Annotated in this window: 210 protein-coding genes, 4 tRNA genes and 1 pseudogene (2 of these 215 running past the window's edge); 139 read left to right on the forward strand and 76 right to left on the reverse strand. The window is 40.8% G+C overall.

Annotated features, from left to right (window positions below; genetic code table 11):
• A protein-coding gene (locus tag A9267_RS12185) for a LysR family transcriptional regulator (protein ID WP_065109360.1) crosses the window boundary here: on the reverse strand, positions 1-598 show its 5' portion. The gene continues 347 nt to the left of window position 1, outside the view; only the first 598 of its 945 coding nucleotides appear in the window; the start codon lies at positions 596-598; the stop codon falls past the left edge of the window.
• A 213-nt stretch (positions 599-811) separates the two neighbouring features.
• On the opposite strand from A9267_RS12185, the gene A9267_RS12190 reads away from it, so the two are divergent.
• Entirely contained in the window at positions 812-1,168 is a 357-nt protein-coding gene (locus tag A9267_RS12190) for a RidA family protein (RefSeq protein WP_065109361.1), read from the forward strand.
• 36 nt (positions 1,169-1,204) lie between these two features.
• Here A9267_RS12190 and A9267_RS12195 read toward each other — a convergent pair whose 3' ends face one another.
• From A9267_RS12195 to A9267_RS12205, 3 genes are all read right to left on the reverse strand, one after another.
• Positions 1,205-1,519 (reverse strand): hypothetical protein, encoded by a 315-nt coding sequence (locus A9267_RS12195; protein WP_065109362.1) that lies wholly within the window; start codon positions 1,517-1,519, stop codon positions 1,205-1,207.
• 75 nt (positions 1,520-1,594) lie between these two features.
• Complete coding sequence (locus A9267_RS12200) at positions 1,595-2,401, reverse strand: alpha/beta fold hydrolase (RefSeq protein WP_065109363.1); 807 nt, start codon at positions 2,399-2,401, stop codon at positions 1,595-1,597.
• A 109-nt stretch (positions 2,402-2,510) separates the two neighbouring features.
• Entirely contained in the window at positions 2,511-2,969 is a 459-nt protein-coding gene (locus A9267_RS12205; protein WP_065109364.1) for a GNAT family N-acetyltransferase, read from the reverse strand.
• A gap of 816 nt (positions 2,970-3,785) precedes the next feature.
• Between A9267_RS12205 and uvrD the strand changes: the two genes are divergently transcribed.
• The 4 genes from uvrD (at position 3,786) to A9267_RS12225 (ending at position 9,208) form a co-directional block, all read left to right on the forward strand.
• Complete coding sequence (uvrD, locus tag A9267_RS12210) at positions 3,786-5,954, forward strand: DNA helicase II (protein WP_055023507.1); 2,169 nt, start codon at positions 3,786-3,788, stop codon at positions 5,952-5,954.
• Positions 5,955-6,229: 275 nt separating this feature from the next.
• Complete coding sequence (gene ubiA / locus A9267_RS12215; RefSeq protein ID WP_065109365.1) at positions 6,230-7,111, forward strand: 4-hydroxybenzoate octaprenyltransferase; 882 nt, start codon at positions 6,230-6,232, stop codon at positions 7,109-7,111.
• A gap of 126 nt (positions 7,112-7,237) precedes the next feature.
• Positions 7,238-8,101: an alpha/beta hydrolase gene (locus A9267_RS12220; protein ID WP_065109366.1), complete on the forward strand. Its 864-nt coding sequence runs from the start codon at positions 7,238-7,240 to the stop codon at positions 8,099-8,101.
• 90 nt (positions 8,102-8,191) lie between these two features.
• Positions 8,192-9,208 carry a hypothetical protein gene (locus tag A9267_RS12225; protein ID WP_065109367.1) on the forward strand — a complete coding sequence of 339 codons (1,017 nt, stop codon included), beginning with the start codon at positions 8,192-8,194 and terminating at the stop codon, positions 9,206-9,208.
• 131 nt (positions 9,209-9,339) lie between these two features.
• Here the strand turns inward: A9267_RS12225 and A9267_RS12230 are convergent, their stop codons facing one another.
• The 4 genes from A9267_RS12230 to A9267_RS12245 all read right to left on the reverse strand — a co-directional run bounded on the left by A9267_RS12230 (position 9,340) and on the right by A9267_RS12245 (position 13,151).
• Positions 9,340-9,918 (reverse strand): nucleoside triphosphate pyrophosphohydrolase family protein, encoded by a 579-nt coding sequence (locus tag A9267_RS12230; RefSeq protein WP_065109368.1) that lies wholly within the window; start codon positions 9,916-9,918, stop codon positions 9,340-9,342.
• 176 nt (positions 9,919-10,094) lie between these two features.
• Positions 10,095-10,679 carry a TlpA family protein disulfide reductase gene (locus A9267_RS12235; RefSeq protein ID WP_065109369.1) on the reverse strand — a complete coding sequence of 195 codons (585 nt, stop codon included), beginning with the start codon at positions 10,677-10,679 and terminating at the stop codon, positions 10,095-10,097.
• On the reverse strand, positions 10,672-11,163 hold the full coding sequence (locus A9267_RS12240; RefSeq protein ID WP_065109370.1) for a cytochrome c-type biogenesis protein: 492 nt from the start codon (positions 11,161-11,163) through the stop codon (positions 10,672-10,674). The genes A9267_RS12235 and A9267_RS12240 overlap by 8 nt, the downstream gene beginning before the upstream one ends.
• On the reverse strand, positions 11,160-13,151 hold the full coding sequence (locus A9267_RS12245; RefSeq protein ID WP_065109371.1) for a heme lyase CcmF/NrfE family subunit: 1,992 nt from the start codon (positions 13,149-13,151) through the stop codon (positions 11,160-11,162). Before A9267_RS12245 ends, A9267_RS12240 begins: the two co-directional genes overlap by 4 nt.
• 491 nt (positions 13,152-13,642) lie before the next feature.
• Here A9267_RS12245 and A9267_RS12250 point away from each other — a divergent pair, with 491 nt between their 5' ends.
• The 11 genes from A9267_RS12250 to A9267_RS12300 all read left to right on the forward strand — a co-directional run bounded on the left by A9267_RS12250 (position 13,643) and on the right by A9267_RS12300 (position 24,819).
• A complete protein-coding gene (locus A9267_RS12250) occupies positions 13,643-15,667 on the forward strand; it encodes a cytochrome C (protein ID WP_065109372.1) in 2,025 nt (674 codons plus the stop codon).
• A gap of 85 nt (positions 15,668-15,752) precedes the next feature.
• A complete protein-coding gene (locus tag A9267_RS12255; RefSeq protein ID WP_065109373.1) occupies positions 15,753-16,184 on the forward strand; it encodes a rhodanese-like domain-containing protein in 432 nt (143 codons plus the stop codon).
• A gap of 70 nt (positions 16,185-16,254) precedes the next feature.
• The gene (locus A9267_RS12260) at positions 16,255-17,037 is read left to right on the forward strand and encodes an FKBP-type peptidyl-prolyl cis-trans isomerase (RefSeq protein WP_055023497.1); all 783 of its coding nucleotides are present in this window, start codon (positions 16,255-16,257) and stop codon (positions 17,035-17,037) included.
• 42 nt (positions 17,038-17,079) lie between these two features.
• Positions 17,080-17,817: a tetratricopeptide repeat protein gene (locus tag A9267_RS12265; protein WP_065109374.1), complete on the forward strand. Its 738-nt coding sequence runs from the start codon at positions 17,080-17,082 to the stop codon at positions 17,815-17,817.
• A 68-nt stretch (positions 17,818-17,885) separates the two neighbouring features.
• Positions 17,886-18,593, forward strand: a complete 708-nt coding sequence (locus A9267_RS12270) for a 4Fe-4S dicluster domain-containing protein (RefSeq protein WP_055023495.1) — start codon at positions 17,886-17,888, stop codon at positions 18,591-18,593.
• 1 nt (position 18,594) lies between these two features.
• The gene (gene nrfD, locus A9267_RS12275; RefSeq protein ID WP_055023494.1) at positions 18,595-19,542 is read left to right on the forward strand and encodes an NrfD/PsrC family molybdoenzyme membrane anchor subunit; all 948 of its coding nucleotides are present in this window, start codon (positions 18,595-18,597) and stop codon (positions 19,540-19,542) included.
• Positions 19,543-19,642: 100 nt separating this feature from the next.
• Positions 19,643-20,146 carry a nitrous oxide reductase accessory protein NosL gene (locus tag A9267_RS12280; protein WP_065109375.1) on the forward strand — a complete coding sequence of 168 codons (504 nt, stop codon included), beginning with the start codon at positions 19,643-19,645 and terminating at the stop codon, positions 20,144-20,146.
• Between the two features lie 108 nt (positions 20,147-20,254).
• Positions 20,255-21,592 carry a nitrous oxide reductase family maturation protein NosD gene (gene nosD / locus A9267_RS12285; protein ID WP_065109376.1) on the forward strand — a complete coding sequence of 446 codons (1,338 nt, stop codon included), beginning with the start codon at positions 20,255-20,257 and terminating at the stop codon, positions 21,590-21,592.
• 7 nt (positions 21,593-21,599) lie between these two features.
• Positions 21,600-22,502, forward strand: coding sequence for an ABC transporter ATP-binding protein (locus A9267_RS12290; RefSeq protein ID WP_065109377.1), 903 nt, complete (start codon positions 21,600-21,602; stop codon positions 22,500-22,502).
• 9 nt (positions 22,503-22,511) lie between these two features.
• Positions 22,512-23,333, forward strand: a complete 822-nt coding sequence (locus tag A9267_RS12295) for an ABC transporter permease (RefSeq protein ID WP_055023490.1) — start codon at positions 22,512-22,514, stop codon at positions 23,331-23,333.
• 208 nt (positions 23,334-23,541) lie between these two features.
• Complete coding sequence (locus A9267_RS12300) at positions 23,542-24,819, forward strand: winged helix-turn-helix domain-containing protein (protein ID WP_065109378.1); 1,278 nt, start codon at positions 23,542-23,544, stop codon at positions 24,817-24,819.
• 126 nt (positions 24,820-24,945) lie between these two features.
• Here A9267_RS12300 and fre read toward each other — a convergent pair whose 3' ends face one another.
• Together fre and ubiD are read right to left on the reverse strand one after the other, a co-directional pair.
• On the reverse strand, positions 24,946-25,644 hold the full coding sequence (gene fre, locus A9267_RS12305) for an NAD(P)H-flavin reductase (protein WP_055023488.1): 699 nt from the start codon (positions 25,642-25,644) through the stop codon (positions 24,946-24,948).
• An 87-nt stretch (positions 25,645-25,731) separates the two neighbouring features.
• Positions 25,732-27,213: a 4-hydroxy-3-polyprenylbenzoate decarboxylase gene (ubiD, locus tag A9267_RS12310; RefSeq protein WP_065109379.1), complete on the reverse strand. Its 1,482-nt coding sequence runs from the start codon at positions 27,211-27,213 to the stop codon at positions 25,732-25,734.
• Between the two features lie 148 nt (positions 27,214-27,361).
• On the opposite strand from ubiD, the gene A9267_RS12315 reads away from it, so the two are divergent.
• Positions 27,362-27,964 carry a hypothetical protein gene (locus A9267_RS12315; protein WP_055023486.1) on the forward strand — a complete coding sequence of 201 codons (603 nt, stop codon included), beginning with the start codon at positions 27,362-27,364 and terminating at the stop codon, positions 27,962-27,964.
• 502 nt (positions 27,965-28,466) lie between these two features.
• Here A9267_RS12315 and A9267_RS12320 read toward each other — a convergent pair.
• From A9267_RS12320 to A9267_RS12380, 13 genes and pseudogenes are all read right to left on the reverse strand, one after another.
• Positions 28,467-28,736 carry a transposase gene (locus A9267_RS12320; protein ID WP_055023485.1) on the reverse strand — a complete coding sequence of 90 codons (270 nt, stop codon included), beginning with the start codon at positions 28,734-28,736 and terminating at the stop codon, positions 28,467-28,469.
• A gap of 561 nt (positions 28,737-29,297) precedes the next feature.
• Positions 29,298-30,659, reverse strand: a complete 1,362-nt coding sequence (gene mgtE / locus A9267_RS12325) for a magnesium transporter (protein ID WP_055023484.1) — start codon at positions 30,657-30,659, stop codon at positions 29,298-29,300.
• A gap of 344 nt (positions 30,660-31,003) precedes the next feature.
• Positions 31,004-31,276, reverse strand: a complete 273-nt coding sequence (locus A9267_RS12330) for an HPr family phosphocarrier protein (protein ID WP_055023483.1) — start codon at positions 31,274-31,276, stop codon at positions 31,004-31,006.
• Positions 31,277-31,278: 2 nt separating this feature from the next.
• Complete coding sequence (gene rapZ / locus A9267_RS12335; RefSeq protein ID WP_055023482.1) at positions 31,279-32,124, reverse strand: RNase adapter RapZ; 846 nt, start codon at positions 32,122-32,124, stop codon at positions 31,279-31,281.
• Positions 32,121-32,564 carry a PTS IIA-like nitrogen regulatory protein PtsN gene (ptsN, locus tag A9267_RS12340; protein ID WP_055023481.1) on the reverse strand — a complete coding sequence of 148 codons (444 nt, stop codon included), beginning with the start codon at positions 32,562-32,564 and terminating at the stop codon, positions 32,121-32,123. Before ptsN ends, rapZ begins: the two co-directional genes overlap by 4 nt.
• A 2-nt stretch (positions 32,565-32,566) precedes the next feature.
• Positions 32,567-32,854 carry a ribosome hibernation promoting factor gene (hpf, locus tag A9267_RS12345; RefSeq protein ID WP_055023480.1) on the reverse strand — a complete coding sequence of 96 codons (288 nt, stop codon included), beginning with the start codon at positions 32,852-32,854 and terminating at the stop codon, positions 32,567-32,569.
• A 24-nt stretch (positions 32,855-32,878) separates the two neighbouring features.
• Positions 32,879-34,363, reverse strand: coding sequence for an RNA polymerase factor sigma-54 (locus tag A9267_RS12350; RefSeq protein WP_065109381.1), 1,485 nt, complete (start codon positions 34,361-34,363; stop codon positions 32,879-32,881).
• Positions 34,364-34,567: 204 nt separating this feature from the next.
• Positions 34,568-35,299: an LPS export ABC transporter ATP-binding protein gene (lptB, locus tag A9267_RS12355; RefSeq protein ID WP_055023478.1), complete on the reverse strand. Its 732-nt coding sequence runs from the start codon at positions 35,297-35,299 to the stop codon at positions 34,568-34,570.
• A gap of 194 nt (positions 35,300-35,493) precedes the next feature.
• A pseudogene (lptA, locus tag A9267_RS22055) lies at positions 35,494-36,039 on the reverse strand (lipopolysaccharide transport periplasmic protein LptA); the annotation flags it as partial.
• A 64-nt stretch (positions 36,040-36,103) separates the two neighbouring features.
• Positions 36,104-36,664, reverse strand: coding sequence for an LPS export ABC transporter periplasmic protein LptC (gene lptC, locus A9267_RS12365; protein WP_055023477.1), 561 nt, complete (start codon positions 36,662-36,664; stop codon positions 36,104-36,106).
• Positions 36,661-37,224, reverse strand: a complete 564-nt coding sequence (kdsC, locus tag A9267_RS12370; protein ID WP_055023476.1) for a 3-deoxy-manno-octulosonate-8-phosphatase KdsC — start codon at positions 37,222-37,224, stop codon at positions 36,661-36,663. Before kdsC ends, lptC begins: the two co-directional genes overlap by 4 nt.
• A 1-nt stretch (position 37,225) precedes the next feature.
• A complete protein-coding gene (locus A9267_RS12375; protein WP_055023475.1) occupies positions 37,226-38,203 on the reverse strand; it encodes a KpsF/GutQ family sugar-phosphate isomerase in 978 nt (325 codons plus the stop codon).
• Positions 38,204-38,271: 68 nt separating this feature from the next.
• Positions 38,272-39,234, reverse strand: a complete 963-nt coding sequence (locus A9267_RS12380) for a calcium/sodium antiporter (RefSeq protein WP_055023474.1) — start codon at positions 39,232-39,234, stop codon at positions 38,272-38,274.
• Between the two features lie 207 nt (positions 39,235-39,441).
• Here A9267_RS12380 and A9267_RS12385 point away from each other — a divergent pair, with 207 nt between their 5' ends.
• Genes A9267_RS12385 through murA form a run of 7 tightly spaced genes read left to right on the forward strand, consistent with a single transcriptional unit; the run spans position 39,442 to position 44,039 of the window.
• A complete protein-coding gene (locus tag A9267_RS12385) occupies positions 39,442-40,239 on the forward strand; it encodes an ATP-binding cassette domain-containing protein (RefSeq protein ID WP_065109383.1) in 798 nt (265 codons plus the stop codon).
• Positions 40,226-41,011 carry a lipid asymmetry maintenance ABC transporter permease subunit MlaE gene (mlaE, locus tag A9267_RS12390; RefSeq protein ID WP_055023472.1) on the forward strand — a complete coding sequence of 262 codons (786 nt, stop codon included), beginning with the start codon at positions 40,226-40,228 and terminating at the stop codon, positions 41,009-41,011. Before A9267_RS12385 ends, mlaE begins: the two co-directional genes overlap by 14 nt.
• 39 nt (positions 41,012-41,050) lie before the next feature.
• The gene (gene mlaD, locus A9267_RS12395; RefSeq protein ID WP_065109384.1) at positions 41,051-41,521 is read left to right on the forward strand and encodes an outer membrane lipid asymmetry maintenance protein MlaD; all 471 of its coding nucleotides are present in this window, start codon (positions 41,051-41,053) and stop codon (positions 41,519-41,521) included.
• A gap of 12 nt (positions 41,522-41,533) precedes the next feature.
• Positions 41,534-42,193, forward strand: coding sequence for an MlaC/ttg2D family ABC transporter substrate-binding protein (locus A9267_RS12400; protein WP_082972359.1), 660 nt, complete (start codon positions 41,534-41,536; stop codon positions 42,191-42,193).
• The gene (locus A9267_RS12405) at positions 42,190-42,486 is read left to right on the forward strand and encodes an STAS domain-containing protein (RefSeq protein ID WP_065109385.1); all 297 of its coding nucleotides are present in this window, start codon (positions 42,190-42,192) and stop codon (positions 42,484-42,486) included. Before A9267_RS12400 ends, A9267_RS12405 begins: the two co-directional genes overlap by 4 nt.
• Before the next feature lie 25 nt (positions 42,487-42,511).
• Positions 42,512-42,763, forward strand: coding sequence for a BolA family protein (locus tag A9267_RS12410; protein WP_055023469.1), 252 nt, complete (start codon positions 42,512-42,514; stop codon positions 42,761-42,763).
• 13 nt (positions 42,764-42,776) lie between these two features.
• Positions 42,777-44,039, forward strand: a complete 1,263-nt coding sequence (gene murA / locus A9267_RS12415; protein ID WP_055023468.1) for a UDP-N-acetylglucosamine 1-carboxyvinyltransferase — start codon at positions 42,777-42,779, stop codon at positions 44,037-44,039.
• A 96-nt stretch (positions 44,040-44,135) separates the two neighbouring features.
• Here the strand turns inward: murA and degS are convergent, their stop codons facing one another.
• Positions 44,136-45,212 (reverse strand): outer membrane-stress sensor serine endopeptidase DegS, encoded by a 1,077-nt coding sequence (degS, locus tag A9267_RS12420; protein ID WP_065109386.1) that lies wholly within the window; start codon positions 45,210-45,212, stop codon positions 44,136-44,138.
• 236 nt (positions 45,213-45,448) lie between these two features.
• Entirely contained in the window at positions 45,449-46,801 is a 1,353-nt protein-coding gene (locus tag A9267_RS12425; RefSeq protein ID WP_055023466.1) for a DegQ family serine endoprotease, read from the reverse strand.
• Positions 46,802-47,037: 236 nt separating this feature from the next.
• Between A9267_RS12425 and zapE the strand changes: the two genes are divergently transcribed.
• The 8 genes from zapE (at position 47,038) to rlmB (ending at position 55,083) form a co-directional block, all read left to right on the forward strand.
• The gene (zapE, locus tag A9267_RS12430; protein ID WP_065109387.1) at positions 47,038-48,150 is read left to right on the forward strand and encodes a cell division protein ZapE; all 1,113 of its coding nucleotides are present in this window, start codon (positions 47,038-47,040) and stop codon (positions 48,148-48,150) included.
• Positions 48,151-48,450: 300 nt separating this feature from the next.
• Positions 48,451-48,882 carry a 50S ribosomal protein L13 gene (gene rplM, locus A9267_RS12435; protein WP_055023464.1) on the forward strand — a complete coding sequence of 144 codons (432 nt, stop codon included), beginning with the start codon at positions 48,451-48,453 and terminating at the stop codon, positions 48,880-48,882.
• Positions 48,883-48,897: 15 nt separating this feature from the next.
• Positions 48,898-49,290 (forward strand): 30S ribosomal protein S9, encoded by a 393-nt coding sequence (rpsI, locus tag A9267_RS12440; protein ID WP_055023463.1) that lies wholly within the window; start codon positions 48,898-48,900, stop codon positions 49,288-49,290.
• A 157-nt stretch (positions 49,291-49,447) separates the two neighbouring features.
• Positions 49,448-49,636, forward strand: a complete 189-nt coding sequence (locus tag A9267_RS12445; RefSeq protein WP_055023462.1) for a DUF2065 domain-containing protein — start codon at positions 49,448-49,450, stop codon at positions 49,634-49,636.
• A 67-nt stretch (positions 49,637-49,703) separates the two neighbouring features.
• A complete protein-coding gene (locus A9267_RS12450; protein ID WP_055023461.1) occupies positions 49,704-50,999 on the forward strand; it encodes an adenylosuccinate synthase in 1,296 nt (431 codons plus the stop codon).
• Positions 51,000-51,203: 204 nt separating this feature from the next.
• Complete coding sequence (locus A9267_RS12455) at positions 51,204-51,851, forward strand: tetratricopeptide repeat protein (protein ID WP_197495541.1); 648 nt, start codon at positions 51,204-51,206, stop codon at positions 51,849-51,851.
• 42 nt (positions 51,852-51,893) lie between these two features.
• Positions 51,894-54,338 (forward strand): ribonuclease R, encoded by a 2,445-nt coding sequence (gene rnr, locus A9267_RS12460; protein ID WP_065109388.1) that lies wholly within the window; start codon positions 51,894-51,896, stop codon positions 54,336-54,338.
• 4 nt (positions 54,339-54,342) lie between these two features.
• Positions 54,343-55,083, forward strand: coding sequence for a 23S rRNA (guanosine(2251)-2'-O)-methyltransferase RlmB (rlmB, locus tag A9267_RS12465; protein ID WP_055023458.1), 741 nt, complete (start codon positions 54,343-54,345; stop codon positions 55,081-55,083).
• A gap of 74 nt (positions 55,084-55,157) precedes the next feature.
• On the opposite strand, the gene A9267_RS12470 is transcribed toward rlmB, so the two are convergent.
• The gene (locus A9267_RS12470) at positions 55,158-55,901 is read right to left on the reverse strand and encodes a DUF481 domain-containing protein (protein WP_055023457.1); all 744 of its coding nucleotides are present in this window, start codon (positions 55,899-55,901) and stop codon (positions 55,158-55,160) included.
• A gap of 394 nt (positions 55,902-56,295) precedes the next feature.
• On the opposite strand from A9267_RS12470, the gene rpsF reads away from it, so the two are divergent.
• The 4 genes from rpsF to rplI are packed head-to-tail and all read left to right on the forward strand — an operon-like array spanning position 56,296 to position 57,732.
• Complete coding sequence (rpsF, locus tag A9267_RS12475) at positions 56,296-56,700, forward strand: 30S ribosomal protein S6 (protein WP_055023456.1); 405 nt, start codon at positions 56,296-56,298, stop codon at positions 56,698-56,700.
• A gap of 7 nt (positions 56,701-56,707) precedes the next feature.
• The gene (priB, locus tag A9267_RS12480) at positions 56,708-57,010 is read left to right on the forward strand and encodes a primosomal replication protein N (protein ID WP_055023455.1); all 303 of its coding nucleotides are present in this window, start codon (positions 56,708-56,710) and stop codon (positions 57,008-57,010) included.
• A gap of 12 nt (positions 57,011-57,022) precedes the next feature.
• Positions 57,023-57,250: a 30S ribosomal protein S18 gene (rpsR, locus tag A9267_RS12485; RefSeq protein WP_055023454.1), complete on the forward strand. Its 228-nt coding sequence runs from the start codon at positions 57,023-57,025 to the stop codon at positions 57,248-57,250.
• A 29-nt stretch (positions 57,251-57,279) separates the two neighbouring features.
• Positions 57,280-57,732 (forward strand): 50S ribosomal protein L9, encoded by a 453-nt coding sequence (rplI, locus tag A9267_RS12490; protein ID WP_055023453.1) that lies wholly within the window; start codon positions 57,280-57,282, stop codon positions 57,730-57,732.
• Between the two features lie 121 nt (positions 57,733-57,853).
• On the opposite strand, the gene A9267_RS12495 is transcribed toward rplI, so the two are convergent.
• Both A9267_RS12495 and A9267_RS12500 read right to left on the reverse strand, forming a co-directional pair.
• Positions 57,854-60,817 carry a TonB-dependent receptor gene (locus A9267_RS12495; RefSeq protein WP_160319078.1) on the reverse strand — a complete coding sequence of 988 codons (2,964 nt, stop codon included), beginning with the start codon at positions 60,815-60,817 and terminating at the stop codon, positions 57,854-57,856.
• Positions 60,818-61,073: 256 nt separating this feature from the next.
• Complete coding sequence (locus A9267_RS12500) at positions 61,074-63,272, reverse strand: S46 family peptidase (protein WP_065109389.1); 2,199 nt, start codon at positions 63,270-63,272, stop codon at positions 61,074-61,076.
• A 131-nt stretch (positions 63,273-63,403) separates the two neighbouring features.
• Between A9267_RS12500 and dnaB the strand changes: the two genes are divergently transcribed.
• From dnaB to A9267_RS12515, 3 genes are all read left to right on the forward strand, one after another.
• On the forward strand, positions 63,404-64,813 hold the full coding sequence (gene dnaB / locus A9267_RS12505; RefSeq protein WP_055023450.1) for a replicative DNA helicase: 1,410 nt from the start codon (positions 63,404-63,406) through the stop codon (positions 64,811-64,813).
• Between the two features lie 137 nt (positions 64,814-64,950).
• Positions 64,951-66,030 carry an alanine racemase gene (gene alr / locus A9267_RS12510; RefSeq protein ID WP_065109390.1) on the forward strand — a complete coding sequence of 360 codons (1,080 nt, stop codon included), beginning with the start codon at positions 64,951-64,953 and terminating at the stop codon, positions 66,028-66,030.
• 83 nt (positions 66,031-66,113) lie between these two features.
• Positions 66,114-67,484 (forward strand): hypothetical protein, encoded by a 1,371-nt coding sequence (locus A9267_RS12515; protein WP_065109391.1) that lies wholly within the window; start codon positions 66,114-66,116, stop codon positions 67,482-67,484.
• 424 nt (positions 67,485-67,908) lie between these two features.
• Here the strand turns inward: A9267_RS12515 and A9267_RS12520 are convergent, their stop codons facing one another.
• Positions 67,909-68,214: a pyocin activator PrtN family protein gene (locus A9267_RS12520; RefSeq protein WP_065109392.1), complete on the reverse strand. Its 306-nt coding sequence runs from the start codon at positions 68,212-68,214 to the stop codon at positions 67,909-67,911.
• A 158-nt stretch (positions 68,215-68,372) separates the two neighbouring features.
• Positions 68,373-68,912: a hypothetical protein gene (locus tag A9267_RS12525; protein WP_065109393.1), complete on the reverse strand. Its 540-nt coding sequence runs from the start codon at positions 68,910-68,912 to the stop codon at positions 68,373-68,375.
• A gap of 306 nt (positions 68,913-69,218) precedes the next feature.
• Here A9267_RS12525 and A9267_RS12530 point away from each other — a divergent pair, with 306 nt between their 5' ends.
• From A9267_RS12530 to A9267_RS12555, 6 genes are all read left to right on the forward strand, one after another.
• Positions 69,219-69,611, forward strand: coding sequence for a single-stranded DNA-binding protein (locus A9267_RS12530; protein WP_065109394.1), 393 nt, complete (start codon positions 69,219-69,221; stop codon positions 69,609-69,611).
• Between the two features lie 139 nt (positions 69,612-69,750).
• Positions 69,751-70,053, forward strand: a complete 303-nt coding sequence (locus A9267_RS12535) for a hypothetical protein (RefSeq protein WP_065109395.1) — start codon at positions 69,751-69,753, stop codon at positions 70,051-70,053.
• A gap of 31 nt (positions 70,054-70,084) precedes the next feature.
• Entirely contained in the window at positions 70,085-70,741 is a 657-nt protein-coding gene (locus tag A9267_RS12540; protein WP_197495533.1) for a metallophosphoesterase family protein, read from the forward strand.
• 229 nt (positions 70,742-70,970) lie between these two features.
• The gene (locus tag A9267_RS12545) at positions 70,971-72,083 is read left to right on the forward strand and encodes a DUF4124 domain-containing protein (protein ID WP_065109396.1); all 1,113 of its coding nucleotides are present in this window, start codon (positions 70,971-70,973) and stop codon (positions 72,081-72,083) included.
• Positions 72,084-72,143: 60 nt separating this feature from the next.
• The gene (locus tag A9267_RS12550) at positions 72,144-72,965 is read left to right on the forward strand and encodes an OST-HTH/LOTUS domain-containing protein (protein ID WP_065109397.1); all 822 of its coding nucleotides are present in this window, start codon (positions 72,144-72,146) and stop codon (positions 72,963-72,965) included.
• 725 nt (positions 72,966-73,690) lie between these two features.
• The gene (locus tag A9267_RS12555; protein WP_065109398.1) at positions 73,691-73,981 is read left to right on the forward strand and encodes a YbjQ family protein; all 291 of its coding nucleotides are present in this window, start codon (positions 73,691-73,693) and stop codon (positions 73,979-73,981) included.
• A 428-nt stretch (positions 73,982-74,409) separates the two neighbouring features.
• Here the strand turns inward: A9267_RS12555 and A9267_RS12560 are convergent, their stop codons facing one another.
• Positions 74,410-74,625 (reverse strand): hypothetical protein, encoded by a 216-nt coding sequence (locus A9267_RS12560; protein ID WP_065109399.1) that lies wholly within the window; start codon positions 74,623-74,625, stop codon positions 74,410-74,412.
• Positions 74,626-75,422: 797 nt separating this feature from the next.
• On the opposite strand from A9267_RS12560, the gene A9267_RS12565 reads away from it, so the two are divergent.
• The 10 genes from A9267_RS12565 to A9267_RS12610 all read left to right on the forward strand — a co-directional run bounded on the left by A9267_RS12565 (position 75,423) and on the right by A9267_RS12610 (position 88,582).
• Positions 75,423-76,319: a hypothetical protein gene (locus tag A9267_RS12565; RefSeq protein WP_231919107.1), complete on the forward strand. Its 897-nt coding sequence runs from the start codon at positions 75,423-75,425 to the stop codon at positions 76,317-76,319.
• A 1,336-nt stretch (positions 76,320-77,655) separates the two neighbouring features.
• Positions 77,656-77,814 (forward strand): hypothetical protein, encoded by a 159-nt coding sequence (locus A9267_RS21790; RefSeq protein WP_156669161.1) that lies wholly within the window; start codon positions 77,656-77,658, stop codon positions 77,812-77,814.
• Positions 77,815-78,186: 372 nt separating this feature from the next.
• The gene (locus tag A9267_RS12575; protein ID WP_065109401.1) at positions 78,187-79,002 is read left to right on the forward strand and encodes an HNH endonuclease signature motif containing protein; all 816 of its coding nucleotides are present in this window, start codon (positions 78,187-78,189) and stop codon (positions 79,000-79,002) included.
• A 123-nt stretch (positions 79,003-79,125) separates the two neighbouring features.
• Positions 79,126-81,249: a KAP family P-loop NTPase fold protein gene (locus A9267_RS12580; RefSeq protein WP_065109402.1), complete on the forward strand. Its 2,124-nt coding sequence runs from the start codon at positions 79,126-79,128 to the stop codon at positions 81,247-81,249.
• 404 nt (positions 81,250-81,653) lie between these two features.
• Entirely contained in the window at positions 81,654-82,751 is a 1,098-nt protein-coding gene (locus A9267_RS12585) for a hypothetical protein (protein WP_156669162.1), read from the forward strand.
• A 17-nt stretch (positions 82,752-82,768) separates the two neighbouring features.
• Positions 82,769-83,815 (forward strand): hypothetical protein, encoded by a 1,047-nt coding sequence (locus tag A9267_RS12590; protein WP_065109404.1) that lies wholly within the window; start codon positions 82,769-82,771, stop codon positions 83,813-83,815.
• A gap of 261 nt (positions 83,816-84,076) precedes the next feature.
• Positions 84,077-85,297, forward strand: coding sequence for an MBL fold metallo-hydrolase (locus A9267_RS12595; RefSeq protein ID WP_065109405.1), 1,221 nt, complete (start codon positions 84,077-84,079; stop codon positions 85,295-85,297).
• A 12-nt stretch (positions 85,298-85,309) separates the two neighbouring features.
• Positions 85,310-86,557: a tetratricopeptide repeat protein gene (locus A9267_RS12600; protein ID WP_065109406.1), complete on the forward strand. Its 1,248-nt coding sequence runs from the start codon at positions 85,310-85,312 to the stop codon at positions 86,555-86,557.
• 738 nt (positions 86,558-87,295) lie between these two features.
• The gene (locus A9267_RS12605) at positions 87,296-87,958 is read left to right on the forward strand and encodes a hypothetical protein (protein ID WP_065109407.1); all 663 of its coding nucleotides are present in this window, start codon (positions 87,296-87,298) and stop codon (positions 87,956-87,958) included.
• An 87-nt stretch (positions 87,959-88,045) separates the two neighbouring features.
• Complete coding sequence (locus A9267_RS12610; protein ID WP_065109408.1) at positions 88,046-88,582, forward strand: hypothetical protein; 537 nt, start codon at positions 88,046-88,048, stop codon at positions 88,580-88,582.
• A 297-nt stretch (positions 88,583-88,879) separates the two neighbouring features.
• Here the strand turns inward: A9267_RS12610 and A9267_RS12615 are convergent, their stop codons facing one another.
• The 5 genes from A9267_RS12615 to A9267_RS12635 form a co-directional block, all read right to left on the reverse strand.
• Complete coding sequence (locus tag A9267_RS12615) at positions 88,880-89,263, reverse strand: hypothetical protein (protein ID WP_065109409.1); 384 nt, start codon at positions 89,261-89,263, stop codon at positions 88,880-88,882.
• A 155-nt stretch (positions 89,264-89,418) separates the two neighbouring features.
• Complete coding sequence (locus tag A9267_RS12620; protein WP_065109410.1) at positions 89,419-89,823, reverse strand: hypothetical protein; 405 nt, start codon at positions 89,821-89,823, stop codon at positions 89,419-89,421.
• 53 nt (positions 89,824-89,876) lie between these two features.
• A complete protein-coding gene (locus A9267_RS12625) occupies positions 89,877-90,113 on the reverse strand; it encodes a hypothetical protein (RefSeq protein WP_065109411.1) in 237 nt (78 codons plus the stop codon).
• 153 nt (positions 90,114-90,266) lie between these two features.
• Positions 90,267-91,409: a tyrosine-type recombinase/integrase gene (locus A9267_RS12630; RefSeq protein ID WP_065109412.1), complete on the reverse strand. Its 1,143-nt coding sequence runs from the start codon at positions 91,407-91,409 to the stop codon at positions 90,267-90,269.
• Between the two features lie 110 nt (positions 91,410-91,519).
• Positions 91,520-92,632 (reverse strand): tyrosine-type recombinase/integrase, encoded by a 1,113-nt coding sequence (locus A9267_RS12635; protein WP_231919108.1) that lies wholly within the window; start codon positions 92,630-92,632, stop codon positions 91,520-91,522.
• 166 nt (positions 92,633-92,798) lie between these two features.
• Here A9267_RS12635 and dusA point away from each other — a divergent pair, with 166 nt between their 5' ends.
• The 4 genes from dusA (at position 92,799) to A9267_RS12655 (ending at position 94,875) form a co-directional block, all read left to right on the forward strand.
• A complete protein-coding gene (dusA, locus tag A9267_RS12640) occupies positions 92,799-93,818 on the forward strand; it encodes a tRNA dihydrouridine(20/20a) synthase DusA (RefSeq protein ID WP_065109579.1) in 1,020 nt (339 codons plus the stop codon).
• Between the two features lie 323 nt (positions 93,819-94,141).
• On the forward strand, positions 94,142-94,489 hold the full coding sequence (locus A9267_RS12645; RefSeq protein ID WP_065109414.1) for a hypothetical protein: 348 nt from the start codon (positions 94,142-94,144) through the stop codon (positions 94,487-94,489).
• A gap of 3 nt (positions 94,490-94,492) precedes the next feature.
• Complete coding sequence (locus A9267_RS12650) at positions 94,493-94,672, forward strand: hypothetical protein (RefSeq protein ID WP_055023441.1); 180 nt, start codon at positions 94,493-94,495, stop codon at positions 94,670-94,672.
• Positions 94,669-94,875: a PspC domain-containing protein gene (locus A9267_RS12655; protein WP_055023440.1), complete on the forward strand. Its 207-nt coding sequence runs from the start codon at positions 94,669-94,671 to the stop codon at positions 94,873-94,875. Before A9267_RS12650 ends, A9267_RS12655 begins: the two co-directional genes overlap by 4 nt.
• Before the next feature lie 105 nt (positions 94,876-94,980).
• On the opposite strand, the gene A9267_RS12660 is transcribed toward A9267_RS12655, so the two are convergent.
• Complete coding sequence (locus A9267_RS12660) at positions 94,981-95,718, reverse strand: enoyl-CoA hydratase (protein ID WP_055023439.1); 738 nt, start codon at positions 95,716-95,718, stop codon at positions 94,981-94,983.
• A 35-nt stretch (positions 95,719-95,753) separates the two neighbouring features.
• Between A9267_RS12660 and A9267_RS12665 the strand changes: the two genes are divergently transcribed.
• Genes A9267_RS12665 through A9267_RS12675 form a run of 3 tightly spaced genes read left to right on the forward strand, consistent with a single transcriptional unit; the run spans position 95,754 to position 97,963 of the window.
• Positions 95,754-96,239 carry a copper chaperone PCu(A)C gene (locus tag A9267_RS12665; RefSeq protein WP_065109415.1) on the forward strand — a complete coding sequence of 162 codons (486 nt, stop codon included), beginning with the start codon at positions 95,754-95,756 and terminating at the stop codon, positions 96,237-96,239.
• Between the two features lie 12 nt (positions 96,240-96,251).
• Positions 96,252-97,223, forward strand: coding sequence for a DUF2333 family protein (locus A9267_RS12670; protein WP_055023437.1), 972 nt, complete (start codon positions 96,252-96,254; stop codon positions 97,221-97,223).
• Between the two features lie 2 nt (positions 97,224-97,225).
• A complete protein-coding gene (locus tag A9267_RS12675; RefSeq protein ID WP_065109416.1) occupies positions 97,226-97,963 on the forward strand; it encodes a TIGR04219 family outer membrane beta-barrel protein in 738 nt (245 codons plus the stop codon).
• 87 nt (positions 97,964-98,050) lie between these two features.
• On the opposite strand, the gene tolC is transcribed toward A9267_RS12675, so the two are convergent.
• Positions 98,051-99,358, reverse strand: coding sequence for an outer membrane channel protein TolC (gene tolC, locus A9267_RS12680; protein WP_065109417.1), 1,308 nt, complete (start codon positions 99,356-99,358; stop codon positions 98,051-98,053).
• Positions 99,359-99,754: 396 nt separating this feature from the next.
• Between tolC and nudF the strand changes: the two genes are divergently transcribed.
• The 7 genes from nudF to parC all read left to right on the forward strand — a co-directional run bounded on the left by nudF (position 99,755) and on the right by parC (position 107,856).
• Entirely contained in the window at positions 99,755-100,369 is a 615-nt protein-coding gene (gene nudF / locus A9267_RS12685) for an ADP-ribose diphosphatase (protein WP_065109418.1), read from the forward strand.
• Between the two features lie 74 nt (positions 100,370-100,443).
• Positions 100,444-100,884 carry a DUF1249 domain-containing protein gene (locus A9267_RS12690; RefSeq protein ID WP_065109419.1) on the forward strand — a complete coding sequence of 147 codons (441 nt, stop codon included), beginning with the start codon at positions 100,444-100,446 and terminating at the stop codon, positions 100,882-100,884.
• Between the two features lie 27 nt (positions 100,885-100,911).
• Positions 100,912-101,751: a 3',5'-cyclic-AMP phosphodiesterase gene (cpdA, locus tag A9267_RS12695; RefSeq protein ID WP_065109420.1), complete on the forward strand. Its 840-nt coding sequence runs from the start codon at positions 100,912-100,914 to the stop codon at positions 101,749-101,751.
• A 78-nt stretch (positions 101,752-101,829) separates the two neighbouring features.
• Positions 101,830-102,405, forward strand: coding sequence for a YqiA/YcfP family alpha/beta fold hydrolase (locus tag A9267_RS12700; RefSeq protein WP_065109421.1), 576 nt, complete (start codon positions 101,830-101,832; stop codon positions 102,403-102,405).
• 56 nt (positions 102,406-102,461) lie between these two features.
• On the forward strand, positions 102,462-104,348 hold the full coding sequence (gene parE, locus A9267_RS12705; protein WP_065109422.1) for a DNA topoisomerase IV subunit B: 1,887 nt from the start codon (positions 102,462-102,464) through the stop codon (positions 104,346-104,348).
• 116 nt (positions 104,349-104,464) lie between these two features.
• Positions 104,465-105,565 (forward strand): PQQ-dependent sugar dehydrogenase, encoded by a 1,101-nt coding sequence (locus tag A9267_RS12710; RefSeq protein WP_055023611.1) that lies wholly within the window; start codon positions 104,465-104,467, stop codon positions 105,563-105,565.
• A complete protein-coding gene (gene parC / locus A9267_RS12715) occupies positions 105,565-107,856 on the forward strand; it encodes a DNA topoisomerase IV subunit A (protein WP_065109423.1) in 2,292 nt (763 codons plus the stop codon). Before A9267_RS12710 ends, parC begins: the two co-directional genes overlap by 1 nt.
• A gap of 127 nt (positions 107,857-107,983) precedes the next feature.
• Here the strand turns inward: parC and A9267_RS12720 are convergent, their stop codons facing one another.
• Complete coding sequence (locus tag A9267_RS12720) at positions 107,984-108,178, reverse strand: bacterioferritin-associated ferredoxin (RefSeq protein ID WP_055023428.1); 195 nt, start codon at positions 108,176-108,178, stop codon at positions 107,984-107,986.
• 617 nt (positions 108,179-108,795) lie between these two features.
• Positions 108,796-109,722: a D-2-hydroxyacid dehydrogenase gene (locus tag A9267_RS12725; RefSeq protein WP_065109424.1), complete on the reverse strand. Its 927-nt coding sequence runs from the start codon at positions 109,720-109,722 to the stop codon at positions 108,796-108,798.
• A gap of 45 nt (positions 109,723-109,767) precedes the next feature.
• Between A9267_RS12725 and A9267_RS12730 the strand changes: the two genes are divergently transcribed.
• Complete coding sequence (locus tag A9267_RS12730; protein ID WP_065109425.1) at positions 109,768-110,100, forward strand: DUF3392 domain-containing protein; 333 nt, start codon at positions 109,768-109,770, stop codon at positions 110,098-110,100.
• Between the two features lie 68 nt (positions 110,101-110,168).
• Here the strand turns inward: A9267_RS12730 and A9267_RS12735 are convergent, their stop codons facing one another.
• From A9267_RS12735 to rsgA, 5 genes are all read right to left on the reverse strand, one after another.
• Positions 110,169-110,894, reverse strand: a complete 726-nt coding sequence (locus A9267_RS12735; protein WP_065109426.1) for a glycerophosphodiester phosphodiesterase — start codon at positions 110,892-110,894, stop codon at positions 110,169-110,171.
• Between the two features lie 4 nt (positions 110,895-110,898).
• Positions 110,899-114,102 carry a mechanosensitive ion channel domain-containing protein gene (locus A9267_RS12740; protein WP_065109427.1) on the reverse strand — a complete coding sequence of 1,068 codons (3,204 nt, stop codon included), beginning with the start codon at positions 114,100-114,102 and terminating at the stop codon, positions 110,899-110,901.
• Positions 114,103-114,154: 52 nt separating this feature from the next.
• Positions 114,155-115,042: a DMT family transporter gene (locus A9267_RS12745; RefSeq protein WP_231919111.1), complete on the reverse strand. Its 888-nt coding sequence runs from the start codon at positions 115,040-115,042 to the stop codon at positions 114,155-114,157.
• 36 nt (positions 115,043-115,078) lie between these two features.
• Complete coding sequence (gene asd / locus A9267_RS12750) at positions 115,079-115,939, reverse strand: archaetidylserine decarboxylase (protein WP_055023423.1); 861 nt, start codon at positions 115,937-115,939, stop codon at positions 115,079-115,081.
• Positions 115,940-116,001: 62 nt separating this feature from the next.
• Entirely contained in the window at positions 116,002-117,057 is a 1,056-nt protein-coding gene (gene rsgA / locus A9267_RS12755; protein ID WP_065109428.1) for a small ribosomal subunit biogenesis GTPase RsgA, read from the reverse strand.
• Between the two features lie 113 nt (positions 117,058-117,170).
• Between rsgA and orn the strand changes: the two genes are divergently transcribed.
• The 19 genes from orn (at position 117,171) to A9267_RS12850 (ending at position 132,401) form a co-directional block, all read left to right on the forward strand.
• Positions 117,171-117,716: an oligoribonuclease gene (orn, locus tag A9267_RS12760; RefSeq protein ID WP_055023421.1), complete on the forward strand. Its 546-nt coding sequence runs from the start codon at positions 117,171-117,173 to the stop codon at positions 117,714-117,716.
• 128 nt (positions 117,717-117,844) lie between these two features.
• Positions 117,845-117,920 (forward strand) — tRNA-Gly (locus A9267_RS12765).
• 91 nt (positions 117,921-118,011) lie between these two features.
• Positions 118,012-118,087: transfer RNA gene (locus A9267_RS12770), tRNA-Gly, on the forward strand.
• A 92-nt stretch (positions 118,088-118,179) separates the two neighbouring features.
• Positions 118,180-118,255, forward strand: a tRNA-Gly gene (locus A9267_RS12775).
• A gap of 23 nt (positions 118,256-118,278) precedes the next feature.
• Positions 118,279-118,354 (forward strand) — tRNA-OTHER (locus tag A9267_RS12780).
• A gap of 855 nt (positions 118,355-119,209) precedes the next feature.
• Positions 119,210-119,665, forward strand: a complete 456-nt coding sequence (locus A9267_RS12785; RefSeq protein ID WP_055024974.1) for a hypothetical protein — start codon at positions 119,210-119,212, stop codon at positions 119,663-119,665.
• A 170-nt stretch (positions 119,666-119,835) separates the two neighbouring features.
• Positions 119,836-120,294 (forward strand): tRNA (adenosine(37)-N6)-threonylcarbamoyltransferase complex ATPase subunit type 1 TsaE, encoded by a 459-nt coding sequence (gene tsaE / locus A9267_RS12790; RefSeq protein WP_065109429.1) that lies wholly within the window; start codon positions 119,836-119,838, stop codon positions 120,292-120,294.
• 16 nt (positions 120,295-120,310) lie between these two features.
• A complete protein-coding gene (locus A9267_RS12795; protein WP_055024964.1) occupies positions 120,311-121,618 on the forward strand; it encodes an N-acetylmuramoyl-L-alanine amidase in 1,308 nt (435 codons plus the stop codon).
• A gap of 1 nt (position 121,619) precedes the next feature.
• On the forward strand, positions 121,620-123,563 hold the full coding sequence (gene mutL / locus A9267_RS12800; RefSeq protein WP_065109430.1) for a DNA mismatch repair endonuclease MutL: 1,944 nt from the start codon (positions 121,620-121,622) through the stop codon (positions 123,561-123,563).
• Complete coding sequence (gene miaA, locus A9267_RS12805) at positions 123,550-124,476, forward strand: tRNA (adenosine(37)-N6)-dimethylallyltransferase MiaA (protein WP_082420008.1); 927 nt, start codon at positions 123,550-123,552, stop codon at positions 124,474-124,476. The genes mutL and miaA overlap by 14 nt, the downstream gene beginning before the upstream one ends.
• 88 nt (positions 124,477-124,564) lie before the next feature.
• Positions 124,565-124,834 (forward strand): RNA chaperone Hfq, encoded by a 270-nt coding sequence (gene hfq, locus A9267_RS12810; RefSeq protein ID WP_055024962.1) that lies wholly within the window; start codon positions 124,565-124,567, stop codon positions 124,832-124,834.
• Between the two features lie 19 nt (positions 124,835-124,853).
• A complete protein-coding gene (gene hflX, locus A9267_RS12815; protein ID WP_065109431.1) occupies positions 124,854-126,173 on the forward strand; it encodes a ribosome rescue GTPase HflX in 1,320 nt (439 codons plus the stop codon).
• A gap of 33 nt (positions 126,174-126,206) precedes the next feature.
• Positions 126,207-127,364, forward strand: a complete 1,158-nt coding sequence (gene hflK, locus A9267_RS12820; protein WP_055024960.1) for an FtsH protease activity modulator HflK — start codon at positions 126,207-126,209, stop codon at positions 127,362-127,364.
• Between the two features lie 3 nt (positions 127,365-127,367).
• Positions 127,368-128,258: a protease modulator HflC gene (gene hflC, locus A9267_RS12825; RefSeq protein WP_055024959.1), complete on the forward strand. Its 891-nt coding sequence runs from the start codon at positions 127,368-127,370 to the stop codon at positions 128,256-128,258.
• Positions 128,259-128,655: 397 nt separating this feature from the next.
• Complete coding sequence (gene petA / locus A9267_RS12830; protein WP_055024958.1) at positions 128,656-129,246, forward strand: ubiquinol-cytochrome c reductase iron-sulfur subunit; 591 nt, start codon at positions 128,656-128,658, stop codon at positions 129,244-129,246.
• Positions 129,246-130,460, forward strand: a complete 1,215-nt coding sequence (locus A9267_RS12835; RefSeq protein ID WP_065109432.1) for a cytochrome b — start codon at positions 129,246-129,248, stop codon at positions 130,458-130,460. The genes petA and A9267_RS12835 overlap by 1 nt, the downstream gene beginning before the upstream one ends.
• Positions 130,460-131,203 (forward strand): cytochrome c1, encoded by a 744-nt coding sequence (locus A9267_RS12840; RefSeq protein WP_065109433.1) that lies wholly within the window; start codon positions 130,460-130,462, stop codon positions 131,201-131,203. Before A9267_RS12835 ends, A9267_RS12840 begins: the two co-directional genes overlap by 1 nt.
• Before the next feature lie 95 nt (positions 131,204-131,298).
• Positions 131,299-131,928 (forward strand): stringent starvation protein SspA, encoded by a 630-nt coding sequence (gene sspA / locus A9267_RS12845; protein ID WP_065109434.1) that lies wholly within the window; start codon positions 131,299-131,301, stop codon positions 131,926-131,928.
• Complete coding sequence (locus A9267_RS12850; protein ID WP_055024954.1) at positions 131,928-132,401, forward strand: ClpXP protease specificity-enhancing factor; 474 nt, start codon at positions 131,928-131,930, stop codon at positions 132,399-132,401. Before sspA ends, A9267_RS12850 begins: the two co-directional genes overlap by 1 nt.
• A 153-nt stretch (positions 132,402-132,554) precedes the next feature.
• On the opposite strand, the gene A9267_RS12855 is transcribed toward A9267_RS12850, so the two are convergent.
• The gene (locus tag A9267_RS12855; RefSeq protein WP_065109435.1) at positions 132,555-133,817 is read right to left on the reverse strand and encodes a hypothetical protein; all 1,263 of its coding nucleotides are present in this window, start codon (positions 133,815-133,817) and stop codon (positions 132,555-132,557) included.
• Positions 133,818-133,998: 181 nt separating this feature from the next.
• Between A9267_RS12855 and A9267_RS12860 the strand changes: the two genes are divergently transcribed.
• From A9267_RS12860 to A9267_RS12890, 7 genes are all read left to right on the forward strand, one after another.
• Complete coding sequence (locus A9267_RS12860) at positions 133,999-134,571, forward strand: anthranilate synthase component II (RefSeq protein ID WP_065109436.1); 573 nt, start codon at positions 133,999-134,001, stop codon at positions 134,569-134,571.
• A gap of 142 nt (positions 134,572-134,713) precedes the next feature.
• On the forward strand, positions 134,714-137,197 hold the full coding sequence (locus A9267_RS12865) for a S9 family peptidase (protein WP_065109437.1): 2,484 nt from the start codon (positions 134,714-134,716) through the stop codon (positions 137,195-137,197).
• A 144-nt stretch (positions 137,198-137,341) separates the two neighbouring features.
• Positions 137,342-138,484: an HDOD domain-containing protein gene (locus A9267_RS12870; protein WP_065109438.1), complete on the forward strand. Its 1,143-nt coding sequence runs from the start codon at positions 137,342-137,344 to the stop codon at positions 138,482-138,484.
• Between the two features lie 337 nt (positions 138,485-138,821).
• Positions 138,822-140,039, forward strand: a complete 1,218-nt coding sequence (locus A9267_RS12875; protein WP_065109439.1) for an aspartate aminotransferase family protein — start codon at positions 138,822-138,824, stop codon at positions 140,037-140,039.
• A gap of 109 nt (positions 140,040-140,148) precedes the next feature.
• Positions 140,149-141,168: an arginine N-succinyltransferase gene (gene astA / locus A9267_RS12880; protein WP_055024948.1), complete on the forward strand. Its 1,020-nt coding sequence runs from the start codon at positions 140,149-140,151 to the stop codon at positions 141,166-141,168.
• 11 nt (positions 141,169-141,179) lie between these two features.
• Positions 141,180-142,640 carry a succinylglutamate-semialdehyde dehydrogenase gene (gene astD, locus A9267_RS12885; protein WP_065109440.1) on the forward strand — a complete coding sequence of 487 codons (1,461 nt, stop codon included), beginning with the start codon at positions 141,180-141,182 and terminating at the stop codon, positions 142,638-142,640.
• 66 nt (positions 142,641-142,706) lie between these two features.
• A complete protein-coding gene (locus A9267_RS12890) occupies positions 142,707-143,507 on the forward strand; it encodes a DUF1338 domain-containing protein (protein WP_065109441.1) in 801 nt (266 codons plus the stop codon).
• A 118-nt stretch (positions 143,508-143,625) separates the two neighbouring features.
• Here the strand turns inward: A9267_RS12890 and A9267_RS12895 are convergent, their stop codons facing one another.
• The 4 genes from A9267_RS12895 to crp form a co-directional block, all read right to left on the reverse strand.
• Complete coding sequence (locus tag A9267_RS12895) at positions 143,626-144,978, reverse strand: sensor histidine kinase (protein ID WP_065109442.1); 1,353 nt, start codon at positions 144,976-144,978, stop codon at positions 143,626-143,628.
• A complete protein-coding gene (locus tag A9267_RS12900; protein WP_055024944.1) occupies positions 144,975-145,649 on the reverse strand; it encodes a response regulator in 675 nt (224 codons plus the stop codon). Before A9267_RS12900 ends, A9267_RS12895 begins: the two co-directional genes overlap by 4 nt.
• Entirely contained in the window at positions 145,630-145,977 is a 348-nt protein-coding gene (locus tag A9267_RS12905; RefSeq protein WP_055024943.1) for a PepSY domain-containing protein, read from the reverse strand. Before A9267_RS12905 ends, A9267_RS12900 begins: the two co-directional genes overlap by 20 nt.
• 86 nt (positions 145,978-146,063) lie before the next feature.
• Positions 146,064-146,699 carry a cAMP-activated global transcriptional regulator CRP gene (crp, locus tag A9267_RS12910; RefSeq protein ID WP_055024942.1) on the reverse strand — a complete coding sequence of 212 codons (636 nt, stop codon included), beginning with the start codon at positions 146,697-146,699 and terminating at the stop codon, positions 146,064-146,066.
• A gap of 378 nt (positions 146,700-147,077) precedes the next feature.
• Between crp and A9267_RS12915 the strand changes: the two genes are divergently transcribed.
• Together A9267_RS12915 and A9267_RS12920 are read left to right on the forward strand one after the other, a co-directional pair.
• Entirely contained in the window at positions 147,078-147,869 is a 792-nt protein-coding gene (locus A9267_RS12915; RefSeq protein ID WP_065109443.1) for a tetratricopeptide repeat protein, read from the forward strand.
• A gap of 254 nt (positions 147,870-148,123) precedes the next feature.
• Positions 148,124-148,543 (forward strand): hypothetical protein, encoded by a 420-nt coding sequence (locus A9267_RS12920; RefSeq protein ID WP_065109444.1) that lies wholly within the window; start codon positions 148,124-148,126, stop codon positions 148,541-148,543.
• 228 nt (positions 148,544-148,771) lie between these two features.
• Here A9267_RS12920 and A9267_RS12925 read toward each other — a convergent pair whose 3' ends face one another.
• The 3 genes from A9267_RS12925 to A9267_RS12935 form a co-directional block, all read right to left on the reverse strand.
• Positions 148,772-149,647 (reverse strand): phosphoribulokinase, encoded by an 876-nt coding sequence (locus A9267_RS12925; protein WP_055024939.1) that lies wholly within the window; start codon positions 149,645-149,647, stop codon positions 148,772-148,774.
• A 256-nt stretch (positions 149,648-149,903) separates the two neighbouring features.
• Entirely contained in the window at positions 149,904-150,158 is a 255-nt protein-coding gene (locus tag A9267_RS12930; protein ID WP_055024938.1) for a YheU family protein, read from the reverse strand.
• A 4-nt stretch (positions 150,159-150,162) separates the two neighbouring features.
• A complete protein-coding gene (locus A9267_RS12935; protein WP_065109445.1) occupies positions 150,163-151,125 on the reverse strand; it encodes a hydrolase in 963 nt (320 codons plus the stop codon).
• 180 nt (positions 151,126-151,305) lie between these two features.
• Between A9267_RS12935 and A9267_RS12940 the strand changes: the two genes are divergently transcribed.
• From A9267_RS12940 to arsJ, 5 genes are all read left to right on the forward strand, one after another.
• On the forward strand, positions 151,306-151,806 hold the full coding sequence (locus A9267_RS12940) for a hypothetical protein (protein WP_055024936.1): 501 nt from the start codon (positions 151,306-151,308) through the stop codon (positions 151,804-151,806).
• A 45-nt stretch (positions 151,807-151,851) separates the two neighbouring features.
• Positions 151,852-153,441 (forward strand): GMC family oxidoreductase, encoded by a 1,590-nt coding sequence (locus tag A9267_RS12945; protein WP_065109446.1) that lies wholly within the window; start codon positions 151,852-151,854, stop codon positions 153,439-153,441.
• 239 nt (positions 153,442-153,680) lie between these two features.
• On the forward strand, positions 153,681-154,019 hold the full coding sequence (locus A9267_RS12950) for a metalloregulator ArsR/SmtB family transcription factor (protein WP_065109447.1): 339 nt from the start codon (positions 153,681-153,683) through the stop codon (positions 154,017-154,019).
• Positions 154,020-154,110: 91 nt separating this feature from the next.
• On the forward strand, positions 154,111-155,127 hold the full coding sequence (locus tag A9267_RS12955) for an ArsJ-associated glyceraldehyde-3-phosphate dehydrogenase (RefSeq protein WP_065109448.1): 1,017 nt from the start codon (positions 154,111-154,113) through the stop codon (positions 155,125-155,127).
• Between the two features lie 47 nt (positions 155,128-155,174).
• The gene (gene arsJ, locus A9267_RS12960) at positions 155,175-156,410 is read left to right on the forward strand and encodes an organoarsenical effux MFS transporter ArsJ (RefSeq protein ID WP_443018797.1); all 1,236 of its coding nucleotides are present in this window, start codon (positions 155,175-155,177) and stop codon (positions 156,408-156,410) included.
• Positions 156,411-156,493: 83 nt separating this feature from the next.
• Here the strand turns inward: arsJ and A9267_RS12965 are convergent, their stop codons facing one another.
• A complete protein-coding gene (locus A9267_RS12965) occupies positions 156,494-156,952 on the reverse strand; it encodes a DUF2390 domain-containing protein (RefSeq protein ID WP_065109450.1) in 459 nt (152 codons plus the stop codon).
• Between the two features lie 153 nt (positions 156,953-157,105).
• The gene (locus tag A9267_RS12970; protein WP_065109451.1) at positions 157,106-159,013 is read right to left on the reverse strand and encodes an ABC transporter ATP-binding protein; all 1,908 of its coding nucleotides are present in this window, start codon (positions 159,011-159,013) and stop codon (positions 157,106-157,108) included.
• A 151-nt stretch (positions 159,014-159,164) separates the two neighbouring features.
• Between A9267_RS12970 and A9267_RS12975 the strand changes: the two genes are divergently transcribed.
• The gene (locus A9267_RS12975; RefSeq protein WP_065109452.1) at positions 159,165-159,362 is read left to right on the forward strand and encodes a YheV family putative zinc ribbon protein; all 198 of its coding nucleotides are present in this window, start codon (positions 159,165-159,167) and stop codon (positions 159,360-159,362) included.
• A 60-nt stretch (positions 159,363-159,422) separates the two neighbouring features.
• Here A9267_RS12975 and A9267_RS12980 read toward each other — a convergent pair whose 3' ends face one another.
• From A9267_RS12980 to sfsA, 8 genes are all read right to left on the reverse strand, one after another.
• The gene (locus A9267_RS12980) at positions 159,423-159,959 is read right to left on the reverse strand and encodes a hypothetical protein (RefSeq protein ID WP_065109453.1); all 537 of its coding nucleotides are present in this window, start codon (positions 159,957-159,959) and stop codon (positions 159,423-159,425) included.
• Positions 159,960-160,247: 288 nt separating this feature from the next.
• Positions 160,248-161,093, reverse strand: coding sequence for a pantoate--beta-alanine ligase (gene panC / locus A9267_RS12985; RefSeq protein ID WP_065109454.1), 846 nt, complete (start codon positions 161,091-161,093; stop codon positions 160,248-160,250).
• A 35-nt stretch (positions 161,094-161,128) separates the two neighbouring features.
• Positions 161,129-161,923: a 3-methyl-2-oxobutanoate hydroxymethyltransferase gene (panB, locus tag A9267_RS12990; RefSeq protein ID WP_065109455.1), complete on the reverse strand. Its 795-nt coding sequence runs from the start codon at positions 161,921-161,923 to the stop codon at positions 161,129-161,131.
• Positions 161,924-161,988: 65 nt separating this feature from the next.
• Positions 161,989-162,468 (reverse strand): 2-amino-4-hydroxy-6-hydroxymethyldihydropteridine diphosphokinase, encoded by a 480-nt coding sequence (gene folK, locus A9267_RS12995; RefSeq protein ID WP_065109456.1) that lies wholly within the window; start codon positions 162,466-162,468, stop codon positions 161,989-161,991.
• 2 nt (positions 162,469-162,470) lie between these two features.
• Complete coding sequence (pcnB, locus tag A9267_RS13000) at positions 162,471-163,814, reverse strand: polynucleotide adenylyltransferase PcnB (RefSeq protein ID WP_225442104.1); 1,344 nt, start codon at positions 163,812-163,814, stop codon at positions 162,471-162,473.
• 186 nt (positions 163,815-164,000) lie between these two features.
• Positions 164,001-164,873 (reverse strand): tRNA glutamyl-Q(34) synthetase GluQRS, encoded by an 873-nt coding sequence (gene gluQRS, locus A9267_RS13005; RefSeq protein ID WP_065109457.1) that lies wholly within the window; start codon positions 164,871-164,873, stop codon positions 164,001-164,003.
• Between the two features lie 240 nt (positions 164,874-165,113).
• A complete protein-coding gene (gene dksA / locus A9267_RS13010; protein ID WP_055024924.1) occupies positions 165,114-165,557 on the reverse strand; it encodes an RNA polymerase-binding protein DksA in 444 nt (147 codons plus the stop codon).
• A 118-nt stretch (positions 165,558-165,675) separates the two neighbouring features.
• Entirely contained in the window at positions 165,676-166,380 is a 705-nt protein-coding gene (sfsA, locus tag A9267_RS13015) for a DNA/RNA nuclease SfsA (protein WP_055024923.1), read from the reverse strand.
• A 381-nt stretch (positions 166,381-166,761) separates the two neighbouring features.
• On the opposite strand from sfsA, the gene pepB reads away from it, so the two are divergent.
• Positions 166,762-168,036: an aminopeptidase PepB gene (gene pepB / locus A9267_RS13020; protein WP_065109458.1), complete on the forward strand. Its 1,275-nt coding sequence runs from the start codon at positions 166,762-166,764 to the stop codon at positions 168,034-168,036.
• A 104-nt stretch (positions 168,037-168,140) separates the two neighbouring features.
• Here the strand turns inward: pepB and thpR are convergent, their stop codons facing one another.
• Positions 168,141-168,692, reverse strand: coding sequence for an RNA 2',3'-cyclic phosphodiesterase (thpR, locus tag A9267_RS13025; protein WP_065109459.1), 552 nt, complete (start codon positions 168,690-168,692; stop codon positions 168,141-168,143).
• 220 nt (positions 168,693-168,912) lie between these two features.
• Here thpR and A9267_RS13030 point away from each other — a divergent pair, with 220 nt between their 5' ends.
• The 9 genes from A9267_RS13030 to A9267_RS13070 all read left to right on the forward strand — a co-directional run bounded on the left by A9267_RS13030 (position 168,913) and on the right by A9267_RS13070 (position 184,458).
• On the forward strand, positions 168,913-171,156 hold the full coding sequence (locus tag A9267_RS13030; protein ID WP_082972362.1) for a putative bifunctional diguanylate cyclase/phosphodiesterase: 2,244 nt from the start codon (positions 168,913-168,915) through the stop codon (positions 171,154-171,156).
• A gap of 147 nt (positions 171,157-171,303) precedes the next feature.
• Positions 171,304-173,892 carry an ATP-dependent helicase HrpB gene (gene hrpB, locus A9267_RS13035; RefSeq protein WP_065109460.1) on the forward strand — a complete coding sequence of 863 codons (2,589 nt, stop codon included), beginning with the start codon at positions 171,304-171,306 and terminating at the stop codon, positions 173,890-173,892.
• Positions 173,893-173,923: 31 nt separating this feature from the next.
• Positions 173,924-176,305: a penicillin-binding protein 1B gene (mrcB, locus tag A9267_RS13040; protein ID WP_065109461.1), complete on the forward strand. Its 2,382-nt coding sequence runs from the start codon at positions 173,924-173,926 to the stop codon at positions 176,303-176,305.
• A gap of 306 nt (positions 176,306-176,611) precedes the next feature.
• Positions 176,612-178,363, forward strand: a complete 1,752-nt coding sequence (locus tag A9267_RS13045) for a DUF4856 domain-containing protein (protein WP_197495534.1) — start codon at positions 176,612-176,614, stop codon at positions 178,361-178,363.
• Between the two features lie 87 nt (positions 178,364-178,450).
• Entirely contained in the window at positions 178,451-179,689 is a 1,239-nt protein-coding gene (locus A9267_RS13050) for an imelysin family protein (RefSeq protein WP_065109463.1), read from the forward strand.
• Positions 179,689-181,914 carry a TonB-dependent receptor family protein gene (locus tag A9267_RS13055; RefSeq protein ID WP_231919113.1) on the forward strand — a complete coding sequence of 742 codons (2,226 nt, stop codon included), beginning with the start codon at positions 179,689-179,691 and terminating at the stop codon, positions 181,912-181,914. Before A9267_RS13050 ends, A9267_RS13055 begins: the two co-directional genes overlap by 1 nt.
• Positions 181,915-182,011: 97 nt before the next feature.
• Positions 182,012-182,992, forward strand: a complete 981-nt coding sequence (locus A9267_RS13060) for a sterol desaturase family protein (protein ID WP_065109464.1) — start codon at positions 182,012-182,014, stop codon at positions 182,990-182,992.
• Between the two features lie 139 nt (positions 182,993-183,131).
• Positions 183,132-183,830, forward strand: coding sequence for a DUF3581 domain-containing protein (locus tag A9267_RS13065; RefSeq protein ID WP_055024916.1), 699 nt, complete (start codon positions 183,132-183,134; stop codon positions 183,828-183,830).
• A gap of 241 nt (positions 183,831-184,071) precedes the next feature.
• Positions 184,072-184,458 carry an RNA polymerase subunit sigma gene (locus A9267_RS13070; protein ID WP_065109465.1) on the forward strand — a complete coding sequence of 129 codons (387 nt, stop codon included), beginning with the start codon at positions 184,072-184,074 and terminating at the stop codon, positions 184,456-184,458.
• 111 nt (positions 184,459-184,569) lie between these two features.
• Here the strand turns inward: A9267_RS13070 and A9267_RS13075 are convergent, their stop codons facing one another.
• The gene (locus A9267_RS13075; protein WP_197495535.1) at positions 184,570-185,202 is read right to left on the reverse strand and encodes an MliC family protein; all 633 of its coding nucleotides are present in this window, start codon (positions 185,200-185,202) and stop codon (positions 184,570-184,572) included.
• 107 nt (positions 185,203-185,309) lie between these two features.
• The gene (locus A9267_RS13080) at positions 185,310-185,510 is read right to left on the reverse strand and encodes a hypothetical protein (protein WP_055024913.1); all 201 of its coding nucleotides are present in this window, start codon (positions 185,508-185,510) and stop codon (positions 185,310-185,312) included.
• Positions 185,511-185,745: 235 nt separating this feature from the next.
• Here A9267_RS13080 and A9267_RS13085 point away from each other — a divergent pair, with 235 nt between their 5' ends.
• Positions 185,746-186,198 carry a MarR family winged helix-turn-helix transcriptional regulator gene (locus A9267_RS13085; RefSeq protein WP_055024912.1) on the forward strand — a complete coding sequence of 151 codons (453 nt, stop codon included), beginning with the start codon at positions 185,746-185,748 and terminating at the stop codon, positions 186,196-186,198.
• 200 nt (positions 186,199-186,398) lie between these two features.
• Complete coding sequence (gene chrA / locus A9267_RS13090; protein WP_065109466.1) at positions 186,399-187,553, forward strand: chromate efflux transporter; 1,155 nt, start codon at positions 186,399-186,401, stop codon at positions 187,551-187,553.
• 66 nt (positions 187,554-187,619) lie between these two features.
• On the opposite strand, the gene fdhF is transcribed toward chrA, so the two are convergent.
• Entirely contained in the window at positions 187,620-191,900 is a 4,281-nt protein-coding gene (gene fdhF / locus A9267_RS13095; protein ID WP_065109467.1) for a formate dehydrogenase subunit alpha, read from the reverse strand.
• Positions 191,901-192,346: 446 nt separating this feature from the next.
• Here fdhF and A9267_RS13100 point away from each other — a divergent pair, with 446 nt between their 5' ends.
• The 3 genes from A9267_RS13100 to lysS all read left to right on the forward strand — a co-directional run bounded on the left by A9267_RS13100 (position 192,347) and on the right by lysS (position 196,903).
• The gene (locus tag A9267_RS13100) at positions 192,347-194,011 is read left to right on the forward strand and encodes a methyl-accepting chemotaxis protein (protein WP_065109583.1); all 1,665 of its coding nucleotides are present in this window, start codon (positions 192,347-192,349) and stop codon (positions 194,009-194,011) included.
• Positions 194,012-194,289: 278 nt separating this feature from the next.
• Positions 194,290-195,388, forward strand: a protein-coding gene (gene prfB / locus A9267_RS13105; RefSeq protein WP_197495536.1) for a peptide chain release factor 2 whose coding sequence is annotated in 2 segments (ribosomal slippage) — positions 194,290-194,364 and positions 194,366-195,388 — 1,098 coding nt in all. Because the reading frame shifts where the segments join, the coding sequence is not laid out codon by codon here.
• Between the two features lie 12 nt (positions 195,389-195,400).
• Positions 195,401-196,903: a lysine--tRNA ligase gene (gene lysS / locus A9267_RS13110; protein WP_065109468.1), complete on the forward strand. Its 1,503-nt coding sequence runs from the start codon at positions 195,401-195,403 to the stop codon at positions 196,901-196,903.
• A gap of 139 nt (positions 196,904-197,042) precedes the next feature.
• On the opposite strand, the gene A9267_RS13115 is transcribed toward lysS, so the two are convergent.
• The gene (locus A9267_RS13115) at positions 197,043-198,014 is read right to left on the reverse strand and encodes a DUF2971 domain-containing protein (RefSeq protein WP_065109469.1); all 972 of its coding nucleotides are present in this window, start codon (positions 198,012-198,014) and stop codon (positions 197,043-197,045) included.
• A 1,204-nt stretch (positions 198,015-199,218) separates the two neighbouring features.
• On the opposite strand from A9267_RS13115, the gene A9267_RS13130 reads away from it, so the two are divergent.
• Positions 199,219-200,439, forward strand: coding sequence for a S1 family peptidase (locus A9267_RS13130; protein ID WP_065109472.1), 1,221 nt, complete (start codon positions 199,219-199,221; stop codon positions 200,437-200,439).
• 11 nt (positions 200,440-200,450) lie between these two features.
• Positions 200,451-200,981, forward strand: coding sequence for a hypothetical protein (locus A9267_RS13135; RefSeq protein ID WP_065109473.1), 531 nt, complete (start codon positions 200,451-200,453; stop codon positions 200,979-200,981).
• Between the two features lie 729 nt (positions 200,982-201,710).
• Here A9267_RS13135 and A9267_RS13140 read toward each other — a convergent pair.
• From A9267_RS13140 to A9267_RS13160, 5 genes are all read right to left on the reverse strand, one after another.
• Positions 201,711-202,052, reverse strand: coding sequence for a hypothetical protein (locus A9267_RS13140; RefSeq protein WP_065109474.1), 342 nt, complete (start codon positions 202,050-202,052; stop codon positions 201,711-201,713).
• 35 nt (positions 202,053-202,087) lie between these two features.
• Complete coding sequence (locus tag A9267_RS13145) at positions 202,088-202,423, reverse strand: 5-carboxymethyl-2-hydroxymuconate Delta-isomerase (protein WP_065109475.1); 336 nt, start codon at positions 202,421-202,423, stop codon at positions 202,088-202,090.
• Between the two features lie 228 nt (positions 202,424-202,651).
• On the reverse strand, positions 202,652-203,728 hold the full coding sequence (locus tag A9267_RS13150) for a hypothetical protein (RefSeq protein ID WP_156669165.1): 1,077 nt from the start codon (positions 203,726-203,728) through the stop codon (positions 202,652-202,654).
• A gap of 151 nt (positions 203,729-203,879) precedes the next feature.
• The gene (locus A9267_RS13155; protein ID WP_065109477.1) at positions 203,880-205,058 is read right to left on the reverse strand and encodes a BamA/TamA family outer membrane protein; all 1,179 of its coding nucleotides are present in this window, start codon (positions 205,056-205,058) and stop codon (positions 203,880-203,882) included.
• Between the two features lie 64 nt (positions 205,059-205,122).
• Positions 205,123-206,178 (reverse strand): PQQ-dependent sugar dehydrogenase, encoded by a 1,056-nt coding sequence (locus A9267_RS13160; protein ID WP_231919132.1) that lies wholly within the window; start codon positions 206,176-206,178, stop codon positions 205,123-205,125.
• Positions 206,179-206,542: 364 nt separating this feature from the next.
• Here A9267_RS13160 and pyrC point away from each other — a divergent pair, with 364 nt between their 5' ends.
• The 5 genes from pyrC to A9267_RS13185 all read left to right on the forward strand — a co-directional run bounded on the left by pyrC (position 206,543) and on the right by A9267_RS13185 (position 211,554).
• On the forward strand, positions 206,543-207,580 hold the full coding sequence (gene pyrC, locus A9267_RS13165; RefSeq protein WP_065109479.1) for a dihydroorotase: 1,038 nt from the start codon (positions 206,543-206,545) through the stop codon (positions 207,578-207,580).
• A 147-nt stretch (positions 207,581-207,727) separates the two neighbouring features.
• Entirely contained in the window at positions 207,728-208,387 is a 660-nt protein-coding gene (locus tag A9267_RS13170) for a hypothetical protein (RefSeq protein WP_156669166.1), read from the forward strand.
• Positions 208,388-208,421: 34 nt separating this feature from the next.
• A complete protein-coding gene (locus A9267_RS13175; RefSeq protein ID WP_231919115.1) occupies positions 208,422-209,417 on the forward strand; it encodes an alpha/beta hydrolase in 996 nt (331 codons plus the stop codon).
• A 331-nt stretch (positions 209,418-209,748) separates the two neighbouring features.
• Entirely contained in the window at positions 209,749-210,339 is a 591-nt protein-coding gene (locus tag A9267_RS13180; protein ID WP_065109481.1) for a DUF6795 domain-containing protein, read from the forward strand.
• Between the two features lie 42 nt (positions 210,340-210,381).
• Positions 210,382-211,554 (forward strand): lipase family protein, encoded by a 1,173-nt coding sequence (locus A9267_RS13185; RefSeq protein WP_055024892.1) that lies wholly within the window; start codon positions 210,382-210,384, stop codon positions 211,552-211,554.
• A 165-nt stretch (positions 211,555-211,719) separates the two neighbouring features.
• On the opposite strand, the gene rluF is transcribed toward A9267_RS13185, so the two are convergent.
• Positions 211,720-212,670: a 23S rRNA pseudouridine(2604) synthase RluF gene (rluF, locus tag A9267_RS13190; RefSeq protein WP_065109482.1), complete on the reverse strand. Its 951-nt coding sequence runs from the start codon at positions 212,668-212,670 to the stop codon at positions 211,720-211,722.
• A 162-nt stretch (positions 212,671-212,832) separates the two neighbouring features.
• On the opposite strand from rluF, the gene A9267_RS13195 reads away from it, so the two are divergent.
• The 8 genes from A9267_RS13195 (at position 212,833) to A9267_RS13230 (ending at position 222,616) form a co-directional block, all read left to right on the forward strand.
• A complete protein-coding gene (locus A9267_RS13195) occupies positions 212,833-213,288 on the forward strand; it encodes a GNAT family N-acetyltransferase (RefSeq protein WP_065109483.1) in 456 nt (151 codons plus the stop codon).
• 167 nt (positions 213,289-213,455) lie between these two features.
• Positions 213,456-213,890 (forward strand): hypothetical protein, encoded by a 435-nt coding sequence (locus A9267_RS13200; protein WP_065109484.1) that lies wholly within the window; start codon positions 213,456-213,458, stop codon positions 213,888-213,890.
• Between the two features lie 149 nt (positions 213,891-214,039).
• Entirely contained in the window at positions 214,040-215,308 is a 1,269-nt protein-coding gene (locus A9267_RS13205; protein WP_065109485.1) for a DEAD/DEAH box helicase, read from the forward strand.
• Between the two features lie 228 nt (positions 215,309-215,536).
• Positions 215,537-217,603: a PhoX family protein gene (locus A9267_RS13210; RefSeq protein ID WP_065109486.1), complete on the forward strand. Its 2,067-nt coding sequence runs from the start codon at positions 215,537-215,539 to the stop codon at positions 217,601-217,603.
• A 114-nt stretch (positions 217,604-217,717) separates the two neighbouring features.
• Complete coding sequence (gloA2, locus tag A9267_RS13215) at positions 217,718-218,113, forward strand: SMU1112c/YaeR family gloxylase I-like metalloprotein (protein ID WP_065109487.1); 396 nt, start codon at positions 217,718-217,720, stop codon at positions 218,111-218,113.
• A gap of 357 nt (positions 218,114-218,470) precedes the next feature.
• On the forward strand, positions 218,471-220,798 hold the full coding sequence (locus A9267_RS13220) for a TonB-dependent receptor (protein ID WP_065109488.1): 2,328 nt from the start codon (positions 218,471-218,473) through the stop codon (positions 220,796-220,798).
• Positions 220,799-220,818: 20 nt separating this feature from the next.
• Positions 220,819-221,499 carry a Fe2+-dependent dioxygenase gene (locus tag A9267_RS13225; protein WP_065109489.1) on the forward strand — a complete coding sequence of 227 codons (681 nt, stop codon included), beginning with the start codon at positions 220,819-220,821 and terminating at the stop codon, positions 221,497-221,499.
• A 283-nt stretch (positions 221,500-221,782) separates the two neighbouring features.
• Positions 221,783-222,616, forward strand: coding sequence for an ion transporter (locus tag A9267_RS13230; protein ID WP_065109490.1), 834 nt, complete (start codon positions 221,783-221,785; stop codon positions 222,614-222,616).
• 163 nt (positions 222,617-222,779) lie between these two features.
• On the opposite strand, the gene A9267_RS13235 is transcribed toward A9267_RS13230, so the two are convergent.
• A complete protein-coding gene (locus A9267_RS13235; protein ID WP_065109491.1) occupies positions 222,780-224,147 on the reverse strand; it encodes a hypothetical protein in 1,368 nt (455 codons plus the stop codon).
• 178 nt (positions 224,148-224,325) lie between these two features.
• On the opposite strand from A9267_RS13235, the gene A9267_RS13240 reads away from it, so the two are divergent.
• Complete coding sequence (locus A9267_RS13240; RefSeq protein WP_065109586.1) at positions 224,326-224,784, forward strand: TetR/AcrR family transcriptional regulator; 459 nt, start codon at positions 224,326-224,328, stop codon at positions 224,782-224,784.
• 120 nt (positions 224,785-224,904) lie between these two features.
• Here the strand turns inward: A9267_RS13240 and A9267_RS13245 are convergent, their stop codons facing one another.
• Positions 224,905-226,683 (reverse strand): glycoside hydrolase family 9 protein, encoded by a 1,779-nt coding sequence (locus A9267_RS13245; RefSeq protein ID WP_082972365.1) that lies wholly within the window; start codon positions 226,681-226,683, stop codon positions 224,905-224,907.
• A gap of 216 nt (positions 226,684-226,899) precedes the next feature.
• On the opposite strand from A9267_RS13245, the gene mpl reads away from it, so the two are divergent.
• From mpl to A9267_RS13265, 4 genes are all read left to right on the forward strand, one after another.
• Positions 226,900-228,300, forward strand: coding sequence for a UDP-N-acetylmuramate:L-alanyl-gamma-D-glutamyl-meso-diaminopimelate ligase (mpl, locus tag A9267_RS13250; protein WP_065109492.1), 1,401 nt, complete (start codon positions 226,900-226,902; stop codon positions 228,298-228,300).
• Positions 228,301-228,378: 78 nt separating this feature from the next.
• Complete coding sequence (locus tag A9267_RS13255) at positions 228,379-229,050, forward strand: flavin prenyltransferase UbiX (protein ID WP_065109493.1); 672 nt, start codon at positions 228,379-228,381, stop codon at positions 229,048-229,050.
• Between the two features lie 29 nt (positions 229,051-229,079).
• A complete protein-coding gene (hpt, locus tag A9267_RS13260) occupies positions 229,080-229,610 on the forward strand; it encodes a hypoxanthine phosphoribosyltransferase (protein WP_055024877.1) in 531 nt (176 codons plus the stop codon).
• 150 nt (positions 229,611-229,760) lie between these two features.
• Positions 229,761-230,686: the 5' portion of an ABC transporter ATP-binding protein gene (locus A9267_RS13265; protein ID WP_055024876.1), read on the forward strand. It continues 10 nt past the right edge of the window; only the first 926 of its 936 coding nucleotides appear in the window; its start codon is at positions 229,761-229,763; its stop codon lies off the right edge, out of view.

Genomic DNA, 230,686 nt, shown 5'->3' on the forward strand with positions numbered 1-230,686 from the left:
TGTCGACCATACCATTGATTGAACGACTGCCAATAAATGAATGATCCTCTAAATCGGTGACATCATGAATGTCAGCAGCTTTATCTATGTAAAGCGGCGATGCAAATAATTTAAGGTTCAAAGTACCCAGTTTTTTAGCAATAAACCCACTGTCATCAAGCGTCCCAGTATCCAATACAAAATCTAGTCCGAGTCGCGCCAACTCTTTATAACCCCCATTCACCATAAAAATATCTAACTGAACATTAGGGTATTTAGTGACGAACTCTGCGATGTATTTATCTAACAATCTGTCTGTGAATGGAATAAGGCCAATTCTCACTCGTCCTTGGACTTCAGCTTGATCGTTTCGCATCACATGAGCTGCATTTCGAAGCTGGTTAACCAGAGGCTCTACTTGTTCAAGAAATTGCTCACCGTTGGGGGTTAACGACATTGCGCGAGTGGTACGGATAAAGAGTGGCGCACCGAGGTGTTTTTCTAAGTCGGCAATACGACGACTGACTAACGCCCGTCGGGTATCAAGTGATTCAGCTGCTTTGGAAAAACTGCCTAATTTGGCTACGGCAATAAATAACTCTAAATCATTGATGTGCATACTGTGGTCTTATATGAGTGACACGCACAATCAGTGTAATAAGTGGGTGATTTACTTGTCAATTCAGAGGCGATTTTTCGCTGGTTAGCTCACACCTGAACGGGGTTAAGCTGAAATAGTGGTTGAAGAGACAATGAGGGATTCTCAGTTGTGTTTATGGTTTTTTATGGCTGATAATAGGGCACTTACTTCAGTGATAAACGAGAAAACAGCATGACAATAGAACGCATAGAAACCAGCAAACGTATGAGCCGCATTGTAAAACATAACGGTACTATCTACTTATGTGGTCAAGTTTGCCAAGATGCGACGAAGGACATTACCGAACAAACCCAAACCATGCTGGATAAAGTCGAGGCGTTATTATTGCAAGCAGGCAGTGATAAAAAGCATATGTTATCAGCCACTATTTATGTCAAAGACATGTCATATTTTGCTGAAATGAATGCGGTTTGGGATGCTTGGGTGATTGAAGGTTATGCACCAGCGAGAGCTTGTGTGGCCGCTAAAATGGCGCGCGAAGCATTGTTGGTTGAAATTTCTGTCGTGGCTGCTGAAATTCAGGCTTAATACAGAAATGAGTGAGTGCTTAACCATAGTTTCTTATTAGCAGTATTTTGCCATATGACTATCAAATTGCTCTGCTAGTTTTAAATACTCATCTACCCAACCATTCTCCATTGCGATTTCTTGCAATGGAGCTGTTGGTAAAAACAAGTAATTGAGTTTACTCACATTAACTTTGCCTGAACTCTTTAGCAAATGTAATTGCTTATTGATTAGCTTCACTGTTGCATCGACTTCCATATCTGACCATATGGAGTCTTCCGACTTTTCAAGATACGCCAAAGTCTGTTCCAAAATTTGAGTTAATGGAACTTTAACATCTCGCTTAAATATCAGATTCCAGAGAAAGTTCATCTTGTGCTGTTAACGCCTCAATAATAGGCGCATAAATGCTTGGCTAAAATTAGCTATTGACGCCATAGTCTCTTGTTAGTGTTTAACCCGTGACAACAGTTCAGCGATTTCTTTAACAACCATTTCAGGTTCATCGTTTTGTGGATAGTGATAGCTTTTATCTGTTAAAACAGCTTTACCTTGAGGGAAAGCATTTGCCCAGTCTGAATGTAATTGACCCCACATATCTCGGGCTTGATCAGTAAAAAATAAAAGTGAAGGCTCTTCAAATTTTTTTGTAGACGCTATTACAGTTACAGGAATATCTGGTATTTGGGGATAGTCAGGTAAAGGTCGTTTTGACCAGAAATCGAGATATTGATTCGATATACCATTGGCAAGATCATCTAACTTTATTTGGGCTATTTGTTTTTCAGCCAGTTCTAAATCAATTTTACGCATGATATCAACGTCATGCTCTGAAGCTGGCTCAATGAGCATTAAAGCTGAGACCTTGTCAGGGTACGTTGACGAAAACCTCCTAGCGATATAAGCGCCGTATGAATGCGCTACATAAACAACAGGCTGTTCAATTTTTAAAGCATCTAGCAGCAAATAAGCTTCTTCGGAATATTCTTCAGAGGAATAGTTTTTTTTGATTTTCTCTGAGCCACCATTACCAATTCTAGAGTAACGAATGACTTTTGCTTCTTGGGCTAGATTTTCGAAAATAGGATCCCAATCTGACAATCCAGCAGAGCCACCAGCCTCTAAGAAAACAACATGTTTTCCATTACCTTTAATTTCATATTCAACATTAAAGCCTTTTACTTTGACGAAACTAATTTCAGCCGAAGCACTAAAAGCAAATATAGAGATTAAAACCAACAATCCGAGTTTCACGTAATTTCCTTAAACACTAACGCCGTTTTAAGCGGCAAGTAATAGCTTGCTAAAATGTGAAACGAAGTGGAACTGAGCAAGCTGTAACGAGTCCGACTTTAAAACCTTGTTAGCTGCTTTTTAGGTTACGTTCTAAGAATACAACTCTCGTTTTACCCAACTTTGCCGTTTTAAACTCAGAATAACCACGACGTTTATACATCGCTAAATTAGAAGCACTAAACTCCCCTGTAAAAAGCTCGACACGATTAGCTTCTGGAAATACAGTTTCAAGTGAAGAAAGCAACTTAGAGCCAACACCCTTGCCATGTAGTTCAGGCCATACCGCCATGCGTCCAATATGACAACTACCAGCTTCTAAGCGAGCTTGACCGCTTGCCAATAACTTACCGTTATCAACAACTTTCAAAATCGTTTTCTTCTCAAAGTCTGCTTTCAGTTCATCAAGCGTTTGAGTTAAAGGCGGGATATTAAAGTCATTATGCAGTTCAGCTTCTGATTGATACGCAACGCGTTGAAGCTCTAGTAAACTTTCTGCATCTTCAATTGTGGCGTGAAATATTTCCATATACTCAATTCCTTTTGGCAGCTAACAGCTTATTATATAACTGCTCGATAATGTTCCTGAAAAAATTCAACTTAGTAGCAACGATACCAAGCCAACCGACTGTTTAGTATTGATAAAATGAAAATTTAACACCCGTTTTATTAATATCAAGCCCGCAAAAATGAGCGCTTTGATGTAGAGGTCTCTACAGCCTTTTATCAATAACTTTAGATTCAACAACTTATCAAAAAACTAGAAGTTTATCGAGCATAAATCACCCGATTTTTTGCTCACTATTCTCGCGAGTCATCTGCGTACAATTATAACTGTATTTCTATCTAGTACTTCAAAGTCAGATTTAGTGCGCAATACATTAGAAAATATAAGGGGATATTTCCGCTCACTGCCACATGAGTTTCTCTTGCTAGCTCGTTATGGGGCAGAAACGCGTTAGAACTACAAACGAAGTTTAAAGCTGGATAATCCCCCGTTGGAAATCTTTCGCTTCCCAGAAAATTTCGCCGGGGCTGCTGGGACTATGGTTTATAAAGAATCAAGAGGGGTGAGCAGTTTCACCCTTCTTGCTCTGGTGTGGGCGAAGGGCCACGACGTTAATCCAAACGGAGTTTAGAAATAGAAAGAACACTACGACGTTAATCCAAACTTTAAAATAAGCGCACAATTACCTATTTATCTCCTTCTTAATTTGAGTATCAATTAACGTTAATTGAGATATTTATCGCTGCTTATCCGCGCTAATACGATTAAGCCTTTTTGCACGCTAGGATCAGATGCCATTGAACTGATATACTGCCCGCCTGATTTTTGGGAGGACCAATGGACGTATCATCTTTATTAGACGGCTTAAATGAAATGCAGCGCGAAGCAGTGGGTGCACCGCTTTCTAGCATGCTTGTTTTAGCTGGAGCAGGCAGTGGTAAAACAAGGGTATTAACCCACCGTATTGCTTGGTTGATGCAGGTTGAACAACAAAGTCCATACTCCATTTTAGCGGTAACCTTTACCAATAAAGCGGCTGCAGAAATGCGCGAGCGTGTTGAGAAAGTGGTTGGCACAAATATGGGCCGCATGTGGATTGGTACCTTCCACGGGTTAGCCCACCGTTTGCTGCGGACTCATTATCAAGATGCGAATTTACCGCAAAGCTTCCAGATCATCGATTCTGATGACCAATTACGTTTACTTAAACGTATTCTTAAAAGCCTCAATTTAGATGAAAAGCAATATCCGCCACGTCAATGCCAAGGTTATATCAATGGTAAAAAAGACCAAGGATTACGCCCAAAGCATATTGATGCCGGCGGTTTTCCTATTGAGCAAAATCTACTTAATATCTACAAGATTTATCAAGAGTCATGCGATCGCGCTGGGTTAGTCGACTTTGCTGAAATCCTATTACGTGCTCACGAGTTATGGCTCAATAAACCCCATGTTTTAGCGCACTATCAAGAGCGCTTTAAACATATTTTGGTAGACGAATTTCAAGATACTAACGCCATTCAATATGCGTGGATCAGAGTGCTTGCCGGTAATTCTGCCAATGTGATGATTGTGGGTGATGACGATCAGTCCATTTATGGCTGGCGCGGCGCTCAAGTTGAAAACTTGCATCGCTTTTTAAATGACTTCCCTGGTTCAAATACCGTTAGGCTTGAGCAAAATTATCGCTCAACAGCTAACATTTTGAATGCTTCGAATGAATTAATTGCTAATAACCCTGAGCGTTTAGGTAAAAAACTGTGGACCGAAGATAAGGCGGGTGAGCCTATTTCAGTGTACTGCGCCTTTAACGAAATGGATGAAGCCCGTTTTATTGTTGGCAAAATGGCTGAGTGGCATGCCAAAGGTGGCAACTTAGCGGATTGTGCGATTTTATATCGCTCTAATGCGCAGTCTCGTGTGCTTGAAGAAGCGTTGCTGCATAAAGGCTTAGCGTACCGTATATACGGTGGCTTACGCTTCTTCGAACGCCAAGAAATTAAAGATGCGATGGGTTATATGCGTCTTATCAATAATAAAGATGACGATGCCGCTTTTGAAAGGGTTGTGAACACGCCAACCCGTGGTATTGGTAACCGTACCTTAGAGATTATTCGCTCCACAGCGCGTCAGCAAGAAATGACCATGTGGCAAGCCAGTGTCAGACTGATAGAAGAAAAAGTATTAACGGGCCGAGCGGCGAACGCAGTTAATGGCTTTATGGATTTAGTGATTGGTATGCGCACAGACACCTTAGATATGAGTCTGTATAGCATGACTGATACCGTGATTCAGCGATCTGGATTGCGTGCAATGTACGAAGCCGAAAAAGGCGAAAAAGCCCAATCTCGTGTTGAGAACTTAAACGAGTTAGTTACCGCAGCTCGCAGCTTTGAAATGCCTGAAGAGTTAGAAGATATGGGCGAGCTAAATGCCTTTTTATCTCATGCTGCATTGGAGGCAGGTGAAGGCCAAGCTGACAAGTTTACTGATGCGGTGCAGTTAATGACTTTGCATTCAGCCAAAGGGCTAGAGTTTCCTGTGGTGTTTATGGCAGGGGTTGAAGAAGGTATTTTCCCAAGCAAAATGGCACTGGATGAAGGTGACCGTTTAGATGAAGAACGCCGCTTGTGTTACGTGGGTATGACCCGTGCGATGCAAAAACTCTACATCAGTTATGCTGAATCACGTCGTATTTATGGCCGTGAAGATTATGCCAGTCCTTCTCGCTTTATTGGTGAAATACCGTCTGAATATGTTGAAGAAATCCGTATGAAGGCATCAGTTTCGGCGCCAGCAATGAGCAGTCGTTTCAATGTACCTCGCCAATCAATTGCCAATGACAGTGGCTTTAAAGTGGGTCAAAAGGTGAAACACTTTAAATTTGGTCAAGGCATTGTCACTGACTTTGAAGGCACAGCGGATAAAGCGAGAGTGCAAGTTAACTTTACTGACTTTGGCAGTAAGTGGTTATTGGTCTCACTAGCAAAGCTAGAGTCTTGCTAGGCGGTATATGTCGTTCCAAAACCGCTTTTTCAGTTGATGAAGGGCTGTTTAGTTTTTCTGAACCCAATGATCTGATATGGGATAGATAGGATAATTGGTATTGGAACGAGATTTTGAACAAATGGTGACCATTGTCGTTATATCCACGATAAACAAGTGTTTTAACACGCCCTTAGCATGTTAAATTATTCATTTGGCAAACACACATAAATAACGCCAGTTCATCATGGCGAATAAGAAGTGATAAAACTTCAAAAAGTGGGAGTGAGTTAGCCATGGCAGTATCCTCATGGACGCTTAAAGAAAAGATTTCAGTTTATAAACGGTTAACACGTTTAGACAGGCCAATTGGGACATTATTACTCATGTGGCCATGTTTGATGGCGCTGGTGTTAGCTGCTGGTGGCATGCCTGATGTAAAGGTACTGGTTATCTTTGTATTTGGTGTATTTATCATGCGTGCCTGTGGGTGTGTCATTAATGACTTTGCCGACAGAAAATTAGACGCCCATGTCGAGCGAACGAAAAACAGGCCACTCGCTTCAGGTGAAGTCAGTAGCAAAGAAGCGTTGATGTTATTTATCGTCATGGCGCTGATTGCGTTTAGCTTGGTGTTATTTTTAAATCCACTCGTGGTTAAGCTTTCGGTGGTGGGGATTATTCTCACCATTATGTACCCGTTTATGAAACGGGTGACGAATATGCCGCAAATGTTTTTGGGGATAGTGTGGAGCTGGTCAATCCCGATGGCCTATGCCGCCCAGCTTGGTTATGTGCCTGTTGAGGCATGGTGGTTATTTGCGGCTAATTGGTGCTGGACTGTGGCTTATGACACTATGTATGCCATGGTTGATAGGGATGATGATTTAAAAGTTGGCATTAAGTCTACTGCCATTTTATTTGGCAGTTACGATCGCCAGTGGATAGCGTTGTTTCAACTTGCCGCACTGACTTGTTTTATATGTGCCGGTTGGTCAGCTGAGCGAGGACTGTTTTACGGCGTTGGTATTAGCAGCTTTATTGTATTCAGTGCTTATCAGCAATGGCTGATTTATAGCCGCGAACGGGCGCTGTGTTTTAAGGCATTTTTAAATAACAATTGGGCTGGTTTTGCGTTATTCATTGCACTTGTCGCTGATTATATTTTACCATACTAATGTTGCTGCAAAATTAAGCTAAAACAACTGATTAACGCTATTATTTTTAGCCTTTTGTTTTAGCTTTGCTGTAACACAAGATTATTAATGACACATCACTAAAAACAACATCAACAAGGATAGCTGATGCATATTGTTTATTTGCTGGCCGTAGCGGTAATGGGATTATTAACCCTATCTGCGCCAGTCAGGGCTGAGCAGGCCTTTTCCATTCCTAATACCTCATCCATTATTTTAGAAGATTCCGATAGAAGCTATAAAATATGGATTAAATTACCTAACAGTTATCAAGAACAAGATCCGATTCAGTATTACCCTGTAGTCTATATGACTGATGCCATGTACAGCTTTCAAGTGGTATCTGGTGTAACGCGACTACCGATGAACATGCGGGAAATGGATCAAGCCATATTAGTTGGCATTGATTGGCAAGAAGGCATGAGCCCAGCAGCAAGTCGGATAAGGGACTACACACCAAGTTCAGATAAAAGCTGGAAGCGTAAAACCGGTGAAGCCCAGAGACACCTGAATTTTATTGCTAACAAGCTCATGCCTCATATTAATAAACACTATCGCACTAACCCTAGTCAAAATACCTTAATTGGTCATTCCTTAGGTGGCTTATTTGGCGCCTATGCTTTGCTAAAGCAGCCACAGTTATTTAACCATTATCTATTGAGTAGTCCGTCATTATGGTTTGATGACAAGCAGCTGATGAAGCAATTTCGTTCTGCTGACTTTATGCTAAAAGACGTTAATGCCAAGGTTTATATCGCAATTGGTGAATATGAAACGGCAGCGCTGACGGAGTATGGTCATGACATGGTGGCAGATGCGAAAGCGTTTCAGGCGATTTTGTCCCAAAAGAACAGATTATCAGCTGCGCAAACGCTCAATGTTCGATTACAGGTAATTGAAGCGGCAACCCATAATATGGCGTTTCCAACAGCGGCAATTCAAGGGCTAAGCTGGTTTTTAGCTGCCGAATAATCATAGGGTTTCAGTATTGCCAAGTTGCGATAAGTAGTCAGCAACTTTACCTGTTACGGAAAACAACATGAATCAGATAAGGATATTGCTATGAGGCCCGTCGTAAAATATCGACTGATTTTTCTAGCGTTGGCAATCGTACTGTTTACTCTGGGGGTGCAGTTAACGCCAGAGACACTTGTCAGCAAAAGTGACGAGTTAACCTTAATGCTCATTGCCATGGTTTACTTTGCTATTATTCCATTGGTGTATTGGTACTGTATTATCAAAAAAGGCAGCCAAAAATGGTGGAAGCTGATTGTGATTATCAGCTTAAGCAGTCTGGTTGCTAGGCTCAGTTTCCCTGCTGATATCGCTGAATATTTTGAATTTATTGCTTGGCTGCGTTACCCCGTCATTGCAGTATTATTGATTATTGAAGGCTATTTGGTATTTACCATTATCCGTGGCTTATTAAAGGTTAGAAAGGTAAAAGGCGACCCGAGAGTCAGTGCGGTAGAAATGTATGCAGATAAGGATGAGAAGGCGCTGTCTATTGCCTTTATCGTGGCGGGTGAACCCACAAACTGGTATTACGCTATTCCATGGTTTTCTCGTCATCATCCTACAGCACTCAGCCACATTAAGTTAATGAGTGCCAAGCCTTGGCATTTGTTATTCATGCTTACTGGTTGTTTAACTAGTTGTATTGCCAGCTATATGATGTTGGTTCACTGGAGTGAATTAGCCGCGATTATCGTGTCTTCAATCATCAGTTTATCCTTGGTGATGTTGGTGGCGAATTATCGTATCGCGCGCCATTACTCAATGTATTTAATCCGCGATAGACTAGTGATTAATAATGCCATTTGGGGCTTTATGGCGATTGATGTTAATGAGATTGAAGCGGTAGAGGTGAATCAAATAGCCAAGAAGGTTGTTGATGATGAGCTGGCCATTGGGCGAGGCGAGCTGACTAATCTCACCATACGTTTTAACACGCCACAATGGTATTTTGGCGGGTTAGGGCAATTAGTTGAAAAGCTCACCGTATTGCACCTTCAAGTTGCTGAGCCAGAAAAGGTGTTCGAGACACTGGTGAATGTTGAACATAATCAAGCGGCGTAATCTTTCGAATTGTTACCAAGCGGATTGGTGAAGATTGTGCATAAAAAAATGCGCCAACGTAGGCGCATTATTGTTATTCATTTGAGCTGATTAGTCGGCATTGATAATGCACTTAATCTGGCCTACTTGGATTAGTTACTCACTAATTTGGCTAAGTCAGCAGGTCGATAATAAACCGATTTTAATACCTTACCTTGGCGAACGACTTTACCCGCCATTTCTACATCTTTTGCACATTTAGCAATGATAAACTCGCCTTTGGTGCTGCCAACAATTTCAACGCCTTGCTTGGCATAATGGGCGACTGTTTCAGCTAATTCTTGCTCATTACGGCATACTTTACTCATGTTGCTTGAGTGGACTTCATCCCAACATTCAATAAAGTTAATTTCGCGATTGTTAGCCACACATAACAGTAAATCAACTAAGTAACTAATTTCTATGCGGTCAGTGATTTTGCTAGCGCCTAAATGCACTAAACGCCCCATAAGCACATAAACCGAGTCAACGATGGCGTCAGCTTGTTCAACACGGCAGTCAGCTTCAGCAAGCTCTGTTAACTCTTCAATGATGAGTGAGGTATGTAGGGTATCTGCTTTATCATCTAGGCTGGTTGCATCTTCGATGGGTAAATCAAAGGTGCTGCGAAATTCTCTGATATCACGGTATAAATGGTCAAAAATGGATTGGTCTAAAACAGATAACTTCATGAGTCAGTAAGCCTAGTTAATAAAATAGGCGATTATGGTAATGAATTGCACTTCGTTCTACAAGAAAAACGGCGACACAGGGTCACCGTTAAGATAATAAAAATAACCGCCCATAAAACAGGGATCGGGCGGAGGTTAATAGAACCTTTTGTGATGATGAAACTAAAACTGATTTGTTATCTATTGGCATATTTGGCAATTAAGCCATCTAAGTAAGGTTGAATACCTTCGTCAGTCCAATCGATATAGCCTCGAACAAACCCAACAAGATTCCCTTTGCCGTCAAGAAAGAAACTTGCAGGGAGTAAATCTGCAGGCATGATGTAATCAATGTCTTTGTCGGGATCGATCCAAGTGGCATATTCTCCAAAACCGTGTTTTTCAAAAAACGGTTGGATATTGGCTGGATCTTCGTCAATCGAAATAGGGACTAAAGCAAAGTCATTATCTTTATTGCGCGCTTTAATCGCCTGCATGGCTGGGATTTCCTTGATACAAGGCGCACACCATGTTGCCCATAGGTTTACCATGACCAATTTACCTTGATGCTGTTTCAAATTGACCGTTTTTAATTGTTGGTCTTTGAAATCAATATCTTTAATTTTTCTGGCATTGTGCAGTTCGACAAATCGGGACATCACCATAGGTTTAGCGATAGGTTCACCGGTTTCATAGACTTTGGCTTCATTAGGACTAGCGATAGCATTAAGGTGCAGACTGCCAGTCAGTAATAGCATGGTAAATGGAAGTAATTTATTCATAATAATTCTCATAAGATTGTGGCGCTGAGTTGGCTTGTTGTTTTTTGATCCAAGCAATGCCACCAAAAGCGGCAAGTAAGATTAATCCAAGTGGAATGACCCATAATGCCAACGTGCCTGAGTGGAAACTTGGGGTGTAGCGGATCCGTTCGCCAAAGCGAGCGACCATAAAATCAATGATTTGTTGTTTAGATTGGCCTTCATCGAGTTTTTGAAAAATATGGCCTTTAAGTTCATTAGCAATTTGAGTTTGTGAATCAAACAAACTGCGATTGTCGGAAATTGGACAACGTAATTCTTGCGCAATTTCAAACCCCAATGCACGTTTTTCACTGGCGCTATACTCGTTTGGCATCGTGATATCTTCAGCACTTGCTGGTTTTACACTGATGGCAATCAATACGCTGACAATCAGACTAATCAAGATGTGAGATAAATGACTCAATGAGCCTGATCGGGACGAATTAACTGTTGGAAATATCATGATGTCGGCTCCTGTAATGCCTGTGATTGAGATAAGGCTTGAAGCTGTTTTAGAGGTCGAGCTGTTTGTGATTGATGGCGGTATAAGGGACTTTTACAACCAAAGACCACCACTAGCCCTGCAATCATCATCATTAATGCACCAAGCCATAAGCCATTTACCAGTGGTTTATAGCTGATACGGATCAGGTATTCGGTGTCATTTAGCGGTGTACCCATTGAGACATATAAGTCTTTTAACGGGCTCGAATGCACACCTGCTGCTGACATTTGCATACCGTTGGTTTTAAGGGTACGACGTTGCGGATAGACATACGCAATAGGATTTTCATTGCTATCCATTACGAGGATATTGGCTTGCAGTGCATCATAGCTTTGCGTTGTCACATGCTGAGTTTGCTCAAAGACAAATGTATAACCGGCGAGTTCTCTACCTTGGTTAGGCCCCATACTGAGCACTTCTTCTTGCTCAAGATTTGAAACGACGGTACCTGCAAGTATGGCCATCGCAACGCCAAGGTGTGCAAGGCACATGGCATAAAATCGGCGGCTATGATGTTTATCTGCACCTTGTTGGTGCTGAATAATGGCAACCATGATTGTCAGCACTAACCAAGTAACAGAGGCTAATCCGAGGAAAAACCATACATTGGCCTGCTCGAGTGCGACATTGAATATCGCTGCAGTGGTTGTTGAGATGAGCAATAATATTGCAGGTACAGTGAGGTTTGAGCGTTTATCGACTTGCCAACGTAGCAGGGGAGCAAGCCCCATTAATAGGCTTAGTATCACCACAATAGGCACAAAAATACTGTTGAAGTAAGGAGCACCTACTGAAATCGTTACGCCAGTGAGCACGCGATAAATTATAGGGTAGTAGCTCCCTAATAAGACAGACAATGCGGCGACAACAAGTAATAGGTTACCCATTAGCAGAAGGCTATTACGGGATATCAGAGCAAATTTATCTCGGGTCTGAATGTATTGCGCTCGGGTGGCAAATAAACCTAAAGCACTACCAGCAAATACAATTAGCAGGAATAAAATCGACATTCCTCTAGTCGGATCGGCGGCAAAGGCATGGACTGATTGCACTACGCCAGAACGGACAATAAAGGTACCTAATAAACTGAGCGAAAATGCTAAAATAGCTAAGAATAAGGTCAACTTTTTACATTGTCCGAGTCGTTCACTCATGGTCACTGAGTGAACTAGAGCCGTAGCCACAAGCCATGGAATAAATGAGGCATTTTCAACCGGATCCCAAAACCACCAACCACCCCAACCAAGCTCGTTATAAGCCCACCATGAGCCAAATGCATTCCCGCCAGTTAAAAATACCCAAGCCATTAATGCCCAAGGTCTTAGATAACGTGCATGTTGCTGAGTAAATTCCTTGCCAATTAGCGCGGCGACTGATGCTGCAAAGCATACTGTTAAACCGACATAGCCAAGAAATAATAACGGAGGATGAATAATCAGCCCGATATTTTGCAAGATAGGGTTTAAATCTCGCCCTTCAATAGGAAAATTCGGCAGTAATCTAACAAAAGGATTAGAAGTGAAAATGATAAATAAGCTAAAACCAAAAATCACTAATGCTAGTACCGATACGGTACGAATAAAAAACGCATGATGATTATTAGCATGAGTATTGGCAATAATCGCAGTCCACAGGGCGATGGCCGATACCCAAAACAACATTGATCCTTCATGACTCCCCCAAATCGCAGCGATTTTATAAAATGTGGCAAGTTGCGTATTGGAATGATCGGCGACATAAGCAACAGAGAAATCATTAGTAATAAAGCTGATGCCTAAACAAATAATGGCACCAATAAATGCACTAATCATCATATTACTGAGTAGACGATAATAGCTAATTAAATAATCATTATTATTCGATAAACCAAGCATAGGTATAATAGCTAATAATAATGATAGCACAGTCGCTATTATTAATAGTAAATGTCCAATTTCAGGAATCATATTATTACCTATTGTATATGTGTTTTTTAATAACTTCTAAATAAATGAAATGGAATTTAAATATTCAATGATATTAAAAGTTAATCCGTATTAATGTTATTTGTTAGTCTAAATTTATAATTATTATGTTGTGCCTAAATAACCTTGAGTAGAGGTTAACTATCTTAGTATTAACTTTCTGTGAGATGGATCTTACTATTTTCCCAGTGAATAGTTTTTATTTTATAAAAGTAATCTTTATTATTTTTTACAGATAAAAAAATCGTCTTTTTATATAAAAAATAAAATAAAATAAGCAGTAGGTATCTGATTTTGTTGCTTATTTTTTCTTTTACCTTTTGTTATCTGTAAGGCGTTTTTTGGTGTGATCTAGCTCAATTTTTGATGGCTTATTAGCTTTAAAATAACTCTTGCTCAAATTAATTATATCGTTCGCTGAACTGCCAGGTTCGACGACAAAATATAAAATAATGATGATTAGGAGTGGGACAATGAAACAGGCTAAATACAAGATGACAGCACTAAGCGTGCTAGTTTGTCTTGGCATTGTTGGCAATGCAACTGCAGCTGGTAAATATGATAGTGTGCCAGCCATGGGTAAAACAGCTCAAAAAGTACTTGCAGCCCCAAATGGTGATGAAGAAGCAAAAGGCGTTAAAACGCTGCAAGATTATATTGTTCAAGAAAAAGAACTTTTTGATTACTTATTTCAAAACCATCCATTATTTAAATACCATGAAGAAGGTAACTTAGTGGGTGATTACCACATTAGTGACCGTGGTGAAGAATATTTAGATACTGGTAATAGCCCGAAATACAGCAAACGTGTTGGTCGTCCAAGTGCGGTGCAATATCGCCTGGGGGCAAAATCTATTTTAGATTATCCGAACAAGTTTGTTGGACCTGAAAAATGTGGTGAGTGTCATGCTGTGCAATATGAAGCATGGAGTCGTTCTCGTCACTCTAAAACAATTCGTTTCCCTGGAGAGCATCCAGAAGTCGATAACGATTTGAACAAAACCATGTACAACACTAAAGATACTTCTATCTTACCTGACGGTATTACCCCTGATGCCATTTATGCAACCGTTGGTACGCCTCGTACAAAATACGGTTTCATTGATGCGTGGATGGTGCGTGGTACTTACCATATCCGTGATGGTTTACTAAAAGATGGCACCGGTAAAATGGTTGCTGGTGGTAACCAATTCTCACGTGGTTGGGCGGAGTGGCTTACCCCTGAAATGGCGGCAAAAATTAATGCTGCCATTCCAGAGTTCCCTGCAACAAACGAAGGTAAAGCATTTGGATTAAGTGGTTCTCACCAAGTGGGCATGAGCTCGTACGGTGCGAAATACGAAAAAGAAATGTTGTTCCAACCAGCGAGTTCTTACTGTGAAGTTTGTCATAGCTTCAAGTTCGACTTCCAAAGCAAAGATGAGTACTTAGCGGCATTAGGCGACCCTGAAAAACTTCGTGAGCATACGATTTCTAAAGGCATTGCTTGTGAAGAGTGTCACGGCGCTGGTGGTCACTTAGACGGCGGTAATGGCGGTGGTATGCCATCTAACTGTGAACGTTGTCACCAACGTTTCAACTATGTTGATGAGTTAGCTGATACTGAACAAGGTCAAGAGAAACTTGAGTATGCCTTCGGTGTGAAAATGAAGTCTGCATGTCCATCATGTGGTACTGAAGGATCGCAAATGTTTGCTTCTATGCATTATGAAAAAGGCATGCGTTGTGCCACGTGTCATGATCCGCATGAAGTGACAAGCAACGATTGGAAGTCTGGTTATACCAAACCGAAAATGAAGAAAGAGTGTTCAGACTGTCACGCTGCGCAAGCAGAAATTGCTGACAATACGAAAACTCATAGCGAGCAAAGCTGTACAAGTTGTCACATGCCTAACATGGGCAGCTGTGAAAACTTCACCGCAATGCAGTTCCCTGATCAAGCTGGTTTCGATGCCGTACGTAAGTCTCACATGTGGAAAATCGAAATTGACCCAACTCAGAAAACGCTAAATCCACCAGAAGGCAAGTCTCGTGAAGCGACGACTAAAGGTTGGACTGTTGCGAAGAACGCAGATGGTAATAACTACTTAGACTTAATGTGGTCTTGTGCTCGTACTGCGACCTCTGATGATAACGTTGTAAATGGCAAAGGTTGTCATAGTCAGTTCCAATCTGAACTTGACCCAAGCCTACACTACGAAGATCAACAAGAGATCTACGGCGAAGTCATGAAGTTCCAAACACCAATTAAAGAAACCTACGCTCAAGTTGTTGGTGCACTTGAAGCTATCGACCAATTACTAGAAGTGACTAAGTTATCTGTTGAAGATAAATCACAAGTACTTCTGTTGGCTGATAAAGCTCAAGATGCAGTGACCTTACTTGAAAAAGACGGTTCTTGGGGTGTTCATGGTGCGCGTTATACCCAAAAACGTATCGACGCAGCATTAACTTACGTGACCCAAGCTCAAGCCATTATTAATGGTAAAAAAATGTAGAACCCAGATGGCAATGAGCAATCGCTCGTTGCCATTTTTAATAGCTCGGCATCAGCCGATGCCGAGATATTTAGAGAGAAAGACCATGAAAAAATTACTTAGCAACCTCCTGATTTCTGTCTCGTTGTTTATTGCCGTGCAAGCACAAGTCTTTGCAGGGGCAGGGGGAGATTTAATCCCTGTAAAAATGAGCAATATTCAGCTTAATCCGATTTCAATGCGTGAAGCTGAGTCATTAGTGGGCAATGAAGATGTTTATTTTTTTGATGTAAACACATTGGAATTATGGGCTGAAGGATTTATTCCAGGCGCTGTGTATTTCAATGTGAAGAACTGGAAAGAGTTACTTCCAAAAAATAAGGATGCCGTGATGGTTTTCTACTGTGCAAATACCTTATGCACTTCGAGTGCGATGGCTGCTCGCGAAACGGTAAAGCTCGGGTACACAGGAGTTAGACATATGGCCGAAGGAATTTACGGCTGGCGCTTGTCTGGCAGAGTCATAGAAAAACCATAACGATTTTATTACCGATTAACAGCCTGAGGCTTGTTGTCCGCAGGTTAACTTTTTAAAGAGAGAACATCGAATGAAGCTATTAACTAAAAGCACTTTAGCAGTTGCAACTTGTATGTCTTTGGTTTTTTCAGCAGGAAGTTTTGCTACTGAAAACGTTGAAAATGATATTGAAAAACATTCCTACAGTATGGGTGCTTCGATTGGTAATTACCTATCCAGTCAAATTTATAACCAAACAGAGTTGGGTGCTCAAGTTGATGTGCAAAAAGTCATTGATGGTGTGATTGATGCGCTAAAAAATGAGCAAAAAATGTCGGATGAAGAAGTACTCACTTACTTAAATGAGCGCAGTGAATTACTGAACTTATTAAGCTCGCAAAAAATGAAACAAATTGCCCTTGAAAGCAAGCAAGCCAGTGAAGCTTACTTAGCTGAAAACAAAAACAAAGATGGCGTCACCATTACCGAATCTGGTCTGCAATACGAAGTGATCAAAATGGGTGAAGGCGTAAAACCTAAAGCGGAAGATGTTGTTACCGTGAAGTACAAAGGCACGATGGTTGATGGCACTGTATTTGATGAAACCACAGACCCTGTTCGTTTTGCATTATTAACCGCTATTCCAGGCTGGGAAGAAGGCTTACGTCTTATGCCAGAAGGGTCAACATTCCGCTTTGTTATTCCATCAGAGTTGGCTTATGGCAAGGATGGCGCTGGCGATATTCCAGGTGATACCGCATTAATTTTTGAAGTCGAGTTAGTGAAGTCTGAAAAGCCAAGTGAAAACGCTAAAGGCATGGGCCTAAGTGGTATGGGTATGAACGGCGCAATGGGCTCACACGGCTCTCACTAAGCGACAACACTTAATCGTTTTTTAAAGAAAGAAGAGACACTTATGAATATTCTGGCCTTAGGTATCGCAGTATGTCTGAGTATATTTATCGGACTCTTCTGGATTCATCACTGTGCATATAACCGTAATTTGAGCAGCATAGTGGTGAAAGCAACCAATACAAATGCCGAAATGAGCAGCACCATATCTGTTGAACCTGATGACTTCGCAGATGTCGGTGCTTACCAATACCCTTTGTGGATGTCGGCAATTGTATTGATCTTTTCGTTATCTATATATGCCAGTGGAGGACATTTCCAAGGTTGGGATAAAGGGCGAGTGGATGACTCGGTAGATTATTTGATCGCAGCCAAAATCACAAAAGGGCGAGAACAAGTACAGCAGCAACCGACTAATGAAATGGCATTAATGGCGTTAGCGCAATCTTATGCAGAAGGTGGCATGTATGCCGATTCTGTCGATACGTTAAGTCAGCTTATTGAGCTAGTCGGCGAAGATGCCGGGTTATTAGGCATGCAAGCCACATCAATGTATTACCGCGATGGTCGTCAGTTTTTACCTGATGCACGCAAGGTTATTGATACTGCGTTGAATTTACAACGTGACGAGCTTAATACCCGAATGATATTGGCAACTGATGCTTACCTTAATGGTCAGTATGCAGTCGCCATTGAACATTGGCGCATCCTACAAACCAACCAAACCCAATCTTTTAATAGACAGTCTATTAATAACGCAATAATGAAAGCCGAATTTAAATTGGATGAAGTGAGTCGCTAATTTCGTCATTTGAATTTGCAGCGAACCAATAAAAACCAGTCAGCTAAGGCTGAACTAGGGAGGATGTTGTGAGTGAAAATATAGAAAGACGGAGGTTTCTAAAAGGCATGGGAGCTGCCTCTTTAATTCTAGGCCCTATGGGGTGTAGTTCTGTTAAAGATGACAACGAAGATGCCAATAAACCTCATTACGTCATGGTGTTTGATCAAAATAAATGTGTCGGTTGTGGTGAGTGTAAAGAGGCATGTAATGTCGCTAATAACTTACCTGATGGCAAATCAAAATTGTTGATGGAACATCAATCGGGTGGTGTGGAAGGGCAAGCCTGTCCACATTGTGGCAAAGAAGCATGTAACTGTGAGCGTAAATTTGTTCGTGTGTCTTGCCAACAATGTAAGAACGCGCCTTGTGTTGCCGTTTGTCCTACTGGTGCTGCACATAAAGATCCTAAAACTGGGATCGTCACCATGGACGCCAGTAAATGTGCTGGCTGTAAATATTGTATTGGCGCTTGCCCTTACAATGCACGTTTTATCAATGAAGAAACTGATGTCGCCGATAACTGTGATTTTTGTTTAAACAGTAAGCTGGCAAAAGGTGAGTTACCTGCATGTGTGCAACAGTGTAAATATGATGCGTTGATCTTTGGCGATGCTAACGATCCAACCTCATACGTTAATAAGTTATTAGCGGTAAAAGACTCTGTACGTATGAAACCGCAGTTTGGTACCGAACCAAGCCTTCGTTACATTCCAGTCGTAAAATTGGGGGTATAAGATGGACGGTTCAATGGAATTTACCATGGGCTTATCTGAAGGGGTGGCATGGCCTTGGCCAATTGCGGTTTACCTTTTCTTAGCCGGTATTTCAGGTGGTTCGTTAGTAGTGGCATTGGCTATTCGCTTCTTTAAGGGGCAAACAGCTACGACACCATTATACAAAGCTGCCAGTTTAATCTCATTCGTGACGATTGCACTTGGGATGTTATGTCTGGTTTTAGACTTAACTAACCCATTATTCTTCTGGCGTATTTTGGTGTTCTATAACTTCACTTCAGTGATGTCTATCGGGGTAATTGCACTGTGTGTATACATCCCGCTAACTGCAGTGTTGTGTTTATATGCCTTTGAAGATGAAATTAAAACCATACCAGCGCTCAACTTCTTGTTGCCTATTATTACTATGCTTAAACCCGTTCGTAAGCCTTGCGAAGTGACGGCGTTAATTTTAGCAGCAGCAGTGTGTGCTTATACCGGTTTCTTGATTTCAGCGTTAATCCGTTTCCCGCTCATTAATACTGCAGTATTACCTGCGTTATTCATTGCGTCGGGTGTTTCAGCGGGTGCTGCAGCGTCAAAAATGTTGTCTGTATTCTTGTTTAAAGAAGACATGCATAGCAGTGAACTTAAAATTCTTCATGGAGCTGAATGGCCAATCATGATTGCGGAAATTTTGTTTATTTGCATGATTGCGATGTCACTTGCGACAGGAAATGCAGGGGCGCAGTCAGCTTTTGCTGCATTTACCTCTGGTGTGTGGGCAAACTTGTTCTGGATTGGTGTCGTAGGTGTTGGGTTCTTAGGCCCTATTCTACTTAACTTTGCCACCGGTAAAACCTTTAGTCATTCTGCTAAAGCGTTCTATCTATCAGGCGTATGTGCCATTAGCGGCATGATGTGTTTACGTCTGTTTATCCTATATGCAGGTCAAACATACGCAATCTAGTGTTGCCAGAGTCACCCTTAAGTCTTATGTCTTCCCTTAGTCATTTTTAAGGGTGATTCTTTTTACCAGGTAATAGCCTGTATTGAATTGGAAAACTGAAATGAAAAAAATACTATCGCTACTGTTACTCGTTCCTTTCTTATTTGCCTGCCAACCTGACAATGTTACAACAGAGGCTGATAGTCATGCACATGCAATACATGAACACGATCGTTGCCATATGTGCGGCATGATGATCACCAAATATCCAGGCCCCAAAGGCCAGCTAAAACTGAAAAATGTGGAAAAAAATCCTTCTTTTTGCTCAACCCGTGACATGTTTAGTTTCTTACTTCAGCCAGAAAATGCCCGTCAGGTGACACAAATTTGGGTACACGATATGGCGGCAACATCTTGGGATGATCCTAAAGATGAACACTTCATTGACGGTAAAACTGCCACCTATGTTTACGGTACAAGTCGTCAAGCTGTGATGGGTTCTGCTGTTGCCTCATTCAGCACAGTTAACGCCGCAGAGCAGTTTGCCAATGAATATGGCGGCGCGGTATTAGGCTTTGATGATATTACTATCGAATTACTCGGCGAAGGCATGAGCCATCATTAATTGACTTAGGATATTAGCCGATATTATTGCGCTGTTATAGCGTCTATTCACAGTATGGTGAGTGATGATTCATTGCCAAGGTAAATCGAGGCGAAAGTGAGGAAAACCATGGTTAAATTTTTGCTTAATGGGTTGTGGTTAATCGGTGTCATTAGCGCCCCTTGTGCTTTCGCAAACTCGACAGGCACCGACGTGCAAAATTCGCTTAATGTCATTTTGCTGCAGCAGGTCATAGATGAAGCCAACGCCCATGACACTGTGTTGCTGCAGGACCAACCTTACATTGGCAATGCCGTTATTAACAAACCTCTGACACTCATAGGACACCCTTGTTCAATTATTGATGCCCAGGGCAAGGGCAGCGCCATTACGATTGCAAGCAGTGATGTTCGTGTTGAGCAGTTAACAATACTAAATTGGGGATCAGATCAGTACGAGCTTAATGCTGGCATCTTAGTGAATGATGGTATGAGTAATATTGTGATTTCTGGAAATAATTTAACCGGTGATGGCTTTGGTATTCGGGCTGATAATAGCTCGGATATTGAGATTTATAACAATTACATCATAGGGAATAAGCAATTTTTTGTACTCGACAGAGGCGATGGCATTTATCTAAAAAGGGTTGATGACGCGGTGATTGAGGGGAATACCAYCAAAGATGTGAGGGATGGGATATACCTTGAGTCAGGTAAGAATAGCCTCATCGATGACAATCATTTCTCATCTCAGCAATACGGTATTCACTACATGTATACCGAAGGTGATGAAGCTAAAAATAATGTCGCTGTGGATGTTGATGGCGGTTATGCATTAATGAACTCAAAGCGGATTAATCTCCATCATAATCGCGTAGACAATGCGGCGACTTTTGGGGTGTTGCTAAACATGACCAATGACTCAGACATCCATGCAAATCAGGTAGATAATATCGTTAATCCTCAGCCCAAAATGCCGACGGGTGATGAGGGTAAAAGTATGTTCATCTATGGTGCCCGCGATAATCGTATTTATGAAAACCACTTTGGCCACAGTGAAATTGGTATTTATATGGCCATGGGAGGCGAGGGGAACAAAATTTATCGTAATCAATTTATCAACAACCAAGCACAGGTAAAGTACGTAGGCGACACCTTAGTAGAGTGGAGTCACCAGCAGCAGGGAAACTACTGGAGTGGATTTATCGGTTGGGATAACTCGGGTGATGGGGTGAGTGAACAAGCGTATCAGCCTAGTGATCATTTAGATCGCTTGTATTGGCTTTATCCAGAAGCGCACTTTCTATTAAAAAGCCCTGTTGCATCTTTATTACGTTGGACTCAACAGCAGTTTAGTCTTTTACCTGAGGCTGGAGTGATCGATAGCTTTCCAATGACAAGCGCATCACGGCCTTCCTTAATTGAAAATAATCGCCCACAGTCTGCGCAGCAGTTGTTAAGTAAATAGGGTTATCATGGAAAATACAGCCAGTATTCATGTTCAGAATCTCGTTAAAAAATACGATGATTTTACCGCTGTTAACGATATCAGCTTAACCGTTTCAGCAGGCGAAACCCTAGCGCTGCTTGGCCATAATGGCGCTGGTAAATCGAGTTTGATAAAAATGCTGTTAGGCATTGTAAAGCCGACTTCAGGTCAAATCTCCATGATGGGGAATATGGTGACCCATGAAAAAGATCGTCGCCAGGTTAATTTAGGCTACTTGCCTGAAAATATCAGTTTGTATGAAAAGCTGACGGGTAAAGAAGTGCTTAACTATTTTGCCGCACTAAAACGGATTGATAAAGCCAAGGTATCGACAGTACTGACGGAGTTTGGGCTTGAGTATGCGCAAGATAATCCGGTTAAGAGTTATTCAAAAGGCATGAAGCAACGACTTGGTTTTGCACAAGCCATTTTGTCATCGCCTGACATTTTACTGCTTGATGAACCGACCGTTGGACTTGATCCTCAAGCTTCATTATTTATGTATCAAAAAATCGCAGAGCTGAAACAGCAAGGCTGCGCAATTATCGTATGCACTCATGAATTGGCTGTGGTTGAGGACAATATTGATCGTGCATTCATTATGGCTGATGGACAACACCTCGCTAGCGGTAGTTTGAGCCAATTAAGGCAGTCGACTGATTTGAAAGTGAATATAAGCGGAACTGAAGTGAGCCGTATTATCGCAGAAGATCCCTTTTTAAATGCCTTATCCATTCAAGATAAGCTAATTATCTCACAGCAAGATAAGCCCAAGATTATGAAGTATCTGACTACGCATTGCGGGGTGTATAACTTTTTAATTGAAGAACCTGATTTAAGTGATATCTATCATCACTGCATGAATAACCGTCAGCAGTACGCTGCTTGAGGACAATAAATGTTGACGCCAATTTTAACTATCGCCACAAAAGAAATTAAAGATAACTGCCGCAACCGTTGGGTGGCTTTTATTGGCATTATTTTAACCAGTTTGGCCTTACTGATAACTTTTTCAGGCTCAGTGGTGACAGGTGAGCTTGTTATCCCAGAACTGCCGCTTTTGATGGCTAGTTTAAGCTCAGTTGCAGTATTTATCTTGCCACTTACAGCGATCTTGCTTAGCTACGACAGCTTTATTGGTGAAGAAGAGTCGGGCACCTTATTACTGCTTTTATCTTATCCGTTAAGCCGTAGCCAAATATTGGTGGGTAAGTTTATTGGACACTTAGCGGTAATTTCTTTCACTATTTTTATTGGTTTTGGTGCAACAGCATTGCTGGTCGGAATATTAACTGATGTGGCGTTATTCTCGCTAATATCGACTTTTTTACACTTAATGGTCAGCAGTATTTTATTAAGTATGTGCTTTATTTTAGTCGGTTACGCAGTGAGTTTGCAGGTAATTGAAAAGGCTAAGGCAATTGCGATTTTATTGTTTATTTGGGTTGCTGTTGTATTAGTTTATGACCTCATTTTACTGACCATGATGGTGGCTGAATCAACGAGTATTTCTAATGGTGTATTACAGCTACTTATTCTATTAAACCCCAGCGATGTGTTCCGAGCATTGATGTTGGTGGTTGCCCCTCACTCAAGCCACGTAGAGGGTCTATCTTCATTAGTGCAATGGCCAGTATTAAGCTTGTACCTTACCTTAGTGGGTTGGAATGCAATGATGATGATGCTGTCATTAGGCTTGTTTTATCGTAAACGTTTTTAGGGCTAATTATTGCTAAAGAGGTTTATCAGTCAGACTGCTTACAAACTATTTCATATTTTGCGCCTTTAGATGTATTAGGTTTAAGTTACTGTATTATTTAGTTAAATATTTTACTGGATTGAGTATGTGGTCACATAAAATTTACAGTGTCTAGGATATTATATCATTGGAATAAATTAGATAATTAGCTCAAGTACAGGTGCTTCCAGTGCTAAAAATTACATCATATTTAACACTTGATACTTCAGCAAAGCAGCTGGTTAATCATCTTAATGATGAAAAAACCAGTCTTACGTTTTCTGAAAATGCTGTGCTGATAAAATTACTCGATCATAGTGAAGAGATCTGGACTAAAGAGCAGCTATTAGCTGAAGGCTGGCCCGATCGTGTGGTTGCGCCTACTTCATTAACCCAATGCATTAGTACCCTGCGTCGTAAGTTAGAGCCTTACTCAGAAATTCATTTAAAAGCAGTCGCTCGCCGTGGCTATCAACTTCATATTAATGAACGTAGCCATGTCAAAATGGTGTCGTTAACGGATCGCGATACCCTGCGTGCAGCGTTTTTAGATGTTGGTGTTATGGTAAAAATAGCCGGCGCTATGGTTGTGATTGGGCTAATTACATTAGCTTGGTATCAATGTGAATATCATAAAGTTTTGAAAAAAACCTCTGAGTGGAGCAGTGACAAACAAGTTGAACTGAATATCGGTGGTGTGATGGAAAGTGCAACTTTGCTTTATAAAGATAATACCGACCAAGTGCATAAGTCCAAATGGCAAAAACATCTCGCGCCAGAAAGTAATATTGTTGAAGGCTTAAAAGGCTTTAGTGCTTTTGCGTTAACAAATGGAGCTCATTACTCTTTTGCATCGTGTCCTGGTTATACACTTGATGATTGTAATGGTGAAGGCATCATTAATATCAATACGTTAACTCCAGAGCCTGCTGGTTTGAATATGAGTGAATTTGTGCCACTCAGTCAGAAAATGGAAGATAGAATTCGATACAACCGTGTACTTATTCCACAAGACAGTGTCGGTAACATTGTTGAGCATCATTATCATGCTGATGTGTACTTTCCTGTGGCTGGTGAAAAGTTAATTCGGGGTGATTTTAGTCTGTCTTTGGTTTATGAAGATGACACCAGTGGCCAAATTTATACCACGACCTGTATTACTGATGAAGACTGTGTAACTACGCCAATTAAGTGGAAAACACGAGGGACGTTTAATCAATATCAGCAAAAGATTGGCGACTATGATGTTGATGTTTTTTATACCAATATCGAACATAAAGAGTTTATCAAACCTGATTTCGTTACCTCATCTGCAATGCGTTTTTATCGAGAAATTAGACGTGATGATATCCAAGTCACGAATATGACGCTTTTCAGGGTACACAAGACCAAAGATACTGCGGTGTGGATTTTACCGTTTATGGATGGTTTAGTCGCTTGGTCTAAGTACGAGAAGGTGCAATTCTAGCCCTTAAGTTGATGCTGTAAACGAGCGCAAATAACAAAAAAGCCGACTGAGATAGTCGGCTTTTTGTTGGGCAGCAAGGATTCAATTTTGAGAAGGTTGAATAGCTTGCTATCAATTCGCCTTTAATTACTTAATAAAGGCGAATGCATCTCCGTAGAGATGAGCTTCATCGACACCCATTTCACGAAATACTTCACGGGCTGCACCGACCATATCAAAGCGGCCAGCAATGTAGATGTCATAGCCAACTAAGCTGACATAGTCTTGCTTAATTTGTGCTAATAAATTGGCTTGCTTACCATTCCAATTAGCAGGGGCTTCTTCAACCACAGGGATAAACTCTAACCAGTTATGCTCTTCATGCCATTGACGCGCGATAGCTTGGTAGTACATGGCTTCTTCTGTGCGGCAACCCCAATAAAACTGAGTCGCGACGGTTTGGCCTGTCGCAATTTGTTGCTCGATGATGCTTTTGATGTACGAAAACCCTGTACCGCCAGCAACCATAATACGTGGACGGTTACTTTCTTGACGTAAAAATGCATTTCCTGCTGGAGCTTCAATATCTATGTAGTCATTGGTTTTAAGGCGCTCAACGACTTGCATTGGGTAGCTTTCTGAGACAGCAGCACCAATATGTAGCTCAATTAGTTCAGCACCTGGCGCTGAAGCAATTGAGAATGGACGTTTGTCTTTTTCGCCCATGACAATAGATAAGTATTGACCTGCTTTAAAATCAAACGCCGCTTCAGGTTGTAAGGTGACCTGAAACACGGCGTCGTTAAATGGGGTGACGCTAACAACTTTACAGCGAATGGTGTTCATCTAACATCCTTTTAGCCCTTTCTATGAAGGGTTATTTTCTTTTATATATGTAGGGTCTAGGTTGCGCTAGTGTGATATAGATCACCATTATAGCGTTGGTGCATCATCAATACCTAATTCTTCCCAAATATCATCAATCTTTTCTTTCACTTTGGGATCCATCACTATCGGAGTGCCCCATTCTCTATCGGTTTCGCCTGGCCATTTATTGGTGGCATCCAGTCCCATTTTTGAGCCTAAACCCGCCACAGGTGAAGCGAAATCTAAATAATCAATCGGCGTATTGTCGACCATGACGGTATCGCGAGTTGGGTCCATGCGGGTGGTAATAGCCCAGATGACATCCTGCCAATCACGACAATTCACGTCTTCGTCAACAATAATAATGAACTTGGTATACATGAACTGACGTAAGAAAGACCAAGCTCCCATCATGACGCGTTTGGCATGACCTGCATATTGCTTACGAATTGAAATGACTGCCATACGGTACGAGCAGCCTTCTGGCGGCAGGTAGAAGTCAATAATTTCAGGATATTGCTTGCGTAAAATAGGCACAAAGACTTCGTTTAATGCCACGCCTAACATTGCCGGCTCATCAGGTGGACGGCCAGTGTATGTGCTGTGATATATGGCGTCTTTACGCTGTGTCATGTGAGTAACGGTGAAAACTGGGAACTTGTCTGTCTCGTTATAGTAACCAGTATGGTCGCCATAGGGCCCTTCTTCTGCCATTTCTTCAGGGTCGATATAACCTTCTAAAATGATCTCGCTGGTGGCTGGAACTTCTAAGTCACAGCTAATCGCTTTACAGACCTCAGTGCGTTCACCACGCAGTAAGCCTGCAAAGGCATATTCACTCATTGAGTCAGGTACAGGTGTCACCGCACCTAAGATGGTGACAGGGTCTGAGCCTAAAGCAACGACCACAGGGTAGCGCTCACCTGGGTGCTTTTCTTTGAAATCTTTAAAGTCTAATGCGCCGCCACGATGATCGAGCCAGCGCATAATTAATTTGTTTTTACCCAGTAACTGCTGACGGTAAATACCTAAGTTTTGGCGTTTTTGGCGCGGGCCTTTAGTGATGGTTAAACCCCAAGTCACCAAAGGTGCAACATCACCAGGCCAACAATGTTGAACAGGTAAGCTGGTTAGATCCACTTCATCGCCAGTGATGACGATTTCTTGGCATGGTGGATTACGGACCGTTTTAGGCGGCATATTGAGTGCTTGCTTGAATTTTGGGATTTTCGCGATCGCATCTTTAAAACCACTAGGCGGCTCTGGCTCTTTTAAGAATGCTAATAACTCACCGACTTCACGTAGGGCGAGAGGATCCTCTTTACCGAGTGCCATGGCAACCCGTTTTGGAGTGCCAAATAAGTTCACTAAAACAGGCATAGATTTGTCTGTTGGATTTTCAAAAAGCAATGCAGGACCGCCAGAACGAAGCACACGATCGGCAATTTCCGTCATTTCTAGATTAGGATCAACAGGATAACTAATACGCTTTAATTCACCATTGGCTTCGAGGTGATCGATGAAGCTACGTAAATCCTTAAAACTCATGGCTAATTCACTCTTTTTATAATCGCTCTTTGGGGCGCACTATAGCATTTATATAATATTGGGTTAAGCCAAGATTATTGGTTCAGTGGCTTTTTAGGGTAAACTGATATTAATTGGCTTTGTGATCTTTCAGCCTAGGAGCGATCAAATGGCAATATTCAGTCAACCTCACCGATTGTCGATGTTATTCGTATCAATAAGCCTGACTCTGGCTATTCTGCCTTCACATGTTATGGCTGAATCTTTTCGTACTTCTTCAATGAGCGCTGTTGCTACAGAAAATGGTGCTAAACATCGCCATTCGGCTGGCAGTCATCGTTATGATCGTTATTCAGGTTCGTCAGTACGCTGGGGAGTCGGTTACAACAATTATTGGGGACCCAGTATTGGCGTAGGATGGAGCAGTGGTTGGAATAACCGCTGGTATAACCGTTGGGGCTATAATGGTTGGGGAGGAAGATGGGGCAATGGTTGGCGTTATCCTTATCGATACGATTATTACGACCGCTATTACCGTGATCGTTATATGAACAACCAATCCCGTAATAACTATGTTGAACCAGTCACAGCAGTTGAAGCGCCAAAACGAACAACCACTAGCATTGAGTATGCAAAGGGGATTAGCAAGTTGCCAGACAATGCACGAGTGATACAACGTGATGGTCATACCTACTATGAATGGGATGGTCATGAGTATTATTTTGACTGGTCGACTGAACGTTATTTTGAACTTGAAAAAGGTAAGCAATAATTAATCATTGTTTTAAAGCCCGTCGCTCATTCGTTGGCTGTAGCGCTGTATACTGCGCCTAGAAAGGTAAAAGCCCTAATGAATCCATTTCATTAGGGCTTTTGTTTGCATTGTCTTTCGACATTTTATCGTTACATATTATTGTTATTAGACCCTGTAACGTACTTCAAAATAGCCATTGCTGTCTACGGGGAGTTAAACAGCAATCATTATCTTGAAACTTTTACCTGACTTGCAGGCTGTGGCTGCCTATTCTTAACCTTACTCTTGTAACGCTAAGCGTTAGGCTAAGCCACGGTATAAAATTGACAAGAGAGGTGGGGGAGAGAGATTTTCGCTGGGGGACGAAAATAACGCATCCTTTCTTGTCGGAACTGCCTTCAAACGATGAGTTGTTAGCGCTCAATGTTTGAAAATAAAATTGGAAAGAAAAATCACTGCGATTGTTTAGCTTCCGATGGGGACGAATGCTAAAGTCATTTTTCTTTCCGAAACGTTGAATTTAATGTCCTTTTACAGACACTAATTCTTGATTCAGTTGAAATAGCCTTTTCTGCAAATTTGCTATTTCAGTTGCAATTTCAGTGGCTAAATCTTGTTGTTTGCTCACTGATTTTAGAGGTTGTTTTCTTTTCTTCACCCATTGGTAAATGGTTTTTGCTGACACATTATATTGCTTGGCAACATCTGAAATTAATCGATTATTGTCTTTTACTTCCTTGATTACTTGTTGCTGTAATTCATCTGGATATATTCGATTTAGTGTCGTCATCATTGTTCCTACTACTCAATTTTGTTAACCACGAACCTTCATAAAATTAAGAGGTTTTTTAGATTAATGATTATTATCAATATCCCAGCTGCTCAATCCAAGGTGATGGAAGAAGTGCCACTGATATTGACAGTTTTCAATGAAAATTCTTAGATAATTCATACTTAACTCCCTGTATTACATCTCTAATCGAGTCATAAATTGGTCAAAAATGCATCTACCTCTAAGGTGGTATATATCTATATGGAATAGTCGTGCCAATTTTGAAATAAATATTTTATCGTTAATTAACAGTTGGTTAGTTTTTTAGTGTGTTAACTCTAAAAAATGCGTTGTGTTACATTGGTGCAAATTATCCATTTTGGTGCAAAGTGGTGATTTATTGGTAAATTTAATTTACCAGACTTTTTGAGCGTCATTTCTAGTGACATTAACGGTAAACCATTATCACTTAATCAGTATGAATGAGGAGTGTTACAGTGAGTCGTTTATGATTTAGAAGGATTAAAAAATCCATGCCGTTTGGCATGGATTTAGTGAGATGCGAAGGTCGGGTATCGACTACATTAAGAAGATCGTCGCTAAACCTAAAAAGGCAAATAGGCCGATGACGTCGGTTACTGTGGTAAGCACCATACCACCTGCTAATGCAGGATCGATGTTCAACTTTTTCAGTAAGAGTGGGATACTGGCGCCTGCAAGACCTGCAACAGTCATATTGATTAGCATGGCGCCACCAATCAAACCACCTAAGGCCATATCGTCTTTCCACAGCCAAACGGCAAAAAATACCAACACTGACCACATGATGCCGTTAAGGAAACCAATGGCTAACTCTTTGCCTATTAACCAGCGAGAGTTACTTTGACCAATATGCCCAAGGGCAATACCACGAATGACCAAAGCTAATGTCTGGTTACCTGCAACGCCGCCCATGCTCGGAACAATGGTCATTAAAATGGCAATAGTGGCAAACTGCTCAAGGGTACCTTCAAACATGTTACTGACAGAGGCAGCAAGTAAAGCGGCAAATAAATTGATTGTTAACCACAAAGAACGTCGGAAGGTACTTTTCATGACGGGACCGAATGTGTCCTCGTCATCATCCATCCCCGCCATCCCCATCATGGAGTGCTCGGCATCTTCACGGATAACATCGACGACGTCATCAATGGTAATACGGCCTAATAACTTCTGCTGTTCATCAACGACAGGGGCTGAAATCCAGTCATGACGTTCGAATAACTGTGCCACTTCATTATCTGGCATATCAACAGGGATACTTTCAAGCTCCGGATCCATGATGCTGCGGATCGTTTCGCTAGGGTTACAGGTTAATAGATCGGCTAAACGGACCCCGCCAAGTACATGGTCGTTTTTGTCGACCACATAGAGTGTATCTGTCGTATCGGGTAAATTGCCTCGTTGGCGTAAGTAACGCAGTACCACATCAATATTCACGTCAGGACGCAAAGTCACGGTATCGGTATTCATGATACTGCCGGCAGTATCTTCAGGGTAGGATAACGCTTGTTCAACTCGGTGACGGTCTTGGCTACTCATCGATTGCAGTACTTTCTTATACACTGCATCTGGCAAGCTACGTAAAATATAAGCCAGGTCATCGGTGTCCATTCCTGATGTGGCTTGCGCAACTTTTTCAGGTGTCATGCCACTGATAAGCGAATCTTTTAACTCTTCACCGAGTTCTTCAAGAATTTCACCGGCTTGCTCTTGGTCGATAAGTTGCCACAAAACTTGGCGTGTTTTAGGGGGAGATGACTCAAGAATGAGGGCGACATCAGAAGCGGCCATATCATGCAGCATATTGCGCACATGCACAAACATACCACTACCAAGTGCTTGGGTGAGCTGATTTAGGCGCTGTTCTGTAAGTTCGCTATCTATCACTTCGATACTCATTCGCCACTCCTCAAAAATTCGATTGCTAATATTAACTTAACAGTGTGTAAAGGGAGAAGCAGTTTCTAATATGGCGTTGATTGCTGTATAAAAAATAAGCAGGTTATGGTGTGGGTCATGAGATTATTATAGTTAACTATCACTGTTTGTTGTTGATAATTTGCCGTTGATTGTTTTAATGCGCTTTGAGCAGCGCAAAAGCTTAGTTTAAGCGTATTCCCGAGTAGGATATGAGGTTAATAAAGCATGGCTGTTAGCGGTTTAAAGTCGTAAATTTCAATGTTTTGCTAGTAAGTGATAACTAGCAACGAGTTGGCCTGAAAGCGTTAAATCATATAAAAGGATTAGCTTTCTTCGTCAAATTTGTCGTTAATCAGTTGGCAAACCGCATCTAGTGCTTGCTGCGCATCAGGGCCTTCAGCCTGAACAGTAATCACTTTCCCTATACCACTTTCTAGCATTAACAACCCTAACACACTCGCAGCGCTGGCTTGTTTGTCACCTTGAATCAAGGTAATGCTGGCTTTAAATTCCGTAGCCAATATAGCTAATTTTGTTGCCGCTCGAGCATGAAGCCCAAGTTTATTACTGATGGTGATTTCTCTGGAGATATTCATCGTCACAGGTTTAGCTCTCGGTGACGAGCGCTAACTTGGTGTTTACTGTTACTGAAGCGCTGTGTGAGTTGATCTGCAATATAAACCGAGCGATGCTGTCCACCTGTGCAGCCAATCGCGATGGTAAGGTAACTGCGATTATTGCGCTCAAGGTGCGGCATCCAAGTATCAAATAAATTCTCAATCTGCCAGATGAACTTATTGACTAGGGGTTGTCTGCCTAAGAATTCTTGTACTGGTTGATCAAGACCCGTTAATGGTCTTAACTCTGGCTCCCAATGTGGGTTTGGCAAAAAGCGGACATCAAACATAAAGTCGGCTTCAGTAGGCATACCGTGCTTGAATCCAAATGATTCAAAGTGAATGACTAATTCTTTATCAACACTGCCCATAAGAATTTGTCGGACTTGATCGCTCAAATCGTAAATATTCAGCTGAGATGTGTCGATGTAGTGATCAACCATTTTGGCGATTGGCTCGAGCAATCGACCTTCAAGTTGAATCGCTTCTTGTAATGAGATTTGATTTTTTGACAGCGGGTGTAATCGACGTGTTTCACTGTATCGTTTAAGCAGTACTTGATCATTGGCATTTAAAAATAAACTAATGATCGTGGTATCGTCGGACAACAAAGCGATTTGCTGCTCTAATACTTTGCCTTGCTCTTCGATATTACGCACATCAACACTGATGGCGACAAGTTCGTTATTTCCTTTTAGCTGCTCTAGTAGGCTGCCAATCAGTGGGAGAGGCAGGTTATCAACACAGTAATAACCTAAATCCTCTAACACTCTTAAAGCAACTGACTTACCTGAGCCCGATCGTCCTGATACGATGACAAGTTTCATGCAGTAATAACCTGATACAGTTCTGTAGCGTCATGACTCTTTCGAAGTCTTTTAAGGATGAGTTTATCGCTTAATTTCTCAGCCATACTTGATAACGTGCTTAAGTGTTGCTGACATTGCTCAGAAGGAACCAATAAGGCAAATAAAATGTCTACTGGCTTCTTATCAATAGCATCAAAGTCGATAGCTTCTTCACATTTGATCAAAATAGCGATCGGCGATTCAATGTCGTCTAAACGCCCATGTGGAATCGCAATGCCATTGCCGATACCTGTGCTACCCATTTTTTCACGTGCTATTAAACTTTCGAAAATAGCTTGTGAAGATAGAGTAGGGTACTGGTCAGCCATTAAATTGCTGATAAGTTCCAGTACCTTTTTCTTACTGCCCGGAGTGGCACAGGTAGTGCACGCCGGCTGCAGGATGGTGCGAAGTTCCATCGTTAGTGTTTAATTAACTTCTCTTTGTGTTTAATTACCTGACGGTCTAATTTGTCTATCAGGGCGTCAATTGCGACATACATATCTGCGTTTTGAGATACGGCAAAAACTTCACCTCCTTTGAGGTGCAATTTAGCTTCGGCAATCTGTTGTAACTTTTGTACATTGAGCACAACGTGAACATTATTGATCTGTTCGAAGTGACGTTCAAGCTTTGAAAACTTAGTTTGCACATACTCACGTAAAGATTGAGTAATTTCGATATGGTGTCCAGTCAGGTTAATTTGCATAGATCATCCTCCAATAACAAAGGCTTATAAGCTTTTGCGTTGGTTTGAGGGAGGGATGAGCATTGCTTCACGATATTTGGCGATCGTACGCCGAGCAACATTGATCCCTTGTTCTGCCAGTAGCGTCGCCATTTTACTATCGCTAAGTGGCTTTTTCTGGTTTTCTGCGGCGACCAGCTTTTTGATAAAGGCTCTGATTGCTGTAGAAGAACACTCTCCGCCATCATCGGTACTTACGTGGCTAGAGAAGAAGTATTTTAGTTCAAAAAGGCCGCGAGGGGTGTGCATATATTTTTGAGTTGTAACCCGTGAGATGGTCGATTCATGCATCTCTACCGCTTCGGCAATATCATTTAATACCATAGGCTTCATGGCTTCTTCGCCGAACTCAAAGAAACCTTGCTGGAATTGAACAATACAATTTGCCACTTTTAACAGGGTTTCATTGCGGCTTTCAATACTTTTAATAAACCATTTGGCTTCTTGTAAGTGACCGCGAATGAATTGGCTGTCAGCTTGATTGGCTGAGCCTTTTGCCATGGCCGCATATTGCTGATTTACGCCTATTTTAGGCATATTATCTGGGTTTAATTCAACGACCCAACGGCCATTCTTTTTAAACACTGTGACATCTGGGATGACGTACTCATCTTTGATTGGAGTAATTTGTAACCCTGGGCGAGGGTTCAGTGTTTGGATAAATTGAATCGCTTCGCGTAAATCATCTTCTTTAAGCTTGGTTTTACGCATTAGTAATCTGAAATCACGGCCTGCTATTAAATCTAGGTGTTCAGATATCAGTAATTTTACATTTTCTATGCAAGGGATTTCGCTTGGGTATTGTCCCAATTGAATCATCAAACATTCGCTTAAATTTCTTGCAGCGACACCCACTGGATCAAAATGTTGTACACGCTTTAATACGGCTTCAACCTCATCAAGTTCAATATCCTCAAGACCGAGTGCATCGAGAATATCTTCTGTTGATTGGGTTAAGTAACCTCTATCATCAATTGCGTCGATGATGGCTGTCGCAATGGCGAGGTCATTTTCAGAAAATGGGGTTAAGTTTTTTTGCCATTCTAAATGTTCGTACAAACCTTCAGTCGTTTCACCTTGAAATGGCATATCGTCATCACGGCTTACAGCGCCAGAACCTGAGTTAGGAGAGGCGGTGTAGACTTCATCCCAAGTGGTATCCATTGGTAAGTCTTCAGGCATGGACTCTTTCGTAAGTGACTCTGTGGTATCGACTGATGAGGTGTCTTTTTCTACGCTGACTTGGCTGTTATCGCTAAAATCGGTGTCAGTTTGCTGAGCATTGTCTTTGACTGGTTCTTTTGCTTTGGCAAACTCATCCTCAAGCTCAAGAAGAGGATTTGAGTCAAGTGCTTGCTGAATTTCTTGCTGTAGCTCCAAAGAGGAAAGTTGCAATAAGCGAATGGCTTGTTGCAACTGCGGGGTCATTGTCAGGTGTTGACCCATTTTAAGTTGGAGTGAGGCTTTCATTTACCGCTTATCCCTAATTGAATTTCATCATCGCGACTACAATGTTATGGGTCTAGCACTTTTGTAAGTGTTAGCTAGACTTTAACCGAACTTGGGTTCTACTTTGCCAAAAATTAGCGTTACGTTTTGAGTCTAGTGTATAACGCTAAAAAGTGGGACTGGTTGGCCGCGAAAATGCCATGCTTGTACACTAAAGAATGCTAACTATAGCTTGAATTGCTCACCTAAGTATACTGACCTGACTTGCTGATTGTCTAAGATCTCAGCAGGCGTACCTTCAGCAATTAAATCTCCGTGGCTGACAATATACGCACGCTCACATACATCAAGTGTTTCACGGACATTATGGTCGGTAATCAATACGCCAAGACCACGATTTTTTAGTTGTTGAATAATTTTCTTAATATCTATCACAGAGATAGGATCAACACCCGCAAATGGTTCATCTAATAAAATAAACTTAGGATTGGCGGCTAAAGCGCGTGCTATTTCTACACGTCGACGTTCACCACCTGATAGAGCCATACCTTGGCTGTCACGAATATGGGTAATATTGAACTCTTCTAATAAGTGCTCTAACTCTTCGATTCGTTGCTCACTCGATAAGGTTTTACGGGTTTGCAGCACTGCCATGATGTTATCGTGCACAGTGAGTTTTCTAAAAATACTGGCTTCTTGAGGTAAGTAACCAATACCTTTACGAGCACGTAAATGCATTGGGTCTGCAGTCAAGTCGTCAGAATCAATCAAAATACGACCTTTATCGCTTTTGACTAAGCCAACAACCATATAAAAGGTTGTGGTTTTACCTGCACCATTTGGCCCTAAAAGACCAACAATCTGACCCGTTTTAACGGTTAGGCTAACGTTTTTGACAACTTGGCGGCTTTTATAGCTTTTTGCTAAGTTCTCAGCTGTTAAGGTAATTTGTGTCATTATTGCTTTTGCTCTGCCGCAGGGGTCGTTATGTCTGCATTGGTTGAGTTTTGAATATCAGATTCTTGAGGGGTGACTGATTCAAGGAGGGCATCAGTGTTAGTTTCAACAGCATTTGCCTCAGGAGTCACTGTTTGATTCTCAGTTACATTGTTAGATGCATTGTCAGTCGTATCAGCATCTGGGTTATCAAGCGAATCATTATTTTCTAACGGCGCTTCGTCTGAGTTATCAAGTTCTTCGTTTTCTTTATTCAAGTCAGGGTAATTTTCTGGCTGAAAAATTGTGATAACTCTGTCTTTTCCTTCACCTGTGCTTTCAGCGATCAGTTGCTGTTTATCAATATTATAGCTAATGAGATTGCCAGTAACCTGACTGCCTGCTTGGTCAAGTTTTGCATTGCCTTTTAAGGTTAAAATACTGGTCGAAAGCTCATATTTTATTTCGTTTGCACTTGCGGTACCGATACGGCCATCATCGAGTTCTTGTGAGAATGTGGCTGGATTACCTGTCGCAATCATGGTTTTTTTGCCACCCGATTCTTCACTGAATGCACGTAATTGATCGGCATTAATATTAATGGTGCCTTGCGTCACATTCACTGGGCCGAAGAAAATCACTTGGTTGTTTTTAATATCTGCTTTTTGGCTGACGGCAGCAACTTTAAGCTCTTGTTGTAAATCACCTTCTTTGGCATGAACGCCGGTGACTGTCACTAAGCTCAATCCCATTAGGCTCATACCCAGAATACTTTTTCTAATAAAGTCTGTTTTCATAAGCTTATTGAGTGAAAATGTCAGTGTTTTACTTTGCTTCATATGTTCCTTCTACCTGACTTAAAAGCTCTAACTCTTCGGCATTTAAATCAGCATAAAGGCCTAAGCCTTGTATTTTAAAATCTTGTCCTGAGACATTAATCTGTCGATCAGACGTCATGATCATGGTATTTAAATCTAACGCAAGCATACTTGTGGTTAGCGATTGTACTGGTTCATTGATGTTTATTGCATCAATAATAACATTTTTTTCTAGCACCACTTTACCAGTTTCTTTATTAAGCTTGCCTAATTCAGCGGTTAATTGCCACTCAGCTTCGCCGTTTTCTGGATAGATAAGGTATACAGGCTCAGTGAATAGGGTTTCATTGGTTTGCTGAAAGTGTTCCATGTGTTTTGCTGACACCCGGCTTTGTACTAATCCTTGCTCGTTAAATTCTGTGCTTCGTAAGTCATTAGCGATGAATTCTGGACGCGCGGGATCGGGAAGCTTATTGGCTTCCATTTGACTACGCTTCACTTGCACTTGCCAGTATAAAACTAATGCTGCACCAAAGAAGCCGAGAATAGCGAGGGTGGTACGGCTCATATACTCATTCCGTGGGCTGTTTCGAATTTGTCTTGGCTAACAAGCAGTAAATCAGTTAACTCACGTAAAGCGCCGTTACCGCCATTAATGCGAGTGATCATTTGGCAATGTTGTTTTACGTATGGGTGACCATCTGCTACGCAAACAGCTAAGCCCACTTCTTTCATAACGGGTAAATCAACCATGTCATCACCGATATAGGCAACTTCATCTGGCGTTACATTATAAATACTGAGTAACTCTTTAAATGGTGTGAGCTTATCGTCTACCCCTTGATAGATATGGCTAACACCTAGCGCCGTCATTCGATTTTCGACAATGGCAGACTTTCGGCCTGTGATAACGGCAACACTGATACCGCTAGTTAAAATCGATCGAATACCGTAACCATCACGGGTATGGAAAGCTTTCAACTCTTCGCCTGCGTTACTTAAATATATACGCCCGTCAGAAAAGACCCCATCAACATCACAGATCAGGAGTTTGATTTTTTTAGCGCGTTGCCAAATATCGTCTGATACAGGGCCATATAATCCTTGATGAACTTGACTATTCGACATATTAAATGACTCCTGCTTTTACCATATCAAGCATATTAAGTGCGCCAATTGGGCGTTGATTTTCATCAACAACAATTAAGCCGTTGATACTTTTTTCATCCATCACTTGTAAGGCCTGTGCTGCTAAAATATCAGCTCTGATGGTAATGCAATTAGGGGTCATCACTTGTGAGATTGGCGTGGTGCGTAAATTGACTTCGGCATCAATCACTCGGCGTAAATCACCATCGGTGAAGATACCGACTAACTGTTGGTTATCATCAATAACGGCAGTCATGCCTAGTCCTTTATTGGATATTTCGTATAGTGACTCAGTGATGCAAACCTGGCTATTAACTTGCGGAACATCGCTTCCTTGATGCATGACGTCTGATACTTTAAGTAAGAGTTTACGTCCTAATGATCCACCTGGGTGTGATAATGCAAAATCATCACGAGTAAAGCCTCTGGCTTGCAATAATGCGACGGCTAGGGCATCTCCCATTACCAAGGTTGCGGTAGTGCTTGAAGTAGGCGCCAATCCTAATGGACAAGCTTCTTCTGGTACTTCAATGCAAAGATGCAGTTTAGATAATCGCGCCATGTTAGATTCAGGCTTACCCGTGATCGCAATCACTGGAACACCCATGCGCTGAATAACGGGTAGCAAGGTTAAAATTTCACTCGACTCACCAGAGTTAGAAATTGCTAAGATAATATCATTTTTAGCCAGTGCACCTAGGTCACCATGGCTTGCTTCACCTGGGTGAACAAAAAATGCAGGCGTTCCTGTGCTGGCCAAGGTGGCTGAAATCTTATTGCCAATGTGGCCTGATTTACCCATGCCCATGACAATCACTTTACCTTTGCACTGCAAAATTAGTTCACAAGCTTGGCCAAAGGCATCTGAATCAACGTACTGATATAAGTTATCTAACGCTGTTTTTTCAATATCAATGACTTGACGACCCCATTGACGCAACTGTGTTTGATTTATCATATGTTTCTCGTTTTTTTCCAATGCTAATGAGTCTTTAACAATGGTGAGTGACCCATCTTTATGCCCCGTTATTGAGATTGAAATAAGACAATCTGGTACGCAATAAAGACGACTAATAATATGGCGCCATGCCAGCGAGTTAATTGTTTCTTCGCTCCACTTGATAATACGAGCACAGCAAGGGCTGCACTGGTACCAAGTGTCATGTAAAAATCACGGCCAGCAGCATTGGCATCTATTTCCCCTGGGGCAATCAATCCTGGTATAGCAAGTACCGCTAGGATATTAAACAGATTCGAACCCACAATGTTACCAATTGCGAGATCATCTTCTTTTTTTAATACGCCAGCTACGCATGCTGCTAATTCAGGCAAGCTTGTTCCCACTGCAATAATGGTTAAACCAATGACTAAATCTGATAACCCAAATGTCTTTGCAATGCCTACCGCGCCGGTTACCATCCAGTCAGCAGAAAGCGGTAGCAAAACCATGCCAACAATAATCCAGATAATAGCATGTAATGTAGGTACATTTTTAGGGATCTCTGCATCAGATTCGTCAGATAATGGATCTATTTGCTTATTTCTCAGTGCTTGCCAGATGAAATAACCCATTAACGAGAAGAAAGCGACCAAAAGCACTGTGCCTTCAAATCGGGTTAGCATACCGTCATGAATGAGGTATCCGGCTAACACAGTTGCCGCTAACATTAACGGAATTTCACGTTTAAGGGTTTGTGAGCTAACTGATATAGCACCTAATAGTGCTGTAATACCAAGAATTAAGGTGATGTTAGCAACATTTGAACCTAGAACATTTCCAACGGCAGTATTGCTCATCCCTTCCATCGACGCTGTTGCAGCCACAAACATTTCAGGAGCAGAACTTCCCATGGCCACAATGGTTAATCCAATCAGCATTGGAGGTAGGCCAAGGTTTCTAGCGAAAGCGGCTGCGCCATATACGAAGCGATCTGCGCTCCAAACTAATACGCCTAATCCAGCGATTAGCATTAAAATATTAAAAAGCATGTGGTTCCAAAACGTGTGTTAATAGCGATATTTGTGCAGGATTTTAACAAAAATATGAGCTGATGCGATAATTGTTGTGGATTGTAACTCATGGTGATTGATTTGTTGTAGGTTCTTACACAATTTCGTACAATTCAGCTCTACACCACATGCGCCAGGAAGGCTATTATTTCTTCAATATCCGATTCCAAATTATTAGATTCAGCAATGCCATTGGTCGAAGTTCGCCACATGGGGTTCAATCGTGGATCACGTGTTATTTTTGATGATATTTGCTTGAGCATTCCCAAAGGGAAGGTGACAGCGATTATGGGCCCGAGTGGCATCGGAAAAACAACCTTACTCAAATTGATTGGTGGCCAGTTAACGCCTAACAGTGGTGAGGTACTTTTTAGTGGTGAAAATGTTCATCAATTAACACGTCCGCAATTATTCGAATTACGGAAACGAATGAGCATGCTTTTTCAAAGTGGTGCGTTATTTACCGATATGAATGTATTCGATAACGTCGCATTTGCCCTGCGAGAGCATTCAGGCTTACCTGAAGAGCTTATTCGTAAAATTGTGTTAATGAAGCTACAAGCGGTTGGACTTCGAGGCGCAGCAAAGATGCACCCTAATGAACTGTCTGGTGGAATGCAGAGAAGGGCAGCGTTGGCGCGGGCAATTGCACTAGAACCTGAAATGATTTTGTATGATGAACCATTTGCAGGCCAAGATCCTATTTCCATGGGTATGCTGGTGAAATTGATAAGCGAATTATCAGATACCTTAAATTTAACTTCAGTGGTGGTCTCTCATGATGTGGACGCCGTGCTGAGTATTGCCGATTATGTTTACGTCATCGCGGAGAAAAAAGTCATTGCTTCAGGAACTCCTGAAGAATTACGTGCTTCTGATAATCGTCAAATTGAGCAATTTATCAAAGGTAATCCTGACGGCCCTGTGCCATTTCATTTTCCTGCCGAAGATTACCAACAGGAGATGCTCAATGGGAGTGATTAACCGCATTGAAAACATCGGTCGCTACGCATTAGATTTTATCGCTGGTTTAGGGCGAGCTGGTCTTATGCTGTGGGGGGCAATTGCCCATTTACCTAGGTTGCAAAAAGGGCTTCCTTTACTGCTCAAGCAAATTTATGTGCTTGGTGTGCGCTCAATGGTGATTATCGTCGTATCAGGTCTATTCATAGGTATGGTGTTAGCGCTTCAAGGTTATACCGTACTTGCTGATTTTGGTACTGTTGAAAGCCTAGGGCCTATGGTTGCCTTGAGTTTATTGCGTGAACTTGGCCCAGTGGTCACAGCTCTTTTATTTGCAGGTCGAGCGGGTTCAGCATTGACAGCTGAAATTGGATTAATGAAATCTACCGAGCAATTGTCTAGTCTTGAAATGATGGCCGTTGATCCGTTAAAGCAAGTTATCGCACCTCGCTTTTGGGCTGGAGTGATTTCAGTGCCATTATTAACCATGATGTTTTGCCTTGTTGGAATATTGGGTGGTCATTTGGTGGGGGTAGAATGGAAAGGCATTGATAGCGGGTCTTTTTGGTCAATTCTTCAAGCGTCGGTTGAGTGGCGTCAGGATATTGTAAATTGCTTGATTAAAAGTACCTTCTTCGGTGTGGTTGTGACATGGATTTCTTTATATCGCGGGTATGAAGTCACGCCAAACCCTGAAGGGATAAGCAAAGCCACTACCTCGACCGTGGTGCAAGCAAGTTTGGTCGTACTCGCATTAGATTTCTTGCTGACTGCAATCATGTTTGGTCAGTAGTCATATTTTTAACGTTCATAAATTAAGTGGTTGAAGCGTATGTTGACAAGGAAAGTAGAATTATTCGTAGGCGTATTTTTGCTCGCTGGGCTGCTGGCATTTTGTATTTTGGTATTCAATGTTGCCAACGTAGAACTAAAACCCAATCAAGCTACCTATACTCTAAAGGCAGAGTTCAACAATATTGGCGGGTTAAAAGTACGCTCGCCAGTTAAAGTTGGCGGAGTTGTCGTTGGCCGCGTGACAAATATAACTTTAGACACTAAAAAACTTGTGCCCGTGGTAACGTTAACGATGGACAAGCAATATGATCAATTCCCTGAAACCAGTAGCTTATCAATTTTAACCTCGGGGTTACTTGGGGAACAATTCTTAGGCTTAACTCCAGGTTTTATGGATGATGATATAGAGATGCTAGCGGATGGCGATAGAGTCCATGACACTCGTTCAGCATTAATATTAGAAGATTTAATTGGGCAACTTCTGTATAGCGTTTCTTCGAAGGATTAATAGGAGAGTATCATGAGCCAATTTTTCATACGTTTATGGCGTGTTTGTGTCTTATTCGCGGTCATCATTTTTCCAGTACAGGCTAGCGAAGTGATCGACACCCATGACCCTTTTAAATTAGTCCAGCAAGTATCCAGTAAAACCTTTGAACGTTTTGATGCTGATAAGGCGCTCATTGATGCTGATTTGAGTCATTTGAAAGTCATTGTGCGCGAAGAGTTAATGCCTTATGTGGATTATAAGTATGCCGCTTATAAAGTTATGGGGCAGTATTTACGTGACACCACACCAGAGCAACGAGAGCGTTTTGTTGATGCATTTGAAGGGTATCTGGTTGCGACTTATGCGCAAGCGTTCACCGAATATACTGGACAAAAAGTGCAATTTTCTCCAGCTAGTGAATTCGAAAATGAAAAGTTTGTTGATGTAAATGTGCAAATCATTGAAGACGGTCGTCCGCCAATTAAGGTGATGTTTAAGGCTAGACGCCTAAAAGATGACAGTTGGAAAGCATTCGATTTAGTCGCTGAAGGGGTCAGTTTGCTGGCATCTAAACAGTCAGAAATCACCAACCTTATTCGCCAAAAAGGGGTTGATTCAGTGATTGAGATGCTTAAAGAGAAGACCCAGCAAGAAATCAATTACAAACAGGATAAGGAAAATGCTGCGTGATTGAGTTTTTACAGCAAGGTGACATTTGTGAAATTAAAGGGCAACTAAGGCAAATAGAGGTCATCGATTTATGGCCAAAACGACAAGAGTTGTTTACTGATTCGACTCAGGTGTTAGACTTGTCTGCTTTAGAGTATGCCGACAGCGCAGGCGTCGCTTTTTTACTTGAGCTGGTTAGTTTAGGTAAAAGCAGTAAAAGCACCACTCAGCCAAGGAGATTGGCACATCCGAGTAAACATCTAAAAAGACTCATTGAGTTATATGATTTAGAATCCTTTTTTCTAGAAAACTAGCATTGAATTTAAGGTAACCAATTTCATGGATTGCAAAGTAATCGAGCAGATTTTAACAGAAGCACTAACGATTGATGAAGTGCATGTCACTTCAGATGGAAGTCATTATAAAGTTGTTGCCGTTGGCGAATGTTTTGATGGCATGAGCAAAGTAAAGCAGCAGCAAACGATTTATGCACCATTAAATGACCATATTGCTAGTGGTGAATTACATGCGCTGACCATCAAAACATTTACGCCGACACAGTGGAAGCGTGAAAAATTATTTAATATGTAATTAGAGAGTCAGTGTGGATAAATTAACAATTAAAGCCAGTAAGCCACTTTCTGGAGATGTCACTATTTCTGGTGCTAAAAATGCGGCATTGCCGATTCTATTTGCTGGCGTGCTTGCTGAAACTGACTTTATCGTCTCTAACGTACCAAGTTTACGCGATGTAAATACCACGTTTAAATTACTACGATGCTTGGGCGCAGAAGTCACAGATTTAGGTAACAGTAAATACTGCATCTCAGCTGCAAAGCTTAATGAGTTTTGTGCACCTTACGATTTAGTCAAAACCATGCGCGCTTCGATCCTAATTTTAGGGCCGTTGCTGGCACGTTTTGGTACTGCAGATGTGTCACTGCCTGGCGGCTGTGCTATTGGTGCTCGTCCAGTGAACCTTCATTTACAAGGCTTAGAGCAAATGGGCGCTAAGATTGAAGTAAAAGAAGGCTACATTAAAGCTCGTGTCGATGGTCGCTTAAAAGGTGCGCATATCTTTATGGATATGGTGAGCGTTGGGGCAACCGAAAACTTATTGATGGCTGCAGCATTAGCTGATGGTGAAACCATTATTGAAAATGCTGCGCGAGAGCCTGAAATTAATGATTTAGCGCATTGTTTGATAGCGATGGGAGCTAAAATTTCGGGTGTCGGTACTGCTACATTAAAAATTGAAGGTGTTGAGCGTCTTTCAGGGTGTGAGCACCGTGTCATGCCTGATCGTATTGAGACAGGTTCATTTCTTGTTGCTGCTGCAGTGACTCGTGGTAGCGTGCGTTGTGTCAGTGCCGATCCCTCTTCGCTTGAAGCTGTACTTGCTAAGTTAGAAGATGCGGGGGCAGAAATCACTACAGGTGAAGATTGGATTGAGCTGGATATGAAAGGCAAACGTCCAAAGGCCGTGAATATAAAAACGGCTCCTTATCCTGCATTCCCAACCGATATGCAAGCTCAGTTTTGTGTGTTAAATGCTTTAGCTGAAGGAACGAGTCATGTGACTGAAACGATTTTTGAAAATCGTTTTATGCATGTACCTGAACTGAGCCGTATGGGCGCAGAAATGGAACTTGAAGGTAATACTTGTATCATTAAAGGTATTGAGCGCATGAATGGTGCTCAAGTGATGGCGACTGATTTACGTGCATCTGCCAGCTTAGTGATTGCAGGTTTAATGGCTGATGGGATTACTACAGTTGATCGTATTTACCACCTTGACCGTGGTTATGAACATATTGAAGAAAAGTTCAAAGGGCTAGGCGGCGAAGTCGTACGTGTCTCTGAATAGACTAACGTGATTAGGCTTTTAATAAGCTAAAGACTATACCCATAAAAAACCGCTCATTGAGCGGTTTTTTATTTAATTGAATTAAGTGTCTTTTTATTAGCTATTTTCTGGTAACTTTTCGCCAATAATCACAGGCAGTTCAATCGGCTTGCCTTCACGGATAATGGTAATGTTAACCTTATTGCCTGGTGGTGTTTCCGCGATTCTATCCATGAGCATTTCAACACCAGGAACGCTTTCTTCTGCGTATTGAATAATGACGTCGCGTGGTTTTAAAGTCGCTTTAGCTGCAGGGCCATTAGGATCAACCCCTGTTACTAGTACACCTTTAAGATCGGGTAGGTTTAAAATTTGCGCCATCACTTGGCTGAGGGGCTCGCCAGAGATCCCTAAAGCACCGCGGATCACACGGCCATTTTTAATCAGTTTACCCATAATGCTATGGGCAAGCTTGATAGGAATAGCAAAGTTAATTCCGTGTCCACCGCCTTCTGCGCCAATCTGAAATGCGGCAGTATTAATACCAATTAATTCCCCACCTGTGTCAATTAATGCCCCACCTGAGTTACCGGCATTAATCGCAGCATCTGTTTGTAAAAAGTCTAAATAACCTGAACTGAGTCCATTTCGACCTGTGGCACTAATAATGCCTTGAGTAATGGTTTGTCCTAAGTTGTAAGGATTACCAATGGCAAGCACAACATCACCCACTTGGGCTGGGTTATTAAGATTAATCGGAACGATTGGTAGGTTATCCCCTTCGATTTTAAGCACGGCGATATCAGTGATTTGATCTGAGCCCACGACTTCTGAAGTAAATTTTCGCCCATCTTGTAAGGCAATGACGATCTCATCAGCTTTTTTAATAACATGGTAGTTGGTTAAAATATAACCTTCTTTACTCATGATAACGCCTGAGCCGAGACCTTGAAGTGAACTGGAATTCAGTGGGCTATTTTGATCTAAACTGAGGCTATAAATATTGACAACGGCAGGGGCTGCTCGGCGAACCGCGCTCGCAAAAGACAATTCGTTATTTTGATGAGTAACAGACAAGCCATTGTTAAAGCTGTTGTTATCAGTAAAACGAGTCACTACTAAAAACACAGCAGCCATGACGAGGCCAAAAACCACGGCTTTTGTTAAGTATAAGATGCTGTCTTTAAGATTCATTGGCCAACTAAATTAGTTAAATTAATCAAGGATATTACCACGCTTAAAAAAATTAAGCATCGTGACTAAGCCACGATGCTTAATTAGCACTATAAATCTCAGTTTTTAATGCAGCGTTAATGAAGGTATACACCTGTCAAACGACACCATTGCTAGGTTAATATCATAGCAGTTATTACCTTAATGCCTTGTTATTAAAGTTTGATATACCTTTATAAAGCTCGCTGTCATTCAGGCTATCTTAATACAAGGTACATTAGCTTATTATCACGTAATATTTTTAGTGCCACTGCGCCTTGTTGGTTTTTCAGCTCTTCTTTAAGTGAGTTTAAGTTTTTCACCTTGCTGCGGTTTAAGCCCACTATCAGATCGCCTTTTTCTAGGCCGTTACGAGCGGCCGGCGACCCCTGTGCAATATCGGTTATTTCAATACCTTTACTGCTATTAGTAAGTTCAGCCCCTTCAAGCATAGGGTGTAAAGCATCAGCAGCTGAGCCGGTACTGCTTGTTGATTCTCCTAATATTACGTTAACGGTTTCTTTGTCCCCGTCTCGAATGATGCCGATGTTAACTTTAGCACCAGCGCCCATAGTGGCCACTTTGGCTCGAAGTTCTTGGAAGTTTTTGATTTTCTTCCCGTTTACGCTGACAATAATATCGCCAGCTTCAATGCCTGCATCATCGGCTGCACTATCTGGCATCACTTCGCTAATAAAGCCACCATGTTGGGTTTCAAGGCCAAATGCTTTAGCGAGTTCATTATCTAAATCTCGGCCTGTTACACCTAGCACCCCACGCTTGACTTCACCATGCTCGATAATTTGATTAATGAGGTTATTAACCATATTGGCAGGAATAGCGAAACCAATACCGACGTTACCGCCACCTGGAGCGACAATGGCCGTGTTAATACCAATCAGTTCACCGTTTAGGTTGACGAGTGCACCACCAGAGTTACCACTATTAATAGCAGCATCGGTTTGGATAAAGTTTTCAAGCATTTCGATGCCAAGCCCGCTGCGACCCAATGCACTGACAATACCGGATGTGACAGTTTGACCTAAGCCAAACGGATTACCAATTGCAATAGCAAAGTCGCCAACACGAATGTCATCTGAATTGGTTTGTTTAATCGCTGTCAGGTTTTTGGCTTTAATTTGTAATAAGGCGATATCGGACTCGGGATCTGAGCCTATTAATTTAGCATCAATTTCGCGGCCATCATGTAAACCGATTTTAATTTCATCGGCGCCATTAATTACATGGTTATTAGTCACAATGTAACCTTCTTTTGCATCAATAATGACACCAGAACCTAGACCTCTAAATGGTCGTTCACGTACTTGTTCTTGAGGTGCGTTGGGGCCAAAGAAATATTTAAACACATCAGGAATTTGCTGTTTTGAAGTTTGAGTACCACTAACCGCAACTGAAACCACAGCAGGGGTTGCTTGTTCTAACATTGGCGCTAGGCTTGGCAATGTTTGACCATCAACTGCATGAGGCATCGCTGCCTGTGATATAGCTGGCATTAACGATAAAGAGGCAGTTAATAACGCTGCAGAAAGTAAAGTTAATTTTGGCTTCATTGATTGTAACTCCTTGAAAATGAAATCTGTGTCATACACGAAAATGGCTTTTCGCTTATGCGTAATAAATGATTCCCGTTAACACGTATTGAATATATAACCTCGGAGTGGTGCAAAATCCAATAAGTTCAGGCTTTATTAACAAAGGTTAATTTTTTGTTGTTCTAAGCGTTACCTCAATTGAGGCTGCATGCTATGATTGCTGAGAATTTTCAGCAGTATAGAGAGTCGTATTCGTGTCTCAGTTAAGCCCATGGCAGCATTATCAACAAGATTTAACCCGTGAAGGTTTTTCTCATGACTTAGCACAAGAGCAAGCTGTTAAGTCATTACAAAGAGTGTATGAAGAGCTTATAGCTGCTGATACTCAAACCTCTGGCATGACTAAACTATTGAGCGCTATTGGTATTAAAAAATCCGCACCTTCAGTGCAGGGGTTATACCTTTGGGGCGGTGTAGGCCGTGGTAAAACCTACCTTATGGATACCTTCTTTGATGCTTTACCGACAGATAAAAAACTGCGTGCTCATTTTCATCGGTTTATGCATCAGTTACATCATGATTTAGGTGAACTGGAAGGAGTGCAAGACCCGTTAATCAGCATTGCGAAGAAAATGGCTCAACAATATAAGATTATTTGTTTTGATGAGTTTTTTGTTTCTGACATTACTGATGCGATGTTATTGGGAACCTTGTTTCAATACTTGTTTAAAGAAGGCGTTGCTTTAGTGGCAACATCTAACATTATTCCTGATGATTTATACAAAAACGGCCTTCAACGTGCGCGCTTTTTACCTGCGATTGCATTAATTAATCAGCATTGTGAAATTTTAAACGTGGATTCAGGTATCGATTACCGTTTACGTACACTCGAGCAAGCTGAGATATACCATTTCCCATTAGATGAACAAGCTGATACAAACTTATTGACTTATTTTGGCCAGCTTGCCCCTGAATCAGAGGTGCTCACAGACGCTATCGAGATAGAAGGGCGTTTAATTGATATTCGTCAGCAATCTCAAGGCGTGCTATTAGCTAATTTTAGAGACTTGTGTGATGGGCCAAGATCGCAACGTGATTATATGGAAGTGGCCAGACTCTATCACACGGTTTTATTAAGTGGTTTAGAGCAGATGGGCTCGTCTACAACCGGTGATGATATTGCCAGACGTTTTCTGGCGATGGTAGATGAGTTTTATGAGCGTAATGTTAAGCTGATTATCTCTGCAGAAGTGGCGCTGGAAGCTATTTATATCGACGGCTTATTGGCTTTTGAGTTCAGGCGTTGTCGTTCACGTTTAATTGAAATGCAATCTCATGATTACCTGACTTTAGAGCATCTCCCTTAATAGTGGCTCGTTTATATATTAAGCCGTCTGTTGATATGTAATTTCGCTTAAAAAATCGCATATATAATGTACATTAATCAAGAAATCACCCATCGCGGTGATTTTTTTATAAAAGTTAAAAAATTAGGTGATTTTTAACTCAGGTTTGTCTATAATCCGCCACCTGCCCTCGTTACTCCACCGAATTTGGGTGGACGATTTAAACCAATTTCAGCTCGAAGGGGCTTTGAAATGGTCATTGTGTTGATTGCATGAGCAGTCAATATTGAGACAGAATTTTAAACATTGGGTTTTTGTAAAATGAAGACTACATTTACTGCTACACCAGAAACAGTCACTCGTGACTGGTTCGTCGTTGATGCTGAAGGTAAAACTTTAGGTCGTATCGCTACTGAAATTGCTACTCGTTTACGCGGTAAGCATAAGCCAGAGTATACTCCTCATGTTGATACTGGCGACTACATCATCGTTATTAACGCTGAAAAAGTTGCTGTGACTGGTAACAAAGCTAAAGGCAAAGTTTACTACTCACATTCAGGTTTCATCGGTGGTATTAAGCAGATTACTTTTGAAAAGCTGCAAGATCATAAGCCTGAAATGATTATCGAGAAAGCAGTTAAGGGTATGTTACCAAAAGGTCCATTGGGCCGTGCTATGTTCCGTAAGCTTAAAGTTTACGCTGGCACTGAACATAACCATGCTGCACAACAACCTCAAGTTCTTGATATCTAATACGGGAGTAAGCTAATGTCTGCAACTCAGTACTACGGCACTGGCCGTCGTAAAACATCAACTGCTCGCGTATTCGCTAAAGCAGGTAGTGGTCAAATCGTTGTTAACCAACGTCCACTAGATGTATATTTTGGTCGTGAAACTGCTCGTATGGTTGTTCGTCAACCTCTAGAGCTTGTTGAAATGACTGACAAACTTGACATCTATGTAACTGTTAAGGGCGGTGGTATCACTGGCCAAGCAGGTGCAATTCGTCACGGTATTACTCGTGCATTGCTTCAGTTAGACGAAGCTCTACGTCCTTCTTTACGCGGCGCTGGTTTCGTTACCCGTGATGCTCGTAAAGTTGAGCGTAAGAAAGTTGGTCTACGTAAAGCACGTCGTAAGCCACAATTCTCAAAACGTTAATTCGTTTTTGGAATTCAAAAAGCCCAGCTATATGCTGGGTTTTTTATTGCCTATTTTTTACTATTTAGCCTGACGATGCGAAATGATAAGTGTGTTACTGATTTTGTGTTTTAGTGGTCTTGATGTTATTGGCGCAACAAAAATGATGGAGTGAATAATGGATTATCAAATGCTAATGTTAGTAATTGGCACGGTTTTAGTTATAGAGGGCGTAGGGCCACTATTATTTCCTGAGCAGTGGAAAAAATATTTAGCCGAGATTTCACTGCAAAATAAGAATGTTCTCAGGAGGTTAGGTGGATCTTTAGTCTCTGCTGGCGTCGTACTATTAATAATTTTCGCATAAAATACTTGCAATATACCCCCAAAAATCTGTTAAAATTCGCCTTTATACCGCAACCTTGCAGCAGACGATGGGCAAAAACGTAGTAGTACTCGGCACTCAATGGGGTGACGAAGGAAAAGGTAAGATTGTCGACCTTCTAACAGAACAGGCAAAATATGTAGTTCGTTACCAAGGCGGCCACAATGCTGGTCATACTCTTGTTATCGACGGCGATAAAACAGTACTTCATTTGATTCCATCAGGGATCTTACGCGACAATGTGAAATGCATTATCGGTAATGGTGTAGTGCTCGCTCCCGATGCTTTGATGAAAGAGATCAACATGCTTAAAGAGCGTGGTGTTCCTGTCGAAGAGCGTCTTCTTATTTCAGAAGCATGTCCATTAATTCTACCTTTCCATTGTGCTCTTGATGTAGCTCGTGAAAAAGCGCGCGGCAATCAAGCTATCGGTACAACGGGTCGTGGTATTGGTCCAGCTTATGAAGATAAAATTTCTCGTCGTGGTCTTCGCGTCGGTGATTTGTTCAATGCTGAACTTTTCGCTGAGAAGCTAAAAGAAGTGATGAAATATCACAATTTTATGCTGACAGAATACTATGATTGTGAAGCAGTTGATTATCAAAAAACGCTTGAAGATGCATTAGCAATTGCTGATTATCTTAAGAGCATGTGTACTGATGTTACTGAATTACTTGATACTGCCCGTAAAGCGGGTGAGCCAATCTTGTTTGAAGGTGCTCAAGGGACATTACTTGATATCGACCATGGTACATACCCATATGTGACTTCATCTAATACTACAGCAGGTGGCGTAGCTACTGGTTCTGGTTTTGGTCCTCGTCACTTAGATTATGTTTTAGGTATCATGAAAGCTTACACCACTCGCGTAGGTGCTGGTCCATTCCCAACTGAACTTGAGAATGAGATTGGTGACTACTTAGGTCATAAAGGCCAAGAGTTTGGTGCTACCACTGGTCGTAAACGTCGTCCAGGTTGGTTGGATGCAGTGGCAATGCGCCGTGCAGTTCAAATCAACAGTGTAAGCGGCTTCTGCCTAACAAAGCTTGATGTTCTAGATGGCCTAGAAGAAGTTAAGATTTGTGTTGGTTACAAGTACCCAGATGGTACTGTTGAAACTGTTACTCCACTAGCAGCCGAAGGTTACGAGCAGGTGACACCTGTTTTTGAAACTATGCCTGGCTGGAGTGAAACAACTTTCGGTGCGACGTCAATTGAGCAACTGCCACAAGCAGCACTTAATTACATCAAGCGCATTGAAGAGTTGCTAGAAGCACCTGTTGATGTTATTTCAACGGGTCCTGATAGAAATGAAACAATCGTATTAGTTAATCCATTTAACTAACACATTGAAGGCCGCTAACTTAGCGGCCTTTTTATTGTGTTGTTAACCTGATTAGCCTAACTGAAATTTATAATCGAAATATCGCTGTCATCCTCCAGTTATCTTCGTTACTTTTCCAATCTAATATTGATTTTCTTTATCATTTTTATCCGCTAATAACCTTAGTTTGTGCAGTTAATACTCAAGAATTGAGCTATAATGCCGATGCATAGAGTAACTATAGTGTCATTGAGAATTGTTATGCTGCGATTAAGTTTGGTCATCTTCTGTTTTATTCCTTATCTTGCTGTTGCTGAACTTGCTTCAGTAGATATCTATAGTGATGAACAGTTATTGACATTAATTCGTACTGATCGATATTTAGAGCAAGTGCAAACCGATGATTGTCAGTTAGTGCAAGATATTGAAGCAAGAGCTGAAATTTTAAAGCAGCCCATGTATCAGTTTTTATGGGGCGAAATGCTTAACCATGGTGTGTGCGTACCTAAGCATGCCTCTCGTGGTATGAAACAATTACAAATTGCTGCAGAGCAAGGTAGCGCAGAGGCGATGCTAAAACTGGCCGAATATTACTATCACGGCAAAATGGTAGTTAAAGATAAGAATCGTGCTGTGCAGTATGTGATGCCTGCAGCTGCCAATGGTGATGTTCCAGCACGACTTATGTTAGTTCGCTTATTTAGCGAAGGTTATGGTAGCCCTGTAGACTATAAGTTAGGTTACCATTGGTTATATAACAGCGTATTTAATGATGAAGCAACGCAAAAACAAGCGACTTCATTATTGCAGAATTTAGCCGCTAAGATGCCCGCCAGTATAGTAGAGCGAGCTCAGCAGCCACAGCTGCATTAAACGCGAATACTCCAAAGGTGGAGTAAATTATTTGGAAATTGAATGATCAACGATCCTCATTTTGAGAGAGAGCAAGACAAGTACGAAAACCCAATCCCTAGCCGTGAATACATCTTAGAGTATTTACGCGCACAGAAATCCCCAGTGACCCGTGAGCACATTGCTAAAGCACTTAACATGGTCGATGAAGATCATCTTGAAGCGTTAAGAAGACGTTTACGTGCAATGGAGCGAGACGGACAACTTGTTTATACCCGTGGGCATAGCTACGGATTACCTGAAAGAATGGATTTAATTTCGGGCACCATTATTGGTCACCGTGATGGCTTTGGATTTTTTAAATCTGATGAAGGCGGTGACGATCTATTTATCAATAATCGTGACATGCAAATGTATTTCCACGGTGACAAAGTACTGGCACAAAAAGCAGGTTCAGACAGACGTGGTCGTCGTGAAGCACGCATCGTCAGATTAGTACAAGAACGGACTGCGCCCTTAGTTGGTCGCTATCACGTTGATGCTGGAATGGCTTTCGTTATTGCAGATGATAGACGTATCACCCAAGAAATATTAATAGCAAAAGAAGATGCCAACGGCGCTCGTGCGGGTGACGTTGTCGTGGTTGAGCTCACTCGTCGACCTGGCCGCTTTGTAAAAGCAGCTGCGAAAGTGACGGAAGTTTTGGGTAAGACCATGGCGCCGGGTATGGAAATTGAAATTGCACTGCGCAATTATGATTTACCGCATAAATGGTCGTCAGTTATTGAGAAAAAACTCAAACGTATTCCTGACGAAGTTCCAGAGTCTGATAAAAAAGGCCGTGTTGATTTACGCCATTTACCGTTAGTGACTATTGATGGTGAAGATGCTCGAGATTTTGATGATGCAGTTTATGCAGAAACAAAACCAAGTGGCGGCTGGCGTTTATGGGTGGCGATTGCGGATGTGAGCCACTATGTGCGCACTGATTCAGCATTAGATGAAGAAGCGAGAGCGCGTGGTAACTCTGTGTATTTCCCATCGCAAGTTATTCCAATGTTGCCTGAGAAAATTTCGAACGGCTTATGTTCGCTAAACCCGCATGTCGACCGTTTATGTATGGTTGCGGAAATGACGATTTCTGCTGCTGGTAAACTATCGGGTTACAAGTTTTATCCTGCGGTCATGCATTCTCATGCTCGATTCACTTATACCCAAGTTGCTGCCATGCTTGACGGTGGTGAGATTGCGCCTGAGCACGAAAGCTTATTCCCACATCTTCAATGTTTACAATCACTGTATTTAACATTGAATGAACGTCGAGCTGAGCGTGGTGCGATAGCATTCGAAACTGTTGAGACACAGTTTATCTTTAATGAGCAACGTAAAATCGAAGCTATTGTGCCGAGAAGTCGAAACCAAGCGCACAAGATTATTGAAGAATGCATGATCCTTGCTAACGTAGCCTCAGCTAAATTTGTTAAAAAGCATAAAGGTGAAGTGTTATATCGAGTTCATGAAGCGCCATCAGAGACTAAACTAGCTAATTTCAAAGAGTTTTTAGCCGAACGTGGCCTGTCGATGAATGGTGGTGATGAGCCTACACCATCAGATTATCAAGATGTGATGCTGAAAATTGCTGATAGGCCAGATGCAGAGTTAATTCAAATTATGTTGCTGCGCTCTATGCGTCAAGCTGTATATAGCCCTGATGACGATGGTCACTTTGGTCTAGCATTAACCGAGTATTCGCATTTTACATCGCCTATTCGTCGATATCCTGATTTAGTCTTGCACCGCGTGATCCGCTATTTATTAGCAGCCCAAGAGGGCAATGTTAAGGACAAATGGACCCCTGAAGGTGGCTACCATTACGATCTTGATGAGCTAGATAAGTTAGGTGAAGAGTGTTCAACCACTGAACGCCGTGCTGATGAAGCGACACGTGATGTCAGCGATTGGCTTAAGTGCGAATACATGCAAGATCATGTGGGTGATGACTTTGAGGCTGTTATTGCCTCTGTCACGAGTTTTGGCTTATTTGTCCGATTAAAGGATCTTTATATTGATGGCTTAGTTCATATTTCAAGTTTAGTGAGTGATTACTATCAGTTTGATCCTATGCGTCAGCGTTTGATTGGTGAAAACACCAAGAATGTATATCAAGTCGGTGATGAAGTGAGTGTTAAAGTTGCTGCGGTTAATCTAGATGACCGACAAATTGATTTGATTATGCTTGGCGATCATGGAAAGAGTCGTAAAAAAGCTAACCGCAAGCCATTAACTGCTCGTGAGCGTGCAAACCTTGAAGGGGCTAAAGTCGGCGCGGGTAAATCGAGTCGTGACAGCGAAGCTACGACCGAAAAAGGCAAAAAGAAGCGTGGTTCTAGTAGCAAAAAAACACGTTCTAATACTGCGGCAAAACGAAAAAGTACGAGTAAACCAGCTAAAGGCACTTCCGCCACCGCTGCAAAGAAACCATCAAAAGCAAAGCGTAAGAGAAAATAAGTAAATGAAAAAACAAGATATCATTTTTGGCATCCATGCAGTTGAAGCTTTGCTACGCAACGCACCTGAGCGCATTATTGAGCTATGGGCTTTACAAGGCCGTGAAGATGAACGTGTATTGCCGTTAATTAATTCGGCGACACAATTTGGTGTGTCGGTGCAACGTTCAAGTCGCAAAGTACTTGATGACAAATCTGCCAGTAGTCAACATCAAGGAATTGTTGCACGGGTTAAGCCTGCAAAAATCTTAACTGAAAATGATTTAGACGTATTACTTGAAAAAACTGATCAAGCCTTCTTATTAATATTAGATGGCGTAACGGATCCACATAATTTAGGTGCTTGTCTTCGTAACGCGGATGCCGCAGGCGTACAGGGCATTATTGTGCCGAAAGATAATTCAGTTGGGTTAACTGCAACCGTGAGTAAGGTTGCTTGTGGTGCTGCTGAAACCATCCCGTTATTTCAAGTGACTAACCTTGCTCGTACCATGCGTCATATTCAGCAAAAAGGTGTTTGGATTATTGGTGCGGCAGGTGAAGCGGATTGCGAACTGTATCAAGCAGACTTAAAAGGGTCATTAGCGATTGCAATGGGCGCAGAAGATAAAGGACTACGTCGTTTAACTCGTGAAAGTTGTGATTCGATAGTCTCGATTCCAATGGCTGGAAGTGTTTCAAGCTTGAATGTATCAGTAGCAACCGGTATTTGTTTATTTGAAGCAGTGCGTCAACGCAAAGCATAAATTGAACTGAAAATGTGACACGACGAAAACGGGCTTAATGCCCGTTTTTTATGCGATAAAAATCGTAAATGGATTTACTGGAAAGTATAGAGAAGATTGAACGTGGTAATCGTATCGGTTTTGACACTGTCTTCTGGAACCACTGCAGTGTATCTGACGTTCACACCAATTTTGAATGCCCAATCCTGCAAGAAAGTATTTTTGTAGCTCAAGTCTAGCGTCAGGGTATTGTTATCTTCACCGACTTCAGAGGTTAAGTCTGCATTTAAGCTGGTGTACTCTTGCAGCTTCACTGAATACTTGGCTGCGGTACGTAAAATAATATCTTGGTTAGCATCAGGGTTTAAGTCTGAATCTGTGGCTTTAGGTAAATCATAACGAAAACCTGGACCCACCTCTAAACTGAGCTTTGTTTGATAGTTGGAAATAATATCAAAACCGTAACCAGATGAAATGGTCATTAGTTTGGTATAACTACCAAAATCGTCCCAGGTGAATTCACCCCGTCCAAAAATATAACCACTGTCTAATTTATAACTTGATTGGGCATAAACGTCGTACTTTTCAGCAGTCGTCGACTCATCATCAGCTGCGTAATAGACTTTGAAAGTAAACTCTTGCCTAGCTTTTTCTGTGTCGTAATTTAAGTAAGTACGGCCATTAAAATTCTGCGATTTATTGTTACCGGTATTTAATTGCATTCCAGCTTCAATTTCAGCATTAAAGTCGCTTGGTGGCTCTTTGTAATCTGGCGGTACTAATGCCCAGACTGGCGTTGAGGCGAGCAGGGTGGAAGTTAACATGACGACTTTTTTCATTACGCTTTTCTATGAATTATGATTGTGAACGCCTGAAATACGGATGAAGCGACATAATACCTGTAATCGAGTTAGCTGCAAAGCGCTCAGACATGCCAATTTCCCTTAAGGTTTTATAATATGGGGCTGTGCTTAGTTATCAATCTGATTGCAAAGTAAAAAAACGAGGTGTTTACAAGGAAGGGAAGATAACTATTGAGCATTGATAACAGCAGGGTTTCCCCTAAACGAAGTGAATCACAAATCTAGCTTGAACCACTAGAAATATTACTTGAGTTTGCTGTTGTGTTTCTGTACTATGTCGCGCTCAAATCAGTCATTTAATTTCGTTCCTTGCCTCCAACTTGGTCTGACTGAGCCACACGTGAGGCTAATTAACCGTAAGGAGCAATAAATGCGTCATTATGAAATCGTATTTATGGTTCACCCAGATCAAAGTGAACAAGTCCCAGGTATGATCGAGCGTTACAGCAGTGTAATCACTGATGCTAACGGTACTATCAGCCGTCTAGAAGATTGGGGTCGTCGTCAATTGGCTTACCCAATTCAAGACCTACATAAAGCTCACTATGTTCTTATGAACGTAGAAGCAACTGCAGAGTCTATCGAAGAGTTAGAAACAGCTTTCCGTTTCAATGACGCTGTTCTGCGTAACATGGTAATGCGCACTAAAACTGCTGTTACTGAAGCTTCTCCAATGGCTAAAGCAAAAGATGAGCGTGATTCACGTCGTGCTCCTACTGCTGCACCAGCTGCTGAAAAAGAAGTAGAAGCAAGCGCTGAAGAATCTGCTGAATAATTAGTCTGTGATTAATCACTTAGTATTGGCCGGAACGATAACTCGTTCTAAGCGTTTTGAAAGTCCAAGCGGGATACCTCATAAGGTCATCACGTTAGAGCACAAAACACAGCGGTATGAAGACCAAATGTTACGTAACGTTTATTGTCTCATCCAAGTCATATTAAGTGGCCAACGCTTTAATAGCGTTACAGAAGAATTAAAAGCAGGCGTGCAGGTCCAAGTTGAAGGGTTTATCTCTATGCAGCAAGGACGAAATGGCCAAAATAAATTGGTTATGCATGCCGAAAATGTCGAATTGAAAACTTAGGAGACTGTCAACATGGCACGTTATTTCCGTCGTCGCAAGTTCTGTCGTTTCACCTCTGAAGGTGTTGCAGAAATTGATTACAAAGATATCGTTACTTTAAAAAACTACGTAACAGAAAGCGGTAAGATTGTTCCTAGCCGTATCACTGGTACTAGTGCTAAATATCAACGCCAACTAGCTCGCGCGATTAAGCGTGCTCGTTATCTTTCTCTACTGCCATACACTGATTTACATCAGTAATTGCAGTATTAAATCAGAGGAATTAGATAATGAACGTTATTCTGCTTGATAAAATCGCTAACCTTGGAAACCTAGGTGACCAAGTTTCAGTTAAAGCTGGTTACGCACGTAACTTCCTTTTGCCACAAGGCAAAGCTGTGATCGCAAACGACGAAAACGTTAAAGTTTTCGAAGCACGTCGCGCTGAATTAGAAGCTAAATTAGCTGCTGAATTAGGTGTTTGTGCTGCACGCGCTGAAAAGCTTGCTGCATTAGAAGCTGTTGTTATCGCTTCTAAAGCTGGTGACGAAGGTAAACTATTCGGTTCAGTTGGTACTCGTGACATCGCTGATGCAGTAACTGCTGCTGGTGTTGAGCTTGCTAAAGCTGAAGTACGTCTACCTTTAGGTGCTTTACGCACTTTAGGTGACTTCGAAGTTGAAGTTCAACTTCACACTGAAGTTAAAGCTGTTGTTAAAGTTTCTGTTGTTTCAGAAGACTAATAACAATTTGCTTTAAAGAAAACACCGCCAATTGGCGGTGTTTTTTTATGTCAAAAAAGGCATAAAAAAGCACGAGGGGGAGTTCCTCGTGCAGTTTAATAAGAAAGTGTATTTTTAAAGGTTAGAACTTCACACTTGCACTGAACTCAACATAACGTGGTGTTTGATAACCAGTAATTGTGCCAAAATCAGTATCTATGGTACCTGGACTATTTAGCTCATAGGTTTCCACTTGACGAGTTGTTGCCGACGAGTCGAATACGTTATAAATATTCGCTTTTAGCAAAACGTCTAACTCAGACACTTGAATCATATATGACGCCGATAAGTCTAAACGGTAAACCCAGTCGGTACGACCATCGCTTCCTCTAGGATTAAAGTCATACGAAGTACCATCAGAGTTTAACGTGTAGTAAGTATCACCATATGTTGGTTGTCCGTTTGGATGCCCAACACCAAACTTATTCAATGGACGCCCAGACTCAACAGTAAAGTTTGCGCCCACGGTAAAGTCGTCGGTAATGGCATATGCACCATATATTTTAAACATATGACGACGGTCATTAGGCAAGTAACCATCAGCCCCATCCATTAGCTCAGGAAAGTCGAAGTCTTGTGTTAAACCCGCATCATCCTGCGCATTATCTGATTTAACTAAGCCTTCAGTATTGCCATAACTTTGCGACCAAGTATAAGTCGCACTCATACTCCAATCGTCAGTCCATGCACGATTTAAGGTCAAGTCGACAGCGTTGTAAGTTCTTTCTGCCTCAGGATAGCCTAGCTCGGAACCAGGTATTGTGACCGTTTTGTCTAGGGTGTGCTCAGCATCACAATCAGAATCAACTGCAACAGTCATATCTTCGCCAGGGTTGCCTAATACATATCCGCCCCCACCTGGGTGTGAACAACCGTATTTAGCTTCTGTCCAATGACTGATAGTCATATCATCGATAGCACCATTTAGCTTACGTTGCGTTCCTTTTATGCCCCATGACCAGTCTTCGTTTAGCATGGCTTGATAGCCAATAATAATTTCATCTTGATACATAGGGTCTAGATCTTGATCAACAATGCCCGCTGTATCAGGAACGGTGCCGTCAGCTAAGTACTCGTCATCACCGATTTGAGCTCCTAAATTCGGAGTAGGGACTTGAATACCATTTATTTCTTGGTCAGTGGTGCCTTCTAACACGTAATATTTACGAACATCATATTCGTTACCCGCTAAACGAACGTTAGTATTACTGGCTACGGGTAAGAAGTAGCGACCGACGTTAGCAAATAATTTTGATTCACCATCACCGTTGATATCCCAAGAAGCGCCTAAGCGTGGCGCAAACATGTCATCAATTTTCACAAAACTCTCACCTTCAGAGTTTTTATTGTTGAATGAATCCCAGCGAAGACCGAGTGAGAGGGTAATATCATCGGTAACTGTCCAAGTATCTTCAATATATAGTGCTGATGAATTTACTTCGAAGTCACCACCGACAGTTCGCTCCCTTGAACGAGCATATTCGGTTACGCCATCAGGTACTATGCCGCCGTTTGGAAGTTCTGTTCCTGGTGCCGTGTCGTAATAGAACCAATACACTCCATCTGGTCCTGAGTAGTATTGATTACTGCTTGAGGTATTGATTTCTTGATCGTAACCGAAGTTAATGACGTGATTGTCCGAAACAAACCATTCAAAATCTGCACGGAACTCTTCACGCTTGTCACTGCCTTCTTCTTGGAAATAGTCTGCGGCAGAAGCACAGCCACGTGATACTTTAGGGGCAGATGCTCTGCGGTCATAAATAAGGTTACAGTCTTCGGCGATGTTGCTTGAAGATGTTAGGTTATATTCATTGACACCATAAAGTAATCTCGCACTAAACGAGTCGGTTAATTGGCCTGTATAAGCAAATACATAGTTATCACCACCAGATTTGTCGATGCTAACAGATGTTTGATCGCCGACTTTTTTGTTTTCGTAGTCATATAAGTGGTTACTTGATTCATCGTCAGACTCATCCGAGAAACCTGTAAATTCAAGCGTGTGGTTTTCGGCAATATTCCAATCAAGTTTTAGCCCCCAGAATGGGTTATCTGATTTAACTGAAGAAAAGGTTGTTCCTCTGTCAGCTACGTATTCTTCTTTCTCTGAACGAGGTTGGTACATCGCATAGAAAAACAGCTTATCTTGAATAATTGGACCCGATGCATATACATTACCTTCAACATTGTCATAGTAGTCTTCAGCATTATAGTTGTAGATGTCACCGTTCATGTCGTAACTGTTCGGAGAGTCAGATCTAAGTGCATCAGGGCGGTATCGAATATTGCCGCCAAACTCCCAGTTATTTGAACCGCGCTTTGTTACTGCGTTGACTACACCACCGGTTGAGCGACCGAACTCTGCTCCATAACCACCAGTCTTGACTTCAAATTGCTCGTAAAAATCAAACGGTACATTTGAGAAGCCGAGTCCATTACGGAAGTTTGTGACATTTAAACCATTAATAAAAAATGCGTTTTCAGCTACAGATGCGCCACCGAAAGAGGCAAAGTTACCAAATCGGCCGTCACCCCGTGTTGTACCAGGTGCAAGAAGCGCGACACTGGTAATATCTTTAGGTAATGGTAGGCGTTCAATTTCAACTTGTCCGATAACCATAGTCGCTTCGGACGACGTTGTATCTATTGATGCGATACGGCTTGAGCCTGTTACTTTTAGGCGCTCCATTCCTTCAGGATCAAGGGAAGCTTCAACATTGGAGTTACTACCGATTGCTACATTGACATTCTCAATCACTTCATCTGCATAACCATCAGCAGAAATTGTGATCGTGTATGCACCAATTGGGAGGCGTGGGATCCGATATTTACCATTTGAATCAGACTGGATGGTTCTTGTTAAGCCTGTATCTTGGTTTTTAATTATGATACTAGCGCCAGATACCGCTTGACTGGTTTCTGATGTAACAGAACCTTGAATAGAACCATCGGTATTACTTGCTGCTAGAACTGGCGTACTGATTGTAAATAAGGTGGAAATAGACATTGCGATAAGCGAGCGCTTAAATGTCTTGTTTTTCATTGTCATCCTGACTTTTCCTTATAATGATTAAATTACTTTTAATCCTTGGTTAAAAAGCCACCGAATAGGTGGTCTTTTATTTTTTATATTAAATGTTACAAGAAGTAAACAAATTGTTATAAGGGTGTTCTAGGGTTAGCTTGTATAAATAAATTAATGGTTTATCTTCAAAAGCGTTTTTTTGTAGCGCCAGCTTGGGTTTGAGGCATAAAAAATGGCGCAGTAAATGCACCATTTTTTTAATTTGTTGATTTTATTAATTTCTTACGAGTTCTAGCTCATTTATTAAGTTTTGCGCATTATCCACTTTATCCATCATCCAGAGGATGTAGCGGAAATCAACATGCACAGCACGGGTAATGGTTGGGTTGAAGAACCAATCTTTGGTGATTGCTTCGTAGGTTGAATCAAAGTTAAGACCAACCAGTTCGCCTTTACCGTTAAATACCGGTGAGCCTGAATTACCGCCAGTAGTATCAACACTTGATAAGAAGTTAACAGGCACTGAGTTAAATTCTTCCGGCTTATCTAAACAAGAGAACAAGCTGCATATCCAAGAGCGAGGGTCTTGATAAACTGAAGCCACAGTGTGCTTACCGTAATCATTTGTTGCAATGGCATCCAATAATTTTTTCGGTGCATTAAATGGCTCTTCACCCGTATGCTTACCTACAATCCCTTCAAGGCGTGTGAATGGTTGTTTGTAAAGTGCATCACGGGATTGATAACCATCGACCATACCGTAGGTGATACGCAATGTTCTGTTCGCATCTGGGTATACTGGCCAGTCATTTGCCTTGTAATAAGCAATCACAGCTTTCATATACTCAGGACGAGCGGTAGACAGTTTTCCTTTTAATGTCTTTTCGGCTTTTTCCTGCGCCATATTGGTGTCATGAAGGGCGACGGCTAAGCGGATAAATGGGTCGGCACTGGTTTCAAATGCTTCGGCATCCTTTTCCATCCACGCTAAGCGCTTTTCTTTATCGGTGAGACCAGTTAATGCGTAATAACCATCAAGTTTATCTGATAACTCCTGTGCATCAGAGATTTGGTTTAATGCATTATCCAAAATTTCGACGCGTTGGTTTTGCCCCATATATGCATTTAAATCTTGGAGCCAAAGTGTTTTATCAACCGACACATCAAAGCTGCGCTCAAGACGCTTTAAGTTCGCAGCAAACATTTTCATGTCACGTTCTTGGAAACCTTGTTCACGTTCGGCATCAGGAAGCTGCTTTTCTTTAGCGAGTCGGTATAACTTCTTAGCGGCAGACAATAACGCACTAGATTGTGCATTATTAAAATAATAATCAGTTTGAACTTGCGTTTGCTGCTCGGCTAATAAAGATTCTAATTCAGTGATGAGATTTTGATTAGCTTGAGTATCCTTTTTTAGCCAAGCTAAAAAGTCATCTTCACGAGTTTGTTTAATACCAACAATATCGGTTGCTTTAAAGCCATCAAGTAAACCGTTAAGCTTTTTCATCCGGTTTGCCATTGATGCTAAATTGCCCGCATATTTGATGGCGATAGCGTTATCTGTCGCAGCCATGCTGTTAATGGTATCAATCTGTAATTGATAGCGTTTTGCATAGGTTGGGTACATCCAATCACTAGCAAACTCAAGCTCACTTGTTAGGCGATAACGACTTGTTGCACCAGGGTAACCTGCTGCAAACACACCATCACCTGCTTTTACGCCGTCAGCATTAATCTTAAGGTAGCTTTTTGGCTCAAAAGGAACATTGTCCTCTGAATATACGGCTGGTTTTCCATCTTTACCGACGTAAGCACGCAAAAAGGTAAAGTCGCCAGAATGGCGTGGGTATTCGTAGTTATCAATATCGCCACCAAATGCCCCAACACTTTCTGGTGGTGCATACACAAGGCGCACATCGCGGATGATAAGTTGTTTAATCAAATAGTATTCTAAACCATTGTGGAAACTACTTACCGAACAGCGATAGTTTTCATCGGTTTCACACTCTTTAATTAATGCTTTACGGTTTGACTGAATATCTTGATAGCGAGTTAATGGATCTGCACTTAAATTGGCATTTACGCTTTTAGTTACATCCGTAACGGCTTCGGTAATGTATAATCGCTCGTTGGGGCCAGCTGAAGGTTCTTCTTCTTTAGTGTTAGCAAGAAAACCTTCTTCAAGGTAGTTGTGCTCAGTTTTACTGTTATATTGTATTGCTCTATAAGCACAATGATGATTGGTAACAACTAGCCCTTGGGGAGAGACGAAACTGGCGGTACAATAGCCTAGACCGACGACAGCATTCATTGGATATTGTGTTAAGTCTGCAAGCTGTTTTGCAGGAATTTCGATGCCGCGTTGTGCTAATTTATCTGCAATAGAAGGCATTTGATAGGGTTGCCATTGGCCTTCATCGGCTTGAGCTAACCCAGAAGACAGCACAAGGGCTGCAACGAGTGCAATACGCATGTTCTTTCCTTATATTATTATTGTTTATCCGCATCAGCGGTTGATGTCTCATGTATTGATATATGCGACATGTTTGCATGACCTCGGTGTTATACCATATTTTACAAACAGGTTGGGAATTGGGAGTTTTAATGTCACAAAAAGGTGTTTTTAAGGCAAAAGAAAGGTTAAAAGACGCTCAAGTCGATGCGCTTAAATTGCCGCCGCATTCCATTGAAGCTGAGCAATCAGTTTTAGGTGGCTTAATGCTGGATGCCGATGCTTGGGATCGTGTTGCTGAAGCGATTGTGGCTGAAGATTTTTACTCCCGCTCTCACCGCATGATTTATGCGGCAATGAGCCGTTTGGTTGAAACCGGCCAACCGATCGATTTAATTACTGTATCTGAGCGATTAGAAGTTGAAGATCAACTTGAAGATGCTGGTGGCTTTGCTTATTTAGGTGAAATTGCCAAAAACACGCCAAGTGCAGGTAATATTTTATCTTACGCTGATATCGTTCGTGAACGTGCTGTTGTCAGGGACATGATTGGCGTTGCACACGAAATTGCTGATGCAGGCTATAACCCCGAAGGCCGCAATTCAAGTGACTTATTGGATTTAGCAGAAACCAAAGTATTTAAAATTGCTGAGTCTCGCGCTAATGCTAATGAAGGCCCTGAAGGAATTAAATCAATCCTTGAGAAAACCGTTGATAAAATTGAGCAGTTATATAACAACCCTCAAAACGGTGTGACAGGAGTTTCGAGTGGCTTTAGTGACCTAGATAAAATGACAGCGGGTTTTCAATCTGGTGATTTGGTGATTGTCGCTGCGCGTCCATCGATGGGTAAAACGACCTTTGCGATGAACTTGTGTGAACAAGCGGCGATGAACGAAGATAAACCTGTACTGATTTTCAGCTTAGAAATGCCGTCAGAACAAATCATGATGCGTATGTTGGCGTCATTAGGTCGAGTCGACCAAACGAAAATCCGTACCGGACAATTGGATGATGAAGATTGGGCACGTGTATCATCGACCATGGGCATAATGCTTGAGCAAGGTAAAATGTATATCGATGATGGCTCTGGTCTTACTCCTACAGAGGTTCGCAGTCGTGCACGCCGAATTGCTCGTGAGTATGGTGGTTTATCTATGATCATGATCGATTACTTGCAGTTAATGCAGGTGCCGTCATTAAAAGATAACCGTACCTTAGAGATTGCCGAAATTTCCCGCTCACTTAAATCGTTAGCCAAAGAATTAGAGATCCCTGTGATTGCATTATCGCAGCTTAACCGCTCGTTGGAGCAACGTGCCGATAAGCGACCTGTTAACTCAGATTTACGTGAATCAGGATCGATTGAGCAAGATGCGGATTTGATCATGTTTATTTATCGTGATGAAGTGTATAACGATGATTCTGAACAAAAAGGTGTCGCAGAAATTATTATCGGTAAACAGCGTAACGGCCCAATTGGTCGTGTGCCTTTGACCTTCCAAGGCCAGTTTTCACGCTTTGATAATTATTCTGGCACTCAGATATTTGATGAAGATTAAAGCTGCCTAAGTCAGCTTAATGACCGCACCAAATAACCTGTGATATTCAAGCCTCTGTTATAATTAACAGAGGCTAATTTTTTGAATGCTGTTAGGTAATGAGTAACATATAACTACAGCAAAATAAGGCTAAGTATTTGAAACCTTTTCCACGCGCAGAAATCAGTCGTCAAGCGCTACAGAATAACCTCACTCGGCTGCGAGAAATTGCGCCGAATAGTAAGGTCATGGCTGTTGTTAAAGCCAATGGTTATGGACATGGTTTATTAAATGTCGCCCAATGTGTTGATAATGCTGATGGGTTTGGCTTAGCAAGGCTGGAAGAGGCGCTACAACTTCGCGCTGGCGGCGTGAGTGCGAAATTATTACTGTTAGAGGGGTGTTTTCGCCAATCAGATCTTCCTTTGCTGGTAGAACATCAAATTGATACGGTTGTACATCACGAGTCTCAGTTAGAAATGTTAGAACAGTCGTCCTTATCTAAGCCGATTACTGTGTGGATGAAAGTGGACACAGGTATGCACCGTTTAGGCTTCGATTTAGAGCAATTTAACGAGGTATATCAACGTCTGCTTACTTGTCCTAATGTGGCTAAGCCAATTCACTTAATGACACATTTTGCCTGCGCTGATGAACCCGATAATGCATTAACACAACGTCAAATTGATGCGTTTGAGCAGCTGATTAAAGGCTTACCTGGTGATGTAACTTTGGCGAATTCTGCTGCTACATTGTTCTGGCCGCACAGCCAGTGCGACTGGATTAGACCTGGCATTGCATTATATGGTGTTTCACCTGTTTTCGGTGACAAAGGCACCCATCATGGACTTACACCTGCCATGGAATTAGTGTCTAACCTGATTGCTGTCAGGGAACATAAAGCCGGAGAAAGTGTTGGTTATGGCGCCCATTGGACCGCTGATAATGATACTCGACTTGGCGTTGTCGCCATTGGTTATGGTGATGGATATCCACGCAATGCTCCTGAAGGCACCCCAGTTTGGTTAAATGGTCGAAGAGTACCGATCGTTGGTCGTGTATCTATGGATATGCTGACAGTGGATTTAGGTAAAGATGCTACAGATAAGGTTGGCGATCTTGTTCAGTTATGGGGCAAGGCGCTTGCCGTTGAAGAAGTTGCGGAGCACATAGGCACCATTGCTTATGAGCTTGTGACTAAACTGACTCCCAGAGTTGTAGTAGATTTGCAGCAATAACATTTGTCAGTAATTTTCGTTGTGAAACTAGATGTTGCAGGTTAATTAAGTCAATAGTTAGCCTGTATTAGAAGGAAAACTAGGTGCAGTTGTATAAATCTGTAGTATTGATTTATTGCCTTTTATTAAGCGTAAATAGTGTGGCTCAAGCAAGCTCTGTGATCTCACAGAGTAGCGATATTGAAACACCCAATATACAAACATTGGCGTCAGAAGGGGCCACTGTATCGGTAGAGTTGCCTCATGATGAAGCGGCTAGAGATACTGAAGACGCAAATCAAACGGCTCAAAAACAGTCTGAACCACAATCAAATCATCAATATGATCCTGAGTTTGTCGCTGTTCCTATTGTTTTTTCAACAGAAACTCTTAGCACCACATTTGGCGCTGCAGGATTAGTAAAGCATGCTGGCCAAGCGCAAGCAGTCGCTTTAGGCATTGGCCTATACTCTGCAAATGACAGCTGGTTAACTTATGCTGGATTTTATAATTATCAATTACCTAAACTTGATCAATGGCTGTTTAGTGCTGAGGTATTTCGTGGTCACTATGAACAAGGGATTTACTACTTACCACAAGCGCCACAAGTACCAAAGGCTAATGATAGTGAGCGAATAATCAGTGTTGGTGATGAAGGTTTTTCAAAACTACATATTAAATATGTCCTGCCTATTGCTGGTGGCAAAAATGGCGCAGCAGCCTCGTTAGCGAGAAAGAAAAATGCAGTGAGCTGGAATCCATTAGAATCTGGTGTCACAAGCATTAGTTTAACTCCCTTTAACAAATATCGTGAGTTAGAGGCCTTGGATTACTTACCTGATGAAGCCAGAGGGTTTGAGTTGTCGCTTAACTGGGATAACCGTGATTCAGCTAATAATAGTAGCCAAGGTGGTGAGAGCAATTTAACCATTACCCGTGGTAGCGATATAAATGATGACCCAAATTGGTTGATGTGGGAATTTGAGCAAAGTGCATTTTTGTCACTTGGGAGCAATGCTTGGTTTGAAGATCAAGTATTAGCTACCAATGTTTATATTGCCGATACGCCAACTTGGAATGATATTGACAATAGTACACAAGAATTTAAGCGTCCGCCGAGTTTTGCTGGCGTCTCCTTGGGTGGTTTTGATCGACTTAGAGGGTACGACTCAAAGCAATTTACTGGCCGTAGTGCAGTTAATTATGCTTTAGAATATCGCATCACTCCTCGCTGGCAGCCCCTGCAGAATCTACCTGTGTTTAATTTGTATAACGTACCTTGGTGGCAATGGGCGTTATTGTTAGAAGCGGGTAATGTCAGTGATGAGTTCAGCTTCGATTCTCTCCATGAAGAGATGAAAACGGCTTATGGCGCGAGTATTCGATTTGAAGTAGAAAGTATCGTTATTCGTACCGACTTTGTCACAGGTGGCGATGAAAGCCAGTTTTGGGTCATGGTTAATCAGCCCTTTTAATCTAATATCTTATAAAGCAAGATTAGAAATTTATTATAAACAATCTTCATTAAAAGCTGCATAGTGATATAATGCACGGCTGAAATTTTGGCTGCTTGAGTAGAAAATATTGGCAGTTTAAATCAAGTTCATTAAGTCGCTGATAACCATAGATAAGGTAAATTTTTTGGCTTCATTAACACTAAACAGAGCACTCTCTATTGCACCTATGCTTGATTGGAACAACGTCCTAGTCTAAGGCCCGATATCACTGGGTTTGAACATCACTGTTGTTAACAGATCCCCTTTTTAGTCCCCCATCAACAGACGAATAATGTCGATATTGTCAGTTTCATTTTGGATACTCATTAAATATTAACCAATTGCAGTGAGATTGAAAGTGAAAAATAACGTTGATTACCCTCGTTAATTTAATCGTGTCATTTCAATAATGTGATATTTCAACATTTCTATGCTGAATGAGATAGTTTGCTAGATCAAATGCTTTGATAAAAACCGGTGCTTTGCGTCCCAAATAAGGCGATGTTGGCACTAAGCCTAACTTTTCTATGGTTCCATCATGTAGTTTAGCTTTCGCTGTTTTATCCGTTTTGTATCCAAGATACTCTTTGGCAACGGTAAGGTAGGGGAGCAGTGGACTGTTGTGGACTTCAATTAAATGCTGAGCAACGGTTATTAATGCAAAAATGTTCTGCTGCTCATGTTTAGATTTATTTGTTGGTAGCGTCATTTGAGTAACTGGCCTTTTAGAGAAAGGGTTAATAAAAGGCCAGTATGAGACTTAAAATAAAAGATCAATAAAAGTGATTATGCTTGCTCACTATGAATGAATTGCCCCTATAGCAACTGAAGTATTGGGCTACATCACTTACATAAAGCTGTATTGGCTTAAAAGAGTGTTACTTTCTTAGGCATGCTTAAGAAGTTTTCCAGATCGAAAACATTAACAAAAATTGTTTCATTATTTCCCTCAGTCAAACACATCGTTACTAGTTGTAATTGCTCTAGTGTACCGTCGTGATATTTAGCGATAGCAGAGCGACTAGAATGCCACCCCAAGAATGCTTTAGCGACTTTATGGTACGGAATGATCGGCGTGCTAAATTGCTTCACTAGCCCTCGAATAAATATCGATTTTTCAATTGGAATATTACCTGAGTCAAACTGAGCGGTGCTATGCGATGTGTGTAGTTTGCCAGCCGATTTATCACGTGCGTTATTGAAAATAGCAGATAGTTGGTCAATGGTGATTATGCCTTCCTTAATATTGACCCCAAGTTGTTGAAGAAAAGGGTCTTCTTTAAGGTGCTTTTTAAATGTTCTCAAGCTGACATTAAAATAGGTCTTAGCAACCATCTCCAGAGGTAGGTGATTTGCGTTAAATGTGTCAGTTAATAATGTCTTAAATGAAATCGGTAGGTTTTGCATACTTAGCCCTTAATAAACGAATGTTGGGCGAGTATGTCAATTTCGTAATTGATAACAAAAAAAGTGATTATGCTTGGAATGTGTTTTTTTGGCATGTTCAAATAGGCTGAATGACCCTTAGAGTTTGATGCCAGTTAGAAATAGATATGTAAACCTATGAAACCAAATGATTTTGAATTTGACGGACGAAGTATCAAACAACTCAAGGTACTGGATTTAATAAATAAAAACTAAGCTTTCATAAAACTATTGACGAAGAGATTCTGTTATGTGATTCTAATAACAGAATCTAATAAAGGAGGTGGTATGAAAAAGCCTATGACTGTCCGTTTACATGAAAATAATTTGAATAAACTAAATATAATCGCAACACAACGTGGTATGACTAGGCAGGATCTTGTTGAAAAAATTCTCATAGATGCTTCCAATGAAATGGCTGAGGGGCTAACCAACAACACAGTTTCATATGTGCCGTCTCATATACTTGAACTAATTAAAACTCAATCAGAAAAATTAGCGGCTGGTACAGAAATTAGTTTGAAAAAGATTGTTGGTGAAGAGCAATGGAGCAATCTACCAGATGCGACACGCAGAGTCTTTGGAAAGCAATTTAGAGACATGGTAGCTAACGGTGAGTTCCCAAACTTAAAAGAAGGTCGCAAAAAAAGTAATAACGAGCAGCAATACACAATTTTATAAATTGAATCAAAAAACCACTAAAAATTAGCACCTCAGGTTATAACATGTAGATTTTAAAATTCGAGTGCTCAGGCAGTAACTTTTTAACAAGCCAAGTTTTCAGTACGGCATTCAGTTATACAAAATAAGGGAAAGAAAAATGAAGCTCCAATTAGAAACTATAGAAGACCTCGCAAAACTTCCTATGAGTTATTTACAAAAAGTGCACGAAAACATGGTCTCAGGTGGTTCAAAAGAAAAAACAACGGTTAGGTTAGGTTTAAGTGGGTGTGGAGAAAGGCCAAACTACGAACTGACCTATGGAATCGGTGAGAAAGTCGCTTTCAATAGTAGTAACCATGAACATTACTCTCGCTCAAAGACATTCAATGAAGAAAATATATCAAGACCATTCTCATATGATGAGCTAAAAGCGGCATTTAATAGAAGCGTATTAGGTTAAGTTAGCATGCGCTAATGTGTTGGTAGACATATTGTTTATCAACACGATTACTGACTTTCTAGAGGTAGTCAATTTGAGGATTCTTCACGTAACTGATTTACATTTCAATAAACAACAATGTTCATGGGTTTTAAATGAAAGCGAAAAAGCAGATGTAGTTTGCCTCACAGGTGACTTTTTAGATACACATTTTAATCAAGCTTATTCTATTACTGCTCAAATCGAATGGTTACAGTCTTGGTTAAAAGCTTTTAAAGTCCCTATTTTTGTATGTACGGGAAACCACGATGAAATGGAATCATCCGAAAATATGCATTGGCTAAGTAATATTTCTGGTGTTAGAAGTGATGGCTGTATAGAAGTTATAGAGCAGATAAGATTTGGTTGTATCCCTTATGAATTTGAGGCATTTGAGCATTTTCGAAGTTGTGATGTTTTGCTACACCATGAGCCACCATCAAGCTTAAAAGTATCTAAACAAAGTGGGCAAGATTTTGGATCAGATTCACTCAGAACAGCCCTAAAAAACGATACCCTTAAGCCCAAATGGATTCTATGTGGGCACGTTCATAAACCAATTAAGAATGTATCAAAATTTAAAGGGGTTATTATCTCAAATCCAGGTGCTAATCAAAACTGTTCTATACCTAACCATCATTGGATTACCCTAAATAAACCGTCAGTATAATTAATCAGTTGATTTAATTTCTTAATAAGAGAGGTGCAACATCTCTCTAAATCAAATATATAATTTAGCGACACCATCAATGCGCCTTTGTTCACAAATAAACTAAATAATGAACATCTTCATGAGCCCATACAAATAGTGAGATATTGAGTAGTTTGAAGTAATTAATGTTACCAGATATAGTGACAGAGAGTTCATAACATAATGAATACTATGAGGGTTTTAGGCTATGGAAAGCCGTTTAAGTCGATATGTGTTAACTGTTGTTTTAGTTGTTGTATTAGGATTCATCGTCAACCACTACAAAGGCCAATGGCTTCATATCCCTATTATTGGTGATTTCTTCAGCCCCGAGTTCTTAACGTCAAAAGGCGAGATATCACGACTCCCTCAAATCAGTAAACCTCGTGCAACTGAGCACCACGAATTTGAAATGTCCGCAGCTCAGCGCAGTATTTGCGAATCATTAGCTGTTACTCAAGGATTGGAAATTAAAAAGCAGGACAATGGTATCTATACTTGGGTTGATGAAAAAGGCATTACTCATTTCTCCGATGTCGCTGCGGCTAGCAAGAAAAGTCAGCTTAGCCAATATACTGAACCGCAATATAGTTTTGATATCGAGATTAACTCAATTGCGACCAACCCTCCCCCATTTCTTCGCAATAAACTCACTACAACCTTAAAGCACATTGATGCTGATTTTCGCCAGCTTTTACCAAAGAGCGAATTACTTCCTATTAAAATTGATTTAATCCTTGCAGGAAGTAACGATGCTTACGAAGACTTACAGCGTAAATACTCAAACTCAGTCAATGCGAGCCAAGGGTTCTATTCAAGCAGACATAATGTCGCTGCGGTGTTACATAAAAATAACCAACAAGCTTTTAGAACTGCTGTACATGAATCAGTTCATGTCATGAACGCAGGTCAATTTGGTTCAACTCCGCGCTGGTTTAATGAAGGGTTAGCAGAGTATTTTGAGTCGCCATTGTATTTAAAGCAACTGAATGACAAAAGCCAATTTCAATTGGTCACATCTAACCAAATTAAAGCAGCCAAGATAAACTACCGAGTTGGCAAGTATTTAACCTTACCAGAACTCTTAAATGCCACGAATGTTGATTGGAACGGAAGCAAACGCAGTGCGCTTTATCAAAACTCGAGACAGTTTATCCAATTTTTGATGTCGAGTTATCAAGGCCGACAAACGTTGAATGCGCTATTTACTCAATTTAGTGAGCAACGTTGTAATGAAAAAAAGCCAATGTCTGCGCTAGAGACATATTCTGGCGGTATGCGTAAGTTGAATAAGGACTGGTTTAAATGGCATCGAAAATAAACAATTTAGGTTAAACAGTACAACTCGCCTTTGACTACAAAAAGAAAAGGATTTAAAAATTTGAAAAATGAAGAATTTGTAGATGATGTACTAAGAAGGGTTGGACGAAACGTAGTCCTTTTTCAACAACTTGAACAATTGCTAAAAATTATAGTAGCCAATGGTAAGCTCGCAGGGTTTGCAAGTGAGTTAAAAACACTTAAAGAAGCTCAGGAAAACAAAGTTAATAAACAGACTATGGGAACTTTGGTTGGGCAGTATGTTGAAAATTCAAATCCTGAATCAGATAAACAATCAACTGAACCAGAAGAAAAAAATGAAATATACTTTTCATTTAGTTTTAGGGTTGAATGTGATTATGATTACTATAAAAGTAAAAATGAAGCTCTAGCTCAGTTAGTTACTGAGCGGAATGACCTTATTCATCATTTGTTACCACGTTTTGATATGAAATCCCCTCAAAACTGTAAATCATTAAGTAAGGAACTTGATGAGCAGAGTGACAAGATTAGACTTGAAATTAATCATTTAAAAGCAATGACCAAGTCATTAATTGATGGGCGTAAAATAATGGCTACTTACTTGCAATCGGAAGAAGCGAGGAAAGATCTAGAACTCTCCTTTTTAAAGCAAAGCCGTCTAATACTTATGCTTGGAGATATCGCTACTCAAATAAGTAGAGAAGATGGATGGGCTTTGATTAGTTCAGCCGGTCAGCTAATTAAGGAGCATGCACCAGAAGAGTTTGCTCAAATGAAAAAAAAGCATGGTTATAGTTCACTTAAGAAGCTTATCGAAGCTAGTGAGATTTTTGATATATACGAAGAAGTCACACCAAAAAGTGGAACAAGAATTCTGTATAAACTCAAAGCAGATTATTAGTTATCAACAACTTAAATATTGCAGTTTTCAAGAGCCTTATTCGCTTTTAACACTAGTACGAATTGATTAAGGACACATGGAGAATAAGAACCATAGGCTCAGGTTAAGAGCTATTTGTTGGGGAGCCTACACTGATTATCTGTTATATCTTAGATAATCAGTTTAATACAACTGTAGCAAAGTTGCTGACACGTTTATGCCCAAATAATCTAGCTAATCTTTAGACAGAGAGTCTGCATAACTAGTCATTCTCACTTTTGATTTTCTTCTTCTCTGCATATTTTACAAATATCGAGGCATCCGACGATTAAGACAATTAAGGGGAGTAAGAACTCCATAGAACCTCCTTACAGGGTAACAGCTTAGTGTTATTAAGCTGGTATTTTTTAAAAAATAAATTAAATAGTACGTAATGGCAAATGAGCCATGAGTATTTATCAAGGCCTCTAAATACTGACTAACCTGAAGAGGAGTTGACGATTATTAAATACGTTTATTACTCCTAAATAATGTCAGCTGAATATAACGTTGATATGTAATCGATAGCATTAGTTACTATAAATAGTAAGCAGTTTAGTTGTTCGTTGCGAACTACACTACATTATTGAAATCCACGTTTATCGAGTTGATTTTGCTGCTATTGTAGTTTGGCTTTCGATTGGAGTTGGCAGGTGCCTTTTCTTGTTTGGGAAGGGTTATTAATATTAAACGAATGGAGCTCGAGAATGATAATAACAACAAGTAATGAAATAGCAGATCATAAAATTTCGTCTTATGTCGGTGTAGCCAAAGGGCTAAGTATTTGCCCACATAGTGTACTTCAAGTTGCTCAAAGTGTTGTACAGCCATCTGCCCACGCCAAATGTCGCACTGAATCATACGATCTAATGGTTAAGCAGGCTGAATCACTAGGGGCAAATGCCATTATCGGAATGAGATATGACTCATCATCAATAAATGGAACTCTTGAAGTCTTTGCTTACGGTACCGCTGTAATAATCAGCCCTTCAAAATAAGATCTACCTTTAATATTAAAACTATATCAAAGCCAAGCTATTGCTTGGCTTTTTCAGCTTCTTTGCACTTTTTACAAATAATGATGCATCCGACGATTAAGACTGTTAAGGGTAGTAAGAATTCCATATGACCTCTTTTATAGGTATCAGCTTAGTGTGATTTAAGCTGATACCTTTGCTGATTTTAAATTTAAAAAAACTTAAATAGTAAGTAGCGACATTTTAACCAGGAGTCCTCGGGCAGCCCTTTGCCCTTGTACTTTCTATCATAAGCACATTCTCCGATTATAAATTTCAAATACAATAAGCTTGAAGGTAAACAGAAAAAAGGACTATTGGTTATCCAAAACATAGTCACACAAACTATAGTCGAGATGAGTAAGATAAGTACTGGCGTGTAACGAGCATAAAACGCCTCGTTTTGTTGATTAAAAATCACTATCAAACCCCGAATCAAAGCCTGAGTCGAAACTTGAACAAGAATCAAAACTATCGAAGCTTGATGAGATTTCAGTATCACAAGTGCTTATTGAACTACTGCTTTCTGTGATACCGAATGGGTTACCTTTGATGTCTACACTGGAGCCTGAGACCATTGGTGTGCCATCAATATTGGTAATAGGGGCGTTATTTTTAGAAGTCATAATGTGTCCTTTAAAAAGAAGGTTAATTACTGTTCTAAATTTAAGTTAATGAAATAAAGTTGAATTGCAAACTTATTTATCTGCAAGGTCAGCAATAAAAATGTGCTCTTTCTTTATTCACCTCGTCGGTTACCTAGACTCTTTCAAGACTCAAAAGAATCGTTTTTCAGCTTTTATTTTCTTTGCTTTTATTCGATAGAATTATCTTTATTTAGCAAAAATCGGCACGATTTTCTGCAATAAAACGGCCTGTGAAACAGGCTTTCAAAACGCGGATGTGAGTTATTACGAAGTAATGACGAGAAGCAGCACGCGCATGTACAGCTGGTCTGTACTAACCGAATTTTAGTTTTGCCTCAGCAAAATTTAGCCTCATATTTGGGATAAATTGAAGGCTAAACCTGTGTGGTTTTCGTCAGAAAATCATAGCGATGAAAGAGGGAAATGAGGTGGAACACATCCCCTCGTCATAAGCGGTGAAAATGCGGTTAGTACAGAGCGTAGCGAAATACATGCGCGTTTGATGCAGTGAAGTGCTAGAGCGTAGCTCGTAAACCTGCGCCGATGACGAGTCATCAGAGCGGGTGGGCGCTTCAGAGCATATGAGGGATTAACGAAGTTAAACACTCATCAGCCAAAGGCTGGCTTGGTAGCGATGTTTATCGCTATTTTCATCCCGACAGGGATAAATCACTTTAACGGCATGAATATCTGAACTTTGTAGATAAAAGATGAAACTTCGTATTCTGTGAAACTAGTTATGGATACCTAAAAATCAACGCATAAAAAATATCAACATGAACGTGTATCAACAACTGCAACAAACCATTAATACCGCCGTGTTTTCATCAGGGAAACAGGCTGAAAAGTATCAACCTTATTTGTTCATGCCCATGAAATATATACCAGGGGAAAATAATAATCAGACAGGCAAAGTCAGACGGGAGTTAACCATAAAAATGGTTGCTCGATTTGGAGTCACCTCACCAACCCTCATTGCGGTTATATATGGTATTACCAAGCGACAAGCGCTCGAACACCTCAACAAGCTTGTGAAAGAAAAGCTGCTCAGCTTAGTGATAACCCATCGGTCTGTTGACGACCGTGTGTATGTCCTCGATTACGCAGGCGCAAAATATGCTGAAGAGTTGTTATCCATCGCGGTCTACTTTCGCACCAACGACAAGCCCGCATTACGGGTTAATCAGAACACCATCATGCACGATTTAATGATGCAATATATTCAATTGCGGGGCATTCACAATAAAGTCAAAACGGGTGAGGATAGTCCGTACTGGATTTCATTAGTCACCGAGCCTGAATTTAAGCGACTCTTTAAATCAAATGACGTAAGAAACGTCGACGGAGTTGTCATTGAGCCAACCGGTAGCCTTGTAGCTATTGAACTAGAGCATTCCTTTAAAACCAAAGCTGCACGACAGACCATTTTATTAAAATGGCTTTACGGCCTCAATCATGGCTATTACGACAAGGTGATGTTGTTCTCTCAATCTTTGCAGGTATTTAGTGATATTAAGCGGCTTCATAACCAATTATTCGAAGAGATGGTGACTCGAGTAGATAAAAAGACGCGTAAGCCACTGTTAACATCACAAGACGTAACACAATTACAAAGCAAAATAATATATCGAACCGTATTATGTGATGAATTAGAAAGCGTTTTTTATCAATAGTTGTTAAGCGCCACAAAAACGAGAAAGACACCCAAAGGGTGTCTTTCAAGGCAAGGCCTACAGGAGGCATTACAGAGGAGTGAGGTAGATTCAACACAATGGAAAAATCACCAGAGATTAATTTTATCCATAAAAAGAACTCCTTTTCACTGCAGCCGAGGCATCCATGATTTCCCTAGCAATAATAAGTAAGCCTGAAGCTAGAGAAATTACGCTAGTTAAGTAGGACGAGGGTAAAAAACTTCAACTAATCACCTGATGACATGTAATAGATAATAGAAAAAAGTACACACAACAGGCCAATAGTGGCCCAAATTAAACCTAGATCAATATGCTCCATGCGACCTCTTAACAATCCTTGTTAATCGTCTGAAAAGTATAGTCAGGAATGGTGATTAAGGTAAATTATCAAAACTGTAACTCGTTTATGCCCCAAAGCTCTATTTAACAATGCTTATCTTCGTTTTCCATAAACATTTAAATGAAATTGCTTTTTTACAGTTGCCATCCTTACAGCCTAGATTGCACAATCTAATGAACTGTTTTTATATACAGGTATAATGAGATTTGGCTTAATTTAAATCAAACAGCTCATCAAATAAGTCTAAAGTCGAAATTCATGCTTAACTAAAAATCTATAATTGTCTGATAATTTTGGAAATAAATTTCATCACTTATTTTTTAAGCGACTTTAACGCGCAAGCTCGGTTTGTTTTAGGATGCCAAGAGAATTTTATTGCTTTACATCAAAGACATAGAGAATGTAGGATGTTATAAATCAATAACTTAAACGGCCGACTTTATCAGGCGAGCCGTATAATAAGCTGTTAAAACTCTCGGAGATTCTTGTGCCAAAACAAGCTTGTATTAATTGCCACTATTTCCATAAAAGCTATAGAGATGATAATGGCCGCGAGATAAAGCTTGAGATAACAAAGGAAATGCGGGAGAAAACAAAGAATGATGATTATTCGTGGCGCATACCGGACGTATCAATGTCATGTTACAAGGGTGTTTGGGATCAAGGTCATAACTTTTCTCTGGATACAGCTACTGACCTAATATGCAATGAAGAGAGAAAAAATAGGTGTTATTTTTGGAAATACATGCCAGGTACATTTTTGCCTACAGCTGTTGATCTTCAAACTAGGCAAGAAGAGATGAAATCTAATAGCCGAGGTTATCGGCTAGCAATATTAGGCCTAGTAATAACGGTCGTTGGCCTGTTAGTTAAAGTATTGAGCCAATGAGTTTTAACAAGTGCAGGCATTGGACGTCAAACCTGCGGTTTGCCTCCTATGCTGCAAGCGTTAAATGCCAAAAGGATTTGCTTAATTTGCGTGGTATATGGTCAGGAAAAATAGAAACACCTCATGTTCCATTAGGTATTCCAATATCTGATGCACTTGATATTCTCAAAAGTGTGAATGACGATATTTATAAAACCGTTGAAGATGAAGAAGTGTCTTACAAAATTTTGACAACTTTCTTTTAGGTTGCAGTTTACGAAAAGAACGGAATAGCGTCGTCTGTTTGGTATAACGATCCTACTGGCCGTTTAACATTCTTTGGAAAGAGAAAGAAAATTAAACTTTATCTATCACGCTATGGCCAATCATCAAATTGGGAAAAGCGAATGAATAATGGTTGGATTACGTTCTATTTCAATGATACAGATAAATTGGCTATGGCATATGGAAATGACATGGATGTAATCCGTTTTAATCAAAATATTTAGCCGATAATTGGCACTTAACAAGCGGTTTAAACGGAACAAAAAAACAGTTGGTTAGGTTCCGCTTCGCTCCACATTATAACCAACAATTTTTGTCCGCTTAAGCGGGCGTTAGTTTTATAAGAGGTTTTGGTGAATAAAAAGTATTCAGAATCACGTCCAAGTATCAGTGCTGACCTAAGAAGGGAAGTTAATACGGAAGCAGGTCATACATGTACGGTTAAGTTATGTATGGAACATACATATTTGGAAATTCACCATATCGATGAAAATAGAGAGAATAATACATTAGACAACCTAATTCTCTTATGTGATAAACACCATAAAATGGCTCACGCTAAAAAGATATCTAGAAAAGAGTTAAAGAACTATAAAACCATGTTAAATGGTGGGAATAGCTCAGGTGACAAAATGACGGAGTTCTATAGAGACTTTGTAAATTTCATCTCGAAGAATATGTTTTTAGTACATTGGATAAACATTAGTGACAACCTAATCGCGACGTCAATTGAAGACGAAATATTAGATGGCTTCAACGAGGTGGAAACTAAAATTTTCAGATCAACTCTGCCTGGTGCTTTTCCTGAGTTAGATAACGCAATACTAGAGTTAGGAACTCATATTAATTATCTACGCCTTCACTTCACTAAATCGAAACATTCTCACCTTTTTGAGAATAAGTGGTGGCGGAGAGATATGCGGTGGAAAAAGGTAATGCTTGAACAGGATGAGTATCAAAAGAGATATGATGAAGTCGAAGTATGGCAAAAAGAATTATATAAAAAACATTGCAACTTAGTAGTTGCATTAAATTACTTTGCAAAAGCTGTAAGAGAAACCATCGACCCCGTATATTTCAATTGTGAAAACTTTGTTGTTTGTGACTCCATGGGAACTACAAATGGTTTAGAAGGCTATGAATATATTCCAGAGGTTTATGCCGAATAAAACTAACAAGTCGTTTAAAAGGACAAAAAACAGTTGGCTTTTGCTCCTTCGTCGCTAATTTTAGCCAACAATTTTTGCCTTTTAACGAGGCGTTAGCAATCTCCACGAACAATGGATCTATGAATGGGAAAATACCATAACGACCAACCGATACAGGGTGGGCCTAATGACCCTGACTTACTAAATAGACTTGATTTTGCTAACCACCTAGCAAACGTACTTCTATTAAATCATGATGATGATTGTCTAACTGTATCTTTGGAAGGTGAATGGGGGTATGGCAAAACATCAGTAATCAACCTTGTCAAAGGAGCTTTAAATGAAAAAGAAGCTGCCCCTATCATCATTGAATATAACCCTTGGTTGGCTGGTAAGCCTGAGTCGTTAATTCAAGATTTCTTACTACAATTTTCATCTCAACTTAACATTAAAGATAGCTCTGAGGTGGCATTGAAAGCTGCTAAGGAATTGATTGCATACTCTAGCCTCTTTAGTGTCGCAAAGCTTGTCCCAGGTGCAGAGCCATGGGCATCAATCGTTGAAAAAGTATTCTCTAAGTTTGGAAGTTCAACTAAGAAGATTGCAGAATTAAAAAAACTTGACCTTTTAGGAAAAAAGAAAAAGGTTGTTTCTGCAATTGAAAAAATTAAAACCCCGATAATCGTAGTTATTGACGATATTGATAGGTTAACTCCATCTGAAACTTTTCAAGTTTTGCGCCTCGTAAAGGCCGTAGCAGACTTTTCTGGAACGTCGTTTCTATTAGCCTTTGACTCAAGCTACCTTATCTCCGTTTTGGATAAGAATGACATTGTCAATGCTTCGGAATATATCAATAAGGTAGTACAGCTCAGAGTGCCCCTTCCTGTAATTTCTGAAAGAGGGATGAATGAGCTTGCCAATGTAGAGCTAGATAATCTAAGCGACAAAAAATTAACAGATAGATTTGAAAGTGACCAAGAGAGATTAAGCTGGATTTATCATCATTATTTCAAGCACCTAATAAAGAACCCAAGGGAATTGAAAAGATTTTTCAACCACTTGAGGTTTGTACTGGAGCAGGTTGAAGGACAAGTATGTTTTTCTGATCTTTTTTCGTTATCAATAATTGCTACAAAAGCCAATGCGGTATACGAACATGTCAAGAAAACGCCAGAAGCTTATATCGGAAAAAGGTTTTCAAATGACGGCCTTATGATGGACAAGCCGGAAGAAGTGGTAAAGTCATTTAATGAAGATCGGAGTCAAATTTTAAAAGCATTCAGTGAAAGGGATCGTAAGCTATTAGAGGGGCTTCTGGGAGATACTTTTCCACTTATAGATTCTGGTGGCTATTCACATTATGGCGTTTCTGATGCTGATGCCGCTGGCAGGGTTTCAGCCCCGCAAAGGCTTCATGTTGCGTTTCATTACAAAACTCCAACGGGGTATTTTTCAGATCAAGAGATTCTCGATTTTATTGCTGGAAACATTGATAGAGACGAGTTTCTTAGTCGAACGGTTTCTGAAGACGCCGATGATCGATTCTTTGAAATGATGACGAATTATGCAAAAGAATGCAGAGGTAATAGCTTTGATATATTGATTAGCATTTATAACGCACTTCTCAACTCTGAAAAGCTAATATCGTCTCTAGAAAGTAATTATGGTTTTATGTCTAAGGATCTTTATCGCCAAATGAATTGGCTTACAAATAAGGTAATCTCTGAGAGTGACGATAAATATACACTGATAAAAAGTCTTGTTGGAAGAGAAGAAAGCGCTCCTTTGGCTGCCGACGTTTTGTACAAAATTCGAGGTCAAATTCACGGAGAAAGCTATGATGAGCCATGGGTCTCTGAAGAACAGCTGGCTGAGCTTGAGGTTGACTATCAAAAGATGGCTATTAAATCCCTTTCCGATAGGACACATATTAATAATCATCTTGAATCACACATTTTCTATGAGTTAAAAAGATCCTCAAAAGATAAAACATATGAATTTATGGATGCAGTCATGAATAGTGAGAATGGCGTAATTAGAGTGGCCGAAATAATTGGTAACTCTGGCAGTGATTCTACCAATGGCCCTTTTGTTCAGATTGATGAACAAACTTTTGGTGATGTTATTGATTTAGATAATCTTAGAGAGCAAGCTGAAAAAATAGATGTTACGAATCAACCTATCCACATTCAAGCAGTACTTAAAAGTATTCTTGATGGAAAAAAGTACTATTTGAGAGATGGGGAGTTAGGTGAGCGATGGTAACCATAATTCCTAAAGAAGTGGGGTCATAAAGAAATGAAGAAGTGGGGTCATAAAGAAGTGAAGAAGTGGGGTCAGAGTAAACTTAATTATTTTTCAATCAAATGGCTCATGAGCCAAGGCCAATTACAAACTCATTTTTGTCCACAAGTGAGTCCCAATTGAAAGAATACCCAGTATAGGGCTATGAAAATAAAGAGGCTATTACAAGGCTTAAATTTGTTTAATCAAATTTTCATAAATTAAGTTTAGATATGGCTAAAGGAGAACTTGAATTTCATAATTTCCCAACTATATTGTATCAAGCGTAGAGTAAGAATTAATTACATATAGTTATAATAATGGATGTGTTACTTGTTTTCATTGGTTTCCTTGTAGTAATGAAAACTAAAAACAAGGAAAAGTTTATGAAGAATAAACCTATTGTTCTTCTCATTCATGGAATGGGAACTCACCCAACTGGTAATATTACGAAAGAGTTTAAAAAAGGCTTGAGTGAATCGGCTTCTTATTTAGAGCTTACAGGTTTTGAACCTGATAAAGAGTTTGAATTTCAAGAGTTCAACTATTCTGAGTATTTTGACAAAAAAAGACTGGAAATTTCTGATGAGGCGGAGTTTTTAACTGAATACATGGCGGCTGGGCCTTATTTTTTACAAAGGTTAATATCATTTCAAAGCAAAATAAAGGATGACAAATCCCTTTATACACATTGGTTAGATGTTATTTTTTATTGTTTGCTTGGTACTTTAAGGGAAACTATTCTAGCTAGATGTATGGAGAAAATTCTTTCTGTTTTAAAGGAGGCAAAAGACCACCCTGATTCTTATAAAGAAGTTATAATTGTTGGCCATAGTCTTGGCACTTCGGTATTACATGACTCTTTAACTAAGCTATACCTAAGACCTTCAGAACCAGATAGAGCAGATCATATTCGTTTTTCAAACTACCCCATAGATGGCCTTTGGACAATTGCAAATGTATCTCGACTTACATATCTATTAACAAGATTGGAAGACCCAAATACTTCGATTGTTAGAGACCACAATAATTTACATGATGGTGTTAGTCATTTTTTTTACCCTGTTTATAACCAATATGATCCCTTCACTATTTTTAATCGTTACTCTGTTGACCCACAAGTTGGAGATCTTATTAGAACAAATGAAATACGTAAAATTGATGATAGTGAGTTAAGTGTAAATCCACACGATTTGGTTGAATATATGGCAGATCCAGAAGTGGGTGGTGTTTTTCTGTCAGAGTTTTCTTCATTTAATATTGGAATGAATCAAATTCAAAAAGCTAAAACGGCATATAGAAAAACAACTATCTCAGGTCCTATATCTGACCAGTATTCTACAATAAAAAAAGCATTGAAGGAGTTAGAAGTACAGACAAATCAAGGGGCTAGTACTAAAAGGCTTGTAACGTTAACAATTGAAATTTTTGAATTAATAAAGGAAGCCTATGATTTAATGAAAAATCTAAAGGCCAAAGGCTAAAATAGTAAGGATACTGTATGAAAGCTATTAGGATAATATCAATTTTAATATCTATATCTATCTCACCTCTTGTGGCGGCGGTAGATGGAGGTAAATCAGTAATAGATTGTAATTTAACTGTTAACCCCCCAAAAAAAGCATTAAAAGAACTATACGATGTATCTTTATTGTTGGCTAAAAATACCTGTGAAGCAATGAATAAAGATGATGTACGGGCTATTAAGGATATGGATTATTTGACTGGTGGATTTGCTGAACTAACAAGGTTAGAAGTCATTAATCTTTACGCTTCTTCATTTCCAGAAAGTATTTTTCCCAAAGTGAAAGACTCAAAATTATTTTGGTCTGAGTATAGCTTCACTAATGATTTACAAATGAATACATATGAGCTTACAGCAGCATATCAAGTAGGAAATAGCTATGGCTTTAGTGGGCCTAAATTAAATAAGTTGCCTGAGATCTCTGACAGTAAAGTAATAGAACAGCATTGTGTTTCACTTGAGTATCAGTCTTGTAAGGAGTTATTTTCAGATATAGGACGTATTTCGCGTATTCCTAATCACTTTATTCGAAGTAATTACTCTGATGAGTCATTGAAAGGCATCAGGAAAAAAAGTGCAGCTTGGGATAAGTTTAGCGATAACTCAAGATTTCAATTTCCAATAGATATTTTATTTACATCTTGGATCTATAGTGAAACATTAACTGATGGTAGAAACCTTAATTTCCCTCCCAATTACCAATATTTTTTGCTTCACCCAAGCCTCGTAATTGAACACTTTTCTGCAGAGCAATCGGGTGATAAAGATAAATTAGGTTTAGCAGTAGAATGGGGAGGGTTTAATCGTTGGGATGCAGATATTCCTTGGGGGATTTCATTGGCTTCGGTTTACTCCGATCGAGTTGAGGGTAATTCAATCGGACATGGACTTATGTTCCATATTTACAATAACTTCAGCTTTGGGTTCGCAAACAGAGGTGGTAGTGACAACAGTTTTTATATTAACATGGAGATTAAAGATTGGTTTGGTGAGATTCAGGATAAATACAAATCATACAAGTAAGCTATTTAAGCCTGCAATGCATTATTTTATAGTTATATCAGTTAATTAGCTTAAATATATTGTAAAAGTACTGAAAATAACAAGTTTTCAGTACTTTACTTTTACATCAGATAGTTGGTCTTAGATCCATATTAATTCCTTATCTAATCAGTAATAATACTTAGATTCTGATTATAACAAAAAATCGGTCGTATGAAAGGTTTTATCTTCTAATTCATATATTATACCTATTGAAATTAATACATAAAAATTGGAACTGTAATGGATTTAAGGTTTTTTAAGCTCTTTTTATTGATATTTTTCACTTTTTTTTCGTTAAACACTATTCCTGCTGAAAGCGATAGGCCATTAAAAGTTAGGAAAAACCCAAATGTTCAATCGGATGTACAATTTTTGCTCACCCCTAATGAACCATACTCAATAAAATCGTATGTTGGTGACTGGGTAAAAATAACCAACATTAATGGTAATTTTGGTTATGTTCATGCTTCAGTTATCAAAAATAAGCCGATTGAAGAACTGTATGAGTTTCAACTTAACGTAATTGATGTCGGTACAGGTTTATCTATTTTTGGTACAGATACTCATAATGGAACTTTTTTGTATGATGCTGGAAGTGGTGATGATAAGGCTAAAAATAGGACGTTATATTTTTTAAAAAAGCATTATCCTAATTTGAAAAGTATAGATTATTTATTTATTAGTCACCCACATGAGGATCATATTTCTTATATAAAGGATTTACTAAATGAGTATGAATTTGAGTCAATCATATTAACTGGGCAGAAGTATCCATCCTGTACTTACAGTAAGTTATTGTTAGATTTATCAAAATCAAAATCTTCCATTTATATGCTTGACCATGAAAGGAATAATAAACTTTTACATAGATGCGTAGAAGAAGGTTATGTGAACTTTGAACATACCCATAGTATTAGGGATATATTGAAAGCTAATATTTCTCCAAAACTTAAGTTTGAAATACTATATGCCTCTTCCAACAGTAAAAATACAAATGATAATTCACTTGTTGTAAGAATTGATACACCAAGTAGAAGTATCTTACTTACTGGTGATATTGAAGCAGGCAAGCGAGCTACGCCTAATAATCCTATCTTGCCAAATTCTGCAGAATGGGCATTAATAAAATGTTGTGATAAAAAGCTTAATGTTGATGTTCTTATTGCTGCTCATCACGGTAGCATGACTTCTTCTAGAAAGGAATTTATTGATAAAGTAAGTCCAAAATATACATTTATTTCATCAGGTCCTAAAAGCTACGGAGGAATTATTCTGCCAGATAGGGAAGTTATAACAATGCTATCCAGTGTTGGTAAGCTATTTAGAACAGATCTAAATGATGAATTATGCAAAAATGGTAAGCATTTAAATAAGGATGTAGGTGATGGTAAGCCGGGTGGGTGTGATAATTATCAAGTCATTTTCGACTATTTCGAAATTTCAGATGTCAAACCAATTTAATAGGGAAATAAAATGTTTTTTCATTTAGCAACAATATCTCTAATAGTTGGATTATTTTTTTATAGTTCACAATTTCCAATTATAGAAATACTTCAATATAAAGAAATTGCGGCCGAATGTATTGAGCAGTTAAAAGAAGCAAGGCATATAGGACTTGATGAAGTCTGTGCTAATGCAATTTTAGATATAGCTAAAGTGTCTAAAATTCAAGAAAGTCCTAGTACTGCGCTAGCATTTGTTTTTTCTTTAATCTATTTAGGCGGATGTTTAGGTGGAATGATTAATTTTCATCACTTCAATGATGAATCAGGTAAAGAACAAAAAGAGAAAATCAGTAACAGAAATTTAAAAAACACATTATTTTATCGATTAATTAGATGGGTAAATGAAGATGAGAAACAGGAAATTTACAGAAAAGCTGCAATAGGGTTTGCAGCTGCATTAATTGGTATTCCTTTTTTAATGGATTTTGTTAACTTGGATCTCGGCGAGGTCAATTTACACTCTGCTAATGTAAGCAAATTTGTTAGTGATGCGCTCAAATTAATAGGTCTTGCCGGAATATGTGGTTTTTTGGGAACTAAAGTTGTAGCAAGTTTAGCGTTTAAATTATTAGACTCCCAACTCAAAGAAAATAGCAAAAAGCTGGATGATGTTGAGGAAATCCAAAATTCTATAGTAAAAAATATTAATAATTTATCAGGATCAGAGCTTTTAGCTAAAGGATTAGAAGCTTTAGATAAACTAGATAAAAGCATAATAGATATAAGAAAAAAATACAAAGAACAACGTAAAGAAGTATCTGATGCTGATATTGAAAAAGAAGCCTTTAGATCTTTAATTGCAGACATGGACAGAGCCATTGAAAGACTTAAAACTGCTTCATCTTTATTATCGGATCACCATGACAAAGCCACAAGTTATGGGCTTTTAGGTTATATTTATAAGCGAAAAAGTAGGGTTGAAGATGCTCTTAAGGTTGCTGTTAAAGCTGTTGATACTGATCCACACAACCCCGTTTGGCATTTTAATTTTGTTTGCTATTTAGCATTATTGGATGAAAAGGGTAAAAACATTGAGGATATTGAGGCTGGTTTTGTAAAAATGAACGATTGCTTAAGAAAGTTACATAAATCAAAAAGAGAGATGTGGATAGATATTATTAATGATGAATTCAACGAAGAACATGGAGACTTCAATCAGTACCTCAGGAGAACAGAACTCAAGAATAAAGTTGATAAAATAATGTTAGAAAATTAATGTACATCTAATTCTTGGTCATTTGATTTAAAGACTTTCGTTGTTCAAAATATTATTTAGTCAGTATTAAATAATAAGTGTTCAATGTTGAGAAGGTCCGTTTTACTAATCAACACAAGGTTCTTGTACTCAATACTCTTGCTCATTTCTGTCCAGAAACATGTCAGGGGTCTAAATTAGTCTTCGAATGAAGACTGATTACATTTTCTATATAAGTTGTTGGTATTGGGAAATGTGGTTTTAACTTTGTCCTTCATTGTTATCTATCGCCCGCGGTGAGGTAATGTGCGGATACTTCTGTGAGTCGACGCGAGTACAATCCCTGTAGACTCTGCCAAAAAGTTCCATTTTTGGAAGCTCGCAGCTGCATCTAGACTTGGTTATTCACAAGAAGATTCCCCCTTACGATTAAGCTGTGACCTTGTATAGTTATGACTAAATTTGAAGTTTATTGTTTAATAAAGATGCAATGCCTATGCGTTTTACGCATCGATAACACAGATGAATTTTATTTTTTCCATAATATCAGCGGGTTAAGTTTAGCTAAAAAAGTGTTGTAGAGATCTCACCCCCCCCCCGAACCTTTTTTCCTGACAATTATGAGTATTTTTCTTAACGAAGTAAAAAATAATCCTTTTGCAACAATGGGTTGTAGATGATAGTTTTACCTGACGGAGCAAGCAGCCAAGAACGTTATCATGCTGCTATTAAATAAGCTGTTATGCCTAAAGGGAAGTTATGCAATCAATCTATCAATTGATACAGGAAAGCCCTGAATTCTATGCATGGGTCTTTGGAATTGTTAATGTCTTGTGGGCGTGCTTTGCATATTTCAACAAACAGAGGCATGAAAGAAACTTAAAACAATTGGAACAAGATCTAAGGTATCGAGCAGATAGGCGACTAAAGATATTTGATCTAAAAGCAACCGAATATGCTAAATACGTTACCGATTTGGATAGTTATGGCAAGAAAAATCAAATAGAAATGCCCCAGCGTATGCAACCAATATTTGATGAGTACCTTCAAAACTATCTAGCCGCTACAGAGGCCGGAGACAAAGAAAAAGAGAGGCAGGTTATTGGCTGGTTTAGTTCACAGGTTTCCAGTTTAATGCAAGATAGCTTAAAAGATGTCCTCAAATTAAAAAGTGAATCTAATCGCCTGAAATTGATTGCAACAGATGAAATGCTCGAAACATTTGATCGTATAGAACAGCTTACTCAAGAGACAATGGATTGCTCAAATGACTATATGAAAAACTTCACTGAGATAGTTTTGAATCAGCAAAATGAGAAAACAGAAGCTTTTCAACTAAAAGCAGCTAAGTTAGCTAACGGAATACAAGAACATTCTAAAACTCTACTAAATCAAATGAGGCGAGAGCTCAGTGATATCTAAGCATATCGCCGCCATCCCACTACGTCAGTAAATTGCGGCGTTATAAGTACACATAGTTTGGGTGTTTAATTTAAACAAGGAGTGTAAATGAGCGATAAGTTTTCTATTTACGACAGTCCATTTTCTGACGAAACAAAAGTATTAAGGCGTAATAGCTTACTTCTATCTGGTATTTGCTTATTTATAGGGCTTACTGGAGAGTTACCTTCAAAACTTGCGCTACTTGGTGTAAGTTTTACCACTTCTCAACAAGGTATTATCGGTTGGTTTCTTCTAGCGGTTTTAGCTTATTTTTTTCTACATTTCATTTCTAATGCGGCTGTTGAAGTTGCTAAATGGATACATCCATTTTTCAAAATAGTATCGGCTAAAAAGATCATGCTAACGCGCTACTCTCACGCGTTCGATGAAACCGATTTTGCAAATATTCCTGACGAGGTTAACGAGCAAGATAAAAATGATATGCAAGCTGACGCTCTTTCTGCCGCTGATTGGGAAATAACCAATAAACTTAGTTGGTTGTACAGAATGATCTATTTAAAGCTAATTATTGAAATTGTCGTCCCAGTTACTCTAGGTTTATGGGCAATGATTCAGTTGCTTGTACTTATAGCAAGCCATTGAAGGGGGGAAATCACAATTAACAGTTGGCTATTTTCGTTCAGCTCAATATTTTAGCCAATTTACAAATTTCCCCTTAATGGGGAGTTATCGTGCATACGATTGCCATACTTTTCCTAATCAAAGCATCAAGGTCTAGAGTCTATGCTTAACTCATTTGTGTCCAGAAACGTGTTAGAGAGCAGGCTCATTTATGCCACTAAACGAGATAAAATCTAAGTGAGTACCCTGTGAGTTAACCGCTACTACCCAGACTAAAAAACGAACCCAGAAGGATTCGTTAGTTGGTTGCCAATAGCATTACTCTAATGCATTAACATGTTCTGCCCAGACTGGTGTCGCAAATTCAAAGTAATCTGTTGGGCATAAACCAAAGATTTTTGAAAATTGAGTACAGTGCAACTCACAGAACGTGGCTATCTCGTCTTTGTACATTATTAGTACCTTTAACATATCAATTCCTGTTAAGTATTGTTCGCCGACATCAGCGTACTCATCCAGAATGGAATTACTAATGTTAATCCCCAACATGTTCCACTCAGCATCGACATTAAGATAGATGTATCGAGAAAAACATAATCTTGATGGTTCATTGGTACTGTCAGTGTTTGCTAATAGTAAAAATGAACAGCTTTCAATACCTCTAGACTTGGGATGTAAACGAAAAATCATAGATTGGTCCATATATAGCTCCTAATTAATGGTTTGTGGCCTCACCATTAACTAGGTTGCGACTGGGGGAATTTTCGACGGTTAAAGAACCCACGGTTAATTGGGCGAGTAAAAGACATGAAACCTTTAAGAGAAAAGCGAACCCTATTGGGTTCGCTAGATGGCGATTACAGTGCGTCAGCAGCAATAATCAAATCAGACCAACATTGCTCAGCTGTTTCGAAGTAATAATGCGGATATACCCCAAAAATACTCTTAAATTCATTTCTGAACCGTTCACAAAAAGCAGCAATATCGTCGATGTAAATCAATAGCATCATATAAGCCTCAATACCTGTCAGATATTGACTCTCGAGCTCAGCATTTTCTTCAAGTAGCGATTTGCTGATACTGATGCCTATCATTTGGCCTTGTACATTTCGATGTAAATAAATGTATTTATTAAAGCTTACTTGAACCTCATTATTCTCAAGTTGATGGTCTGCCAGTAGCAATACTGTGCTGTGATCATCCCATGGCGATTTAGATTGACGTTTATAGACCCGTATAAGTTGTGTTTGTGACTTGTTCATTGCAATTCCTAGCGTTGATGTCCTCGCCATTAACTAAGACCCCCACTAGGAAATTATCTGTCGTTTATGTACTGGTTAACAAAATCAGTTGCCAGTTTAATATCCGACTCTTGCACCCCTTGACGACTCAGGTGCTGTTTAATTTGAAATTTAAGTATTTCAAGTTCTATATCATCTTCATAAATATTAATGTCCTGATACTGCGCTTCTGAGTTCACCACAGTTGTTAGCTTTTCTAATAGGTGGGCTAACTTATTCGTCTTTTGAGTAAACTGCTTATGTTGGTCCATGGATGTTTCTCGTTAATAGTTAAATGGTCGTTATTAACTAGAAACGTTAGAGGCAAAATATGCTGATTATTGACTGGAGTAAGAAAGCTTGCTCCTTGCTATGACTATAATATCAAGCAAAGAGCAAATAATGCCTAAGGTGAATGAGGTGAGCTATATCATGCCATTATTTCTAAGGATATTTTCTGAGCGCATTTGGTTATAAATGTTTTGAATCATCTTATAATCTCGGTGACCAGTAAATAATGCCACTTGCTCTACAGATAATCCTTTTTCCAATAATATTGAGACTCCCTCTCGTCTTAAGTCACGCAGTTGTAGGTCAACAATACCTATTGCATTAATGACTCTAGGAAAAATTGACGAAAATGATTTAGCTTTAATGTTAAAAATCAACATATCACCAGTGGCATGTTGCGGTTTTATTTTTTGCAATAAATTGGCTGCTACAGCTTGCATAGGGACTTTACGAGGGACATTGTTGCTACCACGTTTCGTGTTTTTCCCTTTTATGATTTTGATTTCTTTATTATTAAAATCAATACAGTCCCAAGTTAATGCCATTAGCTCGGAAATTCTTAATGTTGTGTATATGCTTAGTAAAACGATTGCGGGATAGTTATTTTTAATTTTCGTTTTTTTATCGTAGCTAAAAAACTTTTTCAATATGCCGAAAAGCTCACCTTTTTCTAGTCTTCTAGTTCGCACATTACTGTCGGCAATTAAGCCGTCTCTTTTTAGCTGACTATAGTATTGTCTAACAACTTGATCACTGATGTTTATGCCCTTAAGGGTTGCGACTTCTCGTATCAATCGCATAATACTGCTGATATCAACAGCTATAGTCGATGGGCTACAACTGATTAGGCGTTCCATGCAAAATGTTTGTAGATCCTCAAATGTAATTTCGTTAATGGGTACCATTGCTAAATCGTGTTGTTTTACAATGTTAAGGCTACCGAGACCTGTTTTTGATATTGGGTTAGGAATCGTTTTTTGGTGCTCCATATAAACCTCCATATACTCAAATAGAGTAGATGAAGAAGTTAATGGTTGTTCCTGAACGTTACTGAATAGTATGTTTGTGTTGTTTAACACTTTTGGCTTTCTATATCCTGTGGAGCAAGCATTCTCCAGCTCAAGTTTGGTTTTTATCGCCCAAGACTCAGCATGCTGTCTATTATCAAATTTTTTGGACTTTGAGGGTATAGGGGCATGTTTATTCTTCTCTCTTACTCGAACAGCGTACTTTACTTTCCCTTTAGTTAGTTCTTCTTTTATTTCAAAATAGGCCATCTTCAATACCCTGAGTTAGTTAATAGTTCGACTATTGTTCGCTAACTCAGCTTGATAGATAAATTTCGATTAGGTTTGCTTTTAAAAGGTCGTACATAACTGCATGAAAATTAGGAGCTAATTATTTTTAAGTTTTTTTTACGAAAATTATTGAAATGTTCTGGTTGAATCGAAATGTAAACCTGCCAGAGGACTTTTAAATCTTTATGTCCTGTAATTCGCGCTGTTTCTTCAATGCTTAATCCATGCTCTATTAAGCGACTAGCGCCTTCTCTGCGTAAATCGTGATAACGTAAATTTTCTAACCCGAGTTTTTTAACGGTCTTTCTGAAGCCCGCCGTAATTGAGCGTGGGTTATAGGGAAATATGCGTTCATCGACTTTAGGTTGATTTGTGATGATGTCGAAAGATTCACCTAGGAGCGGCAGAATCGTATTATTGTTTTGTGAACCGTTGGGGTTCTTACGCTCTCTAACAATAATGGTTTTGTTTACCATATTAAGATCTTCCCACCTTAATCGACACACCTCGTTGATTCGACAGCAGGTTAATACGGATATAAGAAAAACATCATGATAGGCAATTGAACAACAATGATGGTTCTCCTTATCTTTTAGTGCTGTAATTAATTGTGATAGCTCATCATTTACTAGTCTTCTTTCTCGTTTATTGCTCCGTGCTATGAGCTTAAGATCGTGCAGCGCTGGGTACGCATCGATAATAGGCTTATCGTCAATATTAATGTTAAACATGGATTTTGCGATGCGAAATACTTTTCTTATACAACTAATATCGACTGAGAGGGTTTGGGGAGAAGGAGAGCTAGGGCTGTTTTTTCGGTCTAAGCAAAAATCAACAATGTCTGACGCTGTTATTTTACTGACTAATAATCTGGCTATGGGGTAGGTTCGTATTTGGCGTAATGCCATAAAAGCAGAGCGTCCCATTGGTTTGTTTGATTTTTGTTTACGCTGGACATATTTATCTATTAACTCATCAAAGGTACAGTCGATAAGATCGAAGTTTTGATTGCTGAAATTATTTTCAATTTTGTGAATAATTTCTCTCGCCCAACGAGTTGCTGCCACTTTAGAGTGAAATGTTTTGCTTTTTGAAAAGGTGACCACCCCGGACTCTTTAGATCTGACTCTTGCAAGATAAACTGATTCTTTTTTTCTTAACTTTTTACTAATGGTATAATAGGCCATTGATGTCTTTTCCATGGTTAGTCTTGGATTTGGAATCCTCTTTAAGTGATTTTTTAGATCCCCTAAAGTGGCTTTTAGATCCCCTGAAACCGACGAATAGCGTAAAATACGTCACAAACATATTTTGTTTTAAGAAGATTTATCAACTTTAAGCTGTTGATATTTAAGAGGTTTAAAATTGATTTCGAACAAGAGCTCATCCCCTGTAATCTCGGTTGCCCCAATGCTTGATTGGACTGATAGACATTATCGCTATTTTGCTCGGTTGATGTCAGCGAATACCGTGCTGTATACCGAGATGGTCACCACAGGTGCAATTATTCATGGTCAAGGCGATTACTTGGCGTATAACGAAGAAGAGCATCCTGTCGCGCTTCAATTGGGCGGTTCAAATCCAAAAGACTTGGCTACGTGCGCCAAGTTAGCGTTTGAGCGCGGCTATGATGAGATTAACCTCAACGTGGGTTGTCCTTCTGATCGAGTCCAAAATGGCCGTTTTGGTGCCTGCTTAATGGGCGAGCCACAACTTGTGGCTGAGTGTGTTGATGCGATGAAGCAAGTTGCTGATATCCCTGTAACGGTTAAAACTCGAATCGGTATCGATGAGCAAGACAGTTATCAATTTCTCACTGATTTTGTTGATACGGTAAAAGCGGTTGGCTGCGATACCTTTATTGTGCATGCTCGAAAAGCGTGGTTACAAGGATTAAGCCCAAAAGAGAACCGGGAAATACCGGAACTTAATTATGAACGTGTGTACCAGTTAAAGCGTGATTATGTCGATTTGAATATCAGTATTAACGGCGGTGTAAAAACCTTAGAAGATTCGTTAACGCACCTAGAGCAATTAGATGGTGTGATGATAGGCCGTGAGGCATATCAGAACCCTTATTTACTCGCTAAGGTTGACCAAGTTATCTATGGTGATGATAACCCCGTCATTACCCGTGAGCAGGTTATTGAACAAATGATGCCTTATATTGAGCAACATTTAGCGCAAGGCGGACGGTTAAATCATATCACTCGTCATATGATTGGTTTATTTCAAGGTTTACCTGGCTCAAGAGGATGGCGCAGACATTTAAGTGAGAATGCTCATAAAGCTGGTGCTGGTGTCTCGGTTATTTGGGACGCAGTGGCAAGAATGGAGCAAAGCCGCCCACCTGCTGATGTGACCTTTTATCCTAACAACAACCTTTGATAGTTGTGAATGATTATCTTGCATTGGCATCTAGGCTATTAGTATCGCTAACATGATGCGGCTGTCGAGCTAAATTAACTTTTAAAAGCGTCTTTATAGGGCGCTTTTTTTGTGACTGTTATTTGGCTAATTAAGTTTTAGCTAATTTCACTATTTTAGTGGTTAAAAATACTAATAGTTTAAAAAATGCTCAATGCGCTTTTTAGTCGATTAGAAAGTTTTTTATAAAAACTCTTATAAATCAGGTGTTAAAAAATATTTTAAAACTTGGCACGCAGCTTGTAATAACCATGGTGTACCCAACAAATGAAAAGGAAGACATCATGTTTAACTCAACTACAAATACAACTGGTTCATTATTATCGGCAAACACTAATGCAACTTCATCAGCAAAAAGTGTCATGAAAAAAGCAGCTTTGGTTGCACTGCTTGCAACAGCAAGTATGGGAGCACAAGCAAACGATTTGAACAGTGCCGATGTGATTCATGCGTTAGAAACTCGAATCAGTGAAACTGCAACAGAAATGCTGCAAACAGCGAAACAAGAAATTGTATTGTCACTGCATAGTCAAATCGCTGAGCAAGTGTTTGCTTTAAATAGCTCACTAGAATTAGCTGAGTCAGCACAGGAAGAAAATGCGGAATCAGTATTAGCCAGTAACGAGGACTAATTCATGGATTTAATGATGATATTTCATTTAGCAGATCCGTTGATTTCACTTCTTCTGCTTCCCGTAATCAGTTTTATTGTGTGTTCACTTTTGATTTGCGGGTTGCAGCGGTACCAATTTAGCCATGTAGATGCTATCTCAGCAGAATTTAACCAAGCTGGTTTAGTAGGAGAAAAAGAATGAACATGTCAGATGTAGAGAACTATTTGAAAGCTAAAAAACGATTAGTGTGCGGCGCATGCCTTTCGGTAGCAAAACAATTCGGTTGGTCTGTCATGTGGACGCGTGTATTAACGTTTATCGCTATTTTTTTAAGTCCAACTGTTGGCCTAATAGGTTACTTTATCGCTGCCATTATCGTAAGTCAGCAACAGTCTCGCTATTAATGTAAGGGACAGTGATAGTCATCACCGCCCCTAGCTGAGATTATTTGCTTCGTCAGTTGATTACCAAGCAGGTTTTAGATGAGCCGACTTAATGGCCCGAACTGATTAGCGGGATAAAAATGCTTGGAAGCAGGCTTTCGCTTCATCACTTTTTAACCTTTCACTAAATAACTCAAGCTCAGTAAGCATTTGCTGTTTCACTTCTGCTTGATTGTATCGTAGTAACTTTTTAGATGCTTGCATGGCCAATGGTGGCTTAGCCGCTAACTTTTTAGCTTGGCTTAACACAAAGTTATCTAAATCCGACTGTTCAACCACACGATTGATGATATTGAGCTCATACGCTGTCTCTGCGGTAAAACTTTCGCCTAATAAGAGCAACTCTGCCGCTTTTTGCTGGCCAACAATCAAAGGTAAAAGTAAACTCGAGGCCGCTTCTGGGACTAACGCTAAATTCACAAACGGTAACTGAAATTTAGCACTGTTATCAGCGTAAACGAGATCACAATGTAGCAGCATGGTTGTGCCAATCCCGACAGCTGCTCCAGATACAGCAGCAACAATTGGTTTTTTGAGCGTGAGTAAGCAATGTAAGAATTGTACCGTAGGATGACTGTCGTTTAGCTCGCCGCTGGCAAGGAAATCGGCAATATCATTACCTGATGTGAAACATTTGTCTTCACCACGCAACATAAAGGCACGAATGTCATTGTCGCTCTCACCTTGGATCAGGTATTCTGTAAGCTGTTGGTACATTTTAAGATTAAAGGCATTACGTTTTTCTGGACGATTAAAACTGATAATACGTACGCCTTGATCATCCTTAACCTGAATCTGGCTCATTCGTTGTTTTCCTTATGGACGCGAGTAGGGTGTAAATGGAGTTTAAGACATTGAAAGCAATATTCAAACAACTGTTTAGTTTTTTAGTTTTAACCACGTTTTCTTTTTCGGCTTTTGCTGGAATAATGTTAAGTGATGGTCATGTAAGAGCTATGCCTGCAAGTGTGCCAAATACCGCAGCATACATGACATTAATGAACCATACTGACAAAGCAATCACATTAGTCGCTGTGAATACACCAGTGGCAAAAGAAGCTCAGCTTCATACGTTAATTGAAGAAAATGGCATGGTAAAAATGCGTCAGGTAGAAGGGTTCGAGATCCCGTCTCATGGCACCTTGTCATTACAGGCCTCTGGTGATCATATCATGCTGTTATCACTCTCAGAGCCTTTGAAAGTAGGGGATACAGTCCCGTTAGAATTGGTTTTTAAAAATGGCGAACTACTACAAGTTGAACTGACGGTTGAGAAAAAGGCGAGTAATGAATCCCAAGAAAGCCATCATCACCATCATCATTAAGGAGTTGTATTGATGCAAGTAACAAGGAATAAAGTCATTGGCGTAGTCGGGTTTATCTTTTTAATCGGATACGTTATCTCGGTTTGGTGGAGTATCGAGCCTGATATTCTTGAACCAGAAGTACTGCAAAATGAGCGCGGTGAAGATGTTGTTGGTTATGCGACCACATCGTCATTAATTTCAACCATGGAAACCTTATTGGACAAACCAGGTGGCTGGTTATCCAATGATATTATGCCACCCTCTGTGATGATGGATAATATGCCAGCATTCGAGTTTGGCGCATTAGAGCAATCTCGTGATTTGGCCTTAATTATGCGTAAGGAGTTCAGTCGTTCGCAATCACAATCAACGGCAGATGCAGACTTACTTGCGGCTCATTCAAAACTGAATATTGAGCATACTAGCTGGTTAGTGCCGAGTGCTGAAAGTGAATATCGTGAAGCCATAAAACTATTGAAACTTTATCGCGCTAAAATCAGTGATACTGAAAACAGTAATGCCCAGTTTTATGCCCGTGCAGATAATTTAAACGAGTGGCTTAAAGAAGTGCAAAAGCGTTTAGGCAGTATGTCACAACGTTTATCTGCCAGTGTTGGTCAAGATAGATTGAATACCGATTTAGCTGGTGATACCGCAGCAAGACAATCAACGTCATCAATGGCGAGCTTAGAAATAAAAACAAGCTGGTGGAAAATTGATGATGTGTTGTATGAAAGCCGTGGTTCTGCTTGGGCGTTATTAAACTTTATGAAAGCCATCGAAGTTGATTTTGCCGATGTGCTGGAAAAGAAAAATGCTGAGGTGAGCTTACGTCAGATAATTCGTGAACTCGAAGCAACTCAGCAAACCGTATGGAGCCCAATGGTTTTAAACGGTGATGGATTTGGATTGGTGGCTAACCACTCGTTAGTGATGGCCAACTATATATCGCGTGCAAATGCCGCGGTGATTGATTTAACTAACTTACTCTCTCAGGGATAATGATGAAAAAGACACTTCTTGCCACTGCCTTATTAGGTATGTTGAGCATTTCTTCTGCTCATGCAGCTACTGTTGTTGGTTTTAAAGTTGGTGGTGATTACTGGGATGCTGATACCAGTGGTTCATTCAACAGCGATGATGGTGTAGCACAAACGTATAACTACGAGTCTAAGTCTCAAGGTAGTTTATGGATTGCCTTTGAGCATCCAATTCCTTTAGTGCCGAATGTCAAAATTCGTGAAAACCGTCTAGAAGGGAAAGGAAGCCAAATCGATTCAAACTTTATGTTTAATGGTCACCAGTTTGACTCTGACACTACAGTTTATAATGATTTAAGTAATACTGACTTTGTACTTTATTACGAAATCTTAGATAACGATTTAGTCGCGTTAGACTTAGGTGCCGCATACAAACAAATGCATGGCTCTTTGCGTGTTCAAGATCCTGGTCATCCAGAAGAAGTAGACGTAGATAGCGGCATCGTAATGGTTTATGCCAGCGCTGAAGTCGGTGTTCCTGGTTTAGGTTTGTATGCCTTTGCTGACGTGATGTTAGGTGTTGATGAAACGAGTGTATACGACTACAACGCAGGCCTTGGTTGGAAGTTTGATGGTGTTGCACTTGATACAGCTGTTCGTGTGGGTTACCGCGAGTTTAACTTTGACGTTGATGACTTCTCTAGCACAACTCAAAACATGTCATTTAAAGGTGCTTTTGCCGGTGTTGAATTGGCATTCTAATTAGCCGTCAATGTAGGTTGAAATAAGCAAAAAAAAACCGCCATATGGCGGTTTTTTTTATGCTTAACAATCCAACAATAACATCAATTATTGTGCGATTAAGCCATTATTGATAGCAATGATGTCATCTTCACTTAAGGTACCAGCAGCTTGTTTAAGCGCTAAGATTGAATTGATGTAACCGTATCGCGCATCAGATAACTGACGTTTTGAATCATATAAATCACGTGTACGGTTGAGTACGTCAACAATAGTACGTGTACCTACTTCAAAACCAGCTTGAGTTGCTTTTAATGCACTTTCAGAAGAAATCACTGATTGCTCGTAAGCACGGATTGAACTGATTGATGCACCAACGTTGTTAAAGTTATTGCGTACATCTTTTACAACACCACGGTGAACCTGCTCTAGCTTCTCACTAGCTTCAACGTATTGGTACTGCGCTTGTTTCACTTGTGAAGATACTTTAAAGCCTTCAAAAATCGGTACACTTAATGTCACTGCAATGTTGGCATTATCGTAATCCGCACCAGGGCTTTGCTCAAAACCTTTAGTGTAACCCGCACCTAAATTAAGCGATGGCATATGGCCTGCTTTATATAACTCAATCGTTTTGCTCGCGATATCACGGCCAATGCGTTGAGTCATCAAATCAATACTATTGGTTTCAGCCATGGTTAACCACTCTGAAGAGGTGGTTGGACTTGGTGCACCAGCAGAGAATCGGTTGGTATCAAGGGTATTAATCGATTTATGATCTATTCCCGTGATTTCACGTAATGCTTCATAGCTGTTTGCTAATGTGTTTTCTGCAAGAATTTCAGTTGCTGAAGCTAAATCGTATTGAGCTTGCGCTTCATGCACATCAGTAATTGCGGTAAGGCCTACAGCAAAACGTTGTTTAGTTTGCTCAAGCTGACGCTCAATTGCGCGTTTTTCTGCGCCTTGGAATTCATAGTTATCTTTTGCGGTTAATACATCAAAATAAGCAGTCGTTACACGAATAATTAATGATTGTAATGCCGATGCGTAAGCTGAATCAGCTTGTGATGCAGCCATTTCAGCAAGGTCTAAGCCAACCCATGCACTGTGATCGTAAATGACTTGGTTAAGGGTTAAACCACCAGTAAAACCTTCAGGCTTTTCGGTAGGCGAACCTTCTGAATCATTCCATGCTTTAGAGTAACCTACGTTAGCACTGATGGTAGGTAATAAAGGAGCACGGTTTTCTTCAATCGTTTCGTATAATGCATCACGTTGAGATTGTGCTTGCAATACAATTGTATCGCTTGTAAGCGCTTGCTGATAAATTTGGAGTAAATCATCGGCATTAGCTGCAGGTGCAGCAACCGCTAATGTTAGCGCTGCGTATAAAGAACGTATTTTAAATTTCATTTGCTGCCCTTTTAGACATGGCCTCCTAACCTGGAGGAAATATTAACTTTGTTGTGCACAGATTGACTATGTGAGCAAGATAGCTTTGTGTGTTTGTGATCCACTTAAAACTTTGTGCAATCCCGCTATGTATCTAGTGTATATGATAAAAAGACTATCATCTTTAAGCTAAATATCAACTTTCAAGTTGTAACAGACTTTTTTCACCTTACATGGTTAAATACAATACTCAGCTATTGGTATTTTTTATGGTGAATTTTATCTATTTCATGCTGCTTATAGTATAGGAAACTACCATTGCAATACCAATAATGACTTTAGCAAATATCAAAAATCAACATTGGCTAATATACTCGATAAAATATTTCAAAGGGCTTACAAACTGTAAGAAAAAATATGAAAGATACTGAGATAATAGAACAGTTTAACGCATCTACTGATGTTGAAATAATTTCAACAAAGACCTTATATAAAGGTTTCTTTCAACTGGATGAGTATCGATTTAAGCATAAGTTATTTGCTGGTGGTTGGAGTGAAGAGGTCAGCCGAGAGGTTTTTGAGCGTGGGCATGCTGTTGTCGTGCTACCGTATGATCCTGTTAGACGACAAGTCGTATTAATTGAACAAATACGTCTACCTGCATTAGCAACAACTAATTCTGTTTGGCTTCTTGAACTCGTGGCAGGTATGATTGCTGCCGATGAAGTACCAAGTGAAGTGGCTGAGCGTGAGTTATTAGAAGAAACCGGTTTAACAGCTTCCGAAGTCAATCTTGTAAACAGTTACTTAGCGACTCCGGGTGGTTCATCTGAGCGTTTTCATTTTTATTGGGCTAAAGTTGATGCTTCTAAAGCTAAAGGCATTCATGGTTTAGACTATGAACATGAAGACATCAAAGTACATGTTGTTGATGTTGATGCCGCTATGGAAATGGTTAACTCAGGTCGAATTGATAATGCGTCTACTGTGATTGGTTTGCAGTGGTTAGCACTCAATATAGATAAAATTTAACAGTCTAATGTCCTGCAAAACAGATTTACCTTAACTATTGCGAAATAGCTATTGATATTAAAAGAGAGAACCCAGTGAGCCATGTGAGTGAAAAAGAGAAGTATCAGCCTAATGTCAGTGCGTTTTTGGCACTGTGCGGGCGCAACTATGCCTTAATTCTAAAGTGGCTTCCTGAAGATGCCGATTTAAATACTCCTTGGATTATTGCTGGGCAGTTTGGACAACTCCACGTCACATTACTTGAAAACACTAAGTATACTCAATTAATTGAAATTTCACGCCATTTGCCCAACAGTGATTTCCTTACCACACCTAAAGCTTGTGTGCGAGTCTATCATGATGCTCAATTAGCAGAAGTGTTAACTAGTCAACAGATTTATCGACTGAAAGCAGTGTATGATTATCCAAATGTACATATGCATCAAACGGATGAGAAGTATCAAGTTAATGCATTTCTGGAGGAGTTATTGAAGATTGGGTGTCGTCCTAAAGATATCAGTCTATCAGTACTCTAATACATTAATTTATGTTGGGATTAATTAGTGCTTAAACAGCCAGTGTCTTATTCAATTGCAGAAACGGATGTCGTGCGACTTATTCAAGTTACTGACCCGCACTTATTTGCAGATCCTGAAGCAAAGTTGTTAGGGGTGAGTACGGCTGCCAGTTTCCAAGCAGTACTAGACACATATTTGGCCTCCCAATATTCTGCTGATATAGTGTTAGCCACTGGCGATATTAGCCAAGATTACTCTCCACAGTCTTACCAACACTTTTCTAGAGACATCGCTGCGCTCAATATCCCTTGCCATTATTTACCCGGCAATCATGATGATCCACGCTTGATGAGCTTGCATATGCAAGGGCCACATTTATTTGGCCAGCAACGAGTGTTGGCTGGAAACTGGCAAATATTAATGTTGGACTCTACTGTGCGTGGCAAGCCTGGTGGTTATCTTGCTGAACAAGAATTTGAACTTATTGATGCTGCTATAAAAGCAGAGCCTAATAAGCATGTATTACTTGTGATGCATCATAATCCCATTTTGGTTAAGTGCAGCTGGCTTGATCAACACTGTATGGCGAACGGTGAGCAGTTTTTGGAAAGAATGGCCAAGTACCCCCAAGTTAAAGGGCTACTATGGGGACACGTACACCAGTCTATTGATACAGAATATCAAGGTGAATTTGGTCCAATGCAATTAATGGCCACCCCCTCAACCTGTATACAATTTAAACCGAAATCCTCTTACTTCGCTCTAGATGGCCTTCAACCAGGCTATCGTTTGCTGGAGCTTGCTAGCAATGGTAGCATTCAGACTCAAGTACATCGGGTAGCGGGCGAAAAATTCTCACCAGACAATGATGCTAGCGGTTATTAAACGTTAACGATTCATGTTGTAACCTGATGTATAAGCGAATGCTGCTGCATTTTCAGGTTAATCACTGCGAGAGGAAATATGCTTCTCTATATACATGGATTTAATAGTTCTCCTCAGTCTGACAAAGCAATCGAAACGGCACACTATATACAGCGCTGTTTTCCAGATTTATCATTTATTCAACCTCAACTTCCTTCATCGCCAAAAGCCGCGATGGCCTTGTTATGTGGTATTGTGGAACAAGCAATAAACGAAGGAGAGTCTTTGTGGTTTATTGGGTCCTCATTGGGTGGCTATTTTGCGAGTTATTTAGCTGAAAAATATGGTGGTAAAGCAGTGCTGATTAATCCTGCTGTCACACCATTTGAGTTATTCGATGAGTTTCTTGGACCGCAATATAACCCTTATACTGATGAGCACTATCAAGTGCTGCCTGAGCATAAAAATGATGTGGCTGAATTCAATACCGAAGTCATTAAACATCCCGACCGTTTTCTAGTATTTTTGCAAACTGGCGATGAAGTGTTAGATTATCGTCAAGCATTAACGAAATATCACTGTTGCGAGCTTCATTTAGAGCCAGGCGGTGACCACAGTTTTATTGGCTATAAAAATCAGCTAGATAAGATTTGTGACTTTTTAAAAATTTCTTAAACAGTTTTTATATTAGCCCCATATGTTGGGCTGATAATTGACCAAATGTGTGGACTATGACCAATCAATACACTTCTGATGCAATCGAGGTTCTTAATGGACTCGACCCAGTAAAACGCCGTCCAGGTATGTACACTGATACCACCCGACCAAACCATTTAGGCCAAGAGGTCATTGATAACAGTGTCGACGAGGCTTTAGCGGGTCATGCTTCTAAAATTGATGTGATTTTGCATACTGACAACTCATTAGAGGTGACCGATGATGGTCGTGGTATGCCTGTCGATATTCACCCAGAAGAAGGGATCCCAGGTGTCGAGTTGATTCTAACGAAGCTCCATGCCGGTGGTAAGTTTTCTAATAAAAACTATCAATTTTCGGGTGGTTTGCATGGTGTTGGTATTTCTGTTGTCAACGCCTTATCAACCCGAGTTGAAATCAGTGTTAGACGTGATGCTCAAGTTTATGAAATGGCATTTGAGAACGGAGAAAAAGTTGAAGACCTCACTGTCACAGGCACTTGTGGTCGCCGTAATACGGGTACCCGTGTTCATTTCTGGCCAGATGCTAGCTATTTTGACTCTGGCAATTTCTCTATTACCAAACTCTTATATCAATTACGTGCAAAGGCAGTACTTTGCCCAGGCTTAAGAATTAAATTCACTAACAAGCAAAATGGTGAAGTGAATGAATGGTTTTATGAGAGTGGATTAACCGATTATTTGAAAGAAGCGGTTAAAGATTCGGTTCTTTTACCACAAGAGCCATTTATTGGCAGCTTCACAGGCAAAATTGAAGCTGCTGAATGGGCTATTACTTGGTTACCAGAAGGCGGGGATAGCATTTATGAAAGCTATGTTAACCTTATTCCTACACCTTTAGGTGGTACCCATGTAAATGGCTTTAGACAAGGTTTATTAGAATCAATGCGTGAATTCTGTGAATTCAGAAACCTTGTCCCGCGTGGGCTTAAATTATCTCCTGAAGACATTTGGGATAAAGCGTCTTTTATTTTATCGATAAAGATGCAAGACCCACAATTTTCAGGGCAAACAAAAGAGAAACTATCGAGCCGCCAAAGCTCGGCATTTGTTTCTGGGATTGTTCGTGATGCGTTTGCATTATGGTTGAACTCGAATACTGAACAAGCTGAGTTACTCGCTGAGTTGTGTATTAGCAATGCCCAGCGCCGCTTAAAAGCTGCCAAAAAAGTCGCTCGTAAAAAAGTCACTTCAGGCCCAGCGTTGCCGGGTAAGTTGACCGACTGTAGTGGCCAAGACCCAATGCGTGGTGAGTTATTCCTAGTGGAGGGTGATTCGGCAGGCGGTAGTGCAAAACAGGCTCGAGACAGAGAGTTTCAAGCTATCATGCCGCTACGAGGTAAGATCTTAAATACCTGGGAAGTAGATGCTTCGCAAGTATTAGCGTCACAAGAAGTACATGATATATCAGTTGCAATTGGCTGTGATCCTGACAGTGAGGATATTTCTGAGTTACGTTACGGTAAGATTTGTATTCTTGCGGATGCGGATTCTGATGGACTTCACATTGCGACTTTGTTGTGTGCGTTATTTATGAAGCATTACCGAGTTCTTGTTGAGAAAGGTCATGTTTATATTGCTATGCCGCCATTATTCCGTATCGATTTAGGCAAAGAAGTCTTTTATGCCTTAGATGAAGACGAAAAAAACGGTATATTAGACAGAATTGTTGCAGAAAAGAAAAAAGGCAAAGTCCAAGTGACTCGCTTTAAAGGTCTGGGTGAAATGAATCCGTTGCAATTAAGAGAAACAACAATGGATCCGAATACTCGCCGTCTAGTGCAACTCACAATTGATGATAATGAAGACACCATGGCATTAATGGATATGTTACTTGCTAAGAAACGTTCGCCAGACCGTAGAGTTTGGTTAGAGTCGAAGGGTGACTTAGCAGAGCTATAAGCCAACAAGGATTATGTTAGCTAATTGATGCGGCGCTAAAATAGGGCAAAAGAATAAATATAATGTCGAAAATAATAATTAAAATGGATACAAAGTTGGTGTCAAATGCGCTGAAAATGATATCAGTGTTCGCATTGGCTCAATTTGCTGCAGCAAAAGCTTTTGCTGCCGATCCTATGATGATTACTGTTACCAAAGGATTTGGACTCACTTTATATGCTTCTGATTTAGGCGACGCTAAACAGATGGCAATTGGTAGCCAAGGCACGTTATTTGTTGGCTCTAAAAAGAGTGGCACTATCTATGCCTTGGTCGATTCAGATAATGACGGTCAGGTGAATAAGCGATATTTAATCGGTAAAGGTTTAGAGTATCCTGAAGCCATTGCTTTTCATCAGGGCGATTTGTATGTTGCCGATGAAGATCGCATCCTTCGATACCCAGATATTGAGAATCGATTGCGCCGACCTGGACGCCCTAAGGAAGTGTACTCGGGCCTACCGAGTGTAGAGCGTAAACATGCTCGTGGCATGAAATTTGGTCCTGACGGTCGCCTTTACATCTCAATCGGCTCTCCGTGTAACGTCTGTGAAGCGCCAGCTCCTTTTGGCAGTATGCTTGCCATCGACCTTGATTCTGGCGATACAGAACAAGTTGCTTCTGGCTTACGTCGAGTTATCGGTTTTGATTGGGCACCGAGTACCAAACAATTATGGTTTGCTGATCAAGGCCGAAATTGGATGGGCGACAATATGCCGGCCGATGAGATTAACCGCATCGATGTTAAAGGTAGCCACTTTGGTTTTCCTTATGTACATGGAACCGATGTCGCTGAACCTGCTTTTAAAAAGCCTGATAACTTAAACGTAACAACGCCTGAGTTTGAACTCCCCGCACATGTTAAGCCAACCAGCTTACTTTTTTATTCAGGCAAGTTATTTCCTGAGCGTTACCATAACCAACTTTTTGTTGCCGAAAATGGCTCTTGGAATCGCTCGAGTAAGATTGGCTATCAGGTTGTGATGCTAACTCTTGATGACGACCAAGTTATTAAGCGTGAAAGAGTGGTAAGCTTTTTAGACGGAGAATTTCCCGTTGCTAGACCTTATGACCTGATTAATGCGCCTGATGGTGCAATGTTCATCTCTGATGACTTAAAGGGCAATATTTATCGCTTATTTTATAAAGCGACAGAACAATCACAGGATACGAAATAATGAGTGATGCGATTGAATTAAGCCTCGATGGTGTAGAGCAAATGCCTCTGCGCCGCTTTACTGAAGAGGCTTATTTAAACTATTCAATGTACGTGATCATGGATCGCGCTTTGCCGCATATTGGCGATGGTTTAAAACCGGTTCAACGTCGTATTATCTATGCCATGAGCGAGTTAGGATTATCCGCTCAATCTAAACATAAGAAATCAGCCCGTACAGTCGGCGATGTGTTAGGTAAATATCACCCACATGGTGATAGTGCATGTTATGAAGCAATGGTGTTAATGGCACAACCCTTCTCCTATCGCTACCCGTTAGTTGACGGTCAAGGAAACTGGGGTGCACCGGACGATCCTAAATCATTTGCTGCAATGCGTTATACCGAAGCAAAACTGTCAAAGTTTTCGGAAGTGCTATTATCAGAGTTAGGTCAAGGTACGGTTGATTGGGGTGTTAACTTTGATGGCACAATGAAAGAGCCTAAGTCACTACCCGCTCGTTTACCTCATATCTTATTAAACGGTATCACGGGTATTGCAGTAGGTATGGCAACCGATATTCCGCCACATAATGCCAGAGAATTAGTTTCGGCTTGTGTGGCGTTACTGGAAAATCCTAAGGCTGATTTAGCGCGCTTAATGGAGTTTGTTCCGGGGCCTGATTACCCAACCTATGCAGAAATCATCACACCAAGTAAAGATATTGCCAAAATCTATGAAACCGGTCGTGGCTCTATCAAAATGCGTGCAGTATACGATAATGATAACGGTGAAATCGTTATCAGTGCACTACCTCATCAAGCTGGCAGTGGTAAAATTCTAGAACAAATCGCGAATCAAATGCAGGCTAAAAAGCTGCCTATGGTTGCGGATTTACGAGATGAATCAGATCATGAAAACCCGGTAAGGTTAGTGATTGTTCCTCGCTCAAATCGCGTTGATTGTGATCAGTTGATGGCGCATTTATTTGCCACTACCGATCTTGAGAAAAGCTTCCGAGTTAACTTGAATGTACTGGGTCTTGATGGCCGTCCAAAAGTGAAAGGCTTAAAAGAGCTATTAACTGAGTGGTTAACCTATCGTATTTCGACAGTCACTCGTCGCTTGCAATTCAGGCTCGATAAAGTACTCGCTCGACTACATATTCTTGATGCATTAATGATTGCGTTTTTGAATATCGATGAAGTCATCGAGATTATTCGTTTTCATGATGAACCCAAAGCGGAGTTAATGTCTCGCTTTGCGTTATCAGAAAAGCAAGCTGAAGCCATTTTAGATTTAAAACTTCGCCATCTAGCTAAACTTGAAGAATTTAAAATTAAAGCTGAACAAGAAGAGTTGGCTGCTGAGCGTGACAAACTAGAGTTAATTTTAGGATCTGAGCGACGTTTAAAAACATTAGTTAAAAAAGAACTGATTCAAGACGGTGAAACGTTTGGTGATGATAGACGTTCACCTATCATTGAGCGTATAGAATCTAAAGCATTAACAGAGCAAGAATTGACGCCTGCTGAGTCTGTGACTGTTGTGTTATCTGAAAAAGGCTGGGTGCGTTGTGCTAAAGGTCACGATGTCGACGGTGAAGCACTCAATTACAAATCAGGTGATGCATTCTTATGCAGTGCGAGCGGTAAGAGTAACCAACCGAGCGTATTCATTGATTCGACTGGGCGGGCTTTTGCTACAGATACCCATACTTTACCTTCTGCGAGAAGTCAGGGTGAGCCAATTACCACTCGATTTAATTTATCGCCAGGTGCAGTTATGCGTCATGTACTACTTGGCACAGACTCGCAATGTTATTTATTAGCTAGTGATGCCGGTTATGGCTTTATTGGTTCGTATGCAGACATGGTGAGCCGAAATAAAGCCGGTAAAGCTTTGTTAAGTCTCCCTGCAAATGCGCAATCGCTAATGCCTAAACTTGTTAATAAAGGCGTAACACAGTCTATTATTGCGATTACCAATGAAGGCAGAATGCTGATATTTGATGTGGATGCTTTACCGCAATTATCGAAAGGTAAAGGTAATAAAATTATAGGTATTCCGACGGATCGTTCGAAGAGCCGTGAAGAGTTACTCATCCATTTAGATATTATCCCTGAAGATGCCTCAGTGACCTTGTGGGCTGGTAAACGTAAGTTGACCTTGAAACCATCTGATCTTGAGCATTACCGCGGTGAAAGAGGCCGTCGAGGCGCTAAATTACCTAGAGGTCTTCAACGCGTTGATAGTGTGCAAATCGAGTTAGGTAACCAAGCAACTGAAACAGAAGTTGAAACGACTGAGTAAGACTATAAGCTCAATGATAGTGAATCATTGAGCGACTTTCTCGAGATAAAAAAATGCAGCCCTTAGGCTGCATTTTTTTATGAATTTTATTGATATGAAATCTGCTTGAATAAGGTAGTGTTAGACCTTATGCAACTTCGTAGAAGTTTGGTTCAACATCCACTTGAGCTTTAATGATGTTAGTTGCCATACGCGAACATTTACCACATTGATCAGCCACACCTAAGCGCTTTTTAACGTCAGCTAAAGAGCTGTCGCCATGCTTGCTGACTGCTTCTCTAATTTGGGTATCAGTAATGCCGTGACAAAGACAAACGTACATAAAGCCTCTTCATTTATTCTGACTGCGTGTCTTTTGCTTTATTGCAAAAGATTTTGCGCTTAATTAACTATAACGCAATTGTAAATGAAAACAGTTCTCATTGCTAATAACTTTTTTGACTAAATAAGTTTGAGGAGTAAAAGTAATGGTTATTACAAACTGTTAAATAGCTCACAAACTCAGTGATAACGCGAGTTGTGAAATAGTTTAGGGTGCCGCATGCAAACGGTAGTAAACCGTTAAGCAACTCAAAGTGGGAACTTACAAAAAGTAGATTTAGCGCTTTAGGTGAATATTCGGTCTCATTATGTGGTCACAAACAAGGCTTTGAAGCTGAAAGTATCAGCATTAACTAGGGCCTGTTGAACTTTGCTGGTTAAGTTTCGTTCGAAATAAAAGTGTGTTAATTGAGGCGGATGGATTGATGCCTAGTCATCTAAGCAAAATTCATCCAACAAAAAGTAAAACGCTTTTACTCGAACCCTTTGGGTAGCGTTTGTTGGCCATTTTTACTGCGTTATTGACTTTTTATGTAGAATAACTACACCACAAAGTCTCTTCCTTGTATAAATGGCCAACAATTCGCTGCAAAAATAACCTTGAAAGAACAATTGGCCCTAATAACCTTTTATAAAGTCGACTTGATGTTTTAGCGGGTGCTGTTGTCGCCACAAACGATAGTTATCAGCGAAGACCTCGACCACTTGCTCAGGGAAACTTGGCGCAGCGATATGCGGGGTGATTATGGCATTAGGACATTGCCAAATGGGGTGCTCACTGCTTAATGGTTCTTGATTAAAGACATCAAGTACCGCATGTTGTTTGGATTGTTTTTTGAGCTGTTTTGCAAGAGCATCAAGGTCAAGCACATTACCCCTTCCTAAGTTAAAGAGCACAGATTCTGGAGGTAGCATGGCTAGCATGTCGGCATTTAATAAATTCTCTGTATCTAGCGTGCTAGGTAAGATGCTCGCTATAGCTTGTGCCTTGGGTAAATAAGTTGCAAGCTGCTCGATAGTATCAATATGATCAAAATAGGGTTTACTGACGGCACTTTTACTTAGGCCTGTTACTGTCATTCCAAAATGTTTGGCAGTTTGTGCAATATGCTGCGCAATGGAGCCAGTGCCTAATAACAGTAAATGTTGACCCTGTAAGGTTCGGAAATTACCTGGAGCCCATTGTTGTTGTTGCTGTTGTTGTTTATATTTTGCATGTTCACGCTGATGAGCTAATAGGTAGCCAAATAAATACTCGCTCATTAGTGGTCCGAAAATACCTTTAATGTTCGTGAGAGCATAATCGCGGCGTTGCCTTGAGCCAGTGAGTTTATCAACGCCAGCAAAAGTCGATTGCATCCACTTGAGTTCAGAACCTAAATTGAGCAGTGGGGCTGCTAGTTGAGGCTCAGCAAACCAGATATCGGCTTCACAAATACTGCTTGGATCATCTCCTAGAATGGTTAACTCAGGTAATTGGCAAAGCGACAGCAGTTGACGGTATTTATCATTGTCTTGAGTTAACAGTAGAAGTTTGTGTGCCATATGGTTTCCCAGTACGTTTTTATTGACATAAATTGAGGTTGTTTAATGAATCAAATCATAGCATTTCTAGCTAAAATTGGTGCAATGCTTCACCCTTGGATGAGTGAAATTGCTACTGCACTTGTGGCGTGCGCAATTGTTATCTTTGCGACCGACATCAACCGTATATTACGAAAATCGTTAGCTGGCAGTGGCTTTTTTGTTCGCACAAGTGCATTTGTTATGATCAATGCTTTTGGCTACGGTTTGGCTATTGTTAGTATTAGTCCTTGGCTCGCAGGCCAACTCCGTAGCATGCCTTCGCAATGGATGCTGTTACTGGTCGTAGGTATCTTTTTCGCCATTGGTGCTTGGGCGCAGCGAAATAGGCAAGTGTGAGCCTTAACTCTAAATACTAATCCCTAAACCCTAAATATTAAATAAGCACTCATAACCCATGCGCTAACTTATCCAAACCAATGTTGATGATCTTCATTAGCATTTTGACTCAAAAGTGCATCTGCGGCTTTATCGGGAAAGTTGCTGAAAATGCCATCAACGCCTAAGGCTTTTAAGGCCTGGATGTCTTCAGGGACATCAACCGTGTATACATATATTTTAGCCCCTCGTTGATGTGCATCTTTCACCATTTCATGAGTAACAAAATGAATATCCACATGAATGGAGTAGGCGCCTAACTGTGTAACGGATTCCGCATAATTGAGCGGGACACCAGAGAGAATTGGGGCGACTCTTGCCTCTGGAAGATGTTGTTTAACTTGCGCTAAGTACGGTTGATTGAACGATGAAATGAGTAATTGCGCTTGAGTAAAGTTTAACTGGCTAATAAGTGCAGGGTACATTTCAATTACTGGCATAGCGGTGTGATAGCCTTTAAGCTCGATATTGACGATACATCGACCATTTATCAGGCTCATCACTTGCCAAAATGTCGGAATTGAATGTTGCTTTATCTTGGCTTTATTGATGGTCTCTTTGCGACTTAGATGAACTAAACCTTTGCCGGAAGTTTTGTTTTCAAGGCGTCTATCATGAAAAACATAAAGCTCACCTTCAACGTTATATACGTCTAATTCAATGGCTTGCACATTTAGTTGTAATGCTTTTTCCATTGCTGCTAAGGTGTTTTCTACTTCATAACCGCTAGCGCCGCGGTGGGCAAAAATGAGCATTGAGTTAACCTTTAATTATCTGATTAATATCACGAGGTTGGCCATTATTGATATGGATTTCCATCTGTGGATACGCCAACTCTACTTGGTTTTCTTTTAGCTTCTTACAAATGCGTTTATGCAGACTGTGTCGAAGAGGCCAGCGATCATTCATGTCCTTAGCATAAGATCTGACTTCATAATCTTGGGTGTGTTGGCCGAATCCCGCAAACCAGACTTCAGGCTCAGGGAAGCTAAGGGACAATTCTGACTCACGTACCGCTTGATGTAATAACGCTTCAACCTTTGATGGATCAGCGTCTCGCTGTACTGACACACTGACGATTACACGGGTTATAGGATCTGAAAGTGACCAATTGACTAATTGCTCTGTGATAAATGCCTTATTGGGCACAATAATTTCTTTTCTATCCCAGTCAACAATAGTAGTAGCACGTATTTCAATTTTACTGACGGTACCGGTTAAGTCACGAATCGTAACGGTATCGCCAATTCGGATTGGTTTTTCAAATAAAATAATTAAGCCAGAAATAAAGTTGGCAAAAATCTCTTGTAATCCGAAGCCTAAACCAACCGATAATGCCGCGACAAGCCATTGTAGTTTTGACCATTCAACACCGATGGTAGAAAAACCAACCAGAAGGCCAATAAATACCACAAGGTAGCTGCTGACAGTGGTGATCGCAAAGCCAGTGCCTGGAGTTAACTCTAAACGCTGCAGAATCGTTAACTCTAATAAGCCGGGCAGGTTTTTGGCTATCATGGCCGAAAAACCAACAATAATGAACGAGAAGAATATCGACTTCAGTGTAATGGGGACTTGTTGTTCAATGCCATTGACTACGGAATGAGTATTCCACAGTGTTATCCCATCTAAGAATGAAAATAATGCAGTATGAGTTTGTGAAATTAAGCCTAATAGGCTGCCAAAAAATGCCAAAATTAATAATGATCGAACCAAGCCTAAGGATTGGCTTGCAATGGTTTCTAAGTCAACAATTGGCTCTTCGTAATTTTCATTAGCGTCTGCTGCATGATTGAGTTCACCACGTTCTCGTTGGGCGAGACGCTCAGCACGGCGAGCTTTAGCACGGTCAAAAGCAATTAATCGACGCTCAATTAACATCCAGCGTTTGATTAATTGATAAAGCAGTAAAAATCCAAGCCCTAACAGCAATGACAACTGCACTTGCAGTAACACTTGGAACGCACTGAAGTAATAACCAACGGTAGCTAGCACCACACATCCGCAAGGCACGATAATTAAGAATGCCCACATGAGCTTATTTAGCAGCTTCATGTTTTTACCGTCATTTGCGCTTTCACGATAGTCAGTGATAAATGCGTACAAGTCTCGGTAGAGCACCAATAACGTAATGGTAAAGAGTAAAAAGGCGCCGCGACCAATGCTATTGCGGATTAACGAAGTATCTATGGCCTCAGTAAAGCCCATAATGCCGATAAGTGGCCAGCTGATAAGAATAAAGCGTAAGACTTTTTCTTGCATACGCCTGACAAGGGGTTGTGGTCGTCTAAAGTGACTGATCATAATCCCGTTATCTAATGACAATAGGGCGAAGAAACGATAGACCCAGTAACTACAACCGATAGACAGTACACCCACACCAATGGCGTGGACAAAGTTTAACTCTGATGAGAATAAAATAAGGCCTGCAAGCAATAAAGGCAGCGGCTTTAATAATGAATAAACTAAAGATAAAACTAATGTTTTAGCGGTATAGATAAACTTATCTTGAGTTACATTACCAACATATTGTCCATAGCGTTCCATTGTTTGGTTAAACTTGGGGGTTAGTAAATCTTGAGCCATTAGACATAAGATCAAGATGATGACCCACCACGCCCAGTAAATATTTTGCGATTGCCAAGCCTGTTTTAACTTTTCTCTTTGTTGTGCTTGTGTCATCCACACCGTGGCATTTTTTAAATCAATCAGCCATAAACCACTAATACCTGCCGCATTAGGAACCCAAAATAAATGTTCATTTAGGGTGTTTTTAAGCTCTAAATATATTTGGTTGAGCTGCTCATAACTATTTCGCAGTTTAGCTTGTTCATTTAGGTAAACATCATAATTTTGTACCAGTTCTTCTATTAAACTTTGCTGTGATTCTAATAGCTTAATTTGGGTGTTATTTAAAAAATCTTGATTACTGAGCTGCTGTTTGTTTAAGGCTTTCTGCTGCTCAGCTTGATAACGCTTTAGTCTAGAGTCGGCGACTTCGGCCAGCAAGGCATCTTGACTCGGAGGTTTTGGGAGTGATTGCAACATTTGCAAAAAGCGGTCACCAAAGGCGGAATTCGTTTCAACCCACGTAATTTGCTCTTCGACATTGGCGAGCTGTAATGCATGGGTTTGGTATTGCCTTTCGGTTTTTTCTTGCAAGCTAATAACGGCGCTTATGCTATCTGTGATACGGATAAGCTCCTGAGCATATTGCTGGTTTTTATTACTGATTTCTTGCGAAACAACATCGGCAAGCTGCTGTTCATCGATGATGTTATTCGCAATGGTATTTGCTGCTTGTTGTTGGCGGTGACGACTATTTTGTTTATTGAGCGCTTCAATCAGTTTTTCTTGCTGAGCATGCTCAATGCGCAGTAACTGCAGCTGCAATTGCGCGATTTGCTTTTGTTTAGGGCTGCTTGCATGTTCGGCTGATAAAGTTGCTATGTGTTGTTCTAATAATTGACCTTGCAACACATGTAATTGACCTAACGGGGTATCAACTGGTGCTAATTGAGTGCGCTTGAACTGATTAAGCGCATCTTTAGCCTGACGAATTAAGCTAGGTAATTGTTGCTGTCTTTTACTTAAGCTGAGTAATTGTTTACTGAGTTCATTTTCGGATTGTTTTTGCTCAGACAAATGATAATAAGCCATCGATGCTTGCTGGCTAATGTCAATTTTACTATCAACGAATACTTCGGGCGCTGGTTGATTGATTTGAGCAGTTAATTGCTCAAGGGTTGTCTCACTATTTTGTTCAAGTTCAAGATAGCTTTGTTCTTCATCATTCAGTTTTTCGATGCTGGCTTTAACATTATCGATTTGAGTTGGAATGTCGATGACTTGATTAGCATTATTACCTTGGGAAAAGCCCAAGCGTTTATCAAGCTGCAACGGAGAATTTGCAGAAGCAAAGAAAGTACAAAAGCAAAGTAGAAAAACCGCAATACGAAACATAGAAAAGAGATTGCTTGTGAGAGACTAATACAATGGTAACAAAAACCTGAGTTTACGCTTTATTTTTTTTGTTATTTTGCAGAGTTTCGAAGATTGCTGTGAGCAAGATAATCATTCCGCCAATTACTGTATTCATATTCACTTGTTCATTGAGCAATATGATGGCTAACAAGGTACCATAAAAGGGCTGTAGGCATGAGACTAGCCCAGCAGTTTTAGCACTTAGACTCCGCAGTGATGATGCAAATAATGCGTGTGGTGCAGCAGTAAAAAACACCCCTAGGACGACAATAGATAACCAAATATCTGCACTAATTGATGTGATATCGGTTTCTAACCATGGTGCAAGTACAATGACGGCAATCAAGGTTTGATAAAACATGGCTTGGGGGCCGCTATAGCGAGAGAAATATTGTTTATGGCAAATATTACGAGCTGTAAACAAGGCTGCAGAGATAATCCCTAAAGCAATACCGAAGGTAACATCGTTTTCTAAATTGGGCTCTGGTATTAGCATGATTACGCCAGTTAAAACAGCGATGCCAGAGAGAACATCAACCTTACGTAATCTACTTTGACTAAAAATTGGCTCGACAAGGACTGTCATCACAGGATAGGTGAAAAAAGCAATCATCCCGATTGAGACGGAAGCTAGCTGCATTGAGGCAAAATAAGTTACCCAGTGTAGGCTAACTAATACGCCAAGCCCTAAGGCAATAAAATAATCCTGAACATGTGAAAGCAACAAACGTTGTTGGTTAACTTTTACAATCGCAGCCAATACAAAAAAAGCGATGGCGCAGCGAAGCACGGTAATATCGAGGGCACTTAAAGGAATGATTTTAGAAAATAACGCCGTGCCACCAAAAAGTAACACGGCTATATGCAACTGCATGAGTCCGCTTTGAGTTGAATGAGCGGTCATTGATGTTCCACTCATTTCGGGGCCTTTTACAGTCACTATGTGCTGATTCGCTTACTTGAGGTGTGCGAAAGCTTGTCCCATACGGGTTGTTTCGGTTGGCTCAACACCTTCAGCAAAGGTATCAATGGCATCTTGACCAAACAACATGACCACAGTTGAACCTAATTTGAAGCGACCCATTTCAGCACCTTTTTCAAGTGTTAATGATTCAGGTCCTTCAGTTGGGTAATCCCATGTAAATACTTGCTTGCCGCATGGTGGGGTAACAGTACCTGCCCAAATGGTTTCAATACTGGCCACAATTGTTGCGCCAACTAGCACCATTGCTAATGGACCTACTTCAGTTTCAAAAATAGCGACGACACGTTCGTTGCGAGCAAACAGCCCAGGTACATTTTGCGCTGTTAATGGGTTTACTGAAAACAACTCACCAGGAATGTAAGTCATTTTAGATAAAGTGCCAGTCATTGGCATATGGATTCGGTGGTAATCCTTTGGTGCAAGGTAAATCGTCGCAAAGTCACCACCAGTAAAACGTTCAGCATCTTTTTGCTGACCACCTAATAGAGCAAGTGTGGTGTAATCATGGTTTTTAGCTTGGACAATTTTTCCAGCTTCAATTGGACCACATTGACTTACAGCACCGTCAACAGGATGCGCGATGATTTTGTCATCTGCAACGATTGGGCGTAAACCAGGTTTTAATGCGCGAGTGAAAAAGGCATTGAAAGTTTTGTATGCTTCAGGCTCACTTTCTGCAGCTTCTGACATATCAATCTTATATTGTTTGATAAACCATTTGATACCAGCGGTGGTAATTGCTCCCGCTTCAGCGGCTGCAAGTTTACCCACTAAACGTGATAGTAAATGTTTAGGTAAGATATATTGCAAAGCAATTTTAACAGAATCCAATTGAATACCCTTATTAGTTAGTTTTATCTTGAGTGTAAATAGTCATTTTCAGCAATACTGAATTAAAGATCGTCAGCTCTAAAGTGTCTGGCGTGACGTTGCTCGTCAAGGCTAGCAATGATTCGATGATAGTTATTAAATCTATCTTCGGTTATTTTCCCATCTGCTAAGGCGGCTTGCAAGGCGCAGCCGGGATCATTACCGTGTTTACAATCGCGAAACTTGCAAGTACCAATAAAATCTCTGAATTCAACAAAGCACCAGCCAACACGTGGAGCAGGCAAATGCCACAAGGCAAATTCACGTACACCGGGTGAGTCGATTAAGTCTCCACCACTTTCAAAATGTAATAATTTTGCGGTAGTAGTAGTGTGTTGGCCAAGGCCGGAATTGTCTGAAACATCACCTACTTGTAGATCAGCATCTGGCATCAAGGCATTAATAAGGGATGATTTCCCTACGCCTGATTGACCTGCAAACACACTGATTTTATCAGACAGAAGGGATTTTATTTGCTCTACCCCTTCACCAGTATGACTGCTCACCATGTAGACTGGATAACCAATTTGCCGATATCGCTCAAGAGCCAGTTCGACTTCTTCTCGGTTATCATCATTTAATAAATCCATTTTATTAAGAATGATGACAGGTGGAATTTCAGTGTCTTCTGCGGCAACTAAATAGCGGTCGATAATTTGAGTCGTAAAACTCGGCAATATTGAAGAAACAATCAGTATTTGATCAATGTTGGCCGCGATGATTTTTACGCCGTCATATAAATCTGGGCGAGTTAATGAAGATGTGCGCGGATGAACCGCTTCTACAATGCCACCAATACCACGATCGGTTTCTGTCGCAAGACGCACGAGTACCTTGTCACCTGTCACTAGACTGGTGATGTTTCGGCGAAGGTTACAACGTGCGACGATGCCATCTTCAGTTTCAATATCTGCATGTTGACCAAAACGGGAAATTACGATTCCCTGCTGTTCTGGCCCAAGTAGACTATCCTGTAAATCATTAGCCGTATCAGGTTTGTCTTTACGCTTAAGGCGTTTACTTTGATTGTCGCGCATTCGGCGCTTTTGACTTTGGCTTAGCGGTTTCTTTTTACTCACAGGCGAATCTTCATTAATTAGGTGTTTTTTTGTCGTATAAAAAAACAGTATGATACACCCTCTTTAATAAAAAAGCCTGAATTTAGGGCTTTTGACAGAATAAGGCAGATATTATGGCTGTAAACTCGAGTAATCTGATTTGGGTTGATTTAGAAATGACGGGTTTAGAGCCCAGTGTCGATCGAATTATTGAAATTGCGACGATAGTGACAGATCAAGAATTGAATATAATTGCCCAAGGCCCAGTGATGGCTGTTCATCAATCTGATGACGTGCTTAATGGCATGGATGATTGGAATCAAAAGCATCATGGTGAATCCGGATTGATTGAACGGGTTAAAAACAGTCAATATTCTGAAGAAGATGTAATTAAAGCCACGATTGAGTTTTTAGAGCAATATGTTCCGAAAGGCGCGTCGCCTATGTGTGGTAACAGCATTGGTCAAGATCGCCGTTTCTTAAATAAATATATGCCTGAATTAGAGGATTTCTTCCATTATCGCAATATCGATGTGAGCACAATTAAAGAGCTGACTAATCGTTGGAAGCCTGAAGTAATGAAAGGCTTTAGTAAGAAGAATACCCATCAAGCATTGGAAGATATCAAGGAATCCATTGCTGAATTGCAGTTTTATCGCCAAGAAGTATTTAAAATTTAAGCAAACGAACTTTTTTTTTAAATTAGGGGTTGCAGTGTAGTGAATATTACATATAATGCGGCCTCAACTTTTTACAGCAAGATTCATTGCTGAATGAAGTTGAAGATTGAAAATTGCAGCACCAAGATGCGACATTAGCTCAGTTGGTAGAGCGATACCTTGCCAAGGTATAGGTCATCAGTTCGAACCTGATATGTCGCTCCAATTTTCAATATAAAATTTGAAATGCGACATAAGCTCAGTTGGCCTTGGTTTAAACGATACCTTGCCAAATGTGTTGATAACGCAACAAGATGCGACATTAGCTCAGTTGGTAGAGCGATACCTTGCCAAGGTATAGGTCATCAGTTCGAACCTGATATGTCGCTCCAAATTTTAAAAATTGAAATATAGATGCGACATTAGCTCAGTTGGCTCTGGTTCAAACGATACCTTGCCAAATGTGTTGATAACGTAACAAGATGCGACATTAGCTCAGTTGGTAGAGCGATACCTTGCCAAGGTATAGGTCATCAGTTCGAACCTGATATGTCGCTCCAATTTCAATAGCAAGTTTTGTAAGGCGACATTAGCTCAGTTGGTAGAGCGATACCTTGSCAAGGTATAGGTCATCAGTTCGAACCTGATATGTCGCTCCAAACTTCCCCCATCTGTGTATTTCAAGCAATCTATTCTAGGTAAAGTTTCCAAGCACAATGTCCAAATAAAAATAGCTCAGTTGCGCTTTTAGCGTAGTGATACCTTCTTGTTGCCAAGGTATAGGTCATCAGTTCGAACCACTCTTTTTGAACATATTAGGTCGCTCCAAACTTCCCCCATATGTGTATTTCAAGCAATTTATTCCAGTAAAGTTTCCAAGCACAATGTCCAAATAAAAATAGCTCAGTTGCGCTTTTAGCGTAGTGATACCTTCTTGTTGCCAATGTATAGGTCATCAGTTCGAACCACTCTTTTTGAACATATTAGGTCGCTCCAAACTTTCCCCATCTGTATACTCAAAGCAATCTATTCCAAGCAATATATTCTAGGTAAAATTTCCAAGCACAATGTCCAAATAAAAATAGCTTAGTTGCGCTTTTAGCGTAGTGATACCTTCTTGTTGCCAAGGTATAGGTCATCAGTTCGAACCACTCTTTTTGAACATATTAGGTCGCTCTAAAACTTCTCTTCATAAAATTCTAGTGCTTATCTTCAAACAAAAATGAATTAATGCTTTAACCTGTAAAGTGATCGCTATTTGATTGATGCAACATCAAGCCTTTTTTAGACGTAAATAGCGCATTTATGCCACCTGTTTGGTCACCTGTTTGATAGTGCCTCATATTTAGCAGAGACACTTTGTTTATTTGTATTGTCTAATTTACCTGTCTTTTATATGTAAAATATGAGCTTGCTCAAGTATTCCTTTTTTATTTTCAACCATAATAAATACAAGCTTTTATAAATTAATTCTAAAAACTGCTGACAGAGCAGTTATGAGTGGAGTGTTTATTATGCGTATCCAACAACTAAGTGAGTTGCTTGATTTTATAGCTAAATCACGCTTAGACATGAAACAACTTTATGGCCAATTGCATCGTAATGCAGACTCGACTCGAGTGAAAATGATGTTGGAATATCTTCAGCAGCATCAACAGCATGTTCATGACAGTATTGAAAATTATATCGATGAAGCGCCAAGCCGCATGTTAGATACATGGTATAAAGATATTACATTTGAAGACTTCAAAAAACGTTGTAACGAATCATTACTACCAGCAAATATGACTGAAGATGATGTGTTGGAGCTTCATTTAGATCTTGAAAACCGTCTAATCGCATTATTGGAAAAAACGGCAAATAGCACTGCCGTAACCGAAATTAAAGAAGCATTACTTGATTTGGTTAGAGTTGAGCAAACTCAGCAAAAAAGATTAGTGCATAGTGCTTTGCGAATGGATGATATCTAACAGTTATTTTTCCAATTTCGATTTTATGTTAATATTTTTAATAGAGCCAGCTAGCAAGCTGGCTTTACTATTTTCAGCGGTTTACATTGCGTCAATTAATCACGGAGTGCATTATTCTGGTTAAGATGACATTTTTATATGATTAATCCCCCAAGTGCTGGTAAGTTAACATGACTTCGATAAAAAAAAATCTCCCAGATGAGCAAGCAACAATTGAACTAGGTTATGAGTTATCACTGTGGGTGAGTGCACCACTGGTTATCTATTTAACTGGAGATTTAGGCGCGGGTAAAACGACCTTAAGCCGTGGTTTGATTCAAAGCTTGGGGCACGAGGGCAATGTTAAAAGCCCAACTTATACACTTGTTGAACCGTATGAGTTAAAAGGGATGGATATTTTTCATTTTGACTTGTATCGATTGCTTGACCCTGAAGAATTAGAATTTATGGGGATTCGAGATTACTTTACAGAAAAAAGCCTGAGTCTTATTGAGTGGCCAGATAGAGGCCATGGTTTGTTACCTGATGCAGATATTAGTATTCATTTGAGTTATCAAGGTGAACAGAGACTGGTTGAGTTAAACGGGTTGACACCTGCTGGGCAGCAAGTTGTCGCTAAATTAAAATAATAATGATTTGAGAAAAATGACGCGATTTTTTAGTTTTGTATTGCTATTTGGCTTCTCGTTAATTGTAGAAGCAGCGAATAAATTAGATAGTATTAGAGTGTGGGATGCACCAGACTCTACTCGAGTGGTATTGGATTTATCCCAAGCACCTGATTACAGTTATTTTTCATTGTCTAATCCTCAGCGCTTAGTGATTGATTTAAAGCAAGCCTCTACCAAGGTTAAGTTTGATGATATTGCTAAAAACAGCAAATTGATTAATAAAGTCCGTTTAAGTAAGCCTCCTAAAGCGGGTACATTACGCTTAGTCCTCGAATTGGCATCTCCTGTTAAAGCTAATTTGTTTTCGCTGACGCCAACTGCGCCATATGGGAATCGCTTGGTTGTTGATCTCGATAACTCAGCCAATAAACCCGCTGCTAAAAAACAGGTAGTTCAAACCAGTAAGCGTTCAAAAGATGTGATTGTCGCAATTGATGCGGGTCACGGTGGTGAAGATCCTGGCTCAATAGGCCCTAAAGGGACTTATGAGAAAAAGGTCGTTTTAGCCATTTCTAAACGGCTTGCTCGCAAAATTAATGAAACACCGGGCATGAAAGCGGTGATGACCCGTAGTGGCGATTACTTTGTTAACTTAAATCAGCGCTCAGAACTTGCGCGAAATAGCCGTGCAGACTTATTACTATCTATTCATGCAGATGCATTCACTTCACCTCAACCTAAGGGCGCCTCTGTGTGGGTTCTGTCTAAGCGACGAGCCAATACTGAAATCGGTCGGGTATTTGAGGATAAAGAAAAACATTCAGAATTATTAGGCGGTGTAGGCGATATTATTCAAAACACTGACAGTGAACAGTATTTGGTTATGACCTTGATTGATATGTCCATGGATCATTCAATGGCTGAAAGTCACAGTATTGCGACCGATATTCTTGCTGGGTTAGGTAAAGTCACAAAGCTGCATAAAAATAAGCCTGAGTCGGCCAGTTTCGCAGTATTAAAGTCGACAGATATTCCTTCAATTTTGATTGAAACGGGCTTTATTTCAAACCCTAAAGAAGAGCGTTTATTGCTTGATGGAAACCATCAACAAAAATTAGCCAACGCTATTCACAAAGGTGTGGTTAACTATTTTGAGGCTAATCCCCCTTCAGGCACTATGTTTGCTAAGCAAAGCAATGTTAAACATACCGTCAGAAGTGGCGAGTCACTTTCAGTGATTGCCCAGCGTTATAAAGTCAGTGTGGCGAGTATCAAAAAAAGTAATAACTTAAAGTCCGATGTATTAAGAATTGGCCAAAAGCTGGTTATTCCGAGGGCGTAAAATGGCTATTCAAATTCTTCCTCCACAACTTGCCAACCAAATTGCAGCAGGTGAAGTGGTTGAAAGACCTGCATCAGTTGTTAAAGAGTTGGTAGAAAACAGCTTAGATGCAGGTGCAACCCGTGTTGATATCGAAATCGATAAAGGTGGCAGTAAACTCATTCGAATTCGCGATAATGGTAAAGGTATTGCTAAGGCGGAGCTTGCGTTGGCGCTTTCTCGCCACGCTACCTCAAAAGTACATTCTCTTGATGATCTAGAAGCTATTTTAAGTTTTGGGTTTCGTGGTGAGGCATTAGCCAGTATTAGCTCTGTCGCTAGACTCAGCCTAACATCTAAGCCTGCAGATCAAAGCGAAGCTTGGCAAGCCAATGCGGCAGGCTCGCAAATGGATGTCAAAATTACCCCTGCAGCTCATCCAATTGGTACAACAATTGATGTCGTCGATTTATTTTTTAATACGCCAGCGAGACGGCGTTTTTTAAAGAGTGATAAAACTGAGTTTACTCATATCGATGAATGGCTGAAGCGGATTGCCATTGCGAGAACCGATGTACATTTTACCTTAACTCATAATGGTAAACTAATACGTCAATATCGCCCTGCGAATACTGAAATACAGTATAAACAACGGTTAGGACAAATTTGTGGTCGCAGTTTTGCTGAGCATGCCTTGCACTTGGCTTGTGAACATGACGGTTTGAGCTTAAGCGGATATTTACAAGCGCCAAGTGATACACAGGTGACCGATAGCTTTTATTTTTATGTGAATGGCCGATTGGTACGTGATCGCTTAGTAAATCACGCAGTCAAACAAGCTTTTGGACGTTTTGATATTCAGCATCAACCTGGTTATGTATTGATGCTTGAGATTGATCCTCATCAAGTCGATGTGAATGTGCATCCTGCAAAACATGAGGTGAGATTTCATCAAAGCCGGTTGGTTCATGACTTTATCTTGCAAGCTTTACAATCTGTGCTGCAGCAAATTACAGAATTACAATTGTCACCTGAAATCAATGATCGAAATAATGATAATCGCAATCATAGTAGCGACACCGCTTATACTCATGTTGATGGCACTCATTCATCACCGGTCAATCAAGTGTCGTCATCAAAGCCTGTTCAGCAACACACAGGTTCTCAGGCAAGTTCGTATTTGTCTGAAATAGAGCAGCAACAATCAGCTGTTCAGCATCAACCTCGAGAGCAAAGTCGAAGTCAATATGGCAGTGTCTCAGTACCAGCTCAAGGCTATCAAAATAGTGGCGGGCAATATGGCGGTGGTGGTTCAAAAGCAGTCGATTCAGCGGAGATAACCCCAACAGCAATTGCTAACTATGGTCAATTACTGCAAACAGAACATGAAAATAGCTCATTAACACAAATTAATGAAGTTAATATTTCAGCGGTTTCTACCATGCCTCAGCTGCTTGATGGCCGTTATTGGGTCATGGTAAAAGAACAGCAGTTATTATTAATCGATATAGTCCAAGTTTCTGTTATTGTTGCTAAAAATGAAATATTCAAAAAATTGAAAACTGGGTTGGTAGGGCAACCTTTACTCATGCCTGTGTCAATTCAAGCTGATCTAGATTGGAAAGAGTTACTAGTTGAGCGAGATATCTTACTAAGAAAACTGGGTTTAACCCTTTCAATTCGCTACCAACAGTTGATAATTAAGAATGTGCCCCCATATCTAAGAGATAGCCAGTTAGCCGTATTAATCCCAGAATTACTTCAATGGATTAAAGCTGATACGCCTACCGACGAAGCGTTAGCGTTATGGATTGCTCAGCATCAAAAGTCAGCTTTTCTTTCTGCATCGCAATTATGGCAACAGTATTGTCAGTTAAGTGATGAACAACAAGCTGCGTTATTATCAACAGCACAATCTTTACCGTGGCAAACTTGGCTAGAAGAGAATAAAAGTGAACCAAGCTAAACAACCCAAAGTATTGTTTTTAATGGGGCCAACAGCCTCAGGCAAAACCGCTTTAGCCATAGAGATGGCGCAGCACCATAACTGTGAAATTATCTCAGTTGATTCTGCGTTGATTTATCGGCAGATGGATATTGGTTCTGCAAAACCTGATGCCGATGAACTTGCATTAGCACCACATCGTCTTATCGACATTTTAGACCCGAGTGAGTCCTATTCGGCTGCCGACTTTAGACGTGATGCACTGCACGAGATTGAACAGATCATTGCCCGTGGTAAAACCCCATTATTGGTGGGCGGAACAATGATGTACTTTAAAGCACTACTTGAAGGTTTATCTCCTTTACCTGCTGCTGATGAAGCGATTAGAGCACAAATCTTAGCCGAGGCCGAAACCCACGGTTGGGATTTATTACATCAACAGTTATGTGATATTGACCCTGTGGCTGGTGAGCGTATTCACCCTAATGATCCACAACGATTATCTCGTGCTTTAGAAGTTTACAGAATAACAGGTAAAACCATGACTGAGTTGAGTGCAACTAAGTCACCAGCTTTACCTTATGATGTAGTGCAATTCGCTATTGCACCACTTGATAGAAAAGTATTACATGAATTAATCGCAAAACGATTTAAACTAATGATGCAACAAGGGTTTATTGAAGAAGTTCAGCGATTAAAAGAGCGAGGCGATTTACATTTAGACATGCCATCTATGCGCTGTGTCGGATATCGACAATGCTGGCAATATTTAGATGGTGAATTTGATCGTGATACTTTGGTAGAAAAAGCCACTGCTGCCACTAGGCAATTGGCGAAACGTCAATTAACATGGTTGAGAAGCTGGCCAGATTTACATTGGCTCGAAAGTGGTGCCAAAGGAAATTTAGTTACACTTATACAACATTCAGGCTAGATTAATCGCTGCTGCTGTATAATACTCAAACTAAACAATAAAACATTATTCAAAAAATTTGTTTTGAAAATAAAAAAAGGAAATTGAAATGGCTAAGGGGCAATCTTTACAAGACCCATTTTTGAACGCTTTGCGTCGTGAACGTGTACCAGTCTCAATCTACTTAGTGAATGGTATTAAGTTGCAAGGACAAGTTGAGTCATTCGACCAATTCGTTATTTTGCTAAAAAATACAGTGAGCCAAATGGTTTACAAGCACGCTATTTCAACTGTTGTACCAGCTCGTCCATTCAATGTGGCGACTCAAGGTACTCAAGCTGGTTATACTCAGCACGATGAAGCGCCTGCATCAGAATAATATTTAAGGAGTTTGCTACTTGTTTGATCGCTATGAAGCGGGTGAAACCGCGGTGCTTGTTCACATTGACTTTTCTGATGACGACCGCAGAGAAGACATAACCGAGTTACAATTATTAGTCGAATCAGCAGGTGCACGCTCTGTTGGTGTTATTACCGGAAGTCGACGTTCACCGGATCGAAAGTTTTTTGTTGGTACAGGTAAAGTTGAAGAGCTAGCTGCCATGGTAGCTGCTACTGAAGCGAATGTAGTGATTTTTAATCATGCTTTAAGCCCTGCACAAGAAAGAAATTTAGAACAAATATGTGAATGCCGCGTATTAGACCGGACAGCACTGATTTTAGATATTTTTGCTCAACGAGCGAGAACACACGAAGGTAAGTTGCAAGTGGAGCTAGCGCAATTGCGCCACATGTCGACACGCCTTATTCGTGGTTGGACTCACTTAGAGAGACAAAAAGGTGGTATTGGTATGAGGGGGCCGGGTGAAACCCAGCTCGAAACTGATAGACGTTTACTTCGTGGACGCATCAAGAGTATCAACCGTCGCCTTGAAAAAGTAGACAAACAGCGTGAACAAAGCCGTCGTTCCCGTAAACGCAGTGATTTATCCACTGTGTCATTGGTAGGGTATACCAATGCTGGGAAATCGACTTTGTTTAATGCGCTGACAACTTCTGAAGTTTATGCAGCAGATCAATTGTTCGCAACACTTGATCCGACTCTGCGTAAACTCGACCTGCCTGACGGTGCCGTTATCTTAGCGGATACTGTTGGGTTTATTCGTCATTTACCTCATGACTTAGTCGCAGCTTTTAAAGCCACACTGCAAGAAACTCGACAAGCTGACTTGTTATTGCATGTTGTTGATTGTGCTGATGAGAATATGACGGAAAATTTTGATCAAGTTCAAAATGTACTTGAAGAAATTGAAGCAGATACTATTCCACAGTTGGTGGTTTGTAATAAAATCGACTTACTGGAAGACTTCGTGCCTCGCATCGACTATTACGATGAGGGGATGCCTGAACGAGTTTGGGTATCTGCCCAAAAACAAATTGGATTTGAATTGCTGCTGCAGGCTGTCAACGAGCATATCGGTGAAGTCATTGTAGAGCATACATTGAAAATACCAGCTACGGCTGGGCATTATCTTGGTCAGTTTTATCGACTGGACGCGATACAGCAGAAAGAGTACGACGATCTGGGGAACTGTATTTTGTCTGTTCGTTTATCGGATGCCAATTGGCGTCGATTAACAAAACAGAGTCAAGGCGAATTAGAAACGTTTATATTTGAGACTTCACAAGAAGACTCTGATGTAAGCGTTACTTGCTAATAACATTTATTTCATCCACTTATGGAGTGCTAAATGGCTTGGAATGAGCCCGGTAACAAGGGAAAAGATAAAGACCCTTGGGGAAACAAAAACGGTAACGACAAAGGCCCACCAGATCTAGACGAAGTATTTCGTAATCTTTCTAAACGCTTTGGCGGTGGGAAAGGTGGTTCAGGTGGATCGTCAAGTCCTTCATTTAACTCAACCAGCATTATTGTTGTTTTAGTTATTGGTTTATTAGTGTGGGGCGCTTCAGGTTTTTACACCATTAAAGAAGCTGAACGTGGGGTCACCTTACGTTTCGGTCAGCATTCTGGCGAAGTTGGGCCAGGTTTACATTGGAAAGCCACGTTTATTGACGAAGTTTTCCCTGTAAATATTAAAGCTGTTCGTTCGATCCCTGCTTCTGGCAGCATGTTAACGTCTGATGAAAACTTAGTAAAAGTTGAACTAGACGTACAGTATCGTGTTGACGATGCATACTTGTATCTATTCAGTGCTGTAGACGCTAATGCAAGTTTAAGTGAAGCTACGGACAGTGCATTGCGTTATGTCATCGGTCATAACACTATGGATGACATCTTGACAACGGGTCGTGATGCAATTCGTCGTGATACTTGGGCTGAACTTGAGCGTATTCTTGAGCCGTACCAACTTGGTTTATCGATTCAAGATGTCAACTTCTTACCTGCACGTCCACCTGAAGAAGTGAAAGACGCATTTGATGATGCTATTTCTGCGCAAGAGGATGAGCAACGTTTCATTCGTGAAGCAGAAGCTTATGCGCGTGAAATTGAGCCTAAAGCTCGTGGTCAAGTTGAGCGTATGGCACAGCAAGCAAGTGCTTACAAACAACGTGAAGTCCTAGAAGCTGAAGGTAAAGTAGCTCGATTTGAACAGTTGCTACCTGAATATCAAATGGCTCCAGAAGTGACTCGTAAGCGTCTATACCTAGATGCAATGCAAGAAGTCATGGCTGACACCAACAAGGTACTTATTGATACCAAGAACAATGGTAACTTGATGTATTTACCGTTAGATAAAATGATGGATAACCAAACTAAACGTACTGCGGTTGAGCCTGTTGTTGAAACACACGTTAACACACCGTCAAATAACTCGTTTAATTCATCGATGCCGCTTGATGGCCGTCCAACTCGCGAAGCTCGTTCTCGCCAAGGGAGGGACTAACTCATGGGTAGATTAGGACTTATAATACTCGTTATTATTCTTGGTATTGGTTTTTCATCTGTGATGATTGTGAACGAAGGCGAACGTGCCATTGTTTCTCGATTTGGTGAAATTCTAAAAGATAATGTCGACGGTAATTCGGTAACTCGTGTACTTAAGCCAGGACTTCACTTTAAAATCCCTGCGATTGATAAAGTTAAGTATCTTGATGCGCGTATCCAAACCTTAGATGGCGCTGCAGACCGTTTTGTGACTTCTGAAAAGAAAGATCTGATGGTTGATTCATACGTTAAATGGCGTATTAGTGACTTTGAAACTTTCTACCTATCTACTGGTGGCGGTAATAAAGTGACTGCAGAAGATCTACTTCAACGTAAAATCAATAACGATTTACGTACTGAGTTTGGTCGTCGTACCATTAAAGAGATTGTTTCTGGTAAGCGTGATGAACTGCAAAATGATGCATTAGAGAATGCATCAGAAAGCTCTCGTGATCTAGGTATTGAAGTCGTTGATGTGCGAGTTAAGCAAATTAACTTACCAGCAAACGTCAGTAGCAGTATCTTCCAGCGTATGCGTGCCGAGCGACAAGCTGTTGCTAAAGAGCATCGTGCACAAGGTAAAGAGCAATCTGAAATTATTCGCGCCACAATTGATGCTGATGTAACTGTTAAAGTTGCAGAAGCTGAACGTAAAGCGTTAACCATTCGAGGTGAAGGTGATGCACTTTCTGCTAAAATTTATGCAGATGCATTCAATAAAGATCCTGAATTTTATGGTTTTTTACGTAGTCTTGAAGCTTACAAAGAAAGTTTCGCAGGCAACAGTGACGTAATGGTATTAGAACCTGATAGCGATTTCTTCAAATATATGAAATCGATTGACGGTAAATAAATACTGAAATCTGATAAAAAAACCCGGTTTGTGCCGGGTTTTTTTATGTCTAGCGTTTTTCATTGAAAAAAATTGATTTTCTCTGCTTTAGTTAGTTTGATCAGTTATAACTAATTTAGATTGAAAGTATTTCATTAAAAATTATTCATTAACAATAACTTATAAAAATCACTCCTGCATTTAATGTCAAAAATGCGTTAAAAAGGCTGTGTGTTTTTTGTACGCCATAAAAAAAACATACAATTCCCGTAACTTAGTTGTGTGTTTTACTATGATCTGGTTCTAATTTTTCGCTATAATGAGCCCCGCCTCAAAGTATAGATTTAGCGATTAGTGATTCTAATGTTGCTAAGTTATTAAAATATAAGAATTCCAACACCCTCTGGGAGATAAGTGGATGAGCAATGCGCCAGTCGATACCGGACGCCGCAGATTCCTGACAGCCGCAACCGCCGTAGTAGGCGGAGCTGGTGCCGTCGCTGTAGCGGTGCCTTTTATCAAGTCATGGAATCCGAGCGCTAAAGCGAAAGCTGCAGGTGCACCGGTTGAAGTAAATATTAGTAAAGTAGAGCCAGGCCAGTTAATTCGTGTTGAATGGCGTGGTAAACCTGTTTGGGTTGTGCGTCGTACTGATGCCATTTTAAGTGAGTTGCCTAAATTAGATGGGCAATTACGTGATCCTGCTTCTGAAGAGTTACAACAGCCTGAATACGCAGCTAACCCTGCTCGTTCAATTAAGCCTGAGTTCTTCATTGCAGTCGGTATTTGTACTCACTTAGGTTGTTCGCCAACTTACTTGCCTGATTCTTTTGGCGAGCAAGTCGAAGGTGTTACGGCTGGTTTCTTCTGTCCATGTCATGGTTCTAAGTTTGATATGGCTGGCCGAGTATTCCAGGGTGTTCCAGCACCATTAAACCTTGTCGTTCCTCCACATCAATATGTTGATGATGGCACGGTACTAATCGGTGTAGATACGGGAGCTGCGTAATGGTTAAGAATATTGTTGATTGGATTGATGCTCGCATCCCAATGTCGGCGACGTATAATCGCCACGTTGGTCAATATCCAACTCCAAAGAACTTCAACTTTTGGTATTTCTTTGGTTCATTAGCATTACTTGTTTTAGTTAACCAATTACTGACTGGTATCTGGTTAACAATGAATTACGTACCAACAGCAGAAGGTGCGTTTGCTTCTGTTGAATACATCATGCGTGATGTTGAGTACGGCTGGTTATTACGCTACATGCACTCCACTGGCGCCTCTGCCTTCTTCGTGGTGGTTTATCTTCACATGTTCCGTGGTCTTATCTACGGCTCTTACCAAAAACCAAGAGAGTTACTTTGGTTATTCGGTATGTTGATTTTCCTTGTACTTATGGCTGAAGCCTTCATGGGTTACTTGCTTCCTTGGGGACAAATGTCTTACTGGGGCGCGCAGGTAATTATCTCTTTGTTTGGTGCAATTCCATTTATTGGTGATGACTTAACATTGTGGATCCGTGGTGACTATGTTGTTTCTGGTGCTACGCTAAACCGTTTCTTTGCATTGCATGTTATTGCACTGCCTTTAGTGTTAGTTGTATTAGTTTTCCTTCACTTAATTGCTTTACATGAAGTGGGTTCAAACAACCCAGATGGTGTTGAAGTTAAGAAGAATAAAGATGAAAACGGATGGCCAGTTGATGCTATTCCTTTCCACCCTTATTACACAGTGAAAGACATCATGGGTGTGGCCGGTTTCTTAATCGTGTTCTGCTATGTGTTGTTCTTTATGCCTGAAGGTGGCGGTTACTTCCTTGAAAAGCCAAACTTTGAAGCGGCTAACCCAATGAAGACCCCTGAACATATTGCTCCGGTTTGGTACTTCACACCGTTTTACGCAATTTTACGTGCGATTCCAGACAAGCTATTAGGTGTTGTCGGTATGGGTCTTGCGATTGCGGTACTGTTTGTACTTCCTTGGTTAGATCGCTGTAAAGTTAAATCTATCCGCTACCGTGGCTTGATTCACAAGATTAACATTGCACAATTTACTGTGTCTTTCTTAATCCTAGGTTACTTAGGTGCTGTTCCTGCAACACCGACGTTAACGATTGTGGCTCGTATCTTTACACTTACTTATTTTGGTTTCTTCGTTGCACTGTGGGTTTACAGTAAAAATGAGAAAACAAAACCGGTTCCTACGAGGGTGACACACTAATGAAAAAGTTATTAATTGCATTAGTTGCTTTGTTACCAGCGCTAGCGATAGCTGCAGGTGGCAACAATGAGTTTGTTAAAAATCCTGAGCAAGCAATTGACCTACATGATAATGAGTCATTAGAACGCGGTTTGAACTTATTTCAACAATATTGTTCTGGCTGTCACAGTACTCAATATCAACGTTACGGACGAGTAGCTGAAGATCTTGGTATTTCTGTAGATGATATGCGTCAAAAGTATATGTTTACGGATGCTAAAATCGGTGAGTTGATGGAAAATGCTATCCCACCTGAAGATGCTGCAAAGTGGTTCGGTGCTGCTGCTCCTGATTTAACATTGGTTGCACGTGTACGTGGTCAAGATTGGGTTTACTCGTACCTTAAAGGTTTTTATAAAGATGAAAGCCGTCCATTTGGTGTAAACAATAGCGTGTTCCCACTTGTGGGTATGCCACACGTATTGCAAGATTTACAAGGTACTGCAACGCCTATTTTCGAAACAGTGGAAGAAAATGGTGTTGAAGTACAAAAGTTAGTTGGCCTAGAACCGGCAACTGGCGGTAAATTAAATGCCGAAGAGTATGATCAAGCGATACGTGATCTTACTGGTTTCCTTGTATATTCTGCAGATCCAGTGAAACTAGAACGTGAAGCTTTAGGATGGTGGGTACTCGGATTCTTGTTTATTTTCTTCATCATTGCTTACTTGTTGAAGAAAGAATACTGGAAAGATGTGCACTAGACACGAATAACGGGTAAAATACATTATTCGCATACTTTAAACGAGGGGCTTAGCCCCTCGTTTGTTTTGTTTTTTCCGTTTTCTGGAGGGTAACAATGGCTGTAGCTGCCAACAAACGCTCTATCATGACACTGTTTTCGGGTGCCGATGATTTATATAGCCACCAAGTACGTATCGTCTTGGCTGAAAAAGGTGTAACTGTTGATGTTTTGCAGGTAGAACCGAGTGAGAAGCCTCAAGAGTTACTTGATGTTAATCCATACAACTCAGTACCAACTCTAGTTGATCGTGAATTAGTTTTGTATGAATCTCGCATTATTATGGAATATTTAGATGAGCGCTTCCCTCATCCACCATTAATGCCTGTTTACCCTGTTGCACGTGGTCAAAGTCGCTTAATGATGCACCGTATTGATACAGACTGGTATGTACTAGTTGATCGTATCYGTAAAGGTGATAAAGCTGACGCTGCGCGTAAAGAGTTAACTGATAGCTTAGTCGCATTAGCACCAGTATTTGCTGAAATGCCATACTTCATGAGTGAAGAGTTTGGTTTAGCTGACTGTTACTTAGGCCCGCTATTATGGCGTTTACCTGAGTTAGGTATCAATTTAGATGTTCGCACATCTAAGGATATCCATGCTTATATGACGCGTATATTTGAGCGTGAGTCATTTAAAGCATCGTTAACTGAGGTTGAGCGCGAAATGCGCATGGGTATGTAATGAAAGCGATTACGCCTAACCGTCCATATTTGTTGCGGGCTTATTATGAGTGGTTGATGGACAACCACTTTACCCCACATGTTGTTGTGGATGCATTTGTACCGGGGACTCAGGTACCACAAGAGTTTGTTAAGGACGGTCAAATTGTTCTTAATATCGCAGGTGGTGCAGTAGGAAACCTACAAATGACCAATGAATTCGTGGAATTTAATGCACGTTTTGGTGGTGTACCTCAGCAAGTTGTTTTACCTATGGCGTCTATCGTTGCTATTTATGCTCGAGAAAATGGCGCAGGCACTGTATTTGATATGGAAGATGCTTACATGGCAGAAGATGAATCTTTAGATTCAACGCCTCCGCCACGTTCTTTCTCTGCAGTTGAAACAACAGAAAAAACTGAAACAACAGAAGAAAAACCTGCTGTTACAGCTGAAAAACCAAAAGGGCGAGCTCACTTAACTGTTGTTAAGTAATAGCAACTAACATATCAGTGTTTGCTATTTATTGCCCATGAGTTCATAAAAAACCAGTCCTTAGAGACTGGTTTTTTTGTTATTGGGCTTAATCATTTTTATTAGACTTAATCGTGTTATGGGACTTAGTCGTTTTGATTATTTGTGCTTAATCTACAAGTAATTATTGGCCAACCTTGTGAGCTTATAGGCCGTTTTCAAGCTGCTATTTTCCAAGTTATCATTATCTGTCTCAAGCTGAAAGCGGCTAACAATGGCTAAGTAAGCCGTTAACTTGTCTGTATCTTGGGCGAGCGCTAACTGAGTAACAGGTTTGACTAAGGGCTGATAAGGATGCCTAGCATGCATTGTTTGCTTAATACCAAGTGGATCCCATTCAGTACAAAGGCTAATCGCTACCTTTTCATGTAAACGAATTAATGCTGCTTCATCTAATTGTGGCGTATCTAACGTAGAAACAATTGCGTCTAGCAAGTTTTCTGTGCCCTCTGCTATGCATTCTTCTGCACTCGGTTGGTCGATAAAACAAAACTCTCCAAGACTCATTTGAGCGTCCTGTGCAGATTCAACATCAAGGGATTTTTTACGACCTTGGTGCCAAGCAAAACTCACTAGAGGATAGTCTTGTTTTGCGGGGTTGTAATTAATACAAACCAGTTGCTCATTGATAATATCGGGGTAGGTGTCTTGGGGATAATGACCAATGACAACAGGGACCTTGAGTGCTGAATGAGGGTGCAGTTCGGTTAGTGTCATGGTTGGGTAATCAAGACAGGTTGCAATGAGCTTATGTAATGGATGCTGAGAGTCAAAGGCGGCAGGCCAAAACTGTTGCGATAAACTGTTTGGCTGAGCATCATTTGATGCTTCACCAGTGAGGTACGCATTAAGGCTTTTAATCACTTTATCATCCCAACAGGCATGGATTGCACGTATGTGCCCAAAGTCCATGTATATTGGTAATGCCATAAACCAATCTACCCATTCAAATAACAGCGCTTGCGAGTGTTGTAATTCTTGATTGAATAATGGTGCACTAGAGGCTTCAAGGTAGGGATTATCAGTAATTGGGTGATGTTTACTCCAACCTATGACTTCATATTCGTGTTGCCCAAGTAAACAATAAGCATGGCCTTTATCGACCAATAATTTGACCATTTTTAGCAGTGCTAAATGTTCAATCTCAGGCTGAGAGTCTGTTGTCGCCGAATCACAATGATCCGAGTTTGCGTTGTGAGTGTGCTTTGCTAATAAATTCCCACAAAATACTAACTTCACAAATTGTATACTGGACTCGGGATCGTCAATATCGAAATCTATCTCAGTGAGTAACTCAGTTAATTTATCCAGACGCCCATAGACATCGCCAATAAAGTATAAGCTGACATTGCCGATTTCTTGTATGTGGGTTTGCATGTAATTTTAGTCCAAACAGGTAACGCATTTATTAAAAAGATTATAACCTAGCTACTCATCGTTACAGCCATTAAATTCTTAGTTGAGGCTAAAAGCTTAAGTGGAGAAAAAAGCTATGCTATTATCCGCCAATTCTTAAACGACTCATGTTTTATATGGCGCTTAATTGCCGGGACTCTCGATGCTGTTGATGATTGATAACTATGACTCATTTACCTTTAATCTGGTGCAATATTTCCAGCAGTTAGGTTATGACATCATCGTGAAAAGAAATGATGAAGTCACGATTAGTGACATTGAGGCAATTAACCCGAGCCATTTAATCATTTCACCAGGCCCGTGTTCTCCCAATGAATCAGGTATTTCGCTCGCTGCAATTGAATATTTCGCAGGAAAGCTGCCGATATTGGGTGTGTGCTTAGGTCATCAAGCTATAGCTCAGGTATTTGGAGCTAAAGTCATCAAAGCGGCCAGAGTAATGCATGGTAAAACAAGTGCTATTACGCATAGTGAAACAGGTTTATTTACTAAACTAAATCAACCCTTAACAGTAACTCGATATCACTCTTTGCTCGTTGAATCGTTACCGGAAAGCTTTGAATTAGATGCTTGGTATGATGATCCCATTCATGGGCGAGAAATTATGGCTATGAGTCATAAAACGCTGCCGATTTACGGAGTTCAATTTCATCCTGAAGCGATTCTGACTGAGCAAGGTCATGAACTGCTGGATAACTTTCTTACGCTAAGCTAACTTCTGTTACAACTTTACTGAAAAATCCCCACAAATATTGTCATTATTTGTGATATAAAAGGCGAATAATAAAAGTACTTACCAAATGATTTAACGTTTAGGTGAGAATATTTCAGCCATCTTTGATGACAAGGGATTTAATATGACCAGGCTTCTGCGTAATGCGGCGCTGAGTGCATTATCAATTGCAATTATTTCAGGTTGCAGTGCTACAGCAAACAACAGTGACTCTTCTACAGTAACCAATCAATCAGCCAGTGCTTCAGTTCCATTAGCGATGCCACCACAAGCTGACAAGCCACTCACATTAAATCAAATTATGGCCAATCCTGATTGGATGGGTTTATTGGCTAAAAACGCTTATTGGGCAGACGATAGTCAATCGGTGTACTTCAATCGTCAGCAACACCAATCACCTATTGCTGATGTATATCAACAGGGTGTTAATGATGAGCAGGCTCAGTTACTTGGCTTAAATCAATTGCATCTTGCTGATCAAAAGCACGGTGTGCTTAACGCTGATAAATCAAAAAAAGCCTACCTTTATCAAGGCAACATTTTTGTAAAATCACTTGCTAATGGCGAAGTGAAACAATTAACTCGTCAGAACAACGCCATTAACTCAGTTCAGTTTTTAACAGATGGTGCACTTGCATATATGCAAGGCAATAGCGTGTTTAAATTACACCTTAATACCGGTATGACTGAACAATTAGCTGATATTCAAATGGCGAAAGCACCAAAAGGTGTGGTTGATCCTGATACTTATATTGCAAAGCAGCAACATAGATTAATTGAGTATGTGGCTTTACAGCATTCAAAGAATAAAACCCGTGCGGAGTATGCTGAAGAACTTGCTGCAATAGATCCCACTTTTGCTGCTAAGACTTGGTACTTAGGTGACAACGAAAAAGTTAATCAGATGAGTTTGTCAGCAGATGGTCGCTACCTAGTGGTGTCATTATCTGATAAAAATTATAGCTGGCGTGCTGATCATGACATTATGCCTAACTACCTTGGCAAAGATGGTTATGTAGATGCCGTACCTGCGCGAGCACGTGTTGCTGAAGATAGTTACCCTGGTGAGCGTTTAGTTATTCTAGACCTTGTTGAGCATGCTAAAAAAGAAGTCACAATCGAAGGTTTAACTGGTTTTGATGAAGATGTATTGGCATCGGTAAAATCAGAAAACGCAAAGGCAAAGGGTGAGACGTATAAAAGTAAGCCTGCGCCTCGAACTGTACAGTTAATGCAAGACTGGGGTTGGGATCAATCTGCAATTCAATGGCACGATACTGACAATAAACTGCTCGTCATGATGGAAGCGGTTGATAACAAAGATCGTTGGATCGCCAGTGTTGATTTAAGTAATGGCAAGTTAATCACAGAGCATCGCTTACATGATGATGCATGGATAAACTATACCTTCAACCAGTTTGGTTGGGTACCAGGTACAAATAGTTTCTATTACTTATCTGAAGAAACGGGATACTCTCAGCTTTATGTTAAGTCTGAGGGCAAAACCACACGCTTAACGCAAGGTGATTATGTGGTTGATCAAGTCACATTGTCTCCTGATGCGACGCACTTATATTACCGTGCAAACAAAGAACATCCAGGAACATATAATGTGTACCGAGTGGAGTTAGCTTCAGGAAATACTGAGCAGTTAACACAGCATACAGGTACATTAGACTATGAGCTGAGCCCTAATGGTCAATCATTATTATTAACTGCGTCAACAGCGATTAAGCCCAACGAATTGTTTATCCAACCAATCGGTGGTGAAGCAAAGCAGTTGACTAATTACACCAGCAACGCATTTAGTCATTATGCATGGCAAGCGCCAAAAGTGGWTAAAGTACCATCGAGTCACGGTGCAAAAGATATCTATGCGCGAGTATATGTGCCGCAAGGTTACGATGCTAATAATGCATCGAAATATCCTGCCGTTATTTTTAACCATGGTGCTGGCTATTTACAAAATGCCCACAATGGATTTTCTGGTTACTTCCGTGAGTTCATGTTCCATAACTTGCTGACTCAGCAAGGCTATGTTGTGATGGATATGGATTATCGTGGCTCAAAAGGCTACGGTAGAGATTGGCGTACAGCCGTTTATCGTAATATGGGACACCCAGAAGTCGAAGACTTAAAAGATGGTGTGAACTGGATGGCTAAAAATGCCAATGTTGACGCTGCTAAAGTTGGCACATATGGCGGATCGTACGGTGGCTTCTTGACCTTTATGGCGTTGTTTAATGAACCTGAGTTATTCCAAGCGGGCGCGGCTTTACGCCCTGTAACTGATTGGGCTCATTATAATGCTCCTTATACTTCTAATATTTTAAATACGCCTGATGTGGATCCGATTGCTTACGAACGAAGCTCACCGATAGAGCACGCTCAAGGATTAGAGAAGCCATTATTAATTATGAGTGGTGTGTTGGATGATAATGTCTTCTTCCAAGACAGTGTACGTCTAGTACAGCGTTTAATTGAGCTGGAAAAGCCGATGTTTGAAACGGCTATTTACCCTGTAGAACCACATGGGTTTAGACAGCCATCAAGTTGGTTGGATGAATATCGTCGTATATACAAATTGTTCGAGCAAGAGCTTAAATAATTGTTCAACTTAATTGATTAGCAAGGCTCCCTAATGGGAGCCTTTTTTATTGCTAAGACAGCTTTAATCGCTCAATTGTTACAAAATGAGGCCGATATCATTTATCATCACTCATAATTCGAAAAATCAGAAGGTTTAAGCACAGTGGCAGTGTCGGTAGCGGGCGGAGTAAGGCCCGGTAAAGTAATTGAAGTGGAACGTCGATTATATAAACAACTGATCGTTGGGAAAGAAAAACTAACCCAGCAGTTTGATGATCGTGATAAACAATTAGAAGATGATGCTAATAAGTTGGAAGTTGAGCGCCAAGCCATTAAAGCCCGCATGGAAGAACAAGCTAAAGCTCAGCAGATACTGGCACGGATTTCCCAACAATTGTCTAAAACTGTCAATAATTCGCTTGAGCATCAGATTAACTCACCACAACAAATGCTTGAACAATCAGGCATTGAAGAGTCTCAAGTGTTGTTATTGGACTTATTGCTGAATAAAGACCCTGATTTACGTCGCATACGTCCACTCGTGGAGAATATATCTTGGCTATATACTGACTTAGTTAACTTAATTAATAGTCCAGCCTCAAGCCACAGACGACCACAACGCTCTGAAGTTAAAGTCACTGATATAAAATTGGTATTGAACTACATTGGCATTGAAAACCTACAAGCTGTGATCCCCTACTTTTGCCTGCGCAATTGGTTACCAAGTGGCAATGCTAATCTTATTTGGATCACGCGGAAATTATGGCGCTACAGCATGATGAGTGCGATTGCTGCTAAGGCTTTAGCTGTGCTACATGGAAAAAATGTAGCATTGGTTTACAGTGCTTCTTTGATGAAGCAGCTCGGTAGTGCGACGATTCTTAACTCCGCCGCGAGACAATTTGAGACGACATGGGGAACTTGGCTTAGGGAAACCAGTGCTAAAGGCGATAAGACGCTTTATGATGCTGTAATGGCCTCTGAATTCCCGTCAATGGATGTATTTGAGAAAGTGATGTCATATGGTGAGCAGCTTAATTGGCAAATACTGGATTTATTAGAATTTGAAAATAGTAAATTAACAAAACTACTTAAAGAGCTCGATTTTAATTACCACTTTAGTGAGTTCTCGGCAGAGAGCGCAATTGTTGCAAAGGCCAGCTGTTATGCCAAAGTGCTTTTGTTGGAGGAGTCTCGCCTAATTGATCCTCAAGAAAAGCGTGTCATGTTCGATTATTATGAGTTTACTGAGCAAGAACTCATCAGACTGAAAGCGCAAAACTACCGCAAACTGGATCTTGTTTAATCGGCCTTATTTCGTATAAAGACTTGCTATTCGCCTGTGTATTTATTCATTTATGGTGAATAGCTAAGTAATTTTCATTCAAATAACTTTTTTTATGACTATTTATGCTCAAATTAAGCAGTATAAACACTTTGTATGCGCCTTTTTGTCATTCTTTATGCATTAATCATTTCGGTAATGAATAGTTAACAGCTAAAAACTGGTATTTTGATCACATTTTAGCTAATAATGTCCTTCAAGTAATACAAGCAACCGCTACAACACGAAACCAAAACCAATATAGATAGCGGACTAGAGTGATGTTTAGTCACTTATAAACCTAAAGGAACGAAAAGCAATGAGCGTTGAAATGAACTTAACACGTGCCCAATTTGATCAAGTTATGGTGCCTAATTATGCGCCTGCAGCTGTAATCCCAGTTCGCGGTGAAGGTAGCCGAGTTTGGGACCAAGAAGGTAATGAGTTTATTGATTTTGCTGGTGGTATTGCAGTGAACTGTTTAGGTCATTGTCACCCAGCATTGGTTGGCGCCCTCAAAGAACAAGGTGAAAAACTGTGGCACCTATCTAACGTAATGACGAATGAGCCTGCACTTGAACTAGCGACTAAGCTTGTCAATGCAACATTCGCAGAACGTGTTTATTTTGCTAACTCTGGTGCAGAAGCAAACGAAGCAGCACTAAAATTGGCTCGTCGTTACGCACTTGAAAATCACGGTCCACAAAAAGATCAAATCATTGCATTTGATAAAGCTTTCCATGGCCGTACTTTCTTCACTGTGACCGTGGGTGGGCAAGCAGCTTACTCTGATGGCTTTGGCCCTAAGCCACAAAGCGTTACGCACGTACCATTTAATGACATCGCCGCATTAGAAGCGGTTATCTCAGATAACACGTGTGCCATTATGCTTGAGCCATTACAAGGCGAGGGCGGGATCATCAATGGTGACCCAGAATTCTTAAAAGMAGTGCGTGCTCTAGCTGATAAGCATGATGCTTTAGTTATTTTCGATGAAGTACAAACTGGTGTAGGTCGTACAGGTGAGTTATTTGCTTACATGGGGACTGATATCGTACCTGACATCTTAACCAGTGCTAAAGCATTAGGTGGTGGTTTCCCAATTGCTGCAATGCTAACCACTGCCAAAATTGCAGCACATCTTAAAATTGGTACTCATGGTTCAACATACGGCGGTAACCCTTTAGCGTGTGCTATCGGTAATGCTGTGATGGACGTGGTTAATACCCCTGAAGTATTAAATGGCGTTAAGCACCGTGAGCAATTGTTCCGTGACGGTTTAGCAGCAATTAACGCTAAATATAACGTATTCTCTGAAGTGCGTGGCCAAGGCATGTTACTTGGTGCCGTGTTAAACGAAGAGTATGCTGGTCGCAGTCGTGATTTCCTTGTTGCGTCTGTTGCTGAAGGTCTAATGAGCCTGATTGCTGGTGCTAACGTAGTGCGTTTTGCGCCGTCTCTTGTTATCCCTGAAGCTGATATTGCTGAAGGCTTAGCGCGTTTTGAACGTGCAGTAGCTAAAGTAGTAGCAGGTTAATCTATCTATTGGCGCAGCGTTAAGCTGCGCTTTTTAGTTTGGATTGCCAATGAAATGAAGTGAGTGTTGCTCATGTCATTTTTTATTTGGTTATTTCAAGGAGAGTTTGATGCTAATCATTCGACCAATTCGCGCCAGTGATTACGATGCTCTATACAAAGTAGCTGTTGAATCAGGCCACGGGTTTACCTCCCTACCTGTGAACGAAGAGCTATTAAGATCGAAAATCGCTCGTGCAGAAGCCTCTTTTGCCAAGCAAGTTGAGAAGCCTTTTGATGAAGGCTATTTGATGGTGCTTGAAGATCTTAAAACCAATGAAGTTGTCGGTACCTGTGGTATTGAAGCTGCCGTTGGAATGGAAGATGCGTTTTATCATTACCGCTTAGGTACTGAAGTGTACCATTCAAAGCAAATATCAGTGCGTAATGAAGTTGAAACACTCACCTTATGCCATGACTACACAGGCGCTGCTGAGTTATGTACGTTATTTCTCAATAAAGCTTACCGTCGTGGTTATAACGGTCGTATGCTATCTCGTTCTCGCTTTTTATTCCTTGCTCAACATGAGCAACGTTTTGGTAGCACAGTGATTGCTGAGATGCGTGGTGTAAGTGATGAGAAAGGCGACTCACCTTTTTATGAGTGGTTGCAAGACCATTTCTTAGGTATCGACTTTGTTGAAGCTGATTATTTATCAGGTTTGGGCAAAAAAGCCTTTATGGCTGAAATGATGCCAAGAAGCCCAATTCATGTGTGCTTATTACCTAAAAAAGCGCAAAAAGTGATTGGTGAAGTTCATCGTAATACTAAGCCCGCACTCAAACTACTGCAGGCTGAAGGGTTTAAATTTAGAAATTACGTCGATATTTTTGATGGCGGCCCGACAGTTGAATGTGCTTTATCTGATATTCGCTCTGTTCAACAAAGCCGTGAGCTGACCGTCAAAATTGGCAAAATGCCACATGCAGATCATCAATACATCGTCGCTAATACATTATTAGCGGATTATCGTGCGACTTCTGCACGAGTCTTAGTCTCTGATAAACATGACAATGTCACGCTTAGCCCTGAATTGGCAGAAGCATTAAAAGTGGCAGCAGGCGATAATATTCGCGTACTAGAACTTTAGGACACAAACAAATGACACAATTTATTAAAGGCCAATGGTCTCATGGTGAAGGCCATGATGTGACTTCTGTAAACCCTGCAAATGGCGAGGTGATTTGGAGCGGTAAAACAGCGACAGCGGCCCAAGTTAATACAGCAATCGATGCCGCAAGAGCCGCACAGTTTGATTGGTTCATGTTAGGTTACGATGCTCGCTTAGCGATTGTTGAAGCGTATCGAAGTGAACTTGAAGCGCACAAAGCAGAATTGGCTGAAGTGATTGCTCAAGAAACAGGTAAGCCGCAGTGGGAAACAGCTACTGAAGTCGGTGCAATGATTGGTAAAATTGGTTTGTCTGCTGCAGCCCATGATAAGCGTACAGGTACAGAAACCAATGATATTCCGGCAGGGCGTGCTGTTCTTCGTCATAAGCCACATGGAGTTGTTGCTGTATTTGGTCCTTATAACTTCCCAGGCCATTTACCTAATGGTCATATCGTTCCTGCATTGCTTGCAGGTAATACCGTGGTATTTAAGCCTTCAGAGTTAACGCCAAAAGTGGCTGAAGAAATGCTTAAATTATGGGAAAAAGCAGGTTTACCACAAGGTGTGATTAATCTTGTTCAAGGTGAGCTTGAAACAGGTAAAGCATTAGCATCGCACCCTCAAATTGATGGTTTATTCTTTACAGGTAGTTCTCGTACTGGCCACTTATTGCATCAGCAATACGCAGGTCATCCAGGTAAAATTCTTGCTCTTGAAATGGGGGGGAATAACCCACTCATTATCAAGGATGTGAATGACACTAAAGCGGCCGTGCACGATATTATTCAATCTGCTTATATCTCATCAGGTCAGCGTTGTACCTGTGCTCGTCGTTTATATGTGCAAGATGGTGCAGCGGGTGATGCATTGATTGAGCAGCTAATTAGCGCCATTAAGCAAATTAAAGTGGGTAGCTGGAATGCTCAACCACAACCATTTATGGGCTCAATGATTTCAGAAGGCGCAGCAAAAGGTATGGTTGCAGCCCAAGCTGAACTACAAGCCTTAGGAGGCCAGTCTTTAATTGAATTAACACATGTTGAATCAGGTACTGGTCTTGTTACACCTGGTCTGATTGATGTTACTGCCATTGCCGAACTGCCTGATGAAGAATATTTTGGCCCGCTGTTACAGCTTGTAAGATACCAAGATTTTGACCAAGCGATTGATATGGCTAATAACACACGTTATGGCCTGTCTGCAGGTATTTTGGCTGACAGCCGTGAAGATTATGACTACTTCTTAGCACGTATTCGTGCCGGTATTGTTAACTGGAACAAGCAAATTACAGGTGCATCAGGATCGGCTCCATTCGGTGGCGTAGGTGCTTCTGGTAACCATAGAGCAAGCGCATTTTATGCTGCTGACTATTGTGCTTATCCTGTTGCTTCTGTTGAAGCTGACAGTGTGAGTTTACCTGCTAATTTAAGCCCAGGACTATCAATCTAGTATTGGGTGACGCTGACTTAAGGCAATGACTTTCGGTCATTGCCTTTTTTAAAGAAGGATTTTTTTATGCACACTGACGTAAATGCATTATTTGCTGCTCTTTGGCAAGATTACATTAACATGACCCCATCAGCAGACAGCATTCACCAATTGCTAAGCAAGGGTGAGCCGATCATTAATGATCATATTGCGCTGCGCACGTTTAACATTGCTAAAGTTAATTTGTCTGTACTGGCTGCACATTTTGAGTCAATTGGTTATGTAGCTTGTGGTGACTATAATTTTGAGCAGAAAAAATTAGTTGCTAAGCACTTTGAACATCCAGATCCTAATCAGCCAAAAGTGTTTATCTCTGAACTGTTAGTTGAAGAGTTTAGCCAAGCTGCACAAACCATTATTCATGGCTTAATTGATCAAGTTGATGTTGCAGATACTAAAGCGGATAACTTCTTATATTCAGGCCGTCATTGGCGAGTTGATTTGGCCAGCTATAACACCTTACTAGCAGAAAGTGAGTATGCTGCTTGGGTGGCTGCGATTGGCTACCGTGCAAACCATTTCACTGTGTCGATTAACGCATTACCTGAGTTTGAAAAAATTGAAGCCGTTAATGAAGCGCTTAAAGGTGCTGGCTTTACATTAAATACATCGGGTGGCGAAGTGAAAGGCTCGCCAGAAGTGTTACTTGAGCAATCTTCAACAATGGCTGACCGCATGGTGGTTGACTTTGCTGATGGTGAACTTGAAATCCCAACCTGTTTTTATGAGTTTGCACGCCGTTACCCAATGGCTGATGGCAACTTATATACAGGCTTTGTGGCGGCATCTGCAGATAAGATATTTGAAAGCACTAATGCTGCTGGGTAAGTCATCGACATACCAACACGTGTAATATAAAAGCCCTGGTAGTGCACTATCAGGGCTTTTTTGTAATTTAACTTTGTATTGAGCAGGCTAGAAAAGCGATTCGGCTAATACAATAAGGTTAACTTAGCGTTTTGACTTTGGGGTTATCAAACACAATCGTGACACAAAGGCCGCCAAAGCGCGCTGAGCGACTAAATGATAAAGAGTAACCATACTGCTCTATAATCTCTTTTACGATAGACAGGCCAAGCCCATGACCCATTACGCCCTCATCTAACCGTTTCCCTCTGTTAGTTAGTTGGGTTAATTGGCTATCATTGACACCTGGACCATCATCTTCGATGTATAGTGTGAGCACTTGATTAATCGATTTTATTGTTAAACTAATATTTGATTCTGCCCATTTATAGGCGTTATCGAGTAAGTTACCAAATAACTCCATTCCATCTTCTCGATGGATAGGCAGTCGAGTGATATCTGTTTCAACCTGAATGTCGCAGGTAATACTCTTTTGATGATGAACCTTATCTAACGTTGAAGTTAATGCTTCAAAGTCTCGTGGAATGACCATCTGAGCTGCTGGCAACATATCACCAGTAATTCTGGCTGCAGTGAGCTTTCGCTCAATCATATTGCGGATTTGGTCTAACTGCTGCTGCATCGCTTCGGCTGCTTCAGGGTTAGACAGACCAAGCACTTCTACCTGTTGTTGCATCACGGCTAATGGGGTTTTTAATCCATGACTCAAATTACCGAGGTTATTTCGGCTACGTTCAATTTGATTGGCAGTGTAATCAAGCAGTTCATTGTAAGTTTCAGCGAGCGGCTTAATTTCAACGGGTATTTGATTAAGCTCAAGTGCATTAATTTCACCTTGGCGTAATTTAGCTAAGGAATCTTGGATATATTTAACCGGCTTAAATGATTGGCGTAAGATAATAAAAATACCAAAAATCATCGCTGATAACATAGCGATATTGATGGCCAATTTAGTGCCAAATACTTCACTGAAGACCCGTCTGCCAATACTTAAATCTTGTGCCACAGTTAACGTGGCCACTTTATCACCGCTAGTTGAGCCAATGCCTATAGATAATAACTGCATGTCATTATTTTTTGGGCCTTTGGCTTGCCACACTCGAGTTTGATTTTGTGCTAACAGTTCAATATCAAGCTGAACATCCCACAAAGAGCGTGAGCGGATCACTTGGTTGTCAGAGTTGAATTGAAAGTAGCGACCTGAGTATGCGGGTTTGTAAAAGCTGGATAATTCATTCTGATCTATGATGATTTCGCCAGAGTTGATGTGACTGGCTAGAATGATGTGCTCTAAATCTTCTTCAAGACGATTGATGATGGAGTCGTGAAAAGCTTGTCGCAGCATGGACTCAAACAAAATGAGCCCAATAACTGTTGCAATAATAATGAGTCCGCTAAGCCAGAGACTTAGCTTACTGCGGATTGAAATCATTCTACGATGCCGTGAAAGATATATCCTTGGCCACGACGAGTTTCAATAGCTGTTTTACCGAGTTTTTTACGTAAATGAGTCACGTAAACTTCGACCACATTAGACTCTTTTTCATCATCAAACTGGTAAAGTTTGTCGGTCAGCTGGGCTTTGGACAACAACTTTTTAGGCGACATCAGGAATATTTTTAATAATCTAAATTCCATTGCCGTTAGCTCATAATGATTTTCACCGATGTGGACTCTTTGCTCAGCTTCATCAAGAGTAATGCCGCCATAGCTTAATTGTTTTGACGCGGTATTGAGTCGGCCATGGGCACGATGGATAAGGGCTTGCACACGTGCTAATAACTCTTGCGCATGGAAAGGTTTTGCGAGGTAATCGTCAGCACCTGCATTGAAGCCTTCTACTTTCTCATGCCACTGGCTACGTGCTGTCAGCATTATTACTGGTGTGTCGATGCCTTTTTCTCGCCAAGATTCCACTAGCGTTAGGCCATTACCATCGGGTAAGCCAATATCTAAAATGACACAGTCGTATTGTGTTTCTTTTATTAGGTAATCAGCTTCAACAGCTTTGTCGGTAACATCGGTGACATAGCCAGCTTGTTTTAGTTGTTTTTCAAGCTCAGCAACTAAAAGGGTATTATCTTCAACGAGTAGCAGTTTCATTTATTTGGCATTCACTTGGTAGTTGGTCCATTGACTCTGGCATCCCATTTGTTGCATCGAGAAATAAATGGATGACATGCCCTTTTTTTAACTTTAATTGCAAATCATAACGCCATTTATCATCCTCTTGATAGAGGCTGGCATCAATTAATTCACCATCACAGTATTGTGCAAGTAAAGTAAGGGAATAATCAAGTGATTGAATGCTACCTGATGTGACCAAGCGCTGAACTTCGTCATGTTGAAGCTCATTTTTAATTGCGTGAGCGGGTAGGGAACTGAGAGTAGTTACAATAACGCTGATAAGTAGCACAGATAGCTGCCTCATCGGAAAGACTCCCATAAAAAAAGTGATAATTAGATTTACTAATTATCACTTTAATTAATCACCCTTAAATCAAGCTGAAGCTTAACTTAACGTGTTCCGTAAACCACTATAGTTTTACCGTGAGCCTGAATAAGATTTTGTTCTTCAAGCATTTTTAAGATACGGCCAACAGTTTCACGTGAACAACCAACAATCTGACCAATCTCTTGACGAGTGATCTTGATTTGCATGCCGTCTGGGTGAGTCATTGCATCTGGCTGTTTAGCAAGATGTAATAAAGTCTGTGCAATGCGTCCTGCAACGTCTAGGAAGGCTAAGTCACCCACTTTTTGGCTAGTGCTTTGTAAGCGGTAAGCCATTTGAGCGGTCAACTTCATTAGAATCTCAGGGTTAACCTGAATTAACTGCTTGAATTTCTTGTAAGAAATTTCAGCAATTTCACAAGGTTGTTTTGCACGAACCCAAGCAGTACGTTCTGCTTGCTCTTCGAATAAACCTAATTCACCAATGAAGTCACCTTGATTAAGGTAAGAAAGGATCATTTCTTTTCCTTCTTCATCTTTAATCAATACTGCGACTGAACCTTTCACGATGTAGTAAAGGGTATCAGATTCTTCACCTGCGTGGATCAAGGTGCTTTTCGCTGGGTATTTATGGATGTGACAGTGTGAAAGAAACCACTCCAAAGTTGGATCAGGTTTAGGCTTGCCAATCAGAGCCATGTGTATTTCCTCGATTGATAAAATGAAAGTAAGGACTAGCTAATAAAGTAATTGTACTTGACTTATGTTTACAAAACTTTGATGAAGATCGAGTTTAACATTATGAAAAATGCTGCCAGTACACTATTTAACTTATTAAATTTAAAATTTATTTTTGCTACATTAGCTAACGATGTTCATCTAATTTAGTGCGGCTTAAATTATTTATCAAGTCATCTAAGCTGTTTTATTGATAAAGTTATCCTGTTTTTTGTTCCTATGTTTGAGTCATTTACAATATTTTGCACTTAGAATTCACTTTCCATTGTTGTAAAAACCGCAATTGATAGTTATTGTTAATTCGATTATCAAAGTGAAATCGATGTCGTAGAGGTTGAAGTGAAATATTCTCAGAAGCTAGTCAATCTAGGTTTAGCATGTTCGTTATTGTTCAGTGGCGCTGCTGTATTACCTGCCCATGCTTTTTCTATACCTGCTTCGCTTGAATCACAAGCTGCTAGCAAGTTGGTACATATTCAATTACGTGCTGCAGACGGAAATGCAGATGCGCAGTTCTTACTGGGCTTGATGAGCTTGGCTGGGCGATTTGTTGATCAAGATACCAGCCAAGGCCTGTATTGGGTTGAGCAAGCTGCATTACAAGATCATATTAAAGCACAACAAACGATTGCAGATTTATCCTTTGAAGGAAACTTATTACCCCGTGACTTGGCTGTTGCTGAAAAGTGGTACCAAGTCCTTGCTGAGCAAGGTGATTCGCGAGCACATTTTCGTCTAGGCTTTATTTACTCTGCTGGTGGCGATGGTGTTGAGCGTAATTGCGGCAGAGCATTAGAGCAATTTACCCAAGTAGGCGATGCTATAGCACTGGGAAATGTGGCTTGGATTTTAGCAACGTGTCCTGAAGAGCAATACCGAGACGGTTCACGTGCTGTGGAGCTGTCGTTACAATTACTTGAAAATAACTCTGAAGATCCTACTAATTTAGATAATCTCGCTGCGGCATATGCTGAGTTAGGCGAATTTGAACTTGCTGTGGATACACAGCAAAAAGCTATTGAAGCATTAGAGAAAAATCCAACGGTGGCCCAAAGTGATGAATTTATTATGCGTTTAGAGCAATATCGTCAAAAACAAGCCTATCGTGAAATTATCCCACTGATGAATTAAATTAAGCTGCACGAGTTCGAAAGCGATTGATTATCAGTGAGGGCATAGGCTCAACACTCCAACTCTCTTTCAGTACATGATGAATTAAACGACCTAAGGGTCGTTTTTTGTATCTGGTGCTAATTAGGTGTCACTCCAAATGTGTACTTAGCAATTTTCCTCTGCTTTGAATCATTATTATCTATGATTAAGGCTGCACTTGTTTTAACTAAACTGGTTTTGATTGTCCTGCACGAAATCGTTAAGGAGTTGGAATGCCAAATAATATGAAGCTTTATCAACTCACCGTTATTTTCAGTGTGCTGTTTTCGCTTATGGGGTTTTCTTACAATGTATGGCGGATGGAAATAACAGAGAATAATAGTAATGTCAGAACGGCTTGTTTTGAGATGCTATTAGAACTTGCTGAAGTTCAACAGTTAGTATACGCAGCACATTATGACAATAACTTAGAACAAGGAAATCCACGTGTAGGCTGGGTTAAGGTTGGACTTATTGCTGATTTAAGTAGCCTAACCAATCAAGCGGTTGCGAAGGAGTCTGTCGAATTAACTCAAGTTTGGTCAACTCAGTGGCATTCAATGCACGATGATGAACAAGCAGCCAGTCAAATTGTAGAGCAGGTAGATAATGTCCGTGAAGAAATTAAACGCTTATTAGCATCATTAGATTAGGTTTCGTGTAAATTTTGTATAGTCGAGCGTGAAGAGGGTTTGCTGATATGCCCAAGTGCGCTAACAGATAAAGATGGGGGAATTAACACCCATGAGCACATCAACTATCGTTCTTTCGCCTGAAATCCCGATAGCCAGAATGATAAGGGCTATGGCTTAAATCAAGCTTAACAGCAACAACTTATTTACTCATTTCAATATTAGACTTTACCATTGAAACAGAGAGTACTATTCATTCTCGGCTGTCTTCTTGTTCATTAAGTCTTTAATTAGCGGGGTTAAAATCAGCTCCATAGCTAATGACATTTTGCCACCTGGCACGACTAAAGTATTCACTCGTGACATAAATGCCCCTTCAATCATGCTTAAGTAATACGGGAAGTCGACATTATTTATATCGCGAAAACGAATAACGACAAAGCTTTCGTCTAAGCTTGGGATATCTTTTGCGCTGAACGGATTAGAGGTGTCTACCGTGGGTACACGTTGAAAGTTAATATGCGTACGAGAAAACTGCGGCGTCATATGTTTAATGTAATCGTCCATGCTGCGGACAATAGACCCCATGACTTTTTCACGGCTATGACCTCGATCAGAGGTGTCTCGAATGATCTTTTGAATCCACTCGAGATTGACGATTGGCACCATGCCAATCAATAAGTCCACATGTTTGGCAACATCAGCATCCTCTGTGACAACACCACCATGTAGTCCTTCGTAATACAGCATGTCGGTGTTTTCTGGTAACGGGTGCCATTGGGTAAATGTACCAGGCATTTGATTGAATGGGACTGCTTCATCAAATGTGTGAAGGTAACTACGTGTTTGTCCTTGACCTGTTTCAGCATAACTTTGAAAGCACTCTTCAAGTTTGACGAAATTATTGGCTTCTGGCCCAAAGTAACTGATATTACGATTTTCAGCTTGAGATTTGCGGATCAATACTTCCATTTCTGCACGGGTGAAATTATGAAAGCTATCGCCTTCAATAAAAGCAGCATTAATGCCCAATTGACGAAAGATGTGGGTAAATGCAGTCGTGGTCGTGGTTGTGCCAGCGCCTGAAGAGCCTGTAACAGCAATAATGGGATGTTTTGTGGACATTTATCCTACCTAGATCAAACGTGAAAATTAGTTAAAGTTCTGAGACAGTTTACGTGTTGTCGATCTGCTCATCGTTAACACTTTCATGATTAAACTCGAAGAAAAACAGACTCTATTTATACGGGCTGAAACCTTTTAGGTCAATATTATACCAATCAAAATGAATATCTAAGCAGTCGCTAATGTATATATTTTGAGCCACTGTTATGATTTATCTAAGGTTTAAATTGCAAAGACATACTGAGCATGGCGAAGTTTAATCAAAGTCCGCCGTAGGGTAAATAATCTGATCTTTATGTCTTATAGCGATTGATTCATCATCCTCGCTGTATTCGACTTTTAATTCACCTTGTTTCAGTGACTGTTTGCATTTTTCAATGGCCAACTGAATTTGGTCATCATCTAATTGACCGAATGACCCATCCTCTACCTGAGTGAATAAATACTCTTTTATGAGGTTGTTGAGCGTATCTGGTGGTAACTGTTGTAAGGCTTCGAAAGGGATTAGCATAGGGTTAACTCGTCATAAAAGAGATGATTCTGGATTCTAAATAGTACTTAGGTTTCCACGGTGTGCCGCCACAAATAAAACCGACGTGACCACCGTGATGATGAAGCTCGTATTCTACATGCTTTGATAATTCGTCCTCAGAAGGGATCACTGCATCAGTCATAAAGGGGTCGTCTTTAGCGTGAATAATCAATGTGGGCTTTTGAACATGCTGCAAAAATGGCTTACCGCTAGCACGTTGATAATAGTCAAATACATCATTAAAGCCATGCAGAGGCGCAGTGACTTTGTCATCAAATAAATGAAATGTGGTTAATTTATCAATTTCATTAGCAGTCACTGGCATGGAACTCGTTAAGTGTTGTTGAGTGAGTTTGTCCTGCATTTTTTGTTGTAACTGCTTGATTAAATGTTGCTGGTAAACTGTTGAAAATCCACTTTCTAGTTTTTTAGCACAAGCTGCTAAACATAAAGGCGCAGAAACAATAACTGTTTTGTCTAATTGGCTTTGATGACCATGCTCACCTTGATATTTAGCTAATACATTTCCACCCAAACTGTATCCTACTGCTAATAATGGTGAATCAGGGTAGTGACGTTTTAATTGGGATAGCGTGAAGTGAATATCTTGAGTATCACCGCTGTGATAGCTCCTAGCTAAACGGTTTGGGGTACCTGAGCAGCTGCGATGGTGATGCACAACAGCACACAATTGATGATCATTGGCCGTTTGCAACATTCTGCGGACATAATGTGAGTCACTACTGCCTTCTAAACCATGCAAAATAACTAAAATCGGCTTGCCATTAACCGGTGTCGCTAACCAGTCTAAATCAATAAAATCGCCATCAGGTAACTCTTGTCTTTGACGTTTTAACTCTGGTTTGTCCACTTTGGTGAATACAGGTAAAATCGTTTGAATATGGGAGCTTACGGCCCACCAAGGTGGCATAAAACGCTTTTTCATAGGGTTATTTTATATACAGTGGTTTGTTAATATTCAAACGTGTGTTTAAATGTTGATTGAGTTCACTTTAGCATAGTTGCTTTTAAGGCAACAGATTTGGCGCGTTTCAATCAAGCCAAGAGCTTTTGAAAATGCGAGTGCACAACTCAGTAGGTAGGCAATGTCAATAAAGGGATGATAATGAAAAGAAGAACCTTTTTAACTGGAGCATTTACTGGTACCGCGGCACTGGCATTAGGCGTGAGCTTGTATACACCAGAAGTGAGTGATAGCCCTGACGACACACACCGTTTGCTATTTAGTGTGCTTATCCCTGTATTTATGGACGGAGCATTACCAGAAGTGGCTAACTATCGAGAGGCATTTTTAAATCGAACCATTAATGCGATTAACCAAACGATTAGCGTGCTACCCACTGAGCAACAACAAGAATTATCTCAGTTATTATCAATGCTTGAGTCTCGCTTTGGCTTGCTGATTTTAACCAGTAGCATCACGCCGCTAATGTTAAGAACCCCGGCTGAGTTAAACGATATGTTAGAACAGTGGCGCCACCACTTTTTAGATATGATGCAGACAGCTTACATAGGGCTGCGCGAATTGATTGTATCGAGCTACTACGCCTGTCCCGAACACTGGGGGCGATTACATTATGCAAAACCCACCTTTCTTGATGCATAACCTATTTGATCGCAACAACAATAACAACAGATCCTGGAGTATCAAATGGCAGCAAATATTGTCGATCCAATCATCACTGGACTAAATGAAGGCTGGCAGCATATTGATGCCAACTTACTGACAGAAGACCAACATTTTGAAGCTGATGTTGTGATTGTTGGTACTGGTGCAGGTGGCGGAACCGCGGCTGAAATTCTTACCGAAGCCGGTTTAAAGGTGATCATGATTGAAGCGGGGCCGCTTAAATCTTCACAAGATTTTGATATGGAAGAGCGCACTGCTTACCCCAACTTATATCAACAAGCAGCAGCGATGAAAACCTCTGATAAAGGCATTGGTATTTTTCAGGGACGCAGTGTTGGCGGCTCAACCACGGTTAACTGGACGACTTCAATTCGAACTCCTGAAAATGCATTGGCTTTTTGGGAGCAAGAAAAATCTGTCAAAGGGCTTTCATCCCAAAGCTTATTGCCTTGGTTTGAAAAGATGGAAGCAAGACTGAATATCAGCGAATGGCAATTCCAGCCCAACTTGAATAACGCTGCATTAAAAGAGGGCTGTGAAAAGCTTGGATGGGAATACACTGTCATTAAACGCAATGTTAAAGGTTGCTGGAATACAGGTTATTGCGGCATGGGGTGTCCAGTCAATGCAAAGCAGTCGATGTTGGTTACAACCATTCCCAGTGCGCTAGCTCATGGTGCAACCTTGATTTCAAATGCTAAGGTTGTTGATTTAGCACATAAAGTGGATAAAGTTGACAGTCTCACTGCCCACTCTTCCAACCGTGGCAGTAAGCTCACCTTTAGTGCAAGACATTATATTTTAAGTGCTGGCGCGATACATACGCCGACAATTTTGATGCGGGCAAAGACTCCAGATCCTCATCAATTACTGGGTAAAACCTTTCTACACCCGACCTTATTATCGGGAAGTATTTTTGACAAACAAATTGATGGCCACAGTGGTGCGCCTCAGTCTATTTATTCTGATGAATTTGTATGGCGCGACGGTGCAGCAGGCGAAATGGGCTATAAATTGGAAGTGCCGCCGATTCATCCTGTGTTAATCGCATCTAAAACTATCGGCTACGGGCGAAGTCATGCAGAGTTAATGACCCACTTTAATAATTTACAGGTCATGATAGCGCTTGTAAGAGATGGCTATTCTGCAGATAGTGTTGGTGGACAAGTTAGGTTAACAGATTCAGGCTTTGCATTAGATTACCCGCTTGAAAAACCATTTTGGGACACAGCAAGACGTGCTTTTGCGACTATGGCTGAATTGCAGTTTGCTGCGGGCGCACAAAAAGTGTTGCCAATAAATGATGGCGTAGGGATGCAATTAAGCTGGAAACAAGCTAAAGAGACCATTGCGACTATGGACATAGGTTTATTAAAAACCATTGTGGCATCCGCTCATGTCATGGGAGGCTGCGCAATGGGAGAAGATAAAAGCATCTCAATGATTAACAGTGAAGGCCAGTCTCATTATTTCGAAAACTTATCAGTTATGGACGGCTCAATGTTCCCAACTAGCTTAGGTGCAAACCCTCAGCTATCGATTTATGGCATTGTTGCAAGAAATGCTACTTTATTGGCCGAACGATTGAAGCCGACAACGCCTAGTGTATAAATGAGCTATTTCATGTGAATAAAAACCGATGCCATTGCGTCGGTTTTTTTATACCAAAACAATGAGTTAATTTGATGCTTTTTAACTTAGGTTATCAAACCATTTTTATCTAGCGAAAAATACGTATATGGAATTGTACATATATGCTTATCCATATATATTGTCGGCATATTATTTGATTTAACTGTGCGGCTTTTATCATGCATTTCTAGGATATGAGCCAAGTGGAGAGAGTGTTTATGCAACCCAATGTCTTTTTTAAATGCCTAGCTGATGAAACTCGCCTACGCAGTTTACTCCTTATTTCTGTTAATCATGAACTGTGTGTGTGTGAGTTAATGGCCGCATTAAATGACAGTCAGCCGAAGATTTCTCGCCATCTCGCTCAGCTACGAAAAGAAGAACTGCTTGTTGATAGACGTCAAGGTAAATGGGTTTATTACCGAGTCAATCCTCAACTACCGCAATGGATACAAACGATGATTGCTCAAACTGCTGAGTCTAATAGTGAATTTATTGCCAATGATGTAAAGCGATTGGCCGAGATGCCTAATCGACCTAATGAAATGTGCTGCTAACCTTGCTTAACGCACATGCAGCACAATGACAAATACACTGGGCTGTAAACCAACACGACAAATTACGATGAATGAATTAAGAAGGTGACTTATGACAATTAAAGTAGGAATTAACGGTTTTGGCCGTATGGGACGTTTATCTTTTCGTGCTGCGTTTGATTGGGAAGATGTTGAGTTTATCCAGATTAACGATCCTGCTGGTAATGCTGCGACGTTAGCGCATCTGGTTAACTTTGATTCTGTCCATGGTCGCTGGGAACATGAAGCTATCGCCAATGATAATGTCATTGAGGTTAATGGTCATAAAATCACTTGTACAGCGAATAAAGCGATTGCAGATACCGATTGGTCTAATTGTGATGTGGTGATTGAAGCATCAGGTGTGATGAAGACCAAAGCAAAATTACAAGCTTATTTAGATCAAGGTGTAAAACGTGTTGTGGTTACTGCTCCAGTAAAAGAAGACGGTGTGTTAAATGTCGTTATGGGCGTAAACCATCAAGATTACGATCAAGCTATCCATCCGATTGTTACTGCTGCATCATGTACTACAAACTGTTTAGCACCAGTGGTTAAAGTGATTCATGAATCACTTGGGATTGTGCATGGTTCAATGACAACGATTCATGACATTACAAACACCCAAACAATCCTTGATGCACCCCATAAAGATTTACGTCGTGCAAGAGCGTGTGGCATGAACCTTATTCCAACAACAACGGGATCGGCTACGGCAATCACTCATATTTTCCCTGAATTAAAAGGGCGCTTAAATGGTCACGCTATTCGTGTGCCATTAGCCAATGCTTCAATTACAGATTGTGTGTTTGAAGTGAGCCGAAATACCACGGAAGCGGAAGTTAACGCATTATTGAGTGAGGCTGCAGCAGGCCCACTAGCGGGGGTGCTGGGTTATGAAACAAGACCACTTGTGTCTATTGATTATAAAACTGATCCTCGTTCAGCAGTTATTGATGCTCCATCGACCATGGTGGTAAATGGTACTCAAGTAAAATTATACGTGTGGTACGACAATGAATGGGGCTATGCAAACCGCACCGCAGAGTTAATGCGTTTAGTGGGTTTACAAGATAAAGCTAACTCCTAGTCAATTTGGAAGCGGATAGAGTAAATAGGGTTATTGCGATGTCTTTTATGACTAAATTGGCAAATTTGCCTAGTGAAATAAAACAATACTTAATTGTGACCGGCAACTATTGGGCGTTTACATTAACTGATGGCGCCTTGCGGATGCTGGTGGTGCTGCACTTTCATGGGCTAGGGTATAGCCCGATTGAAATTGCGATGTTGTTTTTGTTTTATGAAATTTTTGGTGTTGTGACTAACCTAGTGGGTGGCTGGTTAGGTGCGAGGGTAGGATTAAATCGCACCATGAATATCGGCCTTGGTATGCAAGTGATTGCATTATCAATGCTACTCGTTCCTAACGAATGGTTAACTGTCGTCTGGGTGATGGCAGCGCAAGCTCTATCTGGTATTGCAAAAGACCTGAATAAAATGAGTGCTAAAAGCGCCATTAAAACACTCGTACCAGCTGGAGCGGAAAGTAAGCTTTATCAGTGGGTCGCCATTTTAACAGGTTCTAAAAATGCCTTAAAAGGAGTCGGATTCTTTTTAGGTGGTGCATTATTGAGTCTATTTGGTTTCCAAGTTGCCATTTTGATTATGGCGCTGGCATTGTTGTTGGTATGGTTCTTCAGTGTTGTTAGTTTAAAAAGTGAAATGGGTAAGGCCACAGCTAAGCCGAAATTTACTGAGATTTTTTCTAAAAGTAGCACGATAAACTACCTTTCTGCCGCAAGATTATTCTTGTTCTCTGCTAGAGATGTTTGGTTTGTCGTAGCCTTGCCAGTGTATTTAGCCAGTCAGTTTAATTGGGATCATTGGTATGTCGGAGGGTTTTTAGCGACATGGGTTATCGGTTATGGCGCTGTGCAATCTTTTGCTCCTTACTTTACTGGTAAAAAGCAAGGCAAGGTGCCGGATGGTAAAAGCGCATTTGTTTGGGCTGGGATATTAGCTGTTATTCCTGGATTGATTGCTTTGGCTTTAGTATCAGACTGGCATAGCCAAACAGTATTGATCGGTGGTTTATTGATTTTTGGCGGCTTGTTTGCGGTTAATTCGTCGATGCATAGCTATTTAATTGTCAGCTATGCAGATCAAGACGGCGTGTCTCTCGATGTCGGTTTTTATTACATGGCAAATGCCATGGGTAGACTGATAGGCACATTGTTGTCTGGTTGGGTGTTTCAGCAATACGGTTTAGAAGCGTGCCTGTGGATTTCAAGTGGATTTATTGCGTTGGCTGCAGTGATTTCATTGAAGCTACCACAACATCAACCTATGACACAAAAACCTAATCGTTAAGATGGTAAAGCTAAGAATTTAGGCTAGATATCTTTAATAAACATTTTGCTGGTTATTGAGACGCGATAACCAGCAAAATGATGTTAAGCAGATTGCTGACCGGTAAAGTAGTCAGCATCAATACCAAATAAACACAAATAATTGTCCGTGTTATAGGTGTCATTGTCATTGTTAACAACCACGCTAACACCTTCTGCTTCAAACTGATTCAGCTTTTTAAGCAACATTTGCTGGGTTTTTCTCTCCATCATGAGCTCGATATCCAACATCTGTTGATACTCCCCCGGTTGCAAATAGGTTTTTGCTAGGCGGCGTAATTTACGATAAGGCGAAACCACTTTGGTATCCCAATCTTCAATAGTTGCAGCTAAGCTTTCCCATTGAGCGAGCGCTAAAGGGTGCTGCTGTTGGTCGAGATATTGAGCGAGTAAAAGGAGATTAATATTGACCTGATAATCGTCTTGCACGCTAATATAGCTTAAACGATGAGTGGCGTAACGGTTATCACAATCACGCCAAAGTAACGAATTAAACTGTTGCACTGGCTATTTCTCCTTAAATATTAGCGTCCATCAATAGGGCTTGTGCCTGTTTACTCTAGCCCTGTTGTAAATTGGTACTCCATTGCTTGAATGACGTTATGTGATTCAAGCGGGGCTGACAGTGTTAACCCCCCAATAATACTGATAACTTAATTAGCTAAGCGTAAATGCTTGTTCAATAACTTCGATTTGCTCTTGTAGCTCTAGCCAAGTCATTTCACTTTCATCCATCGCTTGAGTCAGTTCTGTTCGTTCATTGAGCACTTTCGTCATTTTAGCTTTATTTTCAGCTTCATACAGTGAACCATCTGCCAATTCTGTTTCAAGCTCACTTAAACGACTGGTTATTTTTTGCTGTTGAGTTTCAAGTTTGATTTGTTGCTTACGTAAAGGCGATACCTTTTGTCTCAACTCTGCTTCTAACCGTTTTTGCAGCTTTTTATCGACAGCTGGCTTTACATTATTATCATCTGAAACCGGTTGTGCAGCTTTTGCCGCATCAAGCAGCCATTGATGATAGTCGTCTAAGTCGCCTTGGAATGGTTTAACAGCGCCTTGGTCAACAAGGTAATAATCGCTACAGCTTAACCGTAAAAGATGTCGATCATGTGACACGATGACCATGGCACCTTCAAAAGTTTGTAAGGCCATTGTCAGCGCATGACGCATTTCTAAATCAAGGTGGTTGGTGGGTTCATCTAATAGCAAAACGTTTGGTTTTTGCCAAACTAATAGCGCTAATACCAGGCGGGCTTTTTCACCACCTGAAAATGGCCCGACAGCAGACAAAGCCATATCACCATTAAAGCCAAACCCACCTAAGAAGTTACGTAATTCAAGCTCTTTGGCATTTGGCGCTAACCGCACCATATGTTGCAATGGGCTATCATCCAAACTTAAAAATTCGATTTGATGCTGGGCAAAGTAACCAATATTTAGTCCTGGATTAGGTTGGTATTTACCTGTTTTCGGTGCTAATTCTCCAGTAAGCAGCTTAATTAAGGTCGACTTACCTGCACCATTGCGTCCAAGTAGGCCAATACGAGCCCCTGGCACAAGGTTGAGCTTTACTTCACTTAAAATGGTTTTATCACCGTAACCAATAGAAACATTTTCCATGGTCACTAGCGGATTTGGTAGGGCATCAGGCTCTCTAAATGCCATATGGAACTGACTATCTACTTGAGAAGGCAACAGGTTAGCCATTTTTTCTAAGGCTTTTAAGCGGCTTTGAGCTTGTTTGGCTTTACTGGCTTTATACCTGAAACGATCGACAAAAGATTGCATGTGGGCACGTTCTTTTTGTTGACGTTCAAATGCGGCTTGTTGTTGCGATAGGCGTTCAGCACGAATACGTTCAAAGGCACTGTAATTACCTTTGTAATAGTTAAGCTTTGCATGCTCGACGTGAACAATTTCATCCACAATACCATCAATAAAGTCACGGTCATGACTGATAAGGATCAGTGTGCCTTGATATGCTTTAATCCAACCTTCAAGCCAATACATGGTATCTAAATCTAAGTGGTTGGTAGGTTCATCGAGAAGTAAAAGATCAGAGCGACATAATAAAGCCTGTGCTAAGTTAAGGCGCATACGCCAGCCACCAGAGAAACTTTTTACTGGGCTACTTTGTTCTGTTTCACTAAAACCTAAGCCCGCTAATAATGCCCCCGCTCGTGATCGGATTGCATAGCCACCAATAGCGTCAATTTTGCCATGGATAAGCGCAATGTTATGACCATCATTATCTTCTTGTGCTTGATTAAGTTGAGCCTCAAGTTGTCTAAACTCAACGTCACCATCAAGCACGTATTCTAATGCTGAGACTTCCAATGCAGGCGTTTCTTGCGCTACAGTCGCAATTTGCCAGCCTGCTGGAAGGCTAAAATCACCTTTATCGAGTTGTAAGTTACCTAAAATCAAGGCCAACAATGAAGACTTACCGGTTCCGTTTGCGCCTACTAGGCCAACTTTATGACCAGGGTATACGGTGAGATCGGCGTCATCGAGTAAGGTTTTTGTTCCACGGATGAGCTGGGCTTGACTGATGTTAATCATGAATAGCAACTTGATTGGTGATAAGACAAAAAGTGCAGGGATAATAGCGTAATTGATAGTTTTTTAATACCAGAGCGAGACTGGATTAGTACAACTATGGCAAAATAATGATATTGAATTGATAAATGTGTAGAAGAAAAATAATAAAATTATGACAAAAATTAAGAAACGCTTTGTAGCTGGAGCTAAATGCCCTAAATGTCATGCGCAAGATAGCATTCAGTTATTTAAAGAAAATGGGATTGAAACTGTAGAATGCACAGATTGTGATTATCGTGAGCAACAAACTGAGGTGAAAGTTGCCAAAAAAGCCACAGGTGATGTGATAGGGGTCTTTAAACCTGATTAAGTTTTCAAGATGACAATGCTTAAATGTGAGAAAAGTAAAGGCTAACGGCCTAAGAGTTCGTTAGCCTTCTTCTTTTGCTAGAGCGCCATCATTGGCGCTTTCAGCAAGAATTTTGTTTTTGTGCTCGATGAGCACGATGATGACATGACGGTTATTTTTCATTAACTCATCAAAGCGATGATTAATTTCACCTAAATCTTCCACATAGTCTGGATCATCTTTTTCTTTTTTATGCCAGTAACGATTTCTATCTAGCTTTTGTATTTCGCTTGCACGTAAAATTTCAAAATAGCTATTTTCTTGTTTAAGGCGATACACCTCACTATCGAGCAACTGGATCAGTTTCTCTTTTGAGATGGTTTCTTTTTTCAATAGTGCTTTTAACGGATCTTCTTTTAATACGACTTTGTCAGAATCGACTTCGGTTGTGATACCTAATTCATATTCAATTTTATGCTGACGAAATTCTTTCGGACAGACCGTTTGGCTGAAGGCAATTTTGTTGTCCTTCATACACTTATATATTGTATTTGCAGAGGCAAACGTCGGCCCCATAAATAATACAATCATCAATGTTAGTAGTAGTCTAATTGGCATGCGGCCACATATCCTTTTGATAAACAAATATCCTTTTAACACCTTTTGTTAAAAAATATATCCGTTGCTTACCGCTAGTTGGCCAATGTCCATTGGCTCTAGAAGTTTGTAAATCATTATAGTCGGTTGTAACGATAATGTAGGTATACTTTTTTACTATGGCCTAATTTTAACGAGAAAACCAGTTTTTTGACAGTAGATTTTTTATTGGCACTGAAGAACTTTGCTTTAAATATGTAAGACTTAGTGAAAAATCAGCTAAGTCTTACAGGGCAAGTGGTGAATAGATTAACGTTGGAAAGTGAGGTTATCGATTAATCGTGTGTTGCCAAGGTAGGCGGCAGCTAAGATAACAAGGTGTTTATCATCTGCAGTCGCAATGGCTAAATTGACAGCATTTCTTATTGAAAAGTAATCTATTTTAAAGCCTGCTTGGGTCAACATGTCAGCGGCTACAGCCTCGCTTTCAGTGATTGTTTTACCATCCATAACATGTTGCGCAGCTGCATCCATGGTCCGTTTAATGGTGGCAGCTTGCTGTTTTTGCTCTGTCGTTAGATAGCCATTTCGCGAGCTCATCGCTAAACCTGAGGCTTCACGTATTGTGWCAATGCCTACAATTTCAATCGGTAATGATAAATCTTCAGCCATAGCAGTGATGACCATTAACTGTTGGTAATCTTTACGGCCAAAAACGGCGACATCAGCTTGAACAATATTAAATAACTTACAAACGATAGTAGCGACACCACGGAAATGACCTGGTCGACTTGCACCGCAAAACTCATCACCAATATGAGGGACTTCTACGAAGGTTTGTTGCGCTAACCCTTTAGGATAAATAATGTCTGGTGTGGGGGTGAACAAGAGTTCCGCGCCAGCGGCTACCAATGCTTCACTATCTGCTTGTAACGTTCTTGGATAGGCATCAAGATCTTCGTTTTGACCAAATTGCATAGGATTAACAAAGATTGATACGACCACATGATCCGCACGTTTTAGTGCTTCAGTGACTAAGGTAATGTGACCTTTGTGAAGGTTGCCCATCGTTGGCACAAAGGCAACGGTATCGCCTTGCATGTGCCACTGTTTTACTTGCGCTCTAATTTCAGCAATGTTCGCTGTGGTAATCATTGATATTGACCTATAAACGATTAAAGAGTGCGTTATTAATTAAACGCATGTTCGTCAGCTGGGAATGTACCATTAGCCACTTCTTCAATGTAGGCTCTTACTGCTGCTCGAATTTCACCAGTTTGTTGTAAGTAATTTTTAGAGAACTTAGGGATGTAACCGCTAGAGATCCCAAGTACATCATGCATAACAAGGATCTGACCATCAGTATCACGTCCCGCTCCAATCCCAATGACAGGAATCGTTAGCGCATCAGTGATACGTTTTGCTAGCGCACTAGGGATGCATTCAACAACCAATAACTGAGCGCCAGCAGCTTGTAGTGCTAATGCATCATCGACCATTTGTTGGGCTTTGTCTTCTTCACGACCTTGAATCTTAAAGCCACCAAATACGTGTACTGATTGAGGCGTTAAGCCTAAGTGTGCACAGACTGGAATACCGCGCTCAGTCAGCATTTTCACACTTTCTAGTAGCCATTCACCGCCTTCAAGTTTGACCATGGTTGCCCCTGCTTGCATTAGGATGCTGGCATTGGTCATGGTTTGTTCTGGCGTGGCATAACTCATAAACGGCATATCAGCGATCAGTAACGCTCGTTTGCAACCTCGATTAACACTGGCTGTGTGATACGCAATATCATTGACTGTAACAGGTAGGGTGTCGTTGTGGCCTTGAAGTACCATCCCTAATGAGTCGCCAACCAACAAAACGTCGATGCCTTCATTATCAAATGCGCCGGCAAAGCTCGCATCGTATGCGGTGAGTGCGGTAAATTTCTTACCTTCTTGTTTGAATTTGATAAGGGTTGAGCTAGTGACTTTTGACATAATAAACTCTTAAAAGTTATTCATATTCAAGTTATCGATTTGCGGTGCGTATTGCTAAGTGCTGATTAAAGTTGGACTAATTCAGCCCGCATTTCACTGGTAATTAAGTGTGTTAATTCAGTATTACAAGGCAGTATTAATTGCGGATTAATGTCTGCCAATGGAATGAGTACAAAACTGCGCTGTTTCATGCCGTAGTGGGGGACGGTGAGTCTTGGTGTGTCAATGCACTCTTGCCCATAAAGCAACAAGTCAAGATCCAATGTACGAGGCCCCCAGCGGACTTCTCTGACTCTGCCCTGGGTATTTTCAATATGTTGTAAGGCATCAAGTAAGGCTATGGGAGTCAAGTTCGTGTTAAAGCTTGCTACCCCATTGACATAATCTGGCTGTTCAACATCACCCATAGGCACAGAGCGATATAGCGGCGAGATGGTCACCGCATTATTTTCTGCAATGCTTCTTAAAGCCAGTACCGCATCTTCAAGTTGTTGTACTGGGTCATTAAGGTTTGCGCCTAACGCCACATAGACTGTGGTGCTCATGATTAACCTTTGTTAGTCGGTTTTACTTCAGATGAACCTGAGTTATCTGATTTAGGCTTTGGGCGACGACGTTTGCGCTGATGGGCGTTTCTGTTGCGGCTAGGGCCTTTTTTATTGCTGCTTTTAGCGATGTCAGAGCGCTCTGTTTCATCTGCTTCAACAAATGATTTCCACCAAGTCGCAATTTTCCCTATATTGCCACCTTCAGCTTCACCACGTAACAGCAGTAAGTCATATGCAGCGCGAAACTTAGGGTGCTCAAGCAGTTTAAAGGCACGAGTGCCTTGGCTTCGCTCAAGACGCAGTTGTAATTGCCAAATATCTTTAGCGGGAGTGCTAAATCGACGTGGGATACTGATAGTGCGGCATTGCTGCTCCATCACATCACCCATTGCGGCGACGTGCGCATCGTAATGGCTTAAACCACTTTCTAGGGCAATATCATCAGCACGTTGTTTTAATGGGTACCATAATAACGCTGCATAGAAAAACGCTGGTGTAACAGGTTTGTCTTGGCTAACACGTAAATCGGTATTCGTCATTACAGCATTAAGCATTTTGGCTGTATTGCCGTTTGGCTGCTCTTTTATCAGTGCTGAAATTTGCGGGAATAATGGCTGAAATAAACCGAAATCACGCATCATGTCGTAGTTAGCTTTTGCTTTACCGGCAAAGAATAACTTGAGTACTTCTTCGTACATTCTTGCGGCTGGGATATCTTTTAATAATGGCGCTAATGCGTTAATGGGCTCAGCCGTTTTGGATTCGATACTCATATCGAGTTTTGTCGCAAAACGAACCGCGCGTAGCATTCTGACAGGGTCTTCACGATAACGGGTTTCAGGATCGCCTATCAAACGTATGGTACGGTCATCAAGATCGCGAATACCGCCGCCATAGCTGTGAATAGAGTAATCGCTGATGTCGTAATAAAGTGCATTGATGGTAAAGTCACGACGCTCAGCGTCTTCATCGATTTCGCCATAGACGTTATCACGCAATAAACGGCCTTCAGCATTCGATTTCGAAATCTTGTCATCAGTTTCACCGTGATGACCACGAAACGTTGCCACTTCAATGACGTCACGACCAAACACAATATGCGCTAATCTAAATCGACGACCAACGAGTCGGCTATTACGGAATAATTTTTTGATCTCTTCAGGGGTCGCATTAGTCACGACATCGAAATCTTTTGGTTCCATACCTAATAAAATATCGCGAACACCACCGCCAACTAAGTAAGCTTTATAGCCAGACTTGCTGAGTCGATAAAGTACTTTAAGTGCATTTTCACTGATTTGACGTCGAGAGATTGTATGGGCATCTCTGGTGACAATGTCCAAGCGAAGACCGTCATCTTGAACTTCTGGTTCATTGACAGGAGTGGATTTATTGTCTTCAAACAGTTGTCTGCAGAACTGACTAATACGGCGAAAAATAATACACCTCGAACGATACGATTAATGGTTAGAATTAAATGGTTAAAAATCTGGCGGCTATGATATACCAATTGTAAGCTAATGAGTATATCACTGCGCTATCAGAATCTCAGATACTTGAGGAATATCGGCTATCTTAAATTGTTCGATAGCTTGTTTTAGCATGATATCGACATTATCGATATCAACCTCTGCTTGACCTAAAAAACTCAAGGCGGCGTTAATACTGGCCTGAGGGTGTTTTACATCGATAGCATTCGCATAATTCTGTTTTGATAATTTAAAGCCAGGCTTGGTACAAGCAAGGGGTAAATGCAACCAGCTTGGTGAAGTAAAACCAAGAATATTATTCATACTCAATTGTCTGCAACTGGTTTCTAGCAAATCAGAACCACGAACAATTTCAGTGATCCCTTGAAAAGCATCATCGATGACTACAGCAAGTTGATAGGCAAATAAGCCATCGCTTCGCTTAATAATGAAGTCTTCACCAGCAAAATCATCACCTACGCTAACGTCTCCCATCACAACATCGTGAAATTGACTCACTTTTGCATGATTGCGAATACGAATCGCACCTTGGGTTAACCTAGGTGATAGTGAGCCACAACGACTGTCATAAGTGCCACCCATTAACCCAATTTGTTTACGAGTACATTGGCAATAGTAGGCTTGGTCATTGTTAAGCAATTCATTAATATGCCGTTGATAAACTTCGCTACGATCACGTTGAAATAACGCTGTTTGATCCCAGTGTAAGCCATAAGCTTCAAGTGTTCTGAGTATGTCATCACTCGCACCGGCAACTTCTCTTGGAGGATCAATGTCTTCGATTCTGACTAACCATTGGCCCTGCTGATGTTTTGCTCTTAAAAAACTGCCCAGTGCAGCGATAAGTGAGCCAAAATGTAAAGGGCCAGAAGGGGAAGGGGCAAAGCGGCCAATGTAATCTGGTGAGTTCACGACAAAACCCTTAATTGAAATCGAAATGTTGAACACATTAAGTTAGCAAAATCATTATCAGAAAGGGTATTGAGCCTTTCTTATTGTTGCCCATTATTATTGCTATATATGTTTAGAAGGGCGTTCAGTACAAAATTGATTTTGGCGTGGAAGTCGATAAAAAATACCAAAACAAAGGGCGAGAATAATCTCGCCCTACGATCTGATAAGCTGAATATACAGTTCTCAGTGGTTGCTGTATTAGCCAGCCATTTGCTTTTCTTTGATCTCTGCAAGTGTTTTACAGTCGATACATTGATCAGCAGTTGGACGAGCTTCAAGACGGCGAATACCGATTTCAACGCCACAAGAATCACAGAAGCCGAAATCATCTTCTTCAATTTTTTGCAGTGTTTTTTCAATTTTCTTAATCAGCTTACGTTCTCTGTCACGAGCACGTAATTCTAAACTAAACTCTTCTTCTTGGGCTGCGCGATCAACTGGATCTGGGAAGTTTGCAGCTTCGTCTTGCATATGGTTCAACGTGCGATCAACTTCTTCACGTAACTGGTTACGCCAAGCTTCTAAAATCATTTTAAAATGACCACGTTGCTCTTCACCCATATACTCCTCACCAGCTTTTTCCTGGTAAGGTTCTACACCTGCGATAGCGAGTACGCCGAGTTTTTTGGTGCCTTCAGGCATAACGCATCTCCTGTAATAATTAGCGATTTATGTGCGTCGTAAAATTTATGGCCGCTATCTATAGCAGAAACTCTATAGCGTGGCAAACTATTTGATTAGTATTTTTTTCATTTTTGAACTAAACAATAACTTTGCATGAACGGGTAATGATACTTGAGGTTGCTGAGATTTCAGTTTGATAAGCTAAAACTTCAACGCCGCTATTGACCGCTTGTTTAAGTAATAATGCATATTGTGGATCGATATGCTCTGCCGCTTGAACGAGATTAATGCCTGAATGCTGTACGACAAACAATAACACTGCTCTATGACCTAGACTAACCATATGCATTAGCTCACGCAAATGCTTTTGCCCCCTAGCTGTGACAGAATCAGGAAAATACCCTACTGTTTGCTCTAATAATGTACAACTTTTCACTTCTACATAGCACAGCGGCTGTGTGTCATCACTCAGTAAAATATCAATTCGGCTATTTTCGTCACCGTATTTTACTTCTCGTTTAATGTTGGCGTAACCCGAAAGCTCAGTGATTACACCTGATTTAATTGCCTCTTCGGCTAAGGCATTCGCACGTCCTGTGTTAATACCGATTAAGTGCTGCTCAGGCGTAGCGCTGATTTCCCAAGTATGTGGGTACTTACGCTTAGGGTTGTCAGATGTGGAAAACCAAACGGTTTCACCTGGGAATAAACAGTTTTTCATTGAGCCAGTATTTGGGCAATGAATGGTAATCTCACTACCATCTTCTAGTTTTACATCAGCTAAAAAGCGTTTATAGCGTTTGAGTAACGTTCCTTTTTGTAAAGGTGGGGTAAAGTCCATAAGAAAGTGTGCTCCAGGCAATAAAGGGCTGATTGGGAGTGCTGAGTGATTTGGAGTGAATGCATACTGGCATCATCACTTTCACTTTATTTAGGCAAAGGTTATATCATGGGCTTGTATGACTTCAACTACTATTCAAGGGCGCATAAGTAAGAGCGAATGCTAGGTTGATTTTACTGTGAGTGGCTATTTTTAGCAGTACATTCTTTTTAACAATTAATATTAATCTTTGTGCTGGTTTTAGTCTCGTTTCATTACCGATTTACAGTACACTTAGCCCATTGGAAACAAACGTTACAATGTAAGAACAGCACAACAACGATTAAAAAACTAAACAGCACTAAAAAAGAACAGCACAAGCAGAATAATAAGGACAAAATAATGCAAATAATGACCGTTGCCCTAACACAAGATGCGCCACAAAGCCTTTGGGGCAAAGCAAGTGTGACTTATCAAGGTACTCAAGCGTTAATTCATTTAACTGATTCGGATGTACTTCGCCAGGTACAAATGGCGGCTCGAAAAATTCGCGCTCAAGGTGTTACAAGTGTCCAGCTTGAAGGTGAATTATGGAATATCGACTCACAGTGGGCTTTCTCTCAAGGCTTTACAACGGCAAGAGGCGAGTTTGAAGTACGTTGGTGTGGCGATGAAGCGACTCAAACCACATTAACCCATCGTTTCGAAGCGGCTAGCTTTGCGCGTATGTTAGTCAATGAGACACCAGAAGAGCTGTCACCAGTGGTACTCGCCAATCATGCTGCTAATTGGTTAAAAGCGATTGGTGGTGACAATGTCAGCTACGAAATTGTTGAAGGTCAAGAACTACTTGAAAAGCAGTGGATTGGTTTGCACGCTGTTGGGCGTGGCAGTGAGCGTCCACCTGCAATGTTAGTGTTAGATTTTAATCCGCTTGGTGATGATGCACCTGTTTCGACAGCGTTAGTCGGAAAAGGCATCACATTTGATTCTGGTGGCTACAGTATTAAGCCTTCTGTTGGCATGTTAGACATGAAGTGTGACATGGGCGGTGCAGCAACTGTTACTGCGGCACTGGGCTTGGCAATGAAAGCCGGTTTAAATAAACGCGTTAAGTTGTTCTTATGTTGTGCGGAAAACCTAATTAGTGGCCATGCATATAAATTGGGCGATATTCTGACTTACAAAAATGGCGTCACTGTAGAAGTCGTAAATACTGATGCAGAAGGTCGTCTTGTTTTAGCGGATGGTTTGCAAGCTGCATCAGACACAGGGGCTGAATTGATCATTGATGCTGCTACGCTAACCGGCGCTGCTGTGATGGCAGTGGGTGATAATTATAATGCGATATTCTCGCCACAAACAGAAACCTTACAACGTGTGCAACAAAAAGCTGCTGGCGTTTCTGAAAATGTTTGGCCATTACCGTTAAATGAATGGCACAAAGATATGTGTCCTTCTCCTTTTGCTGACACAGCTAACAGTCGTGCTATGAAAGGTGGTGGAGCAGGTGGTGCATCTAATGCCGCAGGCTTCTTGTGGCGCTTTGTCACGCCGGGAATGAATTGGTTACACATGGATTTAGCCGCGGCTTACTCATCTTCTGATTCAGCGTTATGGAGCGCTGGCGCGACAGGGCATGGTGTACTTACTATTGCCGCTTTGCTAGAAGAGTAAATTCGATAGTGTCGTATTGACGCTAATAAGATAAAAAAGCCGCAATATTGCGGCTTTTTTATTGGGCTTTCATCAAAACTGAACCACTGGAACAGCAGTTGAACTTATGGCGTAAGAGGCCAGTGCTGAATAGGTAGATACTTAACCCCACCAGGCAAATTGAGGGATTCAAATAACGTCAGTTGTGTTGCTGTGACGGTAATCGGTGCCTTTAATAAGAATGGAAAACTTGTTTGCTCACTTGGTAAGGTGCAATGTCTAAATAAGCTTACATGGGGTCGGTAGTCGTGTTGACTTTGCATAAGGCCTAATTCTTTTGCCATATTCTGTAATTGGTTGGCTATGTAAGATAGCTTATCAACAGCCATCCCCTCTGCACAAATTAGCTTAGCTTGTGGCCAATGAGCAATATGGGGCATTGATACGGTAAAAGCATGAAAGGTTTCTGCTTCAATTAAGCGCCCAAGTGCAACCCTATCAGCCAAGCTTGTATTTCCTAAAAAAGCGGCAGTGATATGAAAGTTCTCTTTTGCTACGGTTTTAGCTTTCTGAGCGACTAACGGCTTTATGAAGGTTTGCTGTGCCTTTAACTCATTGGCGATTGAATCACCAACCGAAAAACCGACAAAAGTGCGTTTGTTAACACTTTTAGACATTAGTCCATCCTTATAAATATCTTGAATCAAATTGTATCGCTTGCGGGTCGCTAATGGGGTAATTTAGTTACTAAATACAATTAATTTAATGTAAAAAGTTGTCGTTTTTAATCTAAGATTAATGCAAGCAGCACAAAATCCATTGAATTTATCGAACATGAGGTTGGATAAATCTTAGCAATAATGAGAGCTACATTGCCAAATATTAATGAGTCGCATAATGGTTGATAGCGAATTTAAATCGGTATGGGTCAGTGAACAGTCATCTGAATTAAGTCGCTTTTTATCATCAGAGAAAGTCACAGCAGAAGTTGAGCTATTAACGCAGAAACTAGGCTGTGACGGCGTAGTGATCGTACTGTCTCAAATATCAGAACACATCACCAGTGACTGTGTTGTGCAAGCCAATGCTTTAAAAGTGTATGACTCTGATGCGCAAACAGCAGAGTTACTCGGTTTATCACTCGCTTCTTATCCTGACTTGTGTGAGCAACTCTTATTGAATAACCATAGTGGGTTATTTCCTCATTGTGACCAAGCTGAACATGATGATTTACATTTTTCAGCGCCGTTAGTGGATGGACTCAATCAATTTTGTCACTCTTTAGCTAAACCGATAAGACTATTGATTAATCATGTGGCGCAAATCGGTCATACTCGGCTATGTCTCACCCCTTATCAACACCAAGCTAATTGGTCGGTAAACGCTACTGGTGGAGATGATTGCCAGTTTTATCTCACTAATGAATTTGCGCTAAAGCTTTGCTCACATGCAGAGCTCACTCGAGTATCAGAATTACTGCAAAACAAAGAAATACAATACCTTGAGTTATTCCAACAATTACCTGTAGCGTGTGCGCTGATTGGTACTGACAATAATGTCAGTAATCAAAATCATGTTGCCAGTCAAAGCCTGCCTTTTACCATAGGCAAAAGTCTATTTTCTGTGATTAATTCAGATGATCATTTATTGCTTGAGGATTGTTTACACATCGTTAGAGAAGGCGCACTACACCAATCTTGGTGTGAACTGCCCTTGATCGTTTCAGGTGTTAAGCACTGGTATAAAATGAGTTTTTGTCGTGCTCTTGATATTGAGCATCGACTACTCATGATGGTTGAAGATATTTCTGAGCGATATCGTTTAGCAGATGAACTGTCATTTCAATCAAATTATGACCCGCTAACAGGCTTACCTAATCGGGTGCAGTTTGAGGCGATGCTCGAAGAAACCATAAATGAGAAAGATAGGTTACCTGCTTGTGTTGCGTTTTTAGATCTGGACCAATTCCAAGTCATTAACGATGTCAGTGGACATCAAGCGGGTGATGAATTGCTTTGTCAGGTATCCAAGCGCTTGAGTCTTCTGCTTCGTACTGGGGATATTGTGGCCCGTTTAGGCGGCGATGAGTTTGGTATTTTAATGTATCACTCCGATAAAGCCTCAGCAGAGCAAGTGGCGAGCCGGATTTGTCAGCAACTCTCAGAGCATGAATTCACATGGGGGGAGATCACTCATAACGTCAGTATGAGTATGGGCATGTCCGAGCTTAACTCCCGCTCAGAAGATATTTATAGCGTCATGAGTCAAGCGGATGCCGCTTGTCGGATTGCGAAAGAAGATGGCCGAAATCGCTGGCACTTTTACAGTAAAAATGATCCGCAAATGCACCAGCTTTATAATCAAATGCTAGCGTCTGTGGATATTATCTCGGCATTAGCGCTTAACCAGTTTGAGTTATTTTTCCAATTGATAGAGCCGCTGTCTTCTAAAGATACTGGCATTCATATGGAAATTTTACTGCGGATGGTTCAAGAAGATGGCCGCTATGTTTCTCCTGGAGTATTTTTACCTGCAGCTGAGCGTTATAACCTCGCATCTCGTATCGATCGTTGGGTTATCGACAACTTGTTGAAGTGGGGCTCAAGGCATATGGAGACCTGGGACGACCTTAAGATGGTTTCACTGAATTTATCTGCAGTGTCTTTATCAGATAGTAAATTCATGAGCTGGCTTGAAATGCGCTTAATGGTTGAACCTGAATTAGTTGATAAGTTATGTTTTGAAATCACTGAAACCGCCGCAGTTAGCCAACTTGAACAAGCCACAGCCTTGATTGATTTGTTAAAACCGCTTGGTTGTAAACTTGCCTTGGATGATTTTGGTTCAGGTTTCTCAAGCTTTGCTTATTTGAAGTGCCTTGATGTAGATTACGTCAAAATTGATGGTCAATTTGTTGTGAATGTATGTGATGATCGCAGTGACAAAGCCATTGTGTCTGCTATTTGCCAGCTAGGTAAAGACATGGATTTTGAAGTGATTGGCGAGTTTGTTGAAAATCAAAACATCGGACTTTTATTGCGTGAATTAGGTGTAGATTATGCTCAAGGTTACGCGATTGGTAAGCCGACACGATTAATGGAACTAGATTCTGGGCTAAGACAACCTTGGCTGATCGACTGAATATAGGCCCAGCGAAGCTGCGAAAACTTATCATATCAACCCTTTCTTTGTCATATGGCGCAGACATAACACAATCCTTGTTGAGATAGCATCAACAAGCGATTGTGAGTAAACTGACTTCAGTTTTTTCTTGTGTAAGTTATTTTTTTGAGCCAATTACCTATTCAAGCCTTGTTCGAGCCACTGCAACAAGCGCTATCAACACATCGTCAAATTATTCTTGAAGCCCCTACTGGAGCGGGTAAGTCAACGGCATTGCCCTTGGCTATGCTCAGTTGGCCAAGTATTAACGGCAAAATATTGATGCTTGAACCAAGGCGAGTCGCCGCTCGGAGTGTGGCACATTTTATTGCTCAATCATTAGGTGAGAAAGTAGGTGATAGCGTTGGTTATCGTGTTCGAGGTGACACTAAGGTTAGTCGTCATACGCGCTTAGAAATAGTCACCGAAGGTATACTCACTCGTATGATCCAGCAAGATCCAGAGCTCAATGGAATTGATGTGATCATATTCGACGAAATTCATGAACGCCACTTACCTACTGACCTTGGTTTAGCACTTACTCTAGAAGTACAAGATTCCTTAAGGGATGACTTAACCCTTATCGCAATGTCGGCGACGTTAGCTGGCTTGCCGCTTCAGCAGCTTATGCCTGAGGCGACACTATTGGTTAGTGAAGGGCGCAGCTTTGATGTTGAACAGGTTTATCGACCAGTGACTCGGCAACAACCATGGCTAGAACACATGGCAAATGTGATTGCAGAATCTGTAAAAAACAACTCATCACATGTGCCGCAGCAATATCAAATGGGCTCTATCCTCGCCTTTTTACCCGGTAAGGGGGAGATCAATAAACTGCAGCGTTTATTAAGTCAAAAGGTTGATACACAGGTATTTCTTCTATGCCCTCTTTACGGTGATCTGACGCCAGCTGAGCAAGATAACGCAATTGCTGGTGCGCCGAAAGGCAAACGTAAAATTGTGCTGGCAACCAACGTGGCCGAATCCAGTTTAACTATTGATGGAATAACCCTTGTTGTCGATAGTGGCTATAAGCGAGAAGCAAGCTTTAATCCTCGTACTGGCGTGAGCCGACTATCTCTTAAACGCATTAGCCAAGCTTCTGCTATCCAACGTGCAGGTCGTGCTGGACGACTTGCTCCAGGTTGTTGTGTGCGTTTATGGGCGCAAGAAGAACAAAGCCGTTTATCTAAAGCAGAAGCGCCTGAAATCAGTGTCAGTGAATTAACCACCATGGCATTAGAATGTGCTTATTGGGGGGAAAGCAATATTGAAAACTTACCACTGCTTACTGCGCCGCCCGCAATCCATCAACAAAAAGCGTGGCAGTTATTAACGCAACTTGAGCTTGTGGATGCTAATCATAAAATTTCGCCACATGGCAAAGCGGCTTATGAGTTAGGCTGCCATCCTCGGTTAGCACATATGCTATTGCAATCGACTGTATTGGCTAAGACGCAAAAGCAATCGGAATTAGTGTCGCTGGCGTGTTTATTAGCTGCGGTGTTAGAAGCGCGCGGGCTACCGAAAAAAGGCGTCGATATTAGCCAGTATCTACCACTAGCTACGCAAGGTTTGATGGCGGCACAAGTTAACAAATGGCAAGCGTCATTATCAGTTTCCTCAGACATTAAACAACTTGCTCGTGATGCTGCAAGTCGTGATATCAGCACATTACTGGCTTTGGCATACCCAGATAGAATTGCTCAAGCTCGTGGTAAGCAAGGATTTAGGCTTAGTAACGGTACTGGGGTAACGATTGATATTGAAGATAATATGTCGACCCATGAATGGCTTGTTGTGGCCGACTTTCAAGAATCTCAAGGGCGCAATGCTGGGCGGGTATATTTAGCTGCTGCGATAAACCCCGAGCACCTTAAACACGACTTAGGTTTGCTTATATCCGAACATAAAGTTTGTGAATGGGACGAAGCAAAAGGACGGTTTTTTGCTGAAAAGCAGCAGAAAATTGGTGAACTTATTGTGAGTCGCTCGCTTGAGTCTAACGTTGATTCAGATTTAATTGTCCAAGCGCTAATCAGCCACATTCAATCTAAAGGGTTAAGTATTCTTAACCTTGATGAGAGGTTTTATCAGTTACAATGCCGAGTAAAACTTGCGCAGTTATATGCACCAGAGTATGACTGGCCATCGTTAGAAAGTGCTGATTTATTAGCGACATTATCTGAATGGTTAGCACCGTATTTAGTCGATGTTAATTCGATTGCTAAATTACAAAAACTGGATATATTGAGCCAAGTTAAAAACTTATTAACTTGGTCTCAGCAGCAAACCTTAAATGAATTACTGCCGACTCATTGGAAAATGGCGACTGGAACATCAGCGCCCATTCATTATCAAATTGACGAAGCGAGTGATAAAGACTGCGAAGATATCGATCAAGCGTCAGATGAAGTACTAGAAAGTCATTCGGTTCGTGGCCGTGCTTTATTACGGGTAAGGTTGCAAGAGGCATTAGGTTTATCACAAAGTCCATTACTGCTTCATGGTAAGCTGGTGGTTACCATGGAGTTATTATCACCTGCGCAGCGTCCAATAGCGTTGACTGCAGATTTAGCCAGTTTTTGGCAAGGGCCTTATGTTGAAGTAAAGAAAGAAATGCGAGGCCGATACCCTCGTCATTTATGGCCAGATGACCCAGCCAACACGACAGCAACCAAATTTACTAAAAAGAAAACGCCAGGCTTAAAGTAATAGCCAAGGACGAAATAGAATTACGCAAATTATGACTGACAGAATAAAAAAGCCAACGGCAAAAAAAGACTCGTCTAAAAAGGCTCCAGCTAAAAAGGCACCTGCTAAAAAATCATCGTCCAAGAAATCTGGCGTAAAACGAGTCAATCCCAAAAAAAATAGTCGCTCGAAATGGAAAACGCTTTGGTCATTTACGTGGAAACTGGGTTTAATCGGTTTAGTTATCGTTAGCTCTTACGGTATTTATCTCGATCAAATCATTGCCCGAAAATTTGAAGGTCAGAAATGGCATTTACCAGCCCAAGTATTTAGTCGCTCAATGGCGATTTATCCAGGCGCTGCCATTAGCCATCCGCAATTATTGTCAGAGCTTAAATTACTGGGATATCGTAAAGTCGCTAACCCAAGGCAAGTCGGTGAGTTTTCTGCATCAAGCAGCAAAATAGAATTATGGCGTCGACCGTTTTTACATCCCGAAGGCGATCAAGTTGCTCAGCGAGTGATGATTTCATTCGATAGCCAAGGTGTGTCATCGGTGCAGCGTATGTCAGACAAACGCCAAATGGCCGTATTTCATTTAGAGCCTGTATTGTTAGATAGAATTTTAGCTTCAGGTGGTGAAGATAGATTATTTGTGCCAACAGAAGAGATGCCGCAAGCCATTGTAGATGCACTGATCCTAGTAGAAGATCGCAGTTTTTATGAACATCATGGCGTTAACCCATTTGCCATAGCTCGTGCTGCTATCGTTAATATTACCGCGGGGCGCACCGTTCAAGGTGGCTCAACGCTAACCCAGCAATTGGCGAAAAACTTCTTCTTAACCAGTGAGCGCTCGATTGTACGTAAGATCCGTGAAGCGTTAATGGCGATCATTATTGATTTTCGCTACAGCAAAGATGAAATCCTCGAAGCTTATTTAAATGAAGTTTATATGGGGCAGGACAAATCTCGTGGCGTACATGGTATGGGATTAGCTTCGCAGTTTTATTTTGGTCGCCCGATTGCAGAGCTCACTGTTTCACAGCAAGCATTTTTGATCGCAGCAATTAAAGGGCCTTCATATTACAACCCATGGCGCTCACCAGAGCGTGCGCAAAATCGACGTGACTTGGTACTTCGTCTACTGATGGAAGACGACAAGTTAAATGTTGAACAATACAAAGCCGCAGTTGAATCACCTCTAGGCTTGCGTGACTTTAATAAATCGGTACATCAAAAGTTACCAGCCTTTTTTGCCGTGGTTAAAAATGAACTACGCAGTCGATATGGCGATAGTTTATTACAACAGTCAGGTGTGAAGGTCTACACCACGTTAGATCCTATGGCACAAGATGCAGCTGAAAAAGCCGTAGTTTCTACCATGAAAACGCTGGATGAAAGAGCGAAAAATGTGCAAGTGGGCATGGTCGTTACAGATAAGTACACGAATGGGATTGCCGCTATGGTAGGTGACAGAGTACCTAGCTTTGATGGCTTTAATCGTGCTGTTGAAATCCGCAGGCCCATTGGCTCGTTAGTTAAACCCTTTGTGTATGCCACAGCATTACAACAAGGTCACAAATATAACTTAGCATCTCCAGTGGCAGATAAACCGATTACCTTACAAAACGGTCAGGGTAAGACGTGGTCACCACAAAATGTCGATAAAGTGTTCAGAGACGAAGTGCCATTACTAACAGCCTTTAAAAACTCGATGAATGTCCCGACGGTGAACGTCGGGATTGAAATTGGCGTGGATAACGTAGCTAAAACCATGAGCAGTGCAGGCTGGAGTGAGACGATCCCTCGCTATCCTTCAATGCTATTAGGGGCTATTAATGGCTCTCCATATATGGTTGCCCAAGTTTATCAAACCATTGCCAATAACGGTCGTTATCGACCATTAAGTTCGATTACTGCAGTGTTAGATACGAATAACCAGCCATTAAAAGTGAGCCGTGAAAGCGCAACACAAGGACTAGAACCCGCGACTGACTTTTTAGTCCAATATGCGATGAATCAGGTGGTAAAAAATGGTACCGCAAAACGATTAGGCCAAGCGTTTCCTAATGTGGATTTAGCGGGCAAAACGGGTACCAGTAACGATAGTCGAGATTCTTGGTTTGCAGGCTTTGATGAGCGAAATGTCGCTGCCATTTGGGTGGGGCAGGATGATAATTCAAAAACGGGATTATATGGCTCAAGTGGTGCCATGGCCGTCTATCAAGCGTTCTTAAAGCAGCGTCCACCTTTGGGCTTACGTATGACGCCCGTTAATGGCGTTACTCAAGGTTACTTTGATAGAAGTACAGGTGTCGCTAAGCAAGCTGACTGCGATAATGTGGTAGCACTACCAGCGAGAGTTGATAGTTATAACCCAGTAGATAATTGCGGTGATGAACGTTCTTGGTGGCAAAAGATTATTAATTAATAACAATTCAGTACATTAAATAGCCTATATAGATAGTGCTACATCGATTTTACTAGAAGGGCTACTCACTTTGAGCAGCCCTTTTTGTTTGGTTTTAATTTATAGGGTGGAATTTATATAGTTTATTTTCAAAGGCTTAGTTTAATTTTTGGTGCGTATGGATAAAGTTTAGCCAAGCATAAATTAGCAATGATTAAAAAAATATTGCGAATAAGATGAATTATCATTTGCATTTATGTATCATTCAATCGATAAGTCATTAACATTTTAGTTTCACAATTACAGTTTTTGTATCAAGGGAAATTTATGCAACTTAATAAAACAGTATTAGCGACAACTATCGCACTTTCATTAGGCTTACTTACAGCTTGTGGTGGTTCAGACTCTTCTGATAGCTCTGGTACTACAGAACCCACTAATTCTGCACCAACTGATATCTCTCTTTCTGATTCAACTGTTGATGAAAACACTGCTGGCGCGACAGTAGGTGCTTTGTCTGCAACTGATAGTGATGCTGGTGATTCTCATACTTTCTCATTGACCAGTGACCAGTTTGTTATTGATGGCACAACACTAAAATTAGCTGACGGTGTTGTGTTAGATGCCGATGCTGCAGAATCAACAGAATTTACTTTAGCCATTACAGCAACGGATGGCGATGGTGCAACGTTTACCAAAGACGTGACTGTAACGGTTAATGACATCATGGATCGCTACGTATTTGACAGTAAGTTAAATGATGGCGAGTCAAGTGTGACCTATACTGGCCAAAATGCTCGTCACATTTTAATTGCTGAATTAAATCAATACATCTCTTCTACATTAGAAGCTGAAATCGACAGCAACGAATTAACAACGAAAGATGAAGTACTGGCTAAGTTGAATTACTTCTACAACCCTGATGAAGATACTCAGTACCCTGATATTGCGATTACCTTTATTGATAACTCAAAAGATGGGCTTATCTCTGAGCTAACAGGATACAAAAACCTTACTGATAAAGTGGCTGGTAATGATGCTACTGGTCAACATGAAGACTGGAATAACGGTGCATTTGCAGGTTGGGGCGCGAAAGGTTCTACAACACCTTCAGCACTTATCGATATGTTATTTGATCGTTTAGCTGATAATGCAGTTGCTAAAATTAACGGTGAAGTACGTCAAGACGTTCGTGGTAATGACATCTCGAAAGTATATATTGATGAAAACGGTGTTGATTTAGCACAATTAATTCAAAAATTCTTATTAATGTCTATTACTTACTCTCAATCAGCAGATGATTACTTTGGTGTTGATACTGAAGGTAAGGGCTTAACGACTGACAACATTAACCCTGCTAAAGATGGTGCTGCTTACACTAACCTTGAGCATCAATTTGATGAAGGTTTTGGCTATTTTGGTGCAGCGCGTAACTACCTTGAATACAGCGATGTAGAAATTGCCGGTAAGGTGACAGAAGATGAAGGTCGTGCGGACTGGAATGGCTCACATGATACCGACAGTGACGGCAAAATTGATTTACGTTCAGAGTACAACTTTGGCCAATCTGTCAATGCAGCAAAGCGTGATTTAGGTACTGCTGATAATGCAATGCCAACGGATTACACCATGCAAGCAATGGAAGCATTTATTGCTGGTCGTAAAATCATCAATGATAACGTGGGCAGTGCTTTAACTGAGGCTCAAATGACTGAGCTTGAAACCTATGCAATGGCGGGCGTGAAAGCGTGGGAAAATGCAATCGTTGCGACAGTTATTCATTACATCAATGATGTGTCTGCTGATTTGGCACCACTAGCAACTGGCGGTGACAGTGCTGATTTCAACTACGAAAATCTAGCGAAGCATTACTCAGAAATGAAAGGTTTTGCATTAGGTTTACAGTTCAGTGAATACGCAGTCATCAGTGATGAAGACTTCGAAACTGTTCATGAATTATTCGCAACACAGCCAGAATTAACGGGTGATGTTGATGGGTATATCGAAGACTTAACCGAAGCGCGTGATATTTTACAAGCTAGCTATGAGCTTGATGCAGATAACGTTGCTAACTGGTAAATCCTATTGTKATATGACCTCACATTAGTAAAAAGCTTGGTGTTGAAAAACACCGAGCTTTTGTCGTTTTTAGAGTAAGGGAATTTTATGAAACAACCGCATTCATTATCCATGTTATTTCTCGCAATGAGTGCCACTTTTTTAGTGGGTTGTAACGAGAGTACCAGCAGTGAAGCTGGCGCTGATTACGGTAATAACGGAGATACCTCTTCAGATTTTGACCAAGCCGCATTAATTAGCAATATTGTCGATGGTGTTATTACGCCGACCTTCCAGCAGTTTGCAGCTAAAAGTTTAACTCAAGCCAATGATATCGCCGCATTATGTCAAGCAGAAGCTGGTTTACAACAAGGTAGCATTGACAATGCTGCACTCACTTCAGCAACAGAAACAGCAGCACAAAGCTGGCGCACGACCATGAATCAATGGCAGCGTGTTGAAATGATGCAAATTGGCCCATTATTAAATGATGATGGCGCATTAAGAAACAAGATCTATTCTTGGCCTGTAATGAGTCGCTGTGGGGTTGATTTAGATGTTGTTTCGTTTGAGAACAACGATATCAACGGTACTCCATACGACATCACAACACGTACTCCAGCACGTAAAGGCATGGTGGCATTAGAGTATTTATTATTTAATCCAAGCCTTGAGCATAGCTGCACAGGTAGTGTGACTCCAGAAGGATGGGATAATCGTACCGATGAGTCACGTCGTCTTGCTCGTTGTGAGTTTGCCGCCGAAGTTGCAAAAGATATTAACAACAATGCCAATCAACTTGTTACCGAGTGGTCTGGTGAAAATGGTTATGCTGCAACATTAAAATCAGCGGGAGAGGCTGGAAGTAGTTTTGCTACCGTACATGAAGCGGTTAACAAACTCAGTGATGCATTGTTTTATATCGACAGTGTCACTAAAGATGGCAAGCTTGCCACTCCGCTAGGGTATTTTGCTAATACCTGTGGTACCAGTGTTTGTCCTGAAGATGTTGAATCTCCTCTAGCTGCTCACTCAATTGATAATATCGCCAGTAACTTAATTGCTTTAAAAGCCTTGTATGAAGGCGATCAAGGTATTGGCTTCGATGATTACCTCGTTGATGAAAATGATGCAACAACAGCAGCATTGATTACCCAAAGTATTGATGCGGCCATTGCCAATGCGCAAGCCTATGAGCAAAGCTTAGCGGCAACGTTAACTGATAATGAACAACAAGTCGTTGAAACTCACGCAGATGTCAAAGCAGTTACAGATACGTTGAAATCTGATTTTATTAACACCTTGGCTTTAGAATTACCGCAAACATCAGCAGGAGACAATGACTAATGAATCGTTTATTGATGACTAAAAAATTAGCGTTAGTGTTAGCCATTCAATCTTCTTTGCTAAGTTACAGTGCCATTGCTGCCGAAGATGATGAAACAGCTAAAAGCAATGATAGCTACATGGAGCAAATGCAAATCATCGGTCGTGATCAGAGTTTAAATAAAACGACGGGCTCTGCGACATTGATTGATGAGCTGGCACTTGAACAATTTAAGTTTGATGATATTAACCGCGTGTTATACAGCGTACCTGGCGTGAATATTCGTGAAGAAGACGGTTATGGTTTACGACCAAACATCGGTTTTCGTGGTGCAACCCCTGAACGTAGTAAAAAGATTAATATCATGGAAGATGGGGTACTTATTGGCCCTGCGCCGTACTCTGCTGCATCGGCATATTACTTCCCAATGACGTCTAAGATGACTTCTATTGAAGTGTTTAAAGGCCCCGCAGCCATTAAATATGGCCCTAATACCGTAGCGGGTTCGTTAAACATGGTAACCCGTGCTGTACCGCAAAGCTCTGAAGGCTTAGTTGATGTATCTGTGGGGAGTGATGGGTTAGCAAAAGCTCATGCTTACTATGGTGACACCATTGATAATTTTGGTTTTTTAATTGAAGGCGTGCACATGCAGGCTGATGGTTTTAAAGAGCTTGATGGTGGCGGTGAGACAGGCTTTGAAAAAAATGACCTGATGGCAAAGCTGCGCTATGACCTTGATGGTGAAACAGTAAATCAAGTCTTTGAATTAAAACTTGCCTATGCAAATGAAACCTCAGATGAAACCTACTTAGGCTTAAGTGATGACGATTTTGCGGCTAACCCTAATCGTCGTTATGTGGCTAGCCAACTCGATAATATGGATTGGACTCACACCCAATTTCAATTCAACCACTATGTTACGAATGATCACTTTGAATTAACCACTCGTGTGTATCGAAATGATTTTGAACGTGCATGGTATAAGGTCAATGGATTTAAAGGTGGCCTAGTTAATCGAAGCTTGCAAGAGATCTTAGCCGACCCAGATAAAGATGAGACGAACCAACGCTTTTATCAAATATTAACAGGGCAACAAGACAGTGTCGCTGAATATGAGAAAATGACCTTGGGTAACAATGATAGAACCTACTTTACCCAAGGTATCCAGTCTGATTTAAATTGGAATATGGATTTACTCGGTTATAACAATCATTTTGAAGTTGGTGCACGTTTCCATCAAGATCAAATTGAGCGCGATCACACCACTGATGATTATTTTATGCAAAATGCGCAGTTGGTTTCAGATGGTGTGGCGACTAAAGCGTCTACAACCGATCGCGAAAGCACAGATGCTATTTCGATATATCTACAAGACACCATTAGTATCAATGCACTCGATATTACTGCCGGTGTTCGTGGAGAGTTTATTGATGCTGAATATCAAAATCGTGCACCAGGTGCCGAGCAAGATTATTTGAAAAAAGAAACCAGCATCTGGCTGCCAAGTTTAAGTTTATTCTACGCTTTATCTGATGAAGCCGGTTTATTGTTTGGAGTACATGAAGGTTTCTTACCAACAAGCCCTAAGCAAGACCCTTCTATTGAAACGGAAAGTAGCGTCAACTATGAGCTAGGTGGTCGCTATAATGATGGAAACTTTAACTTAGAGCTTATTGGCTTTTTCAACGACATTAGTAACCTTAAAGAAGGTTGTCAGTTCTCAAGCTGTGGCAGCGATGTTGATACTGAGTTCAATGGTGGCGAAGTTGATGTGATTGGTCTTGAGCTAACCTCGGGTTATGACTTTACGTTAACTGATAACTTAGATTTTCCTGTATCAGTGTCATACACCTATACAGAGTCAGAGTTTAAAACGAGTTTTGAATCGGGTTTTGATATGTGGGGCGACATTGAAGCGGGTGATGAGCTTCCTTATTTACCTGAAAACCAAATATCAGTTAACTTAGGTTTAGTAAGTAACCAATGGGACGTAAATATGATAGTACGTTACATTGGTGAAATGCTTGAAGCATCGGGTGACGGTGTGGTGCTATCAGGCAGTAAAACGGAAGCATTAACTGTGGTAGATATGTCAGCGAGTTATAATTTTAATGAGTATGGCTTAGTCTACGTTAAAGCTGATAATGTATTTGATACACAAGAAATTGTCAGTCGCAGACCTTATGGCGCAAGACCGAGCAAGCCACAACAATTTCAAATTGGTTACCAGTATCGTTTTTAATTAAGATGCGATAACGCATTGCTCACTGTGATGATGTGGATGAGGCTTTATAATCCTCATTGCAGTGAGCAATAAAGGCTGGCAAATAGAGGTTAGCATGCCTGTAGTAGAGTTTTTTTCGAGTAATATTGGTGAATTGTTGTCATATCCTTTAGATGCAAATAAACGTATCTTTGGGCTTTATATAGTGGGAGCGATACTACTAGCGCTACCAGTATATTGGCGCTTGCATACTGATAAATCGTTAAAAAGCTTTGGCAAATTTTTACTACCCGCTGAAATTTACTTATCCCGCTCCGCAAAACACGACTACCTCTTGTTAGTATGCAACAAGCTGTTAAAAGCGGTGTTGTTTGCGCCATTGTTATTTACTATGGTGCCTGTAGCGCTTGGACTCAGTGATATCTTAGAGAAGCTATTTGGCTCAATCCAACCTCTTACCGAAAACCTCACCATCGTGATTGCAGTATTTACTGTATTGTTATTTATTCTTGATGATCTTACTCGGTTTATTTTGCATCTGGTGTTACATAAAGTACCGTTTTTATGGGAGTTTCATAAAGTTCATCACTCAGCATCTGTCATGACACCATTCACTATTTATCGAAGTCACCCAGTGGAAAGCTACTTGTATGCTTGTCGTATGGCACTCACGCAAGGGATCGCGGTTGGGATCGGTTATTATCTGTTTGGTCCAAATTTGAAAATGTTTGATGTGTTAGGTGCTAATGTGTTTGTATTTTTATTCAATGTATTTGGCTCAAACCTTCGTCATAGCCATGTTTGGCTATCATGGGGAGATAAGCTTGAGAATTGGTTTATCAGCCCTGCACAACATCAAGTGCATCACAGTATTGCCAAAGAGCATAGAGACACTAATTTAGGTTCAGCATTAGCAATATGGGATCGGGCTTATGGTAGTTTGATTAAGGCATCAAACGTAAGTGAGCTAAAAATTGGCGTAACAGGAAATCCTGGGCACGACACGTTAATGGGGATATATCTGAACCCATTTAAGTATTCATTTCGACACTTTAGTAAGTATTTTTCCTTTAAAAACTCGCCCAAGTTAAAATAAATTAATTTTTTCAGCAGCTTATGCTTGTTATAGTCATCGGCTGAGTGTTTTGGTGTTTTTCTAGTACACTCTATGCCACAAAAAGCCCAACTCACCGAGAGAGGGATTTCTTTCACATAATAATAATGAATGGATGTATATGTTTTTGTCACCTTATTATGCCAAGCAAGACCAAAGTGTTTTTATTTCAGCGCAACAAGCCAGTGACTTCGCAAAGCTGGTAGCTGAAGATTTTAATCCTATCCACAACGTCGGCGCAAAACGCTTTTGTGTGCCAGGCGATTTGTTGTTTGCCTTGGTATTAACTGAATTTGGCTTAAGTCAAAATATGCAATTTAAATTTGCAGGTATGGTCGGTGATGGTGTTGAACTCACACTAGATAAGCAAGCTGGGGAGCAATTTAGTATTTGCGATACTAAAGGTAAAGAATACCTTCACATTGAACGTCAGGGTGACGTTTGTCAGTGTGATACGCAAACTGCTGCGTTTATTAAAAGCTATGTGGCTTTTTCTGGTCTCAACTTCATCCATGTATTAGTGCCTATGATGAAAGAATACGGCATGATGATAAATCCAAATAGACCATTAGTGATTTATGAAAGCATGTCTTTTCAATTAGACACCTTTGAATTTAGTGAAATGAGCTTAGAGCTGGTAGAGCAGCATATGGAAATCACCGGCAAACGTGGAGATGTGACGTTGCAGTTTGCACTAAAGAGCGAAGGCAAGGTTATTGGTTCGGGTATTAAAACCCTTGTTTTGAGCGGCCTGCGCGAATATGACGAAGAGCAGGCTAAGCAAATGTGCCATACCTATGAAAGCAGTAAACTGAATTAAGTCAGCATGATGTAGATAATAAAAAGCAGCGATTATCGCTGCTTTTTTGTGTGAGCTCCATAATAATTAACGCCAATATCAATAAAACCAATAAGTCGATTAAACAGTATTATTCCATTCGTGAAACACGATATTCCGTTTTTACACTAATATTTAGCTAGGATAGTTATTATTACTTGTATTGCGCAGCCTTGTCGTTATTGCAATGCAGATTGACCCTTTCAATTTTTGAGGCATCCCAATGAGAAAACTATTATTACTTTCACTCAGTTTTTTTGCTTTTTCAGCAAGTGCAAACATTATCTATGATAAAACTGGCGTAGATGATAAAGATTTTATTTATGACGAACATCAATGCATTGAAATGTCTCAGCAAGTACAGAAAAATGATAGCTCAAGAGGCGTAATCAGTAGCGCTGCTAAAGGTGCTGCAGTGGGCGCTGCAGGGACTGCCATCGCTGGTGGTAGTGGTTCTGACGGCGCTAAAATTGGTGCAGGTATCGGTGTCGCATCAGGTTTACTTGGTGGCTCACGTGATAGACGTGCAAACGAAGCAAATTACGAAGCTGAAAAAGAAACAGTCATTCGTAACTGTATGGCTAATCGTGGATATACAATACTGAACTAATACAGGTTCAATAGCGCTCAGTTAACCTGAATTGAAACCATGTCTAATGACATGGTTTTTTTATGTGCTAATGTCATTGAAAATATGAGATGCCTGAGACTGGTAACGACATTACTCGTGAGTGATACAGTTGAGATCAGCTTGCTCAAACTGACTGAAAATGGCTTCCCCTTGATGAGTCCAAAAACTAAAATTTTGTCCTTGGTATTTGGCACCTGATGCGGTGCGAGTTAACAAAGCAAAATTGGTCGTTTTAAGGTATTGGCTCTTGGGGGAAACCGTCAGCATCGCTGCTGGTATTGCGGTGTCATTATAAAAATAAGCGGTAATTTTGGTAAGATTGCCATTGGCCGTTTCGCCACATAGATATTGAATTGGCTCAGGTATTTCAAACTCGCCAGCAGCAATTTGTAGCTCTGTGAGTCGAGACTCATAAGAATCTTGCACGCATGACTTTATATTCTCTGCTTTCCAACAATCGTTACGGCCTTTAATCCAACCTCGCTGAAAGGCTTTTAACTGAGATAATTCATCATTACTGGTTTGAGATTTAAGTTTGGTAAACATCTCGTTAATTTCAACATCTAAACTGGCTAAGTGACTATCTTGGCAGATGAGTTCTTCAACTTGGCCTTGAGCTTGTTGGCAATCAAATGATGGCATGACAGGCTCTTCAGCTAGAGTTAACTGAGATGGGAGTAATAATAAAAGGCAAATGATCGAAGCTGAAATCTGAATACGCATAATGATAAACATCCTGTTTTATAAGGTCGTATAAATCAAATCATAGCGTATTCAGTTTAAATATGAAGCGTTTTTAGCCGTTGTTCAACGTTGGCTGAACTATCGAATTAAGCTTTTGTGCTAATAATATGACCGCTATTACCTACTGGCTGTGGTGCTGATTGCTGTGGTAATGCAGCTTCAATTAGCTGTAAAGCCATTTGGCCTTCAACTTTTTGCTGATCTTTTGCCATTACGGCGACTTTTAAACTAGTACCAGAATCAATATTTGTAGGCATTGCTGATGGTGAATTAATAGATAAAGACATAGTTTCTCACTTTATTGACGTTACGGCTTAACATACGACGTTGATACCCTTACTCGGTATCGGTGATATGTCATTATCGGCTTCTCTTTAGCAAACTTTAATTATTTGAGATAAAAGTTCTTCAAACTAAACGGCCTATTAAGCGATTAACTTGTGCGCAATTAAAGTGTGGTAAGATGGGCCAAAATATAGTTAATCATAGTGTTATATTGCCAAAAAACATGGAGCATTTGCCATGAGTAAAGTACCTGCAACCGAAACCCTAGATCCATTAGCACTTGAAAACCAAGTCTGTTTTGCAATGTATAGTGCCACCAATGCGTTAATTCGTGCTTATAGACCGCTACTTGATGAACTTTCACTGACCTACCCGCAATACCTTGTAATGATGGTGCTTTGGAAAGAGTCTGGCATTAGCGTAAAAATTCTAGGCGAAAAGCTACATTTAGATTCAGGCACATTAACCCCGTTATTAAAACGACTTGAAACCAAGGGGTTGGTTATCCGTGATCGTAATAAAGATGATGAGCGAGTTAGAGTGTTGCACCTTACTGGGGACGGCAAAGCTTTGCAGCAGAAGGCCAAAAAAATACCAGAATTAATGCGTTGTAAGGTCGGCGGTGATAGTGAAGAGTTACGTGAACTAAAGCGCTTGAGTGAAAAGGCTTTAACGCATTTACAGGGATAAACTAATTTTACAGCTTGTCATAAAAGTTAAATTAAACTGTCATATACTCAAAAGTTAACATACCCATCAATTTCAACATTGGGTTGAGCACTATTGATGTGAGCACTATTGGTTGAGTCAATCGGTTTGAGTGGAATCGGTTTGAGTACAATCGATTTAAGTTCAATCCTTATATAAATGGAATTGGAAGTCGTTTGATTATGTGGCAAATTTTTACTCGCTTTTTGGCATTAGGCTTTATTAGTTTTGGTGGGCCTGCTGCGCACATTGGTTATTTCAGACAAACCTTTGTGAACGAACTAAACTGGCTTGATGATAAACGTTATGGCAGTTTGGTTGCATTAAGCCAATTCATGCCAGGCCCAGGCTCTAGTCAAGTTGGCTTTGCCATTGGGTATCACCGTGGCGGTTTAATGGGCGCAATTGCTGCGTTTGTTGGTTTTACCTTACCTTCATTTTTCTTGCTGTTCTTATTAGCAGTGACCAGTGCTCACTGGCTTGAAACCACAGCGGTATCGGGCGCTATACATGGATTAAAGTTGCTCGCTGTTGTCGTCGTTGCTGATGCCACATTGGCGATGTTTGGTCAATTTTGTCAACGTAAAACCGCACGGGTATTAATGGTTGCAACCGCAGCAAGTATAATGTTGTTTCCATCTTTACTGACCCAAATAGTTGTTTTGTTACTTGCTGCAATTGTTGGCTTTGTCGTACTGACAAAAGGGGAAAATATTACCCCAGAAAATACGCCAATAACCTTGAATTATGGCTGGCTTGCGGTATTTATCCTAGGTTTGCTCAGTAGTTTTTATTTGATTAATCAAACCGGCACATTAGGTCAAGTTTTTGCTCAGTTTTATCAAGTGGGTAGTTTAGTTTTTGGTGGCGGTCACGTGGTACTGCCGCTGCTTGAAGCTAATGTTGGTGAGTTGGTAGATTCAGATCGATTCTTAACGGGTTATGCGTTAGCGCAAGCTGTGCCTGGTCCAATGTTTACCCTTGCCACATTTTTAGGGGCTGATTTGTGGCTGGAGCAACCGATTTTAGGGGCGATTGTCGCAACGCTTGCGATTTTTATTCCGGGCTTTTTATTAATGCTGGTGGGATTAAAAAGCTGGCATGCTATCAGTGAACGCCCAGCTATATCAGGTGCGATTGCTGGCGTTAACGCTGCGGTAGTCGGACTGTTACTCGCTGCATTGTATAGTCCCGTGTTTACTTCAGCGGTTATTGAACCGATTGATATGGCACTTGTGTTAATCGGTTTTGCGGTGCTTAAAATTGCCAAGCCTAACATCGTATTTTTGGTATTGGGCTTTGCCGCGACAGGTGCTTTAATCAGTCTGGTAAATTAAACCGTTAAGCATACAAAAGGCAGCGATTACGCTGCCTTTTTTGTTTATCTGAAGTGATATCGAGGGTTAAGCTAATGCGGGGTCAGCTTGATTGCTGCTCACTTTCTGGCTGAGAACAGGTTTGGAAACACGCTCCGCTTTTACCGCGCACACCTTGAACTCTGGGATTTTGGCCACAGGGTCAATGGCATTGATGGTGAGTTTATTTGCCGCAGACTCAGCAAAATGGAACGGCAAAAATAACACGCCAGCTTGAGCTCGTTTGGTTACAAAGGCGTTGATTTCAATTTCACCTCGACGAGTTGATAGTTTCAAGGTATCACCATTTTTTACGCCCAATTGCTCTGCATCAAACACCGATATCATGACTCTTGGTGAGCCCAGCTTATCCAAGCCTTGGGTTTTACGGCTCAAAGTGCCCGTATGGAATTGTTCCAACAAGCGACCTGTAGATAACACTAATGGGTATTCATCATCAACTGGCTCAGCAGGACTTCGGTGTTCAACCGCAGTAAATAAGCCTTTGCCTTTTATTGGTCCATGTTGATGTAATACCGCAGTGCCCGAGTCTTGCTCATTGACACATGGCCATTGAATACCTTTGCTAGGTTTGCCTTGTGCATCATTGTCGAGCCTGTCCCAAGTGATGCCTTGATATTGCGGCGTCACTAGGTTTATCTCATTAGTAATGGCTTGCTCATTAGCATAATCCCAATTAGCCCCCATTTTGTTGGCAATAGCGTGAACTATTTTCCAGTCTTGCTTAGCAAGACCGGGTGGTGGGAGCACGGGTTGCAACCGCTGCACACGGCGCTCTGTATTGGTGAAGTGGCCGAGCTTTTCAGCAAACGATGCAGCTGGTAACACGATATCGGCCATTTTAGCTGTTTCTGTCAAAAAGATATCTTGCACAACAAGAAGCGGTATTTTCTCTAGTGCAGCTAACACATGAGCTTGATCGGGATCGCTAAGTACAGGGTTTTCACCCATCACGTAAAGCGCATCGACTTTATTTTCAGTGATTGCATGCATCACCTCTGTCGCTGTGAGTCCCACATTTGGCGATAAAGAAGTATCCCAATACTGCTCAAATTTCGCTTGAGCGTCTGGATTGTCGACCTTTTGATAGCCAGTGTAGTACTGAGGGAGTGCGCCCATATCGCAAGCACCTTGCACATTACTTTGGCCACGCAGTGGGTTAATCCCCGCGCCAGATTGACCTAAGTTACCGCATAGCATTTGCAGATTGGAAATTGCAGTGACATTGTCATGGCCAGAAGTATGTTGCGTAATGCCCATTGCATAGTAAATCGCAGTCTTTTTAGCAGTGCCGATCAACCTTGCCATCTGGGCAATTTTTTCTGCATTAATACCACAGACTTTAGCGGCACTTTCTAACGAGTATTTAGGTTGCATTACCGTATGGATAACTGCGTCAAAGCCATCGGTATGCTCGGCAATATAATCTTTATCATGCCAATCATTGCGGATGATTTCGGCCATAATGGCATTGATTAAGGCAACATCGGTTCCAGGCTTTTGCGCCACATAGAGTTCGGCTTCGTCTGCAATAGATACGTGTTTAGGATCGGCGACCATCAAGCGTGCACCGTGATGACGGATCGCTTGTTTGATTTTAGATGCAATGATTGGGTGAGCATTACAAGTATCTGAGCCTAAAATAAAGATCAAATCTGAATCTTTAATTCCTGGGATATCGCCTGTCATCGCGCCACTACCTAAACTTTGCTGCAGCGCTGATACGGTACTGGCATGACATAGGCGGGCGCAGTGATCAATATTGTTGGTACCGAGCACACTACGAACGAACTTTTGCAGCAAATAGTTATCTTCGTTGGTGGCTTTAGCAGAAGCTAAGGTGGCAATCGCATCACCGCCTTTATTAGCTTTTACCTGAGCGAATTTATCTGCAATGGTGTATATGGCTTCATCCCAGCTGCAAGGAATTAGTTCGCCATTTTTACGAATAAGCGGCGTGGTAAGACGTTGCTCACTTTGAATAAAGTCATAACCAAAACGACCTTTAACGCACAACATACCTTCGTTTACGTCTGAATCATTGCTGCCTTCTACATGGCATATTCTACCTGTGGATAGTGATACGCTGACGTTAATTCGACAACCGACACCGCAGTAAGTACATATGGTTGATGTGGTGTTAAGTTGTTCCTGACTACCTTGACGCTTATCACGTGCATCAACCAATGCTCCAGTTGGGCAAACTTGCACGCAGTTACCACATTGAACGCAATCACTGTCTGCCATCGTTGCTTTAAAGCCCACTCGAGGGGCTTGACGAGTGCGTTCTGTTTCAGCGATGACATCAGTGGGCAGCGCTTGAAAGCTGTCTTTTTCAAATCGAATGGCATGATGGCCACTTTGCCGACCACACACATCGACGCATTTGCCGCAGCTGATGCAGCGGTTGGCATCAAACTGAATAAACGGGCTGGTCTTATCGACGGCAAACTGCTGCATTTGTGTGGTATCGAGTGCTTTAGCATCCACATGATATTCAGTGGCGTAGTCTCGCAGTTTACAATCAGTGTTAGCCTGACAAGCACACTCTAAACAGCGAGCCGCTTCTTTCATCGCCTCACTATGTTCAAAACCTTGTTCCACTTCATTAAAGTTAAGTTGGCGTTCAATGGCTGTGAGTTCAGCCATTTTATAACGAGCCTCAGGCTTGGTACTCGGGTAAAGGTCTGCACCAAGTCCTGTACTTAGTGACGCTGTTTTTGGGGCTTTAGTGGCATTAAATTGTTGTGGCGTTAGCTCACAGCTCAAACCTTGATTGAGCAGTTTATCAATGGCAACAGCTGCTTTGCGGCCATCACCAATCGCAGCAACAGCGGTGGCAGGACCTGTGCGTGAATCACCAATCACAAACAATTTATCAACCCCTGCAGACATGGTGTGCTCGCAGCCTATAAAGGTATTCCAGCGACTTAAGGCAATTTCACCACTGGTTAAGTAACTGTCAGGGTGTTCTAAAAAGCTCATATCTGGGGTTTGTGATACGGCAGCAATGACAGTATCAAAGGCTTCAATAAAGGTTTCGCCAGTTGCTTTAGGTGAACGCCTGCCAGATGAGTCTGGTTCACCTAATGCCATTTTAGCTAAATTAATTGCTGTGACATGACCATTTTCATCGCTGATGTTTTCAACGGGGTTAGTCAGAAAGTGAAACTTAACGCCTTCAACTTCCGCCTCGTGGATTTCATAAGGCTCAGCTGGCATGGCATCACGAGTACGACGATAGATAATAGTGACATCATGGCCAGCGCGTACTGCGGTGCGAGCACAGTCAATGGCCGTGTTACCACCACCAATGACAGCGACTTTTTTACCAATGACAAAACGCTTATCGGTGCAATAATCACGTAGGTAATCAACGCCTAAGTAACAGCCTGTTAAGTCGCTACCGGGATAATTCATTGGCACGGCTTTTTGTGCGCCAATGGCTAAACAAACCGCATCATACTCATCGGTTAGCTGCTTTAAGTGTACATCCTCGCCAAGGCGGGTTTGAGTTTGGATCTCAAGACCATTTTCAGTCAGTAAGGCAATTTCTTTATCAAGGATTGCTTTAGGTAAGCGGTATTCAGGAATGCCGTAACGCAGCCAACCGCCAGCTTGCGGCATTGATTCAATAATGCGGACTTCATGGCCTTGATTTGCTAAAAAATAGCCTGCGCTTAATCCAGCAGGACCACTGCCAATGATGGCGACTTTCTTACCGGTATCTGGTTGACGTTCAATTTGATAACTGTGCTCATCAGCTAAATCTAAATCTGCCGCGTGGCGCTTTAATTGGCGAATCGCTACGGGCTCATCAACTAAGCCACGGCGGCACTCAGCCTCACAAAATGCTGGGCAAACTCGGCCGATAGATAACGGCAGTGGTAAGGTTTGTTTAATTATTTTTACCGCTTCAGTGTGATTACCTTGGGCGATATGAAATAAGTAACTTTGAATATCCACACCTGCAGGGCAAGCTTGCTGGCAGGGCGCTTCACAGTCAGCAAAATGATCAGACAAAATATGGGTTAATGCATCACGGCGAAGTTCACTTAATTCTGCGCTCTGGGTGGTGACGTGCATATTGTCGGTAACTTGGGTCTTACAAGCCTTAGCTTTGCGGCAACTACCGTCATTATTGTTGATATCGACTAGACACAAATTGCAGTCTTGTTTGTGCGCAGAGTGTGGCGAGGTTGAGTCACACAAACTCGGAATAAGGATGCCTGCTTCCTGTGCAGCTTGGAGAAGATTCCTTCCACTATTAACCGACAATGATTTGCCGTCTATGTTGAGTGTAATCATCTTGTAGGCCTTGTTTGATTCTTTGTTGGCTTTACATGCCTTTTATTAGTTCTACAAAATATACCGATTTTTATTAGATCTACATTAACTGAGGAATATGGGGCTAGGTTTTGTTGTGTTGCTCACATCACGCTGTATTTATGTGCGCTTGCTAATATTTAAACTGAAAGGCTTGCTTGTGCTTCGCAAAAAAAGGGTTTGTTTGATCTTGATCTCAGGTGGGATCAAGGTGGCTTAATGGTGCCTGACGCTAACTAACCAATAAATCAGCCTTTTAATGGAAAGTAGTTACTATTCAGATGAATGTGCATGTGTATGGTGCTAATTAAGCTATATTTGATCTAGCTCACGAGTTGTTTACTAAAAAGTTACACATGTATCAGAATGAATGCTTTTTTGTAACTATAATTATGCCATAACAAGAATCGAGAGAGAGTTACAACATGATGTCAAACTTGTCCCTGCGTAATAAATTATTAGGTTTAGCATTAATTCCCCTTAGTTTCATTTTAGCAGTGATGCTGAGCATTTATTATTTTACTGAGAAGAGCGCACTAGAAGAAGACATTCAACATTTTCGCTCTGAATTGATAGCAGAACGCAACAATCAAATGAAAGAGCAGTTAGAAATTGCCACAGCGGTTTATGAATATCAGCGTAGCCTAGGTGATAACGGAAACTTTAAAGCAGCACTTCGTGCACTGAGATTTGGCAGTGCTGGCTACTTCTACATTTATGACGATAGCGGTTTGAGTATTTTTCATGGCGTTAACGATTCGTTGGAAGGGCAAAATAAAATTGATATGGCAGACCCTAATGGCACCAAAATTGTTGTGGGGTTATTAGATGCGGCTAAATCAGGTAAGGGCAGTTTTACTTACTTTTATCGCAAACCAGGAAGTAACGAGTTAGTTGAAAAGCTTGGTTATGCTGTGATGATCCCTAACTCCAACTGGATGTTGGGTACTGGTGCATACATTGATGATATTGAAGCATCCATCACTGAATATCGTCAGTACACACAAGAGAAGATGAACGAACAAGTAGGGATGTTTCTACTTCTTGCCATCATATTAGCGTTAGTCACAGGCATGATTGTCGTATTCGCCTCACACAAAATGGTATCACCAATCCAGAACATGGCAGAGTCTTTAAACGACATTGCAAAAGGTGAAGGTGATTTAACAAAGCGGTTAACAGTGAGCGGTAAAGATGAGATTGCACAACTTGGTCTTGCTTTTAACCTGTTTGTTGAAAAACTGCAGGCGATCATTACCGAGGTTTCAGGCGCAACTGATGAGGTTAAAGGCGCAGCAAAAACCATAAACGATCAAACGGTAACCATTTCAAGTCAGCTATATAGCCACAACAGCGAAGTCGATCAAATCGTTACCGCGATTACTGAAATGTCGGCGACCGCTAATGATGTTGCGCAAAATACCAATAGTGTGGCCGAAGCAACCGATGATGCTTCAGACTATGTGTTAAAGGCTCAAGAGTGTGTGGATATTTCATTAAATGAAGTGTCGCAATTAATGAATCAAATCGACAGCGCTGCTGATAATATTTCTTCACTTAGTGAGCAGTCTAAAAAGATTAATTCAGTGTTATCTGTGATTGGCGGTATTGCGGAGCAAACCAACTTATTGGCATTGAACGCGGCTATTGAAGCAGCAAGGGCAGGAGAGCAAGGTCGTGGTTTTGCAGTGGTTGCTGATGAGGTACGTAGCTTGGCAAGTCGAACTCAGGCTAGCACTGTCGAGATTAATGAAATGCTATCTGAACTACATAAGTTAGTGGGGCAAGCCGTTGATGCAATGGAGCAAAGCCAAAAAAGTGGTGTGCGCTCAGTGGACTCATCCAAAGCGATTTCAGAAAGTTTAGGTGCGGTGACATCGTCTGTGACTAGCATTAATGACATGAGTACCCAGATTGCGACAGCTGCGACAGAGCAAAGCTCAGTAACGGAAGAAATTAATCGCAATATCACCTCGGTGCAAGAAATCGTTAATGAGCTGCTGTCATCTAGCCAGCAAGCGGCTGAGGTCAGTACTTCTGTTGCAAGCTCTGGCGATTACTTATCGACATTGGTGAGTCAATTTAAGGTGTAAATCCATTATTGAATTATAAAGCTCAACAGTGAGTTAATTTCATTGTATTTACTGAGATAAAAGAGCCATTGCAACGTTTGTTGCTTGGCTCTTTTTTATGTCTAATTAATTCATAAATGGTCAGTTAATGTGTTCATCAAACTTATTCAACTTACTTGATTGTAATCATGGCCAACTAAAGTGACAAAAAGTCATTAAAACGACCTAGGTTTAGCGCTAGCGATAGGTTAGAATACTCGGTTTGCAGCAATCTAAATTTCCATAAAGTAGAAATCATCATGTTTGAAGTAAATCCAGTTAAATTCAAGATCAAGGAACTCGCTGACCGCACCGAACTTCTTCGGGGGTATCTTTGACTACGCTGCTAAGCAAGAGCGTTTAGAAGAAGTCACCCGAGAGTTAGAAAGTGCCGAAGTATGGAACGATCCTGATAACGCCCAAGCATTGGGTAAAGAGCGTTCATCTTTAGAGGCAGTGGTCAAAACCATTGATGATATGGACAGTGGCCTTGAAGATATTGAAGGACTGGTTGAGCTTGCCGTTGAAGAAGAGGACGAAGAAACCTTTAACGATGCGAGTTCTGAGTTAGAAGATCTTGAGAAACGTCTAGAGGAACTTGAGTTCCGTCGTATGTTCTCAGGCCCACATGATGCATCAGATTGCTATTTAGATATTCAATCAGGTTCAGGCGGCACCGAAGCCCAAGATTGGGCAAACATGGTGTTGCGTATGTACCTGCGCTGGGGTGAAGCTCACGATTACAAACCAGAATTAATGGAAGTAACCGACGGTGATGTTGCCGGTATTAAAGGCGCAACCATCAAGTTTACTGGCGAATACGCTTTTGGTTCACTACGTACAGAAACTGGTGTTCATCGTTTAGTGCGTAAGTCACCGTTTGATTCGTCTGGTAAGCGTCATACTTCTTTCTGCTCGGTATTCGTTTACCCAGAAATTGATGACTCGATTGAGATTGATATCAATCCAGCAGATTTACGTGTCGATACCTACCGCGCATCTGGTGCGGGTGGACAGCACGTTAACAAAACAGAATCTGCAATCCGTATTACCCATTTACCGACCAACACGGTCGTGCAGTGTCAAAATGACCGTTCGCAACATAAGAACCGCGACGCTGCAATGAAACAGTTAAAAGCAAAACTGTATGAGTTAGAAATGCTCAAACAAAATGCTGATAAGCAAGCCGCGGAAGACGCCAAATCCGATATTGGTTGGGGCAGTCAAATCCGTTCGTACGTGCTTGATGACGCCCGTATTAAAGATTTACGTACTGGTGTTGAAAACCGAAATACCCAAAGCGTCTTAGATGGCGACTTGGACAAGTTTATTGAAGCTAGCCTGAAATCTGGCCTTTAACGAGAGAAGAAGATGACTGAACAAACCCAAGACGAAAACAAGTTAATTGCAGAACGTCGCGCGAAACTAGATCACATCCGCGAAAACTGCCCTGCTAATGGTCACCCGAACAACTTCGATCGAAAACACAAGGCTGCTGATATTCAAAAAGAATACGGCCACTACACTAAGCCTGAGCTAGAAGAAATGGGCGTTCAACGTTCTATTGCGGGTCGTGTTATGGCTAAACGTGGTCCATTCTTGGTTATTCAAGATGTATCTGGCCGCATTCAAGCTTATGCAGGTAAAGATGTTCAAAAAGATTTAAAAGCGACTTACCAAGGTTTAGACATTGGTGACATCGTCGGCGTAACCGGTCAACTTCACCTTTCAGGTAAAGGCGATTTATACGTGAACATGGAAGAGTACCAATTGCTAACAAAAGCATTGCGTCCACTACCAGAAAAATTCCACGGTCTATCAGATCAAGAAACGCGCTACCGTCAGCGCTACGTTGATTTAATCGTTAACGAAGACTCACGTGAAGCCTTCATCATGCGCTCTAAAGTCGTTACAGCTATTCGTAACTTCATGGTGAAAAAAGAGTTCATGGAAGTTGAAACCCCAATGATGCATAGCATCCCAGGTGGCGCTTCAGCTCGTCCATTTATTACACATCACAATGCGTTAGACATCGAAATGTACTTACGTATTGCGCCAGAACTTTACCTAAAACGTCTTGTTGTTGGTGGTTTTGAGCGTGTGTTTGAAGTTAACCGTAACTTCCGTAACGAAGGTTTATCGCCACGTCATAACCCAGAATTCACTATGATGGAATTCTATATGGCGTACGCTGATTACAACGACCTAATGGACTTAACAGAAGAAATGCTAAGTTCAATCGCCACTGAGCTTTGTGGTTCACCACAACTGCCATATGGCGAGCACACCGTTGATTTTGGCGGCCCATACGCACGTATGAGCATGTTAGATGCGATTAAGAAGTACAACCCAGACAACGAAACGATTCAGTCTATGACTTATGAAGAAGTTAAAGACGTTGAGTTTATGCGTAACCTTGCGAAAAGCATTGGTATGACAATCGAGAAGTTCTGGACCTGTGGTCAACTACTTGAAGAAATCTTCGGTGAAACGGCAGAGCCACAGTTAATGCAACCTACGTTCATTACTGGTTACCCAGCTGACATCTCACCACTTGCACGTCGTAACGACGAAAACCACTTCATCACTGATCGTTTCGAGTTCTTCATCGGCGGCCGTGAAGTCGCGAATGGTTTCTCTGAGCTTAACGATGCAGAAGATCAAGACAACCGCTTTAAAGCGCAAGTTGATGCTAAAGATGCAGGTGATGACGAAGCAATGTTTTACGATGCTGATTACATCACAGCACTAGAGCACGGCTTACCACCAACGGCAGGTCAAGGTATTGGTATCGATCGTTTAGTGATGTTGTTTACTAACACTCACACTATCCGTGACGTGATTTTATTCCCAGCAATGCGCCCACAAGGGTAATTGTTGATTAAGCCGTTGGCTTAATAATCACTATTAAAAAACCAGCCTTAGGGCTGGTTTTTTGGTTGAAGGGATAGGTTTTTTATTAAGTTTGTGAAAGTGAGTTAATTTGTTTGTATTATAAATATGCTTTAGGTGATTATGAGTGAACATTACCATTAACGGGTTTAAAAGTTAGTTTATATTCATCTTGATGAATTTCAGCTTTGAATACTTTAACTAGGTCTCCATTTATTGGGTTTAAATAGTTGTCCATGATTGAAAGTTGATCTGAGTTGTTACTCTTTAACTGAGAAATTAAATCTTTATGATCAGCTTCGCAACCAATAAATATTCGTCCAACTCTTCCCCCTCCGATACCAGGAGTTCCAGTATTTAAACGAGTAAAAAACATTATTTCGTTAATGTTAGACTCTAACCATAACTCTGCGAGTAACTCTATGTTTCTTAATGCTATTACTTCTATTGCCGCTTCTTCTAACTCGTAAGTCGTATATCCAGTATTTTTATTACAACAAATAGCGCTTGAATAATCTCCTAAAATTCTTTGAGCTTTTTCGTAGCCTTCTTGGTTAAATATTATTCTGTTAACCCAGAGCATAGGGGTGATAAACCTGTGTTCATTTTCACCTTCCCATTGTATTGCTTTAGTGAAGTAATAGTGATGCTTTACGTTTTCTAACTGCCTTTCGGGCTCAACCAGATCAAACTTTCTTGTTTTACTATACGAAACTTTATTGAAGATAAAGTCTTGAAAATTAAAAGGTGGCTTATTTGGCCCTGTACTATTGATGAATAGTGATTCAGGTTTTTTCTCATCTATATGAAGCTCTACTACAGCGCCTCGATGGTTCTCAGCATAGTGAGACCACATCATTATATTTTTATATGATGTTGTAAGAGAAATAATGCCATGAAGCTCTGCAAACTCTTTGAGTTTGAACCCTAATTCTTTTGAGCTACTTTTACTGTTTAATATCTCAAGATCACTCGAACTATATCCGAATTCAAAAGGATCATTTTGACAGTTGCTTGGAGTTACTCTTAAGCAAGGATCTTTTAGAAACTTTATAAGTGTTGAGTATGGCATGTACTTGTAAAATGATCTCATTAAAAATTCACTTAAGGCATTGTTTATTATTCTAAATATGAACTTACAGTATATCACTGAATGATGCTATCGAGATTTTCGCTTGATTAACACTTTTTCAAAATGAGGCTTTTTGGAGTTAAAAGTCGTGGTTTTTCCACCCACACCCGAGCAAGAAGGGGATCAACAGCAATCCCACTCTTGCATCTCCCCTGCTGCTCCATCGAAGTGACTCTTTCAAAGCGAGCAATCCTCATGCTATAGAGCGAATTAGCTATCGTCTCAGATTCGCCATCCATGGCTCTCTCTGAGGCTACCTTGGCATCCATGCCAAGCTCACGCAAATTAACTCAACGCATTCAGACACTTCGAACGGAGTTTATGTTGCCTGCTGGAGTATTGGTTGTTTTGATGGAAAAGGTAAGGCTAGAGTACATTGTTTCAAAAGCATGTCAGGTTCCAAATGAAGTCAGAAGCTGGATCATTCCCATATGGAAATCTTTCGTTTCTCAGAAAATTTCGCGATGGGCGGCTGGGTGATGCAAGAGGGTATAGCTGTTGATACCCTCTTGCTCGGGTGTGGGCGAAGCGCCACGACGTTAATCCAAACGGAGTTTGGAAAAGGAAAACCCACGGTGTTAATTCAAACGAAGTTTGGAAATAAACGGTAAATCACTTAAAGAAATGAAACGAGCGAGTCGCAGTTCACTCCTTTTTAGTCTGGTGTGGGTGAAGCGCTGAGACGTTAATCCAAACGGAGTTTGGAAAAGGAAAACCCACGGTGTTAATTCAAACGAAGTTTGGAAATAAACGGTAAATCACTTAAAGAAATGAAACGAGCGAGTCGCAGTTCACTCCTTTTTAGTCTGGTGTGGGCGTCTTTCGCAGACTAAATAAAACTAGCTTTTGCAAATGCTTTTTAATGAGACCAATGGGATTTATCAGAAACACGGCATTAAGCTGATTAATAGCATGGATAGGCTATTTTTTATCTTCTTAATGCCTTTTATAGCTGGATAGAGTAAATTTAGCTGTAAATTTTATGTGTCAGATGATAAATTTAAGTTAATGATTTGGGTGATTTTATTTTGTTAACAAATGAATGAGCCTTATAAAGCAAGCGTTAGAAAGTGTTTTTTAGCTTTAACTGGTTCAGTGACAGCTAAATTTACGGTGAACGCGTTAAAAGAGCGCAGACTCTTATTATTAATGTTAAGGGAACAACATGAAGTTATCTTCTCTCCTAATGCTACTGACGGTTTGTGTCGTAGCTGCGGGCTGTCAGAGCACCAAAATCAAAGCTAACAAATTACCTAAAGGCGTCGCGGTTAACAAATCTGTCGAGATTCCAAATCAAACACAGGTGGCTTTTTACCTACCTAAATCCGCGACTGAACATCGTTTTTATCTAGAGCAGTGGAATGTTTGGGTAGATCCTGGCCAAGGAGTAAAAGATGGTGTTCAAAATGCTATTCAAGCTTATTTCCCTAGTGCTGAACCGCTAGATCTAACCAGTGAACAGCAAATTGGGTTGTTAATTGATATTGAACCTAAATGGACTTTCAGCAATGGAAAAGCCTTAATGACGATTAACTATCGTGTTTTTGATGGCGAGCAAAAGGAAATCCGTAAGGGTGAAAAGGAATACAAGGCTTCCCTAGGAAATGTGTCAGATGGTACAGGTTTTTACAATGCTAGTTTACGTGCCACTCAGCTGATGCTGGTTGATGTACTGAACAAGCTAAAACCAACACAAGAAAAATACGCTTCAACATTGAAAATGCAAGATGCCAATGTCAAAAAATTGGTAAATCTTGAAAAGCCTTTCAGTAGTGGCACAGGTTTTTACATAAATGAAAATGGGCAACTATTAACTGCTGCTCATGTTCTTAATAATTGCTTAGTGGTTCAAGCTAAAGTGGGAGATGAATTCATTGATGTAACGCCAGAAGCTAAATCGACGTTATTAGATTTGGCTGTGATAAATACTGATAAACCGGTCGATAAGTTTTTACCTTTTAGACAAGATAAAAATATGTATTTAGGCGAGTCGGTTACCAACGTGGGCTATCCCCTTCAAGGTTTACTTGCTGCGTCGCCAAATTTAACGCGTGGCAACATTAGCTCTCGAAGTGCATTAAAAGGGTCGGTTGGACTGTTTCAGTTTTCGGCGCCTATCCAGCCAGGTTCAAGTGGCGGCCCTGTAGTATCTGATGGTGGCGAGTTATTAGGAATAACAGTGAGCACACTTAATTCAGCTAAATTGATAGAATCTGGAGTATTACCTCAGAATGTGAATTTTGCTTTAGAAGCCAAATATGCGGCTAGATTTTTAGATAAACACAATGTGCCGCATGTGTTAGTTGAGCCAAATGAAAATGGACATATTTCCATTGCAAATGAGGCGGCATTGAGCTCGGTTGTGCAACTTAGCTGCTATCAATAGGGGGATTCATCATGAAGAAGGTTATTGTTGTTGTTTTAACTTTGCTTGGATTTATAACGCAACTGCAAGCTGAAGAAATCAAGTTACCCGCTTTGCAGTATGTAAGTTTGGTTGATTCTGAAGAGTTTTATGACAAGTTAAAAAACAGCCCATTACTGGCTGAATTAGATAAAGATAATATTGGTACTCCTATCCGCTTACTAGTCACTTACCGAATGGAAAACACTGCCGGTGGTTCTGCTGCAGGGTTTACATCGGCTATTTTAGCTGGTGGTTCTTTAGGTATTCTACCTGTTGTGACCAATAACGACTTTGTATTGAGTTATGAAATCAAAGTACAAAATGAAGTGATTGCATCTGCCGAGTATCGCGAAAATTTTACTGAGGCTACTAATATTCATTCCGATAAAGGTTTTTATGGTTTAGATGGTGAAGCATTAACTTGGGCCATTTCAACCACTGATACCTTTCTCAGTGATATGGAAAACAATGCTGAGCTTAAAGCTTTGGTTGAAGAGTATGATTATTACTTTGCTGAATAACCTTTAAATTCAGCTGTTAAATAAAGGGTGCGTTTATTCACGCCCTTTATTTCATCAAGAGAGTTCGAGTGGCAGTCTCAATGTGTTTAGTATCTTGTTCCATTTTTAGTGGAATAAAACTGTTCTGGTAAGTAAATATCAGCATGGAATATTGGTGATTACTCATTAACTTGTCTTGTTTCGTTTAGGGAATTTTATGGAAATTGTACTCGTTAAATTGACTTGGAAGTATTCTGAGGCCTTATAAATTCGTACTTCATAATTTTTCTATCTGTAGCCTTACCGATAATATCGAGAAAAAATGTCTAGTTGTAAAAGCTGTAAAACCAAGTTTAGGTTTTTAGATATGTTGAAAAGCTTTAACCCTGCGAACGTAAAATGCAGTAACTGCTCCGAAAGAATTAGATCGAGTTACGGCACGCTTGCTGGGATTATTTGTGTCTACTTTATCCTTTTTTTATGTCTGATCGCACTACCAGTATTACTGACGATGTTAGGTGCGTCGATGGATGTTGTTAGCATTGTTATCATCGCTTTAGTGCCGTTTATCCTATTAATATTCCCATTAATATTTGAATATATGTATTACTACTTATTGTCTCGCGGGAAAATAAAATCCAACCTAAATCTAGATAAGTTCTGATACCAAAGGCTAATAAACGAATGTTTTTACACTGAAAGCCGACCGAAGTCGGTTTTAGCTAGCCGTTTGAGCGCACTTTATAAGTGTTAACAAACTAAACCATCAACTTGATGAACATTGGTCGTGTAATACGCTCCGCTATATTCGATATTTAATGAAAAATACAAACTTTGTTTTAGATGGCGCTTAATTGCATGTTCAAGCTCTGCGCTTAACTCCAAGGTAAATTGCTCATCTCGGTGAGGTTTAGTGAGCAAGGATATGGTAATAAGAATATGGGTATGTTTATATTCAGAACAAGGATAAGCTCTTGATTTACAAACGCCAGCACTGGCGTCTTTTTGATTAATGATCACTTCTACATCATCAAAGATATCTTGTGTGTTGAAAGTGAGGTTATCTGAATATTTGATTTCTACATGAGGCATTTACCAACTCCTTAGAGACACTGACAAAAATGGAGTTAAACAACCACTTTAGAATAGGTTTCTCGCTCAATATCCACAACTTCAACTGACAAAGAGCAATCCGCTTTAATCAAGGTTTGTAATTGGTTTAACACCCGCTGAGTTAACATGGTTTTTTGCTTGTCATTTCTGCCCGATAAAATCCTCATCGTTACATGGACAAAACTGATATCAACATTACCCGTTTTAAACTCTGAGTAGGGTATTGCTCTGACTTTTATGTCACTGCCTTGTGCTTGAAATAACTCAGATGTCAGTGCACCTTGATGTACCAAATCGACCAAAGCTTGGCCGTTTAGTTTAGCTGAATGTTCGACGATACAATGGGGCATTTAACCCTCCAATGTTGAGCTTGGTAGTTAGTCTCTTGTGCTTGCTAGGTCATTAATAGCCAATAGCCGAAAATTTTTATGCAATTCATGTCATATTGCCAGAGTATACTGGCGCGTTGAGTTCGATTTCTATTTTAAGCGACATATTTTTAACGAGTAAAGTCAGCATTATAAAGCGCTTTACTTGTTCATTTCTATTGACGTTATAAGTGAAGAGTAAGCGACTACCTATAGGTTAGTTGTCGAGCTGCTTTTAGACGCTTTTATCGTTACCTTTGGCGTAAAAAAAGGTTGCGTACCATTTAATGCTTTCGCAGTGTTTGCAGCGTAGCGAGTAATTTTACTGTGCAAAGGTTTTTGAGCCAGTGTACTAAGCATTTCTTTGTAGCGACCATTTTGACTCTTACTTAATACTTTACAAAGCCAAGCGAGTGAGTCAGCAAAATCTGAATCCTCTGTTTGCTGGTTATCCCATATGTATTGGGCAACATGATCCAACGTTGCTGTATCCGTTAATGGAAGCTTAATTGCCTCTCGTGCAGCGGTGCGAATTTGGGTGACATCGTTGCTTACAAGGCGAGATAACAAGTCTCGGTATTCTGGCGCAATGTCTGAAATATCAACGCTAGTTTGTTTAGACTTTAAATCAACGATCCAATGGGTTTTTTCGTACTTTAACTCCATGGAGCCAAGGTTGATGTATGATAAACGTAAGTTTTGAAAGGTTTGGCGACCAATGAAGGGCCTTCTGTAGCTGCGAATATACTGCCCTACACCATCTGGTTTACCTAGTTTCTCTATTACAGAATCTAAGCTGTCTCCTTGTGCTATTTGATCAAACTTTTTTAAGGTTGGGGTCGTGGTGGCGTTAATAACGTTAATTGCTTCAAGATTAAATTCTTGAGCTCTAAACTGCGGAAGGTCTTCTTTGGTTAAGTTTCTAATTGCACTTTTGAAATACTTCTTCACCTTTCGCGACGCTTCATTGCTATTTTGTTCGGTTAACAGTGTCCGATATCTTGCGTTTTGGCTTTCACCAATAGCTTTTGCTAACCATGATATTGTGTCGTCAAATTCATCATCTTCTCTATCGCCATTTTGGTTCATTGACCAAAGTGTAAAGGCTGCTAAATCCCATAGCTGAACATTTTCAGGCAAGCTGTGGTGCAAAGCTTTTGCACCTAATTTTACTTCTTGTAGGTTTTTGCTGGTGAGTAAGTCAACGTAGATGGTGTCTTTAGTATCAAAGTCAGCTTGAGTGGCAAACGGCAATAGCACTAACAATAAAGTGAGTAGTTTTTTCATTTTAAAATCCATTTACAAGACTTCACTGAGCGAAGCCTTAGATAATTCCTTTTTCTTGATTGATGCCATTATGTTAACAGTTAAGCGATGATATTCGAAATGTCTTTAATGATTAATTGATTATGTAATTCGATGCGCAAAAGGCGACCTTTTAAAACCCCGTACCGACATTGATATACCATGCGGTATCTTCAGGGCCTTTTGCTACATCAATTCCCATATGCAGCCCATATCGACGGGCGATGGTGTAACGAAAACCCGCGCCATAGGCGGTTTGCTCGTCGCTGTCCCACATATCACTATTACTGTCGCCAGCAAGGCCGCTACCCACAAACGACAGTACCATCCAGCGTGGCGTAATCCGCCACATCAGTTCAACTTCCCCTGTTGATACCGCTTCACCTTGATAGCGGTTTCGCGGGATGCCACGCATTTCAATGTAGGGGTAAGTAAAGACGGGCAGGCGAGTGTCACTGCTAATGGTTTGGTAGTTCAGTTTTACCCCAAGGGTGACGGATTGTGTCATTGGCCAGTAATTAATGCCGGTGGCTTTAATCGTTTGGTAATCATAGTCGCTGCCTATTGCGGTATTAAACCAGTCGTATTCGATGGTGTAGTCATAGCCTTTGGTGGGCATAAAAAAGTTATTAAGACTGTCGTATTGCAACACGGCACCAAGGGATGAAACTGCTGGCGATGGGTCAAGTATGTCGGTGAGCCTGTCAACTAACTCTGGCGGCAGTAGTGATAGTTCTTTGTTGCTTGCTAAATCCACTTTGGCGTATTTTTGAGTGACACCTAAAAATAATGGGCTGTCGAATAATCTAAACTGCAGTTTTTGCATGAGACCATAGCCTTGCATATTCAAGTCTAAGGCTATGTCTTGAGCAAAGTCTGATTGGCTGTAAAAGTTCATATTCACATCACCGTAGCCGCCACCGATAAGGTAGCGAATATGATCTTGTTGCCATGTTTCTCTATGGCCTAAAAATCCGAACTTTGAGCCATTATCAGTCGCGCCAATGCCTGCTGCTGAAATACCTGGGGTTAGCAATTGGGCGCCGCCATCAACGGAGTCTTTGGCTACTTGCTGACGCTTGGCGGTTTGCTCAGGACTTTCATGCAGGAAAATGCCCATAAGTAAGAGCCCTGTGCCAACTGAGGGTTCAGTAATGATGCTAGGTACAGGAAGAAAACCATAAGCATTTTCAGCAAGGTATTCGCCAGCATCAAAATAGCCGTCAATGGGGTCAATAAAATTGGTGCTGGCTAATGCGGTATGTCCAAGTAACAGCGAACTTGCAATAGCAAGGCGAAACGTCGATTTCATCGTAGTGATTTCCCTATAACGCAACGATAGTCATAACAGTGTTATGGTTCAAGTATTTGGATAATTAGCCTGGTTGATAGCTGATACGATAAATGGCATCGGCCGCATCATCTGACACCAATAATGCACCATCAGGCATTGTAAGCACGGCAACAGGTCGCCCCCAACTTTGTTCGCCTTGCAGCCAGCCGGTGGCAAACGGCTGGTAATCTTTAACTTTGTTACCATCAAGCACCACCTGCATTACACGGTAACCTACTTTACTGCTGCGGTTCCAAGAGCCGTGCTGGGCAATAAAAATACTGCCTTGATACTCAGCAGGGAACTGCTTTCCAAGATAAAATTCCATCCCTAATGCGGCCACATGAGCGCCAAGGTTGAGTTCAGGCGGTGTATTGAGTTTGGCTTTTTCTGCATCATAAAATTCAGGGTCTTTAATATCAGCGTTATGAACGTAAGGGAAACCAAAATGCTGACCTTCTTGACTAACTCGGTTTAACTCGTCGTCAGGTAAGTCATCACCCATCATGTCGCGGCCATTATCAGTAAACCATAGCTCACCCGTCTTGGGATGAAAATCAAACCCGACACTGTTACGCACGCCTTGGGCGACAGTGGTGGTTTGTTTGGTATCGACATCGAGTTTTAAAATTGATGAGTAGGGCAGCGGATCATCACACACATTACAAGGTGCGCCGATAGGGATATAAAGCTTACCGTCGGGGCCGAATTTGATGTTCTTCCAGCCGTGATGGGCTTTATTTGGCAATTTATCGTAAACAAGTTCTGGCTTTGGGATAGTGGGTAAACTGTTTTCGATATCGTTATAGCGCCAAATTTTATCGACTTCGGCGACATATAAGTCACCATCATGGAAGGCTAGTCCTGATGGTAAGAATAAGTCTTTAGCAAGGATAATTTGCTGATCAGCTTGGTTATCTTTATTGCTATCAATTAGCGCATAAACATTACCAGCGCGGCGACTGCCCACAAATAAGGTGCCATTGTCGCCTAAAGCCATTTGGCGGGCGTTTTTAACATTATCGGCATAGAGTTCAATGCTAAAGCCATCAGGCAATAGAATTTTTTCTAACGGTAGGGCGTAGGCTGTAACTGACATGCCCAGGTTAAGCCCTAAGCCGCATATTAGTGATTTAACCAATACGGATATATTGTTCATGTTATTCATCCCTGTACTGAAAAAGCCAACTCAATCTATTCAATCCAATCCAAGCTATTTAAGCCAAACTATTCAATTCAATTTATTCAGTTCAATATTAGTGGCGTTATTATCAAGACTATGGTTATAAAATGATTGAAAAATAAACTCTATATTAGCGGATCTCGTTAGATAAGGAAGTGAAATAAGGGGGGCTTTTTTGTCTCTGTAAAACTCAGCGTTTAAGGATTACATCTATTAAGAAAATCGCTTTTCAGGCACAATAGCGCCCAATTATCCGCAATCGACTTTTTAGGAACCCTAAATGACGCAAATCACTATTACTACGCCTGACGATTGGCACTTACATTTCCGTGATGGAGACATGTTAGAAGAAACGGTTCCGGCGACTGCTCGCTTATTTAAACGTGCGATTGTGATGCCAAATCTAGTGCCACCAGTAACCGATGCGACAATGGTGTCTGCTTACCGTGAGCGTATTCTAGCGGCTCGTCCTGCTGGCAGTTCATTCGAGCCATTAATGACATTGTTTTTAACCAATAACACCACAGCCCAAGACATCATCGATGCTAAAGCGGCAGGTGTGGTTGCAGCAAAGCTTTATCCTGCTGGTGCTACGACTAACTCTGATGCAGCAGTGAAAGCATTGGATGCGTTATTTCCGATTTTTGAAGTCATGGCTGAACAAGGCATGTTGTTGCTGGTTCATGGTGAAGTGACTGAGTCGCACATTGATATTTTCGATCGCGAAAAAGTGTTTATCGATCGCTACATGGCGCGCATTGTTGCGGCGATGCCAAACCTTAAAGTGGTATTCGAGCACATCACCACTAAAGATGCGGCTGAGTTTGTGGCTGATGCACCAAACAACATTGCTGCGACGATTACACCACAGCATTTATTGTTAAACCGTAATGACCTATTGGTAGGCGGCGTGCGCCCACATAACTTCTGCTTACCAGTGCTTAAGCGCAATATTCATCAGCAAGCATTGCAAGCTGCAGTGGCAACGGGTTCAAGCAAGTTCTTCTTAGGTACAGATTCTGCGCCACATGAAAAGCACCGCAAAGAATCAGCGTGTGGTTGTGCAGGTTGTTACAGCGCATGGAGTGCACTAGAGCTATACGCTCAAGTGTTTGATGACTTAGGTGCGCTGGATAAATTAGAAGGTTTTGCCAGCTTACACGGCGCTGATTTCTATGGCCTGCCGCGTAACACTGGTACAGTGACACTAGTGAAAGAAAGTTGGACTGTGCCAGAGCAAATCATCTTGCCGAACGATAACCCAATCGTGCCATTCTTTGCGGGTGAAACGGTTAACTGGAAAGTGAAAACAGCTTAATAAGTCTCGGTTGTTTTTATTTAAGTAAGAAAAAGCCAGCAGAGATGCTGGCTTTTTTGTGGCTTGTTTGAATTTCTAAAAATTTGTTATGTTAGGTGAAATACATTACTCATTGAGTTAACTTTTAAAATGGGTTTGGTGAAATCAATGAATAAGAATTTTATTGCACTAACATTACTTAGTATTTTTTTTGGGGGCTGTAGCAGCAATACTTCTGAACAGCATCAAGTAAAATATGCCAAGCTAATATCAGTTGAACTTCCTTTAAAAAATGTTTTTTATGCTTATGATTTAGAAGTAGGGGATTTAGTTTCTCCTCTTGGTAAAGGTCAAAAGGTACATGTAAATTTATTGATTAAAGGGGAGGCTATTAGTGCAGAAGAGTTTGATGAACAATTGGTTTTAGCGTTTCCTAACGAAGGTGATGGAGCAATTGAGGTTTTAAAGACAGATGACCTCAATGAGAAAATCCAACAGGTAAATAAGCTAGATTCCTTCCATGATTTGGAATTCAGTCAATTCTCTAGAAAATTGGTAAATGGGAGTAATAAAGAAATAAGCAGAAGCTTAGGCCATGGTTTTACTGAGAATCTCACTTATATTTTTAGAGTTAATAGTCGGTTTAATAATAAAGGTGATGTAATCGAAGCAAATTATGCTTACTTTATTACCCATCCTAGTTATTTTGTTGTAAACGAAAAAGGAAGAGAGTTTTATCGTTCAGAAGGAGTAGTTAAACTTGGCTATTATTTTAATCCTATAGTTAATGATTTAGATATGAGTTATGACTTTGTGCAATCTAAATAGACCGATCTAGTATTTATATGGAAAAGGATAATTTGTGAAGTTATTAAGTTTAATTATGAGTATTCAAAGACTTATTTTGAATGGCGCTATCTTAGCTACATTATCACTATCCCATATAGAAGTGGTAATTGCGGATAATGAACCTGTTTTAGCTAAAAACGTTTTACCTCATGTCAGCCAAGGAACGTTAAAAAGGCTTGATGGCAATAGTCTGCAATTTACCCATATAAAACCACGCCCTATTGATGTGTGGTTACCTGAAAATTACCCTGCTAACGCACCTTATGCCGTGGTGTATATGCATGACGGCAAGGTGCTATTTGATGCTACTCAGTCGTGGAATGGTACAGCGTGGGAAGTGGATGAAACCGCTGCAAACCTTAATAAAAATAAAGATATTAAGCCTTTTATCGTGGTGGGTATTCATAATGCAGAGCAGTCTCGCCATAGCGAATATTTTCCGCAAAAGCCGTTTGAGTCGTTAAGTGAAGATACCCAAACAAGTTTGTATCAAACCCAGCGCAATGAAACTGAAAAGCTATTAGCGCAGGCGGTGTATTCTGATAAGTATGCTGAGTTTATCGTTACTGAACTAAAACCCTATATCGATACTCACTTCAAGGTCGCAACAGATAAGCAAAATACCTTTATTATGGGCTCAAGTATGGGAGGGTTAATCTCTTGGTATACGGCGTTAGAGTACCCGAATATATTTGGTGGTGCCGCTTGTTTATCGACTCATTGGCCAGGCTCTTTTGCTACAGAAAATAACCCGATACCACAGGTGTTTAATCAGTATTTAGTTAAGCAGATTGCCACTAAGCCTCAAGTGAAATTGTATTTTGATTATGGCGATCAAACCCTTGATGCCATGTATCCGCCGCTTCAAGCTGATGTGGATAAACTGTTTGAGGCTGCTGAGTATGATAAAGAGCTATGGCAAAGCCACTTTTTTAAAGGTAAGGCTCATACTGAGGATGACTGGGCTGAACGACTAGCAATTCCAATGACGTTTTTATTGAATAAATGAGTCAGTTTGTAAGTTGAGCCGCTGTTGGCGAGCGTGCAAAAACAGGTTTTATCATTGATGCTTTCGCTTTACTGTTTTAAGTACCGTTTTACCTTGGCTTTTTGGAAAATGGTCATGGGGGGGATATTATTCATTTTAAGCTGTTAACCTACCTTATATAACTAGCCTATTTATTCATCTATTCGTAATACTCATTAGGGTAAGCCTCTTGCCTTTAATATGTAAATTCATACCTATATAGTTAATTGTGATAATACAATCCACATTTTAAATTCTTTATAATTAGCGCCTTGAATCAGAATATGACGCCATTGCAAGGGACATTAAATACATGAAAAAATTCACTGTATTTGCGGCATTAGTCAGCTGTTTACTGATGCTGGTGGTCAGCAGTCACTCGGAGGGAACTGTGTTGGGTATATTCAAAAAAGCAGTCGATGTTGAAGTTTTTCCTTCAGTTTCAGGAAGAATTACACTGCACGGTAAGCCTGTAGAAGGCCTTAAATTACGTCGAGGCTACCTCTATATCAATGTCATGGAAGATGGTGTTTATGATTACACTACGACAGGCAGCAATGGTGAGTTTAGCTTTCCTGAGATTGTCATTCAGTCAACGCATCCAAATGGTTTATTTTCTACCAATATTATCTCTCAAATTATTCGTGTTGAAGACGATCGCTATGAGGAATATCAAGATCCTTATATATGGGCTACAAAATCCAGAGGGATAAAACACAGTCCCTATTTTCAAGAACGTCTGGCTTCGCTGAATTGTGAGCTTACAGAGGAAGAAATGGTTCATCATGTTATTAACGACAGCTACGAGCAAGGTGTCGTTAGATATGAAATTGACAGCATTTGTCGCTGGCCTGAACTAGAAAAAATTGAAGTAGAAAAACGTAAAATTCATGGTAAGTATTAAACCCTTTAATTAGTTAAATTAAACATTTACAAGGATTGTTAAATGCCTATTTTATCTCCAAAACTTGCGGCAGAATTATCGCAAGCGACGTACTCACTCATTGATATGCAATCTGAATTTGGCGGTAGAACTAAATTCGGAAATGCCTACATTAATAATCATTATGACTTTCAAGCTAAAGGTATTGGGAAAACGGGAGGATTTGTAATGAATCGCCATTCCGGTTTTGCTGCTATGGGAGTGGGTAAAGGTCAGTATCAAGGAGATGCTGTTATCGCAATACGAGGTACTCAGTTTAACTCTATTGCTGATTGGTCTACCAATGCTCAAATAGGCTTAACATCGAGTGAAGGTGGGCAAATTGTCCATGCAGGATTTAATAATGCATTTAACTCTTTACGTCCTCAATTCAAAACCTTTTTAGACCAATGGCGTACGGCAAATCCTGGAAAAGCTGTTCATTGTGTCGGGCACAGTTTAGGTGGTGCCTTAGCATCGTTAACGGCGGATTGGGCAGCTTTAAACAACTATTCATCGAACGTTAACTTATACACTTTTGGTGCGCCGAGAGTGGGTCAGCAAAGCTTTGCCAACAAAAACACTAATCGATTAAATAAAATCCACCGTTGTACCCATGGTGCAGACTTGGTTCCTAAGGTACCGCTTTGGCCATTTATTCATGCACCTTACAAAGGTTTTGAATATCGACTTGATAATAGCCAAGGCCTGAAAATTAGTGCGCATGGTATGGATCCGGATGAAGGTGCAGTGCCTGGGTATCTTGTCTCTGCAGATACCGAAAGCTGGGCTCATTTAAGCACTAAAGCTAATGAATACTTACAGCCTGTAAAGTTGAAATATGAAAACCGTAACCAAGCAAGTTACAGTGACTACTGGAGTGATAGGTTAAGTGCTGCGTTAATTACTATCTTAAAAGAAACGGGTTATTACGCTGCAGTTGCAGCTCAAGCGACAATTTCTGCAGGGCTAACTTTCTATGATTTGGTGGCAAAAACCTTAGAAAAAATTGCATCAGCAGCTAGTGCTGCAGCTGAGGAAGTCAGAGGGCTGTTAGGGCATATGCTCGCCTTTGCCGGTTCTGTGGTTACCGTGGTTACCGATCTAACTTATGCAACTATTCGAATGATTTTCGATAAGATGCTTAAGCGTTTGTATGAAGGTGTTAGGCAGGCCATTAAGTCGGTATATAAGTAACTTTCACCTTAGTTGAACTATTAGCTAAAAAATAAGAAATAAGAAATAAGAAATAAGAAATAAAAACACCGTTTAATGTTTATGTTAAACGGTGTTTTTTGTGATTTTTAGTAGAAAAATGCTATTAAGTGCTAAGCTTTTTTGTTTCTTATGATGACAAACTACTTAGCGTTTAGGTTTACGACTTGCACTTGGTTTGCCTTTACCACCTTTAGCATTACCTTTCCCTTTGGCTTGTCCCTTAGTTTGTCCTTTACCACCGCCCTTTGCTTGGCCTTTATGTTTGCTGCTGCGGTTGTGCTGCATAAAGTGTTCAGGGCCTTCGATTTTATCACGCAGTGATTGCGTTTTGGGTTTAGGCTTAGGCTTCTTTTTTGGGGCTGATTTTTTATCTTCTGATGATGAGTCTTTGATCATATCAAATAGCACATCTAATTCTTGTTTATCTAAGTCACGCCATTCGCCAATCGGTAAACCTTTAAGGCTAACGTTCATAATTTGTTGACGCTCAAGTTTAGTTACTTCAAAGCCAAAGTATTCACACATACGGCGGATCTGGCGGTTTAACCCTTGAACTAGGACTATCTTAAAGGCATAAGTTGATACTTGTTCGACCTTACACTTTTTAGTCACAACGCCAAGAATAGGCACACCTGCGCCCATTCCTTTGATAAAGTCATCAGTAATCGGTTTATTCACGGTCACGACATATTCTTTATCGTGATTATTACCCGCACGAAGAATTTTATTGACTAAATCACCGTTGTTAGTCAGGAAAATTAACCCTTGGGAGTCTTTATCTAAACGTCCAATAGGGAAAATTCGCGTTGAATGGTTAACAAAATCGACGATGTTGTCGCGTTCAGTGCCTTCGGTTGTGCTGACGATACCAACGGGTTTATTTAGGGCGATAAAGACTAAATCTTCAGCATCTCGTGGCTCAATATCTTGGCCATTCACTTTGACCTTATCGCCAAATGAAACTTGATCACCCACTTGTGCTCGTTTGCCATTGATAAAAACATTACCTTGCTCAATAAATCGATCGGCATCGCGTCTTGAGCATATGCCACTTTCACTGATGTATTTATTTAGGCGGATGGCTGAGTCTGTCACTGTGGTTTTCCTGTGAATAGAGATTACGCTGTAAAAAGGTTAAGTTTAACAGGCAGAGTTTATCAATTTTTGGCAATTTTGCCTAAGCTTACTGACTGACTAATTGGGATTGGCAACCAGTAAAGCCAAGATTATGGATAGAAATCAATTAAAGGATGTTTAATGCACTTACAACTTAGAGATGTTAAATCTGAAGATTTAGAGCACTTATTTCAATTTCAATGTGAGCCCGAGGCCAATGAAATGGCTGATTTTCCAGCTCGAGATCGTAATGCATTTTTTGAACATTGGTATCAGAATATTTTGAGTAATCCTGCAATCGCTGCACAAGCGATCATTGTTGACGATGTCGTAATTGGTAGCATTGTGCTGTGGCAAAGTGAGAACCAATGGCTTTTGGGTTATTGGGTTGGTCGTGAGTATTGGGGAAAAGGCTATGCGACTAATGCATTACGGCTATTTTTATCAGCGCACTCAACTCGGCCTATTTTTGCTGAAGTGACTCAACATAATGTAGGTTCAATAGCTGTCTTGAATAAAAATGGTTTTACGCCAATGGGTGTTGTAGAAGAAGCTGACTGCGATAAACCATTGCTGGCTTTTGTACTAAAAAACTAGGGTAGAAAGCGCTTTTTAGGTTCGGTAAATTGATTGATGATCACAACAATAAACGCCTGTGAGGGCTAATATTAAATGACTTAATCGATAAGGTGGTTAGTGCTCACTATCGCCTTGGCCACTATTTAATTTGCGCTTAATACATAAGGTTTTGGCTTGGAGGTGCTATGTTCAATAACCCTTCTCTTATTACTCGTACAGCCATAGGCAAGCTGATTGGTTTAGTGATTGGTTTACTGTGCTTTTGGATAATTCCTCTGTTTTCGCCCGATACAAACACACAATTTTTGTGGGGCATATTGTTATGGTATATCACCTTTGGTGCGATTATCGGACTTGTTGGTGTGTTTGATTATCATCCCATTTTAAAGATTTCTTTACCTTGGTGGCTTACCGCTATTGTGATGGGCGGCTGGTTAAATCTGGTATTATCATTGTTAGCATACGATCAAATACAAGCGATGATGGTGGCTATATTTGGCTTTAATGGGGTGTTTCAATCACCATTTTGGTTTGTGGCTGATGGCCTATTCGCAGGCTTTATTATTGGTTTAGCCGCCACTAAATGGGGTGGGTATGGCGCGATGACTGCTGGCAAATAATAAATATCAGGTAAGGCGCTAAAAAGATAATGAATTGGGTAATATTTAGTTGTCTACAAAGGTGATTAAATAGTTGCCGATAACTGCTGTGTGGCTGGCTTTCATTGTTAGGCGTGATAAACTTTGCGGCTTAATAATTGGGAGTGGTTATGTCTTTTTCGTCGTTGCAGTTATTGCCTTTGTTAGTTAAGCAGTTAACTCGGTTAGGCTACGAGCAGCCTACGCCTATTCAACAGCAGGCGATACCAGTGGTATTGTCTGGTAAAGATGTATTAGCTGGCGCGCAAACGGGCACAGGAAAAACAGCCGCTTTTACATTACCAATCATTCAAATGTTGTTGCAATCAAAAGCAGCAGCTCCTCAAGTCAATAACAGTGTTGATGACAAGCAAGATGCGTTAGCGCATTACACCCAAACTTTAATTTTGGTGCCTACCCGAGAGCTTGCTCAGCAAGTGCATCAACATGTTGAAAAATATGCATCTGGCACCGATATTCGCTCTGTGATTGTTTATGGCGGAGTCAGTATCAAAGCTCAAGCTAATGCGATTCAAGCAGGCGCGGATATTATTGTTGCCACACCAGGGCGCTTACTCGATCATTTACGTAATCGAGTGATGTCATTATCCAAGCTTAAACATTTAGTATTTGATGAAGCCGATCGCATGCTGGATATGGGCTTTAGAGATGAAATCATCGAAGTGTTGAAACGTGTACCAAAAGAGCGTCAAACACTCCTGTTTTCAGCCACCTTGGATGAACGCATTTTTAAATTCAGTAAACGCTTATTAGATTCACCTCAAGTGATTGAAACTCATCAACGAAACAGCACTGCAACGAGTATTGTTGAGCGAGTATATAACGTTGATAGCAAGAGAAAATTATCACTATTAAGTCATCTCATTAAAAAAGAAGATTGGCAACAAGCGTTAATTTTTAGCCGCACTAAACAGGGCGCAGATAAAGTCGCTGCGCAATTACAGCAAGCTGGCGTTAATGCTGCAGCCTTTCATGCGGATCTTTCACAAGCTGTGCGTGAGAGTGTGTTAACTCAATTTAAATCTGGCGAAATTAACGCGTTAGTTGCGACAGATGTTGCCGCCAGAGGATTAGATATTAACGAACTAAATTATGTGGTTAATATTGAGCTTCCTTTCCAGAATGAAGACTATATTCATCGTATTGGCCGAACAGGCCGTGCAGGTAACACAGGCCAAGCAATTACATTATTAAGTGTTGATGACGAGCCACAACTGATCAAGCTAGAAGCTTTTTTAGATAGGCGACTACCACAGCAATGGTTACCAGGGTTTGAGCCTGATTTAACCCAGGTTGCTCCTGTGACGCGTAAAACGAAGAAAGGCTCGCTAAAGCAACAAGCTCGACAAAAAGCGCTTGCAAAATCGAAACGAAAGTAGCAAATATGTATTAACTTTTTCAAAGTGTTACGTATTTTTCTTTAACTATTTTTAATGTTGCCACATCTATTGTGGTCACCATCACACTTCATTCTCTGTTCATTATTTTGCTATAAAAGCGTCATCTTGCTGTCATCAAGATGGCGTGAATTTGTCACAAAGCCTGCTTATCTTATGTTCACTAATTTAGCCCCCAATTAATGATGTGAGCAAACTTAAGGATAGATTATGAGCAAGGCGACATTCGACCCAACCAAATATAACAAAAGCAATAATGTGCCATTTGCCACCGTGATGGAAAACCATTTATCACGTCGTGACTTTGTAAAACGTGGCTTAGGGTTAAGTGCTATGACAGCGTTTGCTGGAACAGGATTAGCAGCATGTAGTTCTGATAACGATTCAAGCACACCGCCACCAACCACCACGCCACCACCAGCAGAGACTCCGCCGACTAAAAGCGCTGCGGTATTAGGTTTTGACTCTATTGCTGGCTCAAAACTTGATGCAGTTGCAGTACCAGCAGGTTATTCTGCTTATGTACTTGCTCCATGGGGTACGCCTCTAAACAGTAAAGCAAATGCATGGAAAGAAGACGGCTCAAATACCGCTGTAGATCAAGAAAACGCTGTAGGAATGCATCATGATGGGATGCATTTCTTTCCGTTAAATGACGCAGCAGATGACGGTTTGCTTTGTATTAACCATGAATATATTAATCAAAATGCCTTACACCCAATGGGGCCAACGCTTGATGCGAATGGTAAGCGAACTGTCATTGATGAAGTGCGTAAAGAGATTAATGCCCATGGTATTTCTGTTGTGCGTATTCAGTTAAAAGACAACATGTGGCAAGTGGTTGAAAACGACTCACATAATCGCCGTTTTACTGGTGCAACAGTCATGGATGTTGCCGGCCCATTAGCTTATACATCTTATTTAGAAACTCGTTATTCGCCAGATGGCAGCCAAGCTCGTGGTACATTGAATAACTGCGGTAATGGCTACACGCCTTGGGGAACATACCTGACTTGTGAAGAAAACTGGCCTGGTTATTTCGTCAGTCATGGCACCTTAACTGAAGATCAAAGCCGTATTGGGATTTCAACTTCAGATACTCGCTACGGCTGGAACCACTTAGCAGGGAATGATGAAGAGCGTTTAGATGAATTTGCTCGTTTTGATATTACACCGACAGGTTCAAGTGCTGCGAATGATTACCGCAATGAAGCTAATGGCCACGGTTATATTGTAGAAATCGACCCATATAACCCTAACTCTCGTGCTGTTAAACGTACCGCTTTAGGGCGTTTTCGTCACGAAGGCTGTACTTTTGGTAAGCTAGAGGCAGGTAAGCCAATTACATTTTATTCTGGTCATGATTCACGTTTTGAGTACTTATATAAATTTGTTTCAGATGCCGTTTGGGATGAAGCGGATGCCAATGCGACTAATCGTTTAGCAATGGGCGATAAGTACATGAATTCAGGTACGTTATATGTGGCTAAATTCAGTGAAGATGGCGTGGGTGCTTGGTTACCATTAACACTTGATAGCACGACAACTGATGGTAACACATTAGCCGATAGCTTCGATTCGGTGGCTGCGATTATCTTAAATACGGCAGGTGCAGCAGACTTAGTAGGGGCAACACCAATGGATCGTCCTGAGTGGGCTGCGGTTGACCCATTTACTGGCAGTGTATATCTGACTTTGACCAACAACACAAAACGCACAGATGATACCAATCCAGCTAATCCACGTTTGAATAATAGCTTTGGTCATATTATCCGTTGGGATGAAGGTGAAGAAGCAACGGAGTTTAACTGGGATATTTTTGTCTTTGGTGCACCTACTGATGCAGACGAAGAGACTAACATCTCTGGTCTGAATGACTTAAATCAGTTTGCAAGTCCTGATGGCTTGGCTTTCGATCAGCGCGGCATTATGTGGGTTCAAACTGATAATGGTGCAGATGAAGTCGAAGAGTACACCAATGATCAAATGCTAGCGATTGTGCCATCAACTTTGGTTGACGACGACGACAATCAGCAAGTGGTTTCTGCGGACAATCAAAGTGAGCTAAAACGCTTCTTTGTTGGGCCAAATGGTTGTGAGGTGACTGGTTTTGCGATTACATCTGATTACAGCACGGTATTTGCCAATATTCAGCATCCAAGAAATTGGCCTTATTCAAGCAATGCAGCAGAGGAAACTCCTGCAGGTATGACATTACGCCCTCGTGATGCAACTGTGGTTATTCGTAAAAATGATGGCGGTGAAGTCGGCGTTTAAAGGCTTACGATAATTGATTAATGATTCTGATTAATTATCATTCAGTGTCATGATTAAAACCCTGATAGACTCTCTATCAGGGTTTTATTTTTATCATAGATTGAAAGGGGCGTTATGTTTAACGGTATTCATCATGTAGCGATTATTGCAAGTGACTATGTACGCTCGAAGTATTTCTACACTCAAGTATTAGGCTTTACAGTACTTGCTGAAAATTATCGTCAAGAACGTGACTCGTATAAGCTGGATTTACAGCTGAAGGACGGCACGCAAATTGAGCTTTTTTCTCTTCCTCATTCGCCGAAAAGACCCAGTTACCCTGAGGCGCAAGGCTTACGTCATTTAGCTTTTAAAGTGGATGATATCCATCAGGCTGTTGCACATTTACAGCAACACAATATTGATGTTGAACCGATTAGAGTCGACGAATATACAGGCAAGTCATTTACCTTTTTTAGCGATCCTGACGATCTACCGTTAGAGATCTATGCCATTGGCGAACAAGATTAATCAATTTTTAGTAGATGGGCCTTTTGACTGCTGTATGTAAACAATTCATTCTTTGATTTAATGGCTAGATAAATCCTGTTTTGATTGAGCCTATTGGCTCAGATGCAGCATGTAGGTCTTATGTGACTACACGTGATTCCCTACTCACTGCAAGCTTCAAGCTACGTTTATAAACACTTTTCTCGTTTATTTTATTCCTCTTTAAATACCTTTAGCGATTGCAGGACGTTTTTTATTCGTTTTCTATACTGAATCATCCTAATGTAAATCTAAATGATAACGATTTACATTCCCACCCCTAGTTTGTTACCATCCGCGCGAATATTAGGAATCTGTTAACAAAGGACAGTGTGTAACATGAAACAAGCCAACCAAAAACATTTATCACTAGGCGCACAAGCCGTAGCAGCCGCTCTCGTTTTCTCTTCTCCTATAGTCTCGGCAGATCACGAAGTTAAAGAGAACTGTAACCCAGAAGTTAGCGGAATTGAGTGCGATAAAAACCAAACTGCTGAAGCCATTGAGCGTATTAAAGTTCACGGTGTAAAGAACGCCGTTTACTTATCTGAAGCCTCTGGCGATTTGCGCCGTGTTGCAGATCTTGTTGATACACCACAAGTCATCACTGTATTAACCCAAGATCAAATACAAGAATCAGGTAAAACAGATTTAAAGGATATCTTGTCAGCACAAGCAGGTATTACTTTAGGTACTGGTGAAAACGGTAACGCCTTTGGCGATCGCTACATTATTCGTGGTCATGAAGCGCGTAGTGATGTTTTTGTTGATGGTCTGCGCGATCCAGGTATGACAACCCGTGAAAGTTTTGCCACAGAAGTTGTTGAAATCACTAAAGGTCCGAGTTCGACATTTGCAGGTCGTGGTTCTTCAGGTGGTGCGATTAACAGCGTGACTAAAAAAGCGTCAACATCGTATGACTTGGGCCGTGTTGATTTGGCATTAGGTACTGACGATCATCGYCGCTTAACTTTAGATTATAACTATGCCGTGTCAGATACTGTCGGTTTACGTGTCAATGGTTTACTTGCTGATGAAGATAAGCCTGGCAGGGAAGGTATTAGCCGTGAGCGCAATGGTGTGCAACTTTCAGCAGTATTTGAGCCAACAAGCGATTTGTCTTTCATTGCTGATGGGTATTATTTAGATGCAAAAGATGTGGCTGATTTAGGTAGCTACTTTGATCAATCTACCCGTGAGCCCATTTCTGATATTCCTGTATATGCGCAAGAATCAGATTTTCTAAATTCAGAAGTGCTGACTTTTACCCTGCGCACTCAATATGACATTAACGATAATCTGACCTTTTATAATGCGACTCGTGTCGGTAAAACTGAAAACGGTTATATCACCACAGGTGCTCGTGGAACGACACGCAGTGAATCAGATCCTGTCGCACCAGGTGTTGATACTCTGACTTTAAGTACTCATCAAGGTAACCAAGAAGTTGATTACATCAGCACCCAATTTAATTTGTTTTGGAATACACAAATTCTAGGCATGGAGAACAAGTTTGTTTTTGGCCTAGAGTATACCGATCAGCAAGTTGATAACGGTGTTTATGATATTGAATTTGCCAACGAAACTAACTGTATAACAGCAGGGAGACGTGGTGACTCTGGTGCTTACTGTATGTTAGATGGTGACGGTAACTCTGTCGACAATATCGATAAACTTATGGGCCGAACTTACACTAAAGGCATCAATGATGCTGAGTATCAAATAGAGACCATTTCAGCTTACTTTATGGATACGGTAGCGCTTACAAACGATCTAGAGCTGTTCTTTGGTGTTAGACAAGATAGCTTTGATTATCAGAATGATACATCGAGCAGTCGAAATGGAGATGTGTTGTACGAATATGATGACAGCATGTTTAACGGACACCTTGGGTTAGTGTATAGCATCACTGATGAAGGGAATATCTATGCTAATTACAGTACTGCAACCAATATCAATGGTGGTGAGTCAGACTTAGGCGCAAGCTGTGGTTATGGTGGTGTATGTGGTACTGCTGAACAAGCGCGTGCAGCCGATCCAGAATTAGTTGAAAACATTGAGCTTGGTACTAAATGGATGCTATTTGATGACAGTGTGATGTTTTCGGCGTCAGTTTTCCAAATCACCAAGAGTGACGTAATGGAAAGTGTGGGCGACAGCTACTCAACACTTGGCACATTAAATACAGGTAAAAACCGAGTTCAAGGTGTCGAGTTTGGCATGGTGGGTAATATTACTGAAGCATTAAGCGTGCAATTTTCAGCAGCGATTATGGATTCAGAGGTGCTTGAATCATTCAATGAAGAAAGCGTAGGCCTTGCGTTGAGTAACTTTGCTGATGAAAGTGCATATCTACAATTACGTTATCAAATTAATGAAGCGTTTGTAGTTGGTGCAGGTTACACCTATCAAAGCGAAATGTACGGCGGGCAACCTGATACTGCAGCGGGTTATGATGATGAAAACGGCCGATACAGCATTGTTGTTCCAGATTACCAAGTGGTTGATTTATTTGCTAACTACAACGCAACTGAGTCATTAACTTTCCGCTTGAATGTGGGTAACGTGCTAGATGAAGAGTATTTTACAGCCGCTTATCGCTCGGGCGCATTTATGTACCTTGGCGATGCTAGAAATGCTAAATTGTCAGCGACCTATGAATTCTAAGGATTGAGTTGAGTTAACTAATGATTGTAATTGAGCAAATACTGTCTAAAGAAGACGTAAAAGCATATCGACAAACTTTGCAGTCAGTCCCTTGGGATGACGGTAAAAATACGGCAATGGGAATGGCTGCGGCAGTCAAGCAAAACAGCCAAGCACTGGCCAGTGACGCCAAGGTTCAACAGTTGGCAAACCAGTTGTTGAATACAATAGGTGAAACACCCAAAGTGGTTTCTGCTGCATTACCGCATCAGATATTTCCGCCGTGTTTTAACCGCTATGCAGAGTCTGAAGAATATGGCTTTCATGTTGATGCAGCAGTGATGCGGGTACCCAATACTCAGTTTGTGCTGCGTAGTGATGTATCGATGACAGTATTTCTCTCTGAACCCGATGAGTATGATGGCGGTGAGTTGATTATCGCCACTGAATTTGGCGAGCAATCCATTAAACTGCCTGCGGGTTATGCGGTTGTTTACCCGTCCAGTAGTTTGCATAAAGTGACAGCGGTGACACGTGGTGAGCGAGTTGCAGCAATCACTTGGATGCAAAGTATGGTGTCAGAATCGGTTTTAAGAGAAAATTTATATCAACTTGATCAGTCAATTCAATCGCTTATTGCTGCGGGTAATACGCCGCGTGCAGAATTGGATAGACTGCATAATGTTTACCATAATTTGATACGCCAATTTGCTCATTTATAATCGGCATGAATCACTGTTAACGATACTCAGTTTGAGCAGTTAATACTGACAAATCTGAGCAATAAACAAACCTAAGAAAGCGAACGTTTTCTTAGGTTTTTTGTTTTTTAACATAAGTTAATTAGTGAAAGAAACCATCAGCTTGTATATTAGCGGCCTTTAACGGGTAGCGATATGCACTTTACTGTGTTGATCGTTGCATTTAATTCTATTTTAATCTTGGTTAAGTAGGCTCTCGTGTCCTCAAAACCGAGGGGTTTATTTTTGGAGAGAACAACCCACCATGCAAGCTACTGGTATCCTCAATACCCTTAAAAAAGTTGATCAAAGTAAAACCTTCCAAGGTTTTGTTATCTTTGTGATTATTGTTTCTGCATTATCTATTGGTGCCCACACTTACCATTTACCGCCTTGGCTTGAGCAAAGCTTATGGGTATTGGATATTGCGATCACTGGCTTTTTCTTATTTGAGTTGATCATCCGATTTATGGCGAGTGATGGTATTAAGTCTTTCTTTTCCAAAGGCTGGAATATCTTCGATACCATTATCGTTATCGGTAGCTTAGTACCTTTAGGCGGGTCAACGATTTTACTCGCAAGATTGCTACGTATATTCAGGGTGCTGAGATTAGTATCTATGGTGCCAGAGTTAAGAATGCTGATTAATGCACTATTAAAAGCGATCCCAAGAATGGGTTATATCGCACTGCTAATGTTCGTAATTTTCTATATCTATGGTGCTATTGGCAGCATGTTTTTTGCCAATGTGAATGACTTTTTGTGGGGCGACGTGTCAATTGCGATGCTGACCTTGTTCCGAATTTCGACGTTCGAATCATGGACATCGATCATGTATGAAACCATGGAAGTATACCCATTAAGCTGGCTGTATTATTTAAGCTTTATCTTCTTAACCACCTTTGTTTTCCTCAATATGATGGTAGGCGCCGTGCTTGATGTCATGGGCGAAGAAACTAAAATCATGCGAGAAGAGCAGGGCGAGAATGAAGCTGAGTCAGGAGCTGAAAATAGAGCTGAAGTGGCGACTGCAGAAGATATTAAACAGCTTAATGCCAAGATAGATCGGTTGACTGAGTTGTTGGAAAAGAAGATTTAACACTAGGTTAGAGTGTATGTAAGAGTTTCGTTTTAAGTTTTTAAATATCCAAATTTAAAACTCTTAAAGTATCTCAAAAAGATCAGCCTCTAATTTTATAAGGTACTTTTAGTAGATTTTGCTGCTGACAAATGACAGCAGCAAATATTTTAGATTAATTAAATTATAAACCTTCATTCTCGGATTTAACAGTAAAGTTATATTCGCTAATTGTAACTGAATCACCACCATTAAGATTCAAATAGTTATAACGAGTATAGAAGTTACCTATGGTCGCATCATTCCCAAACACCTTACGAACGAATAAATCTTTGATTGGATATAGCTTACCATCACCATAAAAATCGACTACATCTTCAATGCTATTAACAATTATTTGCTCTCTGGAGGCTGGTACTACAATATGTAGTGTTCCATCGCCACGAACCTTTAATTCGGCAGCTTCTTCTAACTCGCCTCGCTTAGTACCACCTTCTGTGAAAAGGTAAACAGCAGTATAAGCAGTATAAGTATCAAATCCATCTTCAGTTAAATCATTAGTTTTTGACTTTAGATTTAAATTGTAGTTACCAACCTTTTCGCCAAAGTCACTTATTTCATAGGTAAAGGCTTCCTCTATACGGTTAGCTTCACTACCCTTTATTGTGCCATTGTCTTCAATGTTCCAAGTAACAGCGCCAGTATTGTGATCAATAGTGTAGTCAGTTAATCCTCGTCCCATTATGTTTTCATCCATAACAGGAGTAACAGGTTCAATGATTGGTGAATCACCGTCGCCGAATGAAGGATCGCCAATAATGATATTGCCGTTTTCATTGAAGTTAACTCTAAGGTCGACTCGACCATTTGCTTCATAAGTGGTATCAGCTTCAAGTGAACCATATTTTGGAGTATCAACAACTACTTGTGAATCAATGAGTACATAACCAAATGAGTAATCGTAATCTACATTACGGTGAGCATCTTTACTAACTTCAGTCCACTCCATACTTAAATTGTTTAGATAACTAGCTTCGACATCATTAGAGCTTTCAACTGTTATGTATTGCCAATCTTTATTGGTCACTTTTATTTCAACTTGTGTATCCTCGACTTTGAGTGTTTCCTCGCCAAAGGCTGTATAAACAGGCGATGTATCAACACTATTAACAATTGGATTGCTAATAGTGATTGTAGCTTCGCCAGTTACGTCAAGTGTTATAGTTGCGTCATAAATATCGATATTGTGAAAACATTTGTCAGTTACAATCTCATCGCTGTAGCAAAGGTCATAACCTTTCACAAGGATAGCGTGTTGATAACCTTTATTGTCAACTTGCTGAATGTATTCTGGTAACACTGGAATTCCATCTTCGTCAGAGGTAATGACTACTGAAGTTGGTAACAGTTGCGCTGCTGCTATAGTAACGGCCACTTCACGTGACTCTGTTGGTTCAGGTGTTGGTTCTGGCGAACTACTATCATCATCTGAACTACAACCTGCAAGAAATAATGCAGAAATGACTGATAATGCTAATACTGATTTTTTCATGTTTCTCTCTCTTAATGACAAAGTTATAACGGTACTTGGTACGAATTGGGTGTAGCTTATTCGTATTAAATACCTATTGCAAGTCTTTTTCGTATTTAATACCCAATATTGATTTTATGTGAGATTCGTGCACAATGATCAGCAGTTGAAAGAGCACTTAATTAAAGAGTTAAAAGTAATGGCGAAGATTTCTAAAGAAGAGAAAGAAGCTAACTTTCAGAAGTATAACCAAATTATTTTGGATATCTTTTTTGAAAGCGGCTGGCATTGTGTGACGTATGACAACATTGCCAAAGTTGCAGGGGTGCGAAAGAGTACCTTACAAGGCTATTACGAATCGAATAAAGAGTTTGCTCATGCATTAAGAGGAAAAGTCTTTCCGATTTTTGCTGAGCAATTAGATTTTAGTTCGAAAGAGGCGTTAACTGAGAGTTGGCATCAGTCCTTATCGGTAAAGCATTTTCGCTATATCTTGAATATGCTCATTGCTAATTCAACTTTACCTGAGCCTTCTGACATGACCGTTAATGGCATGTCTAACCTGATCAAAATGGTTGATGGGCATTTTCCTGGCGAAGGTAGGGAAGTGGTTGAAGGTTTACTCGGTAAAACGATTTTGACGTTACTGGATGTGTAACCGGATAATTGATCGTCATTCTGCTTAATAACTCAATGGTGAGAAAATGAAAGCGGCCTTGGAAATGTTATTCCAAGGCCGCTTTTTCTCGACTGGTATTTTTAAACAAATATGTTTGGGTTAATTTTCCTGATTAACCAGCGCCGCTAACATATACACCAAAGGGGCATTCCAGTTAATGGCGATTTCGTTGCTGGCATAACTGCAATCATGATCGAGGTAAGACTTTGCAGCTTGTTTTGATGGGTAAATGCCGCCTTGTTTTTTACAATCTTTGGCGTCCTGTTGACCTGGTTGTGGCCCGCCTGCTAAAAAACCGGGAATAGGGGCTTTAATACCATCAGCCATAGAAGCACGGTGGTGAATATGCATCGGCGTTTGTTGGCCAACTCCTGTGACATAAGAGATACCCATTGGATTACGACCAAAAATGTAATCGACGATAGCTATAGCGTGCTCCTCATACAAACTGTTCGGCTTATCTTTATTGTTTATGATTTGGTTTACACGCAATAACGTCACCGCTTTATTGAGCATGTTTGAGTTACTGCCCCATACAAAATCATTTGGACTAATCGCAAGGCCGTAAGCTGAATTTTGCCCCACTTCAATCCAACGCTCTGTTAATGCCGTGAGTTGCTTTTTGGCTTTTTTTGCGATGTTGTAAGGCGTATCAGAGTGTGATGCTAGTGTGATTAAGGCTAACGTTTCGACTTTATCCCACTCAGGGTTACGCGGCTTTTTCGGTATTTCAACTTTACTTAGGTATTCACTATCGCCTGTCGCAGCAAAAAGCTCGGCAGCTGCCCATAACCACTCATCATTTAAGTCATCACCTGCTGTGGCATATGTCCCAGTGTGGATATCACTCGGCTGTTGATAATGGATGGCTGGATTTTTCAATGACCATTGCCATGCTTGCTTTGCTGCCATTAATAATTGCTGGCTATAGCTATGACCATTTGTAGGGTTAATTGATAAGTGTTGATCATACCGGGCAAGGATCTGGCTGGCTTTTGCCATTGTTGCAGCGAACCCTAAGCTGGCTGCTGTGGATTTGGCAACAAGGTAACGAGGTTGGTCCATCTTATGGGGCATTTCTGTGTCGCCAGTAAACCGCTTAGTCGTGAGCTTATGGTACAAGCCACCATCATTGGGATCTTGCATGGTCAGCATCCAGTCAATATTCCACATTACTTCGTCAATGATGTCAGGTAATGCATTACCTGATTCAGGAATATTCAAGTTAAGGTTAATGACGGCATTGGACTGTTCTGATACCGCTGCAAGTAAGGTATACACTGTGATATTTGAGTTCACTATGTACTTATTATAATCGCCAGCATCGTACCAACCTTTAGGAGATGAAATGACGGTGCCAACGGGGCGCGCTTTAGATGCCGCTGATTCGTGCACATACACAATAGTGTCTGGATGAGCAGCAGGTCTCGCATATTGGCCAGCAAATTCTTTTTGAATCACAGCGCCGCTGCGATTATAAAAATAGGCTTTAATCGCCGCAGCTAATGGTTTGTTATAACGCTCATCTGAAATAGTAAATGGCAATGATTGCGGTATTGAGTCAACTTTTATGAAGTACTCACCTTGCTGAGTCACTTCGTCAAAATGCGCAAGCATTACCTTGTCACCAGATGCTTCCCATGTTTTGGCTTCAGATAACTTTCCTTGAAAAACCGTTTTACCAGTATGCCGCTCAATCACGCTAAAATTATCCGCATCAGTTTCTGGAACCACAGCTGTTTTTGTACCATTAACGCCAAAACCTAATTGATTAAACTGAATGGCGTAATTTTTATTGGGGGCTGCATGGCTAATGCCAATGTTGAGTAATATAGCAGTAACAATCAGGGGGCATATTTGGGCGACAAGCTTAATCATTATCAATCCTTGTTAACGTAATTAGCCTGTTCATTATTACGGCTTTTTTAGCAAGAAAGAAACCCGAATGAGTCGAAATGACTATGCAAAAATATCAACAATGGACCGTTCTGCCCAGTTGAATGGGATGCAAGATTAAAGCTTGTTATTGTCACCTGACAATTACAGTCACAATGCTTTAGAATAAGCCATTAATTTTTTCACAAGAGCAACAACATGCACGTACATATTCTTGGGATCTGTGGCACTTTTATGGGCGGCCTTGCGTTATTAGCCCGTGCTATGGGGCACAAAGTGACTGGCAGTGATGCCAATGTTTATCCGCCAATGAGTACCCAACTTGAAGAGCAAGGAATTGAACTTATCCAAGGTTTTGATCCGGTGCAATTGGGCAAAGAGGGTGAAAACCAGCCCGATGTTGTTGTGATTGGTAATGCGATGAGCCGCGGTAACCCGTGTGTCGAAGCGGTATTGAATCGAGGTATTAACTATACTTCTGGACCGCAATTCTTATCTGAATATATTTTGCCAAATCGCTGGGTGCTGGCGGTATCTGGCACGCACGGTAAAACATCAACCTCAAGTATGCTTGCATGGGTGCTTGAATATTGTGGTTACGAACCGGGCTTTTTAATTGGTGGCGTACCGCAAAACTTTGGTGTGTCAGCAAGGCTAGGTCATTCCCCTTTTTTCGTGGTTGAAGCAGATGAATATGACAGTGCTTTTTTTGATAAACGCTCTAAGTTTGTCCATTACCGACCTCGCACATTGGTGATTAATAACCTTGAATTTGACCATGCAGATATTTTTGCCGACTTAGGGGCGATTCAGCGCCAGTTTAATCACGTTATTCGCACAGTACCTGGTGAAGGCAAAGTCATTTGGCCAGCTGAGGTTGAGGCTGTAAAAGACGTCATTGAGTTAGGCTGCTGGAGTGAGCAAGAGCTATTTTATGCGACTAGTACAGCGGGTAAACAAGCTGGCAAAGGTTGGTATGCAAATACCATTGCAGCAGATGGTCACGAATTTGAAGTGATGTTTGATGGTGAATCTCAAGGTATTTTGAATTGGGACTTACTGGGACAGCATAATATTGAAAATGCCGTGATGGCAATTGCTGCAGCGCGTCATGTTGGTGTGTTACCAGCACAAGCTATTGAAGCGTTAGCTCAATTTTCGCCGCCTAAACGCCGTCTGGAGCTACTGGATACGGTGAGTGGTATTGCTGTTTATGATGACTTTGCTCATCATCCCACAGCCATTGCTACCACGTTGCAAGGGCTGCGAGCTAAAGTGGGTGAAGCGGATAACGCCAGTGGTAAATTGATTGTGGTTTTAGAACCTCGCTCAAATACCATGAAAAGCGGGGTACATAAAGACACTTTAGCCGCTTCAATGGCACTGGCAGATTGTGCGTTTTTGTACCAAGCTGACTATATTGGTTGGGACATGAGTGCCAATATGAATCATGCCAGTATTCCTGTCACTGTGATGACTGAGATTACAGATATTATTAACGCAGTCTCGTCACTGGCTCAATCGGGTGACACCATTGTGATTATGAGTAATGGCGGCTTTAATGGTATTCATCAGAAATTAATTAGCGCTTTAGCTTAAATAACCATTTTAAGGCATCCATAAGCGTGCACTGAACGTATAAATAGCGAGATACACTTAGCTATATTTAGAGAGTTTATGAGTAATACAACGCAGTACAACAAAAGACCCAAAGCCATTAGCCTTGCATGGACTGGAGCCTCAGGTGCGCCATATGGTTTAAAGCTATTGCAATGCTTGCTTGAGGCCGATTATCAAGTATTTTTGATGATTTCAAGCGCAGCACGAGTGGTACTTGCTACTGAAGAAGCGCTGCAATTAAGTGCCAACCCTGAAAAAGCACGTGAGCAGTTATTAGCGCATTTTGAAATGACAGATTCTGTGATTGGTGAGCTGGTGGTGTTAGGTAAAGATGAGTGGTTTTCACCACCCGCATCAGGTAGCGCTGCACCTAAACAAATGGTGATTTGTCCTTGTTCTACTGGCACCCTAGCAGCTGTCGCTACCGGAATGAGCAATAATTTATTAGAAAGAGCAGCTGATGTGGTCATTAAAGAGCGTGGTCAATTAATCCTTGTGCCACGGGAAACTCCTTTTAGTGCCATACACTTAGAGCATATGTTAAGCCTTACACGTCATGGCGCGACTATCATGCCTGCTGCGCCAGGTTTTTATCACCATCCCCAATCGATAGAAGATCTGGTAAACTTCATGGTTTCCCGAATTCTAGATCATTTGGGTATTGAACATGGGCTGACAAATCGTTGGGGTTATGCCACACAAAAGTCTCGCGACGAAGCCAATGATTAAGTCCGAAAGTCACGACAATTGAGAGTAATATGAAACACACAACCGAAGTGATGATTTCTGCAGAAGAAATCAACGAAAAACTGGATATATTAGCTGAAAGGATTAATGCCCATTACGCAGACAGCGAGCGTTTGTTAATGGTCGGCTTATTGAAAGGGTCTGTGGTTTTTATGGCTGACTTATGTCGCCGTATTAAAGGCCATGTTGAAATCGACTTTATGTCAGTTTCAAGTTATGGCAACGCAATGACAAGCTCACGTGACGTTAAAATCTTAAAAGATGTTTCTTCTGAGATTGCTGATCGCGATGTATTGATTGTTGAAGATTTGATTGATTCAGGTAACACCCTAAATAAAGTACGTGACATGTTATTATTGCGTGAGCCTAAAAGCCTAGCACTATGTACATTATTGGATAAACCTGAACGTCGTGAAGTGGATGTTCCTGTCGACTTTATCGGTTTTACCATTCCTGATGAGTTTATTGTTGGCTATGGTATCGATTATGCTGAGCAGTATCGTAACCTGCCTTATATCGCAAAAGTGGTTCCATTAGATTAATGTAACCCTTTGTGTGCAAACTCCCGCTTTAGGCGGGAGTTTTATTTTGGGCGTTAGAAAATATTTGCACCTTTTTTAGTTACATTACGTCATAGATAATACAATGCCAGTGTAATCACTCGTCTTAACAAACAGCTTAGAGGTATAGCAATGAGTAACAGCACCAATGCTTTGGTGATCGAAAACCTGCAAAAAACTTATAAAAGCGGTGTCCAAGCCGTTAAAGGAATTAGTTTAACCGTTGAACAAGGTGATTTTTTTGCTTTGTTAGGGCCCAATGGTGCCGGTAAGTCGACCACCATCGGGGTGATTAGCTCGTTAGTGCAAAAAACCGCTGGCAGCGTCAAGGTGTTTGGGTTTGATATCGATAAAACACTTGAACAAGCCAAAATGTGTATTGGCCTTGTACCGCAAGAGTTTAATTTTAATCAGTTCGAAACCGTGCTGCAAATTGTGGTGAATCAAGCGGGTTACTATGGCGTTACCCGTGCCGTCGCGTTACAGCGCGCCGAGAAATACCTTTCACAACTGGATTTGTGGGAAAAGCGTGACAGTCAAGCTAGAGCCTTATCTGGTGGCATGAAGCGCCGCTTAATGATTGCCAGAGCATTAATGCATGAGCCGAAGTTACTGATTTTAGATGAACCTACAGCTGGAGTTGATATCGAGCTACGCCGCTCTATGTGGCAGTTTTTAAAAGATATTAACAACCAAGGTGTGACGATTATTTTAACCACGCACTATCTTGAAGAAGCTGAAATGTTATGCCGCAATATTGGTATTATTGACAAAGGTTTGCTGGTGGAAAACACCAGTATGAAAAGCTTGCTAAGTAAATTGGATGTTGAAACCTTCATTTTAGATTTACGTAATGATATTGAAGCCGCGCCGCAAATCCCCAATATGAACTGCCGCCTTGTTGACGGGCACACGTTAGAAGTGGATGTGGCAAAAGCTCACAATCTTAATGATTTATTTGCCAAACTCTCAGAGGCAAACATCGAGGTCTCATCGATGCGAAATAAGGCCAACCGTCTTGAAGAGTTATTCGTAGAGCTTGTTGAAAAAGCCAAGGA

It is taken from the genome of Shewanella sp. UCD-FRSSP16_17, from assembly GCF_001675935.1.
GTDB classification, from domain to species: domain Bacteria; phylum Pseudomonadota; class Gammaproteobacteria; order Enterobacterales; family Shewanellaceae; genus Shewanella; species Shewanella japonica.

What these genes read in the sequence shown, in the direction of transcription:
- sfsA (WP_055024923.1), bottom strand. Translation starts at nt 166,380, where the DNA reads ATGGACTTTACCCCACCTTTACAAAAAGGAACGTTACTCAAACGCTAT.
- A9267_RS12410 (WP_055023469.1), top strand. Translation starts at nt 42,512, where the DNA reads ATGGATTGCAAAGTAATCGAGCAGATTTTAACAGAAGCACTAACGATT.
- fre (WP_055023488.1), bottom strand. Translation starts at nt 25,644, where the DNA reads ATGAACACCATTCGCTGTAAAGTTGTTAGCGTCACCCCATTTAACGAC.
- A9267_RS13245 (WP_082972365.1), bottom strand. Translation starts at nt 226,683, where the DNA reads ATGATTAAGCTTGTCGCCCAAATATGCCCCCTGATTGTTACTGCTATA.
- A9267_RS12190 (WP_065109361.1), top strand. Translation starts at nt 812, where the DNA reads ATGACAATAGAACGCATAGAAACCAGCAAACGTATGAGCCGCATTGTA.
- A9267_RS13140 (WP_065109474.1), bottom strand. Translation starts at nt 202,052, where the DNA reads ATGCCTCATGTAGAAATCAAATATTCAGATAACCTCACTTTCAACACA.
- A9267_RS12620 (WP_065109410.1), bottom strand. Translation starts at nt 89,823, where the DNA reads ATGAACAAGTCACAAACACAACTTATACGGGTCTATAAACGTCAATCT.
- hpt (WP_055024877.1), top strand. Translation starts at nt 229,080, where the DNA reads ATGAAACACACAACCGAAGTGATGATTTCTGCAGAAGAAATCAACGAA.
- A9267_RS12600 (WP_065109406.1), top strand. Translation starts at nt 85,310, where the DNA reads ATGTTTTTTCATTTAGCAACAATATCTCTAATAGTTGGATTATTTTTT.
- A9267_RS12235 (WP_065109369.1), bottom strand. Translation starts at nt 10,679, where the DNA reads ATGAATAAATTACTTCCATTTACCATGCTATTACTGACTGGCAGTCTG.
- A9267_RS12700 (WP_065109421.1), top strand. Translation starts at nt 101,830, where the DNA reads ATGCTTCTCTATATACATGGATTTAATAGTTCTCCTCAGTCTGACAAA.
- thpR (WP_065109459.1), bottom strand. Translation starts at nt 168,692, where the DNA reads ATGTCTAAAAGTGTTAACAAACGCACTTTTGTCGGTTTTTCGGTTGGT.
- A9267_RS13180 (WP_065109481.1), top strand. Translation starts at nt 209,749, where the DNA reads ATGAAAAAATTCACTGTATTTGCGGCATTAGTCAGCTGTTTACTGATG.
- A9267_RS12350 (WP_065109381.1), bottom strand. Translation starts at nt 34,363, where the DNA reads ATGAAAGCCTCACTCCAACTTAAAATGGGTCAACACCTGACAATGACC.
- degS (WP_065109386.1), bottom strand. Translation starts at nt 45,212, where the DNA reads ATGAATCTTAAAGACAGCATCTTATACTTAACAAAAGCCGTGGTTTTT.
- parC (WP_065109423.1), top strand. Translation starts at nt 105,565, where the DNA reads ATGAGTGATGCGATTGAATTAAGCCTCGATGGTGTAGAGCAAATGCCT.
- A9267_RS13030 (WP_082972362.1), top strand. Translation starts at nt 168,913, where the DNA reads ATGGTTGATAGCGAATTTAAATCGGTATGGGTCAGTGAACAGTCATCT.
- A9267_RS12545 (WP_065109396.1), top strand. Translation starts at nt 70,971, where the DNA reads ATGGAAAGCCGTTTAAGTCGATATGTGTTAACTGTTGTTTTAGTTGTT.
- A9267_RS12940 (WP_055024936.1), top strand. Translation starts at nt 151,306, where the DNA reads ATGAAAAGAAGAACCTTTTTAACTGGAGCATTTACTGGTACCGCGGCA.
- tolC (WP_065109417.1), bottom strand. Translation starts at nt 99,358, where the DNA reads ATGAAATTTAAAATACGTTCTTTATACGCAGCGCTAACATTAGCGGTT.
- A9267_RS12530 (WP_065109394.1), top strand. Translation starts at nt 69,219, where the DNA reads ATGAAAAAGCCTATGACTGTCCGTTTACATGAAAATAATTTGAATAAA.
- A9267_RS12970 (WP_065109451.1), bottom strand. Translation starts at nt 159,013, where the DNA reads ATGATTAACATCAGTCAAGCCCAGCTCATCCGTGGAACAAAAACCTTA.
- nrfD (WP_055023494.1), top strand. Translation starts at nt 18,595, where the DNA reads ATGGACGGTTCAATGGAATTTACCATGGGCTTATCTGAAGGGGTGGCA.
- A9267_RS12610 (WP_065109408.1), top strand. Translation starts at nt 88,046, where the DNA reads ATGAGCGATAAGTTTTCTATTTACGACAGTCCATTTTCTGACGAAACA.
- parE (WP_065109422.1), top strand. Translation starts at nt 102,462, where the DNA reads ATGACCAATCAATACACTTCTGATGCAATCGAGGTTCTTAATGGACTC.
- A9267_RS12280 (WP_065109375.1), top strand. Translation starts at nt 19,643, where the DNA reads ATGAAAAAAATACTATCGCTACTGTTACTCGTTCCTTTCTTATTTGCC.
- A9267_RS12250 (WP_065109372.1), top strand. Translation starts at nt 13,643, where the DNA reads ATGAAACAGGCTAAATACAAGATGACAGCACTAAGCGTGCTAGTTTGT.
- A9267_RS12315 (WP_055023486.1), top strand. Translation starts at nt 27,362, where the DNA reads ATGGCAATATTCAGTCAACCTCACCGATTGTCGATGTTATTCGTATCA.
- A9267_RS12230 (WP_065109368.1), bottom strand. Translation starts at nt 9,918, where the DNA reads ATGAAGTTATCTGTTTTAGACCAATCCATTTTTGACCATTTATACCGT.
- A9267_RS12855 (WP_065109435.1), bottom strand. Translation starts at nt 133,817, where the DNA reads ATGCAAACCCACATACAAGAAATCGGCAATGTCAGCTTATACTTTATT.
- ptsN (WP_055023481.1), bottom strand. Translation starts at nt 32,564, where the DNA reads ATGGAACTTCGCACCATCCTGCAGCCGGCGTGCACTACCTGTGCCACT.
- A9267_RS12260 (WP_055023497.1), top strand. Translation starts at nt 16,255, where the DNA reads ATGAAGCTATTAACTAAAAGCACTTTAGCAGTTGCAACTTGTATGTCT.
- A9267_RS13145 (WP_065109475.1), bottom strand. Translation starts at nt 202,423, where the DNA reads ATGCCCCATTGTATCGTCGAACATTCAGCTAAACTAAACGGCCAAGCT.
- A9267_RS12450 (WP_055023461.1), top strand. Translation starts at nt 49,704, where the DNA reads ATGGGCAAAAACGTAGTAGTACTCGGCACTCAATGGGGTGACGAAGGA.
- ubiA (WP_065109365.1), top strand. Translation starts at nt 6,230, where the DNA reads ATGGCAGTATCCTCATGGACGCTTAAAGAAAAGATTTCAGTTTATAAA.
- A9267_RS12740 (WP_065109427.1), bottom strand. Translation starts at nt 114,102, where the DNA reads ATGTTTCGTATTGCGGTTTTTCTACTTTGCTTTTGTACTTTCTTTGCT.
- A9267_RS12380 (WP_055023474.1), bottom strand. Translation starts at nt 39,234, where the DNA reads ATGCTTTTTAATATTTTAATGCTAATCGCTGGATTAGGCGTATTAGTT.
- A9267_RS13170 (WP_156669166.1), top strand. Translation starts at nt 207,728, where the DNA reads ATGAATAAGAATTTTATTGCACTAACATTACTTAGTATTTTTTTTGGG.
- A9267_RS12560 (WP_065109399.1), bottom strand. Translation starts at nt 74,625, where the DNA reads ATGACTTCTAAAAATAACGCCCCTATTACCAATATTGATGGCACACCA.
- astA (WP_055024948.1), top strand. Translation starts at nt 140,149, where the DNA reads ATGCTAATCATTCGACCAATTCGCGCCAGTGATTACGATGCTCTATAC.
- mutL (WP_065109430.1), top strand. Translation starts at nt 121,620, where the DNA reads ATGGCTATTCAAATTCTTCCTCCACAACTTGCCAACCAAATTGCAGCA.
- A9267_RS12320 (WP_055023485.1), bottom strand. Translation starts at nt 28,736, where the DNA reads ATGACGACACTAAATCGAATATATCCAGATGAATTACAGCAACAAGTA.
- lptB (WP_055023478.1), bottom strand. Translation starts at nt 35,299, where the DNA reads ATGACACAAATTACCTTAACAGCTGAGAACTTAGCAAAAAGCTATAAA.
- rnr (WP_065109388.1), top strand. Translation starts at nt 51,894, where the DNA reads ATGATCAACGATCCTCATTTTGAGAGAGAGCAAGACAAGTACGAAAAC.
- A9267_RS12295 (WP_055023490.1), top strand. Translation starts at nt 22,512, where the DNA reads ATGTTGACGCCAATTTTAACTATCGCCACAAAAGAAATTAAAGATAAC.
- A9267_RS12595 (WP_065109405.1), top strand. Translation starts at nt 84,077, where the DNA reads ATGGATTTAAGGTTTTTTAAGCTCTTTTTATTGATATTTTTCACTTTT.
- A9267_RS12520 (WP_065109392.1), bottom strand. Translation starts at nt 68,214, where the DNA reads ATGACGCTACCAACAAATAAATCTAAACATGAGCAGCAGAACATTTTT.
- A9267_RS13045 (WP_197495534.1), top strand. Translation starts at nt 176,612, where the DNA reads ATGCAACTTAATAAAACAGTATTAGCGACAACTATCGCACTTTCATTA.
- petA (WP_055024958.1), top strand. Translation starts at nt 128,656, where the DNA reads ATGAGCAATGCGCCAGTCGATACCGGACGCCGCAGATTCCTGACAGCC.
- rapZ (WP_055023482.1), bottom strand. Translation starts at nt 32,124, where the DNA reads ATGAAACTTGTCATCGTATCAGGACGATCGGGCTCAGGTAAGTCAGTT.
- dksA (WP_055024924.1), bottom strand. Translation starts at nt 165,557, where the DNA reads ATGCCTGAAGGCACCAAAAAACTCGGCGTACTCGCTATCGCAGGTGTA.
- ubiD (WP_065109379.1), bottom strand. Translation starts at nt 27,213, where the DNA reads ATGAGTTTTAAGGATTTACGTAGCTTCATCGATCACCTCGAAGCCAAT.
- A9267_RS13255 (WP_065109493.1), top strand. Translation starts at nt 228,379, where the DNA reads ATGAGTAATACAACGCAGTACAACAAAAGACCCAAAGCCATTAGCCTT.
- mlaE (WP_055023472.1), top strand. Translation starts at nt 40,226, where the DNA reads ATGGGAGTGATTAACCGCATTGAAAACATCGGTCGCTACGCATTAGAT.
- A9267_RS12745 (WP_231919111.1), bottom strand. Translation starts at nt 115,042, where the DNA reads ATGAGTGGAACATCAATGACCGCTCATTCAACTCAAAGCGGACTCATG.
- A9267_RS12635 (WP_231919108.1), bottom strand. Translation starts at nt 92,632, where the DNA reads ATGGAAAAGACATCAATGGCCTATTATACCATTAGTAAAAAGTTAAGA.
- uvrD (WP_055023507.1), top strand. Translation starts at nt 3,786, where the DNA reads ATGGACGTATCATCTTTATTAGACGGCTTAAATGAAATGCAGCGCGAA.
- A9267_RS12445 (WP_055023462.1), top strand. Translation starts at nt 49,448, where the DNA reads ATGGATTATCAAATGCTAATGTTAGTAATTGGCACGGTTTTAGTTATA.
- A9267_RS12650 (WP_055023441.1), top strand. Translation starts at nt 94,493, where the DNA reads ATGGATTTAATGATGATATTTCATTTAGCAGATCCGTTGATTTCACTT.
- nudF (WP_065109418.1), top strand. Translation starts at nt 99,755, where the DNA reads ATGAAAGATACTGAGATAATAGAACAGTTTAACGCATCTACTGATGTT.
- A9267_RS12665 (WP_065109415.1), top strand. Translation starts at nt 95,754, where the DNA reads ATGGAGTTTAAGACATTGAAAGCAATATTCAAACAACTGTTTAGTTTT.
- A9267_RS12225 (WP_065109367.1), top strand. Translation starts at nt 8,192, where the DNA reads ATGAGGCCCGTCGTAAAATATCGACTGATTTTTCTAGCGTTGGCAATC.
- A9267_RS12455 (WP_197495541.1), top strand. Translation starts at nt 51,204, where the DNA reads ATGCATAGAGTAACTATAGTGTCATTGAGAATTGTTATGCTGCGATTA.
- fdhF (WP_065109467.1), bottom strand. Translation starts at nt 191,900, where the DNA reads ATGATTACACTCAACATAGACGGCAAATCATTGTCGGTTAATAGTGGA.
- A9267_RS12920 (WP_065109444.1), top strand. Translation starts at nt 148,124, where the DNA reads ATGCCAAATAATATGAAGCTTTATCAACTCACCGTTATTTTCAGTGTG.
- dnaB (WP_055023450.1), top strand. Translation starts at nt 63,404, where the DNA reads ATGTCACAAAAAGGTGTTTTTAAGGCAAAAGAAAGGTTAAAAGACGCT.
- astD (WP_065109440.1), top strand. Translation starts at nt 141,180, where the DNA reads ATGACACAATTTATTAAAGGCCAATGGTCTCATGGTGAAGGCCATGAT.
- A9267_RS13210 (WP_065109486.1), top strand. Translation starts at nt 215,537, where the DNA reads ATGAGCAAGGCGACATTCGACCCAACCAAATATAACAAAAGCAATAAT.
- A9267_RS12265 (WP_065109374.1), top strand. Translation starts at nt 17,080, where the DNA reads ATGAATATTCTGGCCTTAGGTATCGCAGTATGTCTGAGTATATTTATC.
- A9267_RS12470 (WP_055023457.1), bottom strand. Translation starts at nt 55,901, where the DNA reads ATGAAAAAAGTCGTCATGTTAACTTCCACCCTGCTCGCCTCAACGCCA.
- A9267_RS12975 (WP_065109452.1), top strand. Translation starts at nt 159,165, where the DNA reads ATGACAAAAATTAAGAAACGCTTTGTAGCTGGAGCTAAATGCCCTAAA.
- pyrC (WP_065109479.1), top strand. Translation starts at nt 206,543, where the DNA reads ATGACGCAAATCACTATTACTACGCCTGACGATTGGCACTTACATTTC.
- A9267_RS12590 (WP_065109404.1), top strand. Translation starts at nt 82,769, where the DNA reads ATGAAAGCTATTAGGATAATATCAATTTTAATATCTATATCTATCTCA.
- A9267_RS12645 (WP_065109414.1), top strand. Translation starts at nt 94,142, where the DNA reads ATGTTTAACTCAACTACAAATACAACTGGTTCATTATTATCGGCAAAC.
- A9267_RS13050 (WP_065109463.1), top strand. Translation starts at nt 178,451, where the DNA reads ATGAAACAACCGCATTCATTATCCATGTTATTTCTCGCAATGAGTGCC.
- A9267_RS13070 (WP_065109465.1), top strand. Translation starts at nt 184,072, where the DNA reads ATGAGAAAACTATTATTACTTTCACTCAGTTTTTTTGCTTTTTCAGCA.
- A9267_RS13085 (WP_055024912.1), top strand. Translation starts at nt 185,746, where the DNA reads ATGAGTAAAGTACCTGCAACCGAAACCCTAGATCCATTAGCACTTGAA.
- A9267_RS12730 (WP_065109425.1), top strand. Translation starts at nt 109,768, where the DNA reads ATGAATCAAATCATAGCATTTCTAGCTAAAATTGGTGCAATGCTTCAC.
- hfq (WP_055024962.1), top strand. Translation starts at nt 124,565, where the DNA reads ATGGCTAAGGGGCAATCTTTACAAGACCCATTTTTGAACGCTTTGCGT.
- A9267_RS13195 (WP_065109483.1), top strand. Translation starts at nt 212,833, where the DNA reads ATGCACTTACAACTTAGAGATGTTAAATCTGAAGATTTAGAGCACTTA.
- A9267_RS12565 (WP_231919107.1), top strand. Translation starts at nt 75,423, where the DNA reads ATGAACGTGTATCAACAACTGCAACAAACCATTAATACCGCCGTGTTT.
- A9267_RS12375 (WP_055023475.1), bottom strand. Translation starts at nt 38,203, where the DNA reads ATGATAAATCAAACACAGTTGCGTCAATGGGGTCGTCAAGTCATTGAT.
- A9267_RS12205 (WP_065109364.1), bottom strand. Translation starts at nt 2,969, where the DNA reads ATGGAAATATTTCACGCCACAATTGAAGATGCAGAAAGTTTACTAGAG.
- A9267_RS13155 (WP_065109477.1), bottom strand. Translation starts at nt 205,058, where the DNA reads ATGAAATCGACGTTTCGCCTTGCTATTGCAAGTTCGCTGTTACTTGGA.
- A9267_RS12930 (WP_055024938.1), bottom strand. Translation starts at nt 150,158, where the DNA reads ATGCTAATCCCTTTCGAAGCCTTACAACAGTTACCACCAGATACGCTC.
- arsJ (WP_443018797.1), top strand. Translation starts at nt 155,175, where the DNA reads ATGACTAAATTGGCAAATTTGCCTAGTGAAATAAAACAATACTTAATT.
- panB (WP_065109455.1), bottom strand. Translation starts at nt 161,923, where the DNA reads ATGTCAAAAGTCACTAGCTCAACCCTTATCAAATTCAAACAAGAAGGT.
- A9267_RS13100 (WP_065109583.1), top strand. Translation starts at nt 192,347, where the DNA reads ATGTCAAACTTGTCCCTGCGTAATAAATTATTAGGTTTAGCATTAATT.
- A9267_RS12835 (WP_065109432.1), top strand. Translation starts at nt 129,246, where the DNA reads ATGGTTAAGAATATTGTTGATTGGATTGATGCTCGCATCCCAATGTCG.
- A9267_RS13185 (WP_055024892.1), top strand. Translation starts at nt 210,382, where the DNA reads ATGCCTATTTTATCTCCAAAACTTGCGGCAGAATTATCGCAAGCGACG.
- mrcB (WP_065109461.1), top strand. Translation starts at nt 173,924, where the DNA reads ATGACTGACAGAATAAAAAAGCCAACGGCAAAAAAAGACTCGTCTAAA.
- A9267_RS13235 (WP_065109491.1), bottom strand. Translation starts at nt 224,147, where the DNA reads ATGAAAAAATCAGTATTAGCATTATCAGTCATTTCTGCATTATTTCTT.
- A9267_RS13115 (WP_065109469.1), bottom strand. Translation starts at nt 198,014, where the DNA reads ATGAGATCATTTTACAAGTACATGCCATACTCAACACTTATAAAGTTT.
- A9267_RS12220 (WP_065109366.1), top strand. Translation starts at nt 7,238, where the DNA reads ATGCATATTGTTTATTTGCTGGCCGTAGCGGTAATGGGATTATTAACC.
- A9267_RS12425 (WP_055023466.1), bottom strand. Translation starts at nt 46,801, where the DNA reads ATGAAGCCAAAATTAACTTTACTTTCTGCAGCGTTATTAACTGCCTCT.
- rpsF (WP_055023456.1), top strand. Translation starts at nt 56,296, where the DNA reads ATGCGTCATTATGAAATCGTATTTATGGTTCACCCAGATCAAAGTGAA.
- A9267_RS12605 (WP_065109407.1), top strand. Translation starts at nt 87,296, where the DNA reads ATGCAATCAATCTATCAATTGATACAGGAAAGCCCTGAATTCTATGCA.
- A9267_RS13240 (WP_065109586.1), top strand. Translation starts at nt 224,326, where the DNA reads ATGGCGAAGATTTCTAAAGAAGAGAAAGAAGCTAACTTTCAGAAGTAT.
- kdsC (WP_055023476.1), bottom strand. Translation starts at nt 37,224, where the DNA reads ATGTCGAATAGTCAAGTTCATCAAGGATTATATGGCCCTGTATCAGAC.
- chrA (WP_065109466.1), top strand. Translation starts at nt 186,399, where the DNA reads ATGTGGCAAATTTTTACTCGCTTTTTGGCATTAGGCTTTATTAGTTTT.
- hflK (WP_055024960.1), top strand. Translation starts at nt 126,207, where the DNA reads ATGGCTTGGAATGAGCCCGGTAACAAGGGAAAAGATAAAGACCCTTGG.
- orn (WP_055023421.1), top strand. Translation starts at nt 117,171, where the DNA reads ATGGCTGTAAACTCGAGTAATCTGATTTGGGTTGATTTAGAAATGACG.
- A9267_RS13200 (WP_065109484.1), top strand. Translation starts at nt 213,456, where the DNA reads ATGTTCAATAACCCTTCTCTTATTACTCGTACAGCCATAGGCAAGCTG.
- A9267_RS12675 (WP_065109416.1), top strand. Translation starts at nt 97,226, where the DNA reads ATGAAAAAGACACTTCTTGCCACTGCCTTATTAGGTATGTTGAGCATT.
- gloA2 (WP_065109487.1), top strand. Translation starts at nt 217,718, where the DNA reads ATGTTTAACGGTATTCATCATGTAGCGATTATTGCAAGTGACTATGTA.
- crp (WP_055024942.1), bottom strand. Translation starts at nt 146,699, where the DNA reads ATGGCTCTGATTGGCAAGCCTAAACCTGATCCAACTTTGGAGTGGTTT.
- A9267_RS12795 (WP_055024964.1), top strand. Translation starts at nt 120,311, where the DNA reads ATGACGCGATTTTTTAGTTTTGTATTGCTATTTGGCTTCTCGTTAATT.
- A9267_RS13150 (WP_156669165.1), bottom strand. Translation starts at nt 203,728, where the DNA reads ATGAAAAAACTACTCACTTTATTGTTAGTGCTATTGCCGTTTGCCACT.
- A9267_RS12850 (WP_055024954.1), top strand. Translation starts at nt 131,928, where the DNA reads ATGAAAGCGATTACGCCTAACCGTCCATATTTGTTGCGGGCTTATTAT.
- lysS (WP_065109468.1), top strand. Translation starts at nt 195,401, where the DNA reads ATGACTGAACAAACCCAAGACGAAAACAAGTTAATTGCAGAACGTCGC.
- A9267_RS13055 (WP_231919113.1), top strand. Translation starts at nt 179,689, where the DNA reads ATGAATCGTTTATTGATGACTAAAAAATTAGCGTTAGTGTTAGCCATT.
- lptC (WP_055023477.1), bottom strand. Translation starts at nt 36,664, where the DNA reads ATGAGCCGTACCACCCTCGCTATTCTCGGCTTCTTTGGTGCAGCATTA.
- A9267_RS12945 (WP_065109446.1), top strand. Translation starts at nt 151,852, where the DNA reads ATGGCAGCAAATATTGTCGATCCAATCATCACTGGACTAAATGAAGGC.
- A9267_RS12935 (WP_065109445.1), bottom strand. Translation starts at nt 151,125, where the DNA reads ATGAAAAAGCGTTTTATGCCACCTTGGTGGGCCGTAAGCTCCCATATT.
- A9267_RS12980 (WP_065109453.1), bottom strand. Translation starts at nt 159,959, where the DNA reads ATGCCAATTAGACTACTACTAACATTGATGATTGTATTATTTATGGGG.
- A9267_RS12785 (WP_055024974.1), top strand. Translation starts at nt 119,210, where the DNA reads ATGCGTATCCAACAACTAAGTGAGTTGCTTGATTTTATAGCTAAATCA.
- A9267_RS12330 (WP_055023483.1), bottom strand. Translation starts at nt 31,276, where the DNA reads ATGAATATCTCCAGAGAAATCACCATCAGTAATAAACTTGGGCTTCAT.
- A9267_RS13065 (WP_055024916.1), top strand. Translation starts at nt 183,132, where the DNA reads ATGTTTTTGTCACCTTATTATGCCAAGCAAGACCAAAGTGTTTTTATT.
- hflC (WP_055024959.1), top strand. Translation starts at nt 127,368, where the DNA reads ATGGGTAGATTAGGACTTATAATACTCGTTATTATTCTTGGTATTGGT.
- mlaD (WP_065109384.1), top strand. Translation starts at nt 41,051, where the DNA reads ATGTTGACAAGGAAAGTAGAATTATTCGTAGGCGTATTTTTGCTCGCT.
- A9267_RS12710 (WP_055023611.1), top strand. Translation starts at nt 104,465, where the DNA reads ATGATATCAGTGTTCGCATTGGCTCAATTTGCTGCAGCAAAAGCTTTT.
- A9267_RS12955 (WP_065109448.1), top strand. Translation starts at nt 154,111, where the DNA reads ATGACAATTAAAGTAGGAATTAACGGTTTTGGCCGTATGGGACGTTTA.
- A9267_RS13205 (WP_065109485.1), top strand. Translation starts at nt 214,040, where the DNA reads ATGTCTTTTTCGTCGTTGCAGTTATTGCCTTTGTTAGTTAAGCAGTTA.
- A9267_RS12625 (WP_065109411.1), bottom strand. Translation starts at nt 90,113, where the DNA reads ATGGACCAACATAAGCAGTTTACTCAAAAGACGAATAAGTTAGCCCAC.
- A9267_RS12525 (WP_065109393.1), bottom strand. Translation starts at nt 68,912, where the DNA reads ATGCAAAACCTACCGATTTCATTTAAGACATTATTAACTGACACATTT.
- A9267_RS12555 (WP_065109398.1), top strand. Translation starts at nt 73,691, where the DNA reads ATGATAATAACAACAAGTAATGAAATAGCAGATCATAAAATTTCGTCT.
- rplM (WP_055023464.1), top strand. Translation starts at nt 48,451, where the DNA reads ATGAAGACTACATTTACTGCTACACCAGAAACAGTCACTCGTGACTGG.
- A9267_RS12290 (WP_065109377.1), top strand. Translation starts at nt 21,600, where the DNA reads ATGGAAAATACAGCCAGTATTCATGTTCAGAATCTCGTTAAAAAATAC.
- A9267_RS12725 (WP_065109424.1), bottom strand. Translation starts at nt 109,722, where the DNA reads ATGGCACACAAACTTCTACTGTTAACTCAAGACAATGATAAATACCGT.
- mpl (WP_065109492.1), top strand. Translation starts at nt 226,900, where the DNA reads ATGCACGTACATATTCTTGGGATCTGTGGCACTTTTATGGGCGGCCTT.
- tsaE (WP_065109429.1), top strand. Translation starts at nt 119,836, where the DNA reads ATGACTTCGATAAAAAAAAATCTCCCAGATGAGCAAGCAACAATTGAA.
- A9267_RS12735 (WP_065109426.1), bottom strand. Translation starts at nt 110,894, where the DNA reads ATGCTCATTTTTGCCCACCGCGGCGCTAGCGGTTATGAAGTAGAAAAC.
- A9267_RS13230 (WP_065109490.1), top strand. Translation starts at nt 221,783, where the DNA reads ATGCAAGCTACTGGTATCCTCAATACCCTTAAAAAAGTTGATCAAAGT.
- folK (WP_065109456.1), bottom strand. Translation starts at nt 162,468, where the DNA reads ATGAGCACCACAGTCTATGTGGCGTTAGGCGCAAACCTTAATGACCCA.
- A9267_RS12615 (WP_065109409.1), bottom strand. Translation starts at nt 89,263, where the DNA reads ATGGACCAATCTATGATTTTTCGTTTACATCCCAAGTCTAGAGGTATT.
- A9267_RS13135 (WP_065109473.1), top strand. Translation starts at nt 200,451, where the DNA reads ATGAAGAAGGTTATTGTTGTTGTTTTAACTTTGCTTGGATTTATAACG.
- A9267_RS12655 (WP_055023440.1), top strand. Translation starts at nt 94,669, where the DNA reads ATGAACATGTCAGATGTAGAGAACTATTTGAAAGCTAAAAAACGATTA.
- A9267_RS12240 (WP_065109370.1), bottom strand. Translation starts at nt 11,163, where the DNA reads ATGATATTTCCAACAGTTAATTCGTCCCGATCAGGCTCATTGAGTCAT.
- rplI (WP_055023453.1), top strand. Translation starts at nt 57,280, where the DNA reads ATGAACGTTATTCTGCTTGATAAAATCGCTAACCTTGGAAACCTAGGT.
- A9267_RS12495 (WP_160319078.1), bottom strand. Translation starts at nt 60,817, where the DNA reads ATGAAAAACAAGACATTTAAGCGCTCGCTTATCGCAATGTCTATTTCC.
- A9267_RS12630 (WP_065109412.1), bottom strand. Translation starts at nt 91,409, where the DNA reads ATGGCCTATTTTGAAATAAAAGAAGAACTAACTAAAGGGAAAGTAAAG.
- A9267_RS12385 (WP_065109383.1), top strand. Translation starts at nt 39,442, where the DNA reads ATGCCATTGGTCGAAGTTCGCCACATGGGGTTCAATCGTGGATCACGT.
- A9267_RS12670 (WP_055023437.1), top strand. Translation starts at nt 96,252, where the DNA reads ATGCAAGTAACAAGGAATAAAGTCATTGGCGTAGTCGGGTTTATCTTT.
- A9267_RS12890 (WP_065109441.1), top strand. Translation starts at nt 142,707, where the DNA reads ATGCACACTGACGTAAATGCATTATTTGCTGCTCTTTGGCAAGATTAC.
- A9267_RS13080 (WP_055024913.1), bottom strand. Translation starts at nt 185,510, where the DNA reads ATGTCTTTATCTATTAATTCACCATCAGCAATGCCTACAAATATTGAT.
- A9267_RS12255 (WP_065109373.1), top strand. Translation starts at nt 15,753, where the DNA reads ATGAAAAAATTACTTAGCAACCTCCTGATTTCTGTCTCGTTGTTTATT.
- A9267_RS12925 (WP_055024939.1), bottom strand. Translation starts at nt 149,647, where the DNA reads ATGTCCACAAAACATCCCATTATTGCTGTTACAGGCTCTTCAGGCGCT.
- A9267_RS13130 (WP_065109472.1), top strand. Translation starts at nt 199,219, where the DNA reads ATGAAGTTATCTTCTCTCCTAATGCTACTGACGGTTTGTGTCGTAGCT.
- A9267_RS12195 (WP_065109362.1), bottom strand. Translation starts at nt 1,519, where the DNA reads ATGAACTTTCTCTGGAATCTGATATTTAAGCGAGATGTTAAAGTTCCA.
- A9267_RS12860 (WP_065109436.1), top strand. Translation starts at nt 133,999, where the DNA reads ATGCTGTTGATGATTGATAACTATGACTCATTTACCTTTAATCTGGTG.
- A9267_RS13160 (WP_231919132.1), bottom strand. Translation starts at nt 206,178, where the DNA reads ATGTCAGTTACAGCCTACGCCCTACCGTTAGAAAAAATTCTATTGCCT.
- mgtE (WP_055023484.1), bottom strand. Translation starts at nt 30,659, where the DNA reads ATGAGTATCGAAGTGATAGATAGCGAACTTACAGAACAGCGCCTAAAT.
- A9267_RS12585 (WP_156669162.1), top strand. Translation starts at nt 81,654, where the DNA reads ATGAAGAATAAACCTATTGTTCTTCTCATTCATGGAATGGGAACTCAC.
- A9267_RS13060 (WP_065109464.1), top strand. Translation starts at nt 182,012, where the DNA reads ATGCCTGTAGTAGAGTTTTTTTCGAGTAATATTGGTGAATTGTTGTCA.
- rpsI (WP_055023463.1), top strand. Translation starts at nt 48,898, where the DNA reads ATGTCTGCAACTCAGTACTACGGCACTGGCCGTCGTAAAACATCAACT.
- A9267_RS13225 (WP_065109489.1), top strand. Translation starts at nt 220,819, where the DNA reads ATGATTGTAATTGAGCAAATACTGTCTAAAGAAGACGTAAAAGCATAT.
- A9267_RS12905 (WP_055024943.1), bottom strand. Translation starts at nt 145,977, where the DNA reads ATGAGGCAGCTATCTGTGCTACTTATCAGCGTTATTGTAACTACTCTC.
- rpsR (WP_055023454.1), top strand. Translation starts at nt 57,023, where the DNA reads ATGGCACGTTATTTCCGTCGTCGCAAGTTCTGTCGTTTCACCTCTGAA.
- A9267_RS13075 (WP_197495535.1), bottom strand. Translation starts at nt 185,202, where the DNA reads ATGCGTATTCAGATTTCAGCTTCGATCATTTGCCTTTTATTATTACTC.
- A9267_RS12895 (WP_065109442.1), bottom strand. Translation starts at nt 144,978, where the DNA reads ATGATTTCAATCCGCAGTAAGCTAAGTCTCTGGCTTAGCGGACTCATT.
- A9267_RS12840 (WP_065109433.1), top strand. Translation starts at nt 130,460, where the DNA reads ATGAAAAAGTTATTAATTGCATTAGTTGCTTTGTTACCAGCGCTAGCG.
- A9267_RS12720 (WP_055023428.1), bottom strand. Translation starts at nt 108,178, where the DNA reads ATGTACGTTTGTCTTTGTCACGGCATTACTGATACCCAAATTAGAGAA.
- A9267_RS12660 (WP_055023439.1), bottom strand. Translation starts at nt 95,718, where the DNA reads ATGAGCCAGATTCAGGTTAAGGATGATCAAGGCGTACGTATTATCAGT.
- A9267_RS12245 (WP_065109371.1), bottom strand. Translation starts at nt 13,151, where the DNA reads ATGATTCCTGAAATTGGACATTTACTATTAATAATAGCGACTGTGCTA.
- A9267_RS12400 (WP_082972359.1), top strand. Translation starts at nt 41,534, where the DNA reads ATGAGCCAATTTTTCATACGTTTATGGCGTGTTTGTGTCTTATTCGCG.
- A9267_RS12580 (WP_065109402.1), top strand. Translation starts at nt 79,126, where the DNA reads ATGGGAAAATACCATAACGACCAACCGATACAGGGTGGGCCTAATGAC.
- A9267_RS12900 (WP_055024944.1), bottom strand. Translation starts at nt 145,649, where the DNA reads ATGAAACTGCTACTCGTTGAAGATAATACCCTTTTAGTTGCTGAGCTT.
- rlmB (WP_055023458.1), top strand. Translation starts at nt 54,343, where the DNA reads ATGAAAAAACAAGATATCATTTTTGGCATCCATGCAGTTGAAGCTTTG.
- hpf (WP_055023480.1), bottom strand. Translation starts at nt 32,854, where the DNA reads ATGCAAATTAACCTGACTGGACACCATATCGAAATTACTCAATCTTTA.
- A9267_RS12500 (WP_065109389.1), bottom strand. Translation starts at nt 63,272, where the DNA reads ATGCGTATTGCACTCGTTGCAGCCCTTGTGCTGTCTTCTGGGTTAGCT.
- pepB (WP_065109458.1), top strand. Translation starts at nt 166,762, where the DNA reads ATGCAAATAATGACCGTTGCCCTAACACAAGATGCGCCACAAAGCCTT.
- A9267_RS12950 (WP_065109447.1), top strand. Translation starts at nt 153,681, where the DNA reads ATGCAACCCAATGTCTTTTTTAAATGCCTAGCTGATGAAACTCGCCTA.
- A9267_RS12535 (WP_065109395.1), top strand. Translation starts at nt 69,751, where the DNA reads ATGAAGCTCCAATTAGAAACTATAGAAGACCTCGCAAAACTTCCTATG.